Source organism: Bradyrhizobium sp. 195, from assembly GCF_023101665.1.
GTDB lineage: Bacteria > Pseudomonadota > Alphaproteobacteria > Rhizobiales > Xanthobacteraceae > Bradyrhizobium.
Genome location: NZ_CP082161.1, coordinates 1,252,903 through 1,483,588, shown reverse-complemented (window position 1 = coordinate 1,483,588; position 230,686 = coordinate 1,252,903). Strand labels below are relative to the sequence as shown.

Sequence of the window (230,686 nt, the reverse complement as noted above, 5' to 3'; positions counted from 1 at the left end):
CGGTTCAGATTCAAGAATCCGATGAATCGAACCGGCGATCCGAGTGTTGAAGTGCTGTTGGCGCGCATTGCTGCGCTGCAGGCGGATAACCATCAACTCGCCGACCGCGTCGTCAAACTCGAGGAAGAACTGGCGCTGGCACGCCTGCATCGTTTTGCGCCACGCAGCGAAAAGCACGTCGATCGTCTCTTCAATGAAGCCGAGCAGGCCGCCGATGAGGATGACGCCGGCAGTGAAACGAACAATATCGCCGAACTTCCGGACACGGGCTTGCCACCCGTCGAAAACACAACGGGAAAGAAGCGCGGCCGCAGGCCGCTGCCGGCGAACCTGCCGCGTGAGCGCGTCGAGTATGACCTGCCCGACGATCAGAAGGCGTGTCCTTGCTGCCGTGGCCAGATGCATCGCATGGGCGAGGCTGTCACCGAGCAACTTCATATCGAGGTGAAGGCGAAGGTTTTACAGAACGTACGCTTCAAATATGCGTGCCGCCATTGCGATCGCACCGGGATCAACGCCCCTGTCGTGACCGCGCCGATGCCGACGCAGCCGCTGCCGGGCAGCGTTGCCACGGCCTCAACGCTGGCGTTCGCGCTGGTTCATAAATATGTCGATGGCACGCCGCTCTACCGCCTGGCGCAGGCCTTCGAACGCGCCGGTGTTCCGGTCAGCCGCGGCGCTTTGGGTCGCTGGGTGATCGGCTCGAGCGAGAAACATCTCTCCCGCATCTATGACGCCCTGAAGCTGCGGCTCAGATCGCAGCCTCTCATCCATGGCGACGAGACGACGGTTCAGGTCCTCAAGGAGAAGGACAAAAAGGCCACCAGCACATCGTATATGTGGGCTTATCGCAGCGGCAAGGGCAGTCACGAGCCCATCGTTCTTCTGGATTATCAGCCGGGCCGCGGCCAAATCCACCCGCAGGCCTTCCTCGGCGATTACCGCGGCATCGTGATGAGTGACGGCTATACCGCATGGCGCACGCTGGAACTGGCCACCCACATCGGCTGCATGGCCCACTCCCGGCGGCGCTTTGTCGATGCCCTCAGGGCGAGGAAGAAGGGCGGCGGTCCGCCCGAGCAGGCGCTGCGGTTCTTCGACCAGCTCTACCGGGTTGAAAGGCAGGCGCGGGACGGAATACCGGAGAAGGGTGAAACACAGGCCGACTGCATTCGCCGCTTCCGCCAGCAACATAGTGTCCCCATCCTCAATGCTCTCAAGGTATGGCTCGATGACATGGCCCCGAAGGTCTTGCCTGACAGCAAGCTCGGCGACGCCGTATCCTACACCCGAAACCAATGGGAATATCTGACGCGCTACACCGGGGACGGCAGCATGCCGATCGACAACAATCTTCTGGAGCGCGACATCAGGGTTTTTGCAACTGGCAGGAAGAGTTGGTTGTTCAGCGATACCGTGGACGGAGCCAAGGCCAGTGCCGTCGTCTACAGCCTGATGCTGACCTGCCGCGCCTCACGTGTCGAGCCGTTAGCGTGGTTGCGCCACGTCCTCACCGAATCGCCTCAGCGCGCCGGCGACGCCGATATTACCGACCTGCTGCCCTTCAACTTCCACAAAGCCGCCACTGCCTGAACGGCCCGGTATCGCCCGATACTAGGGCAATCCATCAAAACCGCCGGCGTCATCGTGCGGGGAAAATCGCGCTTACCGCTCAACCGCCAGGCGAAGCGCTACGCTCTGGAAGGCGTGCCGATCGCACTGTCGACCATGGCAGATGCCGTTGGGGCGGTCTGTGCCTCGCTGGATCCCCTGCTGCGTTTGGTGGAAGCCCATGTCATGGCAGCCGAGCGGCTTCATGCTGACGATACGACGGTGCCGGTCCTGGCCAAGGGCAAGACCGACACAGGACGGTGCTGGATTTATTCGGGACGATCGGCCGTTTGGGGGCGCGGGCCCACCAGCAGCGATGTTCTACTACTCACGCGACCGCAAGGGCGAACACCTCCAGGGGCATGGCCCGGTATGCCGGGATCCTGCAGGCCGACGCCTATGACGGGTACAACCAGCTCTATCTGGCAGGACGCCAGCCAGGGCTAATCCGGGAGGCCGCCTGCTGGTCGCACGGACGGCGTCCGTTCTTTGCCATGGCCGACATTGAAGAGAATGCGCGGCGCAAGGCCGTTGGCAAAAAGGAAATCCCGCTCTCTCCGATCGCGATCGAGGTCGTGCGGCGGGTCGATGCACTCTTCGAGATCGAGCGGTCTCTCAACGGCAAGAGCGCCGAGGAGCCTTCAGGTGCGGCAGATGCTGAACGAGCTATCGCCAATTTTTGGTGACGGCCGAGCCGGTCAGGCGGCGGCGGTTGCGGGTTGACGGTCGGTCGGCTTGGCGATGACCTCGATCCCGTCAACAAGGTCCATCACGTCACCACTATCACCAAGCTCGCCAAAGACCTCGGAAGACGAAGATTGGCTGTGCGACATCGCCAACGAAATGGAGATCGAGGACGGTGCCATCTGGGTCTATGGCGTCGAAGAAGACGGCGTCCAGGCATTCACCGACTTCGGCATCGAAAACCTCATCGACCTGATCAGGTTCTACAAAGAGAACCCTGGACTGCCCAGACGGTAACCCTGCGGCCTACGCCGAATGGATACGTTCGCAGCTGACTTCGATCCAATTGACTTTTGTGGCTATGGCCTTGAAGAAGTCGCGATCGAATCCCATCAGCTCGTTGGATTAGGATCCTCAAAAGAGCACGGCGGATTGTAGGTAATAGTGGACGCATTGACGGTCTTTCTTGAAGTTTGCGCCTGTGCAGGCAGCGAAGCGCGCGCACGCTCACCACGAGTCGACTTCGATCCTCGATGACATACTGAGCCCTCTCTGTTGCTCGGAAAGAATTAGTCTACGCTCGGTTGGCTCAGAACTGCTGAGATGAATTCTCGAGTTCGGACGTGTGTCGGGTTACCGAGAATCTGATCGGGGGGGCCGCTTTCGACCAAATGCCCGTGGTCCATAAATCCTACTCGACTCGCAACTTCACGTGCGAACGCAAGTTCGTGGGTAACGACGACCATCGTCATCCCTGACCTAGCGAGATCGCGCATAACGGCGAGTACCTCACCCACGAGTTCAGGATCCAGTGAAGAAGTTGGCTCGTCAAAGAGCATGAGCGCGGGCTTCATCGCTAGAGCCCGGGCTATCGCCACACGCTGTTGTTGTCCACCAGAGAGCTCGATCGGGTACGCGTCGCATTTGTCCGCTAGGCCTACACGATTAAGCAGTTCACGACCGGCCGCTTCGGCCTGCCTACGCTGAACTTTGAGTACTTGGGTCGGCCCCTCGATAACGTTTTCCAACGCCGTTTTGTGCGAAAACAGATTGAAACGCTGAAACACCATGCCTGTCGCCAGTCGCTGCCGGGCGATTTCACGCTCGGAGCGCTCGTATAGCTTGTGGCCTATACAGCGGTAGCCGACCAATTCCCCATTTATCCATAAAACGCCACCATTGATAACCGACAGCTGATTGATACAGCGCAAAAATGTGCTCTTCCCAGAGCCCGACGGGCCGATCAGGCACAACACCTCACCGCGGCTTATCTCCAGATCGATGCCCTTGAGCGCCTCGAAGGATCCATATGACTTTCGCAGGCCAACAGCCTTGAGAATTACGTTCATCTCTTTGCCCGGTTAGCGTGACTGAGCAGCACGTCCCGCACCCCGGGCGAAATACCGCTCGACCTGAGTCTGTAAAAGCGAGAGCACTGTGACTACGATCAGGTACCAAAAGGCCGCAACGAAAAGCAGCTCAATGACCCGGTTATTAACGTAGTAAATATTCGATGTGGCATACATTACTTCTGAAAATTGAATTACGCTCGCCAGAGACGTCCACTTGACCATGCCGATAAATTCGTTGCCAATCGGTGGCAGGATAACTCGCATGGCTTGAGGCAGTATTATCCGACGCAACGCTTGAAGACGATTCATTCCGATAGCGCTGGCGGCTTCGTATTGCCCATCATCGACAGACAACAGACCGGCACGCACCACTTCCGAAGTATACGCGCCCTGATTGATCCCTAATCCGAGCAGCGCTGCAACAAATGGCGTCATCACATCCACGGTGCGCCACTCGTGCAATCCTGGAATGCCAATGGTGGGAAACACTAGCGCGAGATTGAACCACAACAGCAACTGGAGCAATGACGGGATGGCGCGAAAGAGCCACACATAGGCAAGCGCCGTCCAATTGATAATCGGATTGGTCGAAAACCGCATGATCGCAACGACCACACCTATCGCAACGCCGAGCAACATCGCCAGGACGGCCAACAATACGGTGTTGCCGAGTCCAACCATGACGGTCCGTGCCGTGAGGTATTGTCCAGTAACAGACCACTCGATCTGGCCATGAGCGAACGCCAAACCGAGCCACACAGCCAATGCCAGGACCGCGGCAGCCCCGAAATAACGGCCTAGATGTCTTCGGCGCACATGCTCGAATTGAGACAAATCTTCGCTTACGAGGCCATCCCGACTTGTTTTCGCTAGCCGTCCGACCGCTTCGACCAACATTGTACTACCTATCCCCACTTAGCCGCCTCCCCACTCGGTCATCTCGCAAGGAGATTCACCTCGCCTCGCGGATCGACGGGATCACAGTGAGGCTATAGAAGTCCAAGGCAGATCTTCTTCAAAATCGGTCGATCGAAGCCCGAATCCTGCGATGATCCTGCCATGCGCGACTTTTTCAGGTGACCTGCCACTGACGTTTCATCCAGCGGCGGTTAGAGTCAGTCTTAGGTTCTTTTGCGGCGACACCGAGGTTTGGACCACCCAGAACTAGAGTTATGCGCTTCTTTCACGGTGGCGGGCTGGTGGCGCCATCCGGTTAGGATAGACACGTTTGATGTTGATGGCCCAACCATCACTTTGGAGCAGGAGTTGGACGCGGCGGTAGCCGCTATCTGACCCGCGTCTGGCAGATTCCTTGAGCCGATTTTCGAGGGCGGTCTGGTCGCCGCGCTTCGTCTTGTAGACGCAAAGTGCGCGATCAATCCGAAGAATCGAGCAGGCCCGCCCGATCCAGCCTTCCAGTCGCTCCGCGCTTCAGCGAGAATCTCCTCCCGCGCCAACCGGTCGCCCTCCGGGACGACGCCTCGCTTGCGGCGTGCGCGGCGTCGCTTGCGCTACCTTATGGCGTAGCCGGAATTCGTTCACGAAACGCACTCGCCAGACTTGCAGATCGGCCTAGGAATTGAGGCCGCTTGCCGCCGTGCCCCCGCGAGCGAACGGTTACGTGAGGACGTTAGAGCGCGCGTCGTCGAAGAGCTCGTCGCAATTCGGCTCGAACCTTTCATGACCGAGCGACGTCTTTGATCCCTACGAGGTCCGTTCAACTCCAAACGTCGCAAGCGCTCCCTCCGGTACTGCTAGGAATTAAAGGACGCTTGGACAATAAGACCGTGATAAAGGCCTGATTTGTACAAATCCGTCGAAAATGCGTCCCCGGCGCACGAATTAGGCCCCAAGCTCAATGTAAATGGCGACGAGCGACATCAAAGATCGTTAGAATATAGCCTGAATCGCATAGGCAAATTTGAAACTTTAGGACCGTTGCATGCCTCAGACTTTTAGAGACGCCAGGTGCTATCGCTCGATCCTCTTCGTCCCAGGACACAAGCTCGATTGGATGTTGAAGGCACCCAAGTATGGTGCGGACGCCCTGCTGTTCGACCTTGAGGATTCAGTCGAGGCGTCCCAAAAACCTGCAGCGCGCAACGCTGTCGTAGCGGCTATCAAGGAAATGCGTATGGGCCCTTTCGGGCGCTTCGTGAGGGTCAATGGATGGCGGACTGGTTGCCAGCTAGAGGATCTTAATACGATTGTCGTCGACGGTCTCGACGGGGTCATGCTGCCCAAGGTTGAAGATCCGGAAGATGTCGCAGCACTAGATCTCGTGCTTGGAGAGTTGGAAATGTCTCGTGCTCTGCCAGTCGGTAGAATCGAAATTTGTCCGTACGCAGAATCTGCGGTCGCGATGAACAGGTTCTATGAGATCTGCATGGCATCCTCGCGAATTAAGCGCGGAGGCACTGCCCTTGGTCCGATCGCAGGTGGAGATGGAACGCGCGCGCTCGGTCTGCGGATCAAGGATGAGCCTGATGCGGGGATTGGCTTCGGAGCCATTTCGGTGTTGCAGGCGCGCGCCGCCGGAATTATGCACATCGAAGGGGCCATGACTGCGACGTTGGATGATCTTGAGCTGGTACGGCGACTCGCCGAAAGATCGAAGCGTATGGGCGCAACGTGGGCGTCGGCTATCCATCCTAGCCATATTCCCATCATCAACGAGGTCTACTCGCCATCGCGAGATGAGATCAATGAGGCACGCGACATCGTGTCCGCTATGGCGAAGGCCATTGCCCGCGGCGACGCGGCAGTTCGGCACAAATCAACAATGGTGGACTACGCGAATGTTAGGACCGCGATGGACGTACTCAAAGCCGCTCAGGCGTCAGGGGTTGATGTTGGCGACGTGCCGAACATCGAGCTTCCCACACAGTGAATATGCCTCGGACGAGTTAGAGCCGATCATTTGTGTGTCTGCACCTTTCCGCAATTCCGTTCAAAGCAAATGGAACCTCAGCAACAAGTGCCGAAGCTCTTCAAGAGGTTGTCGTGCTTGATCTCGTAGCCGCCTCGTAGACCCCGGGGGTGAGCCCTTTCGGCCGATCTCAGAGCTGAGATCATTTAGATTGAGTGGTCCGGCGGCGGATAAAATGCGACAACATTCATCGAGCTTGGATGGAGAATGTAAGGCCTTTCTGGATGTCAATGGAAACGAGCGCTTGGTCGCGCTTGATCCTCACGGCGCAATCGCGCTGACTTTCCTGGATGCATCTCACCACGGCGAATCTGTTGCTGGCTCGGCGCGTTTTGAGGCGACGCTGCGGTCGGAACCCTCTTGATCAGCGAAGTGCGCAAGCCCTTCAACGGCGAAGCCGCTGCGCGCCCCTGCACGCTCTCTATGGCGGGCGTGACAGCGGCGGTAGCAGTGAGCCACGAGCAGACGCGCGCATGTCCAAAGTGGCCGGCGCCAACTCGAACGATCGACAACTACGCCAACCTGCTGATCCGCGGGCCCTCCGGCGTTGGCAAGAGCTGGCTCGCCTCCTCTCGGCAACAAGGCCTGCCGCGACAATCGCTCGGTGCTCTACCAGCGCGTCCCACGGCTGTTCAGCGATCTGGCTTTGGCGCGCAGCGACGGCCGCCACCCCCGCCTCCTGTGCGCGCTCGGTCGCATCGATCTCCTCATCCTCGACGACTGGGGCCTCGAGCCGCTCGACGCCGCGGCCCGCCACGACCTCCTGGATATCCTGGAGGACCGCTACGGCCGCCGCTCCACCATCGTCACCAGCCAGCTCCTGGTCGATCAATGGCACGCGCTGATCGGCGAGCCGATGACTTCATGATGCCTCCTTCTTTGAACGCTTGGTACGTCGTATCCGATTGCGCAGCCGACTGATTTGTTCGTCTGAGAGCTCGATCTGCCATGGCTGGCCTTTGGCTAACTGACGGCCTGCCAGCAATCCGCGCGCGAGATAATCGAACACCGTTTGCGGGGTGACGCCAAGCTCGGCTGCAGCGCCCTGAATCGAGAAGCTACCGTCGGGCCAGCGCATCGGATTCTTGTCCACGCCGTTGATTTTGATGGTGGGAATGCCCCAGCGGGTACGCAACACCCAGACGTTCTCGCCTTTGAAGGCGCAGCCTCGGGCCGCGACGAAGCCTTCCTGATTGAGTATTGCCGCGATCTCGCCATCCATTTTGTGTTCAGCATTCAACTCGACGATCTGTCGCCGCAACCGATCAATGTCGATGTAATCGCGGTAGGTGTGAACGCGCCGTTGCACGTGATGCTCGCTGGTTGCGCCGGTCTGCCAGACGATCTTGAGCCACACCTGACCTCGGGTCCGCTTCTGATCAAGAACGACTTTCCGGATGACAAATCGCAGAATGCGCTTGCGATCGGCTGCCGACGTGGTGGCCGCGTTCCAAATCCGCGGCAGGTTCTCGCCGAGCGCTTGTAGCCCTGCGCGTTCCGCCGGGCCAATCAGAAGCGGCTCTTGCGCTCGCCAACGCGCATGCTGCTGCTCGACCGCCTCGACGACACGCAGCTTCTCTTCCCAAGCCCGCTCGAGTGAGCGCGCCACAAGACGGTTCTCGGGCTCTACGGCGTCATACTGACGCCGAGCGCGCTCTGCCTCGTAGCGGGCGCGCTCCACGCGAAGCGCCCATTGGCGCTCGAGCTGACGGCTCTCCTGCTCCAGTTGGCCCGCCGCCGCGAGTGCGATCTCAATCTGATCCGGCACAGGGCATCGAGGACCACCCGCTCGACCAGCGCGTCAACCGCCAAGGCCCGGACTTCCTGACACAGTGCATTGCCTTGCTGGTCCCGATCCGAGCGGCAGCAATAGACCGGATAGTCGGCATTCGGGCCCGTGTAGCGCATGCTCATGTGCCGTCCGCAACGGCCGCAGATCGCAATCCCTTGTAACAGGGCTGCCCCCTTGCGCGGTACGCCAGAGTGTCCTGCCTCATAGCGGAAGACGTTATCTGCCAGTCGCCCCTGGTTGGCCATGAACTCCTCCCAGCTGATATAGCCTGGATGAGCGGCGTGGAGGCAAACCGCCCAATCCGCGATCGCCACCTTGACCGTTCCCGTCAGCGATCCCGGCCGGCATCGGCTCGGATCCTTTTGCCGGCGGCCATAAACATACGCACCAGCATAGGCCGGATTTTGAAGGATACTAAGGACGCGTGCACTATCTGGCGCACGCCAGGCGATCTCATGTGGAGATGGTCCAAGCAGCGGTCGAACCGGCAAGGACAATCCGTTTCTGTCCAAGTACCGCATCACACGGCGAGCGCTTTGCAGTTCCTGGAATTTGGCAAACACGAGATGAAGACGGGCCTGCACCTCCTCATCGGGATTGAGAATAATTGTGCCCGCTCGATCATAGGCGAGCCCGGCTGGCAGGGGCAGCCGCAGTTCGCCCCGCGTTGCCTTCTGGCGTTCCCCTTGGTGAAGGCGCATCCGAAGTTGATGCAACTCCGCCTCGCTCATGATGCCGGACAAGCCCAACAACAGGCGGTCGTGGTAGGCGCGCGGATCGTAAAGCCGCTCGCCATCCGCAATGAGCACGCCGAACACCGAGCACAGTTCGAGCAGCTGATGCCAGTCCCGATTATTGCGGGCCAAGCGCGAAGCGTCGAGGCTCACCACAAGACCGGCGTTGCCAAGGCCGATCTCGGCAATGAGCTTCTGGAAACCATGACGATCCACACCGCCAGCACCGGATTTGCCCAGATCCTCATCAATGACCTGGACACGTTCAGGCGGCCAGCCCAGACCGATGGCACGATCGACGAGGCGGTACTGCAGCTGCGTGCTCTCCTGGTGGTGGCGCACCTGGTTCACGGATGACTGCCGCACGTAGACATAGGCCAACTTAGCTCGGTGCGCAGTCGTGAGCCGCTCGTCAGCGACGTTCAAGCTGATCAGCACGGCTCAGTCCCCTTCCGGGCGTGCCGGGAACCGCTTGCATTCGCCGCAGCAGCGTGGCGAGGATTTGAGCGATCTGGGTTTGCGTCGCGGTCGACAGATTCGGCCACAGGCGCGGAATGTCGGCCGTCGGGCGGCCGGGTGGATTTGCCGACGTCGGCAGTGGTCGATACGCAACGCGACCTGGAAGCGGTCGGTGGGTCATCGCGAATCACCTTCTCGTCGAGAAGGCTCAGACTCGCGCTCAAATGTTGCATCAATGGGATCAGCGTACGTGCACTGATGCGCGGCAGATCGGCGGCGTTCGGGCGGGAAGTGATAGGCGTCTCGCCAAGATCCGTCGACGCGATCCGAATCGCCCGCGGCCGTCCGTCCGGCAGCGCGACAACGACGTAGGCGGGACCGCGCCCCGACCGCTCCTTCAGCACCTCAAGCCGGTGCCCAACAGGAAATGATGCGGGTCGGTGATCGTGACGTGAGACACGACCCGCTCAAGAATAGGGGTACTCTGTCGTGTTCGGCGATCAGGCAATGACGCTGGCGGCCGTCGATCGCCTCGTCCACCACGCAACGATCCTCGAGATGAATGTCGAGAGCTACCGTCGAAGAGTTGCTCTCGATCGAAGGCGCGGTCCAGGACGGCCACCCGTGCACGCCACTCCAAACGAGCTCGACAAAGCGGTGATTGACGCTGGCAGCGCCTCTTGATTGTCGCGCAGCGTCAATCAACGCGTCAATCAACGCTTGCCAAGCCGGCGGCCAGCGTCAATTATCTCCTGACTCGGCCGCTTTGTCTCATCTTGATTGACGCGCCGCTCTCATCCTGATTGTCGCGCCATAGACACGACCCGCTCAAGAATAGGGGTACTCTGTCGTGTTCGGCGACCCCACCTATGCCGACGCCGTCCTCGATTGCCTGGTCCACAACGCCCACCTGATTGACCTCAACGGGGAAAGCCTGCGGCGAACCCGTAAACCCAGCCGAAAGGACTGAGCCCGTGGCGCTGTGGACATGCCGCTGCGCTTGGACAACGCAAGAGCGTTGCCCACATGCCCACAGCAGAAGCAGCAGAAAAACAAGTCCGCCGAGCCGCGATTCAAAGATTGACCACGCGGCTTTACCGATGCCAGAAACTAGACAGCCAGAACGCCTCGCGCCCCCGGCGACATCAAATCGGAATGGTAAACCCGGGCGAGATCGTCGGAATCAGCACTGCCTGGACCGTTGTTGCTTTCACCTCACCGAGCGGTTGAATTTTTGAAATGTCCCCAGGACCAGAAACCAATGGTTCGAACGTAGACAAGTCGTATGCGTAGGAGGCGACGTACTTGGTATCTCGGTCCGCCGTCACCGGTTCGAACCGTTCCCTTGCCCTAGGACCGATCGACATTCAGGATTCCCAATCGGTTTGATCGCTGATTCATAGAGCTCCGTGATTCGACACGGAGCGGATAATGGCGGCGAAGCGATACGAGTTGAACGAGACGCAATGGGCGAAGATTTCGCCATTACTGCCGGGCAAGGCTGGCGACCCGGGACGGTCAGCTGCGGATAACCTTCTGTTCGTGAACGGATGTTTGTGGGTGTTACGGTCGGGCGCGCACTGGTACGACCTGCCGGAGCGGTACGGCAAGTGGAAGACCGTGGGCGCTTCAGCCGCTGGTGCCATGCCGGCGTCTGGGAGCGGGTATTCGCCGCGCTGACCGCCGATCGCGACAACCAGTATCTGATGATCGATAGCACCATTATTCGCGCCCACCAGCAGGCCGCAAGCGGAAAAGGGGGGCCAAAGATCAGGCGCTGGGGCGCTCCCGAGGCGGACTGACCACCAAGATCCACATGCTGGCTGATGCGCTCGGCCGTCCGCTCCGCTTCATCGTCACGGCCGACAGGTTGGCGACATCACCCACGCGCCTGCGCTGCTCGACGGGCAAAGCGGCGATGCAGTGCTCGCCGACAAAGCCTATGACAGCAACGCCCTGCGCGCGATCATCGCCGGGATCGGCGCAACGGCGGTGAGGTGATCCCGTCAAACCGCACCCGCAGGATCATCATTCCGCACGACGGCGACGCCTACAAACAGCGCAACCGCATCGAGCGCTGCTTCTACCAGCTCAAACACTTCCGGCGCTTCGCTACCCGTTATGACAGGGGAACCGCGAACTTTACCGGCTTCATCCATCTCGCAGCCGCCATGATCTGGATGCAAGGAATGTCGATCGGTCCTAGGCCTCAAGTAGTCGAGAAGCCTCTGGTCCGGTTCGAATACCGAGCTCATGGCGCCGATGTGATTCGAACCGTTCGCCACGCCCATGCGCACGTCAATCGGCAGTGATTGCAACCCCGGCCCACAGAACTCCAAGCACATGACCATCAGCTCGGCCCTGAAGGTCTTGAAGCAGTCGGAAGTAGATGTCCTTTCCGAGTATCCCTTTGGGCATCTCACCTGTCAGAATTATTTGGACGGTCTCCGGCACGACCACGCCCACATCTCACCTGACGCCACTGCCGGGAGCGTCGAGTAGATTCCGGCCATCGCGAAGCAGTTCAGCGCGCCCATCGTGGCGGCTTGGGTATCCGCAGCTAAATAAAACGTGTCGGGGAGAACCCATCCCTCCTCGGCCAGCACTTGATGCGAAAGGCCGTGTCTGCCGATGTCGTAGACGTTCTCTCTGGGCACGCCCAGCTTCTGTGCAAACCGCCTCGTTCGCTCCACATCGCCCGGCCATTTGACCGATTGGGGGAAATGGTCGAAAGGAGAAGACCGCTCTTGTTGGATCCCGTGCCTTGAGATTGTTCTCAAGCATCCAATCGTCGAAGAATAGGTCGATCATCGAGATGACATCGATCTTCGCTGTAACCACCTCTCCGACCGAAACTGCGTCTTTTTCCGAAGCTTTTGCGAGAAGCTTCTCCGTCATTGTTCTCGACATGCCCTCAGGTACCCCTTCTCATTTCGCCCTCCTTATGCGCCTATACTGGAACGATGTCGTGCCGGTAGCCCGCCTTATCGTAGGTCGCCTTCAGGACGACCCCGGAAACTTTCGCGATGACGACTTCGAAGTACTGGGTCGCGATGATCGAACCTTCCAGCAGGTGTCCGCACATCGTCCGCGTCGGGCTCGAGCCCGTGATATGGATATGGCAATATGGGGCTTCGTGTCCCACAAAACCTCCAGCACCGAAGCCTGTGTCGTGGCTGCTGCGAATCATTCCCGGCAGCTCTTCCGGCTTGACGGACTTATCTGGAACCCAGCCCATGCCGATGATGCCGTGCGCCGTGACCTCCAGGAACCCCTGGATGTTCTCGAATTCAACTCCCCAAGGAGTGTCCGGCTTTGTCGCAATTGCGTGCATCCTCAGGTTATGCATACAGCCGGTCGCGTCCAGAAGAATCCCTGTTTTGACATCGTTTTCCTTGCAGACGTCCCAGATGCCCCGAAGAAGATCTTCACCCTTCCCGAGTTGTGCGTAAATCACCTCCTCGATCTTCCCACTGAGCATAGGTCTTTTCTTCATACCGTTCGCTCGCATTTGATAGATCTCCTAAATGGTTGCTTGTTACTGAGGATCAGGTGCGGCATTGATTGTTGCTTTCCCGATCGAGAAATCCTCGATGGGCAGCAAGTGCCATTTGTTCAACAGCTGAACGTAAGTACCATCAGCGATCAGTTCCTCTAGCGCCTTCCTGAGCGACTCTCCAAACTCTTGCTTCTCGTTCAGAAATGCCATTCCGTACACCGCGCTGGGCATTGGTCTCGGAAGCGTCACGTAGATATCGCCCCCTGTCATATTTGCAAACGCGACCGACCCGGCTCCTGCCATGGCAAGGTCCACGCGGCCCTGCTTCAATTCCAGCTGTGCTGTCGGTGTTCCGCCATCGATATCGATCCTGACCATCGGAGGCAGCCCCACCTTAACACAAACCTCATTGTTCCACGTGTCGAGCGATTTAGCCGTTCCGAGATTGCCGCGGAACTGAGCAACCCGTTTTCCGCACATTGCGGCAGGGGTCTTGAATATTTCAGCGTTGGATTTGAGCGCGTAGAACGCGTACGGTTCTTTCACGAAGTCAATGAAGCTCACGCCAAGCGCACGCCTTTTGGAATGCCCCGTCATTATCGCTCCGCCATATATATCAATGCGCCCGGTCTTTAGCGAAGCGAAGGTCTCCAGGTCCTGATAGCTGTAAAAGATCCAATTGACCTTCCTGCCAATCTTGTTGGCCATGGCCTCGAATAAGTCTCGATTGAAGCCAGTAAATTCGCCAGACTGGATATCCTTATACGCAAACGGCGGTAAAGTCGTGATAGCCGCCGCATTGATGACGCCCTCGGAATTCTGCGCATATGCGGAGCTGACACAGAGACTCGCCGCGGCGAGCGCGCTCATGATAAGACGGATTGCGGTTTTGAAAAGCATTTGATCTCCTTCGTTTCGGTTGTGATGGCCGCTCAACTCAGCACGGCCGAGATGATTTCCGCGTTCGGGCCTTCGGGTTGGCGAGCTGTTGTCGGAAGCATGGCCTCAAACCTTCAGCCGCTAAAAGTCGAGAGGAAACGGTGCCGGCGCCACACTATTCACCACCGCCCCATTCAAAACATTCCGCCCCGCAATGAGGTCAAGCTCCAGAGATCGACCGACTCGGCAGCAGTTGTATGGCGACCAATCACGGGCACAGACCGTCATATGGAGTTATTGGCCGCCCGGCTCGTCTGACCAATTGAAGATCAGGCTCATCGCATTGAGGACGCGCTGCTTGCCGGCATAAGAGGCAATGCTGTTGTCGCGACAAGTTCAACGCCTCAGAAAGCGATGGTGAGATCTGACTTTCTAATCTGCCAAAGCTCCTCCTTGAGTAATGCTCGCGACGATTGATCTAGACACGCGGATACCGTCATCAAGTCAGAGGCGCCCTAAGACCGTAGAATTTGTAAGACAGAATTGAAGCGCAAACTAACTAAAAGCAGGTAGGGGCTTGCAGGAATCCTGCACTGTTTCGGACCTTGTCGCATGCCTCGGCAGAACACGACCAAATCCGTCATCGCCGCCGAGATGATCCGTCTTTGGTGATCGAAGGCATATTCGAGGCTGTAGCCCCAACGAATGCGCCGCCACCGGTCAGGCCAAGACCGCCGTTCATCGCGGAGCCGAAGCGGTGTCTTGAAGACCAGCTTACCGGCTCGCCCTCAAGCTCCAAGCTCGCCGGAGCTATTCTCTATGCCTGGCGCACTCCCGACCGGTTCTGAGCGACGAGCGACAAACCAGCGATTTTCGCTCTGTCGGCCGCTCCGGTGCGTTGGGTACTCGCCTGAAGCCGACATCATGATCGAAGGCATCTTCGGCATCCGGTAACCGGCCCCATAAGGGGGTTGAACAGGGTATCCGCAGTTCGCCGACGTTTATCTCACCGGCATCGACGAGATAAGCGCGGGATTCCCATCCGCGTGACAAAGGAAGATCGGTGCGTCCGTTCAGGAACGTGACGATTGGTACTATCTCCCTTCATCTTGTTCGTGCCGCCATGTCCAATTGAAGCCAGCTGTCGGAGAGTCGACAAGAACGGCGCCGCCACATCAGGCAACGTTGGAAGGTATCCGTCGTCGAGCAAAGCACGCATCAGATTGCGTGAGTGGCACGCGGATTGCTACGATGAGAAAGAGACCACAGCACGAGAGCAGTGGGGTCTTTCCTGACGAAAAGAAAAGAGATGACTGACGGCTTTATCGACCGATTACGCGAAGCACTCGGCCAGAGGTCGGTGCTGACCGGCGCGGACATCGAACCTCGCTATTGCCACGATTTGGCGGGTAACTCAGTCGCCCAGCCGCGCGCCGTAGTCCGCCCAAGCACGACAGAAGAGGTCTCGGCGGTGCTTCGGCTCTGTCACCGCGAAAAGGTGCCAGTGACGACGCAGGGCGGCATGACTGGGGTAGTGGGCGGCGCTCTGCCGAATGCGAATGAAATTGTGCTGTCGATGGAACTGATGAATGCGGTCGAGGAGGTGGACACCTCCTCAGGCGCGGCAGTGGTGCAGGCCGGCGCGCCGCTGCAAAAGGTACAGGAACGGGTCGAGCAGGAAGGCTACATGTTCCCACTCGATCTCGGCGCGCGCGGTAGCTGCACTATCGGCGGCAACATCTCGACAAATGCCGGCGGCAACCGCGTGATTCGGTACGGCATGGCCCGCGACCTGATCCTCGGCCTCGAAGTCGTTACCGCCGATGGCACGGTGCTGCAGGGCTTGCGCAAATACATCAAGAACAATACCGGCATCGATCTTAAGCAGCTTTTCATCGGCAGCGAGGGGATTCTCGGCGTGGTGACACGAGCCGCCTTGCGCATCTTTCCTGCCCCTACGGAGCGGCAAGTGGCGCTTTGCGCTCTGCCCTCCTTTGCACAAGTCATCTCAATCCTGGAGATGGCGCGAAGACATCTCGGCGGAGAACTGACCGCATTTGAGGTGATGTGGAATGAGTACTACCGCCTAACTGTCGAGCGCGTGAAGGGCGTGGTCGGGCCGCTGCCGATTCATCATTCCTTTTATGCTCTGATCGAGGCCTCCGGTGACGACGCTGATCGCATCCATGCTGATCTCGAGAAGCTGATCGAGACCTCAATGCGCACAAACATGATCCTTGACGCGACGCTCTCGACGTCGAATGCATCGGCAGCAACGATCTGGCGTGTCCGGGAATCTAGCTTGGAACTTTCCCGCACGTTTCCTTATGCCGCACGTATCGCCCTCGACGTCAGCCTCGCCATCGAGCGGATGGATGAATATGTGAAGGCAATCGGCGTGCGCATTAAGGCGATCGACCCCTGCGCATTCGCGATCGTCTTCGGTCACGCCGGTGATGGCAACCTACATATCAGCCTGCATCACGAGCACACGCCTGACAAGCGGGAGGATTTAGAGAAGCTTGCTTATCAGATCACCAGTGAGTTCGGCGGTTCGATCTCAGCTGAACACGGCATCGGCGTCGAGAAGCTGCGGTATCTCAAGATGAGTCGGACACAAGAGGAAATTGAAACGATGCGTATGCTTAAGCGCGCGCTCGATCCGAACAATATCCTGAACCCGGGACGAATTTTTCGAATGTAAGAAGATGCCCGGGCCACGCGGCGCATCTCAGTCGGAACCGATGAAAATCCGAGTCTCCCTTTGTCCAGAGAACGGCTGCGCCGCATTTGGACTCATTAGATCAATCAAACGCCCTCGGCGCTCAGCGCGGTGCGGTCCGGAGAGTGGCTGGAATTCGCGCGCAGGCGCTCCGGGGCGTGCGCCAGCAGGTTCCTGTGCTTGTGCACCGTGCAGTGCTGGACCGGCACAGCGTCCCAACGGCGGCGATGGCCTTGTCGAGCGCCGGCGCCCCGTCGAACGATGAGGAACTCGGGTCGAGCGAGCCCGCGCCGAATCAGATCGTCGAGAACACTGCGCCAGGGCTCGGCGCTCTCCCCCATGCTCTTGGTCGCCAGCAGCACTTTTTGCCCATTCGCGCGCATGCCAACGAGACGGACGTGGTCTTGCGGTCAAGCCGCACGCGCCCCACGGTGCCGTTGAGGATCAGGTGCACGATGGGCTCCTCCGGCAGCGAGCGGGCGTACCTGGCGTCCCAATCGTTCTTAACGCCGGATGATCGAGGTTGATCACTCGGAGACTACGCCCCTGATTTCCAACCAAGACTTCGCGATGGCACTCTCCGCGCTTGATGCAGTGGAGACAGCGCGAAGCATTGCTGCGAAATTCAACTGAGTTATAGATGTTGATATTAAGTCGTTCTTCGAACGATTCCTTGGCACCTGATCGAAAGATCCGTCGCCCGCCACACAGAACCGAGCTGGGCTCGTCTCTACATAAAAGCGTTGGCTGCAAGTGAACCGCCCCGGGATTGCCGGAGGCCATTTGGTTTAAGTTATGCCGCCATGGCGGGTTGTTCCAGCATGGCGTAGTAGCGTTGCTCGGCTTCGGCCGGTGGTATGTTGCCGATGGTCTCCAGGAGCCGCCGGTTGTTGAACCAGTCGACCCATTCCAGCGTCGCGAACTCGACGGCCTCGAAGCTGCGCCATGGCCCGCGCCGATGGATCACCTCGGCCTTGTAGAGGCCGTTGATGGTTTCGGCGAGAGCATTGTCATAGGAATCTCCGACGCTGCCGACAGAAGGCTCCACGCCTGCTTCAGGCCAGGCGCTCGGTGTACTTAATGGATACGTATTGGGCGGATTCAAACGGTCGTCGCAACACTCGGAGGTTGGAGGTTGCGATGAACATTGTAAGGCGCCGATCGGCGCGGTCAGGACGAGCCCCATTGCCATCGCCAGGACCGCCGTCTGTTGCAGGACGCGATGAACAGAACAACTTCTGGCGGGCGATTGCCGCGGGGCTAAGCAGCGAAGATGCTGCGCTGGAAGCCGGATTGTCACAACCTGTCGGAAGCAGATTATTCCGAAAGGCGGGCGGCATGCCACCAGCGATGTTCAGATCCTCGGCAAAACCGCTCTCCGGGCGGTACCTCTCATTGGTAGAGCGCGAGGAGATCGCACTTTTAAAGGTGCAGGGCCATTCCATGCACGAGATTGGACGTCGCCTGGGGCGGGCTGCTTCGACAGTCTCCCGTGAACTGCGGCGCAACGCGGCCACCCGCGGCGGCGGGTTGGAGTATCGGGCAACAACTGCCCAATGGCATGCGGATCGATCCGCCCGCCGGCCCAAGCCGACCAAGCTTGCGCTCAATGCAACCTTGCGCACTTATGTAGAGGAGAGACTTGCTGGCGGCGTCGTAGCCCCGAGTGGCGCGCTCGTTCCGGGTCCCGCCGTTCCGTGGAACGGCCGCCGGCATGGCCCGCGCAAGGATCGATGGGCCAAAGCCTGGAGCCCCGAGCAGATTGCCCGACGCTTGCCGATCGACTTCCCGGACGACAAGACGATGCGCATCAGCCACGAAGCTATCTATCAAGCTCTCTTCGTTCAGGGCCGTGGGGCGCTCCGCCGCGAGCTGACGGCCTGCTTGCGAACAGGGCGTGTATTACGAATGCCCAGAGTGCGCGTACGCAGGCGAGGCAAGGGCTTTGTCTCCCCGGAGATCATGATCAGTGAGCGCCCTGCTGAAGCTGCCGATCGAGCAGTGCCGGGACATTGGGAGGGAGACCTCATCCTCGGTCTTAGTAGCTCGGCAATCGGCACGCTGGTCGAGCGCACGACGCGCTTCACGATGCTATTGCACCTTCCTCGGTTGGCGGGGCATGGCGAAGCTCCGCGCGCGAAGAACGGACCTGCGCTCGCGGGACACGGGGCCGAAGCCGTGCGCGATGCGATCACGCGCACCATCATCACTTTGCCCGAAGAACTGCGTCGCTCGCTGACGTGGGACCAGGGGGCCGAAATGGCTCAGCATCATCGTCTCAAGATCGATGCGGGTATCCAGGCTACTTCTGCGACCCGCAAAGCCCTTGGCAGCGCGGCACTAACGAGAACACCAACGGGTTGCTGCGGCAGTACTTCCCGAAAGGCACAGACCTGAGCATCCACAGCGCCGACGAGATATCCGCTGTGGCAGCGGCCCTCAATGCCCGACCGAGAAAGACACTAGGCTGGAAAACGCCGGCGGAGGCGCTTGACGAATTGCTGTCATGAGTGAAAATAACTGGTGTTGCGACGACCGTTTGAATCCGCCTTGGCTGCCCCTGTCGCTGTGGTGCACGAGCCCGCTACGATGGACCGGCCGTCGATCATGCAGTGCCTGCTCCAGCGCATCGAGCACGAAGCCTGCATGCGCCGTGCGAGAGGCTCGCCAGCCCACGATCCTGCGGGCATAGGCGTCGATGACGAAGGCGACGTAGACGAAGACGGTCCAGGTCGCGACATAGGTGAAGTCGGAGAGCCAAAGGACGTTTGGCCTTGGCGCCTTGAACTGGCGGTTGACGTGATCCAGCGGGCATGGCGCAGCCTTGTCGCTGATCGTGGTCTTGACGGGTTTGCCGCGGATGACCCCTTGCAAACCCATATCCCGCATCAGTCGCGACACCGTGCAACGGGCAGCATCGAAGCCCTCACGTTTGAGCTGCCGCCAGACCTTGCGCGCGCCGTAGACGCGGAAGTTCTGATCGAAGACGCGCCGGACCTCGATCTTCAGCGCAACATCCTGCCTGGCGCGCGCCGACAGCCTGGCCGGATCCCGCCGCTTGGCCACATGGGCGTGATAGGTCGAGGGGGCGATCGGCAGGACCTTGCAGATCGGCTCGACCCCATGCGCCCCACGATGATCGTCGATGAAGGCGATCATGGCTTGGACCGGCGGTCGAGCTCCGCCATCGCAAAATAAGCGCTTGCCTTGCGCAGAATCTCGTTGGCCTGTCGAAGCTCCCGGTTCTCCCGCTCGAGCGCCTTCAGCTTCTCGGCCATGTCGGTCGGAACGCCGGCCCGCTGCCCGCTGTCGACTTCAGCTTTCTTGACCCAGTCATGCAGCGTCTGCGGCGTGCAGCCAATCTTGGCCGCAATCGAGGTCACCGCCGCCCAGCGCGAGGGATGCTCACTCGCGTGATCCAAAACCATCCGAACCGCACGCGCCCGGACCTCGGGCGAAAACTTGTTCGTTGTCTTGCTCGTCATGGCTCCACCTTCTCAAGAGTTGGAGCCTCCGGCAATCCCGGGGCGGTTCAAAGCTCCTGTGGAGAGAGAAGACAGACCTCTTGTGGAAAGAACACGCACAACCCGCAGAGTTGAGTGGCGAAGCTACTTGCCCCTATCTGCGAAGGACGAGTTGCGCTGTGCTCTCGATTGAGGCCGCTTAGCTGGCCCGCAACGGCAAGGTTTGGCATACGCTCCTGGAGTTCTGCGGGCTCGTCGGAAAACTGATCGTCGACGAGGATGGCGTCTATGATCCGCGCCATCTCAATGATCGCCTTCTGCTGGCGCCCGATGTCAGCCTACAAGGAAAGATAGGTGCGCGGGCAATACAAATATGTAAACAACAGCCACAACGGTCGAATAGAGTCAGCAAGGCACGGACGTTGATGCAGCGTTAAAATGTGAGTTGCGAACGAGAAAGAGATCATGCCCCAGACATTTCGAGAAGCTCGCTGGTATCGCTCGATGCTTTACGTCCCTGGAAACAAACTCGATTGGATGTTAAAGGCGCCCAAATATGGAGCGGATGCCCTGATGTTCGATCTCGAGGACTCGGTTGAGGTTACTCAGAAAGCAGGAGCCCGCAACGCGGTCGCGACAGCTATCAACGAGCTCGGCACCGGCCCCTTCGGGCGCTTCGTGAGGGTAAATGGGTGGCGGACAGGTTGTCTGCTAGACGATCTTAACGCGGTCGTAATCGATGGCCTCGACGGGGTCGCGCTGCCTAAGACTGAGGATCCGGAAGATATTGCCGCCCTGGACCTCGTGCTTGGGGAGTTGGAGAGGTCGCGAGGTCTGCCGGTCGGCCAAATCGAGATTTGTCCGCACGCGGAAAGCGCAGTGGGAAGGTACAAGATGTATCATCTCTGCACGGCATCCCTGCGAGTTAAACGAGCCGGCTGCTCTGGTGGCCCAACCCCAGGTGGAGACGGGGCTCGCTCGCTGGGCCTGCAGCTCAATGAATTGGACGATGAGGGGATCTGCTTTGGAGCCAATTCCGTGCTGCAGGCTCGCGCCGCCGGGATTATACACGTTGAAGGCGGCATGACTGGACGATTGGATGACCTTGAGTTGGTGCGGCGAATCGGCGAACGCTCGAGGCGTATGGGCGCGTCCTGGGCGTCGGCCGTCCACCCTAGCCATATCCCTGTCATCAACGAGGTCTACTCGCCATCGCAGGATGAGATCAATGAGGCATGTGACATAGTGTCCGTCCTCGCGGAGGCCACTGCCCACGGCGAGGCTGCGGTGCGGCACAAATCAATATTGCTGGACTATGCGAGTGTTCGGACTGCCATGGACGTCCTTAAGAAGGCTGAGACAGCTGGAATTAAAGTTGGCAACATTCCAAAAATCGAGCTGCCACCACTTTGAGCGTCTGACGATGGCCGACCGGGTTGAACTAGCTATTACGATCGAGGCGGGCAGAAGGCGTTGACAATAAAGGATAGCTTGGCTGCCTTTGGATCAGCCGGCTCTCGTTCGGAATGGCTAACTTCGCTCCTTCGATCTCACACCTAAGGTGAACCGCGCCCAAGCCAAACATCGATTGTCGTTTCACCTTCGCGAGTTCAGCCCCGCGGCTCCTTTACGATCGACTCCCACCACCCCTCGCTCGCGCGAAATTCATCAGCTCGCAAAGTCACCCCAACTGTACCGCTACAGTCGCAAGCCAGAACGTGAGTGCAATATCGCTTCAGCGAACGTTTTTTCTAGCAGCGCAAGACGCGCCCAGCCCTTTGCGGCCCATCGCGGCGATGACGTTTCGTTCATCGGCTCGCTTGACCACGACCGCTTCGCCAGCGGAGACACGCTTTTTTTCATCGATCTTTAAGCCTGGCGGCAAGCACTATCCGCTGGTGTCCTTGGCGTTCTGGTCGGTCCTCTTATAATCTTCCGCCCCTGCAAGAGGCGGATCTTATTATCCGGTCTGAACGCCCACCAACCAGAACGGCACCGACAGCTAGCGACAAGTTCCCGCGAATGCCGCATTGCGTCGCCAGAAGTGTTCCGTTTGCGAACAGGCTGACATACTCTTCACGCGCTGTCGCCCCTATCGCAAGAACGGTCCGGCCTTTGTTGAGCAGAAGAACGGCGCCGCGGTCCCGAATGGTCGGCTAGGAGCTTGTCTCGGTAATGGACTTTGGATCAAGCGAATTGCGTTCTGAGCGATTTTTTGGAAGAGGCAAGTCTCTCCTCAGAGTGCGGCTACGAGTTTTGCGAGGTTGTGGGCGGTGCAGATCATGGCCCATTCGGCTTTGACCTTGTCTATGCTGCGCAGGAGGGACTGGCGGAAGCCTCTTGCCTGCTTGATCTGGCCGAAGAAGGGCTCGACGATCTGTTTTCGCAATCGATACCGGCTTCGATAGCCTGCGCGCTTGAGCTTCGTGCTCATTTGAGCGTGCCAGATTTGAGTTTCCTTTTCGTCGTGGCCGCCTTGGTGCCGTGCTTTTGCCGTCCGGTGGCGACGTAGCCCTCGATCCGGCGTCGGATGAGCGTGCGAAGATTACATTGCGAGCAATAGCTCGCATCGGCCGACGCTTCGTCCGGGTTCTTCCCGAGATTGGCTTTTATGGCATCGAGCAATGGCGCAAGCTGCGCCTGATCGCTCGGCGAGTTGGTCAGCGTGTGCGCCACGATGATCCGATGGGCGCCATCAACGGCGGCCTGTGCGTTGTAGCCCTGGATGAAGCCGTTTTGGTCGGCATCACGCGGCTGTCGAGATCGGTAAAGTTGCGTTGTGCCTTGTCGCTCGGCTCTGCCGTGACGGGCTTGGACTTGCGTCCCGGCCGGCCCTTGCCTCCGTCGCCGGAGCCGTCGTCGTCCGGCTTCGCGGGGGCAGCAGCCTTGGCTTCGGCTTCCAGCGCGCCTTGGCGGCACGGATCTTCTCGAGCCGCTTCTCTCTATTAGCCATCCAGTCCGGCATCTCGTTGCCGCGCTTCAAGGCACCGAACTGGCGGTCCTCGGCCTTGTCGGTCTGGGCGGCTTCGGCGAACCAGCGTTGGACTTCCGCTGCAAGCCTCGGCTCGGCCTCTTTCATCCGGCCATAGCTCATCGCTTTGTTGATCCCGGCATTGGCCTTGATCTTGGTGCCGTCGAGCGCCACATGGCCAAGCTTCACAAGGCCGGCCTCCCGGCACAGCGTCAAGACTTGCCGGAACAGGCCCGATAACGCTGCGAGATGGCGTTTGCGGAACTCGCTGATCGTGCGGAAGTCTGGAGGTTGCATCCCCGTTACCGCCGCAAAATCCAGTCGCTCCTCGCAGCCCCGCGCGATCTTGCGCGACGAGTAAACCCCTTGGCTGTACGCATAAAGCAGCAGCGCCACCATCATGCCAGGATGATAGGGCGGAAAGCCGCGCTCCTCGTCGTAGACATCCATGATCGCCGACAGGTCCGAACCGGTGCGAACCGTGTCGCGGACAAAGTGCGCCACGTGCCCGGAAGGCACCACATCCTGGATCGACGGCGGCAGCAGCCAAACCTGATCAACGTCCCACGGACGAAATGTCTTGCTCATCCATCGTTTGAATCACGGACACGCGCTCCATCGCACTCCTTTCGTATCAATTTGAGCTCTGGAAAAAGCTCACGACAAGCGGGCCGAACGGTAAACCTGCGCCAAGAAACGCTCCGAGCCCCTCGAATCGACGCTAGGAGCCTGTCTGAGCAATCTGATTTTTCTCGACGAAGCACAAGCATCACAAAACGTATAGCGCCCCCGCGACCCCACATCAGCGGCTGGTTGCCGATGACCTGCACCGAATTTTCATCCAGCGGCAGTTAGAGTCTCGGGGTTTTGTACACCAAGTGGCGCGGGTGGAGCAACGGACGATCGGCGGAGCTGGTCGGGGTTGGGTAGCCGATCGTCCGTTGCGGTGAGGTGGGCCCCGTAGGCCGCGGGGTTAGGTATTTCAGAGACGAGTGGGGGCGCTGGAGATTGTAGTCGGCGACCCAGGCCGCGGTCTTGGCGCGGGCGTCGTCGAGATCGAAGAACAGGGTGTCATTGAGCAGCTCATCGCGCATCCGACCGTTGAAACTCTCGACGAAGCCGTTTTGCATCGGCTTTCCCGGTGTGATGAAGTGCCAATCGATGACTGAGTCCTTGCACCAGGCGAGCATGGCGTTGCAGGTGAACTCGGTGCCATGGTCGGATACGATCATTCCTGGTTTGCCGCGTCGCTCGATGATTGCCAGAGCCGGCTCCGGAAATCTGCACAGGACGTTAAGTGGAGTTTCTGCCTGACGACGGGCACGATAGGCCCGCGAATCAGGAGAGACGATGAGCAGACGAGCGCGCCGGAATCACTCACCGGCCTTCAAGGCGAAGGTGGCTCTGGCCGCCGTCAAAGCCGATCGGACCATAGCCCAACTGGCCGAGCATTTTGACGTTCACCCCAATCAGATTACGGCGTGGAAATCGCAGCTTGAGGGCAATGCTTCCGGGATTTTCGGACCAGGGGGCAGGCCGCTGGCTGCGCCTGCAGTCGATGTGAAGTCGCTGCATGCCAAGATCGGAGAGCTGACGCTGGCGGCCGTTTCTATCCCACAGGGGAGCGCAGCGCCGCGCATAGTTTTTTAGAAGGAGCGCTCACCAAGGCGGGATTGCTGAGCGCAAAGCGATGATCGACCGTGGACACGATCTGTCGATCACCAGGCAGGCGGAAGTTTTGAAGATCAGCCGCGGCAGCGTTTATTATCTGCCGCGTCTGGTGTCGTCTGCCGACCTCGCGATCATGCAGCGGCTCGACCGGCTGCATCTGGAGTTTCCTTTCGCCGGTTCGCGCATGTTGCGAGGCCTGCTGGCTGCCGAGGGGAGCAAGATCGGCCGCCGGCATGTGAAGACGCTGATGCGGCGGATGGGGATAGAGGCGCTCTATCGCCGTCCGCGCACCACCAAGCCCGAGCCGGGCCACAAGATCTATCCGTATCTGCTGCGCGGTCTGGCGATCGAGCGGGCCAATCAGGTGTGGGCGATGGAATCACCTACATCCCGATGGCACGTGGCTTCGTCTATCTCGCCGCAGTGCTCGACTTTGCGACCCGCCGTGTGCTGTCGTGGCGACTGTCGATCACCATGGAGGCGGCGTTCTGCGTCGAGACGCTGGAGGACGCGATGATCCGTCACGGCAAGCCGGAGATCTTCAACACCGACCAGGGCAGCCAGTTCACCGGGGCGGCCTTCACCGGTGTCCTCGCCAGCCACGGCATCGCGATCAGCATGGACGGCAAGGGCGCCTGGCGGGACAACGTCTTCGTCGAGCGGCTATGGCGCAGCGTTAAATACGAGGAGGTCTATCTGCGAGCCTACGAAACCGTCGGCGAGGCGCGACATTCGATCGGCCGGTAGCTCGACTTCTACAATCGCGCATCAGAACACCCATCTATCTATGTTGTTGAAGTGAAGAGGCTTTGCTGATCGGGATGCGATCCCGTGGGGTATTTGGGGTTCAGCCGTGCCCGTTCGGTGATGGATTTGGCAGCGGACATTGTGAGAGCGGCGCGGGCGAAGATCCACGGACCATCCGACAGAGGATGGATGGCATCGATCTCGCCGGCTTCAGCGGCCAGCCGAAGCGTCTTGGGCGCGATCTTCAGGAGCTTTGCGGCGTTGCCAAGGTTGAGCCAGGGTTCGGTTCCGTCCTCGGCGGGCTTGAACACCGCGATGTGGTAGTTCGAGCGCATTGATGTGACGCGCTCGCGGGTCCAGCGATTGCCGTTGCCGGTCTTGAGGCCGTTGCGGTTGAGGATGCCGGCAATCAGGTCATCGCTGGCGATCAGCACCAGTTGACGCACGGCTTGGATGATATCGGCAGAGGTGCTGTTGCGCTGTCCGCGCCGGCGCTTGGGCAAGCGCAACTCGCTGTGGGCGCCACCCACCCAGTGGACGATGAGAACGATCTCGGAGGCCGCGTCGTGGATATCGGCCACGACCTCATGGATGAGGGTGCGCACAATGCGCTTCTTGAGGCGAGCATCCGTCGTCGGCGCATCCCAGACCGTTTTGAGGTTCGATGCCAGAACGCCGAGCGAAGCTGGATCAGCAATGGGGGCGGGCGTCGCCGCATCATGCATAGCGATCTTGCCCTCGACCTCCACCGCGTGAGCGAGCGCCCTGTTCCAGCGCGCTTCCAGCTCACTCGCCACCAGCCGGTTCGCGGGGTCAGCGGCATCGTATTGCCGGAAGGCCCGGTCGGCGGCATAGCGCGCCGCTTCGAGATCACGACTGAGAGCATCGCGCACCTGATCCCGCCGTTCCCCGGCTTCCTTGGCGCCCGCGGTTGCAGCGGCGATAGCGCCCGGACCAACGACGCCAAGCAGTGCTTCTTCGATTGCATCATCGACGCGCAATCCGCCGAAGGCGATGCAGTGAGGGCCGCCATTGTCCATCCAGGCGCGGCTGCAGCTGTAGCGCGGGATATGGTGCTTCATGCCGGAGTACCGGAGTGTGAGCTTGCGGCCGCAGCGCTTGCACCGGATCAGACCGGCCAGCAGCGCGTCACCATGCTTGGGCGCGCCGTGATGCCGACCGGTGGGAACGTTGCTGCTGACCATGGTGCGGATCGCCTCGAACCTCTCCCAGCTGACGTACCCTTCGTGGGTGTTGGGCTTCAGCGCCAGCCATTCGTTCCGCGCCATGCGGCGGAGCTTCACGCTCACGCCCTCGGCGCTGTATCCCGCCGCCACAGCCGTCTTACCATAAGCATAGGCGCCGCCGTAGACCGGGTTCTCAATGATCCGGTGGATGGCGGAGTAACTCGGTCGCCGCCAGGCCGTGTCGCCGTTGGTCTGCTTCACCGGCAGATCGAGATTGTACTCGTGGAGCCAGCAGAGCGCCTGTCGCGCGCTGCCCAGTTCCTCGACCTTGTCGAACACCAGCTTGATCGCTTCCTGGACACGCCGATCCGGATCTTTCTCATAACGGTCGCCGGCCTTCACGAAGCCGACCGGCGCTGCCACCACCAACTCGCCCCGGCGCGCCTTCTCGTGGCGGGCCGAGAGCGAGCGCTGGCGCAACAGATCCAGCTCGTACTCGTTGAGGCTGCCCTTGAGCCCGAGCAGCAGGCGGTCGTTGCCGTGCCTCGGCGCATAGATGGTCTCCTGATCGACCAGAACGGTATCGACCACGCGGCACATCTCGATGAGTTGCTGCCAGTCCCGGCTGTTGCGAGCGAAGCGCGAGACCTCGCGGGCGCAAACCGCACCAACCTTACCGAGGCAAACCTCCGCTACCATCCGCTCAAAGCCAGCGCGTTGGACGCCGCCGGCAGCTGAACGGCCGAGATCATCATCGATCACTTCGATCTCTGACCACCCGAGCGCCGTCAGCCGATCCCACATGGCGTATTGTAACGCGCTGCTCTCGCGATTGTGCAATACTTGATGGGCTGAGGATTGGCGCACGTAAAGAATCGCCTTGCGCTCCAGATGATGAGGCCTGACCTTGTCAGAGATCATGATCCACCTCCTTCGCGCGCGGCGTCGCTGTCGTCGCGGCATGATCGAGGATCAACTGCGTCATCAGGCTCATGAGAGCTGCCCGGGCCTCCGCCGGCAGTTCCAGCCATGCGGGTGCGCCGAGGGCGCCGTTCGGCAGGCCGCTCCCGAACAGATCCATCTGCTGCGGCCGTGGTTGTCGATTGTGTCGGTATGCGTTCCCTGGCATTGCCGTCTGTCGTGGCATCGGTCTCTCCCCGATTCTGGTCGTGAGAAGCTCTGGGTGCGCCAGAAAGCAGGGCAGCTGATGGCGTTCGATCCTTCAACGCCAGATCGAGAAGCGCAGAAAGCGCTGCAAGTGCGTCAATGCTGACAAACGGCTGAGCTGTCAAAAGCTCGGGGTCAGGGCGTACCGTCCGGTCGAACATCCATGCCGGTACTTCAATCCAACGATCTGCTTGCGACCCGTCCAGCGTGCAGCGAAAAACGATATCACCGGCCTTGTCGACGGCCCCATCAACGCAAACTCGGCGACCAAACCAAGGATGATACCGATAAAGAACCTCGCGAAGAACGGTCCTGTGGGCGTTCTCAAACCTTGTTGTACAATCGCCGCCGTCCCCATTCGAGCCTTGACGACACGATCGGGGACCTTCCCTCACTTTCTGCGCAGCTTTGCGATCAACTGCTGAGTCACTTTCTTCTCCTTTCAGCAGATCTCCGCAACACACCGGCAACATGAATGAGATCACGATGGCTGATCGCCACGATTCCTGAGCTCCTCCTTGAATGCCGCGGGTCTATCAAGACGGCCACGGCTCGCAACGGCGCCACAGCTGGATGCTCTTTGAAAACCTAAAGGTGACTTCATCACGGTCGCCTGCAGGCCCCGCTGACTGCAGCCTCGGCCAAGCAGCTGTTGGCTTCGCCTGACATCTCAAGCAGACTTCTGTCCATCTGGCGGAAGCTCCTACAACCGCTCATGCCCATCGCAATATCGAGTTCGCGCCGCAGCATCCCGATCGTTTGGCTCGCGCCGGCCATTCCGCCGACCGCGGTGCCATACAGCAGAATTCGACCAAGCATCACCGCCTTAGCTCCAATTGCAAGGAGCTTGAGGATATCACTGCCCCGCTGGACTCCACTGTCAGAAATCACTGTCATCCGCTCGCCGACTGCGTCAACAATTCCCGCCAGCACCTCGATCGGCGCTACAGCGCTGTCCAGGTTGCGCCCGCCGTGATTTGAGACGACGATGCCGTCGGCACCCAGTTTCGCCGCGACGATCGCGTCATCCACGCGGAGGAATCCCTTTAGTACAAGATTGCCTTTCCAGAGATCGCGCAGCCGGCGGATATGTTCCCAGCTTATATCGAGGTCGTAACGCAGGGCCCTACTCTTGGCCAAGATGCTGGTACGATACCCGTCCGGATAGTTCGCGAACGATGGAACGTGGCCCGTTGCCAGATAGCGCGCAAAGACGCCGAGCGCCCAACGCGGATGGAGGGCTACATCGCATATGTTGCGTCCGGAAAATTTCAAGGGCATGCCGAAGCCATTGCGGGTATTGTATTCCCGGTTGGCAGCGACGGCATTGTCGCATGTCACCACCAGTGTCCGCACGCCGGCATTCCAAGTGTGCTGAAGCAGGTCCCTCGTGAACTCCTCCATTTCCCATAGATAGAGCTGAAACCAAATCGGAGCTGTGGCCGACGCCGCGATCTCCTCCACAGAGGAGATTGCTTCCGTTGCGGCACAAAACGGCATCCCGTTAGCGCCGGCGGCTATGGCCAGTTCGATCTCACCTTTATGCCACACAAGACCAGCAAGAGCGGTTGGTGCAACGATCATTGGCGTGGCATAAGTTTCGCCGAAGAGCGAGATAGATTGGCTGCGAGCGCGGCCGCCCGTCAGCACCCGCGGCCTGATCCGCACCGCGTCCAAGGCACGCCGGTTGCGTTGAAGCGCATTCTCATCCTCGGTGCCTCTGTCGATGTATTGAAAGAGACCGCGCGGCAGCCTGCGTTTGGCGAGTCGTCGAAGCTCACTATAGTTTAGGAAATCGCTCATGTGGTTCAGGCTCTGCCTTCAATGCGACGCCAGATGTCGTTGAATCTGCATGTTGCCGTCGCCTAGTCGGAACGACGGCGTAAGTTGGGAATTTTACGTCGAATAGCGCAGAAATTTAGCAATTTCTTGTCTCTTATCCGAAATTCGGACACTTGTGCCCACAAGATCCCATGATTGACGAGCTGACTAACGGGCGGATTCGCGGCCCCAACTCTCGAATCGATCCAGCTCTGCCGCTCGCGAGCGGCCAGTGCCCGGCTCCAGCCGTGTATCTGAGAACCGGAAGCAAAGAACCTACTCACCATAATAGTTCTCCGTGCCTCAGAGTTAGGCATGTGCCAATTAGGGCCTTGGAGTGGTACTGCGGCGCGAGCTCTGGCGGAGCCCGGACCGAATCTTGCGCGACCATCAATGTCTGGCGAGAAGCCGCCCGATCTGCCAAAGTTGAGGACTTACCCGTCTGGACCCTAGTGCCGATTTGGCAGTCCGATCACCCCTACCTGGCTTTCGCGAGCTCTCCTTCGGAGAGCATCTTCGTACCGATGACACCCTCCCTGACTAATAGTGCGATCTCGCAGTCGGAGAGGCCGAGAAGCCCCGTTAGGATCTCCCTGTTATGCTCTCCGAGTGTCGGCGCCCCCCTGCAGATCGCATATGGTCTTGTACCTTCGCGAATTGGCATCGATGGCTGCGGATGCACGCCTATGAAGGCGCGTTCGACTTCCTGCAGAAATGCACGCGACCGAAGATGCTCGTCATTGAGCAGGTCAATTGGCAGTCGTGCCACGCCGGCGGCAACCTTTACGCCCTGCAACTGGTACATGGCTTCATCCACATCGCGGCTGAGCGTCCAAGCTGCGATTTCTGTTTCGATGAGATCCTCAATCGCTCGGCGCGCCTCCTCAGATTTCAGCGAGGCATCCTCCGCCCAGTCAGGCCGCCTAATAAGCAATGCAAGTCTGTGCCACATGCCCGCGTCGGTCGCCGCTATCACGAGCCAGCTATTCTCGCCCGCACATCGGAAGCAACCGTGCGGCACAAACTGTGGATGCCGATTGCCATATCTTGGCGTCGTAACGCCGACCGCGTGGGCGGTAATCCATGGCGCTGCGAAAGGCATCATGCATTCGATCTGCGCAAGATCAATGAACTGTCCCTGCCCGGTTTTACGGGCGTGAAGCAGAGCGACCAGCACTGCAGCGCAGCCATTCAAGCCACCAACGGGATCTCCAAACGCGGTGTGGGTCATCACGGGAGGTCCATCAGGGTTTCCGATCAGGCCCGGTAGCCCCGATCCCTGCTCGAGAGTCGAGCCGTAGGCCCGGCAATCGCGATGGACGCTGTTGGTACCAAAGGCTGACATCGACATCATCACGAGCCGCGGGTTGAGCGTTCTGAGCACGTCATAGCCAAGCCCGAGCTTCGGCAGCACGTCGACTGAATAGTTGTCGACGACGATATCGGCTCCCGCTACAAGCCGTTTAGCAAGAGCGAGGCCTTGGGGGCGCTTCAGGTCGAGTGTGATACCGCGCTTGTTGCGGTTTAAGATGCAAAAGCGTACCGTCTTTTCGTACATCTGACCGTCGACGTAAGCAGCCCGCCGGTCAACGCCGCGAAACCAATCCGGATATTGGATGGCCTCGATCTTGATGACGTCCGCGCCCAAATCAGCCAGTGTGCGGGTACACAATGGACCCGCCCAGCCCATCGAGAAGTCAATGACGCGAATCCCATTCAACGGCGGCCGCTTGGCGTTGACGACGCCGGACGACGCCGAGCTAGTGCCGGTGAGGTGCCTTTGCGTATTCGCGAAAGCCTGCTGCTCGCCAGGAGCCGGAACCTTTCCGCCCTGGCGGGGCGGTGTCACTGTCAGCCGCTGCATCGAACCAGCCGTTAGGCGCTCTTCTCTACCCAGCACCACGGGCACGATTGCGCCACGCGCCCTCTTCTCCGCGTCTTGGAGCAGATCAGTTATTTCAGGCACTGGCACGATCGGAATTTTCCGTTTCAGTCCCTCCTCAAACCACTCCGGCGCTGTCCGCGTTTTCAGCCTCGGCACAATGTGCGCATCGATCTGATCCATGTGCTGCAGGCGGTCTTCGCCTAGGACCAGAGCCGGATCATCCAGCAATTCAGACAAACAGAGCATGTCGCAGAATGCGCGCCACTGATCTGGAGTATGCAAGGTGACGCCGAGCCAACCTTTTTTGGTTTCGTAAATACCGATGGGAAAGCTCGGCCAGAAGCGGTTAATACCAAGTCGGGGCATAACGTCGCCGCGCGCAAACGCCTCACACGTGAGATACTCAGTCAAAGCGAGGGTCGATTCGAAAATACTGAGCGACCACGACCGTCCTGTCCCACCCTCTATTCGCGCAAGTTCGGAAGAAGCAGCGGCGATGAACCCCCAAAGGCCGGCGAGGATACCCGTCTGGAAATCCGGTGCGAGCAACGGCGGGCCATCGACGGGGCCGACCAGTTTGATGACGCCAGCGAGTGCGCGAACTGTCGAATCCGTTGCGGCGAATCCTGCATAGGGGCCCTCCCCACCGAACCAACTCGCTTCGAGGTAGATCAACCCGGGGCGCCGCTTGCGGATCGCTGCGACGTCAATCGACGGACAACCCGAAAAGTCGACATCACGGCCATCGAGCAAAATATTGCAGTCCTCGATCAACGTTGTCAGCCGTATGACCGCGTCCGAGTCGTTGCTATCGATGATGACGCTCGACTTGTTGAAGTTCATGAATCCAAACCACGCGCTCTGACCGCTGGGCGTAAGCGGCGCGCCTTGGCGAAGTGGATCGCCTGATGGCGGCTCGACCTTCCGAACATCGGCTCCGAAATCGGCAAATAACCGTGCACAATAACTGATTCCTGCCGAGCTTCCGATCTCGACAACCCGCAGATGCGAAAACACTCCGGGCGAGGACACTATTTTTTCGTCCATGCAAATACTCCTGAAATCGTCGGCTCTGAGCCTGTCGGCGCGCCAGCAGGGCGAGACGAGTGCAGACCACTTCATCTACGGCCACGTCTTGGCTGGCGTCGATGATCCTGCCGATCCTGAACACCGAGACAACAGATACGGATTTGCGGTTGGCATAGGCAGCAACGATCCGCCGATGATTGTCGAGAGCCGGGTCGGAGCATCCCACGAAATCGATTATCTCCGGTCGTTAAGCGGGCCGCTGCCCCAAGCACGGCGCTGGACACTCGTGGGACCTGCCCCGCAAGCAGCATCGAAATGCGCCCTGCTCTCGTTGATGAGATAAGCGGTGTTCGAAAAGCGTCCGGATGGTTAGAGAAAGGATGATCCGCCGCTGCATTCGTAATCAGCCCTGATCTGCGAAGAATATGCACCCAACCGCTCACATGTGTCGGCACGAAAGCATACGTGCCGAACTGAAAGTTTATTTACAGATCTTACGGGCGCGCATCAGGCCCGCTTGCTCGAGACGAGATAAACCACTCGCGGGTCGCTGGGGCAGCTACCAGATCGAATAGGGTAGTACCCCGACACAGAGGTTTTGACTCGTTGAAGTTCGGCTGTTTGGCTATGGGCTTTGGATAGGCTCGGCCATTTTGGCGCGAGCCTTTTCGGTTGTGAGCGTTCATTCTGACGCGGGCTAGGCTGGTAATTGCACCGTTTATCCTAGGCGGCAGTGACGACAAGGCGCGAGAAAGGACGCCGATCTCGACCATGTTGAGCCAGCTGGCGTGCTTTGGGATGTTAGTGGAGCTCCAAGCGGCGCAGCAGCCGGCGCGCTTCATCCGCCGAAAGGCCTGATAGGGCGCCGCGACCAAATGGATCGACAGATTGTCGAGCACTAGGCGGATGTGCTCGGCGCGGGTGGATGTCCATGAGGTCGCGCATGCACGCCGAAAAGTCTTCCACGGCCCGTCGCTCGCGCCTTGCGCCAGCAGTCATGCGCGCCGAGGAAGACGAGCAGGTTTGCGGTGCCATTACGCCGATACTCGCAATCGTTGCGCTCGATGTGTCCGGCGTGGCCGGGATCGGCTGGTGCACCTCGCCGATGAGCTGGATCGGGCTCTCGCCAAAGCAGACCACCGGCCGCTTCGGATCAGGCGCCTCGACATAGAGATCGAGCACATCTTCCATGCGAGCGACGTAGTCCGCATCGATCCGGTGGATGCACCACTTGTCCTTGGCCACGGTTTGAGATCGTTCTCGGCCAACGTCGGCGCACCGTCTCGCGCGACAGGCTCTCGTGTGGCGTCAGGTTGACAAGCGCATCGGCCAACAGTTCCAAGTGCAACGGGTATGCCTGCCGGAGGGCTCGAGCAGGCGGTTGCCACCTGCAGGGCTTCTTCCTTGCCGGTGAGCTTGCGCTTTGCCCCAGGCCGCCGCTCTCGCTGAGAGCTGCTCCAAATTGCCAAGGGCAAAACGTCGTTTGGCGCGATAGACCGTGGACCGCCAACGCCGACATTCCGGGCGATCTCCGCATCGCTGGCCCACGCGTCAGCCGCCAGCAAAATCTGCGCCCGGCTTGAGCTTGCGTGGCCCGTGCTTGCCCCGCGCAAAAGGCGCTGTGAGTTCGGCGCACTCGAGTTCGGTCCGATACCGTACATTCATCTTTGCCTCCAACCGTCGGGGCACGGACAAGCAACTGTGCCAAGCAGGGACAGTATCTGGCCTTCATCGGCGCCTACACGCGGTACATCGGCGGCCACCTGCCAAATGGGAGATGCAATAGCACTTCGCCGTGTCCCCAACTTCCGTCCACCAGATGGTGTTGATCTCGCACGCGCGGGTCTCGTCAGGCGCCAGCCCAGCTCGCCGCGCAGCATCAAAGTGCTGGTCCCTCCTGAGCAGCTACCCGTCTTGGAATCCCAAACCAATCAGTCAAAACCTCTGTGTCGAAGTACTCTAGCCCGAGCTTTGATGGTGCATTCTTATCGCACGATTGGAAGGATGCGTTGTGGGACAGCTTACTGCGCCACCACGACGGAGAAAATCCGTCGACCAATACAAAATTGCGGATTCCGCTCGATGTCGCCCATCATTCCGAGATGATCTCGCCCACCATTCCGATTTGAAGTCGCCCACCCGTTCCGAGACGGTCTCGCCCGGCATTCCGGGATGATGTCGCCCGGGTGACGCGGCCTCTTCTGGCTCCCATAGGGTCCGTCCTTTCGGCTTTGCGAAGGGGGACCCTGGATGCCGACGGAGAGGCTTGCGATGCGCCGTGTGCGCGATGTGATCAGGATGAAGGCGGCTGGGCTGCCGAGCCGCGAGATTGCGCGGCGGATGGGCGCGGCGCCCTCGACAGTGCGGTTGACCATCCGGCGGTTCGAGGCCGCAGGCCTGAGCTGGCCGTTGCCCGACGAACTCACGGACGCGGGCCTGGAGGCCCGTCTGTTCGCCAAGACCGGCAACGGCAACCGGCAGGGTCACCGCCGGATCACCGAGCCCGACTGGGCGGCGGTGCACCGCGAGCTCAAGCGCAAGCACGTGACGCTGTCGATCCTATGGGAGGAGTACATTGCCGCCGAGCCCGGCGGATACCGGTACTCGCGCTTCTGCGAGCTCTACCGCGCCTGGGAGGGGCGCCTGTCGGTGACGATGCGCCAATCGCACGCGGCCGGCGACAAATTGTTCGTCGACTACGCGGGCGACGGCGTGCCGGTGGTGGTCGACCGCCTCACCGGAGCGGAGGACGGCGCAGATCTTCGTCGCCGTGCTCGGCGCCTCGAACTTCACCTATGCGCAGGCGACGTGGACGCAGGGACTTGCCGACTGGATCAGCGCCCACGTCGGTACCTTGGCGGCGATCGGCGGCGTGCCGGCGCTGCTGGTGCCTGACAATACCAAAGTCGCGGTCATCAAGGCGAGCCTCTACGACCCGCAGATCGATCGTACCTATGCGGACATGGCGGCGCATTACGGTACGGCCGTCTTGCCGGCGCGACCACGCAAGCCGCGCGACAAGGCCAAGGTCGAGCAGGCTGTCCTCATCGTCGAGCGATGGCTGCTCGGCCGCCTGCGTCACCGCGTCTTCTACAGCCTCGCCGAAGTCAACGCGGCGATCGGCGAGTTGCTCACCAGGCTCAACGAGGAGCGGCCGATCCGGCGGCTCGGCATGACGCGCCGCCGGCTGCTCGAGGAGGTCGACCGGCCGGCGCTCAAACCGTTGCCGGCGAGCCCCTACGTGCTCGCCGAGTGGCGTATCCGCCGCGTCAGCCTCGACTACCACGTCGAGGTGGAGAAGCATTACTACAGCGTTCCGCATCGCTTCGCGCGTGCCGAAGTCGAGGTGCGGTTCACCGCCCGCACCGTCGAGATCTTCCACAAGGGCGAGCGGATTGCCGCGCATCAGCGCATGAGCGGCAATCACAAGCACACCACCGTGCCGGAGCACATGGCCTCCAGCCATCGCCGCTACGCCGGCTGGACCATCGTGCGCATCCGCCAGGACGCCGCCGCGATCGGCCCGGCGACCAGCGCGTTGTGCGACCTCATTCTCGACGAGCGCTCGCACCCCGAGCAGGGATTCCGCGCCTGTCTCGGCATCCTCAGGCTTGCCGCGTCCTACGGGCGCGAGCGCCTGGACGCAGCAGCCGCGCGCGCGATCGACATCGGCGCGCGCACCTATGGCCCGATCAAGTCGATCCTCGCCAACAACCTCGATCGGCGTCCTGCTCCCCAGCATTCCGCGGACGACCTGCCGATCCTGCATTCCAACATCCGCGGACCGCGCTATTACAATTAGGAGATGATCCCTTGCTCACCCATCCGACCTTCGACCGGCTCAACGCGCTCGGCCTCCACGGCATGGCCAAAGCTTTTGTCGACATCGAGGCCACTGGCGAGGCCGCGAGTCTCGGTCACGCCGAATGGCTCGCGCTTCTGCTCGAACGCGAAGTCTCGCTGCGTCACGACAAGCGGCTCGCCACCCGCCTGCGTCACGCCAAGCTGCGCCAGCAGGCTTGTGTCGAGGACGTCGACTACCGCACCCCGCGCGGTCTCGATCGCGCGCTATTCGCCAGCCTCGTCGAGGGCCGCTGGATCGACGACCACGCCAACCTGCTGATCTGCGGTCCGGCCGGCGTCGGCAAGAGCTGGATTGCCTCGGCGCTCGGCCAAAAGGCCTGCCGCGACAATCGCTCTGTCCTTTACCAGCGCATCCCGCGTCTGTTCGACGATCTGGCGCTCGCCCGCGGCGATGGCCGCCACCCGCGCCTGCTGCGCGCGCTCGGCCGCGTCGATCTGCTCATCCTCGACGACTGGGGCCTGGTCGATGCCGGCGCCCGCCACGACCTCCTGGAGATCCTGGAGGATCGCTACGGCCGCCGCTCCACCCTCGTTACCAGTCAACTAACGGTCGACCAGTGGCACGCGCATGCCGACGCCGTCCTCGATCGCCTCGTCCACAACGCCCATCGGCTCGATCTCTCTGGCGAAAGCTTGCGCCGAACCCGGCAATCCGCCCGAAAGGCCTGAGCCCGTGGCGCCGTGGACATGCCGCTTCGCTTGGACAACGCCAAGGCGTTGCCCACATGCCCACAGCAACCGCAGCAGAAGAAAAAACAGATTCAAGCCGCGATTCCAGATTGACCACGCGGCTTGACCGATGCCAGAGAACCAACCGGCCAGAATGCCTCGCCCCCGGGCGAGATCAGATCGGAGAGGTGGGCGACATCGTCTCGGAATCCCCGGGCGACTTCAAATCGGTACACCCGGGCGACTTCGTCGGAATCCGCACAAAATAGTCGAGAGAGCCTGAGAGCGCTTGTTAGGGCCATGAGATCAACCAAAAAGACCGTCGTGAAGTGGAGGGAGTGCGAGACTGTCGCCGATCTCCCGATAGGCCTATTTCATCGAGGAGGAGGCGATCATCATTGCTTTGCGGCCGTCATACGCTCCTGCCGCTGCGACGATTACCTCTATATGCGCTCCAATCGACCATTCCGCATCTGACGCGATTATCCCTGCATGGGTGTCTCCAGCGCTACGGCATCAGCCGATTGCCGGAGGTCGAAAGGCAGCAAGCCTCCGAAGAGAATGTTCAAGGCTAATCCGATCGGTTATCTCCACATCGATATCGCTAAGCTCCAGATCGGTGAACGCAAGCCCTACATCTACGTCACTATTGACGGCACCAGCAAGTTCGCCTTCGTAAACGGGATCAGGCAGACGGGAAGGACCTTTTCCTCGTGGCCTTCCCTCGAAGCTCTGATCGCGGGGGGCCCCTAAGGATCCGCACGCTTCTCACCGACAACGGCATCCAGTTCACTTTCCCGCCGCGCTATGCGGACGGCCCGATGGCAAGATGCGTGACGCTGCCAAGAGCATGGCATCGAACGTCCCTGGACTAATGGTCAGCTCGAGCGCATGAACCGCACGATCAAGGAATGCGACCGTCCGACGCTACCATTACGATGGACACGAAGAGCTCGAGGCACAACTTGGGGGATGTCCCGAGTTCTGTTGAACTCCCCGAAGATGTCGGCGTTGCCCACCTTGACGGTATGCTCAGGGTGCTGGTTCCTCCAAGGAGAGCATTACCATGACGAGAGATATCACACCGGGTAGTTCGCCGGAGACTGGGGCTGTGGACGAAGCGTTTGCAGAAGTGCGGGTCTTCGATCGGTTCTGCCTTGCAGCATAGATCGAGGCGCTCGGCACGATGATGGAGGCGGATGTCACGGCGGCCTGCGGGCCGCGCCACGGTCGCGACGCGGCGTGGCGGGCGCACCGTTGAGGCCAACGCGGGGACGGATCGGCCTCGACCGCGGCAAGATCGAGGTTGAGCGCCCGCCGGTCCGGGCGTGGACGGTCGCGCGAGGTCACGATCCCGAGTTGGGGAACGGCGACGGAGGAGGATTGGCTCGGTCGCTGGGCGATGAGCCTAATGCTGATCAATGTGTCGACGCGCCGGTTCGGCTGCGCTGTCCGGCTGCCCGAGGGTGACATATCGCCACCGCCCGGATCGGAGGTTCGAAGCCGGCGGGCTCGCGGAGGTTCGTAGCGTTGTCGGCGGCGCGGCTGCCCGACTTCATGGCTGCCGACTTGTCCTCGCTCGACCTTCTGGTGGTCCAAATCGATGGGCTGCATCTCCGCGACGATCTCGTGCCGGTCGCCGCGATCGGGGTTTATGGCAAAGGCAACAAGCATCCGCTCGCCCTGGTGAAAGGGGCGACCGAGAATGCTGCAACGGTTCAGGCCCTGCTGGCAACTTGGTCGCGGGCGGGTTCGATCCGATGATGCCAGACTGTTCGCCGAAGGACCGAACGCGCTGTCGAGGGCGATCCGCCGCACCTTCGGTTCGGGCCGCTGCGATCCAGCGCTGCCAGATCCGCAAGACGCGCAAATCATGAAACACCTACCGAAGGAGCATCATGCGGCGATCCGTCGGGTGCTGGACCAGGCGGGAGGGCGATGACGCCGACAAGGCTGAAATCCGCAATCTCGCGCGTCGACTCGAGCTGGAATGGCCCGGCGTAACGGCCAGCGTTTTCGAAGGCTCGACGATATCCTGACTGTCGTCCGATTGAAGCTGCCGAAGGAGCTTCGTCGATCGCTCGCCGGTACCAACATCGTCGAGAACATGATGGGCACCTTTCGCCGCGTCACCCGCAACGCCAAACGCTGGCGGGATGCCGGTATGGCACGCCATCCAATATCTGGATTGGTTTCGCGGCGAACGTTGCACGTTGGAAACTGGCCGCTCCTGATCACTTTCTATCATGTTGCCAGAGATCCTGTCTGCTGCTGTTACTGTGGGTATGTGGTCAACGCGTCAGAGCTGTCCACAGGGTTCGCGGCCAACGCGGCAGAAGGCCGAACCGCTGAATTTGGTTGCCTTGGTCGGTGTTGAAGATCTTCGACCTACCATATACCGTGCCGGAGCGTCGTAGAGCGGAGCGAGGCAGAACAAGTTATCCATTGTACTGGAGATACACGAGATAGAGAAAGCCGCGGTCGATGGGCGGATACGTGACACAACTGGTTCGGCCGATCAATTATCATGCTGCGCAACAGATAAGGATAGATCTTGTGGCTCGGCTTCCTCGCGCTCGGCTTCGGTCCCAGCGCTTCGATGCCCATCTTGCGCATCAAGCCCTGCACGTGCTTGCGATTGACCTGAACTCTCTCAGCCTTCCGCGAGCCTAGGCAGTGAACAGCTCGTCGAGGCGTCGCATCAGGCAAGCTCGTTGTCGTTGGCCGACTGTAGCGACCGGTGGACGCCGGAGCGCGCGATGACAAGCAACATGATGAGCCTTACTCATGAGCGCACCGGCAATCACCACCAACGCAGGATGGGTGCAAAGCTGAACCCAGCGATCAGGTTGACCGATTTACTGCCGTAGCACGCATTCAACAGGCCGGCCAAAAGCATCGCGGCAACCGCGCCCATGCCGAGGCAGGGCGGCAGAAAATCTAGCGCGCCGTCATCGACCGACAGCCGCTCCTTCGCGAACGGCACCAGCGCCCCCAAGCCACCACCATGCGGAAGCCTGGCGGGCAATATCCGATATACGCCTGCCTCCTCATCCAGGACAATTGCCATCAGTTTCGCCACTTTATGCAGCCCCTGCGCCTCAATAAGTCCGAACTCGGCCAAGTGCCCCACGCAGAGCATTAACTGGCATGGTGCGCTGACGGATCAGCAAATCGCGAGCCCGATGTATCACGAGGGCCGATTGTTGCTCCGTCGTTTTTATCGGCACGAAGCGCATCGATGGACGTCTAACTGCCTCGCAGATCGCCTCGGCATCGGCCACGTCGTTCTTGTTGCGCCTGACATAGGCTTTTACATAAGCAGGCGGCATGAGTCGTGGCACATGGCCGAGCGCAGTTAACTCGCGCGCCCAATGATGCGCCGTCGCGCAGGCTTCCAGCCCGACGAGGCACGACGGAAGCCCTGCAAAGAAAGCGAGAACTTGGCCTCGTCGCAGTTGCTTGCGCATGATTACGCTGCCCGCCTCATCGACCTCATGCACCTGGAAAACCTTCTTTGCCAAATCAAGACCGATTGCTGTAATATTGCCCATGGATGGCTCCCATTACTGGTGATCTTCGACGACCACCATTATGGCACTCGATGGCGCGAGAGGGGGCGATCCACCCCATCAGTTGCAAGCGAATGGAACGCGCTCTCAACCATTGCATGGCTTCGATATCGAGCGGAACGATTTTCCTAAGTTCGCGCTGCCATCAGTTGAACTCCCTGAAGGGATCGTTTTCCCCGTTTACAACGCGGCGATGCAGTCCCATATCGATATTGCGGCCGGAAAGAATGAGCGCCGCTGGGCCCGGCAGGTCTGGGATCTTGCCCGCGAGTAAGTCCGCAATGCCGACAGCACCGGCACCCTCCACAACTTCGCGTTCTTGCTCGTAGGCATGTCGAATACCGGCCTCGCTTTCGCTGAGAAGCACAACGTCATCGAGAAGAGCTTGGCACATCGAAAACCTCAACTTATTGTGGAGTCCGATGCCGCCGCCCAGCGAGTCGGCAAGGCTTGGAAATTCCTTGACCTGGACTGGGCGGCCAGCATCGAGGCTGGCCTTCATAGCGGCGCCGCGCTCCATCGTGACCCCGATGATTTTCGCACTTGGTCGCAGCCCCTTCACCGCGGCCGCGACACCAGCCGCCAACCCTCCACCGGAGAGCGGCACAACAACCGCGCAACATTGGGCATCGCCTCAACCACTTCGAGACCTACTGTTCCTTGGCCAGCGATAATCTCGGGATCATCGAAGGGCAAAATCATAACGAGCCCTTCCTCGGCAGCTAAGCGTTCTGCCTCCTCCTGCGCCTCATCTTGCGACTGTCCCACAATCCGCACCTCCCCGCCCAGGCCCCGGATCTCCGACACCTTGTTCTCGGGTACAAGCCGCGAAATGCAGATTGTCGCGCGAGATTCTGTTGCCCGAGCCGCGTAAGCAAGACCGCGGCCATGATTACCGGTGGGGACAGTGACAACTCCCCCGCGCTCTTTCAGTCCCAGAGAGTTGAAGCATTTTATTTGTCGCGCCTCGCAGTTTAAAAATTGCCGGTTGTCTGATGATGCTCAAAGTTTCAAGCTTACGGGTTCGCCGCACAAATTCGATAGCGTACGCGAAGGTACAAGCGGCGTCGAAAGAACGTGGCTCGCAATGCGTCTACGTGCATCTCAAAATGCATTTAGACTGATCATGGCCGCTCTCTTCCCTGTCACCAATCTGTGGGTCTTTTTTCAAGCATCACCCCAAGTGGGCTACAAGTCATCAAACCTGGCCAACCCGCGCAGGATTCGGGCGATCTATTCGAAAAAGGAGCAGAAGTTCATTTTTAAGTAAATCATTCCCAACCGGGCACCCATCAGCCAGCATTCAGCAATGCACAGCCAACGCGCTCCTCGGCAGCATCTGTGGAAGCGAGATACCTCTCTCAGCAACAATGGACAGCCGGATGTCGACAAATACCTCGTGCACGGCAGATGAGAGGACCAATCCTCGGTCCACGCGCTGCGATACGGCTTACGGTCGCACCTCCCTGTGCCTGCTTCCGCTCTCTTCTAACAACACTGAAGCTGCCTCATGATCTACTTCACGAGCCGGCGCGCACCTGCTCTAGCAGTGCATCGCGTTGAAAGATCGTCTCGCAGCACAGCGCATTGGCAGAGTGACTGTCAGGATACTCATAAAGCATGCTTCCCGCTGCCGCCGGAGTCAACGCGCTGATTCTCTCTCTCCCTGAGTTCAAATAGGTCCGCCTGGCATCGCTATCTGTCGAGCGCCCGGTGCCAATCGAGAGCTTCGAACGGCACCTGGGGCTTCGCCGACAGGCGCATTTCCCCAGCTTGAACCATGGCAAGACTCTGCAGTGCGTCGTTGCAATCCGTTCCGGGGCGAGCAGACGTGGAGCGCACCCGCACGAGATGCTCCAATGGAGGGTCAGATCGAGGCTAAGGCGTCTAACGCCTGTCTATGCACTTGGTGTGATCTCCAAAGCACCATCTCCTTCCAATCTGGCGCCTGCGGATAGAAATGCCATTTGACGGCTTGACGAATCTGGCGCCCAAGCTCGGAGTCGACCGACTTGGGCTGATGCATGAACAACCAAAGGTCTTTGCGCAGGACGAGCCGCCCCCTTGGGGGCTGGTAGGTACCAAACTCCGGGCCAACATATGTGTGGCGGTCGCCCAGAACTCGATGCCAATACGCATCTTGAGTGCCAGGAATGGAAACCGCCGAGGAAGTCCCTAGTACCGGCGAAGTCACCGAAGCGCCAAACATTTTGGCTGCGCGCTCATAGCCCTCCCGCCCCGACGAGAGCTCGCATTGCAGCTCGCCATACCCGTAAGGACCTAGCCCGGTGTGGTAATCAAGGATGAGGACATGCTCGCGGGTTGCGACGCCAAAGTCAGCCACGATCTGCTCGAGCGTTCGTCTCGTTTCCGTTGGCGCAGTTCCACCATAGAACATGCCACCCGGCCGGGTGTATTGCCCACTCGATAGGGCTATCCGGAAGGCGAGCTCGCCGTGCGTTTTCTGGTAAGCCGCCAGTGCAGCCTCCGCGCGGCGAACACGTTCCTCCGAAATTTCAGCAGGAACGAAATGTTCAGCCAACTCCTCATATCCAGTGTTTTGAGGAAGCGGTTCGGCAAAGTCGACAAAATTGCGGTTGAGGTCGACGCCCTCCGCTGTCACGCGGCGGTCCCAAGCAAATCCGTAGCAATTGAGCGCATGGACAATGAGCACCGCTGTAGAAGGTGGCAGCACTTCGTGGAATTTGGCGTGCAAGAACAGAAGCTGCGCCGCAGAGCCGCAATAGCCTTCCACACCATGTGTGCCAGAAATCAGGACCAGGAGCTGCTTGGCCGGTGCAGGGCCGAAATAAGCGACATCGGTAAAGAGATCGTCGCCGGAAGGCCCTTTTGAGCTGCTTCTATAAGCTCGTGACGCCGGCGCAACTACGAGAAATTTCTTACGTGCCTCATGATAGCCGTCGGAGAAGAAAATGGGCACGCACTGCTTGGCGATGTCGAAGTTCATTTCGATGGTCCCACTGCGGCCGGCAATTCAGGTTTAATTAGGAAGCTGTTGATCATTGATCGACCGGCCGCAAATGATCAAGGCCCCACCGCTCTAGCCACGCGCACCGGCGCCCGCGCATCACCAAGAGCGCTTGGACCGATCATGTTGGGGCCGACACTTCCGATTGTGACCATCTTCGGCAAAACCGTACGTCGACCATTGCGCGCGACCTTGCGCAACGAGCTTATACGCGGACCTCGTCCTTTTTCTCCGAACTCGCCACTTGAGGCGCAGCTTTTCCGCGATAAACCGCGGTTGCGAACGAAATTCACTACTACGCGTGCACCGTAATTGTGTCATGGCCGCAGTCGAAGTTATCACATCAAAGGAAAGCGCCAGTCTTGAACCGCGCACGGAGAAGATGCGCAAGCTTTTTGCCGCTGAACCAGCCCGGGCGGCACCGCATCGGGCGTTGCGCGTCTGCATCTGGCTGCCACAACTGAAGACTGCCCTGTCCTTGACCGAGGTTCCTTATTTTAGAACCTCGCAGAGCCGAAATTACGCGGCGATTTGGTGAGGCGATGGCTTCCTGCACCAGGAGTGGGAACGCGAGCAGGAAGATGTGGGCTTTGGAACTACGTGGATGCCAACTTCGATGATGGCTGGCGAGGTCGTTTTTTTAGCGTTTTACGGGCTTGCGTTCAAGATGCGCGGGAGATCAAGATCAGCTGCATATGTGAGTTAAAGCGGCGGCGAACCCGAGGTGTATTGAGACCAGTCGAGGCACCTCTTTGAGCAAAGGGCGGTTTGTCAGAGCAGTGGCGGAACGGCGTATTCCGCGGCGGCCCCCTGGCGATACCATGGATTGTCCGAATCTCTGTCAGCCTTGGTGGATGTCCCCGCATTCTTCTTCGTAACGCCGTGCGAGCAAATCAAATTGGCAGCGCGGACTTCTGGTCAACCTGTGAAGACGACCGTCTTCCTACCATTCAGCAGTACCCGGTCCTCGAGGTGATGGCGCACGGCGTGGGCGAGTACGCGGCGTTCGATGTCGCGGCCTTTTCGTACGAGATCGTTCGGCGTGTCGCGATGCGAAATCCGCTCGACATCCTGCTCAATGATCGGCCCCTCGTCGAGATCAGAGGTCACATAGTGCGCTGTCGCACCAATCAACTTGACTCCTCGCTCATGGGCTTGGTGATAGGGCTTTGCGCCCTTGAAGCCAGGCAGAAATGAGTGGTGAATATTTATGCACCGCCCCGACAACTTGGCGGCGAAGCCGTCCGACAGAACTTGCATGTATCGCGCAAGGACAACAAGATCCGTGTTGGTCTCGTGCACGAGCTGCCAAATTCGTGCTTCCTGCTCCATTTTGGTCTGCTTGGTGACTGGCAAATGGTAGAACGGGAGCCCGCCGAGATCGGTACAGGCCAGATGCTCGCGGCCGTGGTTCGAAACGATTGCCGTCACCTCCATCGGCAATTCGCCGATGCGCCAGCGATACAGCAAATCAGCCAGGCAATGATCGAATCTAGAAACCAGCAGCATCACACGTTTCGTGCTGGAGCTCTGCCGCAGCGTGAACGTCATTGAGAGCCTTTCAGCGAGCTCCTCAATCGATGCAGCGATTTCCGCTTCTGACTTAGCCTGCTCGGGACGATCGAAAACAACGCGCATGAAAAAGTTGCCGGTCTCGGTGTCGTCGAACTGCTGAGCGTCAAGGATATTGCAACCAGCTTCGAAGAGACGGCTCGAGACGGCCGATACGATGCCCGGACGATCAGGGCATGACAAGACGAGAATCATAGAACGGTCAGACATGGCAGCCCACCCCCGACGGTCGCACGGAAACTGCGTTGAACCAAGCGAAACTGCAGTCACCGCTTAGATCGTGCGCTGAGCAGTTCCGGGGCAATAATATCTGCGACCTGCCGCAGTTCGCCCTTCACTCGAGTGCGCTTTGAATCGTAGAAGGGACGAAGGGATGCGATAGCGACGTGCTTTTCGCTCGCGATCTCGATCTCAAAACTTCCTTGAGATAGCCATTCAGAGCTCACCCCGCTTTCGCAGCGCAGATATCCCATGCCGACACCGCAACCCAACGTGTGGCCAAAGCCTGCGGAGCGCAGGTAGCCCACGAGGGATCCGTTGCGCCAGACCGGCTCCGTTCCGAACATAAGCGGGACCGCGTGGGGTGCGGCCAATTGAATCAGACGACGGCGCGGGATCTGCGCGCGTTGTGATTCCAGAATCGCCCGCCCGATGAAATCCTCACCCTTATTCCAGGCGATCGTGAATCCCAGTCCGGATTCGATCGGTGTGTCTTCATCGCTCACGTCCACGCCCCAGTCGCGGTAACCCGCCTCGAGACGCAACGTGTTCAGTGCCACATAGCCCGCGTGGTGCACATTGAGATCACGCCCTGCGGCCATGAGCGCATCGTAGATGCCTAGCGCCTGTTCGGTCGGAATGTGCAACTCCCATCCGAGCTCCCCGACGAACGTCATGCGGAACGCAAGCGCCATGCCATACCCAATCTCGATTTCTCGGAATGTCGCGAAGGGAAATGCAGCATCGGAGAAATCCGCCGGGCTCACGCGCCCAAGCAGCTCGCGCGACCGCGGCCCCATGACGGACAAACAAGCGTAGCCCGACGATACGTCGGCAACGAGTGCGTGGCCCGCACTCTTGGCATGCATGCGCAGCCATGCGATGTCCCGGATGCGTTGCACGGCCGCTGTGACCACCAGAAACTCCTGATCACCCAAACGCGCGATGGTGACGTCGGACTCCATGCCCCCTCGGTCGTTTAGCCACGGCGTATACACGATACGGCCCGCCGGAACGTCAACGTCGTTGGTGGAGAGGCGTTGAAGCAAGGCGAGCGCATCACGGCCATGGACCAATAGATGCGTGAAGGACGTCTGATCAAACAGCGCGACCCCGGAACGAACCGCCTCATGCTCGGCAGCGTTCGCCTTAAACCAATTGTCGCGACCAAATGTGGCATGGGCGCTCGTCGGCGCGCCAGGCCTGCCAAACCATTGTGCTCTCTCCCAACCAGCAGCCTCGCCGAAATTTGCGCCGGCGGCAGCAAGACGATCGTGGAGCGGCGACACACGGACGTTGCGCGCCGTCTCGGGTGACTTGTGAGGCCAATGCAGGCCCCAGAGATTACCAACCGATTCGACCGTTCGATCGCGCAAATATCTGCGATTGCGCTGGAATGGCATGGCGCGTCGCACGTCCATTTCCCAATAGTCACTGTCGGGGACGCCCGTCGACATCCATTCGGCCATCACTTTGCCAGCGCCACCGGAAGACTCGATACCACAGGAGTTGAATCCTGCAGCCACATAGAGGCCTGCGATGTCGGATGCTGGCCCTAGCAAGAATCGATTGTCCGGCGTGAAGCTCTCTGGGCCGTTAAAGTTGAGTTGTAGACCCACGTTTCCCAGCGCCGGCATGCGACGCATGGCATTCACGAGGTAGGGTTCGATGTGTTCAAAGTCGTCAGGCAGCGAATCGAAACTGAAATCGCGCGGAATTCCATCCATCCCCCACGGCTTGCCGTTGTTGTACTCGAAGAAACCAACCAGCAACTTGCCCGCGTCTGGCTTCGCGTAGAAGCCTGCATCCATGTCGCGAATCGTCGGGAGATCAGTTGGCAAGCCCGCAATTGCCTCTGTGACGACATAGAAGTGCTCTGCCGCCTGCAGCGGCACTGTCCAGTTGAGCTCGGCAGCCAGCGCCCGCGTCCACATGCCCGTGCAGATGACAGCCTTTTCGGTACGTACAACGCCATCAGCGGTCTCGATGCCGGAAATTCGCCCTTTTTCGACCACAATACGCGTCACCGGCGTGCGCTCTAGGATTTTTGCTCCGCCCTGGCGTGCGCCAGCCGCGAACGCCTGCGCCGTGTCAACCGGACTCGTCATACCGTCGGAAGGGATCCACGCTGCGCCAATTACGTCAGTCACGTCGAGCAAGGGCACACGTCTCTTGGCTTCAGCAGCGCTGATCATCTCGACATCGAGGCCAAAGGAGCGCCCCATTGACGCGCCTCGCTTCAGCTCCTCGAGCCGCTCGAGAGTGGCGGCAATGGTAATCGAGCCACTCTGTCGAAAGCCAGTAGGTTGGCCGGTCAGCTTCTCGAGTTGCTTAAACAAATCGGCCGTGTATTGAGCCAGCTTCGCCATGTTTTCGGTAGCGCGCAGCTGGGTGACCAACCCCGCCGCATGCCAGGTCGTACCGCAGGTGAGCTGGTCGCGTTCGAGCAGCAGAACGTCGCGGTGCCCGAGCCGCGTAAGGTGATAGGCGATGGAGAGACCAATGATACCACCACCGACGATTACGTATTCCGCTTGGGTGGTCAGCTTGCTTTGCATTCGGCAACTCAAAAAATAGGAGAACTTAAGTGAACTTGGACGTGGTCCAAGTTCAGCGCATATCTATTGCTGCATCCAGCAGCCGTTAAACGTCTGGAGCTTGTCCCACGACGCGTCGCCTGCTGCTCGGCCGGCACGCCACTTCCGCGGCACATGTGATGGGCCGTTGGCGGGACGTGGAGCCCCTCGGGGATAATTGCTGTTCGTGATTGATGCCGCGTGCCAGCAGGTCAGGTACCATGAAGCGCCTGTGGTGTACCGAAGTATGCAACGTTCGATCTCCTCACTCGCGCCTTGTTTCGGTGATGCTAGTCAGCCGTGGAGCTCCATCTCTCGCGCAAATACTATTGGACCCGAGAAATTGAATTTAATTATTGTAGGCATGCACGAAGCAGAAATTCTGCGCCTAACCGTCAAACCGTGAAGCTTTTATCGCGCCAGCTTTGGACTACCATTACAGTTGCCGTTTTGCTTTGAGATGCGCGCGCTGAGCGGCAGCCTGGTGAGCTCTGCGCCAGAATGACCATGCAATGACATGCGCGGGTTGGATCCGCTTTCGAGCAAGCCTGATGGCGATGCGGCGGATTTCCTGGATTGACCAACGGATCAGCGGCGGCGTGGGTGTGCTTTGGCTTTTGCCGGGGGGCGAGGTTTGGTTTTTTTAGGCGGTGGCGGATTGGCGCGATGGCGGATCTCCGCCATCATGGCGAAGGCGAGCATCACCAGGGACACGTGGCGATGCCAGCCATGCCAGGACCTGCTCTCGTTGTGATCGAGTCCGAACTCGTTTTTCGCGGTTTCAAAGCTGTCCTCGATCGCCCATCGATGGCCTTCGACCGCGACCAGCGTTTCAATTGATGTTCCCGCTGGGCACCAGGTGGTGAAGAAGGCGAGATCGCCATCGGCGATATGGCGACGGATCAGCAGACCGCGCGTCCATAAACCATCATTTGCGCTGTTGAACTGCTCGACCTCGAGATCGGCCAGTTCGAGATAACACCAGTCATGCAGCCTCGGTCCTTTGGTTTCGGCTCCCGCCGACAAGCGCTTCCAGTCGGACGGGCGCCGCGTCCGGGCGATGTCTTCGGCCTTGCCGGCGACCGGCGGTCGCTTGCCCCAGGATCGGAAGACATGAGAGCTGCTGACCCCGAGCACATAGCCTTTGCCTGCCCGCCGTAGCTGCTGTTCGATATCGCCAACACCGTAGACGGTGTCACCGGCAACCCACTTGAATGGTACAGACGCGGCTATCGCACGTGCGATCATTCTCGTCGCAAGCTTTGGTTTGGTCGCAAAGCCGACATCGGCAGGCACGTATGCGTCTTCCAGACGATCTGGATCGTCGGTCCATTCCTTCGGAAGATACAACGCGCGATCGATGAACGCATGACCATGACGCGAAACGTAGGTAGCGAAGACGCCGATCTGGCAGTTCGTGATCTTCCCTGCCGAACCAGTGTATTGCCGCGCCACTCCGCACGAGGCCTTACCCTGCTTGAGAAAGCCGGTCTCGTCGATCACCAGCACCGCATCGTCATCCGCCAAGTGCTCGATGACATAGTCCCGGACGACGTCGCGCAGGGCCTCAGCGTCCCAATCCCCGCGACCCAGGATCGCCTGCTGCCGCCATGGGCCGGGATCGCCAGCCGCCTCCGCGCCCATCCAACCGGTCTTGCGCTGCTCATCTCCGAGCAGACCTTCCAGGAACAGGCCTGCATTCGTCGCCACACGCTCTTGCGTGAACAACGGACGTATCCGCTGCTTGACCTCTCGAAGCGACGCCGCCCACAACGCAAGCGTCTCCTCAACCGACGCGGCCCGCGTCCACGACATTCGAATCATGGTTGCCCATGGATTCAGAAGCTCGCAAACAAAGCAACTGTAATGCTAGCGGGAGCAAGCAACGGGAGGGCACTTGAGCTCTAGATGAATGGGGCCGACAAGGCAAAATGCCTGGCGCGAGACGGCGGCCGCAAGCTGATTATACTACGCTAGCGCTGCTATATGGTCTTTGGTTTTTTAGCACACTCTCGGTGCGACGCATTCCTACGACGGTGGCGATTCATACGTCTGGGCAGGTTTTGGATTTTGGCTTCGAAAGGAACGCGTCGGTATTGGGCAGCCTCACTGGCACGCCACCTCGCTTCACCGCTGCACCGCTAACACAACGAATGCACCGCCACTTAAACTGCGGCGACGCCCAGATCCTTTCTAAGTCACCCTTTGCTCTGCAAGTTCTTGCCTACGAGGCTGGGTCGCGAAATATCGGGTGTTTCGGGAGTCGTCACCAGCGACAAACCTCGTCGCAGAACTGCTGCATATACTGTGTTCGCGAGCAAGTAAGCGACCGTCATTGGTCCGACCCCGCCAGGTACCGGGGTTATGTAGCTCGCGCGATCGCTCGCTTCGGCAAAAGCTACGTCTCCGACAAGCTTGGCAGTTCCAGTTGAGTCGATCACACGATTGATGCCGACGTCGACGACAATCCCTCCTGGCTTAAGCCAATCGCCCCGGACCAACCCTGCGCAACCGGCAGCAGCTACGACGATGTCCGCCTTCCGACATAGATCAGGCAGGTTCCGCGTCTGAAGCTGCGCACCTGTCACGGTGCATCCTGCATCGCCCAGTAGAACGGCAAGAGGTTTTCCGACGATATTCGAACGACCAATCACGACGACGTCAAGCCCGTTCAAGTCTCTTGCGACGGTCTTGATGAGATGAACCACCGCAAGCGGGGTGCAGGGAGCGAGAGCAGGTCGACCGGCTGCCAATCTTCCAACATTGTAGGGGTGGAAGCCGTCTACGTCTTTGGCTGGATCAATTGCCTCCAGTACGCGCCAACGGTCGATGTGGGCCGGCAACGGAAGCTGAACGAGAATACCATCGATGGAATCGTCGGCGTTAAGCTCCTCAATTAATTCTAGCAGTTCGGCTTCACCGACATTGCTCGGCATAAGGTATTGCCGAGAGTTGAATCCCACAGCCCGCGCTTGTCTCGCCTTGGTCTTTACGTAGACCGAGCTGGCCGGATCCTTGCCCAGTAACACCACAGCCAAGCCCGGGGTGACCCTGCATTTGTTTTGGAGCAATCTCACATCGCTCGCGATACGACCCCGAAGGGCCTCCGCCATGGCCTTTCCGTCGATTCGGATTGCATTCATCATTGATTCCTGAGGACGTCCCGCCGAGGTAGGTTGACGAGAAAAGAACTGCACGATTTGTGGGTACATGACCGCCGGGCCAGTAATTGTAGTTCGAAATATCCTCGTCAGCTACGACATGTCGCATTCACAGGACTTCAGAACGAGTGCCCGCGTATGGCACTACATCGACGTCCCCATATTTTCTCGTCCCCCAAACGTGCGCCCGCACGCGAAGCTGGCGCGGCGATTACAGTAAGGTCGCCGGATGGAGGAGCTGGACCTTGGCCTACACACCCCGGCAAAGCCGCACACTCATCGGAGTGCTCCGGCGAGATTTGTAGCGCCATTTCAATCTTGATTAGTGCAATGAGTGGCGCGTTGACGATCAAATCCGGCGCCTTAGGCGACGTTCCTGGACGGAATCGTACTTGTCGGGCTTATGGGTGCAGCATTCGCATGGAGATGTCCGTGGCCCTTCTTGCCTGGTCCACAGCAGAGTAACACTCTTTCCCGGAGAGGCCCCTAGTGCAAGGGACGGATGCTACCGGCCGCTCCTCGGCGCAACACCATACACTTGATAGGTGCGTTGCATGCGATCCCCTTCCGAGGGGTCGGGAAAGTGGGCAGCTTAAAATCATATCCTCGAAATTCTTTCGAACTTGATGAGATGATGTGTCGTACAGGAAAGTCGCTTCCCTGCTGCAGCAACTCTCTGTCCAAATGGCCGAGAAGTTGAAAGCTGTCCATTCACTTGACCCCGAAATTCTCATCGAATGGCTAACAAGCCCTCCCCCCAGGAATTCCCAAACTCCTTGCGCAACGTTTCAGAATGAGCTCCGCGAGTGGGAACAGGTCGCAAAACCGGAGTCATTTCCCCGTCAAAAATGGCGCCTGGCGGAATGACGTGAATATCGCCCGCCGGAGTCGACACCGGTATTCGTCGCAGATGTGAATGCTTGGATACGTCCTTAATTTGATTGAGACGTCCATACGCAAGTCCGGCGGCTTCCAGCTCGCTCATCACCTCGTTGCTCGACAGTTGCCCAAATCGATGGGATACGTTTCATCCACAGCAGCCCTGTTGCGGATTCGCTCCATGTTGTCAGCAAAGAGGGGCCGACGAATCAGTTCCGGGCGCTTGAGGATTTTTGTGCAGAAATTGACCCATTCGCGATCGTTCTGCACGGAGAAGATAATCTCTCTGCCATCCGCACAGCGGTATGCACCATACGGCGCTATAGATGGGTGGTTTACGCCCGCTCTTGAAGTGTGATAGCCGCCGTAATCGAACTGAAGCACGGGAACGTTCATCCAGCCCGCAATAGCGTCAAAAAGCGATACCTGAATACCCGTTCCTTCCCTCGTGCGCTCTCGTCCTGCAAGATGGCGTTGAGAGCAGTCATACCAGCTGAAACATCGCATACAGAAACGCCGACCGTGCTGCGCTATGGGCTGTCCCGGTGATCGCTCCAAGTCCGGCTTCGGCCTGCACGATCAGGTCATATGCCTTCAAATGCGACAGCGCGCCGCCGTCGCCGAATCCAGAGAAGTCGCAGGTTATCAACCGAGGAAAGCGCTCGCGCAAATCAGCGGAGTCGAAATCGAGCTTGCTAATGCTGTCTGGCTTCAGATTCTGAAGGAAAACGTCTGCTTTAGCAACCATCGCATCGAGAACTGCACGGTCTTCCTCGATGGTCAGGTCGAGGCAGATGGCTTCCTTGCCGCGGTTGAGCCAAACGAAATACGCACTCTGACCTTGGACGAGTGTGTCATAGTTTCGCGCGAAGTCGCCCTCAGGCCGTTCTACCTTGATGACACGCGCCCCAGCATCGGCAAGGCGAGAGGAAGCATAACGAGCTGCTACCGCCTGCTCGACGGCAATACCTTCGAGCCCTTTTCTCATGCCGATGTCGCACTGACCGTCTGAAGGAAATTCTGTGAACGGCGGTAGTTGAGAATCGAAAGTAATCTGCTCTGCTCATTTCCGACGATGGAGATAGCCTCATCGACCCCCATCCCAGGTTTTGCGAGGATCATGTCAGCCTGAGTAGCCACTGCAACATTGACCGCCGCCCTAGCCGACAAATCAGTTTCGGTGCAGCTTCCACCAAGATACGCTCCGACCCCATTTTCCTTGCACACCAACACGGCGTTGGCCGAGTCGGCGATTGATCCGACGTCAGGCATTTTGATCTGGACGAGATGAGCGGCTTTTGCTTTGGCGAAGCGCCGGATATCGTCAAGCGTATTGCATTGTTCGTCGACAACCACCCGGGCTTCCGTGCCACGCCTGTCGAGAAGAGTAACGATCTTGGCATACTCCTCGAGCTGAGCCTCCGTTGATCCAAAGTCTGCCGGGCATTCGATATGAAGCCGGTAACCCGGCACGTCGTCCGCAACCCGCGAAATGAAATCGGCTATTTTTTGCGGCTCCATACCCATCTCGAACCCAATCCAACCGTAAACGTCAAAATGCAGGACGGGATGGTACCCGGGCTCTCCGATTTCCCTTGTGCGTTTGGCGACCCATTTGACGAACTCGCGAAACGTCCCGCCGGAAGCGCCGAACTTTTCACGCGAGTTGATCAATCCATGTGGAAGAACGTCCACAGCCTTTAGGATCATCTTATCGACGTTGATTTCGCGCGAATCCCCGCTCTGTGCGTAAAGCGGCACTGTTTTCTCTGGAAGGGGCAAGCGATATTCCGAGGAGATCACTTCGGCAAGCGTGGTCCGGGCAATATGCGCAGCAGCACGAAGCAAGGCTTGGCTCACGCCATATTCGATGGCAAGCGGCAGCCGCCTGCCCTCATGGTATGCAAGGACAAATTCGCAAGCAGCGAGGAAACCAGAAACGTCGGCAGTTAGAAGGCGCGGAATCACCACGGATCCGGTGAGTGTTTGGATTTCGTCAATTTGAAAAATTGGATCACGACCGCCCGCACCTGAATATTGCACGCTCATCATGTCACCCCAGACGATCACATCGTCTGACAGGATGAGGCCAATGCTCAACGAACGCGACGGCATGCGGATGGTCGTGAAACCAGGCGTCAGCGGGGTCCCTAGATAACGAAAGCCGTCATGAGCGACGCCTGCTCGTATGGCAGCTTGATCGTCATAAAAGAAACTGCCGTTGCCCGGAGCCAGAATAACATCTCTTACTGTGGGAGAAGTTCTCATCTAAGCGCTCAATCTACCCTTGTTTCGCAAATGTCCCGCCTTTTCCGTGGCCCGGCGGGCCCCGAACGATGTGCCCTCGGCGTTGCGTGTTGCGCAACATCAAAAAGGCAAACGTTCAAGCGCCTGCCTTGACTTAGGCAGGTGAGCCTACGATCCGAGAACCACAGGTGTCGTTGCATTTACGAGCTTTAGACTCTGAAAGGCCCTCAAACCTTCCAAACCACCCTCATAACCATAACCGCTTTGTTTGATTCCAGCGTTTGGCGCATCCGAAGAGACGCCCTTTAGGTGATTGATGCTGATGGCTCCCGCAGAAAGGCTAAGAATCATTCGCTTCTGAATCTCAGAGGATTCAGTAAAGAAATAGGATGCAAGGCCATACTCAGTCGCGTTCGCCTCCGCAATCGCCTGGTCAATCGTAGTGAACGGAGCAACCGTCAAGATGGGTCCGAACGGCTCTTCGCGAAGCACCTCTGATTCAGGATGGACGTTGCTCAGAATTGTCGGCATCCAATAAAATCCCGGTCGATCGATGCGTTTACCCCCGGTTTCAACCCTTGCGCCGCGATTGACAGCATCCTTGGTCAGACGCTCCATGGCTGCAATACGCCTCGTATTCGCCATTGGTCCCATATCAGTCTCAGAATCATCAGGCCTTCCAATCCTGATCCTTTGCGCGGCCCGAACAAGCCGCGCCAGAAACGCCTCGTAGACAGGTCGCGCTACCAGGATTCGGCTGGGAGCGTTGCAGCTTTGACCTGCGCATTCAAACTTGTAGTCAGATATTGCAGAAGCGGCTTTTGCGATGTCTGTATCTTCAAAGACAACGACGGGCGAGTGGCCACCCAGCTCCAGAACGCATCGCTGCAGATTGCTTGCGGCAATCTTAGCGAGCTGCTTACCCACCGGCGTAGAGCCAGTGAATGACAAAGCCCGAACAATGGGCGACCGGAGTAGGTACTCGGAGATCATTGGCGGATCTCCGAACACCAGGCTTACGACGCCGGGCGGAATCCCAGCCTCGTGCAAAGCCTCGACCATGTAAGCGCCAGCACTTGGAGTTTCTTCTGCCGCTTTTAGGATTACCGGACACCCGGCTGCGATAGCAGCGGCAAGCTTCCGGGCGTTGAGGACAGCTGGATAGTTCCAAGGTGTGAACGCGGCAACCACACCAATCGCTTCCGGTACGAGCACTCTTTTTTCGTCAATCGGAAGCGGAGCCGAGAACTTAGCGGCGTGGGTAGCATTCCACTCGAGCATTTCGATTGCGCGCGAGTACTCGCCCCGCGCCTCGGCGAGGGTCTTGCCCTGCTCCCTGGAAAGGGCGGCCGCCGCGGCTTCGATCTTCTCCTTCAAAATTCGCGCAGCACGAACAAGAAGCTTTCCCCGGCTAGCAGCCGAAGTGTTGGACCATGGCAGGAGACTACGCTGTGCAGACGTCAAAGCATCATCCAGATCCGACGCCGAAGCAACGGCCACGCGCCCGCACTCCTGCTCAGTAGCCGGGTTGATCAGAGGGAGGTCAGTGCCACTACCGCCCGCGCGCCACGCCCCATTGACAAAGAGTTGGTACTTCGTGATTTCGGTCATCCGTAAATCGCCGTTATGCTGTTGCTTTTCTTATTCGCTTGGGGAGTCCCCATACCAGGCCGCTCGGGCCGGCGGATACCGTCCCGACACCCTGCCGCCAACCCGCTCATCCGCCTTCCAGCGAGACATTGCTGTTATCAATCAATGTCCCGCCAAAGCGGCCGCCGCTATCATCTCATACGTCTACGTGAATGATACTTCGACGATATGCGCAGACTTTCTCGCAAAATCCGCGCCGTTGGAATGCCGACTGAATACGCTGAATTCTAGATCTTCTCACCGCTGCGGATGAGCTCGTCCATCACTGATCGGACCGCGCTTTGGGTGATCGAAACAATCTCATCTATCTCAGCCTTGGTGATCACGAGCGGCGGAGCGAAACCGAGAATGTCCCCGTGCGGCATGGGGCGGGCAATTAGACCCCGATCGCGCGCCGCTTTGGAGACACGAGCGCCAACCTTGAGGGAAGGATCAAATCGCTTCTTCTTGTCACGGTCAGCAACGAACTCGATCGCACCCATCAGGCCGACCCCGCGCACCTCACCGACGATCGGCAATTGTGCGAACTTCTCTTTGAGTAGAGCCTGGAAATAGCCGCCAACTTCGCGGGCATTGCCGGGAAGGTTCTCTTTTTCAACGATGTCGAGAACGGCATTTGCCGTGGCGGCGCCGATCGGATGACCGGAATATGTGTACCCGTGTGAAAACGCACCGACCTTATCAGCACCGTCTTCCAACACCTTGTATACCTTCTCCCCCACGATTGCGGCGGATAGCGGAAAGTAAGCGGAAGTGAGGCCCTTCGCGGCGGTAATCAAGTCGGGCTCGATTCCGTAGTGCTGCGATCCAAACATACAGCCGGTCCGGCCAAAGCCAGTCACCACTTCGTCGGCAATCAGCAGAACGTCATACTTCTTGAGAACGGCCTGGATCGCCTGCCAATACCCTTCCGGAGGCGGTGTAATGCCACCCGTTCCGAGCACAGGTTCGGCAATGAAGGCGCCGACGGTGTCCGGGCCCAGACGTTCGATGAGCTGGTTCAGTTCAGCCGCGCGACGCGCAGAGAATTCCCGCTCGGTCTCCCCCGGAGTCGCACCCCAATAGTGGTGGGGAGCACCGGTGTGCACAATCTGCGACAGCGGAAGATCCATTTGGTCGTGGTAAAAGCTCATGCCCGTCATCGAGCCAGACACCACGCTGCAGCCGTGGTAGCCCCGCTCGCGCGATATGATCCTCTTCTTGTTCGGCTTGCCCCTCAGATTGTTATAATACCAGACGAGCTTTGCCTGCGTTTCGTTCGCGTCCGAGCCGGACATGCCGTAGAATACCTTACTCATCTTTCCCGGCGCCATCTTGACGAGGCGATCAGATAGGATCGCCAGCTCATCGGTCGTATGAGCCGCATAAGAGTGGTAGTATGCGAGACGGTAGGCCTGGCGCGAGATCGCATCAGCGACTTCGGTACGCCCATAACCAATATTGACGCAATACATTCCAGCAAAACCATCGATAAGCTGGTTACCATGAGCGTCCTGAATTCGGATGCCCTTACCAGTTTCGACAATCGTGGGCTCGCCAAGCCCGCCGGTCGCATAATCCTTAAGCTGCGTGAAAGGATGCAGGACGCTGTTCTTGTCCTTTTTGCTAATCTCTTTGATGTTGATGGTCATTGTACACCACTCTCTCACGCTTCAGGGTTCGCAAAGCAGCCGTTCGGACTCAAGAAGTGCGTCGAGACCGCACTTCGAAGTCTCATGCTGCCATTATTGAAATGCGCATGCGTTCAGGATACTGATGTCGTGAACATATTTGCATCGTATCTCCTGTCGTTCGGAGGATTTCCTGCATGGCACGGGCATTTGGCGCTGCAATTCACCTCAAGGCTGGAGCCACTCATGCAGTATGATCGAACAGACGCCCGCATCCTCCAAATCGTGCAAAAGAACAACCGTCTAACTTCCGAGGTGATCGGCGAGATGGCGGGGCTTTCTGCTACGGCTTGCCAACGACGACTGAAGAGGCTCCGTTCGGACGGCATCATTGAGGCCGACGTCTCAATTGTTTCGGCGAACGCTGTCGGACGGCCTATTCAGATGCTTGTCATGGTGAGCCTGGAGCGCGAGCGTTCAGATATAATCGACAGGTTCAAGAAGGCCATCAAATCGTCAGTTGAAGTCGTCAATGGATTTTACGTCACCGGCGATGCTGACTTCGTCCTCTACATTACCGCGCGTAGCATGGAAGATTACGAGCAATTCACACGACGGTTCTTCTATGAGAACCCAAACATCAAGGGCTTCAAGACGATGGTTGTGGTGGACCGCGTAAAGGTCGGTTTTGCCGTTCCAATTGAGGCTCCGCTCGAGGAATGACCAACGCATCTTATCTAGCTCTCACTTCATGGAAGCGTCCGTTGTTGCGCTTTTTCATCGCTCACTCGCACAGAACGCAAACAACTTGCGCTGCCGTTCCTCTACTCTGACTGCCGTTAACGCGGAGCTGAGAGAGTCGTGTCTTATTGGCGTTCGGAAGGAGAAATTGAGACACCGGGAATATTGCGGTTCATCGGATTGCATCTCCCGTCCACGTTGGCGAGACGTTTCAGAATATTCGAGTCGGCTGTTTATGACCTTCACCTGAGGTTCGACACCGAAAAGCTAACCACTTTAGGCTTCCCTGACGTCAAGCCAAGATTCTTGAAATCAAGTCTACGGCCATCCGTTTTCCGACCTAAGTTCATTTCCCCCCATCCGAACAATGACGCTGCTGTGTCGAACAGGACGACGAAGCAGTCCGCAAGAAGCTTCGTGCTGACGCTTGCGCGGCGCAGAGTGAGTTCTCGCGCGCGACGTGACAACCACCAATCGCCATTGATGGGCCTGGACATTAGCGACCCTCGTCAAGCTGACGAATGCAAATTGCGCAAAGCAGATGAGCTTGAAGGAGCGCTACCTGAGTTACTTGCCGTCAGGTTACCTGGTCGATGACTAATATGGTCCAAGTTCAAGCCGCGCGAGACGACGCACGAGCTGATATGACCGATCAGTCCAGGCCGCAGACATCAAGCGGCGATGGAATCACGGCTCCGTTCCGATTTCCGGCATTCCGACGAATTTGGATTGCGAGTCTGCTCGCCAATGTTGGCAAGCTGATCCAGGGCGTCGGGACGGCTTGGGCAATGACGCAGATGACGTCGGCGGCGGACAAGGTTGCGCTTGCGCAGACCGCGCTCATGCTACCCGTGATGCTGATTTCGATGCCGGCTGGCGCCATTGCCGACATGCATGACCGTCGCATCGCGGCGCTGGTTGCGGTCTCGATTGAGCTTTGCGGCGCGATCGCGATGGTCGTACTCGATTGGTGTGGTCTCATCACGCCGAATCTGTCGCTGCTGCTTTGCTTTTTGGTCGGCAGCGGCATCACATTGAGGGGTCCCGCCTGGCAATCCGCTGTCAGCGAGCAAGTACCGGCCGAAACGTTACCGGAAGCGGTTGCGCTCGACGGCATCAGCTACAACATCGCGCGCAGGTTCGGGCCTGCAATCGGCGGTATCGTGGTTGCAATGGAGGGTGCAGTCGCAGCGTTTGCGCTGAACGCGTCGCTCTATCTGCCGCTAAAGGTGGCGTTGTTGCTCTGGAAGCGTGTGGCGCCGCCGTCCCGGCTACCACGCGAGCAGCTGGGCCATGCCATTGTCCCGGGCATTCGTTACATTACAAATTCGCCGTCGATCAAGATTGTGCTGGCCCGCACCATGGTAACCGGCGTCATCGGCGGCTCGATTTTGGCGCTCATGCCGCTGGTCGCGCGCGATCTGTTGCATGGTGGTGCGCGGTATCATGCTCGGTGCCTTTGGCTTTGGTGCCGTCATAGGGGCGCTGTTTCTTACCGAAGTGCGCAGGCGCATGAACGGCGAAGCTGCAGTGCGCGCCTGCACGCTCTGTAGGGCCCGCGCGATTGCGGTGGTGGCGTTGAACCGTGAACCCTTTCTGACTGCTGCAGCACTGATCTTGGCCGGCGCTGGGTGGATGATGGCGCTGACGTTGTTCAATGTCGCCATACAGCTCTCAGCGCCGCGCTGGGTAGCGGGCCGCTCGTTTGCGGCCTACGAGGCTGCGATCTCAGGCGGTATAACGATCGGCAGCTGGGGTTGGGGCATCTGACCGATGGCGCTGGGGTACGAGGGTGCCCTGCTGGTTTCCTTGGCCCTTATGCTGCTCTCCCCGCTGGTTGGGCTCTGGCTGCGGATGCCCTGCATCAGCCCGCGCGGTGAAGACGCCGAGGCGTTGGAGGATCCGGAGGTGCGGCTCGCGCTCACCCGTCGCAGTGGGCCACTTGTGGTCGAAATCGAATATCGTGTGGCGCAGGAGAATGCGCGTGCCTTTCACAACGTGATGCGGGAAGTACAGCTCTCACGGCAACGCAACGGCGCTTACGGTTGGTCGATTCGCGATATCGCCGATCCAGAACTGTGGACGGAGCGTTACCACTGCCCAACCTGGCTCGATTATTTACGCCAGCGCAACCGCTCGACCCGGTGAGAGCGGGCACTGGGTCAACAAGCGCTGGCTTTTCACATCGGCCCTGAGCCTGTCCGCATCCGCCGGATGCTGGAGCGTCCGTTCGGATCGGTTCTTCTCAATAGAAGACGTGCCAGATCGCAGTGCGCACGGACTCGTTCCTGGTGATGCGAGCGAAGAGACACTGGTAGTTATCGGTGAAGGGTCGATGATTCACCGACTTTTATGCGCAACGGGCGACCAGGCGATCGCTCCTGATGATAACTGATCGCGATTCTTCCTTCCGAGCCGCTCGACGCAAGGACCTCGGTGGGCGAATTTTCACGTTCGTGCATTATCGTTCAAATCGAAGGTCGGAAAGCCTAATGTATACCGGCACTCTAAACTAAGAGATAACGCTCCTCATGCTGTCGAAGAAGTGGAGGTGTTATGGTTGTTGACTGACGGGGAGGCGGGCGGCGCAACCCACTTGTCTGTCGGACCTGAAGCCACGCGAGTTTGACCTCACCGGCGGCTGCTTAATCTGCAGCCGCGCCATAGCGGTTTGTTGCAGGGCGAAAGGCTTCAACATAGCTATGCCGTATTGCCCCTGACCTGCCACTGAATTTTCATCCAGCAGCGGTTAGAGTCTCGGGGTTTTTTGCAGCGAGACCGAACTTTGGACCACCCAGAATTAGAGTTTTGCGCTTCTGTCACGTTGGCGGGCTGGTTGCGCCAACGTGGTTTTGCAGCAAAATCGGCGGTCGATTTCCGATCGCCCCATGCGGCCGTTCTTCGTTATACAACAAGGTTTGAGAACGCCCACAGGACCGTTCTTCGCGAGGTTCTTTATCGGTATCATCCTTGGTTTGGTCGCCGAGTTTGCGTTCATGGGGCCGTCGACAAGGCCGGTGATATCGTTTTTCGCTGCACGCTGGACGGGTCGCAAGCAGATCGTTGGATTGAAGTACCGGCATGGACGTTCGACCGGACGGTACGCCCTGACCCCGAGCTTTTGACAGCTCAGCCGTTTGTCAGCATTGACGCACTTGCAGCGCTTTCTGCGCTTCTCGATCTGGCGTTGAAGGATCGAACGCCATCAGCTGCCCTGCTTTCTGGCGCACCCAGAGCTTCTCACGACCAGAATCGGGGAGAGACCGATGCCACGACAGACGGCAATGCCAGGGAACGCATACCGACACAATCGACAACCACGGCCGCAGCAGATGGATCTGTTCGGGAGCGGCCTGCCGAACGGCGCCCTCGGCGCACCCGCATGGCTGGAATTGCCGGCGGAGGCCCGGGCAGCTCTCATGAGCCTGATGACGCAGTTGATCCTCGATCATGCCGCGACGACAGCGACGCCGCGCGCGAAGGAGGTCGATCATGATCTCTGACAAGGTCAGGCCTCATCATCTGGAGCGCAAGGCGATTCTTTACGTGCGTCAATCCTCAGCGCATCAGGTGCTGCACAATCGCGAGAGCAGTGCGTTGCAATACTCCATGCGGGACCGGCTCACGGCGCTCGGGTGGGCAGAGGTTGAAGTAATCGATGATGATCTCGGTCGTTCAGCCGCCGGCGGCGTACAACGCGCCGGGTTCGAGCGAATGGTAGCGGAGGTTTGCCTCGGTAAGGTTGGGGCGGTTTGCGCCCGCGAGGTCTCGCGCTTCGCTCGCAACAGCCGGGATTGGCAGCAACTCATTGAGATGTGCCGCGTGGTCGATACCGTTCTGGTCGATCAGGAGACCATCTATGCGCCAAGGCACGGCAACGACCGCCTGCTGCTCGGGCTCAAGGGCAGCCTCAACGAGTACGAGCTGGATCTGTTGCGCCAGCGCTCGCTCTCGGCCCGCTACGAGAAGGCGCGCCGCGGCGAGTTGGTTGTGGCGACGCCCGTCGGTTTCGTGAAGGCCGGCGACCGTTATGAGAAAGATCCGGATCGGCGTGTCCAGGAAGCGATCAAGCTGGTGTTCGACAAGGTCGAGGAACTGGGCAGCGCGCGACAGGCGCTCTGCTGGCTCCACGAGTACAATCTCGATCTGCCGGTGAAGCAGACCAACGGCGACACGGCCTGGCGGCGACCGAGTTACTCCGCCATCCACCGGATCATTGAGAACCCGGTCTACGGCGGCGCCTATGCTTATGGTAAGACGGCTGTGGCGGCGGGATACAGCGCCGAGGGCGTGAGCGTGAAGCTCCGCCGCATGGCGCGGAACGAATGGCTGGCGCTGAAGCCCAACACCCACGAAGGGTACGTCAGCTGGGAGAGGTTCGAGGCGATCCGCACCATGGTCAGCAGCAACGTTCCCACCGGTCGGCATCACGGCGCGCCCAAGCATGGTGACGCGCTGCTGGCCGGTCTGATCCGGTGCAAGCGCTGCGGCCGCAAGCTCACACTCCGGTACTCCGGCATGAAGCACCATATCCCGCGCTACAGCTGCAGCCGCGCCTGGATGGACAATGGCGGCCCTCACTGCATCGCCTTCGGCGGATTGCGCGTCGATGATGCAATCGAAGAAGCACTGCTTGGCGTCGTTGGTCCGGGCGCTATCGCCGCTGCAACCGCGGGCGCCAAGGAAGCCGGGGAACGGCGGGATCAGGTGCGCGATGCTCTCAGTCGTGATCTCGAAGCGGCGCGCTATGCCGCCGACCGGGCCTTCCGGCAATACGATGCCGCTGACCCCGCGAACCGGCTGGTGGCGAGTGAGCTGGAAGCGCGCTGGAACAGGGCGCTCGCTCACGCGGTGGAGGTCGAGGGCAAGATCGCTATGCATGATGCGGCGACGCCCGCCCCCATTGCTGATCCAGCTTCGCTCGGCGTACTGGCCTCGAACCTCAAAACGGTCTGGGATGCGCCGACGACGGATGCTCGCCTCAAGAAGCGCATTGTGCGCACCCTCATCCATGAGGTCGTGGCCGATATCCACGACGCGGCCTCCGAGATCGTTCTCATCGTCCACTGGGTGGGTGGCGCCCACAGCGAGTTGCGCTTGCCCAAGCGCCGGCAGCGCAACAGCACCTCTGCCGATATCATCCAAGCCGTGCGTCAACTGGTGCTGATCGCCAGCGATGACCTGATTGCCGGCATCCTCAACCGCAACGGCCTCAAGACCGGCAACGGCAATCGCTGGACCCGCGAGCGCGTCACATCAATGCGCTCGAACTACCACATCGCGGTGTTCAAGCCCGCCGAGGACGGAACCGAACCCTGGCTCAACCTTGGCAACGCCGCAAAGCTCCTGAAGATCGCGCCCAAGACGCTTCGGCTGGCCGCTGAAGCCGGCGAGATCGATGCCATCCATCCTCTGTCGGATGGTCCGTGGATCTTCGCCCGCGCCGCTCTCACAATGTCCGCTGCCAAATCCATCACCGAACGGGCACGGCTGAACCCCAAATACCCCACGGGATCGCATCCCGATCAGCAAAGCCTCTTCACTTCAACAACATAGATAGATGGGTGTTCTGATGCGCGATTGTAGTATCTGCGCCAAGTCTCCACTTTTTCCTGGGCGTCCGCAAGGGACAGGAACCAGCGAGTGTTGAGGCATTCGGCCCGGAAGCGGCCGTTGAAGGCCCCGATGAACGCGTTGTCGGTCGGCTTGCCAGGCCGCGAGAAGTCGAGTGTGACGCCGCGCTGATAGGCCCACAGGTCGAGATCACGCGACGAACTCGCTGCCTTGATCGACGCGGATCGTTGCCGGGAATCCGACTTCCTTGCAGGCCGTTTCCAGCACCTCCACGACGTCGGTGCCGCGGAAGGTGAACCGCGGCGCCAGGGCCGGCGAGAAGCGCGAGAAGGTATTGACGATCGTAAGCACGCGAAGCCTGTACCCGCTCGCCAACTGGTCATGGACGAAGTCCATCGCCCAGGTCTCGTTCGATCGTGTCGCCGGCCTGTGATCATCGCGGTGCTTGGCCTTGACCCGGCGCGTTTGGCGTTTTGTTGCGCAATTGCAGGCCCAATTCGCGCTAGATGCGCCGCATCTTGTTCTGGCCATGGCGCCAACCTTCACGACGAAGCAGGACGTGAGCACGACGATAACCGTAGCGGATACGAACATGGCAGCTCTCCTAGACTTTCTGTTCGAGGGCAGCCTGGTCGGAGCGACGACTTGTAATGGTAGGTCGAGCGGTCAAACTCGAGAGCGCCACTGCCCTGCGGATCGAAACCTGCCATTCGCTGCGGATCGGCGTCGACCAGTTTGCGCTTCCGTCCAGGCTTCATAGCTTTCGGCGGATCACGTCCTGCAGCATCTCCTTCGAGCGACAGATCGGCAACCAGCTCTTTTCAGCTTGCCGTTCTCCTCCTCGAGTTGTTTCAGCCGCCGCATCTCGGTCGGCAGCAGACCATCATACGTCTTCTTCCAATTGAAGTAGGTCGCTTGGCTGATCACGACCTTGCGGCAGATCTCCGCCACCGCAACGCCGCCGCTGCCCTGCTTCAGAATGAACGCCTTCTGGGCGTCCGAAAACTTCGAGGCCTTCATCGTCCGTCGCTCCTCCCAGCCGAGGGATTCGGCAGCGAAAACTTTAGCCAAGAATGGTCCAGTTTGTCGGCCTCAGATCACAACCCTGTTTGTTTGGAATTCTGGACCTCTCAACCTCCACGTTAACTCAAGCACTCCAGCGGAGTGTGAGCGAACTTGTCGACCTTTCTCAAAGAGGGTCACTCCTAAGAGTGGTCCCGTCCAGGTCAGGGAGGAAACGAGGACCCGCTCGTTTATTGGTGAAAATGGCAGGCGAGACTGTCAGCCACGGTCTTATAAGTGAGCCGGCCGCGATAGACGTTCAGATCTTCAAGCACAGCCGCAAAGCCCTTGTTGGCGCGAGCCAAACCACACGGTAGCGTTGAGTTATTGAGTGCGCGGCTTGAGGTGAGCGGAACAGCTCTCGGCATATTGGCCGCAGTAATGAATGACCCCGCCGACCTCGTAAATTGGATCAGCGTGCGTCGTCGGACGCGAAGTTTCAAAGCAGCCAGCTTGATCCATGGCGACGTCAACGACCATGGAGCCCTTGCGCATCGAACTCAATATTTTACGGCTGCCCCGCTTCGGCGCGCTCGCTCCGGGCACAAGTACCGCGCCGATGACCACGTCTGCCGCAAACACCTCCTCCTCGACGCTGTCCTTGGTCGAGGACCTGGTACGGACGGGTCCTTCGAACAATTCATCGAGCTCGCGGAGCCGGACCAGCGATCAATGATGGCAATCTCGGCACCGACACCGAGGCCATGCGTGTCGCATGCGTACCGACAACGCCTCCTCCGATCATCACAAAATGGGCCGGCTGGACACCAGGAACGCCGTCGATCAACACCCCGCCCGCCTGTATATCGCTTCAGCGCCGTGCCGGCCGCCTCAATTGCAAGCCTCCCCGCGCAAGCAGCGAAAGGCCACCGCAAGCGTCAGTCTCGATTTCCTAGGCGATTGGCAGTGCGGCCAGACTGCAGCCGGCCCTCCGCCTGCCCCGAGTCCGGCGCGCAATATGCAGAAACGTGAAAAGTCTCTGGTTCTCTCGCAGCTGGACGCGTTCGGAGGCACGAATCGCATATTGGGCCGGGTGACGGCTTCGCAGATTGCTGCTGCATGAGCGGCGTCGTTCTTGGCTCCCGTCGGACACGGGGTTTGACGTAGGCCGGAGGGATCAATCTTACATCGTGTCCAAACAGTCGGATCTCGCGCGCCCAATAGTGAGCGGTGGCGCAAGCCTCGACACCGACCAGGCAGGGTACGAGCGGGGAGAAGAAGGAGATTACCTCGCCTCGGCGTAGGCGACCAGTCACCCGGCCGTGGCTATCAACTGCATGGATGTGAAATACGTGCTTCGAAATGTCCAATCCAATTGTCGCGATTTCCATTGGTTAGTTGCTCCTGTCAGCGGGTCCGTACATCGCCAGTATGTCGCCGACGCGGAAGGAGCGGCGCCGTCTTTCCCATCAACGGCCGGCTGCGGGAGACGCTGTTCACGTCACTGGCCCAAGCCCATGTCGCGCTTGGATGCTGGCGGGCCGATTACAACGACATACGACCATACTCGCAGCTCGGATGGAAGACGCCGTCGGGTTCGCCTTCACCTGCCGCCCGCGCCGGGAGCTCGCGCTGCGCTATGCCGAGGGCTCCGCGCCAACTCCCCTCGCTTCCACCGCCCAGCACGGCAAATCCAACGGCAAGGGCGAACTCAGGACTACTTGATGTGTAAGCGCGAATTTCTCCGCACCTTTTGCTTTTGAGTGCTCTGATGCATGAGGTGTCCACCAAAATAGGTGGACACCTTGTGATGGCAGCGGATGATCAGAAACTGCGGGTCAGGCTTGTTGGCCGGAACGGTCGCCGGCGCTACGAGGCGGCATCGAAAGAGCGTCTTGTCACGGCCTGCCTTGAGCCTGGGGTTTCGGTATCGAGGCTTGCACTCGAACATGGGGTCAACGCGAACCTCCTTCGGAAGTGGATCAAGAAGCACACCGCCACCAGGTCGCTGCCGCCGTCCTCACGCCCGGCGTTCATCCCGGTTCAGCTTGAGGGGTCCGCCGATCGAGCCCTGTCGCGGCAAGACAGCGTGGCGACGGTGGATTTGCCGGCGACTTGCGATGAAATGCGTGGTTCGGAACCCAAAGGGACTCCAGCTTTTTGTTCTCCGGCCAAAGTGAGCGTGTCGCTGCCGAACGGCGTGAAGCTCGCGCTGGAATGCGGCGATGTGGATGCATTGACGGCGATCATCGGAGCACTGGGCCATGTTCAGACTGGGCGGTGACCTGCAGGTCTATCTGCACCGTGAGCCGATCGACTTCCGGGCTGGCATCAACAGCCTTGCGGTCCTGGTCCAGGAGACGATGGCGCTCGATCCATTCACTCCGGCGGTTTTTGCGTTCTGCAATCGCCGTTGCGACCGGATGAAGTTGCTGTTCTTCGACCGGTCCGGCTTTGTGCTGGTCCTGAAGCGGCTGACCGAGGACAAGTTCCGATGGCCGCGCCGCCAGGGAGGCGGTCGTCACGCTGACGACCGAGCAATTGCACTGGATCCTTGACGGCATCGATATCGATGCGATGGTCCGCCATCCGGTGCGGCAATATCAGGTTGCCGGCTGAGCTCTCGAGTTGAGCGGTTGACGCGTCGGTACGGTTCAGATTCAAGAATCCGATGAATCGAACCGGCGATCCGAGTGTTGAAGTGCTGTTGGCGCGCATTGCTGCGCTGCAGGCGGATAACCATCAACTCGCCGACCGCGTCGTCAAACTCGAGGAAGAACTGGCGCTGGCACGCCTGCATCGTTTTGCGCCACGCAGCGAAAAGCACGTCGATCGTCTCTTCAATGAAGCCGAGCAGGCCGCCGATGAGGATGACGCCGGCAGTGAAACGAACAATATCGCCGAACTTCCGGACACGGGCTTGCCACCCGTCGAAAACACAACGGGAAAGAAGCGCGGCCGCAGGCCGCTGCCGGCGAACCTGCCGCGTGAGCGCGTCGAGTATGACCTGCCCGACGATCAGAAGGCGTGTCCTTGCTGCCGTGGCCAGATGCATCGCATGGGCGAGGCTGTCACCGAGCAACTTCATATCGAGGTGAAGGCGAAGGTTTTACAGAACGTACGCTTCAAATATGCGTGCCGCCATTGCGATCGCACCGGGATCAACGCCCCTGTCGTGACCGCGCCGATGCCGACGCAGCCGCTGCCGGGCAGCGTTGCCACGGCCTCAACGCTGGCGTTCGCGCTGGTTCATAAATATGTCGATGGCACGCCGCTCTACCGCCTGGCGCAGGCCTTCGAACGCGCCGGTGTTCCGGTCAGCCGCGGCGCTTTGGGTCGCTGGGTGATCGGCTCGAGCGAGAAACATCTCTCCCGCATCTATGACGCCCTGAAGCTGCGGCTCAGATCGCAGCCTCTCATCCATGGCGACGAGACGACGGTTCAGGTCCTCAAGGAGAAGGACAAAAAGGCCACCAGCACATCGTATATGTGGGCTTATCGCAGCGGCAAGGGCAGTCACGAGCCCATCGTTCTTCTGGATTATCAGCCGGGCCGCGGCCAAATCCACCCGCAGGCCTTCCTCGGCGATTACCGCGGCATCGTGATGAGTGACGGCTATACCGCATGGCGCACGCTGGAACTGGCCACCCACATCGGCTGCATGACCCACTCCCGGCGGCGCTTTGTCGATGCCCTCAGGGCGAGGAAGAAGGGCGGCGGTCCGCCCGAGCAGGCGCTGCGGTTCTTCGACCAGCTCTACCGGGTTGAAAGGCAGGCGCGGGACGGAATACCGGAGAAGGGTGAAACACAGGCCGACTGCATTCGCCGCTTCCGCCAGCAACATAGTGTCCCCATCCTCAATGCTCTCAAGGTATGGCTCGATGACATGGCCCCGAAGGTCTTGCCTGACAGCAAGCTCGGCGACGCCGTATCCTACACCCGAAACCAATGGGAATATCTGACGCGCTACACCGGGGACGGCAGCATGCCGATCGACAACAATCTTCTGGAGCGCGACATCAGGGTTTTTGCAACTGGCAGGAAGAGTTGGTTGTTCAGCGATACCGTGGACGGAGCCAAGGCCAGTGCCGTCGTCTACAGCCTGATGCTGACCTGCCGCGCCTCACGTGTCGAGCCGTTAGCGTGGTTGCGCCACGTCCTCACCGAATCGCCTCAGCGCGCCGGCGACGCCGATATTACCGACCTGCTGCCCTTCAACTTCCACAAAGCCGCCACTGCCTGAACGGCCCGGTATCGCCCGATACTAGGGCAATCCATCAAAACCGCCGGCGTCATCGTGCGGGGAAAATCGCGCTTACCTTGATGTGGCGGAACGGCCCGCTCCAACAGCATCAAAGTGCTAGAGCGTGGTCGTTGAAACAGGTTATCACCATCGGGCTGGATCTGGCCAAGCACGTTTTCCAGGTTCACGGGGCGGATGCCGAGGGCGTACCCGTGTTCAACCGGAAGCTACGGCGCAGCGAAGTTCTTCTTTTTTTCGAGAAGCTGCCACCATGCCTAGTGGGGATGGAAGCATGCGGTAGCGCCCACGATTGGGCGCGCGAGATCGCAGCTCTCGGTTATGAGGTGCGGCTCATTCCGCCAGCTTATGTCAAACCCTTCGTCAAGCGTGGCAAGACGTATGCGGCGGACGCGGAGGCCATCAGCGAAGCGGTGACCCGAAAGACCATGCGCTTCGTGCCGATTAAGACGGCCGAGCAACAGGCTGCCGCGATGGTGCTGAAGGCCCGCGCTCTTCTAGTGCGGCAGCGAACGCAGGCGGTCAACGCGTTGCGCGCGCACCTAGCAAAATCGGAAATCATCGCCACCGCCGGCTTGGCAAAGGATAAGACGCTGGTCGCAAACGTACGGGACGAGACGGATGCACGCCTGCCCGCAGCAGCGCGCTTTGCGCTGATGGCTATTGCCGACGAGATAGCAGCTCGAACCACAGGCGATCGTCCAACTGTGCCTGCCTGTGCTCCGGCAGCCACTCGCGAGATCGCGCGAGAAACTTCCTGCAGCTCTTGATGCTGGAATACGGATCAGGGCGAACCGACCGCTCCGATCCATTGCCATGCTTGAAGCCGAGAACTCACACGTCTCCGGCCGCTATCCATGCTTGCCCCGCATGACGGCAGCGAAACGTCACTACCACCTCGATCTTTGCACCTCAGTCAATGAAGTCGATAATGTGGGTATAAGCTGACATATTGATATAGCGATGCGTTACTTCCTCATCCACCTCTATGTCCTTTATCGCCACAATGCTTACCCACGCGCCGGACTCTTCATCGGTCCAGATTCTTTGAGAATTTGGGTTCGAGGAGTGGTTCATTAGTGAGCTCAAACCGAAGACAACGTATCCTGTCAGAGCATTCCCCTTGGGCTGATCGCGCCGCACGAAGTAGTACTCCAAGACTCCCGTGCGATCTAGCAGCTGGGCTGTAGCCTCATCAAATCCCCACGTCGGGGCGCGATCAATTACATCTCCAACCTTAAAACAAAGATTTGCAAATACGCCGCGACCTTTTCGGGGCACAGTTTTGACATACAGGGCGTTGCTGCGATCAAAGACCTTATCGACCATCGTCCCCTACCTTCTCGGACTTGCGCATGGACCGTTTACTTCATTGTGCTCACTACTGGGCGCCTTCCGAGCGGAGAAAGCTTGCCCTCAAGACTCCAGACACCTACTTAAGACAACAGCTACAGATAGATAACCACCCAATACGGTAGGCGACTTAATCAAGCACCACTTGGGATGCAAGGCAGCCAACAGATTCCTGGCGGCATGGAGGCTATTCTGGAGAATTGCGTTGACCCTGGCGACCCGCCTTGTGCGCGGCCTCACGAGAACACTACGTTCCTAATATTTTTCGACGCTAACGTCCTACACGATCGCTGACCGGCAACAAGGGCTGTTGTAGAAACGGCTAATTCGTTAGCGCAGCGGGAAGCATTTTTGAACGTCGTGCTACGTCACGACCGTGGCTACGTCCTACGTCTCAAAGCCACTGTATCGAGATGATACGGGAGGTTAGTCGCAGTGTTTCAGAAAGTCGTGACGCTGTATTCGATTGCTAACGATCCTCCAGCGCCAGCTGCATGTGGCGCGTAAAGCCTTGCAGCTAACGAAGCCGCCGTTTCCATTCTCGTCCATCCTGGAGCTTGTTCGCGAGCTATGCGACTCCGACAGCTGAAGTCCGCTGTTTCTCTTGCAGCAGCGTCAGATGGGGCATCGCCGCCACAGTTACGACGGCGCAACCAATAGGGGAGTAGCCGATCACTCCGTGACGCTCGACGCATCGGACGACGAGTTCCGACTCACAATTTGACGACTTGGAACTCCCCCTGACGATGGCATACACCTTCAGCGCCGTTGCGCTGTCCACTACTGCCGACAAGGGCGTATCCGTAACGGCCGAGAGCCTCGGGAATGACTATTCAATTAAACAATACATTCACGCGCCACAGGCTATAGCGAAATCAGCCAGCAACGGCCGGCTTGCTTCACAGGTCGAGTGAGGTACGCGTCCACTCAATCGTATCCCCCGTTAGGCTTTCAATTACCCATAACTTTGACCACTCGGGCGATCCGCTGACCGGCAAAATCTTGATCGAACGAATCACTTGTGATCCTTTCTGAGCACCTGATTCGCGAGGGGGTGCTCTATGGGGCTGACATTAAGGGATCGACCGGCAAAAGGCTGTTTGCGATCTCCTCAAGGTGAATGTGGATTGATCGAGAGTAGTGGATGCGAGTTTAGGGACGCGCGGCTCGGCGATAGATTCCGCAAACTGCTCGCGCAGATTGGAAGCGCCATGGGACAAAGCATTCCGCTCGTCTGCCACGATTGGGCGAATACCAGGGCAGCCTACCGCTTCTTCTCTAATGACCGGGTCAGCGAAGCGGACATTCTGGCCGGCCATTTCCAATCGACGCGTGATCATGCCGCCGCCACTGAAGGTCTCGTTCTTGTGCTGCACGATACAACCGAGTTCAGCTATGAACGCGAGAAGTCAGAAGCGATCGGCATCACCAAGAGCATAAACAGCGGACGGGATAAGCCGGGTCGCCTCAGATCGCACACGGTTTGCGGCATCCTGATGCATTCGAGCCTCGCGCAATCGAGGGGGTACCCGCGGGGTTGGCGCCCGTTAAGTTCTGGACCCGGAAGAAATTCAAGGGGACGGCAGCGCTTAAGGAAGAAGATCACTCGGACCCGGATCCCCATCGAGAAAGAGGGAAAGCATCCGGTGGTTGGAAAATCACAAGCAGTCTACTTATCCGGGACGATGCATCCATATTGGTGATCGCGAGAGTGACATTTACGAGCTTTTCTGCGCAGCACAGGGGATCGGAACTCATTTCCTGATCAGGATCTGCATCGACCGCTTGGCTGAAGGCGGGGATCACACGATCGCCGACGAAATGGACGAGGTCGCCGTCAAAGGGCTCCATCGCATCGAAGTCGGAGATAGCAACGGCGATCCCGACCAGGCCGTGCTTGAGATCAGGTATCGCAAGATCCGCGTCCTGCCGCCGATCGGAAAGCAGAAGCGCTATCCCGCACTGACCCTGACAGTGATCCATGCCGAAGAGCGCGGGACGCCGAAAAATAGAAAGAAGATCGATTGGAAGCTGATCACCGACCTGCCTGTTGGTTCCCGCTCCGACGCCATTGAGAAGCTGGAATGGTATGGTTTGAGATGGAAGATCGAGGTATTCCACAAGATCCTCAAATCCGGCTGCAAAGCTGAGGAGTCGAAGCTAAGGACCGCCCAGCGTCTCACCAATCTGATCTCGTTCTTTTGCAACCTGAGTTGGCGCGTGTTCTGGATGACGATGCTCAACCGTTCCGCCCAGACGCAGCGCCAACCCTAGCGTTGACTGCCACTGAAATCGGCGTGCTCGATCGCCTTGTCAACGACAAACCAAAAACAAGACAGAAAACGCTCTCACACTATTTGATCAAGATCGCCCGGCTCGGCGATTTTCTCGCCCGCGCCAGCGATCCGCCACCCGGCAATACCGTCATGTGGCGCGGGCTGACACGCCTCACCGACATCGCGCTGGAGAAGATTTTGTCGGTAATTGAAAGCCGTTAAGGACCGTCTGTTTAACGGACGCGAGGGCTGCAAGTCTAAGGGGTAATTTCTAGGAGAAGCGGTATTGCGATTTCGTGGGTAGAGGCGATCACAGTGGTCGAGCGGCTGCGTCGGTGATCGCAGGATGAAAAAGAATGACTAGTTACAGCATCGCCCAAGCCAGGAGCCACTGTTTCCGAGGTGGCTCGCATGGCCGGCCTTCATGTGGGCCAGCGCGGCGCAAAGAGCTCTGCAAGCACAGTAAGACGAGTATAGCGCCGTCTGTGCCGCCGCGGGATATGGCCGAAGGACCATTGACGGCGGCGCCGGCGCGTCGACGGAGGAGCCAGGGCATCATCGAGGTCGATCTTGGTAGCGGAGACCGCATCCGGGTCAATAGGCGACGTTGATGGAGACGCGCAGCGTCGAGTGCTCGATGCCCTGGTGCGCCGATGATCCCGGTTCCGACCGGCGTGCGAAGGTGGCTCGCGACAGGCTACACGGTATGCGCAGAGGCTTTCCGTCGTTGGCACTCCAAGTGCAGGAGGTGCTGCGCCAAGACCCGGTCAGTGGTCATCTGTTCGTCTTCCGCGGTCGCCGCAGACAACAAGCGACAGTTTTCGTTTTGCGGCGATCGCGTATCCGTGGCAACCGCTGTTCAGGCGAACCCTGCAGGTATCGCCGTTCACGGCAAGGATTTGACGTGCATCTACACGGATGAGCGGCCTGACCTTTGCCGTGAGCTGCCGAACTGGATGTTTGACGAAGGCTACTGCGCCGGCATGACGCTCGGGCAGCCTGAGATCAGCATCGAGGGTCTCAACGAGTTTGCTGCGGTTCTTGCGTCGCTCTCGGAACGAATCGGAAGCGAGGAGCACAATCCGGTCCTTCCAAGCAGAAGGAGAAGAGTTGTGCAGAGAAGCCTTTGGTCAGCTCGTTTTCGAGCTCGAAAATCACAATCGTCAAGCGCCAGCGGAGCGAAGCACGGAAGGACTGGTCGAGGACTTGGCGGACCTCCTGCTGGAAGCCCTGAGGGCGGAGGAATCGGCGATGAAGGGGGCGGCGATGAGCAGCAAGGTCACCTCTGAACTCGGCCGTATTGCCGTGGTCTACGTTCGCCAATCGACGATGGCGCAGGTCACGGGCAATCTTGAAAGCCAGCGCCGGCAATATGAGCTGGCGGGAGCTGCGGAGAAGGCGGGGTTCGCGTCGGCAACGGTGATCGACGAGGATCTTGGACGTTCCGGTTCCGGCAGCGTGCAGCGGCCCGGCTTCGAGCGGCTTGTGGCGATGGTTTGCTCCGGCGATGTCGGAGCCGTTTACTGCATCGAGGCTTCGCGGTTAGCGCGAAACGGGCGCGACTGGCACCACTTGATCGACTTGTGTGCGTTGGCGGGAGCCGTGGTCATCGACCCAGATGGAGCCTATGATCCGCGACTCGTCAATGATCGCTTGCTGCTCGGTCTGAAGGGGACGATGCCGGAATATGAGCTGAGCTTACTGCGACAGCGCGGCATCGCCGCCCGCGACTCCAAAGCGCGGCGCGGGGAATACCGCTTCATGCTGCCGCCTGGCTTCTGCTGGAGCGAAGTGGGCAAGATCGAAATCGACCCAGACGAACATGTGGTCGCCGCGATTCGGCTCGTCTTTGCCAAGTTCACCGAGTTGGGTAGCGCGGGTCAGGTCTTTCTTTGGCTGCGGTCGGTCGACCTCAAAATGCCCGTCGTCCTGCGCAATATTGATGTCTACAAGCTGATCTGGAAGGCGCCAGCCTATCACAGCGTTATGCAGATTCTGCACAATCCACTGTATGCTGGAGCCTACGCGTTCGGGCGGAGAGCTCAGCGAACGCGGATTGTCGATGGACGGGCGCGCAAAGTCAGCGGGTTCGACAAACCCCGCGAAGAGTGGAACGTTCTGCTGCGCGATAATCATCGCGGCTATATCAGTTGGCAGTTATGAAGACAATCAGAAGCTACTTCTCGAAAACGCTCATATGAAGAAAAATTGCGCACGTAAATCAGCGCGCGGCGGCCGTGCGCTTCTGACCGGTCTCATGCGGTGCGGACGCTGTGGGCGGATGATGCGTGTCTTCTATGGCATGGCGAAAGGAAACGCGCATCGCTACCAGTGCCGCGGCGACGACGCGCATATGGGTGCGGGACTATGCATTGGTATCGGTGGGGTTCGAATTGATCGCGCGGTTGCCTGGCAGATAATGGAGGCCGTCTCAGATCGCGCTGTGGAAGCGTCGATCTTCCTCAGATCAGGTCGAGCGTTCAAGAAAGGAAGTTGTCGCTGCCGTTGAACGGGACCTTGACTGAGCACGCTATGATGCATCTCTCGCCTCGCGTCGATACGAACTTGTGGATCCCGCCAAGCGCCACGTCGCCCGCGAGCTTGAGGCGCGTTGGAACGAGACGCTGGAGCACGTGGCGGGACTTGAGCGTCGAATAGAGGAACTGTCCGCCGTGTCGGCAACGCGTCCAAAGATTGATCGCGCTCGCTTGCTCCAGCTTGCTCGTGACCTGCCGGTAGTATGGAACGCATCTTCAACGGACACGCGAACCAAGCAGCGGCTCATCCATATCCTGGTTCAGGAAATCGTTGTGTGAACTCGACGACGCCACCAACGAGGCCGTTCTACTGGTTCACTGGCGCGGCGGACGCCATACAGAGGTGCGTGTCGCGCGCGTCAAGACTGGCCGGTATCCGACCGACATGGCGCCCACCGCAGTGATGCGCTCCGCAAGCTTCCCGGACACTGGCCTGATCGAGAACTTGCGGTATCGCTCAACCAAATGCGCTGCAAGACGGGCAATGGCGAAACTTGGACAACGGTCCGTGTGCGCGAAATGCGCGAACGTATGGGCCTCCCCGAATACGACCCCACCCAAACTGGGGTTGAGATGATCAGTCTTGCCGAAGGACCCGAACGGCTCGGCATCTATGTGGGATCTGCGAAGAGCCTCGCACTCAGAGGCGTATTGCCGGCGACTCAAGCGATGCCAGGCTCGCAATGGCTCGTTCCGGTCGAAGCGCTAACCTCCGAAGAAGTGCGGATAGGCGTGCAGCGCGCGATTGCCAGGCGACCAAAGTTCTACGAAGAATATCAATACGATAGACTTAGACGACTGCCCGGACTCTGACAAATGGATGCATTATGAAACGCGCTGTGGCGATCTTGTGAAGGTGATCTGGCACGATGACCAGGGAGCATGCCCATTTACCAAAAGACTCGAGAGAGGAAAGTTCATCTGGCCATCGGTTGCCGGTGAATCGGTAACGATCTCTCCGGCGCAGTTGAGCTATCTGTTGTCCGGGATCGATCGGCGCAACCCTCAAGAAACCCATCATCCGACGCTGGTCAGATAGCCGTTTTTACGGTTTGAATCTGCTGCTTGACCTGATTCAATGGCGTCATGATATCGAAGCCGGACGATCTTCCACCGGACCTTGCGAGTGCCCTGGCGGCGCTGCAGGCCGAGCGTGAGGCGCGGCTGCGAGCCGAGGCGGTGGCTGCCAATGCGCAGGCGGAGCTGTCGGATAACGAGGCGCTGATCGCGCATCTCGAGCTGCGGATTGAGAAGCTCAAACGCGAACTGTACGGGCAGCGCTCCGAGCGCACGGCACGGCTGCTCGGGCAGCTCGAGCTGGAGCTCGAAGAACTCGTCACCACGGCGAGCGAGGGTCAGCTTGCCGCGCAGGCCGCAGCGGCGAAGACGCAGAACGTTCGCCCCTTCATGCGCAAGCGACCGGTGCGCAAACCATGGCCGGACGACATCGAACGCGAACGCGTCGTCATTGAGGCTCCAACGACCTGTGCCTGCTGCGGTGGATCGCGGCTGGCGAAGATCAGTGAGGGGGCAAGAGGCTGGAGGAGATCCCGCGCCGCTGCAAGCTGATCGAGACGGTACGCGAGAAGTTCACCTGCCGCGATTGCGAGAAGATCAGCCAGCCGCCCCCGCCGTTCCATGCCACGCCGCGGCTTCATCGGCCCACAATTTTTGGCGACGATCCTGTTCGACAAGTTCGGCATGCATATCCAGCTCAACCGCCAGGCCGGCCCTTGCCGCCGTCGCCGGAGCCGTCGTCGTCCGGCTTCGCGGCCGTTTTGGCTTCGGCAGCAGCCTTGGCTTGAGCTTCCAGCGCGCCTTGGCGGCACGGATCTTCTCGAGCCGCTTCTCTCTATTAGCCATCCAGTCCGGCATCTCGTTGCCGCGCTTCAAGGCACCGAACTGGCGGTCCTCGGCCTTGTCGGTCTGGGCGGCTTCGGCGAACCAGCGTTGGACTTCCGCTGCAAGCCTCGGCTCGGCCTCTTTCATCCGGCCATAGCTCATCGCTTTGTTGATCCCGGCATTGGCCTTGATCTTGGTGCCGTCGAGCGCCACATGGCCAAGCTTCACAAGGCCGGCCTCCCGGCACAGCGTCAAGACCTGCCGGAACAGGCCCGATAATACTGCGAGATGGCGTTTGCGGAACTCGCTGATCGTGCGGAAGTCTGGAGGTCGCTTCCCCGTTACCGCCGCAAAATCCAGTCGCTCCTCGCAGCCCCGCGCGATCTTGCGCGACGAGTAAACCCCTTGGCTGTACGCATAAAGCAGCAGCGCCACCATCATGCCAGGATGATAGGGCGGAAAGCCGCGCTCCTCGTCGTAGACATCCATGATCGCCGACAGGTCCGAACCGGTGCGAACCGTGTCGCGGACAAAGTGCGCCACGTGCCCGGAAGGCACCACATCCTGGATCGACGGCGGCAGCAGCTAAACCTGATCAACGTCCCACGGACGAAATGTCTTGCTCATCCATCGTTTGAATCACGATGCTTGTACTTCGTCGAGAAAAATCAGATTACTCAGACAGGCTCCTAGTCGGCCACGGCACCTTCGGCGTCATGGCGCTCTTCCACTTGATCGAACGGCATGTGCTCTCTGCCGAGCGTCTTCTTGGCGATGACAGGACCATCCGTATCCTGGCTAACGGCAAGTGCACGACCGAGCGGATCTGGACTTATGTGCGTGTGAGCCGCCCGCGGGCAGCAACGCCAGAATGACATTCGCCTTAAATCGGTGCAACCGTCCATCACAAGATGGGCTGCACGTTACGAGGCATGGCGACGCCTTGCCGGCAGACCGGGTTATAGTGTGACCTCCGAGCTCAGGTCCACCAGAGAACAAGATCCGGCCGCGCAAACCCGAGGAAGCAGTTCAGCAGAAGGCGACTCTTTCCGTTCCCTGATTGTCGGGTGACTCCGTGAACAAAACCGCCGTCGATCAGAGCTATATCCCCGACATTGAGCTGAAAGTCGCGACAAGGAACGGCTTCGAGATAAGTTGTCGAATAGGGATAGCCTTTGGTCTCCACGCCCTGCGATTTTCGGTCGGTGACTGTCGGCTTATGGCTCCAGATCCGCAGATTCCCGCCTTGCTCGGCCATGCTGGGATAGAAGTTGAGCGCTGCCACAGTGTTGTTCGCCACAGCCGGTAACTCACAATCTTTCCCGGCACATAGGACTTGAGCGGCGTCGTCGTGAGGCTCCAAAGCATACATACCCGTACCAGACCAACGGATAGCGCGACATATATTAGCCTGCCCGCGGTCCGAGCGGGCGAGCCGCAATTCAACGCCCTGATTGTGAAGCTCGCGCTTGAGCGCGTCGAATAATCCGCGGACCGGATCAACCAAATTGCCAAAAAGAGCGTCGACGAACGGTCGCGCATTTTCCGCCTCAGCGAAATAGGTGGCAGCATCCTTCCTGTAGTGAGATGCGCCAACATATTGTCCGGGAACGCCATCTTTGCGCTCTTTGAGGCCGGGATTGCGTGCAAAGTTCGCGGTGATCTCTTCGGCTACTTCGATACTGAAGGCTTGTCTAATGTGCAGTCCGGTGGTCTCACCCTTCAGGACTGAAATGATCTCCGCAGTGCTGATCGAGCCGGTTCGTTCTTTAATCGTAAGAGGCGAGATCGCTGGTGTTTGAGATGTCTGGGCAGTTACCATTGGCTTGCTCCTGTAGTGCTTGATTGAGGATGGCGATGCCACGATCGAGATCGTCGTCGGTGATAGTTATCGGCGGAAGGACTTTAATGACGTCGCGATTCGGCCCTGACGATTCGATCAGCAGGCCGTTGCCGAAGGCTGCATCGTGCACACGGTCGACAATTGCCTGTGAGCGGCACTTGAGGCCGGCCATCAGACCGCGGCCGCGCTTTTCTTCGATGCACCCTGGAAACTTCGCAAGTAAGTGATCAAGATGTCCTTGCAATCTCACGGCCGTCCGCTCGACGCTTGCCGTAAACTGCTTGTCGGACCACATTTTGCACATCGCTCCTGCAGTCACGAACGCGAGATTATTGCCCCTAAAGGTTCCGCTATGTTCTCCTGGATGCCATACGTCAATTTCGGGACGAATCAGAACAATGGAGAGCGGATTGCCTGCTCCGCTTAAGGACTTCGAAAGGCAGACGATGTCCGGTTCGATTCTAGCGAACTCGAATGAGAAGAACTCGCCGGTTCGTCCAGCACCTGCCTGAATGTCGTCGACGATCAAAACAACACCGTGTTTACGGCAAACACGCTGGATTTGTCTAAGCCAAGCTGCGGAGGCGGTGTTCATGCCGCCCTCTGCCTGGATGGTCTCCAGAATGATTGCGGCGGGTTTTTCTATGCCGCTCCCCGGGTCGCCCAGTACGTAGTCGATATAGCTCGCGGAATCGAAAGCTCCGTTCGGATAGCCGTCGTAGGGAACACGGATCACGTCGTGACGAGCAACGCCCCCTAATTTCTTGGTCGACGCTGAACCCGATATAGCCAGAGAGCCGAGCGACATGCCGTGGAATGCATTTGTAAATGCCATGACACTCGAGCGGCCTGTATATTTTCGCGCTAGTGCAAGCGCAGCTTCGTTAGCATTGGTGCCGGTCGGCCCAGGAAATTGCATTTTGTAGGAGAGCCCCTTAGGTTTCAGTATTGAGTCGACAAACACTTCAATGAATTCACGTTTTGCCGCTGTATACATATCAAGCGACAACAGAATGTTCCCACCGGCGAGATAATCAATTGCTGGTGCAAGAATATTCGGATTGTTGTGTCCGTAGTTCAGTGCGCCGGATCCTACAAGAAAATCGATATAGGGCTTGCCGGCTTCATCCCAGATTGTCGCTCCGAGAGCCTTTGTAAAGACTGTCGGAAAGGACCGCCCATAGCGACGAACGTTAGACTCATGAGCCGCGAAAGCATCGGTGTTCATTTCAGAGATCCATCTGCATTACGCATCGCATTCAATGAGCGAGCTGAATGTGTTTCGCGCGATATATGCTCTTGTTAGAGGAGGTAGAGTCCTGACGACGCATTCCAAACCGTAGCTATGGCCTTTCTTTCTGAAGGTTATTGTTTCGTGCCCTCTTCGGCCTTGTTTCCATATGCCTTTAGCAATTGGGGAAATGAGCACTGACCTGACCGCGCTGAGCGAGCACGGCGCGGATAGGAACGTTGCCCGTCTCATGCATCCAACGTAAAGCACTTCAACTCCACCGACCACAACGGTTCACTTCCGGTGTTCCGAGTCTGCATATTGCGTCCTCGCCAACCGCTCCAGCCATGGCGCTCTCCTTCGCAAGTAAGTGGTTCGCGGTCCAAGCACGCTTCTCTCATGCTGGGCGAGCTGTGGACAATAGCGATGGCGGGAAGAGGCGCGTTTCGGCGACTTATCTTACGTCACGCGTGCGTCACAGCATGTCCGCTCATTTACCGAAGAAACGCGAACAAATAACCTACAAAGGCTGGTAGTCTTCTACGATCCGGAGATCGATCGGAACGCTGAAGCGCCTTTCAGCGTAAGTTGGAAGTGCGGCTAGACAGGTTCATCCTTCGCCGGGTGAGTGCCGGGTCTGCACGACGGAACGGTCGTCGTTGGTGTTCCCAACCGCTCCGGCCATCGTTGATCGGTTGTAACCGAATCGGTAGATGAATGCGAGAACGCCGCCAAAGGCCTCGCCCCGGCACATTGGCACGACCGTTGTAGCCGCTGAAGCAACCATTCGGCGGTCCCAGCTTGCCGGCGCGCTTTGTAGACGATGTGCTCGTATGTCCACCTCAGTTAGACGTGCGTTTGCTCAACCAACACGCTCAGCAAGAATACAGCACACCAAACGTATTGGAGGGCAAGTTCAGTATCGCCCGTCATGTGAGCACCGTGATCGTCCGTCCAAAGATGCTCTGCGACCAGACGAAAGCCATTGGTTTACTGAAACAGCGTCAATATTTTCCACCTCGCGAGCAAGGAGGCATGATGAAGAACTCGTGTCTCGGCTGCCGGCTGAGACCGTGATCTGTCCCAGGCGAAGTCGTTGCCGTTGTCGCCAACGAGTTTCAGGCGGATTGGCTGGCGTTCCGTCAATCGCAATGCGCGCCGGATTGAATCGCGCGCGCCGCCTTCCCGATCTGGCGCGCTGAAATCAGGCTCTACGACGAACACGACATCTCCTGCTCGGAGCTTCTTAGTGAACCCGCGATGACTTGAGACCTCCGAGACGCCGGTGACAGGTTGCTCGACGGCAGGAACCGTGGCAATTGCATTGGGACCGGCGTTCACGCCTGATCCCCTCTTATGCCCCATCGAACTTGCGCCCCCCCGAGCGAGTGGGAGCGTGCGACCGAAATTGATCGTATTTGTCGCGCGACGCATATAGGCCTTCCACGCGTCGGAGCCGGACTCGCGTCCGTGCCGGTTTCCTTCTCGCCGCCAAATGCGCCACCGATTTCCGCGCCTGATGGTCCGATATCGACGTTGGCGATACCGCAATCGGAGCCACGCGCCGACAGGAACGTCTCGGCTTCGCGCAGGTCGCTGGTGAAGATCGAAGAGGAAAGCCCCTGCGCAACAGCGTTGTGCAGTTCGAGCACGGAATCGAGATCGCCGTATCACGTAGAGGATGGATGCAAAGTCTCGTGCTCGACCGGTCCTGTCTGCGCGGCCATCTCGACCAGGGCAGGACGGACATAGTGAGCATCCTCAGCACCCTCGACGGCAACGCGTTCGCCCCCGTGAACCTGGCCTTCTGCAGCTTTTGCATTTCGAGCGTACCTTGCATCGCGCGATAGACTGCGCTGTCAATCAGTAGGCCCACTAGATTGCCACTTTCAAGGGGATTACCAATCGTCACGGACGCGTAGGCGCACTTCAGGCGTGGCACGAAGCTGTCATAGATACTTTCGTGGACGAAGAGACGACGCAGCGTCGTGCAACGCTGGCCAGCCGTTCCCAAGGCGGCAAATGCGATGCCGCGAAGGGGCAGGTCGAGATCGGCCGTCGGCGCGATGATCGCGCATTGTTCCCGCCAAGGTCGAGGATCGCGCGCGCAAAACGTTTGGCGAGCCGCGGGCCAACGGGCGACCCATTGCCGTCGGGCCGGTGGCCGAGACCAGGGCCACGTTTGGATGGTCGACGAGCGCCTCGCCGATGTTGCGGCCACCCAACAGCACGAGTGAGAGCCCATCCGGCGCGTTCCGTCCTCCAGCCGGAAGCGCTTCAACGCTCGGTCTAGCAATGCCTGCGTCGCCAACGCGGTTAGCGGGGTCTTCTCCGACGTTTTCTAGACGATGCTGTTGCCGCAGACTAGCGCCAACGCCGCATTCCATGCCCACACAGCGACCGGAAAGTTGAAAGCGGAGATGAGACCGGTGATACCGAGCGGATGCCAGCTCTCCATATTCGGTGATCTCTGCGCTCGCTGGCGATGGTCAGGCCATACAGCTGCCGAAATAGCCCCACAGCGAAATCGCAGATGTCGATCATCTCCTGGGCCTCGCCCAGTCCTTTGGATGCAATCTTGCCAACCTCGATCGAAACGAGCCGGCCCAGCGCCGGCTTGTTGGCGCGCAGCTCTTCGCCGAACAGGCGCACCAGCTCTCAGCGCTTTGGTGCAGGTACGAGTCGCCATATACGAAAAGCCGCGTGAGCCCTGTCGATTTCGGCCGCCGCATCGCAGACGCTGATTTGTTTAACGCATGCGATAGTCTTTCCGGTGATCGGCGTTTGCACGGCGAGCGTCCCCTCTGTGTAGCTGCTGCGCCTGACGCCGAGTTCGTTGAGCAGCCTGGCGGTTTCCGCGGCAAGATAGGTCTTGTAGGCTTGCGTCTGGGAGGCGGATGCGATTGACATCGCAGTCTCCTGGGATTGAAAGATCGGAGCTAATTCAGCGCCTGATCGAGCAAGCCTTCCCGGTTGCCGCAACTGCGTTGCGGCAACCTGCGCCCGCGCTTTCGAGTGGTCCCGATCCGGATGTGCGTCCTGGATCAGGCTCGAAGAATATTCATCGGATGCCGGACAGCATAAATCTCTTTCCAGCGGCTCAAGCGAGGCTTGTACGGTGCTACGTGACCACGAGGGTCGACTTTGGGCGATTACATCAGAAGCTTCACCAGTTTCCGCATTTTCGCCGACCGACGCTTGGGGCACCTATCAGCCCGTCGATATAATCAGTCAACCTGCCGAAACATGTAGGCCGAAAATGTGCGGTTTGTCGATATGAAAGGGTCAAATCCCTGCCTAAACCCATGCATACAAAACAGAGGTCAAACATGAAAGAGATCATGATCATCGGGGCAGGCAAGATTGGCAGCGCGATTGCATCGATGCTTGCCGGCACCGGCGATTACAAAGTGACGGTCTCTGATCGTAGCAGCGAGCAGCTCGCCAAGATTGCCCCCCACCCGATGATTTCGAGCGCGATGCTCGACATTGCCAATCATGCAAGTCTGGTGAGGGCGATCAAGGGTAACTTCGCCGTGCTTTCGGCCGCTCCCTTTCACCTGACGGGACAGGTCGCCGAGGCCGCACTGGAGGCCGACGCTCACTATCTCGATCTGACCGAAGATGTGGCCACCAGCAATGAAATTGAGGCTCTGGCGCAAAATGCCGAGCGCGCATTTATCCCACAGTGCGGCCTGGCGCCCGGATTTATTTCGATTGTCGCGAACGATCTGGCATCGCGCTTCGATAGCCTCGACAGCGTACGCATGCGCGTCGGCGCGCTGCCCCGATATCCTTCCAACGCACTCACCTATAACCTGACTTGGAGCACCGACGGCGTGATCAACGAGTATATCGAGCCCTGCGAGGCCATCGTCGAAGGAAGACTAGTTACAGTCGCGGCGATGGAGGAGCGGGAGGAGCTTTCGCTCGACGGCGTGACCTATGAAGCTTTTAATACCTCTGGCGGCCTCGGCACTCTGGCAAGGACGCTGAACGGCAAGGTGCGCACCCTGAACTACCGGACCATCCGTTATCCTGGCCATCAGGCGATCATCAAGGCGCTGCTGAATGACCTGAATCTGAAGAACCGCCGTGAGGTGCTGAAGGATCTATTTGAAAACGCTCTACCCGCGACTATGCAGGATGTCGTCGTCATTTTCGTCACTGTATGCGGCTGGCGGAATGCGGGTTATGTACAGGAAACCTATGCGAACAAGATCTATGACGGAATTGTCGCGGAGCGAAACTTAAGTGCCATCCAGATCACGACCGCAGCAGGCATTGCCACCATCTTGGACCTTTTGGCGCAGGAAAGGCTGCCAGCAAAAGGGTTCGTCCGACAGGAGGAGATCGCATTGAAGGAATTTCTCAGCAATAGGTTCGGTCGGGTCTACAGTCTCGATGCGATGCCGATGAGGCAAGTCGGCTGAGGCATTCTCGAGCCGTCAACTTCGTTCTTGTCAGGATGTTTTGCTCTGTCTCCGCGACCGCGGCCAAAGTCCTACTACAATTTCCTATTGAGACCAGACATCGCACGGTTTTTTCCAAACTGACATCCAAAAGCTTGTTCATTTCGCCTTGGCCAGATAAACGGCCCGCCTCTGCCGAAAGACTGAGGTTCTAGTCGGAGACGATCCCGGCAGAGCCACTTTGTCGATCCGGACGGATAAGACTAAATATCTGCCGCGTCCGTCCAATAGGACAACGAACGGGCCGCCGCTAAGAGAAAGTCTTCGCAGTAACCGACCTTAGCTTGCAATGCGTTTGGCATCTCACCTGCGTAGAGCACAATGCCCGTCCTGCTGTCGACAACAACAAGTGCATCCAGGGCAACAACAATGCCTCGCCTCCGGCACTGGCGTCCTGCGCATGAATTTCCTGCGACTCGCAAAGACTGGTCCGGCATCACTGCCTCCACTTTAAAGAGACAATCTTTCACATTTGTCTGCCCGCTTCGGGGTCCGCGGGAACGCTCCGGTTCTCTCACCGCCATTGCGGAGTAGGTAGCACCGATCGAAGAGGCGCTGTCATTCGGAATAGGCGGCCCAAACCCGTGAACAGGCGGCCAGTCGCCCGCACCGAGTGTGCAGACCGCTGGTTGCGGAGCAAGCCGCAAGCCATCTGCTTGCAGGGCATTTCGGCTCGGGCGCGGCGCCTACATGCAAGCAGGGACGTTAGTACCGTCTGACGAGATCAGAATGAATAGCGGGGCAGCGCGTTCAACAGTGCACGGGTCCCACAGCGCTGTTGCGTGCTCGCCGCACGGTCGGGCGACCAAGTACACCTACCGGTAATTGGCCGTCTGCAAGGATGGCCGGAACGTGACACATGGAGTTCCCATCAGTCTCCATAGAGGTTAGCATCGCCGGTCGACGCGAGGCCGACCGGCGCAACACCTGGTGCGGAGAAGGTCAGCAGCACATCAAGACTGCAAAGACATCGGCCAGCGATGTACGAGCGTATCGGCGTTCGCCAGCGCCTTGTGGTAAGGCCCATTGCGGAATGCCCCGATTTGATCCAGGTGGGCCGGAGCTTCGGCACGATCTCTTCGAGATGCCTGCGCATACCCTAGGCTAGCGCCTGATGCGCCTCAAGTCGCGATCACCGAAATGATGTGCCAAGCCTCGCCGACAATGTACGCAAGCTTTTGTGTCTGCGCTGCGCTTCACAGCCGCAATTGCGGTCAGCAGCTCCGTTGCTTTCAGCGTACGCCCACGATGAAGGCCGCCTTGTTCTGAGAGGCGGATTGAGCACTCATAAGCACGTGTTTAAGAGCGAGCTTAAGAGCGATTGATGGGTCAGATTTCGGTGCTGACGGGGCCGGAACGCCGGCGGCGTTGGAGCGAGGATGAGCGGTGCCGGATCGTTGCGGAGGCCTTTGCGCCGGGATCGTGTGTGGCGCAGGTTGCGCGGGATCACGATATTTCAACGGGGCTGATTTATACCTGGCGGCGTCGGCTTCGCCAGGACCTTGCTGACCAGGGCTTTGTGGAAGCGGCGATAGAAGCGGAGCCGATCAAGGAAGCGGCACCGTCCGGTGAAGTGATCGTGGTGGAATTGACGGGGAGCGGACGGATCAGGATTTGCGGGTCGGCGCCGCCCTTGCTGGTGTCGGCGGTGTTGAAGGCGCTGCGATGATTCCGATCCCCTCTGGCGTGCGGGTATGGCTGGCGACGGGCCATACCGATATGCGGCGCGGCTTTCCGAGCCTGGCTTTGCAGGTGCAGGAGGTCTTGAAGCATGACCTACTGGGGGGGCATTTGTTTTGCTTCAGGGGGCGCCGTTCAGATCTGATAAAAATCATCTGGCACGATTCTCAGGGAGCGTGCCTGTTTACAAAAAGACTCGAAAGAGGAAGATTCATCTGGCCTTCGGCTGCCGGTGAAGCCGTGACGATCTCTCCGGCGCAGCTTTCTTACCTGCTCGATCACCCATGTTGATGCCCCTCCTTGTTAGGCTGACAGATTCTTAGATCAAGTTGCGCAATGACGTGGTTTCGAAGGTCGCGGACAGCGTCAAGAATGGATGGTGTATTCGGGAAGAGATAGGCGCCGCTTGACTGGCGATCAATCAGCAAACGCTTAGTTCGGATCTGCACATAGAGCCAGTTCACCGGGGTCTTAAGCGTTCGGGCCAGTTCGGGCGGGCTGAGGAGTGAGTCGGCATGCACCCATCGGTTGCGCTGGGTAATCACCTTGATGGCAGCGGCACGACGGAGCCGCCCAACGGTGATGGGCAGCACCTTATCGGCGCAATGAGGAGAGCGGTGGCCTTCCTGAGTAAGGATTGCGGCGATCTCGTCGTCTGGGACGCCGTCGCGGGCAAGCGCCAGCAGGCGCGCCCGCATCTCTGTGCCTCGCGTCAATCTGGTGACGGAGTTGACGCTCATCCTCACCTCGAGCTCCGTCACGGCGCCTCCTCGCCAGACGATCCTGGCCAGGGCCAAGTCGTACTCACCGCGGTCGAGCACGACCTTTTCGATGAGGCATCGCAACAACGCCTTGCGATGCGCATCCGAGATAGTCTCGTCAGCCCATATCTGCGGCAAGCGGCCGGTGAGGCTGATGACCTTGTTGTCGAGCTCCTTGCTTATGGCCACTTGTGTGATGGCTTTGGAGGGCGTCTGTCGGGCAAGCGCCTCTTCGGCGGCTCGCACGTCGGTTAGCGCCGCTTCCCATCGGCGCTCGAGTTCTGAGGCGACCAGGCGATTGTCTGGATCAGCTCGGTTGAACTGCCGTTCGGCGAGCGCCGCCGTGTACCGCTTGCGCTCGAGCTCTCGTTCTGCGCTGGAACGTAACGCATTGTTCATCTGCTGCTGGACCCGGCGGGAGTGCGACAAGGCATCGAGTTCGGCCGGCGCCAGTGCAGTTAGGAATGCATCGGCAACGGCCGCATCGATACGGTTGGCCCGGATGTGTTGGCAGGTCGGCTGGCCTTCCTGGGTACGCAGGTGATTGCATACATACTCGCCGCCCCCCTTGTAGCGGACGTACATCTTATGGCCACATCGTGCGCACCAGGCGATGCCGTGGAGCAGAAGCTCGCCATCGCGAGGCGCGCCTCGGGTTTTGATGCGCATGTATTCGGCTCGGTTATCTCTGATGACGGCTCGGATTTTTTCATAAATTGGCCAGTCGATATAGGCAGGATATCGATCTTTGACGACGATCCGCCACTCCTCAATCGGCCGCGGAGCCTTTTGCGGCAGGGCGCCCTCCCGCTTCGGCGGCTGGAAGTGGGTTCGTCCATAGACGAAGGCACCCGCGTATGCGGGGTTCTTCAAGACGGCCGCCACTGCAGCCAGCGTCGCGCGCGTCCAACACAAATCGCCATGCCGATCACGACGTGGCAGTTCGAGGTCACGCTCATTCAACGCCCGCATGACCTTGGCAACGCTACGCAGTTGCAGGAACAGTTGGAAGACGAGACCGAGCCGCCCTTGCACGGCCATGTCGGGATCCTTAACGACCACGCCGCTCGGGTCCCGCATCAGCCCAATTGGCAGCATAACCGCAAGTTCGCCGCGTTCGGCTTTAGCCAGCAGGCCGGCGATCAGCCGGCTGCGGATCGTATGTAGCTCAAGCTCGGAGATCGAACCTTTCAGCCCGAGAAGCAACCGTCCGTTGGGAGTGCCCGGATCATAGACACCATCGCGGTCGGCGATCAGACAGCCACGCAGACCACAGATATCTAGGAGCGGATACCAGTCGGTACAATTGCGCGCCAAGCGAGTCACGTCGATCGACAGGATGAGCCCCACTTCACTCAGGCCAACACGGCCAACGAGTTCTTTGAAGCCGTTACGATGCGCTGTAGACGCGCCGCTCAACCCGAGATCGGTGTCAATCACGTCGATGGCCGCCTCACGCCATCCGAGTTCGCGGGCGCGCTTGTGAAGCGCGTATTGAAGGCGCAGGCTCTCCTGATTGCTTACGACCTGGTGGGGCGTCGACTGCCGGATGTAGACTACGGCTTTGCGCGCCAAGTGGCTTGGTGTGACCAACTCGGACTTCATGAGGGATCTCCGCCAAAATCGCGGCGACGTCTTCGACGATCTGGCGTCGGAGCGCGGGCGTCAGCGTCGACCAAAAATCGGCTGGATCCATGCTCATGTGCGTCGGGACAATCCGCTGTCGATAAAAGCTCGAGTAGAGCCTCCATACTCAGCTTAATCTGATTTGCTTCTTGTCCATAATATTCGATTGCGGTTGCCTGAATTAGGAGACTGCTTCCCGTGCGAAACTCAACTTCATACGAAGCGGGAATGCCTCGGCCTCGCTGGCCGATCTTCCTGATCACTCGAAATGAGCGGCCGTACAAAGGATGGTGGGGGTCTCGAACTTCGACCACCTCCGGAAATGATTCGTCAGACTCACTATTGGGGACATTCCTCAATCCCCTCGCTATCTGGGATCGACTGGCGGAATCCTCAAGAAACTTTGCGTCCAACGCGAGTTGGATAGCATTCTGCGATTGAACCTACCGGGAAATCTGATTCACTGGCTTCATGAGTTTGAAGCCGGATGACCTTCCTTCGGATCTCGCCAGCGCCCAGGCGGCGCTGTTGATCGAACGTGAGGCGTTGCGGGCTGAACGCGAAGCGCGGCTGAGGGTCGAGGTCGAACGCGATGCGGCCGCGGCGAAGGTCAGCCGGATACAGGCCGAAGCCATCAATTGGCAAGCCGAAGCGGCGAACGCGCGGGCGAAGCTGTCGGACAATGAGGCGCTGATCGGCATCTCGAGCTGCGGATCGAGAAGCTCAAACGCGAACTGTACGGGCCGCGTTCCGAGCGCACGGCGCGGCTGATCGAGCAGTTGGAATTGGAACTTGAAGAACTCGTCACCACGGCGAGCGAGGATGAGCTCGCCGCGCAGGCCGCGGCGGCAAAGGCGCAGAGCGTCCGCGCCTTCACGCGCAAGCGGCCGGTGCGCAAGCCATGGCCGGATGACATCGAACGCGAGCGCGTCGTCATTGAGGCTCCAACGACCTGCGCCTGCTGCGGTGGATCGCGGCTGGCGAAGATCGGTGAGGATGTGACCAAGACGCTGGAGGAGATCCCGCGCCGCTTCAAGCTGATCGAGACGGTACGCGAGAAGTTCACCTGCCGCGATTGCGAGAAGATCAGCCAGCCGCCCGCGCCGTTCCATGCCACGCCGCGCGGCTTCATCGGCCCACAATTGCTGGCGACGATCGTGTTCGACAAGTTCGGCATGCATATCCCGCTCAACCGCCAGAGCGCGCGCTTCAAGGCCGAGGGGATCGACCTGCCGTTGTCGACACTGGCCGACCAGGTCGGCCACGGGACCTTCGCCGTCATGCCGCTCTTCCACTTGATCGAACGCCATGTACTGGCTGCCGAGCGCCTGCATGGCGACGACACCACCATCCGTATCCTGGCGAAGGGCAAGTGCAAGACCGGGCGGATCTGGACATATGTGCGGGATGGGTCTATTACGCCTCGAGCGACCGACGAGGCGAGCATCCCCAGAAGCATCTGGCCGCCTTCGCCGGCATCCTGCAAGCCGATTGCTACAACGGCTTCGAGCCGCTGTTCGACCCGCAGAAGAAGGTGTTGCCGATTACGCCGGCGTTTTGCTTGGCCCATGCGCGGCGGGGCTTCTTCGAGTTGGCTGACATCGAGAAAAATGCCCGGGAAGGTAAGAAGGGCAAACCGGTCTCTCCGATCGCGCTGGAGGCGGTCAGACGCCTCGATGCGTTGTTCGAGATCGAGCGCGCCATCAATGGCTGCGGCGCCGACGAGCGGCGCGCCGTGCGCCAGAAAAGAGCAAGCCGCTGCTCGAGGACATGCACGCCTGGTTGCTCCGCGAGCGCGAAACCCTCTCGCGCTCCTCCGAGGTCCTGAAGCCCATGAACTACATGCTCAGGCGCTGGGACGACTTCGCCCGCTTCCTCGACGATGGCAGGATCTGCTTGACCAACAATTGTGCTGAGCGCGCATTGAGGGGCATCGCCTTGGGAAGGCGCAACTGGACCTTCGCCGGCAGCCAGCGTGGCGCCGACCGTGCCGCCATCATGCTGACGGTGATCACGACCTGTCGCCTCAACGACGTCGATCCCAAGGCCTGGCTCGCCGACGTCCTCGCCCGTATCGCCGATCTTCCCGCGTCGCGGTCTGCACGAACTGCTGCCCTGGGAATGGAAGCTCCTGCGCCAAGCCGACAAGCCCGCCGGTCAGCAGGCCGCCTGACCTTCACGCAACGCCATCATAGAGCTCGCCGTGCCCGCGCGCATGTCTCAATCAGGCGGTCGTCGTATGCGTACCTTTCAGCGCCGGCTTGGCAGGAAACTCCTGGGTGACCACATCGATGCAAGGCAGTCTGTCAAGCGCGTCGATCGCAAGCTCGGGGCGGTCCACAATAGCCGATAGCGCAATGCTGAGGTCTTCGACGCCCGCTGCGAACAGAACGACGGTATCGAGCGTCCATGCATGACATGTAATGCAGACCGTCGGCAGCAAGCGATAGGACAGTTTGATCGCGGCGACACCGCAAAAGGAAGCAGCCCGGATCACCGATCCGGTCGTCTGCCTAGGAGCTTGTCCCGGTAATGGACTTGGGATCAGGCGAATTGCGTTCTGAGCGATTTTTTGGAAGAGGCAAGTCTCTCCTCAGAGTGCGGGCCTCGCACAGTTCTGATCGAACCTGCTCGCTTTGCCTTTAGGTAGAACTGGTTGCGTTCGCGCGTTCTTGAGGCGGCTCCACAGAACTTAGTACCAAAGAACAAGAACCCTACGTGCTATGTATCTCGGCTCAAGTCAGAGAGCGTCGACCGTGCCTATGCCGCGGTTGACAGGTCGGAGGAAAAGACGGCTCCCGATGTAGCGGAACCCGCTACCAAACAGTCCAAGAACCTACTGCACAATTCCTTCGTAGCGACTGATGGGCCACATTGTCCTCGTTTTCATCGTCTTCGTTCCGTCGCAGTGCTTAGGTCACAATACCAGGACGACGCGCGGGACGCGTTCGGAGCGATTACGCAGTTCCAAGGCAAGACGAGATTCTCAGTCGATTGAACCCAGGACCCGACGTCTATGCGTAAATACGGGTCGCTGCGCCGGCGGTGAAATCGCATGTCGAGCTGCGGTCGTCGTATCTGCGATAATACAACGACATGTCGGGCAGGCGGCTGCGCTGTGGGTGCCAGGATGAGCGTTTTCCTCCGGTAAACGAACGGTGTGATGCTTTGGAACGGTGTTTGCTCAAGAAAGGTGGTAGCACGAGGCACGCCCATGAGAGTCAGCGACGTCACCTTACCAGTCCGCCCATCTCCAGGCGTTTCGCACCTAGGTCGTGTGGACTCTAAGGATTCCCTTTTAGGAGCAAATCAGATTCAAGGCTTCTTTTTGGGAGGCCGCCTTGGGTGTGATGGACCGTTTGGTGTTGAGCGACGCGGCGTGGGAACGGATGGCGCCGCTCATCATAGGTCGCCCCGATCAGAAAGGCTCCACCGGGCGCGACAACCGGATGTTCGTGGAAGGTGTGCTGTGGATCGTACGAACAGGCTCTCCCTGGCGTGATCTTCCAGAGGCGTTTGGAGATTGGAACAGCGTGTTCCGGCGCTTCAGTCGATGGAGCATCAAGGGTGTTTGGTGGCGGATCTTCGAGGCGATGTCTGATGATCCGGACTTCGAATATCTGATCGTCGATTCCACCATCGTTCGGGCGCATCAGCACGCCGCCGGGGCCAAAAAGGGGGTCTGAAGATCAAGTGGAAGATCAAGCGATCGGCCGCTCGCGCGGGGGCCTGAGCACCAAGATACATATGGCCGTTCGAGGCTTGGGATGTCCCGTGCGGCTCATGCTTACCGCAGGTCAGAAGGGTGATGCACCGCAAGCCGCCGCATTGATCGACGGCTTGCCCGCCGAGGTCGTCATGGCCGATACGGCCTATGATGCCGATCACTTGCGCCAAGCCATCGCTGCCAAGGGAGCGATGGCCGTCATTCCCAACAATCCGTCACGTGCGATCAAATACCCGCTCGACAAGCATCTTTATGCCCAGCGCCATCTCGTCGAATGCTGCTTCTCAAAACTCAAGCAGTTCCGCCGCGTCGCAACCCGCTTCGAGAAGACCGCCCGAAACTACCGTGCCGTCGTCACCCTCGCTGCCATCGTCTTATGGATGCGATAAGTGTCCACACCACCTAGTGCTTGGAAACAGCGACATCGCCTCCGCTAATCCCAACGAAGCTGACCGAAGCGACTACTGAAGTTATGGGCCAAGACGCTTTTTCGCGTGTGATCGGCCCCTTCTATAGGGTGCGGGCACGCAAGGGGAACGCCAGCGAGAGTCAAGCGGGCTGTTCCATGGGGCCTGGCACGGATCGGCCGCGATCTGCCTCCCGGCCGATCTCGCGTTGCATGAATAGCTTTATCTGGCGAAGAATCGCAATGGAGAATACCATCATAAGTGAAACGGCTTCGATCAAAGTGTCATCCCCATGCAGACATCGTCAAGCGCGCATCGGAGCTGAAATCAGAAATATCAAGCTCTCCGGCGATTTGCCGGAACACCGCGCGAAGTGCGCCATGGAAGCCGGAGCAACAAAATGCAGAGCGCGTCGTGGCACGCTTGATCTGAAGGCGGCGATCCGTGCGAAGTGGCGGGAGTGGCACATCTCGTCGCTCGTGCGCTTGAGCATCGAGCGACCCCTCATATCTGGTAGGCGGGCAGTGTTGTCCAGAGCCTCGCTTTCGCGAAGCAGATCTGCAATAACGTTTCGGATGACGCCCTCTTCTCTCGATTATGCCAATTTCAACACAAAGCATCCGAGGTTAAATCCGATGGAGCCAAAATAATGACGATCAGAAAAGGGCTGCAGGCATTCCCGCGAACAGAGTACCTGCGCAGGCTTGCCGCGGTGAAAGCAGAAATGGCACGCCGGGAGGTTGATGCGCTCGTCGTAACCGACGGATCCAATATTACTTACCTCACAGGCTACACCGCGAAGTCGCCGAATGACCCGAAAGGGCTAGTGGTTTCGATCCACAAACAGGAGCCGACGTTCATCTTGCGTAAAATGGATGTACCCGCAGCCCTGCATCAGACTTTCATCGAGCGCGACAAGGTAGTAGGCTATCCCGAAGCTCTTGTGGGCAATTCTGGTATGAATGGCTACGATGCTTTGATCGATTTCCTTTTCGAGGTTGGTCTTGCAAACCGCGGCGTGGGGCTCGAGCTTGGCGCCATGTCGGCGCTTTCAGCGGAGAAGTTCAAGCTGCGGCTGCCGCAAGCGACGATTGTCGACTGCACCAGCGCCGTAACCTGGATCCGAATGGTTAAGTCGGATCTCGAGATATTCGTCATGAAGGAAGCGGCCGCTATCACAGATGCCGGAATCATGCGTGCCGCGGAAGTGATACGCCCCGGGCTTCGGGAAGCTGATGCGATCGCGGAGGTCTTGGCAACGCTGGTGCGCGGCGCAAATGGCAAGTCTGGAACGATGATCGAAACTCCCTATTTATGCTCCTCTCCGCGCACGGGAACAAGCCACATCACATGGAGCGAGGATGTCTTTCACCAAGGTTCGCAGATAAATCTCGAAGTCGGCGGCGTGCGCCATGGCTACACTGCCCCGATCAGTCGCACCTTCTCAATCGGTCGGCCCTCCGACCGCCTTCGTCGCGTACATGAGGCCGAGCTCGCCGGCCTGGAGGCCGCGCTGGGCATGGTCCACGCGGGATGTACCTGCAGTGACGTCGCCGAAGCAATCCATCGCACGATTGAGAAGTTGGGAGTCAAGAAAGAATCGCGGTGTGGCTACCCCGTTGGCATCGATTGGGTGGAGCGGACCGCCAGCATCAGGGAAGGGGACATGACGGCACTGGCGCCGAATATGACTTTCCATTTGCATTTAGGTAACTGGATGATTGACGAAGAATTCGGGTACGTCATCAGCGAGACTTTTCGTGTAACCGAGTCCGGCGTCGAGGTGTTAACGTGTGCACCACGGAAGCTTTTCGAGCTTAACTAGATGTGAACTTTCAGGAGTCGTCCATTCGGCCCCGGCCGTGATCGCCGATGTCGCCAAAACGAATGGTGATTCACGGGGAATCGAATGGACACTCACAAGAACGCTCCTCCTCTGACGCCGAAAGGGCAGCCCTATCGACCCGGCTCAAGAACGCTCTGCCCCGCTCAATCCCGATACGCGCCAACACCGCTTCTGCAAGTCGATGCGATACTTCTTACTATAGTAGGTAAAACTTGGATCCATCACGATAAGACAAGGTGCAGCAATGAAGGGCATCGTTAATCCGCTGCGCGTCTCGCGCTGCCTTCAAATACATGAAGACGTCGCCGCTCGAAAAGGCATCAGGTTTTTTATAGGGTTCGATTTTCATGAATATAATTTGATCACTCGCACCACTCCGGCAAAGGAGCGGACAAATCCGAATTTTCGATCAGATCGCTCGCGAGTTGAGGCTGGCGAGGGGTATTGGATCATAGGCGTCGATAAGAATAACGATGTCGCGGGTTTGGAGGCTGCTCGACTGTATCGGCTTTCGCACAGCAACTTTGCAGAACATCTTGAATCCTTGAAGGCGTTCTACGCTGACCCTACCAGACATGCACATCCTCAAGACCGGTGTATTTGCACAGCACCAACCGCGAAAAAGATGACTGGGAAGGTAGCCTATCACGGGGACCTTTGGGTCCGCAGAGACCTCAGGGGACAGGGCATTCGCAAGATCATAACACGAATAACACACGGCGTTTCGTTCGCCATGTGGGCTCCTGATTTCTTATGTGCGCTTGTAGCGCGCTCGACTCTCGATAAGGGCGTCGACGATATGCCACATCATGAAGCAGGCGGGGCGGTATTACAGCTGGTGGACGAGGATATTGTGGAGGACAATTGGCTTTCTTGGCTAACCGGCGAGGAGTTGAGGAGCCGGTTTGATGGTCAGGACAGTACCGAGCTACTCGTAGTCCCGTCATTTTCGCCGGCGGGGTTAGACCCTACTTAAAGTTGATGTGCCAACATACCGGCCGCGACAGGTCTGCGCACATTAGGTGCCACAATTAGTCGCCCGTGAAGAACTTGCGCGGCTCCAGGGTCAAGCGATGCTTCGGGCCCGGACGGTTTCGATGAGGCTCGGATGATGACACGCAAGCTCTGCGAGCCATCGCAGGAGCAGGCCGAAGTTGTAGCCGGCTGCTGCGAAGACAGCGTTGATCCTGTCGCCGAGGCGTCCCTTGAGATAATTGCGATCCAAGCGGTGCTCGGCCTTGACGTGGCCGATGACGGGCTCGACAGCCGCGCGACGCTTCATCTCGTAACGGATGGAAGCTGTGACGCGGCGGACCTGACCCGGGATCTAAACCCTGAACCGATGCGGGTGATTGTGACCGCGATACCCTTTGTCGACGTGGATACGGCGAGCCTCCACGCCGGTGAGCTTCCCGATATCGGCGATCACGGGACCGAGCGTGTGCCCATCGAAGAGATTGCCACGCAGGGCTTTGGCGTGGAGCACGACTGACCTTGCAGCCGAACTCGTAGGGCGCGTGGGCTTTACCCTTGCCGATGCACTCGACCTCCGGAGCATGTAAAGCATAGACCTTTGGACCGCGCTCATGCTGATCCTGGCTGCGCACATGCTGCGCTAAACCGAGCAACGGGTCGGAGCGAGCTTCCAGCACCGTATCGCCATCAATCTTGCGGCGGATGTCGCGGATGATCGGGCCAAGCCGTGTCCGTAGGAAGTGAGCTGCCGCCGGGCGCGTTTGAACTGGTGGGCGTGGGTATAGCGGCCGACCATAATGGCGGCGCGCTTGGCAAGGCGCAGATAGCTCTGGCGCAGCGGCACATGGTCGCGCTTGGCGAGCCCGACCAGCTTGATGATTGCCCGGTGCATCAGCCACGCGTCGGTCGGATGCGCAACCGCCTTCGGCTGCGCCGTGGTATCGACGACTACCCGTTCCGGCTCCTTTGGAACGATGGCGCCAGTCTTGTGCGCCACTGACAGACTTTCGTGGATCAACGCGACGAGCTGTTCCTCGCCAAGCCGCTGGCGCCAGCGTGTCATCGACAATCGATCGAACGGCAGACGGTGGCAGAAGCTCAATTCGCCGCAGAAGTATTGGTGGTAGGGATTCTCGATCCATCGAGCGCACAGCACCTCATCTGACAGGTTGTGCATGTGCTTCACAATGAACAGGCCAGCGACAAGCCGCGTCGGCAAACCGGGCTGCCCCGACCCTGCTTGGCAAACCGCACTGAAGCGCTCATTCAGGATGCTCCAGTCGATCAGCGCCGCCAACCGCACCAGCGGATGACCCATGTCGATGATCTGATCAAGAGCCGGAAGCAACAAGTCTTTCTGGCGACCATCCCGCGGTTTGCTCATCGCATTCCCCAATGTCGACGAGGCCGTCAGGGAATCACGAATCGCTCGAAAGCAAAATCCCAAAACGCAAGAAAGCGCGGCCCAATACCCCGCTTTCCTGCAAAATCGAATACTATATCGAGACCAATTCTGCTTGTTTCTCAGGTCAATCCGCACATTCTTCACGGATGACCAATTTGGCCACGAAGGAGTTGCTGAGCAGGTTCATCAGCCGTTGAAGAACTCGGCTTGACTAGTTTGACGGGGCGATCGGGGTAAGGCCTTCATCGCCGTGGAGAGAAAAATTACCGACGGTATGCCTCGCCACCCTTCAATCCCATTCGTCGACGCCAACTCAGCGATGCCCTTACTGCAGAAGGCGCACGCGTGAAAGCCGCAGGAAACAAATCTGCAAAAATAGTGCTAGTAACGTTAATCTATAGTTCGCGAGTAAAATCTGCTGGGCGTTTGAGGCCAAAATCTGGTGTCTAGGGTCTTGTGACCTGCCACTGCGTTTTCATCTAGTCAGGCGCAACTATGTCGATTTGATGCGTCAACTGATCGCCGCAGACATCTCATCGTTGCTATTCATCGTTCTGGGAGGTCCATCCTGACCTTGTCGAGATAATTCCCGACCAAGCGCTGATTCGCTCTTCTCCGCTGAGCAGCAGGAGCAGAAGCGTCAATCCTAAGATCGTTGAAGCAGACAGCCGATCGCCGGAGCACTGATTTGTCCTGACGAACGACAGCATCGCAATGTTCTTCTCCCAAATGGCGACGTTACTCTCTGCTGCTTGGATTTTGAGCGACGGCACGTTTTTGGGCAACCTTCTCCGCGACAGGTATAAGGATCTGTTCGAAGGGTCGACTTTTTGCGAGATTGTCGATCGCATGAACGGAAAGGATGGTTTTCTGGTTTGCCGGATATCTGAATTTGCCCAATCAATAGCATAAGGTGCCCGGGTCGGATTGCTGGACGCGATGGCGGACGAAATTTCTGAGTCGTCCGCGAAGAAGCACCCAAGCCGTTGAGTGAAATTCTGTTTTTGGCTCTGCTGGGGAAGCTTTTGGCGTCGGGAGGCCGAAAAGCTTGGGATTTCGTTTTCAGATTTCTTCGAGGCCAGCCGTATTTACGCGCTCGCAGCGAAGGCGAGCGATCCGACCGAAGAACCGGAGGCGAGGGAGGAATGGGATCTGCGTCGCGCCAGACTGGATCAGATCATCAGCTTGAAGCGAGCTATTGCGGCCTGGCGGCAAGATCGACTGTGACTGGATCGATCGCGAGATAGCACCGCTCTACAGCCAGGAGGGTTGGCTTGGGATCGCAAGCCGGTTCGTGATCGGGCTGTTGCTGCACAAACACATTTGCGGCCTCTCCGACGAGGATGTCTGCGAGCACTGGATCTACGAACTTCAACGGCATTAAGTTCTTCCAGCACGAGTTCCCGAACGAGCGTTCGCCCCTGAGCCGTGGGCGCAAGCGGCTCGGCGACGAGCTGGAACTGCTGCTGGTCGACAGCCTGCGGGCGGCAACGAGGCCGGCGCGCTGCGCAATCAGGACCTCAAGCGAGTCCCGTCGACACCACGGTGCAGCCGAAGGCCATCAGCTTGCCGACCGACGCCAAGCTGCTGCATGCGGCGGTCCAGGGGCTTAACCGCCTGGCGAGGCAGCGGCGTCAGACTGCGGCAATCCTGGCGGCGATGATGGCGGGCCGTTACGCTCGATGCCAAGTAGTTCAAACGTAAGCGGTGTTTTGACCGCACCTTTTCCTGAAGATTACGATCCGCGAGTGTGACGATCTCTGAATCGGAGAGATCGTGTTGTGTCTACGCTTGACCATACGCTTAAGCCGGAGGCAACGACGGCGCGCCGGCTTGAGGTTATCACGGGAACGGGCCATCGCCGGTGGTTCTCGGCAGACGACAAGGCCCTGATGATTGAAGAGACGCTTGTCCCGGGTGCGGTGGTGTCGGAAGTTGCGCGGCGGCATGGGCTTGCGCCGCAGCAACTGTTCACTTGACGCCGCCAGGCACGGCAGCCTGCTGGGGCGGACGCTGCCACCGCGGCGCCGCAGTTCGTGCCTGCGGTGGTGGAATCGGCATTGCCGCAAGGCGCAGCTCGCCGGCGGCAGCGCCAGCGGGCACGCCCGGTGGATCGGGCCTCGGGAATCATCGAGGTGGAGATCGAAGGCGTCAGCGTCCGGGTCGGCCGTGGCGCTGACGCCAAGACGGTCGCGGTGGTCATCCGGGCGCTGAAGGTCGGCACGTGATCGGTCCGACCGGCGCGGTGCGGGTAATGATGGCAACCAAGCCGGTGGACTTCCGCAAGGGTGCCGAGGGTCTGGCGGCACTGGTGCGCGAGACGATGAAGTCCGATCCGTTCTCGGGCGCCATCTATGTGTTCCGGGCGAAACGGGCCGACCGCGTGAAGCTGATCTATTGGGACGGCACGGGAGGGTGCCTGTTCGCCAAACGGCTCGAGGATGGCAAGTTCCGTTGGCCGAACGTGCAGGATGGGGTGATGCGGCTGTCGGCTGCGGAGTTCTCAAGGGCTCGATTGGCGACGGGTTCACGCCGCGCGCGAGATCCCGGTGCCGGTGCAGCCAGGCTGATCTGCGACAGAGTGAATCAGTCCGATCGAAACGCTCGCAACGGCTGCAGCACATGATGTAATCGCGCCATATGGCGACGACGGACACGCTTCCCGACGATCCCGGCACGCTCAAGGCGATGCTGCTGGCGGAGCGTGCGCGCGCCGAACGGCTGGAGCAAATCATCAAGGAGTTGCAGCGTCACCGCTTCGGCCGACGGGCCAAGACGCTGCCGGAAGATCAATTGCTGCTCGGCCTCGAAGAAGCCGAGCAGACGGCGGCGAGCACTGAGGCCCAGAACGAAGCGGCGGCGCCAGCCGAGCGGGCAAGCCACGCCGCCAAGCGCCGCATCAACCGTGGATCGCTGCCGGCGCATCTGCCGCGCATCGAGATGGTGGTCGACATCGACGATCATGTCTGCCCGTGCTGCCGTAATGCGCTGCATCGGATTGGCGAGGATGTCAGCGAACGACTCGATATCGTTCCGGCCAGTTCCGCGTGCTTGTTGTGCGTCGGCCCAAATATGCCTGCCGCGCCTGCGAGAACGGGGTGGTGCAGGCGGCTGCGCCGGCGCGGCTGATCGAGGGCGGGTTGCCGACCAAGGCGACGGTGGCGCAGGTTCTCGTCTCCAAATACGCCGATCATCTGCCGCTGTATCGACAGGCCCAGATCTATGCGCGGCAGGGCATCACGTTCGATCGCTCGACTCTGGCCGATTGGGTCGGCCGCGCTGCCTTCCTGCTGCGGCCTGTGCACGAGCGTCTGCTCGCCAGGCCCAAGGGCTCGGCCAAGCTGTTCGCCGACGAGACGACGGCGCCGGTGCTCGATCCCGGGCGCGGGAAGTCCAAGACCGGCCAATTGTGGGCCTACGCACGCGACGATCGCCCCTGGGGTGGCGCCGACCCGCCCGGCGTGGCCTATGTCTACGCGCCCGATCGCAAGGCGGAGCGGCCGATCGCCCATCTCGCTGGGTTCACGGGCACCCTTCAGGTCGATGGTTATGCCGGCTATCGCGTACTCGCCGAGCGCGGCGACGTGCGACTGGCATTCTGCTAGGCCCATGGGCGCCGACGCTTCTACGAACTCGCTGCGGCCGGCCCGGCGCCGATCGCCAGCGAGGCGCTCGAACGCATCGCGGGCTCTATGCCATCGAGAGCGACATCCGTGGCAGCAGCGCCGAGGAAAGGCACGAGGCCAGGCTGCGGCGGAGCCGGCCCATCATCGATGAGCTTGAACCCTGGCTGCGCGCCAAGCTCGCTCTGATCAGTCAGAAGACAAAACTCGCTGAAGCGATCCGCTATGCGGTCTCGCGTTGGGAGGGCCTGACCCGCTTCCTCGACGATGGCCGCATCGAGATCGACTCCAACGTCGTCGAACGCGCGATCCGGCCAATTGCCCTAAATCGCAAAAACGTACTCTTCGCGGGCTCCGACCGCGGCGGCGAGCATTGGGCCATCATCGCCTCGCTGATCGAAACCTGCAAGCTCACGGGTATCGAACCTCACGCGTACCTTGCCGACGTCATCACAAAGATCGTCAACGCTCACCCCAACAGCCAAGTCGACGATCTGCTGCCATGGGCCGATCCCATTGCCCGGCGCTCAGGGTCGTGGCCTGAGAACGACGCTTACGTTCAAACGGCTTCAGCGGCAGTTGCGCATCCTGCGCAGCCGGCTCGGCCGGATCATCCACGACATCCCACCAAGATCGAAGATCAGCCGGCATTGGAGAAGGGGTTTGCACTTCCCCTTGGACGGGCCAGTCAGACCCGCTCGCAGCAGCAGCGCCACCGCGAATGGAAGCTCTATTCCCAATGCCCCGAAGGTGGATTGCATCGGCAAAGGCAAGGCCGCCGCGCCCTATGAGCTCGGCGTACAGGCCTCTAGCGTCATCAACAACCGCCGGACTCCCGGCGACCTATCCGTGTTGTATGCCGGCTCGCTGCCCGATAATCCCTATGACGGTCACACCTTGCGGGCCGTCATTGACCACCCCTAGGCGCACACGGGCTGTCCGATCGGGCGGCCCTATGTCGGGCGGCCACGACGCAAAAAACCCCGTCGCGTCGGTCCATTAGGCGCGAGCTGCGCCGCCGCTCCGCAATCGAGCCCATCATCGGACAGATGAAGACTGAAAATCCACATCGGCCGCGGCTATCTCAAGGGCCGCGCTGGAGATGCCGCCAACGTCATCTTCTCCGCCGTCGGACACAACTTCCGCCGCATCTTCGCTTGGCTGAGGGTTCATTGGTGCTCATCCTGACCCCACTCATAGCGGCCGCCGATCATTCGCCGCGGCTGACTTACCGAACGACTAAGTAGAGGTTCGCTTTAGCCACCTGATGCGTTGGCCTCTTCTACCTTGCAGGCCGCGAATTGCCTGATCTCAGGTCAACCGTCGCTGCGGATCAGTCCCGCGATGGCTCGCCTTTTTCACACACATATCGGTGAAGGATTGGGGCAGGTCAATCCATGTTGATTTCTTGTGAGCTCGTCGCCCTAACCACGGCTGGCGGATCAACACGGTGGGAGCCTTTCTGGGGCCACATCGTCCGGAGCGCGGGTCAACGCCGTCTGACCAATCTGCGAGGACCTCAACGGACGTCTCTCCTCGTGACGCGGCTTCAAGGATTCTCGAAGCTACGTGCGTTCGGGTGCCGGTCTCGCGAACCGAGAGTTCATTGCAAACTTCATTTAGAACTGCACGCAAGAGGGCGGTGGTCTCGCAGCCGAACATGAGAAGTACCAACAATCTGGATGCCTGTGGCGCCGTGATGCGGAACCCATTTGAGCTTCAGTCGAATAACGTCGCGAATGTCGGTAAACAACAGACCAAGGTGTACGCATCAGCTACTCAACGTCTCATTGCGCGCACGAAAGTTTTGATGACGCCCACTTCAGATCACTTCCTTCTATCGCGATAGACCAGAGAGTGACCCAAACTAGGCAGCCTTGTCCGCCTGCGGCTTCGACTTGGTGCGCGCCAAGCTGCGAGGACCAACGATACTGAGCGGCACACCGCCACCGATAGCGGTACGCCTCTCCAGCTGATCTCGGTCACTGGCTTCCTTGATGGCGTAGCGCTCGGTCGCCCGGTTATCCCAGATTACAACGTCGCCCGATTTCCAATTCCATCTTACGGTATTCTCGGGCGAGGTGAGGTAGGATTGAAGGCGCTCAAACAGCTTTTGGCTAACATATTTTTCGAGGCCAACGAAGTTCTGCACGGAATCTCCGAGCACGAGCAAGCGCTCGCGCGTCTCTGGATGGATGCGAACAACGGGACACACGGTTTCGCAGATGCTTCCGGTGAAGACATCGTCAAATTGCTTTGCGTCCGTCTCGGCGGAGTGCCTTCTCACGATGTAATCATAAGCGCTGCAGTGTACCGCCAAGAGGTGGTCGGCCAGCATCCGCAGCGCCTCCGGAAGATCAAGATATGCGGCCGCAGTGCTTGACCAAACTGTGTCACGGTCATCAGGCGGGATCACGACGCCGCGCAGCACCGAGATCTTCGGACATGCGTCACCGACATCCGTATGCATCTGGTCGGCACGACCGCTCCGACGATCCGGCGCCATTCCCAGGATCGATGCCTGCTTGGTCGTACGCGTTATCAGCGAGCCGAGCTTGTAGGCAAAGCGCTGCTGTTCGAAATCATCGAGATGTCCCTGATCACGGAAGAAGACGACCTTGTGCTCGAGGAGTAACTGGCTAATGGCCCGGATGACCTCGTCGGACAATTCGTCCGATAGCCTGATGTTCTTGATCTCGGCACCCAGCCGGGCCGCGGATTTGACGATATCCGCTCGCGGGATAATGCTATCCGTCATGTTACTCATGCTCATTCTCTCACTATCGTGATGCCTAAACAAAGTTGCGTAATAACTTGGTCGCGGGACTAACGACAGAAGCCAACGAAGTCGGTCTGGTGATGCACCATACTCGGCCGCAATGTGCCGCAGCAGCCGCCACAAAAGGCCAAAACCGGTGGTCGGCTACGGAGCACGACCATCGTGTGACCTGCTCAGTCGCGTACAGCCCCGAGTCTTGCATCGGTTCTGATCAGACGACGAAGTCGGCGGGCAATGGTGCCGGGATCGACGTGCAACATGATCAATTACCTCGTTCTTACATCGCAATCATACTATCAATCGATGTCCAGTCCATGAAACGAAACCAGCTTTCTTTTCGACGATGAGAAATGTTCGTTTTGTCCGCGAACCAAGCTTGAAGATATTCTTAGGAAAGTGATTCCTCACGCGTCCGCAACAGGTACAATCGAGGTTGTAGGGACGAAACGGATAACTCGCGGTCTTAATCAATCGGCGCGAAAGCAGGAGCTCTACCATAAGTTATGTAGAATTCAACATGCGATTTAAGCGTTATAACCAAATCGATTTGTGCCGGTTTCATTCGCCTGTCACATACGGAGCAGGTGCGCATCGCGAAGCAGAAGATCGATGTCATCTCGCGCGATAACAATTCCCGCTGCGGTTTAACAACGGGCTATATCACCCGTTTTTCGGGATACGCTTTCCAAAAGAACGGTGCAACGTGAACTGGGATCTGTTTAATAACTAGAACATCAACATCGCCGCCAAATATAGCGGATTGGATTACTTATGGCGACTTGGCGGGCATCCGCTCGCAATGAATGTCACGATACGGTGAGCGCCGTGACATGTCTCTTCTCGAAAAGCCGGCCAAGCACCGCCAATGACAATGCCTTAGCGGAGGGACTCGTGCCCCCAACACACTCCAAGTAGAGCTAATCAGTCTCGACTTCCATGCGCGTGCTATGTCGAATTTAATTCTTTCTCACGAATGCTTGCCGCATTCGCCAATTGCGCGCCATCGCGTGCAAGCTCCACTTAACCATTCCATGGGTGCCTCACTGGAATTGCAGGCCACATATCGCCAAAAAGTGGCAGGTCACTGGTTATCCGCGTCGAAACCTCGTATGCGGCTCTTGCCCGTCCTCTAATCCGCAGTACAGCGAAGCCGATTCAGCTGTTCATGTTCGTTTTCAGCGTCAGGCGACATTCCACCACTGCGCTGGACTGGTGAATGAGCCGAACATCAGAGGTGCAGGCAACCAGCTCCTGGCCTTCCAACGTGCAGTGCTTCGGACCGATCCGCTGCCCCTCGGCGATGAACCAGCCAGTTTGATCCCCCCATCCTCCCGCCATAAGACTTCTGACATCGTCTGTGTCCTTTTTCGGAACGCGCGCTCCGACTTTACCCCGCGTCCTTCAACAGACCATCGGCAACGCGGCAGGTGTATTGAAGGCTGACAATGATGCACCCATTCCGATCGCCTGTCGGCTCTCCATCGGTGCCGCTTGTGGCGCAATCGTAGCGCCGCGTTGAGTCCGCGAGCGAAATCTCATTCAGCCCAAGCAACCGAAAACAGAATATAGTACAAGACAGAGAGAGGCTTGTTTCATTGGCCAATGCTTCGCGGATATGCCGTTGTCGTGTTGTACAACCTGACGCTACGGCCGATTCAAGCCCATCGATTGTTGTTCGGATGGGTGCTCCTCACAGTGACATCGGCATGTTTCCGAGCCGGGGCGACCGGTAGGCACACGAGTACTCGCTGGAATGAAGTTCAACGCCTCGAGAAATTCGTCCATAGGGATCAACGACAGCCCAGAAACGATGTATCGGCGGGTTTAGGTCGGGTTGGAGTTCTCCGGGTCCCTTCGACCGGTGCCGCACGCCGATCTCGCGATCATGCGGTGGTTGCATCTGGAGTTTCCCTCGCCGGTTCGCGAATGGTGAGAGGCCTGCTCGCTACGAGCGTGCAAGATCGGCCGCCGGCACGTGAAGACTCTGATGTGGCGGTGGGATAGAGGCGCTCTATCACCACCAGACCCGAGCCCGGCCACAAGATCCCATATCTGCTGCGCCTCATTGAGATTACGCTACCGAGCCAGGTCTGCGCGATGGACATGACCTACATCCTGACGGCGATTGGCTTCGTCTATCTCGTCGTGGTGCTGGACTGCGCAACACGTCGTGTTCTGTCGTGGCGACTGTCACTCACATGGAAGCAGCCTTCCGCCTCGACACGCTGGAGGATGCCTTGGCCACGCCAGACATCTTGAACCGGATCAGGGTTCTCAGTTCACTGGACAGCTTTTTTCCAGCGTGCTCGCCGACAACGGCATCGCGATCAGCATGGACGGCGTGGGCTCATGGCGGGACAACGTGTTTGTCGGACAGCTCCGGCGCAGCGTCAAATACGAGGAGATGTGCCTGCTATGACAGCGTCAGCCGGGCGCGCAGCTCGATCGGCTATATATAACAGCAGGCGCCCCATTTGAGTCGTCTTGACGGCAGCACGCCGGATCAAGCCTTCTTCACCCCGCTGCCGCTAGGTATGCAGCCTAATCCCAAAGGCCCCAACTATCGAAACGCGGAAACAACCGGACCAGCTCCACTGAAGGAAATTTTAACGGGGACACGCTGCCCAAGCTGCAATCTCCGATCCGTATAGGTCCACGCCTGCTCGGCCATGAGCTCGCCGTGTAAGAGAAAGTGCGCGAATAGCACGGTCAACGCAACGTCGCCCGCCAACCGGGCCTGCGGTCAACGGGATCAATGGGCGGAACCCTCGTTCGGCTAACAGGGTGCTTGCGGCTCCTCTCCCTCCCGGAGCCTCCTCAGCATTTCGAGGAACAATTAGCAATTAAGGAGTCCGAGGTGCCGCGCAAAGCCGAAGCCTTCCGTTTAAGCGAGAGCAACCCGCCAGAGACAAGCAGCAGGACGAAGATGAGATTTCGAGCCGCCTAGCCGGTTTAACGACCAATGGCCGAACCGCCGCTGATCTCATCAAGCCCGCGACTGTGCGCGATCGCCAGACTCCCACTCCGCGGGCAAATCGATCCATATATCAGCAGGACCATGCAAAAGTGTATCTTGATCCGGTACAAAGATACTCTCAGACACTCTGAGGCCGCGACCGAGGGCGACTCCACTGATTATAAAGGGAAGCTCGATCTGCTTCTGATCTTCAAAGCGGTCCGCGCCAACAATGCGAAGAGATTCAAATTCAAACCGTCGGAATTTGATCAGCGGTCTTGCCGAGTCTATCAGGTCTTGGGCGCAAGACACTCCGCGAGCGGCCTCTTTTCTCAAGTGGTCCAGCGCCATGAAGAGCGATGAAAGCTCGTCCAGCTCGGAACGATCGAAGTGTCGCAAACGCGACGAAATAGGCACTCCGTTCTTGTATCGTACTGTCGGCACAAATCGTATCTCGCAATCAAGAAGCAGGTCCGCGACCGCTCGCCTCACGAGAAGGGCCTGTCCAATATCCTTTAAATCGAAATAGCTGCGAGTTGGTCGCGCAAAACAAATCCAGCGGATGCATCCGGTGACACCTTCCTTGAGGAGCCCATGAGGCCCGTTCGCACGCAGCGGATAATCCCCTTGAGACACAAACGTTCGATATCCCGGCGGAAACATCTCCGCGTCGCTCGTTGAAATCACAGCAGAAGCGCCCGCTCCCAGCGCAAGCGCAATGTCATCCTCCAAATTGAACTCGTACTCAGGACCTGGGCTAAGCTGAATTTTGTTCGGATACACTGTGACAATGGCCACATCGTTCTCGGCTGCGGCCCTTCTGATTAACTCAGCGTGGCCCAGATGCAACGCTCCTAAAGTGTGTACTGTGCCGATAGTTTGACCTCTTCTTGCTACGTCCGTAATGAAGGTCTTGCCAGCTGAAAGAGACGCTAGATGCATGTTTCCTACTCCGTCTTGTTGATTGCCCCGCAGCCCTGCTGCTCGATTAGACATAACGCATGGCGAGCGCTACCGGCCACATCGACCGCGCGGCGAATGAGCTCATGAGCGCCTGGAATCCGGCCACAACGGGGACGCATCCCGCTTCTCCATTTTCCTTCTCTAATGACAGGCGCCCCAGATCGTCATGCGTCCTTTAGCCCAATCAGGTCGATCCTTCTCGACCGCGCCTCATTAGCGATGAGAACTCAGCCAGATATTCTGAAGGTTCGGATTTCCGATCTTCCACGTCCTTCAAAGCAGCCTGGAGCCCAGGACATCTGTCTGCAAAGAACGGAGGTTCAAACGTCGTTATCATTGCATCCGAGAAGTCTGTTTTTACAAAGCTTGCCTGGAAAGGTGAAATTCCACTCAAGTTCGTTTTGCAGAGCGAGGATTGATTCATTCGAACGTATGCCGTACGGGCCGCTTCCAGGTTGCTGCCAGTCATTCCTGCCGCAATATATGACTGAACAAGGTTGGCTCCCTCGAACTTGGCGCGGTTCAAAGCCATGGACTGCGGAGGATCACCGGTAATCATTGAGCGATATAGGTACGCCTGCGAAAAATCTGAATCATCGATATCGCAATCGCGTATAAACGCACAGCGCGCACGGAAGCCGCGCAACTGGGCGGATCGCATCGTGCTCTCGAAGATCGAAATGGCTTCCCCTGATGCGCGAGATAGATCAGCTCCATCGAGCTGGCAAGAACGCACTGATACTCCGTTCAACACTGCGCCGACGAGGTTGGCATTGGCGAGGTTTACGGACAGAAGTCGCGCCTCCGATAGATCTGCCTCCTCGAGCTCTGCCTTGGCAAGATTTGAGAGGCTGAAATCCGCAAAGGGGGCGCTCAGCGCTTTGGCCAGGATGCGACCGCTCGCCTTTGAAAGCCTGAAGTAAGGAAGATGAGCGTTCTCTAGGACAAGATCATCGACCGAAGTGGGGCGCAGGATTGATAGACACTCCCCCCTTGACTGCAAGAGCGAGCTGCCGGTCAGATGCGCCTTCGTCATCGTAACTTGGTTTAACTTGGCAAAATTAAAGGACGAGCAAGGCAGGTAGCATTCATTGATGGTCGATCCTTGCAGTTCAGCGCCATCAAAGACAGCCTGGCTCGCGTCACATTGATAAAAGAGCACGCCACTTAGGACTGCGTTGTCGAAACGGGTCCTTCGCATGCTGCACCCGTGGAATAGGCTACCGGTTGCATCGATGAGATTGCGCAAACTTGCATCATCGAAATTGCAGACCTGCGCGGCAATAGCATGCATATACGCAAAGTCGAGCTTGGCTCCGCGGAAGCTTGCGCGCTCTAATCCGGGGCAAACAAGGTTGGCCTCCGACAGATCGGCCCCATCCAGCTTCGCTCCGTGGAGTTGCGCACGATTGAGGATGCATCGCCGCAACGAAAATCCGGATAGATCATGACCGGTGAAGTTCTCGGAAGATAGCCGCAGGCCGATGCCGGTCTTCTTGATTGCGTCCTCGGTTCGCCTTTCCACCGCAGCCAACGCAGACGCCCGATCACTTTTCGGCTCCAGTAGCGGACAAAGTCACCATCTGCCGAGGACTGGCTTATCGTCGTTGCACGGATACTTAGCTCCTCATGCACGCTGAAGTGGCTATTGGTATCGATGGCTTGCGTCATTGTCGACAGTTTCCATTCTCGATCACGAGCGCACTTTCTTAGTCTCGTTTGCCGCGCGCCTTTTGCATGGCCCGTCTGTTTCAGGTAGCCAAGGTTTGCCGCGAGCGCCTCTTGGGATTTCTTTCTGGGACTTAAGCATCATCACTCATCAGGATTTAACTTACCTGACCGGGCCTCTTGAATTGTGCCATCACGAACCGACACGCACGAAAAGCCTGAGCAAGTTGTAGCAGACGGAGTTGATCTCCCAGGACCTCACCCTTGTGGTACTTAATCAGCCCGTCGACAGTCGAGCGAAAAACGCCGCAACTTCGGCTAACCCCGAGTTCGTGCTTCTAACAGTCGGCCTCACGATGCACTTCAATAGCAACGTCTGTGCCATCCCTCATCTGTCCTGATAGACATTGTCTAGAAACGGCGCTCGGCAGAAGCCGTCTGGGCTGGCAACTGACAAGGAGCGCGTCCTGTCACAAATCGGACAATGATTCACAACGCTCGTAACGGCGGGTCCTGCTTGTTCTCTATCACTTCGACCACAAGTGCGATGTCCCTTTCCGCGACCGTTGAGTGACGGTTGCCTTCAATGCACGTAGGCGCATTCTCCAGATGTCGTATTGAGCCACAAATCGCCGCCTGCGTTCCTCAGTTTTCGTCCCGGCGACGCAGCTCCGTTCCGGAAATTCGCCGACAACGTCGCGCGAGGTTCCGGGGGCGGAGTTCGGGTCAGGAGTTCACATGCAGGGCGTGCAATTGCATTGTAGGCGCCGATAGGCCGTCGCATTTTTTTGTGGTCGGCGGTGCCGGATGGGCGTGACGGGTGATGAGCCTGAAGAAGCGCTCGACCTGGTCGAGGAAGGATAGGGCAGAAGAGAATGTGCCAGCGCGGACTTCGGGCGAGCCAGCTCCTTGGATGCTTGTGGTGGCGCGGTCGGCAACGACGAGATGGATGTCAAACTGGGCCGGCAAATTGGTTTCGATGTGCCTTTGCAAAAGGCACGCAACTGCTGGTGACTGCGCGGTCTGTCATCTTGTTTCCAATCGGACGCCTTGCCTCTGTGAAGGCGGAGGGACCCCTGAAGTCGCCTCGCATTCCTGGATTCCCGCTCGCCAAGAACCATCATTACGCAATCAAGTGACGGCTCTGAGAGCACGCCTGCTCGCCAGCAGTTGGAAACGCAGGACGAGGAGCCCCGCATAGATGGTTGTCCCGATTGACAAGCCAATCCAAATGCCAATCGCACCAAGCCCGATCTTCAAACCAAGCACGTAGCCAAGTGAGAAGCCGATCAGCCAATAGGCAATGCAGACGAACAGAAGCGGCACCTGAGTGTCCTTCAGGCCGCGCAGACCGCCCGCCGCAATGCTCTGCGCGGCATCAGTGACAAAAAGGCTCGCGGCGACCATAAGGAGCTCTGCAGTCAGTCCGATCGTCGCGTCGGCATCTCCGACCGATTTGTCCAGAAACAGCTCGGCGATCTCAAAACGCGCGACGATCACCGCAATTATCAGCAAAGCAGCGATTACGGTACCGAGCAGCATCGCGACCAGGCCTGCCCGCTTGATGCCGGGACCGTCGTTGCGGCCGACCGCATGGCCAACGCGCACGGCCGCCGCCATGCTGATGCCGAAAGCGATCATGGATGTAATCACGGTGATCTGAATCGCAATCTGATGAGCAGCGAGTGCACTGGTGCTGATCAGGCCCGCCAGGAGCGCGGCAGCCGACAAAACTCCGTACTGCATCAGGGAGGCGATTGAGATCGGAGTCCCGATCACGATCAGCTGGCGCAAGAAGGGCCAATCGAATTGGCAGAGATCTGCAAGCACGTGGTAGTCACGGAAAGGACGACGCATTGTGGCAAACCACAAACCGGCCAGGAACATCGCACAGTTCACCAGCGTGCTCGCAAGCGCCGCCCCGAACAGCTCAAGCCGCGGCAGCCCGAACTTGCCATAGACCAGCAGATACACGAGCACGGCGTTGAGAGGGATTGCCGCCAGCGTGATCCACAAGATCGGCTCCGGCCGGTTGACCGCACTCATGAAATTACGGATGGCCTGCAGCCATAGCGCCGGCACCACGCCCAAGGCCAGTCCGAACAGATATTGCTTGGCGAGCCGCGCCGCGTCTGGGGCCTGACCGAAAGCGAGCAGTATTTGCTCTCCGCAAAACGCAAACGCTATGATCGGGAACGATAGTAACAGCGCCGCCCATAGCCCCGTGTGCAGTGCGCGCTGTACCATAGCAAGATTCCCCGCCCCATAGGCCTGCGCGGCCAACGGTGCGATCGGCGCCAGCAGGCCCGCGCCAAAGGTGAAGCTGACGAGATAGAGCGTGACCGCCAGGGCGGCCGCGGCGAGTGCCTGAGGCCCGATGTGGCCGATAAAGGCAAGATCCGTTGTCATCATCGCGACCTGCGCAAGCTGGGTCAACACCATTGGCCACGCGAGCTTCACGGTTTCGCTGAGCTCGATCGTGAGGTGTTGGCCAGCCGCCCGTCTCGTGCCCCCCTGCCGCAAAACTGATACTGGTTTTGCTTCGATTATTTTGTCCATGGAAATCTAGCTACTCGGTTTGCCCCGGCCGCAAACGACTCTTGTTCCGCCGAGATGATGCTCTTTTCGCCCTGAAGTCGCGATGGGCTGCCGATGCGGAATCAGTCCGCCTGGGCAGCTTCGCCTCACAGAGGAGGCGCGCATCGGCCTGGGCTTACCGTTAAGCCTGTGGTTTGGCGACTGCTCGCCCGCTGATGCGCGGCTTGATCAGCGCCTCCGCCAGCGCATCGACTTTTTGGCGCATTTTGAGCGCAAAGAAGACGCGGCAGGTGGCTAGCAAAATGGTCGGTCATCGGCACCGCGATAGGTGCGGGCGTGGACCGCAATCGAGGCTTGGTCGATCACCTTGGCGAAAGCGTGCGCGAGCGCGCACTGAGTCGGACAGTGGCGTTCGGGAGTCGCAATCGCACGCGACGCATACGTGAACTGAGAGGCTATGATCTTATGAGCCATCACTACGTTCCTTGAGCATGCCATGCTGGATGACAGCTCCCTTTCAAGGCTCGTGCCAACTGCGATAGCTTGATTTGTAATGGCTATTTGCTTTAGCGGGCGTGTCCTCCTCCGACAACATGTCGCAAATCCCACAGTCGGCATCAAAGACGAGCCAGCCCGCAGACATCCCGCAATTTCTGCACCGCAGGAATCCCAATAGACGGACGCCGAATATGACAACCCCTCCGAGCTCACCAGCGCCGCAAATCGGTTAGACTGAACTCTCGACTCGAATGGCAGTAAACGTTGGACCCAATGACAAAGGCCTCGCTTGCTGACGAGGATGTGGCTTCTACGCGTTTTCAATCGACAAAGGCCGTGGCCCGTTCGTCGAAGCGGCCTTCATCACAGGGCATGGAAATGAGCGCACTTATGAGGGCGTCTTCTTAGAGGCGGCTGAATGAACGATTGGCCGCCCCGCCGCGCGCAAGACTTGGAACTGCGTCGATCAAGCCCTTGGTGTAGTCGGTACGCGGATTGAGGAATATCTCGTCCCTGGTGCCGGTCTCAACGACGCGCCCTTGCCGCATGACCATCACGCGATCGCTGAGATGGCGGACCACACCCAGATCATGCGAAATGAAGATGTAGCTCACGTTAAGATGCGCCTTCAGATCGGCCAGCAGGTCCAGCACCTGTGCCTGGATTAAGACGTCGAGCGCTGAGACCGGCTCATCGCAGACGATCACGGCGGGCCTTGGAGCGATCGCGCGGGCGATCGCAACGCGCTGGCGCTGACCGCCCGAGAGTTCGAGCGGTCGGCGACCCAGGAAGGCTCGCGATAGTCCGACCAGGTCAAGGAGCTGGACAACGCGCTGATCGCGCTCGCCTCTGGTCAACACGTCACTGGTGAGGCTATCGGATATGATGCGTCCCACAGTCCAGCGAGGATCAAAGGAACTGAGGGGATCCTGGTAAATGACCGAGATAGCCCGGCGCCGCGCTCTGCGCTCGCGATCAGTGAGCGTGGTCCAGGCCTGACCTTGAAACAGAACGGCCCCATCGTCGGGCAGGTCGAGCGCCAGCGCCATTCGTGCCATCGTCGACTTGCCAGATCCGGACTCGCCGACGACGCCCAGAGTCTCGCCAGATCGCAGCTCAAAGGAGACATCGTCGACGACCGTCCGCAGCACGCCGTCTGGTCCTTTGAACCGCTTCACAAGATTTGCCGCGCTGAGCACGATGGGAGGGAATGTCGATGATAATTGCGCTGGTAATTGCTCCAGAGAGCGTGACTGCGGCTGCGGCGGCCGTGCAGCGGCCAATAACGACAGACGAGGGCCGCGCGGGCGAGCAGAGGGCACTGCATCCAGGAGCTGGCGCGTATAGGCGTGCTGCGGGTCCTGGAAAACCTGGTCTGCCGATCCGCGCTCGACGACCTCGCCTTCATGCATGACTAAGACTTCGTCGGCTATCCGGGAGACCACCGCCAGATCATGGCTGATCAAGATGAGCGCCTTGCCCCGAACCTTGGTCTCTTCCAGCAGTCCCAGCACCTGTGCCTGCACAGTGACGTCGAGAGCCGTGGTCGGCTCGTCGGCGATCAGGATACGCGGATCTAGCGTCAGCGCGGCAGCGATGAGCGCGCGTTGACGCTGGCCACCAGATAGTTGATGCGGCAGTTGCCGGGCCTTCACCTCGGCTTCAGGTACCCCGACGAGCTCAAGGAGTGCGACGACACGCCTTTTGAGTTCCTCTCCTGAAGTAACTGCATGATGGAGAAGCAATGCTTCGCCGATTTCCTTCCCCACAGGGCGGAGCGGGTCGAGCGCCACGAGCGCATCCTGCAGAACGAAGCCGATCTCCTTGCCACGGACGCGCCGCCAGCTGCGGTCATCAAGATCCATGAGATCGGTGCCCGCGAAGTTCAGTTGACGCGCATGGACATGAGCTCGGCGGCCAGCAAGACCGACAATGGCGCGCGAGGCCACGCTCTTGCCGGAGCCGGACCCGCCGGCGATTGCCAGGCAGCGGCCAGCCTGGAGAGAGAAAGAGACACCGCGCACGGCTGTTCCCTCAGGAAGATCCCGCCCGAATGACACACAGAGCGAATCGACAGTAAGGAGGTCCGCCAGCGGGGGAACCTGCCGAGGAGGAACGTGGAGCATTTCAGATCTTTCCTTCTAACCGATCCTGGAAATAGCGTCCGAGGACGGTCAGGCTGAGAGCAAAAACCACAACGGCAACGCCCGGCATGATTTCAAGCCACCATGCATAGATCACATAGTTGCGCCCAGCATTCAGCAGCGCGCCCCATTCAGGCGCCGGGGGAGCAACGCCGAGACCGAGAAACGCGAGACCTGCGGCCCAGATGATGGCTTGCCCAACACCAAGCGTCATCATCGCAGTGGGCGGGCTCATCGCGTTGGGAATGATATGCCTCCACAGGATACGCGAATAAGGATGACCGAGTGCCTTGGCAGCCTCCACATAGGCTGCCCCTTTTACCGAGAGAACCTGGCCTCTGATCATGCGAGCATAGCCCGGTGCTGTGCCGATTCCGACCGCTATGACCTCGGTCAGCACTGACGGCCCGAATACGCTCACGAACAGAAGCGCCAGGAAAAGCGTGGGAAGTGCGAACAGTACGTCCAAAAGCCGGCTGAGAACGTTGTCGAGCGCGCCGCCCAAAAGTCCGGCGACCAGGCCGAAAACCAGCGCAATAGCGATGCTCAGCGCGGTTGCGCCAAAACCGATCGTGAGAGACTGTCCTGCTCCCTCGACAATTCTGGAATAGAGGTCCCTGCCCGATTGGTCCGTTCCGAACCAGTGCGCTAACGAGGGAGCTTGCAATGGTGCCGTCAAATCAATAGCGAGCGGGTCGTGCGTCTGCAACAGACCCGGCGCAGTTGCCGCGACTACAAAGAATCCAATGATGATCAGCGCGACGTAAAGTCGTAGAGGAGCATGACGAACGATCTGCGGTGCCTCTCCTAGCTGCGACGACACGCTCAAGTCGCCGACCCTGCTCATGTCATTTTGATCCTTGGATCTACGATCCGGTAGGTGAGATCGACGACCATACTGGTGATGGCGAACAGGCCGGCGGAGATCAAAATAGCCCCCGAGACGACTGGAACGTCTCGAGAGGACGTCGCAGCGACAAGGACTCCGCCAAGGCCTTGACGCGCAAAAACGGCCTCAATTAGGATCGCACCGGAAAGAAGCTTTCCGATAGCCCAACCTGACAAAGTAATACCGGGCAACGCTGCATGACGCAGGACATGGCGAAACCTGACGCCGAGCTCGCCCATACCTCGCGCCCGCGAGGACATGACAAATGGCTGCTCGAGGACACGCGTGAATTCGCTGCGAACGATTTGCCCCAAAAATCCCGACAATTCCAAAGCCAACGCAATCGTTGGCAAGACGAGCCCGATCGGGGAATTCCCTCCGACGACCGGGAAAATGCGAAGCTGTACCGCAAAGACAACGAGCAGAATTGTAGCCAGCCAGTAGGGCGGCACAGTTGCCAAGAACACCTGCATTCCGCTGAGCAAGGTCGACCACATGTTGTCTCTGCCGGCGATGAGGATCGTTGTCAGGATGGCGATGACCCATGCCGCAATCAGCGCCGCAAGCGCCAGAATAATTGTAGGGCCAACCTGTTCTGCGATGATATCAACGACGGGCCGATGCTGCTGGTAAGACTGGCCAAGATCTCCGTGCAGGATACCCCAGATGTATTTCGCGTATTGAAGAACAAGTGGCTGATCAAAGCCGTATTTTGCGTTGACCGCCGCAATCTCTCCGGCAGGGGCCTGTCCAACGTTGCCGCTCGTCATGTTGATGATGATCTGGGCGCGATCGCCGGGCAGCAGGCACTGAACAAAGAAGGTGAAAGTCGCAGCAAGCCACACGACGGACGCAGCGGACACGAGCCGGCCCGCAAGCCAGCCTGTCCACTTATGAGCTGCGATATTGACGGGCATCATTTCTTGTCGGCGAAATGAGCGTCATAAAAGACCGGTTCACCGACCGACCCACGGTCCAGCCAGACATCTTTCAACTTTGGGCTGGTCGCCAAGGTGACATCCAGCACTGTGAAGCCAACTACGGCGGCTTTCTCTACTATTTTGCGTTCCGCCTGCTGATAGAGAGCAGTCCGCCCGCCATCGTTGAATTCCTGTTCTGCTTTCCGGATGACATTCCATAGCGCCTCATCCTGGTAGCGTGACGGATTGAACCGATTCCGCTCGCCGTTCTGGTCAGGCTTCCAAGAAATGCGGAAGATCTCTGCGCCGGGTGCAACCCAATAGAGGAGCACAACCTCGTAGTCGTTCGGTCCAAGATTCTTCCCGGCAAAGAAATCCGCCTGGTTTGTCGGCTGAAGCCGCACGTCGAATCCGGCAGCTTTTGCCTGCTGCTGGATGACCTGCAATGCCTGCTCGCCATCGGGCTTCAGAAACGCACTTGAATAGGAGATACGCACGACGAGGGGCTTGCCATTCTTAAGGCGAATGCCGCCACTATTGTGCTCAGTCCAACCCGCCTGATCTAGGAGTTGATTGGCCTTTCCAACATCATACGAATAGGACCGCCCGAGGCCGCTGAGATACTCGGGCGAACTCTGACTCAGCGCACCATTGGCCTCGAACGGCAAAGCGCCCAGGAAGGACAATTCAACAGCGGCTCTTCGGTCAGCAGAGTGTGCAAAAGCCTGCCGGACGAGCACATCGTCAAACGGCGGCCGTGCCGTATACAACGCCAAGCGTAAAGGGGTGCCGCCCGTAATATGCCGCAAGACGGTGAAGCGGGAATTGGCGTCCTTCCAAGCAACCGCCGGAATATCATAGACGACGTCAGATTCGCCCGTAAGCAGCGACCCATAACGAACCGTCTGATCCGAAAGAAACCGCCAGTCGATGCCATCAACATAAGCCGGCCCCTGGTGCTTCGCGTTTCCTGGCGCCGAATTGTAATTCGGGTTGCGGCGGAACACAACGTTTCGCCCGTGATTCCACTTCTCAACGATGAACGGACCTGATCCGACCGGGCTGTTGCAGTTCACCGCAAGTCCGCGCTTGAGCGCAGTCGGTGACAAAATGCCTTGGGAGGACTGCGCGAAAACGTTGAGCAACGGCTGAAAAGGTGTCTTCAGGATTATCTGCAACGTGAGCGGCGCAATTGCTGTCGCCGATTCAAAGCTGTCTTCGAGGTAAGGAGCGGCAGTAGGGTTGCGACGATCCGGATCATTGCCAAGCCATCCGTTGATGTTCTCGGCAACGGCTCGTGCATCGAGAAGCGTCCCGTCGGTAAACTTCACATCTGGCTTGATCTCAAACGTGTATACTTTCTTGTCGCCGGAGATTGTCCACGACGTAGCCAGCCAGGGCACAATCTTTCCATCTTCACTCCGAGCGACCAGATTGTCACTATACTGCCGTTGAAGGTACCATTGCTGCACCCATCCTCCGAACAGGCATGGCGGCTCTTGGAAATGCCCATAACGGATAACACCTCCTCGCTTCAAGCTGCCGTCTGAAACGTCCTGGGCACAGCCGCTCGTCATAATCGGGATCTGCGACAGGCTTGAGAGCGCGAACAGCATAGCCGTCGCCTTTTGCCTTCTTCGACCGTTCGGTTGGATGGCGAGACGCCCAATGCTCGTGCGTGTGATAACAGACATATTCAAACTCCAGTGAATACGGACAAACAGCGTCACACGGACGACGGAGCCGCCAACTTGTCCGCAGGAGCGCCGTGATGAGGGATTCCAAGATGCTCGCGCAGCGTCTCACCCTGGTATTCAGTGCGGAACAGCCCGCGGCTCTGTAGAATCGGCACGACATGGTCGACAAAGGACGCCGCGCCGTCTTCCAGTACGTCTGGAATGATGTTGAAGCCATCAACTGCGCCAGCGCGGAACCATGACTCGATCGAATCGGCAATCTGCTCGGGTGCGCCCACGACCAAGCGATGACCAAAGGCTTGAACGCTGCCGATGATCTCGCGGACCGTGCGGCCTTCGCGTGCCAGAGCTTCGATCGTGCGGTGATGACCGACCGAAAAGGGTACATTCTGCGGGTCGGGCAAGAGTTTTTCGGGAATGGGCTGGTCGAGACTGAGTTTCTCGACCGGCACTTCCATGTCCCGTGCGAGAGCGATCATGGCGCGCTTCAGATCAAGCAGCGCGTCAATTTCCTTCTTTCGGCGCTGTGCCTCTTGTTCCGTGTCGCCGATGAAGGTGACAAGACCGGGAAGGATGAGTGGAGTTGCAACGCGGCCAAATTGTCGCGAGAGCGCACGCACGCGCTCGGATTCCCGGATAGCCGTCGTCAAGTCGCCGGCAGCGGAAAAAACGACATCGGCGCTGCGCGCGGCGAGGCGCACGCCAGGATCCGAACCTCCAGCCTGAACGATAACGGGATAGCCTTGGCGCGAGCCAGGATGGGTGAGCGGGCCTCGGATTGCGAACGCATTCTTGCTGGGATCGAGCAGCCGGAAATGATCGTTATTGGCGTAAACTCCAGATGCCTGATCGGCAATGATGGTCTCATCCCCCCAGCTCAGCCAGAGAGCACGGACGGCTTCAACGAACTCCTCGGCGCGCTTGTAGCGCTCTTCGCGTCCGATCTGGCGACCACCAAAGTTTGCTACCGTCGCTGGGCTGGATGTCGTAACCGCATTCCAGGCGGCTCGGCCGCCACTAATGACATCGAGCGACTGGAAACGGCGCGCCAGATTGTATGGCTCATTGTAGGTCGTCGACGCCGTTGCGATCAGCCCGATGCGCGTTGTCTCGCGTGCGATTACGGAAAGCACAAGCGTAGGCTCAAGCCCATTGAGTGGCGGCTGCCGAGTGATGTCGAAGGGCACCGCGGGAGTATCCGCTAGAAACACCGCATCCAACAGGCCGCGCTCAGCAATCTTCGCAGCACGAACGTAATGCCCAATGTCGAAGAAGGCGCTTGGGTTGGTGCCCGGCCAACGCCACGCTGCGGAGTGACCGCCCGCGCCGTGAAGGTTGAGGCCAAGATGAAGCGTGCGGATGACGGAAGACATAGACACTCCCAAATGCGGCGACCTCGAAGCTGCCGGCAACGCCCTCAAGACAAATTGATGTTGATCACGCTGTTCGGCTACTGACCTCGCTCCTGGCGGAGGCTTGGCCAGAGTGCGCCCGAAGAAGGGCCGCGAGCGACCACGCTTCGAGACAGCAACCTCAAAGGCAAGATTTTGGGCATTGCGCTGGCCAATACTCAGCCGCTTGGCACGGCGGACAGCATTAGATGAAGCCAGAATGATCCTGATTGTGGTGCTGATCTGGCTCTGCAGCGACGCGCTCCGTTCGGATTTCCACTCAAAGCCCAGCAGCAACAGTCTGCGGGACGCACATACCGCGCGAGAGACGATGACCAACTGCGTACGCAAGGCCGTGCTTCCCAATTGCAACGCAAATTGCATCACCAAACAGTGTCCTTGGATTCCGAACGAAAGCGTAGCTCGTTATAGGACAACGTGTAGCTGTGACGAGCACTTGAACGCAATAGTTGAGTATTTCAATCTACTGCCGCCAGGTGGTATCCTTTTCTAAGACGAGCTCTTGTTCGATTCATTTGAACGCATTGGTGACACCGTCAAGTTGCGCGAACTCCGTTGATGCTGCGCCTTCGTTCTTTCGCATCCTTGCTTCGAAACGTAACGGCAGGATCGATGCACAAACTTCTGATGGTGAGACGTGCATTTGAGTCGACAGTGTGGAGCAGAACTTTGACGCTGGCGATTAGTTGCAAGCGCGGGCAGTATGGATCCGACGGCAACATCAAATAATGCGATTGAATGCGCTTCTTTTTGCGATGTATTGCGTGAGAACTGGCAGCACTATCGGACCCTCGTGGCTCACAATGCGTTCCGTATCTTTATTCGGTCCTGCGCACCCCGGTGTCTGACGTGGCCACGTTTTTGCCCGCCCAGAGGTGCCGACATGCTCCGTGCAGGCCAGAGAGCGCGTGATGCCCACAGCCCAGTGCGCTGACCACCCATGAAAAACCAGCGTGACGCCGCGCTGCTAGGCCACAGGTCAAGGTCAAAATCGCGCGACACGACCTCGCTGCTCTGGTCGACGCGGATCGTCGCCGGGAATCCCACTTCCTTGCAGGCGCTTTCCGGGATCGCCCCGACGTTGCTGCCCCGGAAGGTGAACCGGGGCTGCAGGGCGAGAAGCAATACGATCCGGGCAACTTCTTCCCAGTTGGCGCCGTCGGCCTCCGCACCGAGGAGTCGCCAATACGTCAACAGATGCTGTTCGTCATAGGGAGTCAGCACCAACTCATTCGGCGCGCGCGTACCCGGCATCTGGTCTAACGCCGGCTCTTTCAAGTAAGCTCACGCGGCGGGTTCGCAATCTTTTGCGAAACTTGAGACAATAGGCCGATTATAGCCAGTGGTTTGATGGCCTGCCGAATGGCTGCTTTGGCGCATGAAAGCTCGTGCGCTTGTGGCCTGGAATGTGCGACGGATCCGCGTGGATCTCGGTATTCCGCAGGAGCAATTGGCTTACGATGCGGACATTGACCGCTCATACATGGGCGCTGTTGAGAGGCAAGATGCGAATCCAACAATCGATCTGCTCGATCGGATGGCTAAATCGCTTGGCGTCCATTTATCTGAGTTCTTTCTCCAACCGCCCAAAGGAGCAACGTCCCATAAGACATTGCGCAAAGGTCGCAAGCCGGCTCGTCCACATCCCAAGAAGAAATAGCGCTCTGCTCGCGTGAGTTCGCTGAAAACATTGTAATTTGCTGGACGGGAATTTCAAAAGCTGCGGAAGCGCAAAGGCTTCACGCAGGAGAGATTCGCATAGGCCTCCGGCGCAATACATCAGCGGGGTTGGTGTGTCGACGCAATCCCACTGTGTGACTCTGTTCGCGCTCGCAAGCAACGCGAGGCAAGGCGGTTCGCGTGGGCTCAGTTGGGATCCGGGCGTCGCCAGGGTAGCCAACGGACAATTCAGGACCTCCAACAGCAGCAATCGTCATCGACCCATCATTCGGCCGCCCACCGATGGCTGAGGCAACTTATGGCGGAGTTGCCGGCGCTCTACCGTACAAGGCCGCTCTCGCCGCGCCACCCGGGCGCAGCCGCAGGTGCGCCAATGCCAGACTTTTAATTGCCGTAGGGTGGGACGCGGGCGTGTTCGTCGCTGGATACCGCTAAGCTCCTCAATTTGTGCTAATCGCAGGCTTGCCGACGGCCCGTCATGACGCCTTTGCTGGCAGTCCGGCTGCGTACTCCAATTGGACGAGTTCTAGTCGTCCTGCCGCGCCGATCGAAACAAGAGAAACTGAGGTGCGGGCCTTGCTGTCGGCTTCAAGAACGCTCCTCCTGAGTAGATCGAGCGGGTGTACGCACGAGGCGTACTCACCGACCTTGCACGCTATGACGGAACGAGTGCGTGTCCTTCGCCGCCAAACAGGTTCGGCTTAGTTGAGGAATCAGGTACACGACTCTAGCACATATGCTGTTTTTAGGAGATTTGACGCGAGGCTCCCCCGCGTTTAAGTACCAACCGGTATGTGTTCGACGGGGGCGCCAGCATATGCGCTTGGTAGATGGTAATTGTGCCGTGCCTGCCGACACGATGGGCGAGGCAAGCATCGCATGAACTCCTATTTCCGGCGCTGGCTTGCGGACTACGCCGAAGTATGACCGCCGCCCCTGGAATTGCGCGATGCACGTACCCTCTTCTTGTTCCTGGCTACCCTTCTTCCTCTTAGCCTGCGGTCCTCACAGTATTCGGGATCAATATCCGCGTGGCAACCATAGCACTCGTGCCGGCGCTGATCTTTTGGCTCGTGCTCGACTTCGCGCTTGGTTTTGTTATCCTTGGCGCGGCGATCGCATTGCTTGAAGCTGCGGACGTGATCCTAAACTATCTGACGACCGCCGGGATGTGGTCGCCTACTGCCACCTGATGGTCACCAGCGCTGCATTGCTGACCATTGGTCACTTGGTGTTCGAGCGCCGGCGACCCGCGATGATCGACAATCCTGCCCATCTGCTGGTCGGACCGATGTTCGTCGCAGCGAAGTTGGTTGTCGCGCTCGGATCTCGGCGTCATGGTCGGGAAGCCTCGCCAGGTATGTTCCTGGTAAACCATGCTTTCTTGTTACCGCAGCAAGGATTCAATCGATAGGACCTCCGAGAGCTTGTGAGCGAGAACTGAGGTCGGCGCGAAGGTCTCGATCAGCTTTTGGGCTACCGGCACCCAGTCGAAGGTCCATTTCGAAATCAGGGGTGAAAAATCTGGATATCTTCTCCTTGCAGGCTCATGAAGAGCGATATGTGAAACTCACTATCAGTCTTGACCGCTTACACATTATGGATTGCTGTCATAGAAACGTCTCAAGAGCCGACCCGCCCGATGAGTTCGGGCCGGGCGTTGGCCGAGCGAGGCTTACTCGGCGGTCTTGCGTGGCCGCGACCAGAGGAGCGTGTACCCTTCCGGTTTCGTCGAACTGGTCGGCCTTCAGCGATGGAGGTGCCGAGGAAGATTTGGCCGCGCTGTCCGATTTTTGCTGGAATTGGCCCAGGGCGGCCCCGCACGAATGGCCCCTTGATCACTTCCAAACCGGGCCGCGTTCTAGGCTGATATCCTGTTGAGTTGGAAATTCGCTTCACGCCAAGCTCCACTACTCGCAAAATGCGTGTGGCACCACATCAATGTTTAGGGGCGCTAGAGCGCAGGACAGGATGACCGTCTCGGCCTATGGTTGTGCCAATCGACGATTGGCATGTTTACGGACACCATCCCCCCTTCACCTCTGCACCTCTAAATCACCTGCAGCGCTTATTTGGTCGGTGAGCAAACATGGCAAAGTGTTCGAAGCCGATCAAGAATAGCGAGGGGCTCCCTCGCCTCCTATGATTTGCTAGTCGAACACGAAAAAGCATCTAGTCGAAATCGCGTTCCGATCGTGTGCCGCCTTGCGTCCGAGGGATGCCACGCCCGCGACGGCTCCCTAGGCCTTCAGAAAGCGGGCGGTGGCATAAGGCACAATGATTGTGCATCGCCGCAGAGATCAACGATGGGATGGTCTCGTCAAAGGTCGAGCTCAACCTGACCTCCTGATTTCTTCGGTCATTATGATCGCGTGATAGCCAGGAGCGCGAGGAGCTTCATTCGCCAATTCAGTGCGGTCGCCCCTCGCCTCGGCCGATGAACTCCAACATCGTCTCAGCCTGATTGATCTCACGTGAGATACGCTCCAATACCCGAATCGTAGATGCCAGCATAGGGATGAGCCCCGCTCTTTCGTACGCAAGCTTCAAATGATGCATCACCTGTTCCTAGGTAGGAGCGACGCGATTCTGTAGCGCATTGATTGTCATTGATGAGAGCATGTGGTGGACCACGCTTTCTTCCGCTTGAATCAATATTGATTGCCTCTTCTGATGTTGGCTCACCTTTTTGAGATTAGTTATCGGCGAAAGGGTGTGCGTTCCGTTAAATTGGCGCCGGTGGGCACGTACCCAAGGAATCGGCAACGCGCATGATGCGGTTGATTCTGCTGAGGACCGCGGCATCCGCGGGCGAAGAACCACCGCCATCCGAACCAATTGGCCAAGAAACGGCCGAGACATTCGTCGTGGCTCGGAGCGAGCCGCTCGAGCATTTAGTCAAGAAAACGGATAACGATCAGAAATCGTGACACGAACCTGGGTCTTGGTCGGTTCTGGGCGCGCCGCCCCTTTCTGCGTGTTGGGCCAGCTTATCGTATTCATTGGCGACTTTCAGGAGCCTGTCCCTGGGTTGGCCGGGTCCGAGCGAATCCGCTTTGATTCGCGTTGCTTGCGCACGAGCTCGCCAGAGTTGTGGATCGTAGATTGGTCTGTATGGTGTCATGTAGATGAGGATGCATTTCCAAGATCAAGGAAGTGCGACGGCTGACCTCCGTATCATTACGTAGGCTGCGATCCGTAAGGACCCGAGACGCAGTCCTCCTGAATGCTGAGTACGCGGCAACGGACGAGCCCAGCCTTTCCGGATTACTTGGCGCGCGTCTTTATCGAAACGTCGGTGAGGGCGAGTGCGAGCTCCGCGATGCTGCGCCGGTGATAACCGTGGATCGATAGCCTCCTACGTGAAGGTGCGCCAGAACGGGCTTTTCATAGGTTCGGTGATCATCGCGGTGGGTCACGGCGAGAGAAACGTTGAGCGCGCCTCGTCGGCCGGGAAACTGCCGCGAGCATTATGATTTTTGAAAAGCGAGCGGTGCAGTGCCTCGGCCTTCTTTAGGGGCCCATGCTCGGCCAGAACGCCGCTCGAGAGCCAAGAGCTTTCATCGCACCGTGAGCTCCCAAATAATCCGGACGTGCCCCTCTGGAATCGACGGGCGGAAAATATGCATATTTCTGACGCGCAGCTTACTCCTATTAATCAAATTCAGGACGCGCCCGACATCTCCCTGATCAGAGAAGAGCACATACATCACGCCCTTGTCATTTAGGCGGCGCCGCGCACCTTTGAGAGCAGAGGCCATGACATTGTGATCTTCATCGAAGCAAGAGCGCTCCAGGTCGTCTTTCGCTTTACGATTCCAATAGGGGGCGGCAAAGAGAATGATGTCAAATTTTTCTCCGGAATGCAGCCCAGAATAGGTGTCGCTATAGCGCGCCTCGGCTTTGTCCGAGTAACCTAACCTCTCGATGTTTATCTTCGTCGTGAGGACGGCTTGCGGATTAATGTCGAGTGCCACTAGACAGCCTGCGCCGGCACGGAGCGCTGCAAGCCCTAGTACACCTGATCCGCATCCCAGATCGAGTACTGTCGCGCCAGGTTCGACGTGCCACTTCGACATCAATGCGTCGGGACCGTGACTTAGGCGTGGTGACAAAACACCAGGCAGGACGTGCAGGGGCAGGCCGCTTACTTCCACGTCATGCGGGCTCTCGCATAATCGCAGTTCGGCTAGCATTGCATCTACGTCAGTCGTTTGGCGCCTTACAGATACGCCTAGCGGGGCATTCATCTAACTCTCCATCTTGTGGTGAAAACAACATCGCGAGACGCCGGGACAACTCCGGCCAGCAGGCCGGTCTGGACGAACTGCTTCAGCGTCCGGCAAGCGGTGAGCTGGGAAGCCGGATAGCCGGCCTCATATCGCTCTCCATCAACCGACTGCCAACGATAGCGCGGCTGTTCCCGCGCCTGCTCTCTCGGAAATGGGCACACGGCTTTAGAGAGCATCTGTCTACACGTCTGAATGCACAGCTTCACTCGGTGTTGCTGCCCCTCAATAGCAACGGCCGTGCCAGGAACGCTAAGCGCAGCAAGCGCCTATGATTAGGCTCTGCGGCATGCCGGCATTCGCTCGCCGAGCACCGTGATATGCCTGTATCAGGCGGTAGCCGTGCCGAGGACCATACATGAAATCGTCCTCTTGCCGCACCACTTTGCGCCAGTGCGAGCTAGAGGAATCGCTCGCGACTTTTCGGCCGAACGTCGCGTTTGCAGACACGCTGGCGATCTACTGACATTTGTCACGTTTGGTTTCCGACAGAAGCACGGACTGCGCTCACCTGATCAGTTTTCGGGTCACCGAAAGCTGTCCGGCGCGTGCGGCTCTGGGCATTGCCCCGATTCTCGCTTATGCCTGTCCTCAGCGCCGACTGTTAAGTTGTGACAAAATGTCCGGTGCTGATGCGGTAGTCGCCGCCAATAGCGGCTTCCTTGTGCGATGATTATCCCCGTGTCGCGCCAGCGCCATTTCGCGGCACCCATCGCCAGGGACGCTGGACGGTATTGAGCGATAACGCCGTGTCTCAGTTTGAAATTGAGGGATAAGCCCTTTTTCCAGGCCGCTGCTGCCGCTCTGGCGATCCCAGACCGCTCTTGAGCGGAAAGATGCTTTTCCCGGACCTTCGGCCCTTCTTGCCGCCCTTATCATGGCTGGCCGATCGCAATCGGCGATCTTGATGAGCCCACTGGCAAGTCCCAACGATAGCGCAGTTGCTCCCGTGCCTATTCTCTCGGAAATGGACACACGGCGTTAGAGAGCCTCTGTCCGACACGTCTGAATGCACAGCCTCACTCGGTGTTGCCGCTTCTCAATAGCAATGGCCGTGCCAGGAACACTAAGCGCAGCAAGCCTATCGTTAGGCTCTGCGGCATGCCGGCACTGGCTCGCCGAGCACCGTGATATGCCTGTATCAGCCGGTAGCCGTGCCGAGGACCATACATAAAATCGTCCTCCTGCCGCACTATTCGCAGCCCGAAGCATCCTCCCGGCGCAACGTTAGGCGACATCCGGTAGACAGCGACCCGCTGTCATATCTCGCTCATTCTTAGCGGGAAAGGTGCCGGTGGACCGGGGATCGCTCACTTCTGTGTTTTCGTCCACAGCATGCCATGGCACCATACATGCTCAACGCCTCCCCACTGGCAGGCCGCTGCGACATTCGGGAAGAAACCGCGTCCATGGTGGTTAGCACTCGTGTTGCAAAGCAGTGGAATACCCGTAAGTTTTTCATATTGGACGAGAAGCTTGGCGACTTTGTGCTGAGACGTTCTGGGAATGGTTTGCAATCGCGCAGTTCCGTCCAGATGTACAACGGCGGGGACTTTGTCCCGCCATTCTGCTCGTGTCTGATGATCAAAGAGCATGTAAGGGTCCGGCGTTCCAGGACTGAAAATGTCCGGGGCACGATCCTCCAAACATATCGGAGCCACCGGCCGGAAGTGTTCGCGAAGTTTGATATCGTTGAGATGATCCTTCATTCGCGCCGTCGTCGCGGCTGCGAGAATGCTTCTACTACCCAGTGCCCGAGGCCCAAGCTCGGCCCGGTCGGCAAAGAAAATCACCGGCTTGTTGCTGGCGAGAATGGTCGCAAGTTCACTCATGCTACACGGCGCAGCGTCCCATTCGGTCGGCACATCGCTCGGCTGCAGGGCTGGACCGCTATAGACTGACCATTGAAGCGGCACGAAGCCTTTGTCCGCCGCCACTGCCGAGCAAGCGGCACCGATTGCCGATCCGCTGTCATTCGGAAAGGGCGGCACCCAGACAGCATCGAAAAGGCCGCTGGCACGTAGTGCACTGTTCCATTTTATGTTGAGAGCGCAACCGCCTGTTATACACAAGTTGCGCGCTGGAAAACGCGAATGGCGCTGCAAAGCACGCGCCATTTCGCGAACGAGCAGACGCTCATGGAAACAATGAAACGATGCAAGCACATCTTCGGAAGCCTTGGACTTCAACCGCTGCGCGCTGGCATCGACGTAATCATGCACAGCTTCAAGCGCAGACTCCGGACTGTCAGGACGGGCGAGCTCTGCATTGGTCCCAAAGTGCTCCTCATAAAGCTCCTGAAAGACCGTGACGATGTTTTCATCAACAGAGCCTAGTGCGATGTAAGCCATCAACTTGCCGGCAACACCGAGATCCCAATTGGTGCGGGTCGCCTGTTTATACGGTCCGAAGTGATAACCTGCGGCCGCATAGGCGTGCCCAATCATTGGGAACAGGCATTCGACGAACTGGGCTCCGCGGAGTTCTACATAATAAAGACGTGGAAAGGTGCCGCCGTCCCACACCAGACAGAACGCGGGTTGCCCTGCTTTCGCAAAGGGACTCGTGCAGTATGCGGCGGCCACATGGCCCGTGACGTGCGGATAGCTCCTGTAAGGAAAGGATTTGCCGCCCAGTAGCAGGCCAGTGCCGTCGCGCGACGTTAGCAGGCCATCGCCATGACTTTCAATATACGGCGCACCTTTGAGGGTAATTGGCGTAGCCCCACTGAGGACCTGAATTCCGACTCCCCCTCTCCCCACCAGCCGTCGAGGACGAACTGATCAACATCCGACGCATCCAGCCCCTGCTCCGCCAAGGCGACGACAACTGCATCGAGATTGTCAATGCTTTGATATCGCGGATTGTTGTCCCGCTTCTCCTGCTCGACACAAAAAACAAGTCGTCCGTCCTAAGAGCGATTGATCCGTCATGCGTCAGCTTGATACCGCAGATGCGCATAATGCCTCCATGTTAGCCCCAGACAATTCGATTAGTTTGAAGACCGTCTTCGCTGCCGAAAGCAGCGAGCAAGCAGACGCACTCGAACGATCAACGCTTCGTCAGCGCTTCCTGGACCATCTCTGCATCAGCGGCATGACGCCAAGCGTTCGAGCGGTATCACACGCAGATCCGAGTACCAGATGCCCGCCTGGCGTGAGCGTGCGCATCTAGGTTGCGGATGGCGCATCTCAGCCAGGTCATGACCCAAGACGGGACTTCCAAGACCATCAGGTCGCCCCCTCCCGATCGAGGTCGGATTTCGGATCACGACTTATATTTTGCCCACATTCTCAGTGGCACGACGTCATCTCGATGGCTGGTTGCAACTAAGGCGCCTCCCATTCTGCGTTCTCGCTGGTAGCCACAGCATGATTTGGGCCAGTGCAAACCAGAGGAATCTGGTCGCAATTTCTCGGCCGAATGTCTCGTGTGCAGACACCCTGGCAATTTACTTACATTCGGCACGTGTGGTTTCGGACAGAAGCAGGGACTACGATTACCGAATCAGTTTACGAGCTTCCGAAAACTGCAGAAGCGTGCGGCCCCGAGGCCTTGAACGGCCCTTGGCCAGGCCTGCCCTCAGCGCCGGCCCCGGCGTTGTGGCATAATGTCCTCCCAATCATCATCTGCGCGCGTCCTCGGGTTGCGAAATCAATCCACGTGAGGGCATCGCCGTATCCGTCGAGCGATGCGACTAGAAACTTCCGGAGCGCTTTACGCATCTCCGGATCCAGGTCCTTCGAAGGCGGAACGGCAGCTCGATCCGATCCGTCTTCAACCCCATAGGATGCAGCAGCCTGCCCCGGAGGTGGAGATGACGTAAATCGTGGTATGGATTTATCGCTCTTTCACTTGTTTTCATGCGATCGACAACGCATGTACGATCATCGCAAGGGCGTCGCCGGTTACCTCCGACCATGCCATTCGCCAGTGGTGCGGAACGACGAAGCTTCGAGGCTAATAGAAACAACGCATGCGATACTCGTGGCTTCGAGACCTTGGGTAGGACAACTAGAGCTCTGGTTTCGATATGCGATCCGGCAGCGGCAGATCATGAACCGAGAATTCAAACGTGCATTGCCGTGAACCCACTCCGATCGCCGCGACGAAGGGAGTCATAAGCTTGAGTGAAAGCCCATCTCTTTTCCTACCGCTTCTTTGCGGAACACTCGCAACGGTCAGCTGGAGCATCGGCAACGTTCTGTCCAAGGCCGCGCTCTGCTGCATCGAACCGCTCTCGCTTCTGACAGCGCAGTTGGCTGTGAGTGCCGCAAGCCTGACCGTACTATCGATCTTCTCAGGTGCGCCGCCTCGCTTGAGCGATTGGCGTGCTGGCCTTGCCGGCATCCTGCAGCCGGCGCTTGCGTCTGGTCTGTCGATCTTCGGACTATCGATGCTGCCGGCGTCGGTGGAGGCGATGCTGTTCGCAGTTGAACTGCCGATGGTCATACTTCTTGCGTGGTTGATCCTTGGCGAGATCCCTAACAGTGCTATCGTCCTTCTCTGTTTGTTGGCTTTTGCCGGGGTCGGCTTTTTGCAATGGACCTCTGAATCCGCTCCTTCCGCAACGCCGGGACTGGGGGTCGCGCTCGTACTCGCCGGCGTGCTATTCGCCTCACTCTACAGCATAGCGGTCCGTGTGATGTCGCAAAGCGTGGATGCGTTGCGCCTTACGACAGCGAGCCAGATCGTCGCGTTTGCAGTGGTCGTATTTGCATGGATTTGCGTTCGCCCATTGCCGACGCTCTCTGTGGTCATCGGCGATGTTGTTCCGGTGGCCGGATCCGGATTGCTGCTCTTTTCGATCCCCTTCCTCCTCTACGGGATCGCGCTGCAGCGAATGAGCGCGACAGCCGCCGCTCTGTTGCTACCGCTCGTTCCCGTGTTTACATCCATTTTCGCATCTATCTTCCTTCGGGAAACACTGACCGCAACACAGTGGCTGGGGGCCGTCGCGGTTCTTGTGTCGGCCCTTGGAATGCCCCTGGCCTTGCGTTCCCAACCCCATGGCTCGGAAGTATCACCCCACTCCTCTGTCGGGAGAAAGTCTTGAAGAAGGAGCTGGGCAATGCGCGCCCTGTCAACTTCGGAACGGGAGGCGGTCGAACGTGAGTTGCCAAGCCACCCGATTCTCTGGTCTTCGGCGAACTGAAGAGAATTGTTTTGAAGACCGTGGGATTGGCGGGACCATTGGAAGAAGCCCTGCGACCATTCTCGGGCAATTACGACGCGAGAAGTTCGGCGCGAAGTCCGAGAAGCTGCGGCCAGATCAGTATCACTTGCCGCTGGAAGACGTGGAGATCGCGCAAGGGATCCTGGACGCGGCTCAGGAGAGAGCCGAGGCTGTGATCCAGGGCCGATCGCGGACCGTGCCGGATCAAGGTTCTCATCGCAATCGCGGCTGCTTGCCTGCCCATTTGCCGCGAGTGGAACGGATCATCGAGCCTGCGAGCACGCTGTGTCCGTGCGGTTGCGGCGCCATGACGAAGATCGGCGAGGACGTCAGCAAGCGCCTCGACGTGATCCCGGCGCAATGGCGCGTGCTGATCACACGCCGCCGATCGGAACACGAAGGCTGCACCGCTGAACGGGTCGAGGCGAAGCATCTCCTGCACCTTCGCCGCAAGTCCATCGTGGCCACAGCGGAAGTCGATCGGCCGCGTCGCGATGTAACTCTTCAGATCGGCACCGGTCGCGATCATCCTGACGCTCGCACTGCGCGGATCACCCGGGACAGCTGTTCGGCATCAATGGCCGTATCCGTCCGCAGCACGACATCGCCGATCGCGATCTCCAGCTTGATCGCCGGAACCGGACGCTCCTCCAACGCACCTTCCACGACCAGCGGCGCGAATGCCGGCTGCGACGCCTCGCACGGCGCCAACATGCCCCGCTGTCGAAACCGCCGTCGCCAATCGTAGATCTGCCAGCGCGTCACTCCGTGCTTGCGCGCCACCTCGGACACCTGGGCACCCGGTAGCAGACTCTCGGCGACGATTCGAGCTCGCTCAGCATCGGAACGCACGCGACGTCCCGAGGGCCCTACAAGAACCTCCAGCCGGCTCACCGACCCCGCCGATGAGCCGTCCAAATGGACGTCCTTTTTGCTGTCCAATCCCATCCCAAACCTCCGTCCAAGCCGGAGGCTTCATCGCACGTTCATTCGAATTCTGACGCAAGGGTATCGGCTTCGCGCTTACTCTCGTAACTTTACTCAAGCCGATTGTTGGGACATCGAAATGGCAGACAACGCGCGATACAAGACTGAAGTCCGCGCCGATGTCTCTCCCCACAGTGGAACGCGAAGCGACTTGCTACGGCGCCACCTGCCTCGGTACATCTGGCTCGTACCGCGCGATGTTGGAAAGGACCAATCTTCGACTTGTTTTTTTACGCGACAGATCTTCTTCAACGGAGCCACGTGACCGGGCTGGCTTATCGGCCCGATATGCGCAGTTTTCGCCGCTGGCGAGCACACCTGAATTCCAACAGCGCAAAGCGACGGCGACTCCGAATAGACACTGGACAAAACGTTGGAATGGCTCATCGACCACCTGGATGAATTCCAAGCAGCGGCGGCCGCCGGCGCGACTCGTTTCCGGTTCGCACGCCACGCCCGTGCTGCCGTCCGCAAGCCCTGCCCTGACGCCTCAGTGAGCCAACAGAGCGCGGCGGCTATGCTCTACACACGAGAGGCGACGAGCCGTTTTCGAGCGGACGCTAACGAATAAACAGGCAAAGGGGCGGCACCTTAAGCTCATAAGAAGTTGGAACGCGGCCCTGGGCCTCAGCGGGATCAATGCCTAGATCTTGTGATCTGCGGCAGCCGCTTCATCGGCAAGGTCCTCGCGAACCGACGCATCTATGTCGCCACCGGGCAGTGTCTAGCGCACCCTCAACGCGCCCCCTGGCCGGCACATATCGCCGGCGGCTTGGCCCAGAGTATACTGTGCACAGACGTGGCTTGCCCCATCAGTAGAGACCGTTCGGGCCTCGGCTGATCCGAACTCCTCTTCAATCGCGGGACACACCAACTGCACGTTCGGCTCGAAGACGAAGCCGCGTAGCACAGGCGTCACTTCAGCTTGATCTGGACGTCACCACGGCAGACTGCCTTCGGCAATGCCGAAGCCGCTACGATTTTCCGGTCGCGTCAATGTCGAGATCGCCCAGCAATGATCAGAACAAAAATTTAGCTGTCTGTGAAGCTCCACTGTCACATTCAACGGGTCCTAGTCATTGTATTCGTTTTGGCACAGCTGAGCCACTGACTGCCACCTCAAAACGAAACATCATTATCAAACGTTTTGATGGACCATCAGGAGGCTGGGACATGCTGGGCCCTCATCGTTAGATTCAAAGTTCAGGATTTTGCGCCATGTCATATCCACCCCCTCAAACCAAGCTGCATGCTGTGCTGAGAGGTGCTCTGGAGGATGCTGTCCGGATGGTGCCTGAAGCAAAGCGGACGTCTTCATTGAAGGCTTGCCTCGCCGAGAAGGTTCTAACTCTGGCCGCGCGGGGTGAGAGCAATCCAACGATCCTAACTCGTCTCGCCGTGCTGACAGTGCAGAAATCCTGTCATGGCTGTTACGGATGTGAAAGGTGGTAGTCGCACGGGGGAGCCCGCGAAGCGCGAATTGATTAATTTGAACTGGAAGGTCGGGCTTTCTGGCGTCACAGTAGCACAGTTGGCGATACGCTTTTCGCTGACGTGATGGAGATTCGTTCACTATGTCATGGCGTCCGCGTGACCCAATAGCGGCCACCCACGCCGAGGCCAAACTTATCGCATATAAAATATGACAGAACTTCCTTCGATCTGTAAACCGCCACTGCCTCGCTTCGGGAATGTCGTTTTCGCGACACACGAGCGCGCATTGAAACACGACCGCGTCGGAATCGAACACAACACACATTTGCCGAATACCGGAATGCACATGCAGGGAGGACCAGGCTTTGATGACGGAAACGATTGCCTTGATCACGCAGGCGAATACTACCCAAGAGCCTAAGTACTGTTCGCTCGAAACGTCGGCTGGTTCTGCGACGTGATATCCGCGAAGATCCGCAGCATCCCGCACAATGGCGATCGCGTCGGTGTAAATGGGCTGCGTCGCAGAGATGGACCCGCGAGGGTCATCGCCGCAATCCTTCAGTCGAGCTCCGCTGGGATCGCTCCAACCGCGCGCGTATTGTCATCGCCACTAAAACTGTGATGCCGTGCGACATCCGCGTCCAAGGACTAGCCTTGCATCTCACGTCGCGTCAGGTCGTAGAAACTTACGAGAGACGGCGCTTCACCGCGGATGCCATACCCACTTTGCGCCTAAATGCCAGGACTGGAGGTAGTGAACTGCAATCAAAGCAAGAGCGAAGACAAAGTGGCGGGCTGGAAAGCCCTCGCTCTCGGCTCCAGACGATGATCCATATTGGTGATTGGAACAGATCGAAAGCGCGCGGGCGCTGAGATTTATCAAGCGGCAGAATTACAAGACGTTGCAGCCGTTTGGCGGAGCGGCATTCGAGCGGGAGCGGGATGCGCTGGCCTCGATTTACGATCGATCAGACAGCATATACTAGCCGCCGTGGCGGCTATCTCTACAATCTCTGGAAGGACGCCAACAATCCACGCGGCCTCTGGCGACGAACCACTCTGGAAGAATTTCGAACGCCGCGTTGTGGGAGGTTCTGCTCGACATCGACCAGCTCGCTATCGGCGAGGGTGAAGACTGGCTTCTGAATGCGACGGCCTCGCTGCCCGGGACTCATGGACGCACGATGCTGAGCCTCTCGCGGCACGGCAGCGATGCTGTCACCCTGCGTGAGTTCGACATCGACGCGAACGCGTTTGCTCGCGATAGGCCGGAAGCCAGCGCGACGCTGAATGGATTGATCCCGATACGCTGGTGCTGTCGAGCTCCTATGGGCGGGATACGGCGACGACATCTGGCTATGCGCGCACGGTGCGGCCGTGGCGGCGCGGCACGGGGGCAGATCAAGCTCCGGTGATCTTTGATATTGCAGCCGATCATGGCAGCGCCCACTGCAATGTCGACCATACCGTTGCGCCGGCGCGGATGTGGTTCGTCGATCAGGTCAGCGCGCGTCCGGGGGGCTTTGCTCTACCGAGCTACACCACCATCGGGGACACGACCTTGCGCCATATCGCGGACAACGTGATCGGGATATACCCCGCGCTGTCGCGATTGCTTGTATTGCGGTTGTGGCTCACCAAGCGTCCCACGTTGTTGAGGTTAACGCATTTGTCTTCAGCGCATATAGGTCACAGGTTCAGGCAGACGTTGACGAGCACCTCAATGCGAGCGCTTTCGCATCGATACGCAAGACCGATCCGCTGCATTCATCTTCTTTTCTGCTTCAGCGCGTCGTGCAAAGCTCCTGGTCAGGAGTCCGGCCAATCGCGCACTCAATGCGTTCGCGCATAGCTGGATCGATATCTTTGGCACCGAGCAACTTTGGCGCCGCCGTCTCCTGCAATTGAAGAGCTGGTTTATCCCAGCTAGCGCAACTGCAGAGCCCCAGAGTGGCGAAGAGAGCCGAACACGAAAGCAAACAAAATGAACCCAAGCGCCACCGCGCTGCCTTCCGACGTGAATTCATGCGGTCCTTCTTAGATTGACTGCTGCGACTGTGAATCGGCTGCAAGGAGCGTGTTGCGGAGTTCCTCGGACGGGGCGTTGTCGTCCTTTGCAGCTGCGAGTGTAATGGATCCAACAGGCTGGATTGTGAAGTCCGAGGCAAGGTCCTGATAGGATAGAACAGCAAGATCGATCCCATTACGGGTGAGAAAGCCGCGGACAAAGCGTCGTATATCCATCGAAGCAAGAATAACGGGCTTGATCTGCCCCCGAACTACGTTCGAATGGATCTGACGCATTTTTGAGAGCAGCGCCTCGCTTTGCTCGTCGCTCAAAACCAGGTAGGGTCCTTTGGCAGTCTCTCGAACCGCGCCGCGCACGATATCCTCGGTTTGACGTTCGATGACAAAGACGGGCACGACGCGGTGTGCGTTGGCATACCGGTGGCAGATTTGCCGTCTCAGACCGGAGCGAACATGTTCCGTGAGCAAGACGACGTTTTGTTCACGTCCGCTCCATTCGGCCAATGCTTCCAAGACCAGCCGTGTGTTCCGGATCGGAATACCCTCCTCCAGGAGGCGCCGCAAGACGTCGGCTACTTTAGGGATCGGCGTCGTACGCAACACCTCCTTGACCAGATCGGAATATTCCGTCTCCATGCGGGCCAGCAACTGGCGCGTCTCCTGGATACCCACCAAGCACTGTGCATAGCGGGTCAACGCCGAATGGACGCGCAAGGCTAGGATTTCAATGGGACGGTGGTGCCCGATGCCGGCTGCTTTGAGAGCCGGTGCATTGCTCTGTTCAATCCAGATTTGATCCGTCTCCCGGTCATGCCGAAACGGGATGCCACTCAATTCAATGTTGGCCGGATCGTCGTGCAGTAGGAGCTGCGTTGGATCAATTAACTCCTGCTCGACGGGCACGCCCTCGACATCCACCCTGTACTGCAAGTCTGGCAAGCGCTCGTCGACCTCGATGGGGATGCGCGGAATTGTGATGCCGAGATCAGACGAGATCAGTCCCGAAACGCGTGCAATGTGCTGTTGCAATTCTTCTTTGTCGATCGCCCGTGTCAGACTTGACGCAAGGAACAACGCGACGGGAAGCGCCTCCGCAGGCACGATTTCCTTGTTAGACTGTGTGGGAGCCGGGCGAGAGATATCAGTGCTTTTCTTGCCGCTTTGGGTCCCACCGTCGGCAAAGCTCGCTGCCGCAAAGACTGCAGCCAAGACGAGAAAGACAGGGAGCGGAAAACCCGGAATAGCCCCCATTACAACGAGGACGCAGGCAGACAGCCGCAATGCGTGCGAGTTTGCTGTGAGCTGGTTAACGATGTCGGTCCCAAGATTGAGCCTTACAACCCCATTTACACGAGTTATGATTGTCGCAGCTGTAATCGAGAGCAGCAGCGAGGGAATTTGTGAGATTAACGCATCACCTATGGTCAGCAGGGTATATTGATGCAGCGCCGCCTCTAAAGACATGCCCTTGGAGAGCAGGCCGATGGTGATCCCGCCCAGCATGTTGACGCAGATAACCACCAATCCTGCGATGGCGTCGCCCTTCACGAATTTCATGGCGCCATCCATAGCCCCGTAAAGCTGGCTTTCTTTCTCCAATGTAGCGCGCCGGCTGCGGGCTTCGTTCTGATCGATATGGCCATTGCGCAATTCCGCATCGATTCCCATCTGCTTGCCCGGCAGAGCATCGAGCGTGAACCGCGCCGCCACCTCGGCCACGCGTTCAGCCCCCTTGGCCACGACGATGAACTGCACCATGGTCACGACTAAAAATATGACAATGCCGACGACGATATTTCCCGATATGACGAAATCACCGAACGTGCGAATGATGCTGCCCGCATCCCCCTCAGCCAAGATCAGCCGCGTCGTTGAGACGGTGAGCGCCAGACGGAACACCGTGGAAATCAGAATGACGCCTGGCAAGGACGAGAAATCAAGTGGAGTGCTAATATAGAGAGCGACCATCAGCAGCAATATGGCGAAGCCCAGATTGAAGCCGACGAGCGTATCGATCGCCACTATCGGGATCGGCATGATCATCATGCCGACCGTCAGAAGCAGCATCAACGCGACCATCAAATCGGAGCTGGCCGACGCGCGCGCAATGATCTTACGCAGGACGCTGGTCATGAGGACCTTCCGATCGTTGATTGATCAGGCCAGTGCTGTCACGCAACGAGACATAGCGCTGGAAAGCGGCGAGCGCCTCGTCTATGAGGCCGGCCCGCCGCAGGGCGTGGCTACGCAACAGCATCAAAGAGATACGCGCCGAGGGTTCGTCATCAAGTGTGTTCAGTCTATCTAGGACCTGCAACGCCTCACCTCCGAGGCCTTCCAAGATGAGGGCATAGGCGAGAATCCGTAATAGATCGACATCTCGCGAGTGGTTGCCGACGATGAGTCGCAAGAGAGCCACGCATTCTGCGCTCTGCCCACATGCAAGGTGAAGATAGGAAAGTGTACAGAGCAAATCGCGCTCCTGCCCGGAACTCAGTGAGACGTTATCGGATTCGGAAATGTTGGTCGTCCGTTGCGCTCCATCGGAGTTGAACATTGTTAGGCTTCGATCAAGCTATTCCGATTCTGGCGAAGCAGCGCTAGCCAGTGCAGTCCCTGCCGTAGGACGACGATACCGTCCCCCGCCATCGAATCCGCAGGCGCGGCCGCCAGCTTATGGACGAGACGTTCCAGAACAATGCTATACCGCTCTCCCCGCAGCATGTCCGGATGACGAAGGCTTGGAGTGACGAAGGAGAGTAGATCGTGCGCGATATCGCGCCCGTAGAGCGATGCCACCCCAGCGGGTTGCTCGATCTCATAAATGCGAGTGCGCATCTCGTTGAGACTGACACGCCCGACTGCATCAATATCTTTGGCCTCCGATGCAGCTTCGATCGCTACATCCAGCGGCATATAACGCGTGTTCAGCTCGCCCCAGATCGACGCCAGCTCCTTCTCGCCATTTGCACGAGCACCGTCCGCCTCACCTTTATTGGGTTGGATGGTCGGCCCTATCACTGGTTGATGATGGTGCTCGCTGAGTCTCTGCGAAGCAGTGCCAGGCCCGACATCGTAGCGGGACACCTTTGACATGACGATCTCCTTATCCTTGCTTCGGGCCCGGAAAGCCTAATACGGAACGGCAACAACGCGGTCATTGCGGCTTAGCAGCACACGCCCATCCTCGATTCGAGTGACCGCCCATCCGTCGGCCAAGAGAGCGCCGACGAAATACTTCTGCCCACCGACAAGCAGATAGGGCTGGGGTCCGCGCGAAACAGCTTCGATCGCGATTGAGGATGGCTGCTTTTCCTCCTTGACCATCACTCCGTTCACCAGTGTCACCGCACCGGATGTACGACCATCGAACCATTGCTGGAGCTCCTGCCATTTCGCAACGGTTGCAGGCGTGACTTTTCCCTCAGCGCTAACAAAACCCGGCCCCGAACCAACCCTGATATCGAGCAGGCCCGCCTTATCAATTTCCTGTTTCAGGCCTTCGGCTGCAGCCTGAGCTCGCCGATCGTCAGGCCGGTTCATGCCCAGCTTGGGTACCAGCTCTGCCGCAGGCGGCGCAATGCCGGTCGGTGCACTTCCGCTGGCTTTGAAGAAAATGGTCCAGAGACTGCCTACACCAAGAAAGCTGAGGAGCACGAGGGCGAGAGCTGAGATCCAACCGCGCGAGAGGCTGATCGACCGAGCCTCAACTGCATTCTGCATCGACCAGCGAATAGACATGGCGCCCGCACGAATGACGGCGGGAAGAAAAAGAACAACACGCTCACCTGCGGCAATATCCCCTTCGCCCTCTGGGATGCTTACGGCCGCAAGAGCCTCAAGCTCGATTGAATTGCCAACGAGGGTGATACGTAGGTGATGCGGCTCAAGCCCTTGTTCGACGAAAACCATATCCGCGTCCAGGCCGCTACCGATAAGGCTCGTTCCGACAGCCGCCTTCCCGCTTAGCCCGGCATAAGATCCCGACAGTACCTCGAAATGTAAGGAGGCGGCCTCATTCACGGACAATTCTCCGAACTATGAGGAGCACGGCAGGGCGTTAGTCGCACGACTCATTCCTAGGCCGCACCACTCACATCACCCCGATGAGGGGAAAGGCGGGGCGAGGATTCGCCCCGCCTTTCACCGTTATCCGTTGACGCGCTCGCTGGCCACCTTCCTCTCACTCGAGAGCTCGGTCGACAGTGAACGCAACCGGATGTCCTGCACCATGGCTTGCAGGCTAACGGCCTTCAACTCCGCGATTAGCCCCTCGAACGTAGCCGCCCCACCAACCTTCTCAAGTGCAGTTCCAGCGCCTGATGCGGCGGTAGACGCCGTGGAACTGCCACCGGAACCCGTGGACTTATTATCAGCCTTGCTATCATTCTGGTCGTGGCCAACACTACCATTAGAAGAGTTAGTAGCGCTTGTTTTCGTCATATCGCTTCACCTTCTGCTTGAATCTGCCGCCACGAATGGCGACACTCCACTGACGTCGGCGAATCCGGCGTCAGATATCTTCTTCTGTTTCAGCCATAGCTTCGTGAATATTTTCCATGTTTCGAGTCATCTCTCGCATCGCGAGATTGGCAAAAACCGAACCGAAAGCCGATTCGAAGTTTTGACGATCCGCTTCAGACAGCGAGCTGCCACTGTCAGAATTGGTATGAATTACGCTTTCGATTGCGCCGGCCATCTGGTGCCTCTCACTTCAGTCGGTCAGAAAGGTGGTATCACCACCGAGCGATCCACGTTGCTTACGCTACTGGGATTAGCTGTCGGGAAGCTGACGAGTCGAAAGACGGATGCAGCAACAATCTCAATATCAGTCAGCATCAACGGCCAGGTGAGAGCGCGCAATCGCAGGTGCATGCCGGGACTGCCACCGCGCGAGTGTCTACGGCGATCTGATCTCTACATTATGTCGACGAACGCCAGATAGCGGGCTGGTCCAGCGGAGCTCATCACATTCCTGGATCGGACGCTCAATGGTGTGATGGCGAGGCGGAGGCAAAACCGCGCGCAGTTGGAAATGCTACCGCGGGAATCGGTGGTGATGTTGTTTCGTGGCTCCACACAGCGATCGTCACTCGGGACTGACGACCGCAGGCGCCTGCTTTCCGACAGCGTCAGAGCAGCGTCGTGCCTGCGCATGCTCTGAGCCGGAGATGAGTTTCATGAGCGCGATGACGCCTCTCCCGGATGTTAAGACGACCGACATTGGCTCGTCCTGCTCCGTCTAAAAGTCGTCAGCTTCTCGAAAGCTCGCCCCCTTAACATGAAAGCCTCGATCTTACGACGCCGAGCCAAGTATTTACCGCAATGGAATGGAAATGAACCTAATGCAGCTCAACAGCGTTTCGCTGCCCGCCAGTGCAGATCCAGCTCAGTTCGGGCTTGTTCCGGGGGCTTCGTCAGCCTTGGGATCATCCGCGCAGACCGCCGGCCAGATTCGGCAAGGCGAACCTTCGATCTTCGAGGCAATGGTGTCCATCTACTCGCGGGAAGAGAAATCCGACGTTCCCTCCACGCCACCGGATCTGCTGCAATCAGAGCGACAGATCCCGCAGGATTCGCTGGACCAGTTGTCAGCGCACGCGAAGGCGGCGATCGAGGCGCTGATGAAAGATCCGGTTTTTTCTTCCTCGGTCGATTCCTCCTTGGTCGATTCCTCCTCGGTCGACTCCCCTAGTGCAAACGCATCGTCGACGGCTGCTCCATCGCCTGACGTACCGAGCACTCCGGTGCCAAGCTCTAGGATCACGTGGAACGGCGGCACGCTGACCAATGCCGAGTTGCAGATCGTGGCAGTGCTGAACCGGCACAAGGACCAATGCCCACTCAGCTGGGACTCGCTGGCAGCCAAGGCCAGCGATCCGTCGACGCCCCCGGATCTGAAGGAGGCGATCGACGGATTGCGACGCGATCCAGAGCTCTTCTATGCGATTGGCTCCCAAGGGGACGGCCGCTGCGGCGGCAAGATCAAGGCCAAGGATCTGTCAGAGTTTTCCGCCAGCCATTCGCAGGTTGCTACATTCCAGGAGCAGCAAGCGCATAGCTACGAGCAGAACTATATTCCATCCGACGGCACCTCGAATGGACAAGCATCGGTCATGACCTTGAATGATGCATTGCGCGAGCTTTACAAGTATTCTGACTACCTGCCCAAGAATTTGAGCCTCGACGATTTCAAGCGGATCGTCGACGGCAAAGCCGACGTCGGTAAGTGTCCGCCTCAGCTGATCGCGGCGGCTCAACACTTCCTCGAGCACCCGGACGCCTGGAAGCAGTTGTGCGGTGGTGCGACTGATAAAATCCACAAGGAAGACTTCTTGCAAGTCGCTTCGTCGTCGATGAATTCCACGCAAAGCGAGCTGAACACGCTCGACACGATCAACAAGAATCAGAATGCCTTCTTCGGGGACGGCGACCTGACACGACACAAGTTGGCGAGTATGGTGGAGGACAAGACTCTCGACCCGAAGATACGAGAAGCGGCATCGCAGCTGCTCTCGGACCCGCTCTTGTTCCGTTTGCTAAATAATTCGATTACGGGCTACAAGACCCATCAGGAGTTCTTCGACTTAGGCGGCGGGCATACGGTCGACTCCGGTAACATTAGCAACAACGACTTTACGCACTTCTATAGCAACATGTCACCTGCGAACCATACCGTTCAGCAGATCAAGACCCATGTCCCCAAGACCGCCGCTGAACAAAATGCAGTCACAGACATGATGATGGGGGTATCCGACCAACCCGATGTCGCGTCTCCGAAGAAGAATGGTGGGGTCCTCATGCATGCGGTCGACGACGTAGCCAAGGTGGGCTCGAAGGTGCTCGACTGGGAGGCCACGGCAGTAGGCCTGCTCGGCGTCATTCCGGGACTGGGCGAATTGGCCGATGGCATATCGATGGTGCTCGAGTTCGAGTCCCAAGCAGCGAACCTTCTGCATACGGCCATTAGCGGGGGTAATATGAAACAGGCGCTGGAAGAGGTTGGCCTTAATCTTGCGGCGCAGGCCATTAGCTTTGTAGCTGGGCCCGAGGTCAAATTCGCGCTGCGCGAGGGCCTCGCAAAGGAGATGCTCGAACAGACCGCGCAGTTCGGCCTCGATACGGCGATCTCGAAAGTGCAATCCTATGCCGAGGACCATTTGGACGACCTGAAGGCACGCCTTACCGAGCCCGTGCAGGCCGCAGGCGTTCCGAGTCAGGTCGCTACGCCGCCGTCGTCTCAGAAGGTGGCCTGAAAGGCCAGTTGCGGGTAAGGTGCGGATTCGTATCTACCTTTTCAGGGACGGAGGCTTGCAACGCCTGCGCCGCCCGACAGCACGGCGTCGAGAAACTCGGTATGTGCCAGGTCGTCAGGGCGAAGCCGCCACTTGGCAAACGGCGGCGGAAGAACGCGCGCTGCACTCGAGGCGTACCCCAAGCACCTGGCGCCACTCTTCTGAGAAGCCGGCTCCGCAAATTTGAACAGGTCGATAATTGGAGTTTCTGCCTGAAAGCGGCGATGATCGCCACGAACAGCTGAGATTGAACAGATGACCGCGCAGGAGCCACAGCCCGGCTTTCAAGGCGAAGGTGGCGCTTGCGGCCGTCAAGGGCGACCGGACGATAGCCCAATTGGCCGAGCACTTCGACGTCCACCCCATCCGGTGACGGCCTGGAAAGCTCAGCTTGAGGGCCGGGCTTCTGACGTGTTCGGCACGGGGAGCTCCGCGAGCGGTTGCGCCCGCGGTCGATGTGAAGTCACTAAATGCCAAGAGCGGGGAGTTGACGCTGGAGAATGATTCATAAGAAACGGCAGCACCGACTTGCGGCTCCAAGGCTTGGAGAACAAAGCCCAATGCCTTGGCACGCCCATGCAAATTGTTGACCACTCGTGTTGGATAACGCGTCTCGTAGTACGAGGCCCTTGGATCGACATAGTCCGTCCGTATCGCAAAGCGTTGTAGAACAGAACTGCGATCTTGCGGGCGGTCACTGCCTTGGCCTCGCCAATGCGCGATGAAAGTCACCTGTAAAAGGCGCCGAGCGCGGTGTCTGTATGACCCGCGGTCACGGCAGCGAGGCGCAGAAGTTCCGCGGCCGGATCGGCGCGTTCGGGATGAGAGCATTTTGCCGCCGGGACCTTGTTGTTCGGCGCCAGTCCCAGCCAGGAGGTAAAATGCTTTGCACTTGGCCAAAGGGGAGAGGTCGTCGCCGCATTCAGCGATCAGCTTCAGCGAGAGGTAAGGACCGAGGCCCTCGAGCGTGGTGATGTCCTTTCCGACCAACCCGAACAGCGCCACGCGGACGTTCGTAAGCTAGAGCGTTCGCCTGATCGGTTCGATTCCGACGCGCCTTCAACACGGCTTCGATCGGGGGCGTCGCAGACAGATGCTTTCTCGTGGTAGGCGTCCTAAAGCGCAAGTGCCTGCTCGAGCGCAAACAGACGCTCGGCGCGATAGCTTCCGGTGAGCGCCTTCACGATCGTCTCCGCACTAGCGTGGCAACTGTAATGGCGCAAGCACGCCAGCGCCTCAGGATCGCGCGGATGAGGCGCAGCCGGTGGCGCCGGTGATGTCGGCGAGACGTGGTGGAGTTGAAGACTCATCTCCGTCAAAGTCTTGTGCATATGCTTGATGTGCGAGGCCGCGCACTCAACCAGACGCTTGCGCTTGCGCACGTAGGATCGCAGCTCCGCAATCTGTCCTTTGGGCGGAAAGGTGGCCCGCAACAGTCCAAACGAACGGAGCCGCTGCAGCCACTGCGCATCGGTGACATCGGGCTGCCGCGAGCATCGGCACCACTTCTGTCTCAAAACATATCGGTCAACCGGTCCGGCCGGCGACGGCCGCGCCCACCCTTCTTCTGCGATGGGAGGCGGGGTCGTTCTCGGTCCGATACGCGGTTGACGGACTAAACGACGCCTTGGCGGCGGCCACTGGCGGGCTATCGATCTGACGGTACTTCGTGTAGAGCCTTCTGTCGTTGCCGCCCGTGATGCAAGAAGTTTCTGACCCGTTCGGCGTGTGGACGATGCGGTCTTCTGTCAGGCCTTCCTTTACGGCGTCCTCAGAAGCCGCTGGCCTGTATGGTGATCCGCGGATCAAGTCCAATTCTCATTTCCGAGCACCTCGGCTCCAACTGGTTTTCCTGATCCAGATCTGTTCGATCGTTCTGCCCATTAGGATCGTCGCCTTCTCACACCCTTCACCAACGTCAGGCTATTTCGTGCTGCATTCGTCATGATGCCGTCACTGCCTGCGCTGGGTTCCGATAACCCACCTTCCGTGTGGCCATGGCCCAAATCGTCCGAGCCATCTTGGTCGCGAAGACGATCGCCACGAGCATGCGCGGCTTCCGCGAGAGCGCTTCGGCGAGCACAAGAGCTGCGTTTGCGCTCAGGTAATCTACCACTTCGCCGGCGGCCAGACCGTCGTCCGCCAATGATCCCAGCAGAGCTGGCTCGAGACCGGAAGACGAGCCGCGGGCATGGTAGTCGATGGCTCAGCTCCGGCTGCCTGTCTTCCCGACTCGGCTTCGGAAGGCCGGAGCTTCCATGAGTTCGAGCACGGCGCGCCCCTTTCTACGCCAACCGCCGTTCAGGCGCTCGTCGAACGGCAGTGCCACGTAGTAGGTGACGTCATCCGGAGTCACTCTCGCGATCGCGTTGCGCGCCACGCGCCACCCGAATATCCGGTCGACACTGCGTGCAGTTCGCTGCCTCGGACTGGGAGTGCCACCAGGTCGAGCAAGCCATCCAGCGCACGAGACGCTCGGGCGGCGGTGGAAGTCGCTTCCCTCGCGGCGAGCTCGACGCCTCGGCGGGTCCGAGTGCTCCGCATCATGTTCCCTTGCGACGTGCCGCTTGCACCAGTCCAGCACCTCCTCGCCTCGTGCTGGCTGGATAACGTGGAAGCCTGCATCGCGCAACGCCTCGACGATACGCAGTCGAGCTGCCCAAAGGCCTGGTCGGATTTTCCCTTTATGCGCTGGCGTCAGCTTACGGACAGCTAAGCTGTCTATCAAGCGGGTAAGGTCTAACGACCTGAAACAATGCAAGATGTATGATCCAGGTGCAGTCGTCATGTACGGTCGAGTTAACAATTGGCCCGATACTCCGGCCGAAGAAAGATATCATCGGGCAGCCAACGCTGAGGAAGCGGGTGCCGAAAGCCAGGGCTTCGCCGATGCGTTCGCTAGAACGCGATTGCAGGAGTCTGCTGGCAGCTCACCTTCGCAACCGAGTTATTCCCTCGTTCGAAAACCTCCTGTGGTCGAGATCGACAGAGCTACCTTCAGGACAGAAGTGAGGACCTTTCATGGCGACGCAATCAACCGCATCGCCAACAATCCACACGAGTACTCGGAATTTGTATCCGCAAGAGCTAAGCGCACAGCAGAGGTCGCTAAGGAATACGGTATCAGAAGAGATTCAGAAGACGCCCGATATTACAGCTACCAATTAGGAAATGTGAGCGTCGGCCTCCAAAGAACGGAAGCCGGATTCAACATGACTGAGTTCGAAAGCGATAAGTGGCGAGAACAATTCCCTGGACGAAGTGAAGTCACCTCAATTGTGGATTTTCAGGTTGCTCATCCGCTTGTCGCGAACGCCGGCGATATTCTGCTCGAACATCAACTTCGGCAAGACGGCGAACGACCATTGGTGAACTGGCGTCCTGCTAATGCAGAAGCGAAGGCCCGCGCAGAGACAATGGGCTTCGTTGAAGTGGATGAGGACGACATGGTACTTGACCCCACTCAGTCCGCGCAGTGGACAAAAAACAGCCTTGGTGAATGGCAGCGCGCAACTAAATCTCAGCTTTATCTCTCCAAGGTCGATAGTGATACTGAGGTTGCAGCAGATTCCGAAGAGGATGGTGACTTTATGTAATGCGAGATCCGCAGGCATTCATGTTTGGGCAGGCGGTGGAGCAAGGAGCGCAGGCAAACCGACAGCTGCGGCAAAGGTCAAGCCGAGCGAAACCGACAATTCGATCCGCGAGGTGCTTTGTAACAACGGCACCAATGTTCACCATCAGGCCGGTCCGAGGTGGTTTCGCCGTTTGATGCGCCAATCTGAGGGAGATAGGGTGTCTCGGCCATTTCGGTCGAAGACACCAAATCAGGAGAGATGTCGAGCGAATTTGAGCCACAGCAATCCATGCGCTCTGATCCTGGCGCTAAGCTCTGCGCCGCTGCCGCCGACCTTAAGGACGGACGTGTTGACCGGCGCGATGTGCCCGTCCTGAATCGGCTTTATGCCAGACGCGATCTCGGCAAGCTTGTGTGCGGCGGCTTCGGAGCCAAGCTAGCTTGATCGGCGGCCAATCTCATCAGGCTCGGACTGACTCGCTGCCGCCAAGCATCGTGGAATCGTCGCCGCTAAGAAGGCGGTTTGAGCGCCTGCGACCGGACACCTGCTTGCCAGAGGATGATCAGGATTGATGTCAGCAAATCCCTCGGCCAGGCGAGCACGCGGCGGCGGTTGCGGCCGCGGCGGTGAGGATGACGTTGATGGCGTCGCCCTCACGCCCCTTGGGATGGCAGCGGGCGAGCTGGCCGTCGCTCTTCATGTGGCCAATGATGGGCTCGATGGCTGAACGGCGCCGGAGCTCGCGCTCGATGACGCCGAAGACGCCCCGTTTCTGCTCGGAGATGAAGACGCGGCGCGGTCTATCGGTGTTGTGGCCGCGATAGCCCTTGCCGACATAGGCGCGCTCGATCGCGCAGCCGGTTAGCATTTCCGTCGCCTCGATGATGGTGCCGAGCGAGTGCCCGTCATAGCGATTGCCGGGCAGTCCGCGAGCGTGCAGTACGTGCGGATTCCGATTTATTCCGGCCGGGTATTCCGATTTGAAGCCGGCCGGGTTTTTGGAAGTCGGCGTTTTCGTTTGGGTCAGTCCCTCGGGCATCAAGTCCCTCGTTGAGTCAACGAGGGGAAGCGGATGCCGGCCAAGAGAGAACTGACCATGCGACAGATACGACAGATGCTGCGGCTTGCCCGTGATGGGGTGAGCGCCCGGGAGATCGGGCGCACGCTCGGCGTGGCGCGCAGCACCATCCAGGACAATCTCAAGCGTGCCTCGACTGCCGGGCTGGCGTGGCCTTTGGCGGGCGATCTGACCGACGCCGTTCTTGAACAACGTCTGTTTGCCCATGCCGGCGTCAGGCGCGGCTTCCGCCGGCGAGCTGAGCCGGATTGGGCCTCGCTGCCCTGTGAGCTGAAGCGGCCTGGCGTCAATCTGATGGTGCTGTGGGAGGAGTACCGGGCGGTGCATCCGGAAGGTTATGGCTGCAGCCGGTTCTGCGATTTATTCCGGGAATTCGAGCGGCGGCTATCTCCGACGATGCGGCAGGACCATCCGGCCGGCGACAAGGTCTTTGTCGATTACTCCGGCAAGAAGATCATGATCGTTGATCGCGCAACCGGGGTTGTGCGCGACGCGGAGATCTTCGTCGCCGTGCTTGGCGCCTCGAATTACACCTACGCCGAGGCGACCTGGACGCAGACACTTCCGGACTGGATCGAGGCCCATGTCCGGATGTTCCGGTTCTTTGGCGGGGTGCCACGCCTCGTCGTCCCTGACAATCTGAAGTCCGGCGTGCACCGGGCTTCGTTCTACGACCCTGAAATCAATCGCAGCTACGGGATGATGGCGTCCCATTACGGCATTGGCATCCTTCCGGCACGAAAGGCCCGGAATAAGGCAAGTGGAAGCCGGAGTGCGTTTTGCCCAGACCTATACTGGTCCTTGTCGGTCGCGGACCAATCGATGCTGAAGCCGGCGCGCCGCGCGAGTTCCGCATGGATCAGCATGATCGTGCGCCCATTGCCGTCGAGAAACGGATGACCGTAGGCGAGATAGCCCATCACCTCGCCGGGCTTCTCGGCCATGAAAGCCTTGTCCTGTCCTTTTTCGAGCGCATAGCCCACGGCGCGGCGGATGTCTTTGGGGTGTGCGAAGAGCACCAAACCCTTGTTGACGAAAATCGTCGAAGCGTTCGTAAGACGATCTTCGCCGGCCCAAGGAAAGACAGCCTCGAACAGTGTCTTGTGAGTCTGTAGCACATCGGCGTAGGTCAGGGATGAGCGTGCTTCAAGTTGCGCAAGTCCCGCATCGACACCGGTCAGAAAGGAATTGTGCTGAAGGCGCTGGACCACCGCTAGGTCCTTGGTCTTTGCGACGTTGCGCAAATAGCCGCGCGTCTCAAAGTCCCCGAAAGGATCGAAGGTCACGAACGATTTTCGCGCAAATAGCGGGCCTGAAGTCGGACGGCCTGGACGCGATCCAGAATGCCGGCACGCTGCAGGGCCACGATCGTATTCTCGATCGGGTCAAAGTGAATGTCATCGCCGGAAAGGCGCTTGACGTGGTGCGCGAAGAGGTCGTTGGCGGACACAACGACAGCGACATTGTCGGCGCTCGCGAGCCTCTGGATCACGTTGGCGGTGTAGCGGGCTTTGATCGTGGCACGTCGCGCGGACATAGATTCTCCTCTCCTCCAATATAATACAAGAAGGACTGAAAATCCATTAAGTGAAGGCCCGCACACGTCCCTAGCCAGGTCACAACACACTGAAACAATACATATTTTTGACCACCGGCGGACGGATTTTGGTCTTATCCGCCTCAGTTCGAATGGCTCGATGGCCACGACCTACGGAGCGGCCGTGCAGGTTCAACGAGCGCCATCAGATGACACCGAACGAAATGAGCCTCCGCTGGGACGGCAACCGCGCCGCGGGAGCCGTCGCTCGCCCTTGGACCGCGGTTGAGAAACACAAGCTCAAAGGGCTGATCGAGCAAGGATTGTCGGCAAGCAAGATCGCGCGAACGCTCAGACGGCCACTGAGCTCGATCACGGTGATGGCAATTGGGCTCGGCTTGCCGCTCAAATAGCGAGTACTGCGAATCCGCGGCAGGGGCCTTGGCCGTGATCAGTGCTTCCGCGAAGCCGCCACTCTTGAGCGCGCTGCCGTCTATTGCACGGCCTCGACAGCAGGCCACACCGTTCCCATTCCGGTAGAAACCCGAATCTCGGAGCGCCCCGCGCCGCACTTTTCAACGCGAACCTGCACGGCGATCCGCTCGATCATGGCGGCGACATGAGTGATGACGCCAACTTTTCGTCCTCGCCCCTGCAAGGCATCCACTGCCAACTCGAGCGTGTCGGCGTCAAGCGATCCGAAGCCTTCGTCGATGAACAGCGTATCGACAAAGGACGATCGGCCCTCGAGGCCTGATAGAGCTAACGCAAGCGCCAACGAGACCAGAAATCGCTCGCCGCCGGAAAGACTCCGCGTCCCGCGCGCCTCATCGTCCATGTCGCGGTCGATGATATAGAGTGCGAGATCTGACACCTTGCCCGGCGCGAGCCTGTAGCGGGGGCTCAGTGCATTGAGATGATCATTCGCGAGTTGCACCATGTGATCGAGTGTGATGCCCTGTACGAAGCGACGAAAGCGATCGCCATTGGCTGAGCCGATGGCGTCATCGACCGCCTGCCAAATGGCAAGTTCCGCCTGTGCGGTTTCTATCTCCGCCGATAGGCTTTGCAGCCATGCGGCGTGCGTCATCGTCGCGCGCGAGCGATACGTAAAGTGTGCCGGTTCGTTGATGCAGATCGCCGATTTCCGTTGTCAGGGTTGCAACGGCGGCAGTCGATACCTCCGCATCAGTTGTCTCGTCGAACCCTTCCAGCGATCTCTCAAGGTCTTCCCGACGCATCAGGACGGCGGCGTCCGCATCGTTTACGGTTCGGTCGATCTCTTGAATTCGTCTCCGTAGCGCTCTGCACACCGCTGGGTCGGCGGCAATCAGCGTGAACACCTGACCCGGCGACCGGGCGATATCCTGACAGGCCATATCGAAGGCCCCTTCGGCTGACGCGCGGCGATTCTTCGCGGCCTCCAATCCCGGGGTAGCCTCCTCACAGCGAGCACTGGCCGACTGGAACGCCCCGGCAGCAGCGGATTTCGCCTCCCGCGCCTTGGCGAGGGTTTCGCGAGCCGTTCGACGAGCTTCGTTGATCCGGGTCCGGTGACTGGCAGTCGCCTCACCGCCAAGAAGTTCAGCTCGGGCGGTCGCCTTCTCTTCCACGACCAGTCGACGTTGATTGAGTTCGGCCGCGCTCTCCGTCATATGCGACCGTGCGTGCTCAAACGAGACGGCCGCCGCCGCGCGGTCCGGCGCCGACCGTTGCAGCGTCATCTCGAGCTCACCAGCCCGCTCACGCAGTGCACCGTACTCTTGCGCAGCCGCTGAAAGTCTGTCGGCGCAGCCCACCGGGTCGGCGTCAAGCAGCTCGATGGCTAGATCGGCTGCAACGAGGAATGGCGATATCTCGCCATCGATGGTAGCGAGGCTCTCTGCGAGCGCCGCTTCCCGGATTGTGGATTCTGTGGCTTTCAGTTGTCCAGCATGAAGTTCAGAACGTCGTTGGTCGACGCTTCGAATTGTCGACTGGATGGACCGAACGAGTGCGTCATGCTCCCTCTGCAAACCGCCGCTCTCGGCCGAAGGCGCTGGGCGTCTGCGAGCGGATCAGCAATCGAGATCCGTTCCGCCTTCGCGGCCGAGGCGAGCGCCGCCAATTCGCTCGTGGCTTGACTATCGAGCGCGCGAGGCACACTCCCCTTCACTCTCGCCTTGGAGCAAAGATCGCTCACCATTGGCCTTAGTTCGATGTAAGCGCTCTCGGCTGCCGAAACCTGACCGCGCGCGATATCAATCACGCGGTTCGCCTCTGCCCGGCGCCCTTCTGTAGCGGCAAGTGCGCGTGAGACGCGGGCCTACCCGTAGCGAACGCGGGCATGACAGATCTCCTTGATCTTCTGTTCGAGGGCAGCCTGGCCGGAGCGACGGGACTTGTAATGGCAGGTCGACCTGTCAAACTCCAACACCGCACAGGCTCTGCGGATCGAGACCTGCCATTCGTTGCGGACTTCGTCGACCAGCTTGCGCTTCCGGCCAGACCTCATAGCTTTCGGCGGATCACGTCCTGCAGCATCTCCTTGTCGAGCGACAGGTCCACTTGCCGTTCTCCTCCTCGAGCTGCTTCAAGCACAGCATCTCCGTCGGCAGCAGTCCGTCATACTTCTTCTTCCAGTTGAAGTAGGTCGCCTGGCTGATCCCGGCCTTGCGGCTGACCGACATCTAACTTGGAGCCGCAATCGAGGCAACAATTATGGATAATTGAAAGATCGGCTTAGCGCTTACACCGGAACTGCGCTTCGGGAGTGCTGGAGGAGCATGAGGCTGGCGTTTCGGTTACCGATCTGTGCCGCAGCGGGGTCCACTTCAAATGTCGTACTACAAATGCAATACGAAATTGGTTCAAGTGTTGCTCCTGAATGTTAGCATTGGCAGTCGTATAGCGATGGAGTCTGATCAATGAATAGCGATCGCGAGCAAGCGCCTGACCGTTCAGTCCACGATGTGGCAGTTGGTCCATACGAAAAGAACATGAGCGCATGTGAGCAAATGTTGGCCCTTCGCCCGATCGGATAGTCCATCAGCGAAGCATACAGTCGCGCGCGAGCAGAGTTGAGGGCATCCGGCAAGCGCCAAGGCTCCACCTTGGCACGATGAGTGTCGTTGGCGTGTCTTAGGCTAACAGCATAGAAAAGCTGGATCGTCGGATTGATAATTGAAAATTCTGCACCGCACCGTCACATGTGGTTCAACATCTTCTTCGGTCAAAGGAGCAGCCATGGCTACCGTGAAAGTTGATATCAATAACTTCCAGTCGGAAGTTCTGGAATCCGCAGCACCCGTCGTCGTCGATTTCTGGGCCGAATGGTGCGATCCCTGCAAGATGATTGCTCCGAGCCTCGAGGAAATCTCCGTCGAGATGGAAGGCAAGATCAAGGTCGCCAAGCTCATCATCAATGAAAACCCGGAACTCGCCGCCCAATTGGGCGTGCGCTCCATCCCGGCGCTCGCGATCTTCAAGGGCGGCGAAGTGGTCGATTTCTCGGTCGGCGCCAAACCGATCGCCAGGCGAATGCGGACGATCGAGCGGCGGCTTTCGGCGCTCGCCTGGAATTATGCCCAGCGCGGGACGCCGCTCGACGGAGCGGATCGGCATATCGCGACCGTGCTGGCCGGCATCCGCAACACCCACGCCGCCCCGCCCCGCCAGAAGGAAGCGGTGCTGCCGGAGGACGTCATCGCCATGCTTGAGACGCTCGACCGTGGCACGCTGCGGGGCTTACGCGATCGCGCCATGCTGCTGATCGGCTTTGCCGGCGGCCTGCGGCGCTCGGAGATCGTCGGGCTGGATTGTGGCCGTGACCAGACCGAGGATTCTTCCGGCTGGGTCGAGATCCTCGACCACCCTGCGCGGCAAGACCGGCTGGCGCGAGCTCGAGATCGGCCGCGGCTCGTCGGATGCGACCTGCCCGGTCGTCGCCCTGCAGATCTGGCTGAAGCTGGCGCGGATCGGCCACGGCCCGCTGTTCCGGCGCGTGAGAGGCCAGGGCAAGGAGGTCGGACCCGATCGGCTCGGCGATCAGCAGGTCGCGCGGCTGGTCAAACGCGCGGCCCTGGTCGCCGGCGTCCGGGCCGATCTGCCGGAGGGCGAGCGGGAGACGAAGTTCGCCGGGCATTCGCTGCGCGCCGGCCTCGCCTCCTCGGCCGAGGTCGACGAGCGCTACGTCCAGAAGCAGCTCGGCCATGCCAGCGCCGAGATGACCCGCAAGTACCAACGCCGGCGCGACCGTTTTCGGGTCAATCTCACCAAAGCCGCGGGGCTCTGAAGCCAAAAGCGCCCCTCCCCCGCGCGAGCCAGGAACGTTGAGGGATGTGGCGCCGAGACCCCTCAGCCGTCCGGTGCGATGAGGTTTAATGACGGAAGATAGGTGCGGTAGCGGCCGACGTCGCGGGTCAGCAGCGGCAGACCGGCAACGGCGGCATGGGCGCCAATGAAGAAGTCGGGGAGCACGCCAGTCCGCGATCCGCCCGCTTTGCGATACTGCGCAAACACCTTGCTGGCCAGAAACAGCCCCTCGCGGGGAATCGGTGCGATGTCGAGACCGGCTTCGTCAATGAAGGCATCCAGACCCTCGATGCGGTTGTACCGGACCGCAAGCTCGGCATAGACGATATCGTTGATCAAGAGCGGTCCCTTGAGGCTCGCCGCCTCAAGCTGGGCCACCGACCAACCCGCCCAATTTGGATCATCGGTGACCAGGTCGAGCAGAACGTTGGTGTCGACGAGCGTCACCCTTCGCCACGCGTCAGCGCCATGATCGCGTCGGTATCAAGCCCTTTGCCGGCATGGCCACGCAGTTTGGCAAAGCGGCTCGCCGGCTGTTTCTTGTCAGCGCGCGCCAGCACCACACTGCCGTCGGCCGCACGCCGGAAATCGACCTTGCTGCCCGGCACGATGCCGAGAAGGTCGCGGACCGACTTCGGGATGGTCACCTGTCCCTTGGCTGTGACTGTCGTGGTCATGGACACAACGATTGTAATACCATATCTTCCAAGAGTATTACCACCAGCGGGGCTTTTCAAGGCCGCGTCGATCGAAATTGTCGCCATCGCAGGACATGCTGTCGGCGGCTTTGAGATCGAACCTTAGATGCCGGGCGGCCGCACCGTTCGCTGCTATCCTCATTGGTCCTCATTGGGACACCCGCGAAATCGAATTGGGACATTTAATAAAAACGCCGCCTGCTCGAAATACCTTGCAGGCGGCGCTTATCCAGCCCCGGGAGGGTGATGCAAAATCCCGGCTCTCGTTAGTCTGCACAACCTATGCCAAGGTTTTGTGTCTCGGGGTGAGACGTTTGCGCAGCCGTTCTCTGACGCCGCGCCCTCGCCGCTTACGAATTCAAGCTCTGCCGACGCATCAATTCAGGCGAAGCGCGCATGTTGCTCATCACCTCGCCCATCGCCATTCGGAGCTCGTCTTGGGCGTCATTCAGTCCGACATGGCCGGTATAGGCCGCGAGTGCCGCGAATTTCAGCGCGGCTAACATCGCAGCTTCGCTGCCCAGCTCCCGCGAGACGTGCTTGGCCGGATGCGTCTCCAGCACGGAAAAGGCCGACTGGATAATCGTTCGGCCGAGTTCATCGATCAGTTCGTCGAACGCGGCAAGCTCAAGATCATCTTCCAAGCGGCTCGGCCGCGGCACTGGCGGGGCGTTTCGGACGGCCAGCGTCACCTCGCCAACGACCTCGTCGACCAGGCCAACGATCTCGCCGGCACGCGCGTCGAGGGCGTCCCATGGGATGCAGCGTGTCCCGAGGCCTTCCTGGGCACGATGCTCCGCCGGCGTTCGTGCCGCGATGCGGGCGTTAATCGTGAGACCTGAGCGATCATCGCCAAAGATCGTCATGAACCGCACGCGAGCCGGGCGGTCGCTGAGGCCGCGCAACTCCTCGGCCCGTTTGAGGGCGGCCGCGATCGCGCCGCCGACAGACGTTGCATCTCTGGTCAAGTCGTCCTCTCCCATCTTTTGTTAACCTTAAAATTTGGTAGCCGAGTCGTCCGCAACGACGGAGTCATTTCCCGCCCGTTTTGGATCATTTCGGCCGCTTGGCGAGAAGAGCCCGCAATTCGGCGCTCGGCTGGAGCCCGCCGCTCTCGGTCGGTTTTCCTGGCTCGGACCGGCCAGGGCCCTGGGTGGGCGGTGTGGTTGGCGGGTTCGATCCGTCGAGCTTGGCGCGCAGGCGCGCCAGAGCCAATGTTGTTCGGCCGCGTCGAGATAGCGATTTCGTTCAGATGCCATTTGTCGCCGCGCGCGGAGCGCGCTGGCGGATCCAAAAGGAGAACGCCTTGCCGAATTTGGTTCCCCGCTGGCGCACGGTTTAATAGGTCACGACAATGCCGCGCGCCGCCAGCATTTCCTCGACCATGCGCGAGCTTATGGAAACGGGAAATACATCCAAACGGCATAGCAGATCACTTCCGGTGGGAAACCATGACGGCGAGAAAGAACCCCGGGCGGTTGGCATGCCGCTCGTCTGCCCGCTCGGCCGCTCCAATTCGTTAACTTGACCGTGCCTTCCGCACCCTCAACCCTCGGCTGCTCCGTCCTTTCAACGCCATGCAGCTGAAACACTACACTCTTCACGTATTCAAACCGATGCGAACAATTGTTTTCGCGGGCGTCTCCTTTCTTTGAGGTCAGCGACGACTCCTCATCTTGCCCCCGGAGTAGCGGAAAGGGCCGTCCACCCCAGCACGAGAGCCCGGTGCGGCTGGCCCGCACGCGTTTGGCCCTTTACACCGCATTCTGGTGCTCCAGGCCGGGAAGCCCAATCATTGTGGGGCGCTAAGCACGGCGCCGCAGACACTTACCGAAGCGATCGGCGACGGGATCTCGAACACAAATGCGCAAAACTGCTTCATGCACGATCTGAAGCATAGCCGGGTCCTAGGCTATTCGGACCCGGCCATCGCAAGCGCGGCGACAAGCGCCGCGATGCTGTTTTTCAAGCGAAAGGAAGTCGGGGTCTCCACGCTCCCGATCGAATTTCAGTCGGACCCCGTTGTCGATCTGTTCGAGGAGCCCGCGCCGGCTTCGAGTTCATCGAGGATTTCCTCTCGGTGACGGTCTGCTTGATGGTGTCACCACAGCGACGCTCTGGCGCGAGACACTCAGGTAACTACATCCTGAGGCGCGCGAACTGCATCGACGCGTGCTCCGCCTCGGGAAGGGAGTAGCCTGGGGCGATGCCCAACAACGACTTACAGAACGCAGGCGTGAGCTTGCCGCGGTGGATCACGACGTTCTCGTGCCCCGTGGCGGCTTGAGCGCTCTGCCATTGCCGATTGTAGCCGCGCTGTTCATTGGACTTCACGTGGCAAGCGGCGAAGTCGGCGACGCCCAGCGTGGCCAACTGCGAGGCACGTACCGGCAGCTTGGTATGGATGTGCACCCACATCGGATTTGGCATCCTACCACTGCGCAGCGCCTTGGGCTGCAGCTTGATCTCGAACAGCGTCGCTGGCTCGATCTTTAAGGCTTGGGGTGGACACACAGACGCAAGTTCTTCGGCCGCCCGCAACTGTTCAAGGTACTTCTGCGACGGAAACGCGTAGGTCTTCATGCAATCGATCGTGATCGCCGCCTTTTGCGCGTTCAATGAGTTTGCCTGTCCCTGAACCTCGGACAACATCGCCTTAAGCCGGACTATTTTTTTGTGCACTTCGGTCATTTGCGCAGGCGTGAGTAGGCCACGTCGGCGGGGCTCCTCCAGCGCGGCTACACAGGTCTTAATCTCGATGGCCTGCGTCTGCAGGCGCTTAAGGACGAGATCCACGACGTGGTCGGCGTCCTCGGGCTTCATCTGGCGCGCTTGCGAGATGGCGCGTTGCTGAGCCGGCAGATCGAACTCCAGCAGCTCGTCCAATCGCTTGAGTAATCCCGTCAGTGCGTTCCTGGAGGGCGGAGCCTTCCACATGTCCAGGTGCCCGGTCGCCGATGACGACGCCCTCGCGCGCGCCTCCTCTGCACTCGCGAGTTTCTTCGTACCCAGATCCGAGAGTACGATAACCGTGGCAGCGTCGGGCCTGGCGAGCTGCGGCTCGCGCAGCCTGGCAGTTGAACTCCCCTCGCCTGCGGCCGGTGCGCGCTTGCCTTTCCCCTTCCTGCGCGCCGCGTGGTTCTCAGCCGCTAAATCGGTCTTTTCCGATATCGCAGTCTGGGCAGGCGGCTCCACTTGCCTCTTTGGCTGCACTGCCAAAAGTCGCGTGACTTGGTGCGCGGTGACCCATGCACCTTCCACGATCTGGTCCAACTGTTCCAATGGAAGGTCGGCATCCGTTCTAGCATTCCTTAGCCTGGCAACGATGCGTTCCACCTCTGAGGCAAATTCCGAATGCCGTTCCATGACTCCTTCCAGAACGGTGCAGTGCTCTGCGTCGAGTGGCTCTCCGTCCTCGTTCAGAACGGCTTTGTACGTCGAGTTGAATGCCGGAAAAGCATCCTGGATATAGGTCCCGAGCAGACGCACCCGCCCGTTCTCATCCATGAGGGCGTCCCTCACGGCTGGTTCAAACGTGCTCGCCTGAGACTCAATCAGAAGCTTCGCGAGCTTAATCCGCGATTCCAGATACAAGCACCGATCATAAAGTGCCGAGCCGGTATGCAGGCGTAGTGCGGCCTCGATGGGCTTCCGCATCTCGGGCGTCGTGCTTGGCAAGTTGGCAGTGGTCTCGCAGGCGGACTGCATCCGTTCCGAGCGTAACACCTTCTTTCCCCACCAGTCGATGACAGGCACATGGTCCTTCACCATACTGGAAGCCACTCGGCTCAGCTGGTCGGGGTTAGCGTTGGATTGAAAAATCCGCTGGAACAGGTCTGCCGATTTCTGTCTGCGCGCTTCCAAGGCGAGGATAATCGCCGAGCCCACAATCTTGCCTTGATGCCCCGCATGGAGCACGGCATAGCAGTATTGACGGGCCTCAGCGTCGGACAGAATGCTCGGCGCCACGGCCGGGCGCAGGCTCGCGTAGTACTCCAGAACTGCCGAGCCTGCTTTGACGAATCGATCGATCAGCTCTAGCGTCTCCTCCAGCTCGGCATCCTCGCCCGGCTGAGCGCAAGCGCCAAGTTCCTCACGCAGGCGGTCCATGTGTCGCTTTGTTGCGTTGATTTCTTCCTCTGACGAGGAAATGGGGACTGCCACATCGGAAGTTGGCGGCTGGCTGGCGACCGGTGCCGTGTCTCCACCCTCCGACACTGAGGGAAAGCCGCGCCGCCGCGCAGTGACTGCACGTGGCGCAGCGGCTGCAGGTGCCGCAGCGCCTAGGATTCGATCTGGGCCAACGGAGGGACCAGAAGACCTGTCGCCAAGGGCATCGTCGGCACCGCGCGCCGTGCTTGCGGAGGGCGTCCCTCTATCTTGGGGCCCAGAGCGCATCCGCTCCACGACGGAATCGAACGATTGACTGCTTTCCCCAGGGGCTAGACTTGAGTGCGAGCGTGAACTGCTCGATCCGGCTCCAGCATCTCCAGTGCGCGATCTTCCAGATCGGCCAATGCCCGTCATATTCCATCTCCAATCAAGTCGAGAATGCGCAGCCTGTCTGGATAGACAGGCTGGCTGACGAGTAGCTGACGAAGGGCGTTTTTCCGGTTGCACAGGAAACCCACATCGCCGTGGGTCGTGGTCGAGTAGCTCGGCCATTTGGCTTTGCCCTCACAGATCCGGGCAGACGGCTTTGGCGAGTAGGCCGGCGGAATCTCACCGCCGGCCTCTCATGGATCCCAGCGTGAGACTCTCGCGTCACTGGGCTCCCATCAGGCGAACGAGCCGCGTATGCCGATCTTCCATTGTGCGAACAACCCGGGACGTTCGCGAGATAGTCGTTCGAGAACGCGGCCGGTCTTGGCCTTGCGACCCATAAAGCGTTTGAACTTCCGCATCATCCAAGCCTCGATTGTCTGATTGACGTATCGAAGGATTGACCCAGAGGCGCCCGCCTGAATCGACCGTAATACACAATCCCCGCCCGCAGGAGTGGATTGAGCTGCCGAGCGATGTCAGCCATTGACACATGGGTCCGTTTTCGGAGGTCCAAATCCCGGATTGCCGCCCGCATAAACTTCAGCGCCGAAGCGCTGAGCCGAGGCAGACACTGCAAAACACCGAGACGTTTTGTGAGTTCTTTGCCCGTCGCGGCCTGAAGCAGTAGCCGAGGAAGTCAACCTTGACGTTCGAAACCGGGCATATGTCACGCGCGAGGAGCACGATCCGGCGCGAGCGCTTCCTTCAAGTTCACTTCTGAACCGGCCCCTGCAATAGCGAAATACCAGTCGGTCCCAGCCCGCTCTCATCATTCCGAATCGTCTTGTCCCACAGCCAATCTTCGAACAGCGCGCTCCAGGTAATACGAGGGATCATCGTCAGACGAATCCGTCTCGCAGCTCTCTTGACTATCGCTATCCTCGACTTTGGAAAGATACTTTCTAGGTCTGTCTACTCGGTGCCGCTGGTCGTTCACGTTCTTCGTCCACACTTTGGTATCCTGTTGAGGATCAAGCACCCAGTTATTGCGACCCACGTGAACAAAACCCATTTCCGCTAGACGGGGTTCCATACCTCCAACGCCAGGACGTGATAAGACCAACGGATGATCGCCGTCCATTCGCAGTTCATGCTCCAGCAGGATATCGCCCGCGTTCTCGACGAGCGGATGAGTAACGCGTAGATCTACCACGGACGTGATATCGTTACGCCAAAACTGTTGGCGAAAATGGTCTCCCTTGATCCGGACCGAGCCTCCGGCTCCTAAAAGCCCTACAGTTTCGTCACCCAACCTGATAGCTGAAAAATCGCGCGGGCTTATGCGGATCATCGTAAGTACTGGAATAGCCTCTACCGACAGTTGCAGCCCGCTCGGCTTTCTCCGAACAAAATCCGAGTACTCCTGCGGGTTACTGGCGATGTGCATGATGTCACTGGATAAGAATCTCTTCACTTTGCGCATGAAAGATTCTCCGTCGGATAATGGGCGGATTGGAACGCAGGGAGTATGGCGTCGCGCCCGCCGACGACGACCCACCTCGCTCCAGGCCGGCAACGGCTTCCGCAAAACGGAGCCACCGATTCTGCCATACATCAGATCGCTCCCGCATCGGCAAAATGCACGCGATTGAGCTCGTGCCGCGGCAAGCTTTGCCGAGGAGGATATACAACCTAGCTGACCACAACCTGACCAAAGCATCCGCACTCCGATGCGACTGCCAAGCACTCTGCGGAAGACTTATTGGCCGTCAAGCTCTCTAGGATCGGGGCGCTTCGGCTCAGACGGAACAACTTGCAGACGCGCGGTCATGCACCATGCGAATTCCGGGGCAAGTCGCCCACCGATTCCGAGATGATGCACCATTCTGATCAGACGTAGAATGACAACAACATTTTTTTCCGCGTCCGGATGGAGCAGAACCGACATTGCTGGGCGAGTGACCATCACCTGGGTTTGCTAGTCCAGAAGAGTCGGCGCCCAATGTGAGCCTTGCAGGAAGACGCCGCCATGCAAATCACCAAAATCATCGCTCGCCCCACCAGAGCTGCCAGCGACAGATTGCGTTCGGTCATCAGAGCATCAGGTGCGACTAGGAGACTGAGACACAGACCTCAGACGTGTTGTCACTATCCAGGATGCGAATGCAATCCATCCAAAGAATTGATTTCACACTTCATGTGCTGCCGGGTAGGGAAAGCGCCGTGCATCACGCAACATGGTAGGTTTGCTGTCGGCAAAGCTGCGATGAGTACGTGATCATGGACGCCGCGATCGGATTGTAGGCACGGTTTTGCCCGGTGCGGCCAACTTCATGTCACCCCCCGTCTTTGGATTGTGCGGCCGTTGAGCAGTTCGTTCCACAGCGTCTCGGTGATTTTATAAAAGTTAAAAAAGGAAGGCGCGGCAGGACGGCCTCGTTATGGCGTTCTCCAGCTGAGCGTAGCCGCGCTTGGCCATCACTGTCGCTCCGGTGATCGGAGCACGAAGGAGGCTCACCTTCCAGGCCGAATGAGGAAGTTCGTTGCTCAAGCACGGAACGTCTGCCGGCGTGTGAGGCTTTGCAAATTGAGGGCCGCGATGCAAATCGCCTATCATCGCTGCTCCCCCATCAAACCTGCGGCCGTGCGGCTGCGCTCGCCATCGGAAGCATCGATCGTGATGAGGAGATTTAGATCCAGACCATGGAACGGCATTGTCACTGATCCGCCATGTGAATGCATCGATCCAAACCATCGATTTTACCAATCAATGTGTTCTCGGCAATCATCTCGACCTCACGATGTCGGCGACAACTGCCGGGATTGTTCCGGCGCTGAGCGGGGTGCTGCCCGCCTATCGATGCATTTGATTGATTGCCGCCTATGTCCCGGTGACAAGAGCACATTCGACGTCACCAAGATGCATGCGCGCCACGTGAGACAGTGAACAACGCCAGTCGAGCTTACAATGGAATCCCGATCCAGTATGCGATTCGCCAGTACCTCTGCTCTTCGTCTATTCCGGATTCCAACGCTTACGTGGAGGCCGGACTGTTCAATTCCGCTCGGGAGTGGTCATGCTCGAACGTGACGTGGTGGTTGTCTTGGCGTGACTTGATAGGAGGTCGTGGAATGCGAACGCTACTCGTTGATCATGAGACGGACCCTGCGCGCGTTGTACAAGATGCGCTCTCCGATTGCGGTTTTGCCGTTGACGTAGCGTGCACCCTGGACGAGGCGGCCGCCGCTTTTTGTTGCGCCAGCTATGACATTCTCTTGCTCGAGTTGGTTCTACCGGATGGAGACGGCTTGGATTGGCTGAAGCAGTTGAGACGTGACGGACATTCGGTGCCTGCCGTGATGATGAGTAACTTCAACGAGCTCGGTAGGCGGATAGCGCTATTTAATGGCGGTGCGGACGACTTCCTGCCCAAGCCCGTATCTACTGATGAACTCATCGCACGGATGCGCGCTACTCTGCGCCGATCAACGCAAATGACGGCCCCCATCGTTACCTTTGGCAATCTACGATTCGATTCGATCGGTCGGCAAGCATCGGTCAATGGTCGACCGCTGAAGATTGCCCGCCGCGAGGTGTGCATTCTCGAACATCTGCTCAGCCGCGCCGGCCGCACCGTGGCTCGCGCGTCGTTGGAGGATAGCCTCTATGCATTTGACGACGAGGTCTCCACCAATGCGCTTGAGGTCGGAATCTATCGTTTGCGCGGTCATTTGAGTCAGTCCGGTGCGACGCTACGGATCAAAACCGCGCGCGGGATCGGCTACGTCCTTGAATTGAAATGCGCGGCATCGACCGCGTAGTCAATCGAACTTGAAAGAAAAGACCATCTTGAGCATCATTCTTGACAAGCATGCCGGCGTCACTCGAGGATCGATCGCCGCCAACGGCCTTTCGTCCACCTTTCTTCCTTGTCTTTCGCAGCTTTTGTGCGTGGTCGTCCTGCTATTCCCGGCTGCTGCCGTAGCTCAGATCAAGCGGGATGATGTAGGCGGGCCGCAGCGTACGGCTCCTGACGGCATTAGCGGAACGCTGACCCTTTCCTCTTCGTTCGGTAAGACGATTCATCTGCCTGCGCCAGCTGCGAGCATCTTTGTCGCCGATCCTACGGTCGCGGACTATCAGGCACCTTCGAACAAGACCATCTTCGTTTTCGGCAAAAAATCCGGGCGGACCAGCTTGTTCGCACTGAACGAGGGCGGGGAGGCTCTCGCTGAACTGCGTGTTGTCGTCACGCAGCCGATCGAGGATCTGCGCGCCGCACTGAAAGCCCAGGTCGGCGACTATCCCATCCAGGTAAGCTACACCCCGCGCGGGGCCATCCTTAGCGGTACGGCGCCCAATGCGGAGATCGTGGATATAGCCATGAAAGTGACCGAGCAGTTTCTTGGGTCTGGTGCGCTCGTCGTCAACAAGATTCAGGTGGCTGGGTCATTGCAGGTGAATCTGAGCGTGCGGGTGGCGGAGGTCTCCCGGAGCGCCATGAAGGAGCTCGGCGTCAACCTCTCCGCTTCCGGTCAAGCTGGCCCTTTCACTCTCGGCTTGGTCAGTGGCAGTGGTGGTGGATACGGCGCGGCGCAGGGCGGCGGTACGGCGAAGATGGGAGTCAACACTGGCCATGTGAACGTCAGCGCTATGCTCGATGCACTGGCTCACGAGCGCCTCGCTTCCGTACTTGCTGAACCGAACCTCACCGCAATGTCAGGCGAATCCGCCAGCTTCCTCGCCGGCGGCGAATTTCCCATTCCGGTGTTGCAGGACAATCGGCAGGTCTCTGTCGAGTTCCGTCACTTCGGCGTCAGCCTGGAGTTTGTGCCGACCGTTCTCAGTAACAATCAGATCAATATCCGCGTGAAGCCTGAAGTCAGCGAACTCTCGTCACAAGGTGCTGTCAACATCAACGGCATCTCCGTGCCGGCTCTCTCCACCCGGCGTGCCAACACGGTCGTCGAGCTCGCCAGCGGCCAGAGCTTTGCAATTGGTGGGCTTATCCGGCGCAACTTCAGCACTGAGATCACGACTTTCCCTTGGCTCGGCGACGTTCCGATTCTTGGTGCGCTATTTCGCTCATCGTCATTTCAACAGGAGGAGACGGAACTCGTGATCATCGTCACGCCTTACGTCGTGCGGCCAAGATCGAACTCGAAGCAGATGAGTGTGCCCACCGACCGCATCGCTCCGCCCTCAGACCTCGCGCGCAGTCTGACGAACACATTGGCAACGCGCTCGCCTGTTCGCAGTGCTCCCCCGATGAGCGTACCAGGCGCGATAAGGGGCACCGGCCACATCATCGAATGAGGATTCGACCAATGAGATTACGATTCGTGCGTCCCCTCATCTGTCTGACGGCCAGTCTAGGTGGCTGCGCAAGCACCGCGCCGACTTACCTCGAACCGAGCGCGCAAGCGATCCTGGTTGAACAGGAGAAGAACGTCTTACTGTTACAGACCCTTGGAGGGCCCGAACGGCAGCGTCTGCGCTATTTCATAGCGAGTACCAGTCGCGGTCGGTATGACGCGCTCCATCTTGATATCGTCGGCTCACGTCGGCTCGGGGCGCAGATAGCAGCTGAGGCCCGCGCAGTGGGCGTCGACGCTCACAACATCCGCCTGTACGGTCCATTCATCGATAGGCGTGATGGCTCTGCCGCCCGAATCGAGGCGATTACGTACGAGGCGCAGCCTCCCGTTTGTCCGTCGATTGCGATCGTCGGCCCTTCCGTGAACGACAATTCTTTCGATCCGACGCTTGGCTGCTCGATCCGCAACAACTTGGCGGGCATGGTCAACGATCCGCGCGACTTGATTGACAATCAGGCCGTTGTGCCGAGTGATGGCAATCGCGCGGCCATTCCCGTTGCCACATACAAAGCCTTCGCGACCGGCAATAACAGCAGCTTGGGTATAGCTAACAACAAGCCGCTATCAGATCCCACGTCTGCCGGCACCCAGACCGTGCAGCCGTCTCGATAGCGAGAACATCAGTCATTCGATGCGACCTCATTCACAACACGAACTAGACTTGGCCGGCGGCAAGGAGAGCTTTTGCGACAGCCTCGAAATACTGGACAGGAATGGAATTGCCAAGGATAGTGTTGCGGATTAGCTCACGGACCAGGACGTGATCATCGACGATACTGAGACGAAGGCGCCTCGCTTCATCAAAGAGCCGTGAAGCCGCCTCGCCATCGCCGCGGCAAACCAGGACCGGGACGCCCGTTTCGCCACGGATGTAGCGTACCCCGACCAGCAGCTCGCGTCCAGTCAAGATCAATGTCGCGCGACGCACGCCGAGTGGAGACTCGCTCGCCTGCTCCCGCCGAAGGCGTCGGTGTTCGCGTTTCACCTCCGGACTGCCTTGCTGCTCCTTGTCCTCGCGCTTCATATCGCTCTTAGTCATGCGCATGCCGCGCAAAAACAACCAGCGCTGGACGAGGAGATCGACCAATCCGCCGATCAGAAATGCACCACTTGCAATCCCGATCAACAGTTTCACTTGAATGAACACGAACTCGAAGCAGCCCGTGCCACAAACCGGCAGATACACCAGTGTCTTCCACGCGCCGACAACGACGAGGAGAAAGATCGCGCCGAGGCAGAAGACCTTGAACAAGGTCTTGCCAAGCTCGATGAGGGAACGCAAAGAAGCGATGCGCTTCAGTCCGTTGATGGGATCAATGTTTTCGAATTTCGGCGTCATCGGCTCCGAGGAGAACACTAATCCACCATTGGCCAGGACCGTCGTCAGAATTGCGCAGGTGACCATACTCCCAAGAAGCGGGCCAACAATTCTCAGTCCAAGTTCGGGCAAGACGCCGAGCGCAAGATCGACCGCAATATTGAACGGCTTATCAAGCAGCTTGTCAGTCAGCATGAGCGCTTCACGACATTTGTCGTAGATGGAACTCGCTTCTATCCAGAGATAGCCGAGACCGGCGCAAGCGCTGAGGGCCCTGACTAGATCCGTGCTATGCGGAACCACGCCTTTCTTGCGCGAATCGCTTAGCTTCTTTTCAGTGGGGGCGAGCGTTTTCTCTTCGCTCGTGTCGCTCACTTCAGTTTCCTTTCAAGCCTCTCCAGCTCTCGGCTCGACTGAATGATTTCGGATTGCATGTATTCGATGAGATAGATCGTATAAGTGACCATGACGATCGCAAAGCCTATATTCTTGATCGTCAAAGATAGGTCCCGCGGGTTGAATTGCGGCGCAAAGCGCCCGAGCAGGAGCGCTGATATATCGGCCAGCAAGAGGAAAGCTACCACCGGTCCAGAGACCAGGACGGCGGTACGTATGATGCTGTCGAGCACGCCCCACAACTCCAGTGTCCCTTGCATGCTCAGCGTGGGTCCAAGCTGATAAGCCGGCCAAACCAGATAGCTGCCGTAAAGTGCGCTGATCATGGTTTGCAGGCCACCCGATACGACGAAGATGGTGATCGCGGTGGTACCGATAAGCAGTCCCGTCGCCGAAGCCTGACTGCGTGTCGCGGGATCGGCGGGAGTGACCACGCTGCTGATGCCCCTTTGCGCGTCGATGAACTCGCCGACGGCCTGAAGACTCCAGAGGGGAATACTGAGCAGGGCGCCGATCAGCAGGCCGACACACGTCTCCTTAAGACCGAGTAGCGGGATGTTGAGCAGACGGGTGTCCGGATCTAGCTCCCTCAGACGATCGGCGATGTGCGCCAAGTATGGTAGTTCGAGCGCAACGGCCAGGCAACCGCGGATCAGGCCCCCGATCTGCGCACGCGTAAATACGGGAAGCACCAGCATAATGCCCACGGGGCGGGCCGCACCAAGGCTGGCAGCAACGACGAGTTCGATGGTCGCCTGGATCAGACTTTGCGTGCCAGTGGTTGACAGATCATACATGCCGGCGCTGCTAGTAGCCCGTCGTGAGCGCGGGAAAATCAGTGAAGATCTGCTTGGCTTGTTCGATGAGCGGGACGCTCAGCACCGGAGAAAACAAAGCTATAATCCCAACAATGACCAAAAGCTTCACAGTCAGTGGCAATGTCTGATCCTGGATCTGCGTTGCCGCCTGGATGATGCCGATGACGGTTTCGGCGACCGCCGCTGCAATGAGCGGAGGCAGAACCCAGGTCATGAAAAGCACCAGTGATCGGCTCATATAAGGGAGAATAGTGGCCTCATCCATGCTCACCCTCCAGGTGTTGTATAGCTCAGCACTAGCCCGTGCATAAGCCGCGACCAGCCGTCAATCGCCACGAATAGAAATAGTTTGAAAGGAACTGAGATCACTGTCGGAGACACCATTGACATGCCCATGGCCATCAGAATGGTCGTTACGATCAGATCGATAGTGATAAACGGAAGGTATAGTAAAAACCCGATTTCGAAGGCACGCTTGAGTTCTGAGATTAGAAAAGATGGGACGAGAATGACAAAATCATCGGCTGTGGCTCTGCCGCGCATCTCTTCCGGCCAGACACGTTCGGTCGAGGACAGGAAGAAGCCTCGCTGTTCTTCATTGGTGAAGTTCTTGAGATAGCCTCGCAGCGGCTCCTGCCCCTCTTTCGCAGCGGCTACCCAATCCTCGAGCGTTTGATAGCGGAGCTGCAGATCGGCGACTCGATTGTAGCTCTGCTCAAAGACGGGGGCGCTCGTGAAGGCGGTGAGCATCAATGCTGCGCCGTATAGAACGATGTTCGGTGGAATCGACTGGGTCCCAAGCGCATTGCGAACGAGGAAGAGAACGACAGATACCTTTACGAACGCCGTGGTCGTGACCACAGCGAAGACCAACAAGCCGAGCGCGGCCGTGACCGCAAGAAGCGGCAGTATTGCTGGTTCAATGTTAGTCATTGCGCGCTAACCCGCCACGCAGTCTAACGCCGAGCTCGTCCCCAATACGTACTATGTCACCACCCCCGATACGTACGCCGTTTGCAAGGATATCGACCGGGCCATCGACCGGCCGGCCAAGTTCGAATACATATCCTTCGCTGATGCTTCTCAAGGCTCCCAGCGTGATGGGCCAGCGGCCGCATTCGAAGACAAGCGAAATCTCAATATCGTCGAGATCGGCTTCCGAAGGCGGCTGCTGTGAACCGGGTAGTGTCGTCATATGCGCATACTCCAGGGGGCGCGGCCGCAAGCGAAACGGTCCGTGCAGGATCAGGCGGTTGCCAGTGACATCTGCCGCAGTCCATAACCGGCCCGCAGTGAGGATGATCTGACCGCGGGCGAATGGCATTACATCCGGCAACAAAGCGTCGCCCTTACGCGTTTTGCGAAGAAGCGAGGCTGACGCCCGGAGGGAGCCGATCTCTCCCGCAACTGTAACGGGTAACTGTGCGGAAACCTCACACAACTGTCGCGGCAATTGTCCGAGCAGCTCGCCTAAGGCGCGGAACGCCGGCGGCATCGGTCCATCAAGAGGCGAGAAAAGAAATAGGCGACCTTTGCCACTGACCGGACCGTAGATGATGTCGAGTTCGATATAAGGCCCGTTCTTCTCGGCCTTTCCAACATGAAGGAGTCGCAGTTGCTGCTCTGTCTCAGTCTCCAGGCGCGCGAGCAACGGTTCAAGTGCAAGTTCGAGAACCAGCGAACGACTTGGCTCGGAAAGTAAAGCTAGGCCACTCTGTACTGTCGAGATCAAGGCCTCGGCAAGCGCATGCGGCATCGACAACACGAGCGCATCATCGCCGAGGCCCCAAACGCAATCGAGCATCGACAGAGCCGGAGGCTCCTCCTGCCACACAACTCGTTCCAGTCGCACCGATAGCGGCTTGTCACAAAGATTACTCCGCAAAGAGGCGGAGGGCCGCACGTTTCTGTTGAGCCACGAGACGAGACTCTGCGTTAGACTCTGGCCCGGCTCGTACCTCACGTATGCGTCCGCGCGAGTTGCAGGAGGCGGCTGTACAGGGCAGCGCATTTGCTTCCCAACTGGACTAGCGATCATCAAATTGAACCGCCCGCCACCGGCGTGGGCAAACCCCTCCCATGGCGAAGCAAGACTTCATCATCAGCCTCTAGCTCGGCTGTTACTTCCGAATGGGTATCGGCCGCACGCCGGACGTCGGTCTCGATTTGTCGCCATTTATGAGTCGCTGCGAAACGCTTCGCCCAGTGCGCACGCCTCTCGGATGCCGCTGTCTCGGCCTGCTTTTGAGCGATACGCGCCTCCTCAAGTGTGCGGCGTTTCGAGGTGATCTCAATCGCGAGCCTCTCAAGGGTGAGCTGGCAATGATCGAGTTCAACGACGGACAAGCTACCGACCGACATCAATTGTTGGTAAACCTCCGCCTGGGCCTCTGTATGATGCTTTTCAGCAATTGCAAGTTCCTGCCATGCGTGCTCCGCGGCCGAGGTCGCGATATGACGCTTGGCTTCCATATTGGACAACTCACTACGAGCACTACGCTCGCGCATATCCTTCACTTGCCGCAAGCTCGAAACGTGTATGCAACTCATGCGGTCAGACGGCACATCCATGTGACGGTTTCCTCAAAAGTGGACTCATCGTTTTCACCTTGGCGTAAAAACTCGCGCAGATCATCGATCGAAGCGACAGCTCGGTCCGTCAGCGGATCGCTGCCTTGCTTGTATTCGCCAACCTTGATCAAAAATTCGGCCTCTGCATGACGGGAGATAAGATCACGGAAGAGGGATGCTGCCTTGCGATGCGGTGCAGATACGACGGCATCCATGACGCGGCTGCGGCTCGACAGTACATCGATGGCGGGGAAATGCGCCCGCGCCGCGAGAGAGCGTGATAGAACGATATGACCATCGAGAATGCCACGCGTTTCCTCGGCGATTGGATCGCCCGTGCCGTCACCTTCCACAAGCACGGTATAGAAGGCCGTGATTGAGCCACGCTCACTCATACCAGCGCGCTCCAGCAAACCTGGCAACATTGCAAAGACAGAGGGAGGAAAGCCCCGGCGAGTCGGTGGCTCACCGGCAGCAAGCCCGATCTCGCGCATAGCGCGGCTAAATCGCGTCAATGAATCCATCATCAGAACGACGCGCAGCCCTTGTTCGCGAAAATATTCGGCGAGCGCGGTTGCCGTATAAGCACATTGCGCCCGCTCCGTCGCTGAGCGATCGGAGGTCTCAACGACGACGACCGTGCGGCGGAGGGCTGTCTCCCCAAGATGCCGCTCGATGAATTCACGCACTTCGCGTCCACGCTCGCCTATCAGCGCAACCACGGTCACGTCAGCGACCGCGCCTTTTACGATCTGCGACAATAACGTCGACTTGCCGCCACCAGGCTCTCCATAAATGCCGATGCGCTGGCCTTCGCCGCATGTCAGAAGACCATCCAAGGCGCGAACACCGAGTGGCAGAGGGCGATCGATGATGCGCCTCGTCATTGGATTTGGCGCTTTGCCGCGCAGCGGACGCGTCTCCACGGCTTTGACTGCGCCCTTGCCATCGAGGGGACGGCCGAAGCTGTCGATCACCCGGCCAAGCAAATTGGGGCCGACCGGCACTTCGTGCATTCGGCCAGTGGCAACGACTTCTGCGCGGCCGGACATGCCTTGCAGGTCACCGATCGGCGTCAGCAACACGCCGTCCTGCAAGAGACCGATCACCTCGGCCTCAAGCGACCATCCCGTGCGCGGATCCTTGAGCACACAAACTTCTCCAATACGAGCATCCGGCAAAACTGCATGGATCAACGTGCCGATCGCCCGCGTGATCCGCCCGCGTACGACACGCGTGTCCACATGCCTTGCCGTAGTTCGCAGACGAGCCAGCGCCGCGTGCAGAGTCCCATCTCCATCAGGACAGCTATGGTCTGGTCTCGGCGCCGTCACTATTCGCCTGCCTCATGATCTAACCCAAAGCCCAAACGCAGTGCGCGGAGCTGCGCGTCAAGTCCGAGATGGATATTGCCAAATTCGCTCCACAGCACGCATTCGTTCGCTGACAGCGCCGGATCCGGAATAATTCGGACCGCCGGCCGGTCCTCCCGTCCGTCGCAGGCAGCAAATTCGCGCGTAAGCACATCAGCATCCATGGGGGACGCATGAAGGGACAGTTTCGCCCCGCCATATCTGTGCGAAATCGTGTGACGAACTGTCCTCACCAACATCTCGCCGGGATCGAAATCGCCCAATAGATCAGTTACGATGTCTATCACGAGCGCTGACAGTTCCTGCTCCAAAAGGGCCCTTCGTCGTGCCACTTCCGAGGCAGCCTGCGCGACCAGCTGTGCCATTTCCTCGGCGCCGGCCCTCACCCCTTCGGCATGGCCGCGCGCACGCTCCTTCTGATAAGCTCTGCGCGCCCAGCCGCGAACCCGCTTCAGATTGCGCTCGGCTACGGCACGCGCCTCGAGGGCGCTCTGCCAAATCTCGAGATCCCTCGCCGCTATAAGTGGCCCAAGCGGGCGGATGTGCGGAGCGACGGGCGGCACAGTTTCGTCGGCTGTCATCCCGCTGGGGCCTCCCTCGCCAATTGGGCCAACACCGGCGAAAACACTTGGCCCGCGGCATCGCGGTGTTCAGTCGCAGGATTGTCGGCGGCCGTTCCGACAGCTAGGCGTAGAAGCACGCGGCGGCAATCAAGCGTTGACGCTTCATCGAGCCAAGCGCCGAGGCAGGCATGCCCATCGTCTTCAATCCCTAGCGCGAGTTGTTGAGGATCAGCAATTAATCTGGTCGAAACCGCATGCGCTGCATGTCGGATCCCGAAAGCCTGCACCTCGGTGCCGACGTGCTCGACCAGAACGGCGACATCGTGCTTTGAGATCAGCCTTGTCAGCGAACGGGCATGCCAAATGCCGCCGGCGAGCAGGGCAGCCCTGCTCGGATCATGCCCGAGGAGAAGGTCTGGCCCGAAGTCACTTCCGTTCAAGCCCATTTCATCTTCAAGCAGCAACGCTGGCAGTCTTATCTGCAGCCTAGGACTCTTCTGCAGTCGCACCAACGTCGCGGCCGAGAGGTTCGCGTCAAGTCGCGCGGCAAGGCGGGTCGGATGAATCGTGGCAGCAAGCTTACGAATACCTACAGAGGCTAATTTCAGCGGATCATGCCGCTCGGCAGACGGATTCGGTCTCGTCATGTCGGATACCACACTACGCCGCATTAGGCTTAGTCGCTTTGCGAATCATCTCGATAGCAGAGACACCCGAGCGCCCACCAACAGCGCTAACTGTCTGAGATGATTGCCTGCGCTGACGCCCACGAGCGCTCAGCAAGACGCAGGATAGCACGCCGAATACAGACCCGCCGAGACCCATGCCAACCGCAACCAATGGCGTCGAAATGACTCCAGATGCTTGGGCGAAACCAGCCGCAGCCGCCGGTCGCGGCTCTAGTGCGGGCCGCTCGACTGAGACGAAAACAACAGCCACCTTGTCATAGGATAAGCCCTCGATGCTGTTGGCGACGAGCATTTTAATCTGCGGCAGCAAGATTGAGAGATTTGCCCTCGAGTCATGCCGGATGAAAACCGACGCCGAAGATGGCGTGGTGTCACGTCGCAACAGGTCGTTCTTTGGCAGAACAACGTGGACGCGCGCCGAGAGGACACCATCGATATCACTGATCGTGCGAGATAATTCCTCGCTCAGCGCATAGACGTAACGGGCGCGCTCCTCGATTGGCGAAGCAATCAGACCCGCCGCGCTGAACACTTCGCCGAGACTCTTGAAAGCGTGGCGCGGCAACCCTTCGCCATTCAGCAGGTCGATTGCGGAAGCAATCTGAGTCTGCTCGACCTGGATCGTGATAGTCCCGTCCTTAGCAGCAACGCGGAGCGCATCGACCCCGTTCTTGAGGAGGACCGCAAGCATCTCATTGGCCTCACGCTCCTGAACTTTCGTGTAGAGATCGGCTTTGCAACCAACCAGGGCAAGCAGGAGCGGCAGCAGAGCCACAAGTTGAAGCCGCTTGCGGAATGGGCGCGCCTGACCGCTTTCGCGATAGATTAAACCAATCATTCGCCCCACTCAGCCCGCCGATATCAGCTTGTTCAGAGATGAACCGAGGCTACCGATGCCATTTGAAATGAGTGTTACTTGGATGAGGCTGTCAGAAACACCCTTCAGATTCGCCAACATCGCCTCGAAGTCACCCGCGCCACTGGGGGCGCCCGGCACACCTGCTTCCGCTTTGCCCGGTTGCAGCAATAGGGGCCCCGACACCGGCCCGGTCTCCGCACCTTTTGGAACTGCATTGACCGGATACATCGTAGAAAGATTCTGGAGGATGCGATCGCCCAGCGGGCTCGCCTGTGTTGTTGCACGCGATAGCTCGGGAGTCGGCGGAACGGCCGCCGCTTCCGTTACTGGAGGCGCAAGGTCTTGAACCGAAGCCGCCTGCAAGAGACTCTGCTGAAATTGGACCTGCTCGTCGACCACTGTTGCCGAACAGGCCTTGGACAGGCCTTCTAGATTGTGAGAAATCGGCGTAGCGCCTAACATCATCATGGAAAGACTCGCTCTCATCGAGATGTGATACGACCAGCCGTTCAAGCCGATTAGCGGCCTAATGTCCTAGACAGGCCAGCTGACGACAAGCTGACGAGTTCGCCCGCACATCGTCATCTAAAGATCACGTTTCGCGTTCACGTACCAAACGTACTCCTGTTAGTTTAAGTCAAAGAGAACCATGAATGCTCATCCGATCCATAATCCCGCACGTGTTGAACGGAGTTCTGTGTGTCGCCGTTTTCGTTTCCGGCGGAATACAGATCGCGCGCGGCGCTCCCCTGTCGCTGCCCTCGACCCCTTACCGGTATACGGTTCTGGATCAGGAGCTTTCTGCCGCGCTGCAGGAATTCGGCAACAACCTCAATATTAAAGTCGCCATCAGCGCCGAGGTGAAGGGTCGGATTCGCGGGCACATGCCGGACCTGCCACCGCGCGAGTTCCTTGACCATCTGACTCAGCTCTACAATCTTCAATGGTATTACGATGGGCTCGTGCTTTACGTCTCTACCGCAAAGGAAGCGCAAACTCGTCTGCTTCTCCTAACTTCAATCAGCTGCGACGCGCTCAAGGCAACCCTCGATGCGCTCGCCATTTCCGACGAACGCTACATCATGAGATCAGCTCCGGGAGATGGCCTAGTCCTTGCGTCCGGTCCACCACGCTTCATCGCACTCGTGGATCAGACGCTCAATGGTCTTGTGGCGGAGGCGCAGGCGCGACCTCGCTCCGTCGAGATGCCGTCCCGGGAATCTGTGCTGATGTTATATCGCGGCACCTCCGCGACGGTCGTTCGGGATGGGCGAACTGAAGGCCCGTACTCTTCAGACATGCCGCGCCAGGAGGATGCCTTGCCTGCGCGAGGGCCGGCCCCAAGATGATACTGAGACGAGCTTGTTTTCGAATTCCTGTTAGCCGCGCTCCTCAATCAGTCCGTTGCGCGGGTCGTGCAGGGAGCCTGGACCGATCGTCCGATCAGACGCCGTACAAGCATGCGAGACGTGCGTCTCGTAAATCGACTCCAGACCCACCAGAATTGCCGTTGCACCACCTTGTGTTCCAGTATGGGGATGGCCGGTCGCCGTCCGTGCCATGCGCCTAGGCTTAAGTGTCGTTGCACCGGCAGCGCGATGCTCCGGCGTCCAAGCCAAGAAGTGCGGCCCCCTTCCGATGAGAGGCCTCGGGCAACCACTCACATCCATGAAGTGATGCAGTGAGATCTGCACCTGCGGTGTACGCATACGACGAAGACCTCAATGACGATGCGCGCGGCATGGCGAGCTCTATGATAGCGTTGGTGAAGGGCAGGCGACCTGCTGATCTGGCGGGCTGCGGCTTGGCGCGGGAGCTTCCATTCCCAGGGCAGCAGTTCGTGCAGACGTCATGCGGGAAGATCAGCGATAGGGGCGAGAACGCCGGCGAGCCAGGCCTTGGGATCGACTTCGTTGAGGCGACAGGTCGTGATCATCGTCAGCATGATGGCGGCACGGTCAGCGCCACCTGGCTGCCGGCGAATGTCCAGTTGCGCCTTCCCAAGACGATGCCTCAGCACAATTGTTGGTCAAGCGGATCCTGCCATCGTCGACGTGCCTACAGCGGCACGCACAGTACTGTCGGGCGCTATCATTGCCGCCAACCCTGGTGGAGATCCGTGCATCTCATTCGGCGGTCTGCGCGCGGATCGCGCGACCAGCGCGGGGTCATCGCGCGGCTGCAGCCGCTGGGTGTACAGGCGGCGCTGGCAGCCATGGAAGCGCGCGGGCGTCAACACGCCGATAAGCTGCGTCAGCTCGAGTTGACTCTGGAGCAGGCCCGCTACGAGGCAACTCGCGCTCGTCGGCGATACGAGGCTGTCGATCCGGACAATCGCCTTGTTGCCGGCGAGCTGGAGCGGCGCTGGAAGGAACGCCTGGTCGCTGTCCGCGAGCTTGAGGGCGAGCGCGAGACGTTGCTGGCTACGCCGGAGATGACGTAGATTGAAGAAAGCGGGATTCTTGTTTCTCGTATTCACGTTCGCGCGGAAAAGGTGGATGCTTTTTCGCAATGGTCTGACCGGTTTGGCATTCCCTTCATCATGTTATCACGAGACAAGGCGAGTGCATCGAGACAGCGCTTTGATGCGCTGCATGAACTCGCACACGTTTTACTTCATCGGAAGGTGACACAAGAGCATCTAAACAACCGCACGACTTATAAGATCTTGGAGAAGCATGCTGACCAGTTTGCAAGCTTTATGCTGCTTCCTGAGCGTGACTTCCTAGACGAGCTATACGCCCCAACATTGGATGGCATGCTCTCTTAAGGAGAGATGGGGCGTTTCGGTCGGTGCAATGATAATGCGCTGCAAGTCGCTCGACATCTTGGATGATTTGTCGGCCAAGCGCTTATGGATGAATTACGCACCGCGCCGATGGCGCAAAGGTGAACCATTTGACGGTAAATTGGAAAAAGAATCGCCTCACCTCATTCGGCGCTGCTTCGAAATGTTGCGTGAAGCTAATATCCAATCCATTACCGACAAAAACGCTCTGCCATTCCCTCTGGAGGACGTAGAGGAATTGGTAGACCGTGAACCGCCGGCATCTGCCTCGGACATCAGTGTATTGGGAGCGTTTTCGGCGGACGCGTCGTGCGCGCAGGTCTGCATGGACGGGCCTCGCATATTAGCCATGACGGCCGGGGGCGCTTCACAGGACTCCCGTCCCCACTTTGCGTCGGCCGCTACCATTCTCTTGTCGTCGAGTTCGACGAGGTCTGCTCGCGGGATCTCATGGTGACAGCGCGTTCGGAAGAGGGCGAGGTCATGGCTCTCGCACATCGTTATCAACCAACTTACGGCCTGCCGTTTCACCCCGAATCCATACTTACGCAACACGTGCTGCTCACAGACTTCTTACGGCTCGCAGAGACTTCCTGCCGATAAAACTCTCAGATCATTGCGCAGATGCGCAATTTAAACTTGCGGAGGCGGACGCGAGCACGAAAACGGCCTCCGCGAGAAGCGCGCGATCGAAGTCGTCGAGGGTGGTGCTCGCAGGTACAGCTGGTTATGATCGGCGGAAACAGTTGCTGTGCAACGCTCCGGCAGCAGCCGTCACCTGTAGCGGGCAAGATCAACGCATGAACAGCACCTCTTCTTCACCAGTCAATGCGATCGCGGCCGAGCTTGCCGGCCTCGATCCCGCATACGCGCCGACGCCACTCCTGAACCTTCCGGTGCTGGCGGAACGGCTCGGAGTGGCGCAGGTGCTAGCGAAAGACGAGGGCCGCCGCATGCTCGGTAGCTTCAAGTCGCTTGGTGGCACCTATGCCGGGTTGCGCGCGCTCGCCCGGGCCTCGCGCATGCAGGTGGCCGACCTTCTCGCGGCCCGACCTAAGGGGCAGCCGACCCTGGTCTGCGCCAGTGACGGTAATCACGGGCTCGCGGTAGCTGCCGCCGCGCGCTTTGCCGGGGCGCCCGCCCGCGTGTTCCTGCACGAGGGCGTGCCGAACGCGCGCGCGCGCCGCATCGAGAATCAGGGTGCCGAGATCGTGTGGGTGCCGGGCACCTACGACAATGCAGTTGATGCGGCCGCAGCCGCGGCCTGCCAAGGCGCCGGCATTCTTGTCGCCGACACGACCGACGATCCGAACGATCCCATCGTTTGCGACGTCATGGCGGGATACGGCGTCACGGCGGCGGAAATCCGCGATCAAGTAGACTTCGCCGGCCATGGGCGTCCGACACACGTCTTTATACAAGCTGGTGTCGGTGGACTCGCCGCTGCCATCGCCGAGGGCCTCTCGGGCTGGCTGGCACCTCCGGGATGCATCGTGACGGTCGAGCCGGAAACCGCCGCGTGTCTTGCGCCCGCGCTCGCGGCCGGTCGCCCGATTCGGGTGATAGGCGATCTTCGAACATCCGCGGAGATGCTCTCCTGCGGCCAGGCGAGTGCGCCCGCCGTTGCGGTGCTCAGGCGTCACGGCGCTCGGGCCATTACCGTGCCCGAGGCGGAATTGGTGGATGCTGTTCGCGTACTCTCCTCCCATGATGGCCTCGCCACCACGCCGTCCGGTGCAGCGGGCCTGGCGGGTGCCATGGCTGCCCTCGCAGACCCGAGCCATACAAGCGATCTCGGACTCGACCGGTCGAGCCGCATTCTCGTCCTCCTCACCGAACGCGACTGGGAGGACCGAACGTGAGCAGCGCGATCTTCGCTCTTAGTTAGACTTGCATCCTCTCAGTGACGCCATGTCTGACAGGCTCGAGGCTTCATGATTGGATCATCGGCGGTCCGTCTCCGGCTCGGGAACCAGCGGCGCGCCCCCGACGGAAACCGGCCCTTCTGGTTTAGGCGGGCGAGTGGCTCTTGTAGTCGGCTTTGAAGCGGCCTGGGCTGCTGGCGGACGAATATCTGCAGGAAGAGGCGCAGCAAAGTTCTGCAGAGACTCAATTCTTGAGGTCAGGGCTGCGATTTGATCTAACATCCGTTTCAAATCGGCTTGCTGCGCATCGATGTTGCGGTTAAGCGCTGAAATCTCCTCGCTCACCTCCTGTTGCCCCGATCGAATCTCCGAAAGGGCCGCCTTGTCTTCAGGTGACAACGCCGGCATTGGGACGACTTCACGTGCCGCTGACGCCTCGATCATTCGGTCGATATGGGACCAGTAAAATGCACCCCCAACGCATAGCCCGATGAAGACGGCGACAAATCCAAAAAAACACGGAAGGCGTCTTGATGACTTCTGCAAGACGGGCGGCAACTCCGAACCGTTCGCTTGATCAATCACATCCATCATTCTTTCTCTCGATCTATAATGGCTCTCGTTGCCGCGATAGTAGATGACGGTCAAGAGCATCCATGCGAAAGTAATTGGTCATGCGCAGAAAGATATCGGGAAAGATCATGCCGCTTCAGCGTCCAACACGACTCTACTCGTTCAACGAATCGATGTTTTACCGCGCCAACAGGCACTCGGCGCATTAACGCTGCACAGGCAATGAAAAAACGCACGATACGATCGCGGCCATAGCTCTAAGTACACTCGCGATGGCGCGGGCTCCTCCGCACTGGCGGCAATCTGCGGGGCGCACTGTCGAAAGATGAACAAGCACGCTCGCAGAAGGCCAGAAGGCGGGCTCAGAGCTTTTCAGATCAACTCTGCGCCCGAATGGATGGCTTTAGGCAAAGTTAAGCTAGCCGATTGAGAGATGACGAATCGCGATCTATAAGAACGGGCGTCTAACAGCGAGCCATTTGACCAGGATCAAGAGCCAGGAGCCACGGCTCCCTATGCCGGAATTTACCGGTGCATGGGCTGGCATCGCGAGATCGGCATCGCAGCGGGCCACGTCTTACCGCCACAAGGACATCATACGCACGCGGTGCATCTTTCAAGCTGACCACCCGATAGTTTGCAGACTTACTCGGAAATACAAGGAATATTGATTTTTGACGACTGAGTGGGCTTATCTTTTCGACTTTGCAAGCCTAACAGCCTGCATTGAACGCGGCGGCAATTTCGCGGCGAGCTTAGAGCAAGCGCATCAGGTGTCAGCCGTTTCATAAGCGATGGAGTTGGCGGGGAATTCGTCGAAATGCGTGAACTTCTGATCGTTTTTGTGGCGCTTACAATAGTGTTCGCAGCACGCGGCCGGCACCAAGATGGCTTTGTGCCGCGGCTGACCGCGTCCCTGCCGCCAGTCAACGTGCCCTAGTCTTATTATCGTGGTCGAGTAGCTCGGCCATTCGGCTTTGCTCTCACAGATCCGGGCGGGCGGCTTTCCCGCACCCGGCTCTTCCCGGGGGTAACCCGCGTCATATCCGCGCCTGTGCCCAAGTGCGAGTGATGCGTGGAACGAGCAGACGGAAGCGTGCCGTCAGGGTGTCGAACTCGGACCAGCCCATGCGCCGACTTTTCTGGCTCCGCCGTCTCAGACAACGCAGCCAGGTCCGACGTACTTCGCGGTAGAAGCCGTTGAGCGCTGGATAATCGTGCGGCCTGCCATAGTAGCCATAATGCCCACGCAGAACGGCCGCGAACCGCTTATGCTGTGTGTGTGTTTCGGCATGGATGCCGATAAGCTCCCGATCCAACGCCGATTGACAAGCGGCCTCCTAGGTGTTCAGTCCCGAGGTCAAGTGGAGTGGATCGAGCCGGAAGCGGTCCGGCTCTTTTGCCCAGGCCGTGCAGATGGCTTCGTAGGGTGTAAGGCCACGTAGGGTCTTTAGCCGCTTGGCGAAGTTGTAGCCGTCCAGGAAGGCAGCGAGGTGATCCTGGAGCTGGCGGTGGGTCTCGTAGTGGTATCGCCGGATAGTCGCCTCCTTCAGCGTTCGGTTCATCCGTTCGACCTGACCGTTCGTCCAAGGATGGCTGGGCTTGGTGAGCCGATGCTCGATGCCATGATCTCGACAGGTCCGATCGAAGGGATGGCTGCGCCAACGGGCGGTTGGCCCGCTCCGGTTCTTGGGCAAGTCAGCGAACTGGATGCCATTGTCTGTGAGTACGGTGTGGATTTTGTAGGGGACAGCTTCCACCAGTTCGTCGAGGAAGGCCCTGGCGGTGGCGGTGGTTGCCGTCTTCGTCAATCGAGCGAACGCGTACTTCGAGGTTCGGTCCACGCCCACGAAGAGGTAGAGCTTCCCCTCTTCGGTACGGACCTCGGCGATGTCGATGTGAAAGTATCCGATGGGATAGGCCTTGAACGGCTGTTTGGCTGGCTTGTCGCCAGCGACCTCCGGTAGGCGGCTGATCCCATGGCGCTGTAGGCACCGATCCAAGGATGACCGCGTCAGGTGCGGTATCGTCGGCTGCAGGGCATAGAGGCAGTCATCAAGGGGCAATAGTGTGTGCCTGCGGAAGGCGACGACCGTCTAAACGCATCCCAATCTTAGAACGAAGTCAGCCGACGATTCGCATTTGAACCGGCACCAGATCGGCGGGCCTTTACCAGCTCGAATTTAGGGCAGAGGAATTGAACTGTTAGGCGACATTAGGTCGAGAGACAGAGCCGTACGATTCACTCAGAAGAAGGGTGCTCGGCGGCAAGCGGAGAAAGTGATCTGGGGCAGCCCCCACAGAGATCCCGCGCGCCCAGCCCGATTTTCCTACTACAAACACTTGTTCCCCAAAAAATCGGTCCTATTTCAGCTGCGCCTGCGTTGGCACTCGCAGGCCGCGATTGCTAGCAATCGGGAAATCATCAACTGGTGTAAATGCTTAGGAGATCTGCATGGAATTCCGTCCGCTTCACGACCGCGTCGTGGTCAAGCGCATCGACGCAGAAGAAAAGACCGCTGGCGGCATCATTATTCCGGACACTGCCAAGGAAAAGCCTTCGCAAGGTGAAGTCATCGCCGTCGGCCCCGGCGGCCGCGACGAGAGCGGCAAGTTGATCCCGATCGACGTGCTGGTCGGCGACCGCGTCCTGTTCGGCAAGTGGTCAGGCACCGAGGTCAAGATCGACGGCCAGGAGCTGTTGATCATGAAAGAGAGCGACATCCTGGGCGTTCTCACCGACGTGTCCGCCAAGAAGAAGGCCGCCTAAACCATCGCTCGCACCGCTCATCCTGAGGAGCGCCTGCTGGGCGTCGCCAAGGGTGAGACCAAGTAAAACATTCAGGAAAACTCACATGTCAGCTAAAGAAGTCAAATTCGGCGTCGATGCACGCGACAAGATGCTGCGCGGCGTCGACATCCTCGCCAACGCGGTGAAGGTCACGCTCGGCCCCAAGGGCCGCAACGTCGTGCTCGACAAGTCGTTCGGCGCTCCCCGCATCACCAAGGACGGCGTCACCGTCGCCAAGGAGATCGAGCTCGACGACAAGTTCGAGAACATGGGCGCGCAGATGGTGCGCGAAGTCGCCTCCAAGTCCGCCGATGCGGCCGGCGACGGCACCACCACCGCAACCGTGCTCGCGGCTGCGATCGTTCGTGAAGGCGCCAAGTCGGTTGCCGCCGGCATGAACCCGATGGACCTCAAGCGTGGTATCGACCTGGCCGTGGAAGCCGTCGTCGCCGACCTCGTCAAGAACTCCAAGAAGGTCACCTCGAACGACGAGATCGCCCAGGTCGGCACCATCTCGGCCAACGGCGACGCCGAGATCGGCAAGTTCCTCTCCGACGCCATGAAGAAGGTCGGCAACGAGGGTGTCATCACCGTCGAGGAAGCCAAGTCGCTCGAGACCGAGCTCGACGTCGTCGAGGGCATGCAGTTCGACCGCGGCTACATCTCGCCCTACTTCGTCACCAACGCCGACAAGATGCGCGTTGAGATGGACGACGCCTACATCCTCATCAACGAGAAGAAGCTCTCCTCGCTGAACGAGCTGCTGCCGCTGCTCGAGGCCGTGGTGCAGACCGGCAAGCCGCTGATCATCGTCGCCGAGGACGTCGAGGGCGAAGCCCTCGCGACCCTCGTCGTCAACCGCCTCCGTGGCGGCCTGAAGGTCGCGGCCGTCAAAGCTCCGGGCTTCGGCGATCGCCGCAAGGCCATGCTGCAGGACATCGCGATCCTGACCGGCGGCCAGGCGATCTCGGAAGATCTCGGCATCAAGCTCGAGAACGTCACGCTCAACATGCTCGGTCGCGCCAAGAAGGTGATGATCGACAAGGAGAACACCACGATCGTCAACGGCGCCGGCAAGAAGGCCGACATCGAGGCGCGCGTGGCCCAGATCAAGGCGCAGATCGAGGAGACCACCTCGGACTACGACCGTGAGAAGCTCCAGGAGCGTCTGGCCAAGCTCGCAGGCGGCGTCGCGGTGATCCGCGTCGGCGGCGCGACCGAGGTCGAGGTGAAGGAGCGCAAGGATCGCGTTGATGACGCGATGCATGCGACCCGCGCCGCGGTCGAGGAAGGCATCGTTCCGGGCGGCGGCGTCGCCCTGCTCCGTGCCTCCGAGCAGCTCAAGGGTCTGCGCACCAAGAACGACGACCAGAAGACCGGCGTTGAGATCGTGCGCAAGGCGCTCTCCGCGCCCGCTCGCCAGATCGCGATCAACGCCGGTGAAGACGGCTCGGTGATCGTCGGCAAGATCCTGGAGAAGGAGCAATACGCCTACGGCTTCGACTCGCAGACGGGCGAGTACGTCAACCTGGTCACCAAGGGCATCATCGACCCGACCAAGGTGGTCCGCACCGCGATTCAGAACGCTGCCTCGGTTGCGGCGCTGCTGATCACTACCGAGGCCATGGTCGCCGAGCTGCCGAAGAAGGGCGGCGCCGGTCCGGCAATGCCTCCGGGCGGCGGCATGGGCGGCATGGACTTCTGATCCAACTCTCTCTAAAATGCGATCCCCGGCAGAAAAATACCGGGGTCATTTTTTGCTCGCGACTTTTTCAGTTCGTTGTTCTGATCTCGCGCTATGCGCTGTGGAAATGACGATCAGCAGTTGCTAGACGTTGGTTTTGCGAGTCTGCTGGTAGGCATGTCACCGGCAGGACGAGCGGGTGATCGCCGTTCTGCACAGCCTTTCCCTGCGGCCTCAACGTCGGCGGCCGGTCAAGGCGAACACCTGAGAACGCCCGGTCGCGGTAGCCACCCATTGGCGCTACTGACTTAAATAGCATCGGTTCCGGCGCCTATCCATCGCTGTAAACGGATGCGCGAGCTAGGTGGTGGTCCCCGGGAAGAGCGATCCTCATCTCTCCTAATTTGGGCCGATCTGTTGCACCGTCCACAATCAGAAGAAGAACATCGCCAACTCAATCGAGACGGAAGATCTTTCGCCCAACCGCTACAATTTCCCGGTCGGTCGGAGGATTACTTGTCTCGACGTGCAGAGTGAGATCCGGCCTGTTCACTCTCAGGAAATTCATCAGCTCGGTCTTCTCGGTTCCCGGTCCGATGATCAGCAGATCAGTGCAGTTACTCAGGGCCCGACCTACCCTGACGACAAACGTCGGATCGTCATTCACGTCGGCAGAGCCAGTATGCGCTTTGCAATCAAGACGCTGGGGCGCCAAATGCGCGCGTACGGCCGTCGCGCTGACGCCCGTTAAACCTATGGAGAATATCTTAGCAATGAGGTGGTCGATCCACACGACCGCGTGCGAATGAATCTGAGTTGTCATATCGCTCATGAATGGATTCCATTGCATTTCGTAATTCACCTCTCCGTCGGAGCGCAAGCCCGCACGCAAATTTCCTGCGGCTGACTCAAGTGATCAGCGTAAATCGACTCGCTACGTTGATGTAACCGAGAACAGATCGCGTTAATTGAGCCCTGTGCAGCTGGAAAGTGTCCACAACTTCATGCCGCACGCCGCCTTCTTGACGATCGAAGGCTTGTGCATTCTCCGCTCCATGTCGCCCACTGCTCCGAGATGGATTTAACGCGCCATTGCGAATGCTCGAGCGCAACGAAGGAGAGCTCTTGTGGCTTTGAGAGTTCTAGATATTCAGGTTTGCGAAGCCGAAGCCATCCCGCCGGACGTGGGGATAGCTGGAGTGAAGCCATAGAGCACAACGACATCCCGCAGTGGTGGGTCATGACATACACGGATGCGGCCTGGTCACTGATCTCTCCGACCAAACGCGCTGATATTGACAGGCCGCCATTTGCACTGGCGACCTTAGCGAACTCACTCGTCAACCGCACTCAATCCACAAGCCGCCTGGATGCATAGGTGTATTCGAGTGCCAGCCGGCACGCGTATTCCGTGAGATTGGCGGCCGCGCTATGTCTGCCGTCGATATTCTCATAGTAGTAATAGGGCTGGCCGAGCGCAGCAAGCCTGGCGGCTGCCTTGCGGCCGTGGGCCGGATGCACGCGGTCGTCCTTGGTGGAGGTGAGAATGAAGGGGATTGGGTAGGTCTTGCCCGGGACAAGCTTCTGATAGGGCGAGTAGGCCTCGATCCATCCGCGCTGCTCGGGATGGTGGGATCGCAATCCCAACTTGGTGAACCGAAGCATGTCGAACAGCGCCACCTGCACGATCGCTGCGTTGAAGAGGTCCCGGCGCTGAGTAATCGCGGTGCCCACCAGCAGACCTCCCTGGCTGGCGCCGACCACGCCCAATCGGCGTGGAGAGGTGACCTCCGGCGGATTAGGTCCTCCGCAAAGGCGATGAAATCATCCCATGTCCGCTGCTTCGTTGCCGTTTGGGCCGGCTCGTGCCATCGCGGCCCAAACTCGCCGCCGCCGCGCAGGTTCGCGACGACATGTGCATTGCCCTGCTCGGGCCAGAGCCGCCCCATCGCTCCCGCATAGGATGGCAGGAGCGAAGCTTGGAATCCGCCATAACCATCGAGAAGGGCTGGGATCTCGGCTCCGAACCTCGCGTTCTTGGGACGCACCAGAAAGTAGGGAATCCGGGTCCCGTCCAGCGAAGTGGCCTCGAACTGCTCCGCGACCTGCCTGGACGCGTTGAACTTCGGAAGTGTCGTCCTCAGTATTTCAAGCCGTTCGCTCGCCGCGTCGAAGTACCAGAGGGACGTCGGCCCCAGATAGTTGGAGACGGTGAACAGCACCACGTCCGTTTCTTCGCTAGCGGCTGACAGGCTGACGTTCTCGTTCGTAGGGAGCGGGATCGGCGCGGCCCGCCAAGTGCATTCCATCTCTCGCCGCCGCACTTACGGCCGCTGTAAAGGCGTCTTCCAGGAAAGCGGGGATGCACTCGCAAATGCGATCCGGCAAAATGTAGTCGACAACGTCAATAAGCTCAAATCGGCGGCTCCGATTTTAAATTTAGCAATCGAGCAGAATAGGCTGGAAGTCGTCGGGGGTCTTTATCGGCTCGACACCGGCCGGGCCGAATTGGTAAGCTGACCGTCATCAGAGCGTTAACTTCTGAGCAGTGCCGTTTGAAGCGACAAGGTTGAAAGGTTGTTGTCTCTGCCGCCGAGTCGACCAGATCCTGGATCGGAGGGACAGATCTTACGCAGCGCGCCGGCGCAGCGCCTTCACGGGGCAAGCCCCCACCCGTAGACAGAATGGATAGTGCGTTACGTACGGACCTGGCTACTTCCGGGAAGCCAGGAGCTTGGACAAATTTGTGCGATCATTTCGTTGAAAGGCCTTGAATCGCACGTAACGTCACGTTGTACGATCTTGAAATGAGATCGCGACCTCTGACAAACGAACGTAAGCTACTCCTAGGATGTGGGGCGATGGCATAACGATCTTGTCGTATTTCGAATTTGCGGCGAACGCTCGCCGCAAATGAGCCGGCGGCAACTCTCCCTTGCCGACGGTCGGGGCGATGTGTAGCAGCGTCGCTCCTCCCAGACTGACTTCGCCCGGCTTCCAAAATGAGGCCGGGCCTTTTTTGCCGTCGGGAAGACATTAGTGCCTTGTCGACCCGCAACTGCTCGATCAGCTCGTCCGGAACCAGGCAAACTTGCGAGGTCGAGTCGGCGAGTGCGCGAGATCAGCCGCCGACCGACGCGAAGAAAGACGCTTGCATGGAGGACGTGTTTCGCCTGCGTAGCGCCCACATCCCGGATCGCACCGCCATTACTGCGTGTCTCAGAGCCAAGCAGGCGAGCTTGAGTCATCAACGTCGCGACGTGATTTCCATTGGCGATACCGCCAAAGAAAAAACGAGACTCGACGTCTCGTTTGAGTTGTTTGTTTGGATACGAATGCACACAATGCCTTTCGATACAGTCCTTATCGCCAACAGAGGCGAGATCGCCGCCCGCATCATCAAGACGTTGCGAAAGCTGGGCCTTCGTTCTGCAGTTGTCTACCACGAGGTCGATGCGCGAAGCCCGGCAGTCTCCATGGCCGACACAGCGATTCTTATCAGCGGTCATACGCCGATCGCGGCCTATCTGGACATCGCACAAATTATCGCCGCCGCTCACAAGGCGGGCGCCGGCGCTGTTCATCCAGGTTATGGATTTCTTTCCGAACAGGCTCAGTTCGCCACGGCCGTGATAAAGGCCGGCATTGCGTTCATCGGCCCCGCACCCGAAACTATTGAACTGATGGGCGATAAGATTCGGGCCCGCAACTTCGTCCAGTCGAACGGCTTTCCAGTGGCCCCATCTGCAATTGAGGAGGACGATCCAGCGACGTTCGTCTCCAGGGCGCGTGCAATTGGAACCCCTTTGCTGGTAAAACCGTCAGGGGCGCGGGCGGCAAGGGCATGCGGATTGTACGCAACGTCGATGCTCTGGAAGGCGCGATTGAGCAGGCTCGCTCTGAGGGGCAACGGTATTTTGGGGATCACCGGCTTTACGTCGAAAGATACATTGAGAACCCGCGGCATATCGAAGTGCAGGTACTCGGCGACTCCTTTGGGAACATTGTACATCTGTTTGAGCGGGAGTGCTCGGTGCAACGACGCTTCCAGAAGATCATCGAGGAAGCGCCCTCGCCAACGCTGTCGCCAGAACTACGGAAACGCGTCTGCGAGACCGCGATCGGCATCGCACGCGCGGCGAATTATCAGAACGCAGGAACCGTTGAATTCATTTTCGATGCAGGAGAATTCTACTTTCTCGAGATGAATACGCGCCTACAGGTCGAACATCCCGTGACTGAGATGATCACCGGAATCGATCTTGTCGCCGAACAGGTCTATGCCACCGCGGGCCGAGAACTTGGTTTTGCTCAGTCAGATATCGTTTCGAACGGCCATGCTATCGAAGTGAGGCTGTACGCTGAAGCCCCCGAACGAGGCTATGTTCCGACGTCCGGCAAAGTACTTCTTCTCGAGTATCCGAGCGGGGTACGGATTGACAGCGGCATCACGCAGGGTCAGCCAATCACCACTGCGTTTGATCCCATGCTCGCAAAGATCATCGCGCATTCGCCGACGCGCACATTGGCCACCGCGACGGTCAATCACGCGATTCAGGGGGTCATTCTTCTCGGCTGCGAGACAAACGCTAGCTTCCTCGCCCGCATCCTTTCCGACGAGTCGTTTGTCCGCGGACAGTTTCATACGGGATATCTGGAGGAAAACCCGCACATTGCCGCCGGTAACTCTGCTACCGGCCTACCGGCATTCCTGGCATCAGCTGCTCTCCTGACCCGACAAGTCCGCGAATCGGCCGATGCCGTGCCCGCGCTTCACGCTTCGCTGGGCCATTGGAGAAATTGACGTGTATCACTCCGTCGAGGTTGATGGCGTCGACCATCAGTTATGGCTTTCACCCTGCCAATCCGGCTCCTATCATCTTCACTTGCGCGACCAAGTCATTTGCCCGGTCGCGTTCGCCCAATATGGCGAGAATTCAGGTGTCCTGACCATTGCCGGCGAGACCGAACGGGTCCGCTTCGTCATCGAAGGCGACCTGATTCACGTCCACATCCGTGGCATGACGCGCGTTTTGCGCTACAGCGACCCGTTGCGAACGCTCGCTTGCGTGAACCAAGAGGAAAGTTCGCTCATGACCCGCGCACCGATGCCGGGAGTAGTCGTTACGATCGCGGTTTCGCCTGGTCAACCGGTATCCGCAGGCGCGGCGCTGATGATGATTGAGAGCATGAAGCTGGAAACTATTATTCGCTCTTCACAGGATGGCGTAGTCGATCGAATCAATTTCAAAGAAGGGGAGAGCTTCGAGCGGGATGCTGTGCTGATTACGCTATCGAAAGAAGGGCGCTGAAATGCTACGAATCGCTTCTGGGGCGAATGTCAATTCGCAAGACTTTCGCCAAAACGAGCTCCACAACAGGCGGCTTGCTGACGAGTTGAAGGAGCGGCAACGTGCTGTCCGCTTCCAGCGGCCCGAGCGGGAGCTCGAGCGCCTTCGACGTCAAAATAAGCTGTTTGTACGAGATCGGATCGACGCCTTGCTCGATCCAAAAACTCCGTTCCTCGAGCTTTCAACGCTGGCCGCTAACAAGGCCTATAACGGCGAAGTGCCCGGCGCGGCACAGGTCGTCGGCATCGGGATCGTCGCGGGTCGCGAGGTGATGGTTCATGCAGACGACGCAAGCGTAAAGGGCGGCGCATGGTATCCGTTGTCGGTCAAGAAGATAGTGCGAGCCTTGGACGTCGCAATCGAGAATCGTCTGTCAGTGATTCATTTGTGCGACGGCGCCGGAGGATTTCTACCTTTTCAGGCAGAGTTCTTCGCCGATCGCTACTTCGCGGGTCGGATCCTCCGTAACCAATCCATTCTCTCCAAGATGGGAGTACCGCAGGTCGCGATCGCAATGGGTCATTGCACAGCGGGAGCGGCCTACGTCCCGGCGCTTAGCGAATTCAACATTATGGTCGAGGATACGGGAGCTATATTTCTCGTTGGCCCTCCAGTCGTGAAAGCTGCTACCGGTGAAGACGTATCGGCACAGGAGCTTGGGGGGGCCCACATGCATACGAGCGTGTCGGGCACGAGCGATTATTCCGCAAGCTCCGAGATGCACGCCATTGCGATCGCACGTGATATCGTTGCCCGATTCCATCGTCCCGCGAAGACTCCGATTGATCAAGCCGCCCCGGAGCCTCCTGCTTACGACGCATCGGAACTATACGGCATTATTCCAAAGGACCCTCGAGTGCAGTTCGACATGCGGGAGATCATCGCCCGCATGATCGATGGTAGCCGATTTCACGAATACCAGCCGCGTTTCGGCACGTCCCTCCTGTGCGGTTTCGCGCGGCTTCATGGATATCAAATAGGGATTCTTGCAAATAATGGTGTGCTGCTCAGCGAAAGTGCGCTGAAGGGCGCTCACTTCATCCAACTATGCGACAAGAACCGGACGCCCTTGCTCTTCCTGCAGAATACAACGGGTTTCATGGTCGGCCGCGAATACGAGCGCCGTGGCATAACCAAGGATGGCGCCAAGCTGATCATGGCCGTCTCGGGAGCGTCGGTCCCAAAATTCACGGTCGTGTGCAACAGCTCGCACGGAGCAGGTACCTACGCTATGGCGGGACGTGCTTTCGATCCTCGGTTCGTCTTCACCTGGCCGCAGTCTCAGATCTCTGCGATGGGCGCCGAGCAAGCGGCAGGTGTGCTGACCCACCTTAAGACCCGACAACTGGCCCGTGATGGTGGGCGACTCGCAGAGCAGGAGCTGGCAGCCATTCGAGGTCCCCTTCTCGACGAGTATCGGGAACGATCCAGCGCCTACTATGCAACCTCCGAAATCTGGGACGACGGAATTCTTGATCCAGTCGATACCCGAACTGCACTCGCGATAGCCCTGAGCGCTTCGCTGAATGCTCCCATCGAAGCGCCCCATTATGGCGTATTCCGAATGTAGCCGGCAGGAGTCGAACGTCCGTGTCAGTGGATTCTACTCTCTAACTGGAGTCCAAATCGACGGATCGTCCTGTCCCCGGCATGAGCCGGATTGGTGTCGCCCACATTCCGGGGGCAGAACTCGAATTCGCGACCTTGGTCAAATAGATTAACCCGGGTGGTGCGTTGAATTCGGTGACCACGTTGTCGATCAGGACAACGGCGTTGCGTCGAAGCAGGTGCAGCTGGGTCGCATAGGCCTGATTGGCCGCGCATCGAACCTCGCGTGGGGACTGCGCAAAGTGCGTAACACTCGAGATGATCTGCTCGTTACACTTTTAGCATTGCGTGGTGTAATTGCGAGGCTCCTGCTGGTCGAAGCCATCGACATCTGGAGTTCGCGATTGATGCAGCGCGGGTTGCCCTGCTGACTCTGATCCACCACGGACGCGTCAGTCACACTAGATCTAAGATGCGCCCTACTGATGGATTGTTGGTCCATTCATCACCGACGATAACAATCCTTGGGAGGAGACATGCAAGCCATCATACCGATCGCAGTAAACGATTCCACGACGGGCTGGGTGCAGAAGAAGTTGTCCCGCCATGCTCGACTATGGAACCACCCACCGTCTTGCCATCCAATCGTCTGATCTGATCTCGAGCAAAGAGCACTTGCTCCTTTGCAGGTGAACGCCATTGATAGCTTGATTCTTACGTAGCGTCAGGTTGTAGGTTGCAGAGCCGACTGACGTTCGAGCTGATACCGCGCATGCGTCGACAACGCATACGCAGTCCGAGCCGGACCGGTTGCCGAGATGCATGACCCCACTAATGCCCGTTTCGAATGACCCCTCGCTGTTGCACGCAGAGAATGAAAAAGAGTGAGAATGATGTCATGGGGCGCTCAAGTATCGATAACGAGTGCCTTAGGATCAGTGCAAACATCCACTAAGCCCACAGACGCTGCCGGTAACGAGCGCCGATGATGCCGGCCGAGACGCGCGCAAGTTGCGCAACACGCTCGAAGGTCAAGTATCTCAAAGAGGAGGTGCACCATTTGTGATCGAGACGGCGCGACATAATGCCATATCAGGAGCAACATGCAGTGTATTTGGTCAGGATCTCGAGCTATGCGCCAGCGCCAGCTGGGAGCATCAACGGCGAGTAGTCGTGTGTGGCATCGACGTCGTCCTGCAACCGTCGAGTTCGGCTCGATCCCACAAAACCGCAACGTTTGTCCGATCATATATCAGCAAAGAACAGCGTGGGTATCGACAACATGGAAGATGGGATCGACTAACAGATTGAGGTCGCGCTCGCACGCGCGACTGGCCAATTGGAACGACTAAGCACGTGTAGAGCAATGAACGCCCTTAAATCGATCATTAGCAAAGTTGCTACAGGTGCCACGCTGACCCGCGAGGAGACCGCAACAGCCTTTGAAATCATGATGTCGGGCCAGGCGACATCCTCCCAGATCGGAGGATTATTAATGGGGATGCGGGTACGTGGCGAAACCGTAGAAGAAGTCACCGGCGCAGCCTCAGCCATGAGGAGCAAAATGCTCCGGGTCAGTGCGCCCCCCGATCCCGTCGACATCGTTGGTACGGGCGGTGACGCTTCGGGCTCAGTCAACGTGTCGACATGCGCCTCATTCATTGTCGCCGGGGCCGGCGTTCCTGTGGCCAAGCATGGCAACCGCGCCGTGTCCTCACTATCAGGCGCTGCTGACGTCTTGGCCCGCCTCGGCGTGAAGGTCGACCTCCCGCCTGTAGGCGTTGCTCGTTGTGTGCACGAAGCTGGCATCGGCTTCATGCTTGCGCCCATCCGTCATCCGGCTATGCACCACGTTGCCCGAATCCGAGCGGCACTTGGGACCCGCACGATCTTCAATCTAGTCGGCCCGCTCGCAAATCCGGCCGGAGTCAAGCGGCAGATCGTCGGAGTGTTTTCGCGGCAATGGGTGCAGCCTTTGGCGCAGGTGTTAAAGAACCTTGGTGCTGAGTCGGTGTGGGTGGTGCATGGCTCAGATGGACTCGATGAGATCACCCTCACCGGGCCGACGTTTGTTGCCGCGCTAGAGAGAGATGCGATCCGCACCTTCGAAGTCACCCCCGAAGAAGCGGGCCTCGCCCGCTGCCACAACGAGGCGCTGAGGGGCGGCAACGCCGATGCCAATGCAATCGCGCTGCAAAGCGTGCTCGACGGCATGCCAAGTCCGTACCGCGATGTTGCTCTTCTCAACGCCGCCGCGGCAATGATCGTGGCCGGCCACGCAAGCAGCTTGAAGGACGGCGTCGCCCTTGGGCACGAATCCCTTAATAGCGGTGCGGCAGCCGCGCGATTGAAACACCTGATCGCGATCTCCAATGCTTGACATGGCCGATGTACGACATTTTTAACACCAACATCGAAGCCTACGAGCGCGAAGAGATTGCAGGCGCAAACCGCGAGTTGCCTCTGCCACACGTCGAGGCGCTTACCGCGGTTGCCAGGTCACAGACGCAGCAGCCCCGCTTTCGAAGCGACGGGAGCAGGAGCGCTCCCTTTGAGAAGGGAAGCGCCGGAGCTGCGCTCTTCGATCATGCCAAACCCCTTGCCGCCGGGCTCGGCTTCGATTTGGTCGACGTCCTCACCGGCGGCGTTTCCGACGGCGATTTTACCGCGTCGCGTACCGCAAGACTCGACGGCCTCGCCGTGACGGCAAGGCGCGCATACCCCACTATGAGCAGCTCTACATTTCGTTAGTTGGACCGCGTGGGCGGCTATAGCAATGGCTCTACCAGACGCTGCGACGATTGCTGCGCGACGCGATATCTGCCATCGCCATTTGCCGCCGTACGGCGGCGCGCTCGCGCATTCGCGCGGCTCGTTCTTCAGGGCAGGCGCCGCAGCTGGGGTGCATCTCGTGAATTGCGTTGGCCGGACAAAGGCACGCTATGGCGTGAGGTCGAGTGCGGAAGACGTGGTACTGTGTATTTCTCGGTTGCGGCGACTAATTAAGTCTGGCACCGCGAGCTCTTCCACTTTTCCTATCGGCGTTGCGCGGTGAGCCTCGGAAGAATTTGATCCAGCGACAACACCAAAGGGCTTGAATCGCACGTAAGGTTAAATTGTACGATCTCAAGGTACATCAGTCTCGGGCTGGTCGAGATAAGGATTGCGAATGTTCGAGCATGTCAGAAGCGCACCGCACCGTCTTACCTCGATCATCGTGACAGTGCGGCTTGCGCGTGGTCCTGATGGGCTCAACAATCTACGGCCGGCACCATATACCTTCTCTGATCCACATCGCTGGAGAGCTGGTCAATTCAGAGGACAACGTCACCCCTACCGCGCTGTGCGGCTCCCCCTATTGCAGATTGGAAACCGAGTTCCTCCGCGGGTCGGGACACCCGTGGAGATCAGTTGAACCAAGAGTTTTTGGTTCTGTTCGCTCAGCCCGATTGGAGCTCGCACGGCGCCATCATCTCGGAAATGCACGACGGTCGATCCGACCTCCGATGGTTCCAATCGGGTTAGGCGGCTAATGTCGGTCGGCATGACTGGCGCGACAATCGCGAAAGATTGCTTCGCATTTCGGGGCAGCACGATCACCCGACGGTGCCAAGAACGTTCTGTTGGTCGACCACACTGAAGGTCACTGCCGAGCCATAGTCGGCTTCAAAGATGAAGATTCCAGATCTCCCTATATGTGCGGTGAACCTGTAAGTCGGAAACCTGAAGAAGATAACGTCATGGTGCGCTTATCACTACGCGCAGATGCACGCCAGCGCTGTCGGACGGAGCCCGTGACGAAGCGCCTCCGCTTTAAGAGATTTACATCGAGCCCGGGCTGATGACGTCGTCAAGACCGTATGCTTCCGACTGAAATCGCTTGACTGCTCGCGTGCCTGAAGGCCATCCGATGCGATCTGATCGCGATCGAGAGCTTCCGAAACGACTCAGGAGGTCAGGGGTTTAAGCAGTTTTGCAAATACGTAGCGAACCTGAGCGAAAAGGGGACAAAGGTGGATCTTTGCACACTGATTGAGCGTAACGCGTCGTTTACTCCTGACAAACCCGCGATCCACTTCGACGGGGGCACCCTAAGCTACGCCGCCTTCACTCGAAGGATCGAGCAAATCGCTCGTGCTCTAAAACACCAGCTCGGCATCGAGAGAGGCGATCGCGTCGCGATCCTTGGCCTCAACCGGCCCGACTACCTGGCCCTGCTCTATGCCTGCGCGCGACTCGGCGCAATGCTCGTTCCATTAAATTGGCGGCTTACGGTCACGGAACAGTTGTTTATCCTCTCCGACGCCCGTCCCAAAGTGCTAGTTCTAGAACAGGCCTTTGATGAGCTGCTATCAGCTCTGGCGGGGCAATTGCCCGATACCTTTGTTGCCGGGTTGGACTTTTCGCCTCTCGGCGGAAGTAAGTGGGACTGCCTGGTAGACCAGGGCCGAGGCGACGATCGCAATCAGCACACGGTGTCTTGCCCGCTTCTGATTGTCTATACTTCGGGTACCACAGGGCGGCCGAAAGGCGCTGTGCTGCGTCAAGAAGCGTTGCTGTGGAATGGAATTATGAGTCAGCACATGCATAACCTCGGCTCGACCGATCATGTCCTGACAGTCTTGCCGCTGTTTCACGTTGGTGGCCTGAATATCCAGACCACGCCGGCGTTGCATCACGGCGCGACCGTCACCATTCACACGCGATTTACGCCCGAGGCGACGCTTGCTGCGATCGAACGCGACAGACCTACGCTGGCAGCGTTGGTGCCTGCCACGATGCAAGTCCTAACCGACCGTCCTCAGTGGCGGATGACGGACCTCTCCTCACTGAAGGCAATTTGCACCGGTTCAACGATGGTCCCGCAGCACCTTATCGAACGCTTTGTCGCGCGTGGGGTGCCAGGTGCTGCAGGTTTACGGTTCGACCGAGACCTGCCCTATTGCTGTGTATACGAGGCTCGGCGGCGATCTTACGCGTAAGGGCTCGAGCGGCTTGCCCGGCCTATGCTGCGAAGCGGCTATTCTCGATGATACCGGCAACAAGTTGCAGGCAGGCAGCCCGGGCGAGATCGCCGTACGGGGCCCTAATGTCTTCAGCGGGTATTGGGGCGCTCAACAAGCAACGCGCGAGCCTTTGCACAACGGCTGGTATCTCACCGGTGACATCGGCCGCCGCGACGCCGATGGATACTTTTGGGTTCATGATCGCAAAAGGAACCTCATAATTTCCGGTGGAGAAAATATCTACCCGGCGGAAGTAGAGCGCGCGCTTATGGAGCATCCCGATGTCGCAGACTGCGCCGTTGTCGGTCGACCCGATCCGCGCTGGGATGAGGTGCCGATCGCTTATGTGATCAGGCGGCCGGGGGTTCGGCTTGATGCGGAAGCGCTAATGGCGCATGCAGGCTCGCAGCTCGCCCGCTTTAAGGTACCGCGCGAGATTATTTTCACGGAAGAATTGCCACGAACGGCGTTGGGCAAGATCCAGCATTTCGCGCAGAAGGGGCTTACACGATCAAGCCAGCACAGCGACGGCGACTGAAGATTTCGATGGGTTTGGCATTACCTTTACCCGGCAGGCGTGGCCGCTGAGGGCCGCGAAAACCCCACGGGTCACCGCGTCTATGCGAACACGACAGCTGCGAGTTGATCATTTTCGGCGCCTTTCCGTCGAATAGCGTTGCCCCGAGGTCGCCGATGCCGCGGATCCTCATTATGAATGCCGGTACCGCGCAAATGTCGGGCTCTGATCTGCCGACAACCCAACTTTCGCTTGCCTCCAAGTCGGCTTGGTCTCCGTGTGGTTTGCACAGGAGGGAGATAGGGGGCCCAATTCCGGTTTTGGTAAGTCAAGGATTCGCCGACTGATATCTCTGGATGCTCCCGCAGTTTGAAAGGAGAAGCATTAGAACGCGTCATTTGAACCTCAGAAACGGGAGAGAACGCTCCGTGGACGAGAAGGAAAGAGAGCTCAACAGAGCGGCACGCACAAGCGCTTCTCGGCCCATGCGCCTCCTTCTCGGTCTGCAGAGCAGACCGCCGAGCTGCACGGCGCCAGAGTTGGCATGGTTCGGAATGTCTCTTGAAATGCTGCTGGCGGCATACATTGCCATCCTCTCACCGAATATCGCGATTTACATCTCCTGCGCTTTGAACTTCGAATAAGATCGCAACTGCCGTTGCAGTCGACGTATGTCGACGGTTCGCACGAGATGTCGTCCATGACTTCACAGGTGCCGCACTCTTCCAGGAAGTTAATAGAGGTGCTGAGCCGGAGCGACGTCGCCAGTTGGGGTACCCGTCCTCACTCAGCCGATATTCCGATCGTCTTTTTGGCTCCTCGACGCCGCCGACGCCCGCGTCAGTTAGAGCTTTGCCCGTGTTGCTGCCGGCGTATATCGGCGCGCTCGTCGATCATGCATTCGAGCACGCGGCGCTGCCCCTCAAGGGCAAGAACTCCGGTTTCCGTGAAAGCCGGTACGATTGGGAAGAGGCGGCTATAGGCGTATTTCCTTGCATTTCGCATGAGCAGGCGTCCAACAAGCAGATGTTCTTGACGGTCAGATGTCTTTGAGCTCGCTTCAGGTCATCAAGAACATTCGATGCGCCTCGAACAGATAATAGGATCCGAGAATGAATGGTCCTCGGAGTGTTCGCCGCCTGCAACCGAAAGGCCGAACTGATCATCGGGCGTCCAGCCATCTGGCGAAGACTTCTTAGTTATTGTTCCAGAGGGTCCACCAGAAACTAAAGGCTGCGTCGGTGTAGCTCATGCCATAACCCGCTTCACTTTTCTCTTCCGATGCAGGGCATGAGCAATCCCACGAGATCATTCCGGCTCTGCGGCAGCCTTTGCCGATGAGATCGGAGCGATAGAACTTTATCCCAGCGGTCGTCCGTGGATACGCGGTGTTTTTCGCTCAGCATTTTGGAGATGACTGGAACTGTCCTGCTTCGACCTTATGAGGCGCGGCCCTGTCCCGATCGTGATTACCAGATGAGGTCGCATTGGTCGCGGCGCCCGAACTCAGCATCTGGGTAATTTTGGGAAAGTATCCGTGTAAGACGCAACCGTCTAATTCAGCTGCCGACTCAGACTTGTCGGTTTCTCGCGCATCGCGACGTGAACGGGATAATTCACCTAACATATGCTGAGCGGTATCTTCCGCTTGTACAGCTTTCGAAAAGCAGACGGCGCTAAAGGCTCGCAGGAAAGAAACGCTAGCGAGCTTTTGCCTCCCTCCCATGGGCTCCTCCCGCGGCCAAGGCATGCTTCTGAGCGAAGCTTGTTCTTTCTCAGCTGAGAGAAGGACACGACGCCCTATTATAGAGATCTTCAAGTTGCCGGCCGTCTCAACGATTCGAGTGCGCTGGCGTCCGCCAGTATCAGAGTCCGTATACATCTTTGTCCACTGGACTCCGGCTGGACACTTTCGGAATGAAGCTGAGGCATCGGCGATGGTCAGGCGCATCAGGGACAAGACGCTCGAAAGCCGCAGTGCGCGGCTGGACAAGCCGGTGCGCAAAACGCCCGTCTTAGTATCAATCGGACGAGGCCTGTCGATCGGTTATCGGAGGAACGAGACGCCGGCACGTGGGTGTTTCGCAAAGCCGACGGATCGCGACTATACGGCCCCCCCGGACACTCGGACCCAACTGTCGACTACAGCGTGGAGTGCAACCGATCTAAGCGCGGGTCCATTACGGGGCACCGTGCAAAAACCCAGTCGACCTCCAAGTTCGCACCGTGCCGTTATATCTGAATCATGACCGATCCGGGGAGAACAACGCGCAGTAACCGATCTTAAGCCAGACTCCGTCGTGCCAGCAACGATTGACGTAATCGTGTCATTGCCGAAAGTCAGGATCACAAGAATTGTAACCGGCAGGCCCTCGCCGATGTCTTCGATCTGCGACAGACTGTACGCCCTGGCGCCACCCGCTCGACCGCATCGGCTGGACAGCCTGCGAACACCTCAATCTCGTGACTAGCCACGATATCGATGATCTCTTCGCTCATGCCAGCCTCACAGCTTCTTGCTTGAAGGTATCAACTGCGGCCCGGGTCAGCCGAAAAACGCCACGACCACGGGGCAGTGAGCGATAGGCAGAGTCGGCTCGGGCCTTGAGAACATCAAACCATTGGTCGGGCGTGAGCCTCGCCGGGAGCTCGCTGATCTGGATCACCCTGCCATTCGGGGCGAAGCGGACGTGAATGATGATCTGCGGATTCATATCGTTCCCGTTTTTGCCAGGTTTAGAGACCGGTGGGCTGCTCGATTGTGACGTGTTCAGTTTCGTCCCCTTTTGGGGTGGACCCCGCGCCGCGACTTGAACTTCGCACCTGCATTGGTGCCGGGTGGCCCGTTCGGGTTGGCGGCGATAATCGCCCGTGTGTTAGGCCTCATACGTTCTTCGGCATTGCCGTGAGCTCGTTTCGGACCAACAGTCGATGTCGGCAAACTCCGCCCGTGCGTCCGCGAGATCGGCATGGACGGCTTGAGAAACGAATACGAGGAGGCGATTACCTCTTGCTCCGCTCGATACCGAGCGCCTTCAGGCCAAGCAGGAGCCCAATCGTGCGCTTGGAACCGCAACGCTATACTTGCGGCCAACATAGACCGCGAAAGCTGGTTCGAGCGTCTCAGTCGTCGACCGACTGGAAATTCGCTGCGAACACAATAGCGCTTCGACGGCAGAGAGTCGGCAACAATGATATCAGGATCCGAGAGCGGAATTGCATTCACCGCCTCCGCGTCATCGAGGCGATTCTCTGCGGGTCCAGTGCCGATCACCGCCCAACATGCCTTCTAGCCAGCACCAATCCAGTCGCTCGCGCCTGATCGGCCGTAATCTGCATGCAGTGGTCCGATCCATCAATTAGATGCAGGTCAAACTGCGGAAGACGCCGGAATGGCTGCTGCGTCACATCCGACGCATCACATCGAACCAAGGTGAGCTGCGGAAAGCGGCGCCTTAGGTCAGCAACGACGCTAGTGTCTGTCTTAGCTGCCGCAAGCAGGCGTTCGATTTCGGTCAATTGTTCTGTGGCGAGCGCCATTGTAGCTCCTATATGACTGTTGCCAAATGAGCATCACTGCCAGAACAGCCGCTCGGGATCCGTGTTCAATTCGTCGATCGCCGACGCAAGCCGGTGGAAAATGCTGTAAAATTTCCAGCTTCCTCGCGCATGATGCTTGAAAAACAGTTTCCAGATCCCGCTCACGGCATCGTAATGAAATAGCGCGACATCGATCTGACCGCCATCGTTGTGGATATTGCGCGAGCAGCAGGGGCTCTTAATGAGATAGCCAGCCTTTACCGGCGTTACACTCGGCGAGACATAGCGATAGTGCTTGCGCGAGATCAAAGCACGTTCGATCCGCTTGCGATCTAGCTCGTTCGGATGCGGGATCAGCCCGACCGGTACCTCTCTCGACACTCTCATTGCGAGAACATCCCCTCAAAGGACTGCGATCTCTTCTTCAAGACAACCAACGACCAGCCGCTCATCAAAATCTACAAGATAAATCGGCACGCTCGCTTCGGTATGCATCGCGACCCGGACGATCTCGCCGATAGCACCGGCCCCGACCAGGATCCCATCAGGCGGCGCGGTGGCAACCGACTCGTCATTGATGAGATTGACTGCGGTTTTGACGCGCTGGCCCGATCGATATTTTGGAACGCGCGGCTCTGTCATGACAAAGCCACTTCCGGCAATGGCAGATCATCTACGCCCTCGTCGACCGGGTCGAGCTCTTTGCGCGCCATGCCGACGCGGTAGCCACTTTCAAGAAATTCGACACCGTAGATATAGAATTTCTGCAGGAACGTGCCGATGGAAACGACATAACCCACGTCGCCCTTCTTGGCCAGGATGTCGCCGATCTCCTTGCCGCGAAGTGTGCCGTCATTGCGGATCGTACTGCTGGCCGGCACTTTTTCGCCGAAGCTGAACGCGGACGGCCCGCTTAGCTGGATCACATCACTGTCGCGAACGATCATGTTCATGCACCGCCCCCTCGCGAACCTGCAGGGCGCACGGAGACGCGAGCAGAGGTGCTCTTCTGCAGCATATTGTCCTCGTCTGCGATGAGACATGCCGACTCGTCATCCGCGATGCGAATCGCCACTTCGTAGCAGGCATGCCGTTCAGGTTCGCGGTTCAGAGCGGTTACCGAATGGGGTGAAAGTCGCTGCGCGAACTCGAGGTGCACGGAGGTGTCGGGGTCGTTCACCGTGGCAAGCAGCCGCATACGTCGTGCCACCATGCGGCGAAGCTCAATGGCCTCATCATTCATCAGCCAGCCAAGCCGGCGCGGCGCGATGCGCTGCGTCCCGATCCAACAGACGCAATAAAATGCAGAGCTTTGCCACCTCCGACGTCTTAGCCCAGCGAGTCTGTAGAGGTCGAAGCGGTAGAGCTCGATCGGGACAGAGGCCAACGTCTCTGCTTCGAGCAGGTGTTTTCGGCCACTCCGTCCAGATGATAGAAGAGCCCGGCCTGCCGTTGCTGATCCTCGGCTTCGGATAGCAGACCTTCGTCGAGCCGCGTGTGCGCTGCCAACGCTCCCATGCTTCCTGATAGTGGAATGACTGGGTCCAGGTTCGTGGGCAGCTTTCCTCCTCTGATAGGTGGCCCCTTCGACATTGCAAGGCGGTGCACCTGGCTCGGCGAAGAACAGGCCCGTCAGCACAGCGGCGTGGGTCAAATCAATGACAGCGCTGCTTAGTGGGCGCTCGGCATCGAGGCGCAACTTTGGACGGTTGCGCTCCATGACTTTTTGACGGGGCCCGCGGCGTTGCTTACGCACCGTTGGCGATCGATCCTGAGTAATCCATGGCCATGACAGGAAATTGCAAGTCGACGCCTGCGGCGCCGTCAATGCACACGGCGATACTCGCGACTTTGCAGTGACGGAGCTCGGCATGAAATTCACGAGCACACCCCCTTTAGGCAGGCGCCTGGTAACGCGGCACTGATGTGTCGATGACGCTGGTGTTTTCAACTGGACAGACAGCGACACACTGCGGCTCGTCAAAATAGACGATGCATTCGCTGCACTTCTTGGGTTCAATTGCGAAGTTTTCGGCCTTCTCTGACGTTGCAACATTCGGGCATAAGGGTTCACAAGCCGAGGAACTCGTACATTGCGAGGCGATGATCTTGATTGGCATAGATACAACCTCTTACGCGACCGAGATCAGCGGTTCTTGCCGGATCGCGGCGTCGCCGCGCTTGACGTGCCGGATCTCACCGCACTTGATTTTATGGAGATAGCCCCTGAACCAGCCGATCGCCGATTTCTCGATGGTATCGTGCGCGTATTGCTCGACCGGCTCAATCCCAGCATTGATCAGAATGTCTCTTGGGCAGCCACCAATCTTGGCCACGAATACAGCATGGCAGTCGTTGATGGCGCGGATGATGCCCGCAAGCCGATCCTCCTCGCCATATCCGGCCTGGCAGTAAACGTCGACGCGACGGTGCCCGACGAGTTTGACGCCGGATGTCGAGAGTTCGTATACCTGGAACTCCCTAGCATGCCCAAAATGCTCATTAATGAGGCCCGACCCTTTGGTTGCGACCGCGGCCAGAAGCTTGACCTCACTCATTTCGCCAGCGAGTTCCGCTAACTCCTCCTGCCTGGTCGTGATCCTCGTCGCAGGCTCATCCTCAATCTTGGCCTGATAAGCCTTGCGCGTCTCGAGGTCATATTGAACGTCCATGGCCATGACCTTCTCTATGTGAACTCGCTGCTGCGATCATCTCCGAGCAGGGCGACGGCGTCAGCGCGGCACTGGCGGCAATGCCGCATCATCTCTATCTGACCTTCACAAGCATCCTGCAGCGCCGCCAATTCCTGCGCTGTCGGGCCTCGCTGGCCTTTGAGCCCGAATGCTGTGCCGTGCTCGGGCGCGGAGATCAGTGGCATGATAGGTCGTTTTCGGATTGGCCAAGGCATCGCCGGGGCCGGCGATACCGAGCACAGTCAGCTGTGCAATTCTGGTGGCGACCGCGAGCAGCTTTCTCGCCGCCTGCTCAGGAGTGAGCCTCTCACTAACAACACCCGGACGCGCTTCATTGGTGCAGTCGTACTTACGATTGCAGTAGTTGCATCGAATATTGCAAGCCGACGCTACCGCGACATGGATGCGAGCGTAATGACGATGAGCTTCTTCGCTATAGCAGGGATGAGTCCTAACTTTGTCCCAGATTTCGGACGGCAAATCGCCTGGGACAGCCTGACCCATAGCTCCCTTTGCCATTCTTCGAAGAGCTCCGGGAACCCTTATAATCGGTGATGACCCGCATCCCGCCGCTATCCTCAGCATCTTTGACATGTTTTCGGCGTCCGGCAACAGCGTTCATATTCAATTCTCTACCAAGTGTGCCCATGGCGATCAGCCTGAGAGGCCACAGAAGGAGAGTTAGCAACTCGCGTGCCATCTCGGAGGCGAAGGCATTCCCGCCCTGTGAATGAGTTAGCTAGACGTGATCCGCACAGTCGTGCACGCGTCAGCGACAGTTCACACGTCGCAAATGCGACAGGCGTCGCAATTGTGACGGAGATGGCCGTTGGGTTCTCATTGAGCTCGCGTGAAATCTTACCCGCACCGGTCGTTTGTGATGCGACCTCTTCTTACTAGCGGACCGGGGCGAGCAGCCCACTTTGCGCCGCTACTTGGCGCTCAACATCTCTATCGCGTGCGGGAGCCATATCGCGATCGGTGTCAGGTGTTGCTCGACCAGAAAGCAGAGTTCGTTGCGCGAGAGTGCTTGCGGATCGACGATCGCGTAATGGACGTCAGCCGAGCATTTGGTGATCTGCCGCGCATAAATAGCAAAAGCCGATCATTGAAGCGACAGCCGATGAAGAGGAAGCTCCGTCCGTTCCGCCTTTCCTCGATGATGTCGGGAACTGATGTCTGGATGTCGACTTCAGTCAGAACCTCAGCATAATCAGCGTCAGTAACCAGAAAGCTCTTGACCGGCAGCACGCTGCCATGCGGCTTGCGCAGCACAGTAGGCCAATGGGCCGCTGAGGCATGATCAACCTTTTGGCCCGCCGGATCGTAAATGGATACCAGCAATCGACGTGGATGCTGGAGCGCGCGATACCTTGCATCTCACCCCATCCGTCGCGCGTACCGAGAGCGCCGTCCGCATCGGGCCGTCGTACCAAGAGTCGACTATCACCGGCAGTAAGGATGCTAGATGATGGTGCAGTGGTGTCGACTCCACCGGCGGGCGAACGCCTGGACCATCAAAGCCGTCACGGTGGAGCGATGTGTGTCGCTCTCGACATTCTGCGCCGGCGCCCAGACGTTGCCTTTGACCTGGCGCGGTAGCGCAACTTTGCTGGAGAAGGCAGAAGGCCTCCTGTGTCATTGGCATATCTGGTCCGTCAACTCGGCGAGGCCAAGTCCGAGATACGGAACAATGCTAGGCTCTCATCCTCACCGCAAGATCGGTAAGAATCGCCTTCGCGTCGGCTGCGTCGACAAACTCAATTCGCGGGATCGCCTTCATCAGTCCCCCGTCTTCCCCCGCGTCCTGGCATTTATTGTGATCGGCAGCGGCGTGTCGCTCGCCATCTCGGGCAGATCGTCATCCAGCCATTGGCCATTCTGATCCAACCGCCCCAGAGCGTTTCATACTCGGATTCCACGATCGGCTCTTCGAGATCTTTCTTGCGAAAGGCCCGCAAGAGAGCGGCGACTCAAGAGTTTCATGGGGTCAATTTTCTGGACCGCGATGCATACTTGGGTGGTTTAGCATGCTCCCGCGAGTTGGCGCGCAGCTGAGCCACGATGTTTGACAGTACGCTTAACTCCCGCAGCAAAGCCAAGCTCATGGAGCTGATCGGAGAGAGGCCTTTTGCTTCGGCGCGCCTCGGCCGAGCCCTCTGGCAAGACCCTGGGTGATGCTGTTTCGCACAGCAGCTTGCCGTCGGTCAGGAAGGTGACGGCTTTGGGCTGCACCGTGGTATCCACCGTGACCCGCTTGAGAGCGCGCCTGCGCAGTGCCCCGGCGTAGTGCGCCACCCTCAGGCTCTCGGCCAGCAGAAGCTCGAGCTTGTCACCAAAGGGCTTGTGCCAATGGCTGAGATCCGAGCGCTCATGCGGAGACTCATGCTGGAAAAACGCCTCGCCAGTGAAGTGCTGGAAATACGGATCATGGACCCAGCGATCGCACACCCCTTCGTCGGAGAGACCATAAATGTGCTTGAGCAGCAGCAGCCCAACCACCAAGCGGGTCTCGACCCCAGGGCGGCCCTTGTCGCTGTACAGCGGTGCAATCTGCGCATCGATCCAATCCCAGTCAACCTTGCCGGCGAGCTGCACCAGCTCGTGCTTCATGTTGATGATCTGATCGAGCCTGGCACGAAACAGATCGCCTTCTTCCGTCGCTTTTGGCTTCTTCGGTCGCATCGGCTCCTCCGATACAGCCATCGAATCAGGCTTTGCGATTCGACGGAATCTCAAACTGCAAATTGCAGGCTTCCGATACTCAAACCTATCAAAGCCTGCAATCCGAAACGCGCCAACGTCCGGAAAACCGATTCTTGATCAGCACCTTAGGCGTTGTTCACGGACGACGTTCTAAGAGGGATGCTTCAAGAACGAGGCGGGAGCGAATTGACGAGAGTCAATGCGAACCAAGCGTGTCGGCCATCGATCGCTTTATGCCGAGCGGCATCAGCGCTCAGATACTGTTGCCGGAGAGGCGGCGAGACTCCCAGGCACTCCGTCCACTTGGCCGCGCCTGCGCCGTGGCCCCAGTCAACGGCTCACGCGCCGAAAATCGAGGTCCATACATGAATCGCGCACTGCGCATCCCGGGATCTTGGACCTGATCGAAGCAACAGCACCTTTCCGCGATATGTGCTGAGATATCAGCACTTCTCGTTCCAGCTCTCCAATAAAAAGTTCGAACTCCACAACGGCATCGAAAATTCTCCGTCGGCAACCTGATCGTCGGGCGCGGCCTTAATCGCCTAGATAGTTCGGTCTAAGAGTGCGGTGCGCACGTTCGGCTCTTAGAAGACCGGCGCCGCCCCAGTCGTTCAGGCTGGCGCCGACGTAGCTCGACAGAATGGGATCGTGCCGGCACTGACGATGGCAGCTCAGGAGCTCTCGTGTCCTCTGGCTGGACTTGGGGCGTGCTAGGGCGCGGCTCCATCAGTTCGAGCACCGCTCGTCCCTTGTCCGTGATGCGCCACCCTCCATTCACACGCTCGACGAGTCGCTGCGAAAAAAGGTCGAGCTCGGGCACGCGGGCGCCCATTCTCTTGGTGCGCGCCGCCCAATCGGGACCGCTCGTGGCCAAAATGGCCATGTCTCGCTTAAGGTCCGGCATGGATGCGAACCCATGCGGGTCGCCTACAAGGATCTTCAACACCGTGACCTGGAAATTCACCTGAGTACTATCAGTGTTGTCCGCACCTACCGCCACATTGTTGGCGCAGAGCGAAGAGCTTCCATGCCGACCTGCCTAAGGCGGTCCGCCGTGATCTCACCTCTGTTGGCGGCGTCCAAGATCTTGGAAGCGACATGGGCCCGAGTGCCGGTTTCGCTGCGAGGCAGACCCTCGCAAACCTCCTCAAGAACAGCACGCAAAAGCGCAGTGGTCGTTGCGTCCAACACTTGGCGACTCCGCAAGGCGCAAAGAATGGTAGCACGAGGAAGCACGCTGAAACTTTCAAATGAACTATTAGCTGATTCCAAGACTATGAACTTCCCACAGTTGCCGTTGTTCGTTGATTGCCTGAGACGTCGCGGCCGTGTCCTCCTCAGGGAGGACGTTGTGATGCTCTTGCTCCGCCACGCCAGTGCCGAGGAACCACCTCCGTGATGGAATTTCAGCCCCGGAGAGGCTTTTTTTGACGATTTTCATCGCGATGGCTGTCCTGCCGCGCAACATGAACTCATTCTCGTGGCGGCGCATCTTCAGCATCAATATCGCGCGCTGAGGCTGATTGAGCTCGCTCACCCGATGCTCAACTGCGCGCACGGCCATTCGTAACTTGCCTTGAAATCTTGATTCTCCTTGAAGCCAAGGTTTCGTTGGGCCGAGACCACGTTCTGGAAGCGTGTTGCATAGAGATTGATGACAGACCGCAGGGAGGTCGCCTCCTTCATGGGGTCATCGTCGCGCAAATCGATCACGAATCCCTCAACACGACTGGATGCTGCGAGCTGCCGCTCATGATTGTCGGCATGCTTGTTGATCTATTCTCCACTGGGCTTGCGCTCGAATTCGGTTGCAATTTGCCCGGATTCCAAGAAGGTTTGTGACAGCGATACGACATGATCTTTGAATTCGTTGCTGGCATTCGACTCACGTTGCGCCACGCTCCCGTAGAGCATCGCGAGTGCAGATTGCGCCTGTGACAATGACCCCTGAAATCCCCGGCAGTGCCAGCTGTTCGCGTAGCCCAACGCGGAATCCGCGACTCGGTGATGAGGTCCAACGAATTCCGATCGCGACTTTGCGCATTTTGCCCCTCAAATGACTTGTCCGGACGCGCCCGATGCTGGTGCACACTGTCGCGACGCGCAGCTATCCTGCGAAATCGCCGAGCTCAATGTTTCTCTGCCGCTCGTAGACGAGCGCTGACTAATTTAGATTGATTTCCTAAATCCTGAACCCGAGCTATCGAGGGTACGGACGCGTACACCGAGCGAGTGTTCGATGAGCTCAATGAACAGTACGCAAGTTCGAATATTCTCGCGAGAAACGCTTCAAGATAGCAGTTACTGCGAACTTGGCGAAATCTGTGCACAAAAACTGCAAGATATCGCTGTGAACGCCTCCAATCCTCCCAGGTAAATGAGTATCCGATATCCGCTTGCACGATCTGACGACGTTTCGTGCAAGATTGGAGTTCCCAGTGAGTTCATTTACTTGCCGAGCTCCTATTCAGTGCCCTTCGGGGCGTTTCCTCCCTGACTCGGCCGCGCGGTATCTCGCGCGGCCTTTTTTCGCGATTGACGAAGACCTGATTGCTCGGATCTGAAAACCTCCAGGAGCAACGCGACGACCCCGACCGCCGCCGCACAACCCACGCAAGGCTCGTCCATCCTGCGCTAGCGTCTGAAGGACGCGTCACTTCTGCGGGAGGCCTGCTACATTGATGGCGCCTGAGTCGGCTCACCTCGCCTTTTGGTAAAAACAATCTGGCGATCGGCATTGAGCTCGCTAAACTGCCGCAGCTCTCGGGCGACGGCTGCACGCGAGCCGTGGAGGCTGCTGAACGAGCGCTCCCTGCACGCCCTAAACTCACAGCCAAGCAACGTTCCAACATCCTGCGCAAATGGCACGAATTGATCGTCGCCAACGCGAGGATCTCGCGCTAATCCTGACCTCCGAGCAGGGCAAGCCGCTCTCCGAGGCGCTAGGCGAAGTTGATATCGGTGGCGCCAATGTCGAGTTCTACACCGAAGAGGCGCGCCGAATCTATGGCGAAACGATTCCCTCGCCGCGCCCGGATGCAAAGCTGCTTGCGATCAAGCACCGATTGGCGTCTGCGGCGCCATCACGCCGTGGAACTTCCCCAACTCGATGATCACCCGCAAAGTATGCCGGCGCTCGCCGCAGGCTGCACCGTGATGCTGAAGCCAACCAGTGAGACGGCGCTCTCGGCGCTTGCGCTCGCAGCCCTCGCTAAGAAGGCCGGCGTGCCCAAGGGTGTCTTCAACGTCATCACCGGAGATTCGCGACCGATCGGCGAGGTTTTGTGCGAGCACGCGGCCGCGCTTTGTCGGCTTCACCGGCTCGACCTAGGTCGGCAAGATCCTCTACCGTCGCCTCCATCGGCCTGAAGAAGCTCGGCCTCGAGCTCGCCGGAAGTCGCCTTTCGTGGTGTTCGACCACCCGATATCGATGCCGCCATCGAAGGCGCCATCGTCTCCAAGTACCGCAACATGGGCCAGACCTGCGTCTGCGCCAACCGCCTCTACGCACAGGCAGGCATCTATGAGGAATTCGTGCAGAAGCTCTCGACGAAGGTCGCGGCGATAAAGATCCGCGAGGCTGCGGTTCGTGCCTGCACACTGTCCATGAGCGGCGCGATCGTGGCGGTTGTGCTCAGTCATAATTCGGTCTTGACAGCCGCAGCTCTGGTTTTGGCGGGCGCCGTATGGACGTGGACGCTGTTCAACATTGGCGTGCAGCTCTCCGCCCCGCGCTGGGTTGCGGGCCAATCCGTTGCGGCTTGGTAGGCTGCGTTCTCTGGGGGTCTCGCAGTTGGCAGTTGGGGCTGGGGCGCCTCACCGATGCCGTCGCTGTCCACATCACGCTGCTCGTCTCTGCCGGACTGATGCTGCTCTTGCCGCTGCTTGGGCGCCGGCTGCGCATGCCGGCCATCACGAGCGCGGGGATGACGCCGACATGCTTGCCGATCCTAAGGTGCGGCTCCCGCTGACCACCGGAGTGGCCCACTGATAGTTGAGCTCGACTATCGCGTGGCCTCCGAAAATGCGCGAGCCTACCACAACCTCATGCCGGATGTGCAGCTCTACCGGCGACGCAACGGCGCCTGCGGTTGGTCAATTGCGCGTGATATCGCCGACCCCGAGCTGTGGACCGCTGGACCAGTCGGAGCGCGCATTACACGAGAAGGCCATGGCTTTCCATATCGGGCCTGAGCCCCTGCGTATCCGTCGTATGCTGGAGCGCCCGTTTGGATCGGTACGCTGGAAGGATGATGTGCCCGATCGCGCCGCGAGTGAGCTCTAGCTGCGCGGCGCAGGCACTAGGTCGCCCCTTCCATCGCACCCGCATTCAAGGACCCCGGGCACGTTGACGCCCTTGCGCTTGGCTAACCCTTCGCCGTCAGTCAAGTTGGATAGGGGACTTCCACCTCCAAGCTGTCGCTCATACTCGGCCACACAAAAAGGGCCACTCTGATGAGCGGCCCAAGTCTGCCGACGAAACGTCCCGTAGTGGGCCTCTAGGATCAGGCCGCAGCCTGTTCGATCGGCGAGAAGGGAAGACCAAGGCTCTCGGCGACAGCCTTATAGGTTAGCCGGCCCCGATAGACATTCAGGCCTGCGCGCAGATGCGGATTTTCGAGCACAGCTGCAAATCCTTTACTGGCGAGAGCCAAACCAAAAGGCAGCGTAGCGTTGTTGAGTGCCTGGCTTGAGGTGAGCGGCACAGCTCCCGGCATGTTTGCGACGCAATAGTGGATAACGCCATCCACCTCATAGGTTGGATCGGCATGTGTCGTCGCCCGCGATGTCTCGAAACATCCGCCCTGATCGATCGCTACGTCCACGATCACGGAGCCTTTGCGCATCGAACTCAACATACCGCGGCTGACCAGTTTCGGCGCGCTCGCGCCAGGAACGAGAACGGCACCGATGACAACGTCGGCCGCAAATACCTCTTCTTCAACGGCGCCGATCGTCGAGAATCTGGTACGTACTCGCCCTTCGAACAGCTCATCCAGTTCGCGAAGCCTGGGAATCGAACGGTCGAGGATCGTGACCTCAGCGCCCAAGCCTGCCGCCATCCGTGCAGCGTGAGTGCCGACAACGCCCCCGCCGATCACCACAATGCGAGCGGGTGGCACGCCCGGTACCCCGCCAATCAGCAGTCCCCTTCCACCCGCGTACCGCTTCAGCGCCGCACCCGCGGCTTCAATCGCAAGTCTTCCCGCAACCTCGCTCATAGGGGCAAGCAGTGGAAGGCCACCGTGCGCGTCGGTCACAGTTTCATAGGCAATTGCGGTGCAGCCAGACTTCATGAGGCCCTTCGCCTGCTCCGGATCCGGAGCCAAATGCAGATAAGTGAAGAGGATCTGGTTTTCTCGAAGCTGCGTCCATTCGGAGGGCTGTGGCTCCTTGACTTTCAAGATCATTTCGCTCAATGCGAATACCTCGCGAGCAGAGGTCGCAATCGTCGCGCCAGCTTTGCGGTAGTTATCATCTGTCGCGCCAATCCCGGCACCGGCGTTGCTCTCGACCAATACGCTGTGGCCAGCTGCAACGTATTCGCGGACGGCCCCAGGCGTCAGGCCGACGCGGTATTCGTGCGTCTTGATTTCCTTGGGAACACCGACCTTCATTTGCAATCTCCTTGATGAGCAGCTCGTTGTAATCGGAAGAGCTGTACAAACCTGCGAGGCGAGAAGCCAAATAGCGCAGTAATCCGGCGATCTTCCCCGCCTGCTTGCAGGATTTCGAACAGACGACCGAAGACCGCCGAGTTGGCTGGGATGCTACCACAAGGTGGCAAGACCTGATGCGGCTCCGGCAACCAAACCAGGCACTCGTGATCAGGATTGATCTACGCCGGACTTGATCGACTTCTTCGTTGTTTTGCCTCATTCGCAACGATGCTCGATTCGCTAACAGGAGTAGCGCTTGCGAGGGGAGGCCCGCGGGTTCATCAAAGATGGATCGGGTTTTTCAAAGGTTTGCTGAACGATTGACCGAAAGCACGCATCGAGACGCAGCTCAGCAGAGCATGGCTGAGGTCGCCGCTGCGCTCAAACTGTCGTGCTTCGCATATCTCGCTCTTCCCCGTGAGCCGGGCAGTGCTCCCAACCTGATCTCGACATATCCCCCCTCCTGGACCGCCATCTATCTGCAGCGCGGCTACGAATCCGTCGATCCGGTGGTACGTCGGGCAATGCGCCAGCCTAAGCCCTTCCGATGGGGGCTTGGATTTGAAGCGCGAAATCGGTCGGAGTCCGAACGCGCTTTGTTCGAAGAAGCCGAAAAATTTGGGATTCGCTGCGGGGTTACATTTCCTATCCACGATGACAAGGGCGCAATCGCCGCGCTGAGTTTTGCAAGTGACGAGCGTCGAACTGGTTTCGAGCGCGCGCTTCTCGAGCACGCCCAGAGCCTGCGATTAATCGCGACGTTTTTCCATGAGCATGCAAAACGCTTCTGGACGATTGATCGCGTGGTCGGCGGCGTGGTGCTGTCTCCTCGCGAGTACCAGTGTCTCGAATGGTCCGCGCGCGGTAAATCGGCTGGGGCGATCGGGATCATTCTCGGTATCGCAGAGCGAACCGCGGGATTTCACCTGGACAACGCCCGTGCGAAGCTCGGTGTCAGCTCGCTTCGTCAAGCGATCGTGCTGTTGACCGAATCAAAAGCTCGAAAATAAAGCGCCGGTCTTCCATAAACACCTGTGGGACTGCACAGGATGCGCTTGCCTAGGCCTCTCTGCTTAGTTGCCGAAAGGAAGCACGGAGGCAAAAATGATGCAGCTCATCGCGCCGGAGTACTACGGGGAATTCGTCCACGATCTCGCCGAGATGCACCGGCTGCGCTACCGCGTTTTCAAGCAGCGCCTGGATTGGACCGTCGAGGTCAGCGGCGACATGGAAGTCGACGAGTTTGACGTCCTTCGACCGGTGCATCTACTGAACCGCTCAGGAGCCGGACGTATTCAAGGTTGCGTCCGGCTTTTGCCTTCGACCGGTCCAACCATGCTGAGGGACACCTTCCCGATCCTGCTGGACGGGCAGCCGGCGCCACGAAGCGATCGGATCTGGGAGAGCAGCCGATTCGCGCTCGATGTTCCCGCGGATGCGCCGAAGGCGAGCGGCGGACTTGCTGCTGCCAGTTACGAGCTGTTTGCGGGCATGATTGAATTCGGCCTTTCCATTGAATTGATCGAAATCGTCACTGTCACCGACGCCCGCATGGAGCGCATTCTTCGCCGGGCCGGATGGCCCCTTCGCAGACTGGGAAAAGCTCGCCCTCTCGGAAACACCACGGCGGTTGCCGGGTACCTGGAGGTCTCGCCCGATGCGTTGGACCGCATCCGCAAGGCGGGGCATATCTCGGGACCGGTGCTCTGGGCTCCGGTCGTTCAAGCGGCTGCCTAGGTTCTGGAACAAACCCAATCGCAGCATCGCTGCAGATTGGTGCGGAAGGCCGCTCTTCTCTCTCAAGACTTGCCATGCACAAGCCACGTCGAACACGACCGTCACTTCAAGCCAGTAAAGCGCTCGAACTGAAACACCTGAGATCGGCCGTGGCTGCGGCCGATTGCGGGAGCGTTCGTGGAGCCGCCGAGTTGCTGAGGTCCCAACAATCGAGCCTCAGCCGAACAATCAGCGAGTTTGAGCACCACTTGGGCGTTCCAATTTTCGAGCGCTTCAGCGGAGGTGTGCGCCCAACGCGGCCCGGCTGCGACGTCCTTCGGTTGGCCAGGACCATCCTGGAGGAATTCGACGCACTCGTCGCAACCGCGCGATCCGTTCACAATGGCGAAACCGGCCGTGTGAGCGTCGGTTTCTGCACATCGCTTTCGGCCGGCAATCTGCAAGCCTCCTTACTTGAGTTCAAGGATCGGTTCCCGCAGGTCGCGCTTGCGACGGTTGAACGATCAAGAACACGTTTAGCAGCGGCACTTCGCAACGGAGCGCTTGATCTTCTGATCGTCACGGGGAGCTTGCCGTTGTTGGACACCAAAGCCATGTCTCTGTGGAGCGAGCGTGTTCTCGTTGCCTTGCCTCATGACCATCCTCTCAGTTCGCGCGAGACTGTCTACTGGCCCGACCTGCGCGGCGAGACGGTGCTGCTCAGCCACTGCGACCCCGGAAAGGAGGTCGAAGATCTTCTGGTTTCCAAGCTCGTTTCGGCTGAAGCCCGTCCAAAAATCGAGCGCCACGACGTCAGTCGCGGCATCATCAAAAGCTTGATCAGCATGAACACTGGAATAAGCCTCGTGCTCGAGTCCGACATAGGCGCGCATTTGGCGGATCTTGTCTACCGAGAACTGCGCGATGGCGCGGGTGCGAGCCGATTCGAGTTTTCTGCCTATTGGCGCGCCGACAATGAGAACCCCGCCCTGCAGGAATTCCTGAAGTTACTCTCCGAGCGCTATTCCTCGCCTTCGATCGATCGCTGACGTGCGCGGCGCGCTTTCCGGAAGCTCCTGTCGGCCGCCATGAACCGGGCCAGCATGGGCGCGATAAGCTTGGCCGGATCTCCGATCGGCTGAGCGGTCTCCTGTGCAAGGATCTCGGCATATGCCACGAGATCCCTGTGCACGCTCGCGGGCAGTTCATGCGTAATCTTGATTGGCTTGTCGTCTTCGATTGCTCCGAGCTTAAGCTTTGCCATCGTCCTCACCCTCTATACGGTTCGAGCACCAGGTCGCGGTTGACGATCACCCGTACCGGAAATCCCGGACGAATCGTCAAAGTTGGCTGAATGTTGAGATTGCGGCGGACTATCTGCTGGCCCGTTTGATTGATCGAATCCCCAGCTCCGCGGCGGAGCGCGGCAATGAGGTCGCTGTTGGTATTGCCGCTATCCGCCCCGGAATTCACCTCCGTGCCGACGGAAAGCAGCGTCGAAAGAGCGGCCGCCCCCAACAGTTCCTTCCAATGATTGTCGACCTCGTCCTCAAGACCAGAGTAGCCTGCCGCATCTGCATCGGGCTGCCGTTCCAAAACAATCGACCTCCCATTCGGCATGATAAGGCGCGTCCAGACCAGGAGCACGCGCGACTGCCTAAATGCGACCTGGCTATCGTAACTCCCGATCAGCCTTGCTCCCTGGGGGATAAGGCGAGCTCGCCCGGTAGGAGAATCGTACACCGATTCTGTGACTTGGGCCGTGATCTGACCAGGCAGGTCGGAGCGGATTCCTGTGATGAGTGCGGCCGGAATGATCGTTCCGGCCTGAACGACAAAAGGCGAAGCCGGCCTCACAAGGCGATCGGAGCTTGTCGTCCGACGATCGACCGTTGCACTGACGAACGCAAGCTTTCGGTCTTGGCCATTCTGAGCAAATGCTTCGTCGGATGATGGCGCGGCGCTTGAACGGGCTTCGCTCGATGAAGTGGCAGGGGCTTGTGGCCGGACATTAGTGCTGGCAAATACCTTGCTGGTCCGTGCCGCCTCGCTCTCCTGGTTGACACGCTGCTGTTCGGCATCGATACCGAGCGAGCTGGACGTCGAAGATCCCTGTGCTGCGACGATCGGCCGACCGAGATCGCCGGGCAAAGGCGGCCCCAGGCGCGGCACGTCCTTCGGGATCTCGGTGTAATCCTTCGGTAAGGTCGTGAGCTGGTCGGCGACTTTGTGGTGGTCAGTCGCGTAAAGCTCCTCGGGCGCTGAAGTATCTGACCGTTTCTCCTGCAGCGCCCAGAGCACCGCGCCAGTGATCAGCACGAGCACAAGGGCGCTGCCGCCGATAAGGACTTTCCGCGACAGGCGCGCAACTTTTGGCCGATCCGGCCAGAGCCGCAGGGTTTCGGCGATCTCTTCCGGCGGTTTGCCCCGAGGCGCTTCCTTTGGTGTATTGATTGCCTGGTCAGTAGCGTTCAAAGCGACCTCCCGTCGGTTCGCACGATCCTGACCTTCTGCTGGTGCTCCTCGCCCAGCCTCAGTTCCGCGGCCGCGAACAGCCGGTCAACAATCAGCACATTTCCGTAAGCGCGGTAGTTGACGATCTCGGTTTTGCCGTCGGGCCCGATCACGAAGAGCGGCGGCATCTCGCCCTGACTGACGCCGGGGGCGAATTCAATGTAGGTTTTTCGGCCGTCATCATAAGCGTTGACGGGACGCCAAGGCGGGCTGTCACCCTCCATGGCGTAGCGGTAGCGGCGCGCCGGCAGGTCCGGAATAAAGGGTGCCGGCAGTAAAGCTCGAGTTCGCCCGCCACGATCCGCCGGATAGAACCAGGCGACCGAGGGCATATAGGGCTTTTCTTTGGCGCGAAGCTCGATCAAGTAAGTACGGCGATCAGTATTGACGACGAGGTTGGTCTCGATCGAGGGACGGGTTGGCTTGACCATGATGTGAACGCGGCGGGTGTCGCCGCTGCCACTCTCGGTGTCGCCGACCACCCAGCGGACGGTATCGCCTGCGGCGACCGGTCCTGAGCCGATCAGCTGCTCACCGGGCTCGAGGGCAATGTCCGTAATTTGCCCCGGCGCGGCATAGATCTGGTAGAGCGCGCCCGGACTATAGGAAAACACTTGCACCGCATTGTAGTAACCGGCTTTGCGAGGCTGCACGCGTGCAGCGTCATTTGCGGTTTCGACGCGCTCGACAGGCTCCTTGGCCTCCGCGCTCTTGCCGCCTCGTGCAGCCTTCCAGGCCGGCGGCACATGCAGCGGTCGCGGGCGATCATCGGCAAGCGCCGGCAAGTCCGGTGCCGGCGGTAGCTCGTTGTCGTAGCTGATTTGCGGCGGCCTGAAGGTCGTGCAGCCGCCGAGCGTCGAGACACAGACCAGAAGAGCCAGAGGCAAGCACGGCCGCGCTTTTCGTGACACAATAACGAGACCTGACGGCATGTTAGCCGAGCTCCTTTGACCAGTTGATAGCGTTGACGTAGATGCCAAGGGGATTTTTGCGTAGGCGATCCAGATCGCGAGGCATTTCCACGACGATGGTAAGGATCGCAGTCCACCGTTCCGTTGCGGCAAGGTGGCCGTTTTCGTAGCGGCGCTCGATCCAGGCGAGGCGAAAGCTCTCAGGCGACGCTCGGATGACGCTCGAGACCTCGATCGCGATTTGCGTCTTTCCGAGCTTGGCGAAGGGGTTGTTGTTGCGAGCATAGTCGTTGAGCGCGGCGGCGCCGCGATCGGTCGTAAAGTCGTAGGCACGCAGCCAGTTCTCGCGGAGGACAATTGCGTCCATCGGCAGGCCGCGGACGTGCTCGATGAAGCGCGCCAGGTGAAACGCTATTTGAGGGTCCGTCGGCTGGTAGGCAGCATTTGCAGGGGCAACTGCTTTCGCTTCACCCAATTGATTGACCTCAACCACCCAGGGCGTGATCGTGCCATGGGCTGATTGCCAGACCAGAGCTCCGGCAAAGCCCGCGGAGAGGAACAGGCAGCCGAATGCCATGAGCCGCCAGTTCTTGGCCTGGACTCGTGCTGCACCAATGCGGTCATCCCAGACTTGAGCTGCGCGTTGATAGGGCGTGACCGGCTCCGGCGTGCGGCCATAGTGAACGGCCGATCGTTTGAACATTTGTCTGACCTCAAGGCATGGTTGGAAATTGGAGAGACCGCGAACTCAGCGATTGTCTTGTGAGAGGTCGACCGATGCGCCACTCCCGCCGTGATCGCCTGACCGAACCGCGTGCGTGACCGCTGATGCTCCATGCTGGATGGTCTGCGCCCGCTTCATGCGCCGAACCCAGGCTGGCGGACTGTCGGGCGCGGCCGAGGAGCCCCCCTCCTCCTGACCGACTTGACCAGCCCCTCGCCCAAGGCCGGCTGCGAGCGAACGCAAGGGACTTGCCGCGCCTGGCGCGCTCGCCTCGACGCCGGAGCTTCCCGCCCGCAACATGTTCGTCGCGCCACTTGCAATCGCGCTTCCACCGCGCAGCGAGCCCGCAATCGCGCCAGCGGCAAGACCTGCAGCGCCGGCGGCAACGCCAGCTCCTGCCGCGATCACCCCACCGGCAGCGAGGCCCGTGCCGACGGCGGTGCCTGCGCCAAGCTGCGGACCTCCGGAGACGATGCCATTGGCGATACCGGGGGCGAAGATGCCAAGGCCCAAAAGGGCGAGCGCGCCCAGGACCAGTGCCATCGCATTCTCGATGGTCGGCTGGTTGCCGCCAAAGCCGCCCGTGAACTGCGAGAACAAGGTCGATCCGATGCCCACGATGACGGCAAGGACCAGAACCTTGACCCCCGATGACATGACATTGCCCAGCACCCGTTCGGCCGCAAAAGCGGTCTTGCCGAACAGGCCGAAGGGGATCAGGACGAAGCCGGCAAGTGTCGTCAGCTTGAATTCGATGAGGGTGACGAACAGCTGGATCGCCAGGATAAAGAACGCGAGCAGCACCACGATCCAAGCAAACAGCAGGACCACGATTTGCACGAAATTCTCAAAGAAACTGACATAGCCCATCAACCCAGAGATGGAGTCCAGGATCGGCCGGCCTGCATCAAGGCCTACCTGCGCAATGCGGCCCGGGCTTAGGAAATCTGCTGACGAAAGGCTTGTCCCTGAGGCTTTCAGACCTAGCCCCGCAAAACTTTCGAAGACGACCCGGGCGAGGTTATTCCAATTGCCAATCAGGTAAGCAAAGACGCCGACAAACAAGGTTTTCTTGACCAGCCGGGCGATGATGTCCTCGTCCGTTCCGAACGACCAGAACAGGCCAGCCAGGGTGATGTCGATTGCAGCCAGCGTTGTGGCGACATATCCAACTTCGCCCCCGACGAGACCGAATCCGGAATCGATGTAGCGGGTAAAGGTTTCCAGAAACTGGTCGATGATGCCCGTGCCGCCCATGGCTCACTCGCTTTGGCTCGGAAAGGAGGAAAAGCCGGACGGGAGGCGACTTTCGTCCTTACGAGGGACTGGAGAGGGGAGTGGCGCCGCGCCGGTCTGGCTATCCGAACCATCAATTGACCTGCTTCCGCCTAAGAACTGACTGCGCTGCTCGGCCCAGATCTTCTGGCATTCAAGCAGAGCGTCTTTCTGCTCGTAGGTGACGGTACGGCATTGCTCGAGCTTTGCTGCGGTCACATCCGGTTTTGAGGCCGGAGAGACGGAAGACTGGGTCGCGCTCTCGTCGGTGCGCAGGCGAATGGCGCAGGCGGCAACCAACAGGACAGCAAGAACAGCTGCTGCCGCGACAGGTAGTCGTTCAAATCGTATTTTCATGATCAGTGGAACATCTGCACGGTTGTCGGTTGATAGTTTTGGTCCGGGCTGAGAAAGCGCCGCAGCTGCTCCCTACCCTGCTCCTGCGCTGCAGCCCGTTGGGCGGATTCGAGCGTCTGTGCGCGACCTTGCGCGGCAACAGTCGCCGTAAGGTCCGCAAGCTGCTGGGCTTGCAGCGCAAGGAGCTGGTTGCCGGCCTGACTTGCTTGGAGCGCACCCGCTGCGCCCTGGCTCGCCGTCACGAGGGCGGACATCTGGGTGCGGTTGGCGTCGAGATTGCCGACAACGCTCGCTTGGACCCTCATGGCGTCCTGCAGCCCAGCAACTGAGTTCTGCCAGCGTGTTTGGGCATTTGCGACCAAGAGCCCATCGGACATGCTCGCGGATGCCGGCGCATAGGTGGTGGAAAACGCGCGATCGATCTGCTGGACGTCGTAGGCAATCCGCTGCGCCTGCGAGAGTAGCTGCTGGGTGCGCTGAATCGACTGTTCGAGCTGTTGCAACGACGAATAAGACAGGCTCGCCAGGTTCTTCGCCTGGTTGATCAGCATCTGCGCTTCGTTCTGGAGCGAAGTGATCTGGTTGTTGATCTGCTGCAGCTCACGCGCGGCCGTCAGCACATTCTGAACGTAGTTGTTGGGATCGAACACGATCCACTGCGCCTTCGCTTGGCGGGGCGCTTGGATCATGGTCATGGCGATGATACTTGCTGCCAGAAGCGGGCGGATACAGCTCATCAGAGCGCTCCTTGTTTGGCGAGCTGCGGAATGAGATTGCAGGCCCAGCCGAGGTCTCGCGCCTTGAGCCAACCGTTGACGAACTCGTCCCTTCCGTGCTCGGCAAGCACCCGATCGACGAGAGCCTGGTCGGCTTTGGACGAGGCGGCCGCAAAGGCGAGCGCGATTTCGCCAAGTCCGAGCTCGAACAGGCGGTTGCCGCGTCGGGACTGGCAGTAGTAGTCCCGCTTGGGGGTGGCGCGGGCGAGGATCTCGATCTGACGATCGTTCAGCCCAAAGCGCCGGTAAATCGCCATGATCTGCGGCTCGATGGCGCGATCGTTTGGCAACAGGATGCGGGTCGGGCAGCTCTCGATGACGGCGGGCGCGAGTTTCGAGCCATCGATATCGGCAAGCGACTGGGTCGCAAACACGACGGAGGCGTTCTTCTTGCGAAGCGTTTTGAGCCATTCGCGGAGCTTGCCAGCAAAATCGGCGTCATCGAGCGCAAGCCAGCCTTCGTCGATGATGAGCAGTGTCGGACGGCCGTCAAAGCGGTCCTCGATCCGGTGAAACAGATAGGCCAGAACTGCGGGCGCAACAGAGGTCCCGATCAATCCGTCGGTCTCGAACACCTGGACGGAGGCTTCACTCAGCCGTTCATATTCGCCGTCCAGCAACCGGGCGTATGGCCCACCGAGGCAGTAGGGCTGCAGCGCGCGCTTGAGAGCGTTGGATTGCAGAAGAACGGAGAAGCCAGTCAGCGTCCGCTCCGTAAGCGGCGCCGAGGCGAGTGAGGTCAACGCCGACCAGACATGATCCTTGGTCTCAGGCGTGACTTCGATCCGCTCGCGCGTCAGGATCGATGCGATCCAGTCGGATGCCCAGCCTCGCTCGCCGACATCGTCGATGCGCGCAAGCGGCTGGAGCGCGACGAATTCTGACGATTCCAGCGCGCCGCCGAGATCGTGCCAGTCGCCCCCGGTGGCGATGGCCGATGCGCGGATCGAGCCGCCGAAGTCGAACGCAAAGATCTGCGCCTCGCCATAGCGGCGGAACTGCAGCGCCATGAGCGCCAGCAGCACCGACTTACCGGCGCCCGTCGGTCCGATGACCAGGGTGTGGCCGACATCGCCGACGTGCAGAGAAAACCGGAATGGCGTGGAACCTTCAGTCTTACCGAAGAACAACGGGGGCGCCTTGAGGTGATGATCCCTTACCTCTCCGGCCCATACCGCAGATAACGGAATCATATGGGCGAGATTGAGGGTCGAGACCGGCGGCTGGCGCACGTTTGCGTAAGTTTGTCCCGGCAGGCTGCCGAGCCAGGCTTCGACGGCATTGACCGTCTCGGCCATGCAGGTGAAGTCGCGGCCCTGGACGACCTTTTCGGCGAGGCGGAGCTTTTCGTCGGCTGCGCGAGGATCGCCGTCCCAGACCGTGACCGTTGCCGTGACGAAGACCTCTGCGACCTGATCCGAGCCCAATTCCTGGAGCGCACTGTCGGCGTCCATTGCCTTGTTGTGGGCATCGGTATCCAGAAGCGCGGAGGCCTCGTTCGTCATCACCTCCTTCAGGATCGCCGCGATCGACTTGCGCTTGGCAAACCATTGCCGCCTGATCCTGGTGAGGAGCCTTGTGGCATCTGTCTTGTCGAGCATGATCGCCCGCGTCGACCAGCGATACGGGAATGCCAGCCGGTTCAGCTCGTCGAGAATTCCGGGCGTGGTCGCGGTCGGAAACCCCACGAGGGTCAGAACGCGCAGATGCGCCTCGCCCAGCATGGGCTCGAGACCTCCTGTCAGGGATTGATCGGCAAGCAACGCATCGAGATACATCGGAATTTCTGGCACGCGCACGCGATGCCGTTTGGTCGAGACCGTCGAATGCAGGTAGGTCAGCGTTTGCGCGTCATCGAGCCAGCCACATTCCGGCATGAAACCCTCGACGAGCTGCAGGACGCGGCCGGTCCGGTCGACAAAGCCGGCAAGAACCTCGCGCGCATCCGCTCCCGCAGCGCGATGGCTGCCCTCGTACAGCAGGCGCTCCGCCACGGCCGCACTCTCTGCCGGAGGCAGATAGAGGAAAGTCAGATAGTAGCTCGACTCATAGTGGCTGCCGGCCTCCTCGAATTGCGCTTTCCGCTCCGCATCCACCAGCGCCGAGGCGACGTCCGGGAATGTATCCGGCGGATAGCGTCCTGCCGAATGCCGCTGCGCCTCGACGAAGACGGCCCACCCCGATCCGAGGCGACGGAGCGCATTGTTGAGGCGGCCTGCGACAGCAACAAGCTCGGCAGGCACTGAGCTGTCGAGATCCGGCCCTCTGAACCGGGCCGTTCGTTGAAAGGATCCATCCTTGTTGAGAATGATGCCCTCATCGACCAGGGCCGCCCAAGGCAGGAAGTCGGCAAGGCGCGTATTTGAACGGCGATATTCGGCAAGATTCATCATAGGCAACTCTAGGACCTGAGGTGGCTTGGAATACGGACGTGCCGGCGCACGACTTCCACGAAATCGGGATCGCGTTTTGCGGCCCAGATGGCGGCCATGTGGCCGACGAACCAGAGGAGAAGGCCGGCAACCCACAGGCGCAGCCCAAGACCGAGTGCCGCCGCTACCGTGCCGTTGGCGATCGCCACGGCGCGCGGCGCACCGCCCATCAGGATAGGCTCGGTGAGCGCCCGATGCACGGGCGCGACAAAGCCTGCGACAGGCTCCTCCATCAGATCACCACGCCGCCGCCGAAGGAGAAGAAAGACAGAAAGAAGCTTGATGCCGCAAAGGCGATGGATAGACCGAACACGATCTGAACCAGGCGACGAAAGCCACCAGACGTGTCGCCAAATGCGAGCGAAAGCCCGGTCACGATGATGATGATGACCGCGATAATCTTGGCGACGGGACCCTCGACCGATTGCAAAATCTGGTTGAGCGGTTGCTCCCACGGCATATTTGAGCCAGCGGCGCAAGCCGGGATACTGCTCAGCCAAAGGGTCACAATTGCCGTGGCCGGAATGCTGGCGCGGCGGAGAGATGAAGGCATCGTCATGACCGGTCTCCAATTGCAGAAAGGCTGTAATCACCTGATGCTCCTAAGCCGGTGACGCGGGCGAGCTCGCTCAAGCGGCGTTCGGCGCCGCGGCCGCTGAGCACCGCGATCACGTTGATTGTTTCGGCGATAAGCGGCCGGGGGACTGTGACGACAGCTTCCTGGACCAGCTGCTCGAGCCGGCGTAGCGCCCCGAGCGCCGTTCCGGCATGGATCGTGCCGATTCCGCCCGGATGTCCTGTGCTCCAGGCCTTGAGCAAATCGAGCGCCTCGGCTCCGCGCACCTCACCAATGGGAATTCGATCGGGGCGCAGACGAAGCGACGAACGGACCAGGTCGGAGAGCGAGATCAAGCCGTCCTTCGTGCGGAGCGCCACGAGGTTTGGCGCCAAGCACTGAAGCTCGCGCGTATCTTCGATGAGAACGACACGGTCAGTCGTTTTAGCCACCTCGGCGAGAAGGGCATTGGTCAGTGTCGTCTTGCCGGTCGAGGTGCCGCCGGCGACCAGAATGTTCTTGCGCGCGCAAACTGCATCCCTCAATGCACCGGCCTGATCCGGCGTCATAATGCCGACTGCGACGTAATCCTCGAGGCTGAACACGGCGACCGCCGGCTTTCGGATCGCAAATGTTGGCGCGGCCACGACCGGCGGCAGCAGCCCCTCGAAGCGCTCCCCCGTCTCGGGCAGCTCGGCAGAAATCCGTGGGCTCCCGGGATGAACCTCGGCACCCACGTAGTGAGCCACCACGCGGATGATTCGCTCTCCGTCAGAGGGGGATATATTCTTGCCAGTATCCATAAGGCCGCTCGACAGTCGGTCGATCCACAGTCGGCCATCGGGATTGAGCATCACCTCGACGATTGCCGGATCTTCCAAAAACCCTGCGATGGCGGGCCCCAACGCGGTACGCAGCATACGCGCTCCGCGCAAGTTCGCTTCTGAATCAAAAGAATGGATCGCCACGATTTGCCCCAAGCTGCTGAGGCCACTTCGGCGCCCTCATCTGAAGGCAAATAAAAGATAGGTCGTGTCTTACCGCAACAAAGAGAATATGCCGTTCGTAGTCTAGCGTAGAAAAAGGAACATTTGAAAAGAGCGCCGGCTTGACGCGCCGCCCCCTCGACGGCGAGGCGAGAAATCGAACCACTGTCGCTCCCGTGCGTGGGCACGATTGAGCTCCCGCTTTTTGAGGAAGCTCAAACCCGGGATAATGAACCACATCAGCCGGCGGGCTGCCGCAGGTACCAATGCCGACGCTGGTCTGGTGCACCACCGTGAGCGTAATGACCCTGCACCATTCCCCCTGGAATCAGGCTGGCCCTGTACTGCACGACGATTGCCCCCAGGATGCAGGCATTCAAAGAGTGATTTCTAGTCCGCAATGGCCGAGCTGAGATCGCAGATCTACTTGAGCTGCGCGTGTAGCGAGACAAGGTCGAGTTCACCTTCCCACCACGACACAAACACCGCGGCAATACCGTTCCCGATGATGTTGGTAAGCGCGCGCACCTCGCTCATGAACTTGTCGATCGAGAATACGATCGCAATGCCCGGGACGAGGTCAGGACTGACCACGGTCAACGTTGCGGCCAGGGTGACGAACCCGGCACCGGTAACACCACTTGCGCCCTTCGAGGTGAGCATCGCCACAACGAGTATCGTGAGCTGCTGGCCGAAGTCGAGATCGACCCCGAGCGCCTGCGCGATGAACAAGGTCGCCAATGTCATGTAAATGTTCGTCCCATCCAAATTGAAAGAGTATCCTGTCGGCACCACCAGGCCAACGACCGGCTTGGAACAGCCCAGCCGTTCGAGTTTTTCCATCAACTGTGGCAGCGCGCTTTCGGACGACGACGTTCCGAGGACGATCAGCAGCTCATCCTTGATGTAGACGATGAACTTTAGAATAGAAAAACCGACCAAGCGCGCGACCAAACCAAGCACAATGATCACGAAGAGCCCGGCTGTCACGTAGAACAGCGCAACCAAGCCGATGAGTTTACCGAGCGCGGACGGTCCGAATTCGCCGATGGTGTAGGCCATGGCGCCGAACGCCCCGATTGGCGCTGCCTTCATTACGATCCTAATGACACCAAACACCGCGTGTGCAGCATCGTCGACCAGACTGCGCATCCGCTCACCACGCTCGCCAAGCGCCATCAGCGAGAACCCGAATAGGATCGCAAACAGCAGCACCTGTAGCACGTCGCCTCGGGCCAGAGCGCCAACTACGCTATCCGGAATAATATTGAGGAGGAAATCGACCGCCTTCTGCCCTTCCGCTCTTTTGACGTAGTTGGCTACCGCCGCGGCATCAGCCCTGGGAGCGAGCCCATGGCCGGCCTGAACGAGATTGCCCATCACGAGACCCAGGATCAGCGCGAAGGTTGAAACGATCTCGAAGTAAAGCAGCGCCTTGACGCCGACTCGGCCGACCTTTCGTGCATCCTGAACATGCGCGATTCCGGACACAACAGTGCAGAAGATGATCGGCGCGATCACCATTTTGATCAGCTTGATGAATCCGTCACCAAGCGCTTTGACCCAGCTGTTCGTCCCCACAGCAGGCCACAACCAGCCAACGAGAACGCCAATCAGGATCGCGATGAGTACCTGGACATAAAGAACATTGTACCAGGGGCCAGATGGCTGGAACAGGGCGGCGGCTTTGACAGAGCGGCGCTGGCGGTGATTGTGCATCACGCTCGACCCGGCGCCGTGGTACCAAAGAGGGGTGACAATGAAGGCACGGCTTCGCTCAGTGTTCCCTTAGCGCGGCGCGCACAGGGCACTGACCGCTTTAAACAACCCCGTCCGTCGCCAGGGTTTGCCGCCTCTCCCGAATGGGCTTCTGGCCAACGCGAAACGAAGTGCTGAATCCCTTCTGAAACCAGCGATAAAAACTTGAGAAAGCTTCCTTGAGAGTTGGAATGCATCAGCGTCACCACCCATTTCAATCTTTTTTGGTTGTTCGAAGATGCCACCAGCATCTTATGAGGCCACCTTTAGCAGCCGGCGACCACTCTTCACCTGGACAGGCATTCTCGCCGCTATCGCGCCGGATCGCGACGTACGTTGAAGAAACATTCACCGTAAAGAAGTTGTGGTGGTGCGGCTCGCCTGCGTTCACCCCTCACTCGTCATATCCTCACTTCAGGTGAATGCCCCGACATTCCCAGAGGCGTCGACTTCGATCGCAAAACCACAAGGGCCGAGAAGACATGGCCAGCAGCATTGCTCACGCTGCCTCCCTTGGCGATCCCGGTTGCGGCTTTTCGGGAGCTGTGTTTTGCGGTGTCGAACAACACTCCTCGTAACAGAGCTTCTCACTCCTGTAGCTCGCCAAGGCCTGGAGGGAGCACTGCACGAGATCCCGTTTCGCTACATCCGAGGCAGGCGCTGCATCCAGCCAGTTCAGCGCCACCTCGACCAATTCGATCGCGCGACCCCTGTTACCGGTCTCGTAGTAGTACTGAGCGACCGCCCCGTACGAGAGGAACTTCGCGCCCTCGCTGCCTTGGGGCGGATTCGCCGCCAGGATGTGTTCGGAGAGGTCCCTGCCCATGGCAAAACGCTCGTCATGTGGGAAACCGGAGTAGTCTTTCGCGGGGTCGAAGAGTTGGCGGATGGCCACGCTCATCCAAACCACGGATTTCTTGTCGATCGCATCGCGAACCAATTGGCGCAATACCGCCAGGCCGGCCCGCATGTCGCGTATCTTGTGAAGCAACAATTCCGCATGAAGCCCACGGAAGGTGACATCGTCCGGCATCGCAGCCAGTGCCTCCTCAACCCCTGAAAGCGCTGCCGCCCAATCCTTACTATTCATGGCGGCTTCAAGTCTGGCAAAGATCGGCTCCACCAGCGCTCGCTTCTGCGATAGTTCGCGCTTTCTGCGTCGACCCTTGGTTATCCTCTCCGCATCCAGGGCTTTGGCTTCATCGCTCACTGCCCAAGAGCCGTTCAGAACTTTGGGCAACACGTTATCGAGTTGCGTCGGATGACCGATAAAGGCGAAGCGGCCGTCACGATCGATCACGAATGACGAGGGAATCCCGACAGAAAAGCTGGGATCCATCCAAAGCTTGTTCATTTCGCCGTAGTAGTCGAATGCGATCGCGAAGTTCAGATTTGGCAAGCTCTTCGTCAACCAAGCGTCCAAGCTGGCTCGCGCTTCATCTGCCGTCGAAGCTTGTTCGTGAGCCGCGATGCCCACCACTTCAACTCCGCTGCTCCTGCATTTGCTTTGCAGGATCACCAAATTCTGCATCGAGGCGATACATGGTCCGCACCACGTCGCCCAAAACTCGATAATGTATACTTTCCCAGGTTCGAACGTTGTAACGGGCTGGCCACGTAGCCAGTCCTCAACTTTGATGGAGGGAGCCGGCGAACCGACTCTCAGCACATTCTCCGCACCGACTTGACTTGCGCTCTCTGTCACACTGGTCATTGCTCAAATTCGCTTTACCTGGCTCTGCGGAAAACAACAGCAAGTCGCATGCCAGCCAGCGCTCATTGATATTACGCATTTTTCGTATCATTCCTGTCGACCTTGCGACGCATGTCGCATATCCGACCAGCTGTTTGGAGCTTCTTAGGCAATCAGTCGGCCGGACCTTCTTGATGCGCCTGTAGACCGACGAGGCGGGTCACGGCAGAAGGCCGAGTTCACCACTCCACATCTTGATCGGTTTTCAGGATAACCATTTCGGCGCTCGGGATCATGACGTGAACTGACCTGCTTTGGCCTGTCGACTTGCGCTTGATGGCGATTTCAGATTTCCAATTCAACTCTTTGAGCCAAGGGGCGATGAACCAGACCAGGGCGGCCAGCTGCAGCACAACATTGATACTGAACGCCGTCTGATACGCGATTGAGGGGTAGTGTCCGTCCTTTACCGGCCATTGCTCGAGAATTAACCCCGTCCCGTACTGGACGAGGAAAGCCCACCCGAAATGCAGAACGTTGAGCACGCCGTTTGCGCGCGCGATCAGTTGGGCCGGAAAGTAATCTCCGATGATCGCGTAGCTGAGGACGATTGCTGATCCGACCACCGCCACAATGATCCACGACGGTAGCGACGGAAATGGCGGATGCAATATCAGCGCGAGTTCGGCTGCAATGAACACAGCAGCTATGATTGCGAGCAACCTTTCAATGTTCTTGCCATGCCGACGCAGTGAATCGGCGACCACGCCGAGCAGCAATGCGCCAATGCTTAGGGCTATCGCCATGACGAGCAATTGTGTGACAAGGCTTGTTCGATCCAACCCTTCCACATCGTTCAGCCAGGACGCTGCCCAGAAGGACTGCAGGGCCCACGCGGACCCGATACATGTTGAAGAAATCGGCGCAATTCTCCAGAACCGCCCATCCGTATAGACGGTCTTCAGGCTGACCGTCCCTGGAGGGCTCTTCGCAGTTGCCTCATGCTCTGGAACCAAAAAATAGATCGAAGCGGCCGCGGAGGCACTGGATGCGGCAAGCAGCTCAAATAGACCGCGCCAGCCTATCCAGTTAAGCAATGCCTCGGCTGGTGCGGTTGCCGTTACCGCGCCCAGTGCACCCAGCATGAGCATACAGCCGTTGATGAGCGCCACGCGCTCTCTCGGAAACCAGAGCACGACTGTTTTCAGGCCAGACATGAGGGAAGCTGCGGTGCCAAATGCTATCATCGCGCGAGCAACCAGAAGCGACAGAAATCCACTCGATAATCCGAAAAGCGCAGCGCCTGCGGCAGCCAGCAGCAAGAGCGCACCCTGGACTCGGCGCGGACCGAAGCGATCCAAGAGCATGCCCATCGGAATCTGGCTGCCGGTAACGACCAGAAAGTAGATCGAGCCCAACAGCCCCAAATCGGCCGTACCAAGCTCCAATTCAGAGGCGAGGCGGCCACAAATGAGCGTGTTGATCATCCGAAACAGGTAGGAAAGATAATATCCCGCGGCAAAGGGAAGGAACACGCAAGAGATGATCCGCCAGTTCCAGCCCCGGTTGACCGGCTTCTCGCCTGATATCAGCCCAGCGGCATCGCTGCGCGTGTTGCTCGGAACGCGGCCACTGGCTTTAACACAAGGCGTTTGGCAGCTGTCGAAAGTTGATATTGCTGCCGCCCTCCTCGGCGACAGCACACGTTTCTGAGTTTTCACCTACGACGGCCACACAGTGGGGTTCTTCTTCAACTGGCGCTCGTGGAACGGCGCGTGACGCTCCGCCTCCCATTTCAGACCCGGATCGGCTGGAATTTCCCGAGCGATCAATTGCCTCCTGCAGCAAGGGGCGGCCAAACCGTACGCGACGATCGACCTGCTCGGCAAACGCCTTGAAGCGCTCGAGCCCGAGTACGCACGCCTCGTCCTGCTTGGATGGCTGCATCGGCGGCGTCAGCGTGAGGTGGTATCGCACATGGAGAGCCACTATTTCCGCGATCATCGCGATGTCCGTCCGCAGACTGAGCACCTGCTCATTCGTTCGCTCGATCGCCTCGAAAACAAGGCCCTCTATAGGCGGCGCCGGATCCAGGAAGCGCTCAAGAGCCGCCTCGATGACGACGCTCTTGCCCATACCAGGGCGGTCAGTCGCGGCTTGGAGTCGCCGGAAAATGCACTCAGAAAGTTGAATCGTTAACTTTCTGGTCTGCTGAGCTTCGCTTGGACTCGGCTGCGCGTCCACCTCAGCTTCATTCCGACTTGAGGTCGGTTCTCCCCGGCGCTCGCCGCTAATCTGCATACTCCAGCTTCCTTCTCTCTGCGACTGCACACCGCCCGCGCTTGCACGCGCGTGGTTTGTATGTTCGGTCGAAACGGATGAATCGCCCTGCGATGACGCACGACAAAAGCGCCGAGACCGCATGCCGCTTCAACCGCGGGGACATTCTGGTCGCGGTCTGGCGTACCGAAAGAAAGAAACGGCGGACTCTTAAAGACCAGCGCCAGACGTCTCGTAGCCTCTTGTCCCTCTAGACAGTCAGGTCGCCGACAGACGAGCGATTTCGCGGACGGTGCGTGCACCCTTACTTGAAATCGAAAAAGTTACCGATCCAAAAAAAGAGGCGCAGGCGCAATCTAGATGGCGCCCTCGCGCCCCCGACGTCGCGCGCGACCAAATACACCTGCGCCTCACCGATTTCCGGCATGCATCACCAGCGTGCGATAGGACTTACAACCGTTCGCGTGCCGCGCGTCCAGCCCGGCTCACGGCCGTTGAAACGTATCTGCTGGCCCGGTGCGACCACTCACTTCTCGGGGCCTTAGGGGAATGGTCGGCCGCACTCGCGGGCGGCTGGATCGCGTAGCGGGTCCCCCTCGCTATGGCGGCAGACGTAGCGCTCGTTGTGCCCGTCCTCGCCAGCCAGGAGATCCATCGGTCCCTCCGCACTCCGGGCATTGCTTCCGGATCCGATGGAGGACTGCCATGTGAATTGTCCCTGCCGACGGCGAGCCTACTCGCGCCAGATCGGCTGTTACAGGCACGTCGCAGCACATTCCGCGCAAGGCCACTGCTCGCCCGCCTTGACGTCGGAGCCGCCGATGTACTTAAGTGCATCCTGGTAGCGTTGAGTTGGGGCACACCATGGATGTCGAGTTCTACAGGAGCTTTGCACAGCGGGCCCGCGATCTGGCCAGTAAGGCCGACCCGTTCACGCGAAAGCGGCTTCTGGTGCTGGCCGCGAAATACGATGCCAAGCTCGGCAAGCCTTCGTCGGCCAGCCGCAATCTTCAACGCACGCTACCGCTGCCCCGCACCGTGTCAGCCGTGAGCGCCATCTCCGATGCCGGCGAGGCTTGACGAAGACCGCCGGCAGCGGCAGCAAACATCACCGCTCCAGGGCGCTGGATTTTCCAGGAACGGTACACGAACTACACCGGGATGCGCACCCAAACCGAAGTGAGCACCCGGATCTCACCAGTCGACGGGCCTCACCGCACTTCGGAAGCACTGCGGCCGCCGAGCAGCTTGCCGGTGGAGGCATTCACGAAATGGACCGAGGAGCATGCCAGACAAACGACCGGCAGATGAGTGTCGGGACCGATCTGCTCCAGTGCCGTCAGCAGGTGCTGCACGTTCATGCCCGTGCGTGGGCACCTGAAAAGTACTGTTTGCTCCATCCGGCCAGCATAGGCCTGGATACTGCGCCCTAAAACTGCGGTTGTTTACTGAGAGCGTGCCGGCGCCTCCTGGAGCACCGTGCGGCGGCAGTTATGAATCTTCATCGCGTCTGGAGGCTGGGTCGAGGACACCATTTTCGTATTCTTTGACCCAGCGCTCAAGCCGCGCGGCGCTGGCTCCGGATCGTTGAGCGCAAGAGTGGGCACCTTCTCGGCAGGTAATCTGGTTTTATCGTCCTCCATGGAATTCCTAACCCGAATGGGGCTCGTGTTGCGCAGAATGCTGGATGCCCTTGCATAGAACTCACCGTAGCTTGACTCCGCGTTCACCTTCAGCCGCCAGCTTCGCCGGCGAGGATTGCTGGACCTGATCTCCCCCCCGCCGTTGGACGCCACTCGGAAAGACCTGCCGTGACGAGCCGTCTCGAGCTGACGATGTGGCCTTTGCGATATGAGCGGATCCTCATTGAGGCAACATCCAGATCTCGAGGCGGGGCGCTGCAAGGATGGGCGATGCGGCGGTCAGCGTAACAGTTCGAACACCTGAAGCGAACTTGCCGCTGCAGTGACGAGGCGCGCTGTAGGCTGAAGGCCTCGGCGAGGCTCCGCAGCTGGGCCTTTCTCCAATAGAGAATCGGTCTGGATCATGCGAGCGGCCCGCATGGCCCTGCTGCAAACTAGCTCCTTCTACCTGTATCTGCGGCCGTTCGGGTCGAAGCGGGATGCACCAATCTCCGGCCCTGGCGGGCAGGACCATTAACTCTCAAGCGGCGTCAGAGCACGGGCCTCGCGGTGAAGGCCGGTAGTCGCCACGCTCCTGGGGGAATAATCCGTTCATGGACGTGCGAAGAAGGTGTCCGGTCGATCAGGAGGCTGATCAGTTCAGGGCGACTGTAGTGACCGCTTGCATCCATCACTCTCTTGCGCCCGTCGATTTCGATGAAGTCGAGATCTGCAATCACATCTCCTTCACCTTCCTTCAGGGGCTCGCCTATCAATTGACCATCGGGGGCAACGATAGCGGTGAAGCAACCGCCCGAAATCGGAGCGATAGCAGCGCCCGTGTCGTTGGCAATTTGGGCTTGTTGGTCGGCGTTGAGCCATGCGGTTGCGCTGACGACGAAGCAGGCCGACTCAAGGGCATGCTGTCGGGTGCTCACTTCCGTTTGCTGGGAGAAGAGGGGGCCGAAGATCGAACCGGGGTACATCGCGGAGTGGATCTGCTCGCCATCGGCAATCAAGGCGTATCTGGCCAGCGGGAGATAATGTTCCCAGCACGCAAGCTGGCCGATCCGGCCAACCGCGCTGTCTACGGCGCGAAGGCCGGCACCGTCGCCCTGGCCCCAGACCATCCGCTCATGATAGGTAGGGGTGATCTTGCGGCGACGCTGGATCAGCGTGCCGTCCGCATCGAACAGGAGCTGAGTGTTGTAGATCGATCCTCCGTCCCGCTCGTTGGCGCCGACGGAAACGACCATTTGGGCGTCCTTGGCGGCATCGCCGATCGCATGCGTCTCCGCAGAGGGTACCGTAAGGGATTGCTCAAGCAGCCTCTGATGCTCCTTGGCAAGCGTGAAGGGCGGCTGGACGAACGAGAAATACGGGTAGTAGGGAATGATGGTCTCGGGGAACGTGGCGAAACGCACCCCCTTCTTGCCCAATTCGCGAATCTTTTTGGTGATCTTCTCGACTGTCCCCTCTCGGCTGTACAACACGGGGCTGATCTGTACGGCGGCTGCCTTGACGATGTTTCTCATTCTCTTCTTCTCATTGTGAGTATTCGAGCGCTGCACTGGACTGGTGTATAGGACGACGGATGACTCTCACGGGAGGCTCTTCGAGCACATCGGCAGGCTTGTTGGATTCAGGGCTGTGTGCGTCTGCCATCGACAGCCACGTCGATGCCGGTGATGTAGGATGCGTCGCCGAAAGCGAGGAAGCTCACGCGCCGCGATCTTCCGTGGCTTGCCGAAGTGTTTCGCGGCTATCTGCTCGAGCAGGACCGTTCCGCGGTCTTGCACGCTGGCCTCGGAAATGCCGATGTTCCTAAACAGCGGGCTTTCGATGACGCCCGAGCTCTCGGCGTTTACCTGAACGCTTCGGCGGATCAGTTCGTCGCCAAGCGCTCGCGTCAAGTTGCACAGTGCGGCCTTGGATGCGGATACGGCCGATGTTCCCGCGATTCCGACCTGATCGGACAAAGAAGCCGTGAAGCCGATCGCGTTTAGATTGCGCGCGAGAGGCAACGCGTTGTGAACGTTGAAATTGGATTTAGGGAAATTGACGCTTAAGACGTCAAAGCTCTGCTGCGTTGCTTCCGCGAGCGAGCCGAGTTTCGCGATTTCGGCATTGGCATCGAAATGGGCTATAATAGTTTCGCGCATTCCTTCGAAGCTGGATAGCCAGCGCGAAAAGCGGCAATATCCAAGCCTCGCTGTCCAGATAGCTGCGCAATGCCCTGCAGGACTTTGGCTCATGACGCGTTTTCCGCATCGCTTGGCTTATGCATTGAGGGATAAGGCTTTCTACCTACTGTGTCGGTAGTCGCGTCGGCTACTGCCGTAGTCGAGTCATTCGCCATCATGTAGTACGTGGTGAAGTGGCCGCTCTTGCTGGCGATCTTACCATTCTTGCGAGTGACGTTGCCCTTCTCACGTTTGGTAATCAGCTTCATCTTGCACCGCTTGGCGATCAGGGGCATCGGGACAAGCTTCCATCCCGTGGCCTTGCGCAACTCTGCTTGTGTAACGCCGTCTTGTCGTGAGGCGAGAAAGCGGATCAGATTGATTTTGGTGTGAG

Annotated in this window: 163 protein-coding genes, 60 pseudogenes and 1 other annotated feature (1 of these 224 cut by a window edge); of the genes and pseudogenes, 89 read left to right on the top strand and 134 right to left on the bottom strand. The window is 59.0% G+C overall.

Annotated elements, in window-relative coordinates; translation table 11 throughout:
* The first annotated feature begins 21 nt into the window (after window positions 1-21).
* The 3 genes and pseudogenes from tnpC (IVB26_RS06905) (at window position 22) to IVB26_RS06895 (ending at window position 2,592) form a co-directional block, all read left to right on the top strand.
* Window positions 22-1,593, top strand: a complete 1,572-nt coding sequence (gene tnpC / locus IVB26_RS06905) for an IS66 family transposase (protein ID WP_247971077.1) — start codon at window positions 22-24, stop codon at window positions 1,591-1,593.
* A 75-nt stretch (window positions 1,594-1,668) separates the two neighbouring features.
* Window positions 1,669-2,249: pseudogene (locus tag IVB26_RS06900) on the top strand (IS66 family transposase); the annotation flags it as partial.
* A 103-nt stretch (window positions 2,250-2,352) separates the two neighbouring features.
* Window positions 2,353-2,592, top strand: coding sequence for a hypothetical protein (locus tag IVB26_RS06895; RefSeq protein ID WP_346732862.1), 240 nt, complete (start codon window positions 2,353-2,355; stop codon window positions 2,590-2,592).
* Window positions 2,593-2,864: 272 nt separating this feature from the next.
* Here IVB26_RS06895 and IVB26_RS06890 read toward each other — a convergent pair whose 3' ends face one another.
* Together IVB26_RS06890 and IVB26_RS06885 are read right to left on the bottom strand one after the other, a co-directional pair.
* Window positions 2,865-3,644 carry an amino acid ABC transporter ATP-binding protein gene (locus IVB26_RS06890; RefSeq protein ID WP_247971076.1) on the bottom strand — a complete coding sequence of 260 codons (780 nt, stop codon included), beginning with the start codon at window positions 3,642-3,644 and terminating at the stop codon, window positions 2,865-2,867.
* A 12-nt stretch (window positions 3,645-3,656) separates the two neighbouring features.
* Window positions 3,657-4,544 (bottom strand): amino acid ABC transporter permease, encoded by an 888-nt coding sequence (locus tag IVB26_RS06885; RefSeq protein ID WP_247971075.1) that lies wholly within the window; start codon window positions 4,542-4,544, stop codon window positions 3,657-3,659.
* A gap of 1,045 nt (window positions 4,545-5,589) precedes the next feature.
* Between IVB26_RS06885 and IVB26_RS06880 the strand changes: the two genes are divergently transcribed.
* Together IVB26_RS06880 and IVB26_RS06875 are read left to right on the top strand one after the other, a co-directional pair.
* The gene (locus IVB26_RS06880) at window positions 5,590-6,537 is read left to right on the top strand and encodes an HpcH/HpaI aldolase/citrate lyase family protein (protein WP_247971074.1); all 948 of its coding nucleotides are present in this window, start codon (window positions 5,590-5,592) and stop codon (window positions 6,535-6,537) included.
* Between the two features lie 543 nt (window positions 6,538-7,080).
* Window positions 7,081-7,432, top strand: a pseudogene (locus IVB26_RS06875) (ATP-binding protein); the annotation flags it as partial.
* A 6-nt stretch (window positions 7,433-7,438) separates the two neighbouring features.
* On the opposite strand, the gene IVB26_RS06870 reads toward IVB26_RS06875, so the two are convergent.
* Window positions 7,439-8,185, bottom strand: coding sequence for a hypothetical protein (locus IVB26_RS06870; protein ID WP_247971073.1), 747 nt, complete (start codon window positions 8,183-8,185; stop codon window positions 7,439-7,441).
* Between the two features lie 17 nt (window positions 8,186-8,202).
* Window positions 8,203-9,540: a recombinase family protein gene (locus tag IVB26_RS06865; RefSeq protein WP_247971072.1), complete on the bottom strand. Its 1,338-nt coding sequence runs from the start codon at window positions 9,538-9,540 to the stop codon at window positions 8,203-8,205.
* Between the two features lie 510 nt (window positions 9,541-10,050).
* Between IVB26_RS06865 and IVB26_RS06860 the strand changes: the two are divergent.
* From IVB26_RS06860 to IVB26_RS06850, 3 pseudogenes are all read left to right on the top strand, one after another.
* Window positions 10,051-10,245: pseudogene (locus IVB26_RS06860) on the top strand (ATP-binding protein); the annotation flags it as partial.
* A 166-nt stretch (window positions 10,246-10,411) separates the two neighbouring features.
* Window positions 10,412-10,531, top strand: a pseudogene (locus tag IVB26_RS06855) (ATP-binding protein); the annotation flags it as partial.
* Window positions 10,532-10,992: 461 nt separating this feature from the next.
* Window positions 10,993-11,744 (top strand): annotated as a pseudogene (locus IVB26_RS06850) (IS5 family transposase); the annotation flags it as partial.
* 767 nt (window positions 11,745-12,511) lie between these two features.
* Here the strand turns inward: IVB26_RS06850 and IVB26_RS06845 are convergent.
* Both IVB26_RS06845 and IVB26_RS06840 read right to left on the bottom strand, forming a co-directional pair.
* The gene (locus tag IVB26_RS06845; protein ID WP_247971071.1) at window positions 12,512-13,072 is read right to left on the bottom strand and encodes a PCC domain-containing protein; all 561 of its coding nucleotides are present in this window, start codon (window positions 13,070-13,072) and stop codon (window positions 12,512-12,514) included.
* A 27-nt stretch (window positions 13,073-13,099) separates the two neighbouring features.
* A complete protein-coding gene (locus IVB26_RS06840) occupies window positions 13,100-13,960 on the bottom strand; it encodes a transporter substrate-binding domain-containing protein (protein ID WP_247971070.1) in 861 nt (286 codons plus the stop codon).
* Between the two features lie 1,288 nt (window positions 13,961-15,248).
* On the opposite strand from IVB26_RS06840, the gene IVB26_RS06835 reads away from it, so the two are divergent.
* A complete protein-coding gene (locus IVB26_RS06835; protein ID WP_247971069.1) occupies window positions 15,249-16,643 on the top strand; it encodes an FAD-binding oxidoreductase in 1,395 nt (464 codons plus the stop codon).
* A 104-nt stretch (window positions 16,644-16,747) separates the two neighbouring features.
* Here IVB26_RS06835 and IVB26_RS06830 read toward each other — a convergent pair whose 3' ends face one another.
* Window positions 16,748-17,023 (bottom strand): transposase, encoded by a 276-nt coding sequence (locus IVB26_RS06830; RefSeq protein ID WP_247971068.1) that lies wholly within the window; start codon window positions 17,021-17,023, stop codon window positions 16,748-16,750.
* Window positions 17,024-17,454: 431 nt separating this feature from the next.
* Window positions 17,455-17,758: pseudogene (locus tag IVB26_RS06825) on the bottom strand (integrase core domain-containing protein); the annotation flags it as partial.
* Between the two features lie 43 nt (window positions 17,759-17,801).
* On the opposite strand from IVB26_RS06825, the pseudogene IVB26_RS06820 reads away from it, so the two are divergent.
* Window positions 17,802-19,171 (top strand): annotated as a pseudogene (locus IVB26_RS06820) (IS30 family transposase).
* Between the two features lie 40 nt (window positions 19,172-19,211).
* Here IVB26_RS06820 and IVB26_RS06815 read toward each other — a convergent pair.
* A pseudogene (locus IVB26_RS06815) lies at window positions 19,212-20,146 on the bottom strand (IS3 family transposase); the annotation flags it as partial.
* Window positions 19,746-19,862: a sequence feature (AL1L pseudoknot), on the bottom strand. Its footprint overlaps the pseudogene before it by 117 nt.
* A 444-nt stretch (window positions 20,147-20,590) precedes the next feature.
* Here IVB26_RS06815 and IVB26_RS06810 point away from each other — a divergent pair.
* A complete protein-coding gene (locus IVB26_RS06810) occupies window positions 20,591-21,538 on the top strand; it encodes an HpcH/HpaI aldolase/citrate lyase family protein (protein WP_247971067.1) in 948 nt (315 codons plus the stop codon).
* A gap of 823 nt (window positions 21,539-22,361) precedes the next feature.
* On the opposite strand, the pseudogene IVB26_RS42915 reads toward IVB26_RS06810, so the two are convergent.
* Together IVB26_RS42915 and IVB26_RS06795 are read right to left on the bottom strand one after the other, a co-directional pair.
* Window positions 22,362-23,684, bottom strand: a pseudogene (locus IVB26_RS42915) (IS1182 family transposase).
* Between the two features lie 249 nt (window positions 23,685-23,933).
* Window positions 23,934-24,358, bottom strand: a pseudogene (locus IVB26_RS06795) (integrase core domain-containing protein); the annotation flags it as partial.
* An 88-nt stretch (window positions 24,359-24,446) separates the two neighbouring features.
* On the opposite strand from IVB26_RS06795, the pseudogene IVB26_RS06790 reads away from it, so the two are divergent.
* Window positions 24,447-25,511: pseudogene (locus IVB26_RS06790) on the top strand (IS3 family transposase); the annotation flags it as partial.
* A gap of 41 nt (window positions 25,512-25,552) precedes the next feature.
* Here IVB26_RS06790 and IVB26_RS06785 read toward each other — a convergent pair.
* The 5 genes and pseudogenes from IVB26_RS06785 to IVB26_RS06765 form a co-directional block, all read right to left on the bottom strand.
* Window positions 25,553-27,664: a recombinase family protein gene (locus IVB26_RS06785; RefSeq protein ID WP_247971065.1), complete on the bottom strand. Its 2,112-nt coding sequence runs from the start codon at window positions 27,662-27,664 to the stop codon at window positions 25,553-25,555.
* Window positions 27,612-27,782, bottom strand: a complete 171-nt coding sequence (locus IVB26_RS06780; protein ID WP_247389130.1) for a hypothetical protein — start codon at window positions 27,780-27,782, stop codon at window positions 27,612-27,614. The genes IVB26_RS06785 and IVB26_RS06780 overlap by 53 nt, the downstream gene beginning before the upstream one ends.
* 689 nt (window positions 27,783-28,471) lie before the next feature.
* Window positions 28,472-29,671, bottom strand: a complete 1,200-nt coding sequence (locus IVB26_RS06775; protein WP_247971064.1) for an alpha-hydroxy acid oxidase — start codon at window positions 29,669-29,671, stop codon at window positions 28,472-28,474.
* Between the two features lie 496 nt (window positions 29,672-30,167).
* On the bottom strand, window positions 30,168-32,621 hold the full coding sequence (locus IVB26_RS06770) for a CaiB/BaiF CoA-transferase family protein (protein ID WP_247971063.1): 2,454 nt from the start codon (window positions 32,619-32,621) through the stop codon (window positions 30,168-30,170).
* 737 nt (window positions 32,622-33,358) lie between these two features.
* Window positions 33,359-34,268 (bottom strand): annotated as a pseudogene (locus tag IVB26_RS06765) (IS630 family transposase); the annotation flags it as partial.
* Between the two features lie 606 nt (window positions 34,269-34,874).
* On the opposite strand from IVB26_RS06765, the pseudogene istA (IVB26_RS06760) reads away from it, so the two are divergent.
* The 4 genes and pseudogenes from istA (IVB26_RS06760) to IVB26_RS06745 form a co-directional block, all read left to right on the top strand.
* Window positions 34,875-36,405 (top strand): annotated as a pseudogene (istA, locus tag IVB26_RS06760) (IS21 family transposase).
* An 11-nt stretch (window positions 36,406-36,416) separates the two neighbouring features.
* Window positions 36,417-37,136, top strand: coding sequence for an IS21-like element helper ATPase IstB (gene istB, locus IVB26_RS06755; RefSeq protein WP_247971062.1), 720 nt, complete (start codon window positions 36,417-36,419; stop codon window positions 37,134-37,136).
* 240 nt (window positions 37,137-37,376) lie between these two features.
* Window positions 37,377-38,103, top strand: a pseudogene (locus IVB26_RS06750) (IS481 family transposase); the annotation flags it as partial.
* Between the two features lie 99 nt (window positions 38,104-38,202).
* Window positions 38,203-39,306, top strand: a pseudogene (locus IVB26_RS06745) (transposase); the annotation flags it as partial.
* Between the two features lie 888 nt (window positions 39,307-40,194).
* Here IVB26_RS06745 and IVB26_RS06740 read toward each other — a convergent pair.
* The 3 genes and pseudogenes from IVB26_RS06740 to IVB26_RS06730 all read right to left on the bottom strand — a co-directional run.
* Window positions 40,195-40,690 (bottom strand): annotated as a pseudogene (locus tag IVB26_RS06740) (IS110 family RNA-guided transposase); the annotation flags it as partial.
* 163 nt (window positions 40,691-40,853) lie between these two features.
* Window positions 40,854-41,797: pseudogene (gene eutB / locus IVB26_RS06735) on the bottom strand (hydroxyectoine utilization dehydratase EutB).
* Between the two features lie 778 nt (window positions 41,798-42,575).
* The gene (locus IVB26_RS06730) at window positions 42,576-43,676 is read right to left on the bottom strand and encodes a M14 family metallopeptidase (RefSeq protein ID WP_247971061.1); all 1,101 of its coding nucleotides are present in this window, start codon (window positions 43,674-43,676) and stop codon (window positions 42,576-42,578) included.
* A 340-nt stretch (window positions 43,677-44,016) separates the two neighbouring features.
* Here IVB26_RS06730 and IVB26_RS06725 point away from each other — a divergent pair, with 340 nt between their 5' ends.
* A complete protein-coding gene (locus IVB26_RS06725) occupies window positions 44,017-44,235 on the top strand; it encodes a hypothetical protein (RefSeq protein WP_247971060.1) in 219 nt (72 codons plus the stop codon).
* 380 nt (window positions 44,236-44,615) lie between these two features.
* On the opposite strand, the gene purU is transcribed toward IVB26_RS06725, so the two are convergent.
* From purU to IVB26_RS06685, 8 genes and pseudogenes are all read right to left on the bottom strand, one after another.
* Window positions 44,616-45,479, bottom strand: a complete 864-nt coding sequence (gene purU, locus IVB26_RS06720) for a formyltetrahydrofolate deformylase (protein ID WP_247971059.1) — start codon at window positions 45,477-45,479, stop codon at window positions 44,616-44,618.
* 56 nt (window positions 45,480-45,535) lie between these two features.
* Window positions 45,536-48,046 (bottom strand): GcvT family protein, encoded by a 2,511-nt coding sequence (locus IVB26_RS06715; RefSeq protein ID WP_247971058.1) that lies wholly within the window; start codon window positions 48,044-48,046, stop codon window positions 45,536-45,538.
* A gap of 606 nt (window positions 48,047-48,652) precedes the next feature.
* On the bottom strand, window positions 48,653-49,888 hold the full coding sequence (locus tag IVB26_RS06710) for an IS701 family transposase (protein WP_247971057.1): 1,236 nt from the start codon (window positions 49,886-49,888) through the stop codon (window positions 48,653-48,655).
* A 374-nt stretch (window positions 49,889-50,262) separates the two neighbouring features.
* A complete protein-coding gene (gene folD, locus IVB26_RS06705) occupies window positions 50,263-51,207 on the bottom strand; it encodes a bifunctional methylenetetrahydrofolate dehydrogenase/methenyltetrahydrofolate cyclohydrolase FolD (RefSeq protein ID WP_247973090.1) in 945 nt (314 codons plus the stop codon).
* 748 nt (window positions 51,208-51,955) lie between these two features.
* A pseudogene (locus IVB26_RS06700) lies at window positions 51,956-53,092 on the bottom strand (CaiB/BaiF CoA transferase family protein).
* Window positions 53,089-54,372, bottom strand: coding sequence for a methylaspartate ammonia-lyase (locus IVB26_RS06695; protein WP_247971056.1), 1,284 nt, complete (start codon window positions 54,370-54,372; stop codon window positions 53,089-53,091). Before IVB26_RS06695 ends, IVB26_RS06700 begins: the two are co-directional and overlap by 4 nt.
* A 147-nt stretch (window positions 54,373-54,519) precedes the next feature.
* Window positions 54,520-55,962 carry an aldehyde dehydrogenase family protein gene (locus tag IVB26_RS06690; protein ID WP_247971055.1) on the bottom strand — a complete coding sequence of 481 codons (1,443 nt, stop codon included), beginning with the start codon at window positions 55,960-55,962 and terminating at the stop codon, window positions 54,520-54,522.
* Between the two features lie 266 nt (window positions 55,963-56,228).
* Window positions 56,229-57,632: an aspartate aminotransferase family protein gene (locus IVB26_RS06685; protein WP_247971054.1), complete on the bottom strand. Its 1,404-nt coding sequence runs from the start codon at window positions 57,630-57,632 to the stop codon at window positions 56,229-56,231.
* A 225-nt stretch (window positions 57,633-57,857) separates the two neighbouring features.
* On the opposite strand from IVB26_RS06685, the gene IVB26_RS06680 reads away from it, so the two are divergent.
* The 4 genes and pseudogenes from IVB26_RS06680 (at window position 57,858) to IVB26_RS06665 (ending at window position 63,908) form a co-directional block, all read left to right on the top strand.
* Entirely contained in the window at window positions 57,858-58,334 is a 477-nt protein-coding gene (locus IVB26_RS06680; protein ID WP_247973089.1) for an Lrp/AsnC family transcriptional regulator, read from the top strand.
* A 662-nt stretch (window positions 58,335-58,996) separates the two neighbouring features.
* Window positions 58,997-60,593: pseudogene (locus IVB26_RS06675) on the top strand (MFS transporter); the annotation flags it as partial.
* 1,091 nt (window positions 60,594-61,684) lie between these two features.
* Window positions 61,685-61,855, top strand: coding sequence for a hypothetical protein (locus tag IVB26_RS06670; protein ID WP_247389130.1), 171 nt, complete (start codon window positions 61,685-61,687; stop codon window positions 61,853-61,855).
* Window positions 61,845-63,908 carry a recombinase family protein gene (locus IVB26_RS06665; protein WP_247971053.1) on the top strand — a complete coding sequence of 688 codons (2,064 nt, stop codon included), beginning with the start codon at window positions 61,845-61,847 and terminating at the stop codon, window positions 63,906-63,908. Before IVB26_RS06670 ends, IVB26_RS06665 begins: the two co-directional genes overlap by 11 nt.
* Here the strand turns inward: IVB26_RS06665 and IVB26_RS06660 are convergent.
* From IVB26_RS06660 to IVB26_RS06650, 3 pseudogenes are all read right to left on the bottom strand, one after another.
* A pseudogene (locus IVB26_RS06660) lies at window positions 63,878-64,946 on the bottom strand (IS3 family transposase). The gene IVB26_RS06665 and the pseudogene IVB26_RS06660 overlap by 31 nt on opposite strands.
* A gap of 228 nt (window positions 64,947-65,174) precedes the next feature.
* A pseudogene (locus tag IVB26_RS43145) lies at window positions 65,175-65,997 on the bottom strand (alanine dehydrogenase); the annotation flags it as partial.
* A pseudogene (locus tag IVB26_RS06650) lies at window positions 65,964-66,319 on the bottom strand (IS110 family transposase); the annotation flags it as partial. The pseudogenes IVB26_RS43145 and IVB26_RS06650, both read right to left, overlap by 34 nt.
* Before the next feature lie 80 nt (window positions 66,320-66,399).
* On the opposite strand from IVB26_RS06650, the pseudogene IVB26_RS06645 reads away from it, so the two are divergent.
* The 5 genes and pseudogenes from IVB26_RS06645 to IVB26_RS06625 all read left to right on the top strand — a co-directional run.
* Window positions 66,400-66,653: pseudogene (locus tag IVB26_RS06645) on the top strand (integrase core domain-containing protein); the annotation flags it as partial.
* A gap of 85 nt (window positions 66,654-66,738) precedes the next feature.
* The gene (tnpA, locus tag IVB26_RS06640; protein ID WP_247973088.1) at window positions 66,739-67,212 is read left to right on the top strand and encodes an IS66-like element accessory protein TnpA; all 474 of its coding nucleotides are present in this window, start codon (window positions 66,739-66,741) and stop codon (window positions 67,210-67,212) included.
* Window positions 67,193-67,486 (top strand): IS66 family insertion sequence element accessory protein TnpB, encoded by a 294-nt coding sequence (gene tnpB, locus IVB26_RS06635; RefSeq protein ID WP_247971051.1) that lies wholly within the window; start codon window positions 67,193-67,195, stop codon window positions 67,484-67,486. Before tnpA (IVB26_RS06640) ends, tnpB (IVB26_RS06635) begins: the two co-directional genes overlap by 20 nt.
* A gap of 113 nt (window positions 67,487-67,599) precedes the next feature.
* Window positions 67,600-69,171, top strand: a complete 1,572-nt coding sequence (gene tnpC / locus IVB26_RS06630) for an IS66 family transposase (protein WP_247971050.1) — start codon at window positions 67,600-67,602, stop codon at window positions 69,169-69,171.
* Window positions 69,172-69,302: 131 nt separating this feature from the next.
* Window positions 69,303-69,869 (top strand): annotated as a pseudogene (locus tag IVB26_RS06625) (IS110 family RNA-guided transposase); the annotation flags it as partial.
* A 232-nt stretch (window positions 69,870-70,101) separates the two neighbouring features.
* Here the strand turns inward: IVB26_RS06625 and IVB26_RS06620 are convergent.
* Window positions 70,102-70,518 (bottom strand): SET domain-containing protein-lysine N-methyltransferase, encoded by a 417-nt coding sequence (locus IVB26_RS06620; protein WP_247971049.1) that lies wholly within the window; start codon window positions 70,516-70,518, stop codon window positions 70,102-70,104.
* A gap of 1,085 nt (window positions 70,519-71,603) precedes the next feature.
* Between IVB26_RS06620 and IVB26_RS06615 the strand changes: the two genes are divergently transcribed.
* From IVB26_RS06615 to IVB26_RS06600, 4 genes and pseudogenes are all read left to right on the top strand, one after another.
* On the top strand, window positions 71,604-72,245 hold the full coding sequence (locus IVB26_RS06615; protein WP_247971048.1) for an IS4/Tn5 family transposase DNA-binding protein: 642 nt from the start codon (window positions 71,604-71,606) through the stop codon (window positions 72,243-72,245).
* Complete coding sequence (locus IVB26_RS06610; protein ID WP_247971047.1) at window positions 72,193-72,816, top strand: hypothetical protein; 624 nt, start codon at window positions 72,193-72,195, stop codon at window positions 72,814-72,816. The genes IVB26_RS06615 and IVB26_RS06610 overlap by 53 nt, the downstream gene beginning before the upstream one ends.
* 2 nt (window positions 72,817-72,818) lie before the next feature.
* Window positions 72,819-73,040 carry a hypothetical protein gene (locus tag IVB26_RS06605; RefSeq protein ID WP_247971046.1) on the top strand — a complete coding sequence of 74 codons (222 nt, stop codon included), beginning with the start codon at window positions 72,819-72,821 and terminating at the stop codon, window positions 73,038-73,040.
* Between the two features lie 388 nt (window positions 73,041-73,428).
* A pseudogene (locus tag IVB26_RS06600) lies at window positions 73,429-73,584 on the top strand (hypothetical protein); the annotation flags it as partial.
* Window position 73,585: 1 nt separating this feature from the next.
* On the opposite strand, the gene IVB26_RS06595 reads toward IVB26_RS06600, so the two are convergent.
* Entirely contained in the window at window positions 73,586-73,897 is a 312-nt protein-coding gene (locus tag IVB26_RS06595) for a hypothetical protein (protein ID WP_247973406.1), read from the bottom strand.
* Window positions 73,898-73,928: 31 nt separating this feature from the next.
* Between IVB26_RS06595 and IVB26_RS06590 the strand changes: the two genes are divergently transcribed.
* From IVB26_RS06590 to IVB26_RS06570, 5 genes and pseudogenes are all read left to right on the top strand, one after another.
* Window positions 73,929-74,981, top strand: a complete 1,053-nt coding sequence (locus IVB26_RS06590) for a recombinase family protein (RefSeq protein ID WP_247971045.1) — start codon at window positions 73,929-73,931, stop codon at window positions 74,979-74,981.
* A complete protein-coding gene (locus tag IVB26_RS43140; protein WP_346732861.1) occupies window positions 74,881-75,327 on the top strand; it encodes a recombinase zinc ribbon domain-containing protein in 447 nt (148 codons plus the stop codon). The genes IVB26_RS06590 and IVB26_RS43140 overlap by 101 nt, the downstream gene beginning before the upstream one ends.
* 58 nt (window positions 75,328-75,385) lie before the next feature.
* Window positions 75,386-75,634, top strand: coding sequence for a hypothetical protein (locus tag IVB26_RS06580; protein ID WP_247971044.1), 249 nt, complete (start codon window positions 75,386-75,388; stop codon window positions 75,632-75,634).
* 541 nt (window positions 75,635-76,175) lie between these two features.
* Complete coding sequence (gene tnpB, locus IVB26_RS06575; protein ID WP_247971043.1) at window positions 76,176-76,394, top strand: transposase; 219 nt, start codon at window positions 76,176-76,178, stop codon at window positions 76,392-76,394.
* A 47-nt stretch (window positions 76,395-76,441) separates the two neighbouring features.
* Window positions 76,442-77,083: pseudogene (locus tag IVB26_RS06570) on the top strand (IS66 family transposase); the annotation flags it as partial.
* On the opposite strand, the pseudogene IVB26_RS06565 reads toward IVB26_RS06570, so the two are convergent.
* Window positions 77,079-77,782, bottom strand: a pseudogene (locus IVB26_RS06565) (transposase); the annotation flags it as partial. The pseudogenes IVB26_RS06570 and IVB26_RS06565 sit on opposite strands and share 5 nt — an antisense overlap.
* Before the next feature lie 107 nt (window positions 77,783-77,889).
* On the opposite strand from IVB26_RS06565, the pseudogene IVB26_RS43425 reads away from it, so the two are divergent.
* Window positions 77,890-78,057 (top strand): annotated as a pseudogene (locus tag IVB26_RS43425) (IS66 family transposase); the annotation flags it as partial.
* A 119-nt stretch (window positions 78,058-78,176) separates the two neighbouring features.
* On the opposite strand, the gene IVB26_RS06560 reads toward IVB26_RS43425, so the two are convergent.
* From IVB26_RS06560 to IVB26_RS43400, 8 genes and pseudogenes are all read right to left on the bottom strand, one after another.
* Window positions 78,177-79,019 carry a 2OG-Fe(II)-dependent halogenase WelO5 family protein gene (locus IVB26_RS06560; RefSeq protein WP_247971042.1) on the bottom strand — a complete coding sequence of 281 codons (843 nt, stop codon included), beginning with the start codon at window positions 79,017-79,019 and terminating at the stop codon, window positions 78,177-78,179.
* Window positions 78,967-80,268: a diaminobutyrate--2-oxoglutarate transaminase gene (gene ectB, locus IVB26_RS06555; RefSeq protein WP_247971041.1), complete on the bottom strand. Its 1,302-nt coding sequence runs from the start codon at window positions 80,266-80,268 to the stop codon at window positions 78,967-78,969. The genes IVB26_RS06560 and ectB overlap by 53 nt, the downstream gene beginning before the upstream one ends.
* A 993-nt stretch (window positions 80,269-81,261) precedes the next feature.
* Entirely contained in the window at window positions 81,262-81,612 is a 351-nt protein-coding gene (locus IVB26_RS06550; RefSeq protein WP_247971040.1) for a hypothetical protein, read from the bottom strand.
* The gene (locus IVB26_RS43420; RefSeq protein WP_458309335.1) at window positions 81,609-81,923 is read right to left on the bottom strand and encodes an aldehyde dehydrogenase family protein; all 315 of its coding nucleotides are present in this window, start codon (window positions 81,921-81,923) and stop codon (window positions 81,609-81,611) included. The genes IVB26_RS06550 and IVB26_RS43420 overlap by 4 nt, the downstream gene beginning before the upstream one ends.
* A gap of 206 nt (window positions 81,924-82,129) precedes the next feature.
* Window positions 82,130-82,285, bottom strand: a pseudogene (locus IVB26_RS43415) (aldehyde dehydrogenase family protein); the annotation flags it as partial.
* Complete coding sequence (locus IVB26_RS43410; protein ID WP_458309334.1) at window positions 82,221-82,658, bottom strand: aldehyde dehydrogenase family protein; 438 nt, start codon at window positions 82,656-82,658, stop codon at window positions 82,221-82,223. The gene IVB26_RS43410 and the pseudogene IVB26_RS43415, both read right to left, overlap by 65 nt.
* Window positions 82,613-82,923, bottom strand: a pseudogene (locus IVB26_RS43405) (aldehyde dehydrogenase family protein). Before IVB26_RS43405 ends, IVB26_RS43410 begins: the two are co-directional and overlap by 46 nt.
* A gap of 6 nt (window positions 82,924-82,929) precedes the next feature.
* Window positions 82,930-83,181 (bottom strand): aldehyde dehydrogenase family protein, encoded by a 252-nt coding sequence (locus IVB26_RS43400; RefSeq protein WP_247971039.1) that lies wholly within the window; start codon window positions 83,179-83,181, stop codon window positions 82,930-82,932.
* A gap of 419 nt (window positions 83,182-83,600) precedes the next feature.
* Here IVB26_RS43400 and IVB26_RS06535 point away from each other — a divergent pair, with 419 nt between their 5' ends.
* The 3 genes from IVB26_RS06535 (at window position 83,601) to tnpB (IVB26_RS06525) (ending at window position 86,714) form a co-directional block, all read left to right on the top strand.
* The gene (locus IVB26_RS06535; protein ID WP_247971038.1) at window positions 83,601-84,704 is read left to right on the top strand and encodes a saccharopine dehydrogenase family protein; all 1,104 of its coding nucleotides are present in this window, start codon (window positions 83,601-83,603) and stop codon (window positions 84,702-84,704) included.
* A gap of 1,363 nt (window positions 84,705-86,067) precedes the next feature.
* Window positions 86,068-86,412, top strand: coding sequence for an IS66-like element accessory protein TnpA (gene tnpA / locus IVB26_RS06530; protein ID WP_247971037.1), 345 nt, complete (start codon window positions 86,068-86,070; stop codon window positions 86,410-86,412).
* Window positions 86,409-86,714: an IS66 family insertion sequence element accessory protein TnpB gene (tnpB, locus tag IVB26_RS06525; protein ID WP_247971036.1), complete on the top strand. Its 306-nt coding sequence runs from the start codon at window positions 86,409-86,411 to the stop codon at window positions 86,712-86,714. The genes tnpA (IVB26_RS06530) and tnpB (IVB26_RS06525) overlap by 4 nt, the downstream gene beginning before the upstream one ends.
* Here tnpB (IVB26_RS06525) and IVB26_RS06520 read toward each other — a convergent pair.
* A complete protein-coding gene (locus IVB26_RS06520) occupies window positions 86,702-88,789 on the bottom strand; it encodes a recombinase family protein (protein WP_247971035.1) in 2,088 nt (695 codons plus the stop codon). The two genes, tnpB (IVB26_RS06525) and IVB26_RS06520, sit on opposite strands and share 13 nt — an antisense overlap.
* Window positions 88,790-89,517: 728 nt before the next feature.
* Between IVB26_RS06520 and tnpC (IVB26_RS06515) the strand changes: the two are divergent.
* Window positions 89,518-90,736: pseudogene (gene tnpC / locus IVB26_RS06515) on the top strand (IS66 family transposase); the annotation flags it as partial.
* On the opposite strand, the gene IVB26_RS43395 reads toward tnpC (IVB26_RS06515), so the two are convergent.
* Complete coding sequence (locus IVB26_RS43395) at window positions 90,649-90,825, bottom strand: hypothetical protein (RefSeq protein ID WP_458309384.1); 177 nt, start codon at window positions 90,823-90,825, stop codon at window positions 90,649-90,651. The pseudogene tnpC (IVB26_RS06515) and the gene IVB26_RS43395 overlap by 88 nt on opposite strands.
* Between IVB26_RS43395 and IVB26_RS43390 the strand changes: the two genes are divergently transcribed.
* A complete protein-coding gene (locus IVB26_RS43390; RefSeq protein ID WP_458309359.1) occupies window positions 90,809-91,093 on the top strand; it encodes a transposase domain-containing protein in 285 nt (94 codons plus the stop codon). The two genes, IVB26_RS43395 and IVB26_RS43390, sit on opposite strands and share 17 nt — an antisense overlap.
* Here the strand turns inward: IVB26_RS43390 and IVB26_RS06510 are convergent.
* Entirely contained in the window at window positions 91,035-91,307 is a 273-nt protein-coding gene (locus IVB26_RS06510) for an amidase (RefSeq protein ID WP_247971034.1), read from the bottom strand. The two genes, IVB26_RS43390 and IVB26_RS06510, sit on opposite strands and share 59 nt — an antisense overlap.
* Window positions 91,308-92,151: 844 nt before the next feature.
* Here IVB26_RS06510 and IVB26_RS06505 point away from each other — a divergent pair.
* From IVB26_RS06505 to IVB26_RS06495, 3 genes and pseudogenes are all read left to right on the top strand, one after another.
* Window positions 92,152-92,926: pseudogene (locus IVB26_RS06505) on the top strand (IS5 family transposase).
* A 667-nt stretch (window positions 92,927-93,593) separates the two neighbouring features.
* Window positions 93,594-94,769 carry a M24 family metallopeptidase gene (locus IVB26_RS06500; protein WP_247971033.1) on the top strand — a complete coding sequence of 392 codons (1,176 nt, stop codon included), beginning with the start codon at window positions 93,594-93,596 and terminating at the stop codon, window positions 94,767-94,769.
* Window positions 94,770-95,034: 265 nt separating this feature from the next.
* Window positions 95,035-95,766, top strand: a complete 732-nt coding sequence (locus tag IVB26_RS06495) for a hypothetical protein (RefSeq protein ID WP_247971032.1) — start codon at window positions 95,035-95,037, stop codon at window positions 95,764-95,766.
* A gap of 90 nt (window positions 95,767-95,856) precedes the next feature.
* On the opposite strand, the pseudogene IVB26_RS06490 reads toward IVB26_RS06495, so the two are convergent.
* Window positions 95,857-97,149: pseudogene (locus IVB26_RS06490) on the bottom strand (IS5 family transposase).
* Between the two features lie 1,011 nt (window positions 97,150-98,160).
* On the opposite strand from IVB26_RS06490, the gene IVB26_RS06485 reads away from it, so the two are divergent.
* From IVB26_RS06485 to IVB26_RS06460, 6 genes and pseudogenes are all read left to right on the top strand, one after another.
* Window positions 98,161-98,397 (top strand): hypothetical protein, encoded by a 237-nt coding sequence (locus IVB26_RS06485; RefSeq protein WP_247973405.1) that lies wholly within the window; start codon window positions 98,161-98,163, stop codon window positions 98,395-98,397.
* Window positions 98,285-98,859, top strand: a pseudogene (locus IVB26_RS06480) (IS5/IS1182 family transposase); the annotation flags it as partial. The gene IVB26_RS06485 and the pseudogene IVB26_RS06480, both read left to right, overlap by 113 nt.
* Before the next feature lie 203 nt (window positions 98,860-99,062).
* Window positions 99,063-99,149: a transposase gene (locus tag IVB26_RS43385; protein ID WP_354107941.1), complete on the top strand. Its 87-nt coding sequence runs from the start codon at window positions 99,063-99,065 to the stop codon at window positions 99,147-99,149.
* 245 nt (window positions 99,150-99,394) lie between these two features.
* Window positions 99,395-99,796 (top strand): IS66 family insertion sequence element accessory protein TnpB, encoded by a 402-nt coding sequence (gene tnpB / locus IVB26_RS06475; protein ID WP_458309333.1) that lies wholly within the window; start codon window positions 99,395-99,397, stop codon window positions 99,794-99,796.
* 14 nt (window positions 99,797-99,810) lie between these two features.
* Window positions 99,811-101,302 (top strand): annotated as a pseudogene (gene tnpC, locus IVB26_RS42905) (IS66 family transposase); the annotation flags it as partial.
* Window positions 101,303-101,351: 49 nt separating this feature from the next.
* A pseudogene (locus IVB26_RS06460) lies at window positions 101,352-101,981 on the top strand (IS5/IS1182 family transposase); the annotation flags it as partial.
* A gap of 290 nt (window positions 101,982-102,271) precedes the next feature.
* Here IVB26_RS06460 and IVB26_RS06455 read toward each other — a convergent pair.
* Window positions 102,272-102,455 (bottom strand): annotated as a pseudogene (locus tag IVB26_RS06455) (hypothetical protein); the annotation flags it as partial.
* Window positions 102,456-102,660: 205 nt separating this feature from the next.
* Window positions 102,661-103,566: a TauD/TfdA dioxygenase family protein gene (locus IVB26_RS06450; protein ID WP_247971030.1), complete on the bottom strand. Its 906-nt coding sequence runs from the start codon at window positions 103,564-103,566 to the stop codon at window positions 102,661-102,663.
* A 1,861-nt stretch (window positions 103,567-105,427) separates the two neighbouring features.
* Between IVB26_RS06450 and IVB26_RS06445 the strand changes: the two are divergent.
* A pseudogene (locus IVB26_RS06445) lies at window positions 105,428-106,100 on the top strand (transposase); the annotation flags it as partial.
* A gap of 458 nt (window positions 106,101-106,558) precedes the next feature.
* Here IVB26_RS06445 and IVB26_RS06440 read toward each other — a convergent pair.
* The 9 genes from IVB26_RS06440 to IVB26_RS43380 all read right to left on the bottom strand — a co-directional run bounded on the left by IVB26_RS06440 (window position 106,559) and on the right by IVB26_RS43380 (window position 120,535).
* Entirely contained in the window at window positions 106,559-107,470 is a 912-nt protein-coding gene (locus IVB26_RS06440) for a pantoate--beta-alanine ligase (protein ID WP_247971029.1), read from the bottom strand.
* Between the two features lie 205 nt (window positions 107,471-107,675).
* Window positions 107,676-109,016, bottom strand: coding sequence for a pentapeptide repeat-containing protein (locus tag IVB26_RS06435; protein WP_247973086.1), 1,341 nt, complete (start codon window positions 109,014-109,016; stop codon window positions 107,676-107,678).
* Window positions 109,017-110,290: 1,274 nt separating this feature from the next.
* Window positions 110,291-111,718 carry an MATE family efflux transporter gene (locus IVB26_RS06430; protein ID WP_247971028.1) on the bottom strand — a complete coding sequence of 476 codons (1,428 nt, stop codon included), beginning with the start codon at window positions 111,716-111,718 and terminating at the stop codon, window positions 110,291-110,293.
* Window positions 111,719-112,599: 881 nt separating this feature from the next.
* Window positions 112,600-114,321, bottom strand: a complete 1,722-nt coding sequence (locus IVB26_RS06425; RefSeq protein ID WP_247971027.1) for an ABC transporter ATP-binding protein — start codon at window positions 114,319-114,321, stop codon at window positions 112,600-112,602.
* A 1-nt stretch (window position 114,322) separates the two neighbouring features.
* A complete protein-coding gene (locus IVB26_RS06420) occupies window positions 114,323-115,186 on the bottom strand; it encodes an ABC transporter permease (RefSeq protein WP_247971026.1) in 864 nt (287 codons plus the stop codon).
* Window positions 115,183-116,148 carry an ABC transporter permease gene (locus IVB26_RS06415; RefSeq protein ID WP_247971025.1) on the bottom strand — a complete coding sequence of 322 codons (966 nt, stop codon included), beginning with the start codon at window positions 116,146-116,148 and terminating at the stop codon, window positions 115,183-115,185. Before IVB26_RS06415 ends, IVB26_RS06420 begins: the two co-directional genes overlap by 4 nt.
* A complete protein-coding gene (locus tag IVB26_RS06410; protein ID WP_247971024.1) occupies window positions 116,145-117,764 on the bottom strand; it encodes an ABC transporter substrate-binding protein in 1,620 nt (539 codons plus the stop codon). Before IVB26_RS06410 ends, IVB26_RS06415 begins: the two co-directional genes overlap by 4 nt.
* A 110-nt stretch (window positions 117,765-117,874) precedes the next feature.
* Window positions 117,875-119,620, bottom strand: a complete 1,746-nt coding sequence (locus IVB26_RS06405) for an NtaA/DmoA family FMN-dependent monooxygenase (protein ID WP_247971023.1) — start codon at window positions 119,618-119,620, stop codon at window positions 117,875-117,877.
* A 435-nt stretch (window positions 119,621-120,055) separates the two neighbouring features.
* Entirely contained in the window at window positions 120,056-120,535 is a 480-nt protein-coding gene (locus IVB26_RS43380) for a hypothetical protein (protein WP_458309332.1), read from the bottom strand.
* Window positions 120,536-120,635: 100 nt separating this feature from the next.
* Here IVB26_RS43380 and IVB26_RS06395 point away from each other — a divergent pair, with 100 nt between their 5' ends.
* The 3 genes from IVB26_RS06395 (at window position 120,636) to IVB26_RS06385 (ending at window position 122,351) form a co-directional block, all read left to right on the top strand.
* Window positions 120,636-120,917: a helix-turn-helix domain-containing protein gene (locus IVB26_RS06395; protein ID WP_247971022.1), complete on the top strand. Its 282-nt coding sequence runs from the start codon at window positions 120,636-120,638 to the stop codon at window positions 120,915-120,917.
* A gap of 1,051 nt (window positions 120,918-121,968) precedes the next feature.
* Window positions 121,969-122,130 carry a hypothetical protein gene (locus IVB26_RS06390; RefSeq protein ID WP_247971021.1) on the top strand — a complete coding sequence of 54 codons (162 nt, stop codon included), beginning with the start codon at window positions 121,969-121,971 and terminating at the stop codon, window positions 122,128-122,130.
* Complete coding sequence (locus IVB26_RS06385; RefSeq protein WP_247971020.1) at window positions 122,109-122,351, top strand: Mpo1-like protein; 243 nt, start codon at window positions 122,109-122,111, stop codon at window positions 122,349-122,351. Before IVB26_RS06390 ends, IVB26_RS06385 begins: the two co-directional genes overlap by 22 nt.
* Window positions 122,352-124,497: 2,146 nt before the next feature.
* On the opposite strand, the gene IVB26_RS06380 is transcribed toward IVB26_RS06385, so the two are convergent.
* Entirely contained in the window at window positions 124,498-125,016 is a 519-nt protein-coding gene (locus IVB26_RS06380; RefSeq protein WP_247973085.1) for a 50S ribosomal protein L11 methyltransferase, read from the bottom strand.
* A 1,520-nt stretch (window positions 125,017-126,536) separates the two neighbouring features.
* Window positions 126,537-128,187: pseudogene (nodU, locus tag IVB26_RS42900) on the bottom strand (nodulation protein NodU).
* Between the two features lie 1,165 nt (window positions 128,188-129,352).
* On the opposite strand from nodU, the gene IVB26_RS06365 reads away from it, so the two are divergent.
* A complete protein-coding gene (locus IVB26_RS06365; protein ID WP_247971019.1) occupies window positions 129,353-130,282 on the top strand; it encodes a DMT family transporter in 930 nt (309 codons plus the stop codon).
* 157 nt (window positions 130,283-130,439) lie between these two features.
* Window positions 130,440-130,787: pseudogene (locus IVB26_RS06360) on the top strand (IS66 family transposase); the annotation flags it as partial.
* Window positions 130,788-130,832: 45 nt separating this feature from the next.
* Here the strand turns inward: IVB26_RS06360 and IVB26_RS06355 are convergent.
* From IVB26_RS06355 to IVB26_RS06325, 7 genes and pseudogenes are all read right to left on the bottom strand, one after another.
* Window positions 130,833-130,931 (bottom strand): annotated as a pseudogene (locus IVB26_RS06355) (hypothetical protein); the annotation flags it as partial.
* Window positions 130,928-131,350 (bottom strand): IS66-like element accessory protein TnpA, encoded by a 423-nt coding sequence (gene tnpA / locus IVB26_RS06350; protein ID WP_247971018.1) that lies wholly within the window; start codon window positions 131,348-131,350, stop codon window positions 130,928-130,930. The pseudogene IVB26_RS06355 and the gene tnpA (IVB26_RS06350), both read right to left, overlap by 4 nt.
* Window positions 131,351-134,863: 3,513 nt before the next feature.
* A complete protein-coding gene (sctV, locus tag IVB26_RS06345; protein WP_247971017.1) occupies window positions 134,864-136,987 on the bottom strand; it encodes a type III secretion system export apparatus subunit SctV in 2,124 nt (707 codons plus the stop codon).
* Window positions 136,968-137,411: a histidine kinase gene (locus IVB26_RS06340; RefSeq protein ID WP_247323775.1), complete on the bottom strand. Its 444-nt coding sequence runs from the start codon at window positions 137,409-137,411 to the stop codon at window positions 136,968-136,970. Before IVB26_RS06340 ends, sctV begins: the two co-directional genes overlap by 20 nt.
* Window positions 137,412-137,413: 2 nt before the next feature.
* Entirely contained in the window at window positions 137,414-137,950 is a 537-nt protein-coding gene (locus IVB26_RS06335) for a hypothetical protein (protein WP_247971016.1), read from the bottom strand.
* A 36-nt stretch (window positions 137,951-137,986) separates the two neighbouring features.
* Window positions 137,987-138,877 (bottom strand): FHA domain-containing protein, encoded by an 891-nt coding sequence (locus IVB26_RS06330; RefSeq protein ID WP_247971015.1) that lies wholly within the window; start codon window positions 138,875-138,877, stop codon window positions 137,987-137,989.
* Between the two features lie 490 nt (window positions 138,878-139,367).
* On the bottom strand, window positions 139,368-139,553 hold the full coding sequence (locus IVB26_RS06325; protein WP_247971014.1) for a hypothetical protein: 186 nt from the start codon (window positions 139,551-139,553) through the stop codon (window positions 139,368-139,370).
* Window positions 139,554-140,199: 646 nt separating this feature from the next.
* Between IVB26_RS06325 and IVB26_RS06320 the strand changes: the two genes are divergently transcribed.
* Both IVB26_RS06320 and IVB26_RS43375 read left to right on the top strand, forming a co-directional pair.
* Window positions 140,200-142,110 carry an HrpF/NolX family T3SS translocon protein gene (locus IVB26_RS06320; protein WP_247971013.1) on the top strand — a complete coding sequence of 637 codons (1,911 nt, stop codon included), beginning with the start codon at window positions 140,200-140,202 and terminating at the stop codon, window positions 142,108-142,110.
* A 334-nt stretch (window positions 142,111-142,444) separates the two neighbouring features.
* A pseudogene (locus IVB26_RS43375) lies at window positions 142,445-142,654 on the top strand (transposase); the annotation flags it as partial.
* Window positions 142,655-142,659: 5 nt separating this feature from the next.
* Here IVB26_RS43375 and IVB26_RS43370 read toward each other — a convergent pair.
* Together IVB26_RS43370 and IVB26_RS06310 are read right to left on the bottom strand one after the other, a co-directional pair.
* A pseudogene (locus IVB26_RS43370) lies at window positions 142,660-143,639 on the bottom strand (transposase); the annotation flags it as partial.
* Window positions 143,632-143,850 (bottom strand): annotated as a pseudogene (locus tag IVB26_RS06310) (IS21 family transposase); the annotation flags it as partial. The pseudogenes IVB26_RS43370 and IVB26_RS06310, both read right to left, overlap by 8 nt.
* 1,061 nt (window positions 143,851-144,911) lie before the next feature.
* Between IVB26_RS06310 and IVB26_RS06300 the strand changes: the two are divergent.
* Window positions 144,912-145,745, top strand: coding sequence for an effector protein NopP (locus IVB26_RS06300; protein ID WP_276578712.1), 834 nt, complete (start codon window positions 144,912-144,914; stop codon window positions 145,743-145,745).
* A 491-nt stretch (window positions 145,746-146,236) separates the two neighbouring features.
* Here IVB26_RS06300 and IVB26_RS06295 read toward each other — a convergent pair.
* Window positions 146,237-146,670 (bottom strand): annotated as a pseudogene (locus tag IVB26_RS06295) (IS5/IS1182 family transposase); the annotation flags it as partial.
* A gap of 129 nt (window positions 146,671-146,799) precedes the next feature.
* Between IVB26_RS06295 and istA (IVB26_RS06290) the strand changes: the two are divergent.
* Window positions 146,800-147,705 (top strand): IS21 family transposase, encoded by a 906-nt coding sequence (istA, locus tag IVB26_RS06290; protein WP_247971011.1) that lies wholly within the window; start codon window positions 146,800-146,802, stop codon window positions 147,703-147,705.
* A gap of 14 nt (window positions 147,706-147,719) precedes the next feature.
* Here istA (IVB26_RS06290) and IVB26_RS06285 read toward each other — a convergent pair.
* The 5 genes and pseudogenes from IVB26_RS06285 to IVB26_RS06265 all read right to left on the bottom strand — a co-directional run.
* A pseudogene (locus tag IVB26_RS06285) lies at window positions 147,720-147,923 on the bottom strand (cell filamentation protein Fic); the annotation flags it as partial.
* 164 nt (window positions 147,924-148,087) lie between these two features.
* Entirely contained in the window at window positions 148,088-148,342 is a 255-nt protein-coding gene (locus IVB26_RS06280) for a hypothetical protein (protein ID WP_247971010.1), read from the bottom strand.
* Window positions 148,343-148,835: 493 nt separating this feature from the next.
* A complete protein-coding gene (locus IVB26_RS06275) occupies window positions 148,836-149,432 on the bottom strand; it encodes an SbcC/MukB-like Walker B domain-containing protein (protein WP_247971009.1) in 597 nt (198 codons plus the stop codon).
* Complete coding sequence (locus tag IVB26_RS06270) at window positions 149,347-150,357, bottom strand: coiled-coil domain-containing protein (RefSeq protein WP_247971008.1); 1,011 nt, start codon at window positions 150,355-150,357, stop codon at window positions 149,347-149,349. The genes IVB26_RS06275 and IVB26_RS06270 overlap by 86 nt, the downstream gene beginning before the upstream one ends.
* Before the next feature lie 293 nt (window positions 150,358-150,650).
* Window positions 150,651-151,005: pseudogene (locus IVB26_RS06265) on the bottom strand (transposase); the annotation flags it as partial.
* A gap of 562 nt (window positions 151,006-151,567) precedes the next feature.
* On the opposite strand from IVB26_RS06265, the pseudogene trxA reads away from it, so the two are divergent.
* Window positions 151,568-151,849: pseudogene (gene trxA / locus IVB26_RS06260) on the top strand (thioredoxin); the annotation flags it as partial.
* Window positions 151,850-152,147: 298 nt separating this feature from the next.
* Window positions 152,148-152,615 carry a tyrosine-type recombinase/integrase gene (locus IVB26_RS06255; protein ID WP_247971007.1) on the top strand — a complete coding sequence of 156 codons (468 nt, stop codon included), beginning with the start codon at window positions 152,148-152,150 and terminating at the stop codon, window positions 152,613-152,615.
* 62 nt (window positions 152,616-152,677) lie between these two features.
* On the opposite strand, the gene IVB26_RS06250 is transcribed toward IVB26_RS06255, so the two are convergent.
* The 7 genes and pseudogenes from IVB26_RS06250 to IVB26_RS06225 all read right to left on the bottom strand — a co-directional run bounded on the left by IVB26_RS06250 (window position 152,678) and on the right by IVB26_RS06225 (window position 159,301).
* Window positions 152,678-153,082 carry a type II toxin-antitoxin system VapC family toxin gene (locus IVB26_RS06250; protein WP_247971006.1) on the bottom strand — a complete coding sequence of 135 codons (405 nt, stop codon included), beginning with the start codon at window positions 153,080-153,082 and terminating at the stop codon, window positions 152,678-152,680.
* Window positions 153,079-153,312 carry an AbrB/MazE/SpoVT family DNA-binding domain-containing protein gene (locus IVB26_RS06245; protein ID WP_247313977.1) on the bottom strand — a complete coding sequence of 78 codons (234 nt, stop codon included), beginning with the start codon at window positions 153,310-153,312 and terminating at the stop codon, window positions 153,079-153,081. The genes IVB26_RS06250 and IVB26_RS06245 overlap by 4 nt, the downstream gene beginning before the upstream one ends.
* A 371-nt stretch (window positions 153,313-153,683) precedes the next feature.
* Window positions 153,684-154,301, bottom strand: coding sequence for a hypothetical protein (locus IVB26_RS06240; protein WP_247971005.1), 618 nt, complete (start codon window positions 154,299-154,301; stop codon window positions 153,684-153,686).
* Window positions 154,302-154,532: 231 nt separating this feature from the next.
* Window positions 154,533-154,818: pseudogene (locus IVB26_RS06235) on the bottom strand (IS6 family transposase); the annotation flags it as partial.
* A 654-nt stretch (window positions 154,819-155,472) separates the two neighbouring features.
* Window positions 155,473-157,860 (bottom strand): hypothetical protein, encoded by a 2,388-nt coding sequence (locus tag IVB26_RS06230; RefSeq protein ID WP_458309331.1) that lies wholly within the window; start codon window positions 157,858-157,860, stop codon window positions 155,473-155,475.
* Between the two features lie 376 nt (window positions 157,861-158,236).
* A complete protein-coding gene (locus IVB26_RS43365) occupies window positions 158,237-158,362 on the bottom strand; it encodes a hypothetical protein (protein WP_458309330.1) in 126 nt (41 codons plus the stop codon).
* 285 nt (window positions 158,363-158,647) lie between these two features.
* Window positions 158,648-159,301, bottom strand: a complete 654-nt coding sequence (locus IVB26_RS06225; protein ID WP_247971004.1) for a host specificity protein — start codon at window positions 159,299-159,301, stop codon at window positions 158,648-158,650.
* A 1,231-nt stretch (window positions 159,302-160,532) separates the two neighbouring features.
* Between IVB26_RS06225 and IVB26_RS06220 the strand changes: the two genes are divergently transcribed.
* From IVB26_RS06220 to IVB26_RS06205, 4 genes are all read left to right on the top strand, one after another.
* Complete coding sequence (locus IVB26_RS06220) at window positions 160,533-160,688, top strand: hypothetical protein (protein WP_247512574.1); 156 nt, start codon at window positions 160,533-160,535, stop codon at window positions 160,686-160,688.
* A 262-nt stretch (window positions 160,689-160,950) separates the two neighbouring features.
* Window positions 160,951-161,640 carry a response regulator gene (locus IVB26_RS06215; RefSeq protein WP_247971003.1) on the top strand — a complete coding sequence of 230 codons (690 nt, stop codon included), beginning with the start codon at window positions 160,951-160,953 and terminating at the stop codon, window positions 161,638-161,640.
* A gap of 10 nt (window positions 161,641-161,650) precedes the next feature.
* Entirely contained in the window at window positions 161,651-163,135 is a 1,485-nt protein-coding gene (locus IVB26_RS06210; protein ID WP_458309329.1) for a type II and III secretion system protein family protein, read from the top strand.
* A gap of 11 nt (window positions 163,136-163,146) precedes the next feature.
* Window positions 163,147-163,809 carry a CpaD family pilus assembly lipoprotein gene (locus IVB26_RS06205; protein WP_247971002.1) on the top strand — a complete coding sequence of 221 codons (663 nt, stop codon included), beginning with the start codon at window positions 163,147-163,149 and terminating at the stop codon, window positions 163,807-163,809.
* A 43-nt stretch (window positions 163,810-163,852) separates the two neighbouring features.
* On the opposite strand, the gene IVB26_RS06200 is transcribed toward IVB26_RS06205, so the two are convergent.
* The 11 genes from IVB26_RS06200 to IVB26_RS06150 are packed head-to-tail and all read right to left on the bottom strand — an operon-like array spanning window position 163,853 to window position 172,252.
* Window positions 163,853-164,890 (bottom strand): EscU/YscU/HrcU family type III secretion system export apparatus switch protein, encoded by a 1,038-nt coding sequence (locus tag IVB26_RS06200; RefSeq protein ID WP_247971001.1) that lies wholly within the window; start codon window positions 164,888-164,890, stop codon window positions 163,853-163,855.
* Entirely contained in the window at window positions 164,887-165,708 is an 822-nt protein-coding gene (sctT, locus tag IVB26_RS06195) for a type III secretion system export apparatus subunit SctT (protein ID WP_247971000.1), read from the bottom strand. Before sctT ends, IVB26_RS06200 begins: the two co-directional genes overlap by 4 nt.
* A gap of 10 nt (window positions 165,709-165,718) precedes the next feature.
* Complete coding sequence (locus IVB26_RS06190; RefSeq protein ID WP_247313963.1) at window positions 165,719-165,994, bottom strand: EscS/YscS/HrcS family type III secretion system export apparatus protein; 276 nt, start codon at window positions 165,992-165,994, stop codon at window positions 165,719-165,721.
* A 2-nt stretch (window positions 165,995-165,996) separates the two neighbouring features.
* On the bottom strand, window positions 165,997-166,662 hold the full coding sequence (sctR, locus tag IVB26_RS06185; protein ID WP_247313961.1) for a type III secretion system export apparatus subunit SctR: 666 nt from the start codon (window positions 166,660-166,662) through the stop codon (window positions 165,997-165,999).
* A complete protein-coding gene (sctQ, locus tag IVB26_RS06180; RefSeq protein WP_247970999.1) occupies window positions 166,655-167,740 on the bottom strand; it encodes a type III secretion system cytoplasmic ring protein SctQ in 1,086 nt (361 codons plus the stop codon). Before sctQ ends, sctR begins: the two co-directional genes overlap by 8 nt.
* A gap of 26 nt (window positions 167,741-167,766) precedes the next feature.
* The gene (locus IVB26_RS06175; protein ID WP_247970998.1) at window positions 167,767-168,300 is read right to left on the bottom strand and encodes a hypothetical protein; all 534 of its coding nucleotides are present in this window, start codon (window positions 168,298-168,300) and stop codon (window positions 167,767-167,769) included.
* Window positions 168,276-169,634 carry a type III secretion system ATPase SctN gene (gene sctN, locus IVB26_RS06170; protein ID WP_458309328.1) on the bottom strand — a complete coding sequence of 453 codons (1,359 nt, stop codon included), beginning with the start codon at window positions 169,632-169,634 and terminating at the stop codon, window positions 168,276-168,278. The genes IVB26_RS06175 and sctN overlap by 25 nt, the downstream gene beginning before the upstream one ends.
* Window positions 169,634-170,254, bottom strand: a complete 621-nt coding sequence (gene sctL, locus IVB26_RS06165; protein WP_247970997.1) for a type III secretion system stator protein SctL — start codon at window positions 170,252-170,254, stop codon at window positions 169,634-169,636. The genes sctN and sctL overlap by 1 nt, the downstream gene beginning before the upstream one ends.
* Window positions 170,251-170,883, bottom strand: coding sequence for a nodulation protein NolU (locus tag IVB26_RS06160; protein WP_247970996.1), 633 nt, complete (start codon window positions 170,881-170,883; stop codon window positions 170,251-170,253). The genes sctL and IVB26_RS06160 overlap by 4 nt, the downstream gene beginning before the upstream one ends.
* A 13-nt stretch (window positions 170,884-170,896) precedes the next feature.
* Window positions 170,897-171,763 carry a type III secretion system inner membrane ring lipoprotein SctJ gene (gene sctJ / locus IVB26_RS06155; protein WP_247970995.1) on the bottom strand — a complete coding sequence of 289 codons (867 nt, stop codon included), beginning with the start codon at window positions 171,761-171,763 and terminating at the stop codon, window positions 170,897-170,899.
* A 9-nt stretch (window positions 171,764-171,772) separates the two neighbouring features.
* Window positions 171,773-172,252, bottom strand: a complete 480-nt coding sequence (locus IVB26_RS06150) for a nodulation protein NolB (RefSeq protein WP_247970994.1) — start codon at window positions 172,250-172,252, stop codon at window positions 171,773-171,775.
* A 185-nt stretch (window positions 172,253-172,437) separates the two neighbouring features.
* Between IVB26_RS06150 and IVB26_RS06145 the strand changes: the two genes are divergently transcribed.
* On the top strand, window positions 172,438-173,133 hold the full coding sequence (locus IVB26_RS06145) for a nodulation protein NolW (RefSeq protein WP_247970993.1): 696 nt from the start codon (window positions 172,438-172,440) through the stop codon (window positions 173,131-173,133).
* Window positions 173,134-173,535: 402 nt separating this feature from the next.
* Here IVB26_RS06145 and IVB26_RS06140 read toward each other — a convergent pair.
* Window positions 173,536-173,838 (bottom strand): annotated as a pseudogene (locus IVB26_RS06140) (transposase domain-containing protein); the annotation flags it as partial.
* Between the two features lie 65 nt (window positions 173,839-173,903).
* Between IVB26_RS06140 and IVB26_RS06135 the strand changes: the two are divergent.
* The 4 genes and pseudogenes from IVB26_RS06135 (at window position 173,904) to IVB26_RS06120 (ending at window position 176,434) form a co-directional block, all read left to right on the top strand.
* Window positions 173,904-174,227 (top strand): hypothetical protein, encoded by a 324-nt coding sequence (locus IVB26_RS06135; RefSeq protein WP_247970992.1) that lies wholly within the window; start codon window positions 173,904-173,906, stop codon window positions 174,225-174,227.
* 51 nt (window positions 174,228-174,278) lie between these two features.
* Window positions 174,279-174,554 carry an ImmA/IrrE family metallo-endopeptidase gene (locus IVB26_RS06130; protein WP_247970991.1) on the top strand — a complete coding sequence of 92 codons (276 nt, stop codon included), beginning with the start codon at window positions 174,279-174,281 and terminating at the stop codon, window positions 174,552-174,554.
* A gap of 276 nt (window positions 174,555-174,830) precedes the next feature.
* Window positions 174,831-175,175 (top strand): annotated as a pseudogene (locus tag IVB26_RS06125) (glutamine amidotransferase-related protein); the annotation flags it as partial.
* Between the two features lie 197 nt (window positions 175,176-175,372).
* Window positions 175,373-176,434, top strand: a complete 1,062-nt coding sequence (locus tag IVB26_RS06120; protein ID WP_247970990.1) for a pyridoxal-phosphate dependent enzyme — start codon at window positions 175,373-175,375, stop codon at window positions 176,432-176,434.
* A gap of 81 nt (window positions 176,435-176,515) precedes the next feature.
* On the opposite strand, the gene IVB26_RS06115 is transcribed toward IVB26_RS06120, so the two are convergent.
* Window positions 176,516-177,031, bottom strand: a complete 516-nt coding sequence (locus tag IVB26_RS06115; RefSeq protein WP_247970989.1) for a hypothetical protein — start codon at window positions 177,029-177,031, stop codon at window positions 176,516-176,518.
* A 43-nt stretch (window positions 177,032-177,074) separates the two neighbouring features.
* On the opposite strand from IVB26_RS06115, the gene IVB26_RS06110 reads away from it, so the two are divergent.
* On the top strand, window positions 177,075-177,236 hold the full coding sequence (locus IVB26_RS06110; RefSeq protein ID WP_247970988.1) for a hypothetical protein: 162 nt from the start codon (window positions 177,075-177,077) through the stop codon (window positions 177,234-177,236).
* 1,114 nt (window positions 177,237-178,350) lie between these two features.
* Here the strand turns inward: IVB26_RS06110 and IVB26_RS06105 are convergent.
* Window positions 178,351-179,103 (bottom strand): annotated as a pseudogene (locus tag IVB26_RS06105) (IS481 family transposase); the annotation flags it as partial.
* Window positions 179,104-179,465: 362 nt separating this feature from the next.
* On the opposite strand from IVB26_RS06105, the gene groES reads away from it, so the two are divergent.
* Together groES and groL are read left to right on the top strand one after the other, a co-directional pair.
* Window positions 179,466-179,780 (top strand): co-chaperone GroES, encoded by a 315-nt coding sequence (gene groES / locus IVB26_RS06100; protein WP_247350375.1) that lies wholly within the window; start codon window positions 179,466-179,468, stop codon window positions 179,778-179,780.
* An 85-nt stretch (window positions 179,781-179,865) separates the two neighbouring features.
* Entirely contained in the window at window positions 179,866-181,506 is a 1,641-nt protein-coding gene (groL, locus tag IVB26_RS06095) for a chaperonin GroEL (RefSeq protein WP_247970987.1), read from the top strand.
* A 433-nt stretch (window positions 181,507-181,939) separates the two neighbouring features.
* Here groL and IVB26_RS06090 read toward each other — a convergent pair whose 3' ends face one another.
* The 3 genes and pseudogenes from IVB26_RS06090 to IVB26_RS42890 all read right to left on the bottom strand — a co-directional run.
* A complete protein-coding gene (locus IVB26_RS06090; RefSeq protein WP_247970986.1) occupies window positions 181,940-182,317 on the bottom strand; it encodes a hypothetical protein in 378 nt (125 codons plus the stop codon).
* Window positions 182,318-182,835: 518 nt separating this feature from the next.
* A complete protein-coding gene (locus IVB26_RS42895) occupies window positions 182,836-183,219 on the bottom strand; it encodes a prolyl oligopeptidase family serine peptidase (protein WP_253075749.1) in 384 nt (127 codons plus the stop codon).
* A gap of 116 nt (window positions 183,220-183,335) precedes the next feature.
* Window positions 183,336-183,434 (bottom strand): annotated as a pseudogene (locus IVB26_RS42890) (hypothetical protein); the annotation flags it as partial.
* Window positions 183,435-183,696: 262 nt separating this feature from the next.
* On the opposite strand from IVB26_RS42890, the gene IVB26_RS06080 reads away from it, so the two are divergent.
* From IVB26_RS06080 to IVB26_RS06045, 8 genes and pseudogenes are all read left to right on the top strand, one after another.
* A complete protein-coding gene (locus IVB26_RS06080; protein ID WP_346732858.1) occupies window positions 183,697-184,005 on the top strand; it encodes a carbonic anhydrase in 309 nt (102 codons plus the stop codon).
* A gap of 482 nt (window positions 184,006-184,487) precedes the next feature.
* Window positions 184,488-185,102: pseudogene (locus IVB26_RS43135) on the top strand (biotin carboxylase N-terminal domain-containing protein); the annotation flags it as partial.
* A gap of 227 nt (window positions 185,103-185,329) precedes the next feature.
* Window positions 185,330-186,289, top strand: coding sequence for an ATP-binding protein (locus tag IVB26_RS06070; protein ID WP_247970985.1), 960 nt, complete (start codon window positions 185,330-185,332; stop codon window positions 186,287-186,289).
* 1 nt (window position 186,290) lies between these two features.
* Window positions 186,291-186,797 carry an acyl-CoA carboxylase biotin carboxyl carrier protein subunit gene (locus tag IVB26_RS06065; protein ID WP_247970984.1) on the top strand — a complete coding sequence of 169 codons (507 nt, stop codon included), beginning with the start codon at window positions 186,291-186,293 and terminating at the stop codon, window positions 186,795-186,797.
* A 1-nt stretch (window position 186,798) separates the two neighbouring features.
* Window positions 186,799-188,406: an acyl-CoA carboxylase subunit beta gene (locus IVB26_RS06060; RefSeq protein WP_247970983.1), complete on the top strand. Its 1,608-nt coding sequence runs from the start codon at window positions 186,799-186,801 to the stop codon at window positions 188,404-188,406.
* 1,344 nt (window positions 188,407-189,750) lie between these two features.
* The gene (trpD, locus tag IVB26_RS06055) at window positions 189,751-190,764 is read left to right on the top strand and encodes an anthranilate phosphoribosyltransferase (protein WP_247970982.1); all 1,014 of its coding nucleotides are present in this window, start codon (window positions 189,751-189,753) and stop codon (window positions 190,762-190,764) included.
* Window positions 190,765-190,772: 8 nt separating this feature from the next.
* Window positions 190,773-191,135, top strand: coding sequence for a hypothetical protein (locus IVB26_RS43360; protein ID WP_458309327.1), 363 nt, complete (start codon window positions 190,773-190,775; stop codon window positions 191,133-191,135).
* A 1,262-nt stretch (window positions 191,136-192,397) separates the two neighbouring features.
* Window positions 192,398-193,928: pseudogene (locus IVB26_RS06045) on the top strand (class I adenylate-forming enzyme family protein).
* Window positions 193,929-194,301: 373 nt separating this feature from the next.
* On the opposite strand, the gene IVB26_RS43355 reads toward IVB26_RS06045, so the two are convergent.
* Window positions 194,302-194,493 (bottom strand): hypothetical protein, encoded by a 192-nt coding sequence (locus tag IVB26_RS43355; protein ID WP_458309326.1) that lies wholly within the window; start codon window positions 194,491-194,493, stop codon window positions 194,302-194,304.
* Between the two features lie 272 nt (window positions 194,494-194,765).
* On the opposite strand from IVB26_RS43355, the gene IVB26_RS06040 reads away from it, so the two are divergent.
* On the top strand, window positions 194,766-194,960 hold the full coding sequence (locus IVB26_RS06040) for a hypothetical protein (RefSeq protein ID WP_247970981.1): 195 nt from the start codon (window positions 194,766-194,768) through the stop codon (window positions 194,958-194,960).
* Between the two features lie 1,442 nt (window positions 194,961-196,402).
* On the opposite strand, the gene IVB26_RS06035 is transcribed toward IVB26_RS06040, so the two are convergent.
* From IVB26_RS06035 to IVB26_RS05960, 16 genes and pseudogenes are all read right to left on the bottom strand, one after another.
* Entirely contained in the window at window positions 196,403-196,621 is a 219-nt protein-coding gene (locus IVB26_RS06035) for a hypothetical protein (RefSeq protein WP_247970980.1), read from the bottom strand.
* Window positions 196,622-197,177: 556 nt separating this feature from the next.
* Complete coding sequence (locus tag IVB26_RS06030; protein ID WP_247970979.1) at window positions 197,178-197,447, bottom strand: DUF6129 family protein; 270 nt, start codon at window positions 197,445-197,447, stop codon at window positions 197,178-197,180.
* A gap of 33 nt (window positions 197,448-197,480) precedes the next feature.
* The gene (locus IVB26_RS06025) at window positions 197,481-197,834 is read right to left on the bottom strand and encodes a DUF3024 domain-containing protein (protein WP_247970978.1); all 354 of its coding nucleotides are present in this window, start codon (window positions 197,832-197,834) and stop codon (window positions 197,481-197,483) included.
* A gap of 15 nt (window positions 197,835-197,849) precedes the next feature.
* Window positions 197,850-198,089, bottom strand: a complete 240-nt coding sequence (locus tag IVB26_RS06020) for a nitrogen fixation protein NifZ (RefSeq protein WP_247970977.1) — start codon at window positions 198,087-198,089, stop codon at window positions 197,850-197,852.
* A complete protein-coding gene (locus IVB26_RS06015; RefSeq protein WP_247970976.1) occupies window positions 198,086-198,400 on the bottom strand; it encodes a nitrogen fixation protein NifZ in 315 nt (104 codons plus the stop codon). The genes IVB26_RS06020 and IVB26_RS06015 overlap by 4 nt, the downstream gene beginning before the upstream one ends.
* The gene (locus IVB26_RS06010; RefSeq protein ID WP_247970975.1) at window positions 198,397-198,690 is read right to left on the bottom strand and encodes a hypothetical protein; all 294 of its coding nucleotides are present in this window, start codon (window positions 198,688-198,690) and stop codon (window positions 198,397-198,399) included. The genes IVB26_RS06015 and IVB26_RS06010 overlap by 4 nt, the downstream gene beginning before the upstream one ends.
* 652 nt (window positions 198,691-199,342) lie before the next feature.
* Complete coding sequence (locus IVB26_RS06005) at window positions 199,343-199,567, bottom strand: 4Fe-4S dicluster domain-containing protein (protein ID WP_247970974.1); 225 nt, start codon at window positions 199,565-199,567, stop codon at window positions 199,343-199,345.
* 12 nt (window positions 199,568-199,579) lie between these two features.
* Window positions 199,580-200,762 (bottom strand): annotated as a pseudogene (locus tag IVB26_RS06000) (NifB/NifX family molybdenum-iron cluster-binding protein).
* Between the two features lie 362 nt (window positions 200,763-201,124).
* The gene (locus tag IVB26_RS05995) at window positions 201,125-201,484 is read right to left on the bottom strand and encodes an SIR2 family protein (protein ID WP_247970973.1); all 360 of its coding nucleotides are present in this window, start codon (window positions 201,482-201,484) and stop codon (window positions 201,125-201,127) included.
* 438 nt (window positions 201,485-201,922) lie between these two features.
* Window positions 201,923-202,101 (bottom strand): annotated as a pseudogene (nifT, locus tag IVB26_RS05990) (putative nitrogen fixation protein NifT).
* A gap of 229 nt (window positions 202,102-202,330) precedes the next feature.
* Window positions 202,331-202,825, bottom strand: a pseudogene (locus IVB26_RS05985) (transposase); the annotation flags it as partial.
* A gap of 580 nt (window positions 202,826-203,405) precedes the next feature.
* On the bottom strand, window positions 203,406-203,813 hold the full coding sequence (locus IVB26_RS05980) for a hypothetical protein (protein WP_247970972.1): 408 nt from the start codon (window positions 203,811-203,813) through the stop codon (window positions 203,406-203,408).
* Window positions 203,814-203,839: 26 nt separating this feature from the next.
* Complete coding sequence (locus tag IVB26_RS05975; protein WP_247970971.1) at window positions 203,840-204,040, bottom strand: hypothetical protein; 201 nt, start codon at window positions 204,038-204,040, stop codon at window positions 203,840-203,842.
* A gap of 67 nt (window positions 204,041-204,107) precedes the next feature.
* The gene (locus tag IVB26_RS05970) at window positions 204,108-204,386 is read right to left on the bottom strand and encodes a hypothetical protein (RefSeq protein WP_247970970.1); all 279 of its coding nucleotides are present in this window, start codon (window positions 204,384-204,386) and stop codon (window positions 204,108-204,110) included.
* A complete protein-coding gene (locus IVB26_RS05965) occupies window positions 204,383-204,562 on the bottom strand; it encodes a hypothetical protein (protein ID WP_247970969.1) in 180 nt (59 codons plus the stop codon). The genes IVB26_RS05970 and IVB26_RS05965 overlap by 4 nt, the downstream gene beginning before the upstream one ends.
* Window positions 204,563-204,625: 63 nt before the next feature.
* On the bottom strand, window positions 204,626-204,835 hold the full coding sequence (locus IVB26_RS05960; protein ID WP_247970968.1) for a hypothetical protein: 210 nt from the start codon (window positions 204,833-204,835) through the stop codon (window positions 204,626-204,628).
* An 801-nt stretch (window positions 204,836-205,636) separates the two neighbouring features.
* On the opposite strand from IVB26_RS05960, the pseudogene IVB26_RS42875 reads away from it, so the two are divergent.
* Window positions 205,637-206,374 (top strand): annotated as a pseudogene (locus tag IVB26_RS42875) (aldehyde dehydrogenase family protein); the annotation flags it as partial.
* 51 nt (window positions 206,375-206,425) lie between these two features.
* Window positions 206,426-207,134, top strand: a pseudogene (locus IVB26_RS05950) (MFS transporter); the annotation flags it as partial.
* A gap of 220 nt (window positions 207,135-207,354) precedes the next feature.
* On the opposite strand, the gene ald reads toward IVB26_RS05950, so the two are convergent.
* Window positions 207,355-208,467, bottom strand: coding sequence for an alanine dehydrogenase (ald, locus tag IVB26_RS05945; protein WP_247970967.1), 1,113 nt, complete (start codon window positions 208,465-208,467; stop codon window positions 207,355-207,357).
* 329 nt (window positions 208,468-208,796) lie between these two features.
* Between ald and IVB26_RS05940 the strand changes: the two genes are divergently transcribed.
* The 3 genes from IVB26_RS05940 to IVB26_RS05930 all read left to right on the top strand — a co-directional run bounded on the left by IVB26_RS05940 (window position 208,797) and on the right by IVB26_RS05930 (window position 211,274).
* Window positions 208,797-209,519: a helix-turn-helix transcriptional regulator gene (locus IVB26_RS05940; RefSeq protein ID WP_247970966.1), complete on the top strand. Its 723-nt coding sequence runs from the start codon at window positions 208,797-208,799 to the stop codon at window positions 209,517-209,519.
* Between the two features lie 94 nt (window positions 209,520-209,613).
* Window positions 209,614-210,246, top strand: coding sequence for an acyl-homoserine-lactone synthase (locus IVB26_RS05935; RefSeq protein ID WP_247970965.1), 633 nt, complete (start codon window positions 209,614-209,616; stop codon window positions 210,244-210,246).
* 74 nt (window positions 210,247-210,320) lie between these two features.
* Window positions 210,321-211,274, top strand: coding sequence for a LysR family transcriptional regulator (locus IVB26_RS05930; protein ID WP_247970964.1), 954 nt, complete (start codon window positions 210,321-210,323; stop codon window positions 211,272-211,274).
* On the opposite strand, the gene IVB26_RS05925 is transcribed toward IVB26_RS05930, so the two are convergent.
* The 15 genes from IVB26_RS05925 to IVB26_RS05855 form a co-directional block, all read right to left on the bottom strand.
* Entirely contained in the window at window positions 211,247-211,489 is a 243-nt protein-coding gene (locus IVB26_RS05925) for a DUF2274 domain-containing protein (RefSeq protein WP_247970963.1), read from the bottom strand. The genes IVB26_RS05930 and IVB26_RS05925 overlap by 28 nt on opposite strands.
* Window positions 211,490-211,494: 5 nt before the next feature.
* Window positions 211,495-212,700 (bottom strand): TraB/TrbI/VirB10 family type IV secretion system protein, encoded by a 1,206-nt coding sequence (locus IVB26_RS05920; RefSeq protein ID WP_247970962.1) that lies wholly within the window; start codon window positions 212,698-212,700, stop codon window positions 211,495-211,497.
* Entirely contained in the window at window positions 212,697-213,671 is a 975-nt protein-coding gene (gene trbG, locus IVB26_RS05915; protein ID WP_247970961.1) for a P-type conjugative transfer protein TrbG, read from the bottom strand. The genes IVB26_RS05920 and trbG overlap by 4 nt, the downstream gene beginning before the upstream one ends.
* A gap of 1 nt (window position 213,672) precedes the next feature.
* Complete coding sequence (gene trbF, locus IVB26_RS05910) at window positions 213,673-214,353, bottom strand: conjugal transfer protein TrbF (protein ID WP_247970960.1); 681 nt, start codon at window positions 214,351-214,353, stop codon at window positions 213,673-213,675.
* A gap of 45 nt (window positions 214,354-214,398) precedes the next feature.
* A complete protein-coding gene (trbL, locus tag IVB26_RS05905) occupies window positions 214,399-215,631 on the bottom strand; it encodes a P-type conjugative transfer protein TrbL (RefSeq protein WP_247970959.1) in 1,233 nt (410 codons plus the stop codon).
* A gap of 3 nt (window positions 215,632-215,634) precedes the next feature.
* Entirely contained in the window at window positions 215,635-216,006 is a 372-nt protein-coding gene (gene trbK-alt / locus IVB26_RS05900; RefSeq protein WP_247970958.1) for a putative entry exclusion protein TrbK-alt, read from the bottom strand.
* Window positions 216,007-216,008: 2 nt separating this feature from the next.
* Window positions 216,009-216,743: a P-type conjugative transfer protein TrbJ gene (gene trbJ / locus IVB26_RS05895; protein WP_247970957.1), complete on the bottom strand. Its 735-nt coding sequence runs from the start codon at window positions 216,741-216,743 to the stop codon at window positions 216,009-216,011.
* Window positions 216,743-219,175: a conjugal transfer protein TrbE gene (trbE, locus tag IVB26_RS05890; protein WP_247970956.1), complete on the bottom strand. Its 2,433-nt coding sequence runs from the start codon at window positions 219,173-219,175 to the stop codon at window positions 216,743-216,745. The genes trbJ and trbE overlap by 1 nt, the downstream gene beginning before the upstream one ends.
* 8 nt (window positions 219,176-219,183) lie before the next feature.
* Window positions 219,184-219,447 carry a VirB3 family type IV secretion system protein gene (locus tag IVB26_RS05885; RefSeq protein ID WP_247970955.1) on the bottom strand — a complete coding sequence of 88 codons (264 nt, stop codon included), beginning with the start codon at window positions 219,445-219,447 and terminating at the stop codon, window positions 219,184-219,186.
* Window positions 219,447-219,773 (bottom strand): TrbC/VirB2 family protein, encoded by a 327-nt coding sequence (locus IVB26_RS05880; protein ID WP_458309325.1) that lies wholly within the window; start codon window positions 219,771-219,773, stop codon window positions 219,447-219,449. Before IVB26_RS05880 ends, IVB26_RS05885 begins: the two co-directional genes overlap by 1 nt.
* Entirely contained in the window at window positions 219,770-220,690 is a 921-nt protein-coding gene (trbB, locus tag IVB26_RS05875; RefSeq protein WP_247970954.1) for a P-type conjugative transfer ATPase TrbB, read from the bottom strand. The genes IVB26_RS05880 and trbB overlap by 4 nt, the downstream gene beginning before the upstream one ends.
* A 489-nt stretch (window positions 220,691-221,179) precedes the next feature.
* Window positions 221,180-222,475: a C4-dicarboxylate transporter DctA gene (gene dctA, locus IVB26_RS05870; RefSeq protein WP_247973080.1), complete on the bottom strand. Its 1,296-nt coding sequence runs from the start codon at window positions 222,473-222,475 to the stop codon at window positions 221,180-221,182.
* A gap of 538 nt (window positions 222,476-223,013) precedes the next feature.
* On the bottom strand, window positions 223,014-224,228 hold the full coding sequence (locus tag IVB26_RS05865) for a TlpA family protein disulfide reductase (protein ID WP_247970953.1): 1,215 nt from the start codon (window positions 224,226-224,228) through the stop codon (window positions 223,014-223,016).
* A 218-nt stretch (window positions 224,229-224,446) separates the two neighbouring features.
* A complete protein-coding gene (locus IVB26_RS05860) occupies window positions 224,447-225,928 on the bottom strand; it encodes an MFS transporter (RefSeq protein ID WP_458309324.1) in 1,482 nt (493 codons plus the stop codon).
* The gene (locus tag IVB26_RS05855) at window positions 225,846-226,343 is read right to left on the bottom strand and encodes a hypothetical protein (protein WP_247970952.1); all 498 of its coding nucleotides are present in this window, start codon (window positions 226,341-226,343) and stop codon (window positions 225,846-225,848) included. Before IVB26_RS05855 ends, IVB26_RS05860 begins: the two co-directional genes overlap by 83 nt.
* Window positions 226,344-227,351: 1,008 nt before the next feature.
* Here IVB26_RS05855 and IVB26_RS05850 point away from each other — a divergent pair.
* Complete coding sequence (locus tag IVB26_RS05850) at window positions 227,352-227,567, top strand: hypothetical protein (RefSeq protein ID WP_247970951.1); 216 nt, start codon at window positions 227,352-227,354, stop codon at window positions 227,565-227,567.
* Window positions 227,568-227,698: 131 nt separating this feature from the next.
* Here the strand turns inward: IVB26_RS05850 and IVB26_RS05845 are convergent, their stop codons facing one another.
* From IVB26_RS05845 to IVB26_RS05830, 4 genes are all read right to left on the bottom strand, one after another.
* Window positions 227,699-227,848: a hypothetical protein gene (locus IVB26_RS05845; RefSeq protein WP_247388744.1), complete on the bottom strand. Its 150-nt coding sequence runs from the start codon at window positions 227,846-227,848 to the stop codon at window positions 227,699-227,701.
* Window positions 227,849-228,660: 812 nt separating this feature from the next.
* Window positions 228,661-229,644, bottom strand: coding sequence for a nitrilase-related carbon-nitrogen hydrolase (locus IVB26_RS05840; protein WP_247970950.1), 984 nt, complete (start codon window positions 229,642-229,644; stop codon window positions 228,661-228,663).
* 66 nt (window positions 229,645-229,710) lie between these two features.
* The gene (locus IVB26_RS05835; protein WP_247970949.1) at window positions 229,711-230,364 is read right to left on the bottom strand and encodes an SDR family oxidoreductase; all 654 of its coding nucleotides are present in this window, start codon (window positions 230,362-230,364) and stop codon (window positions 229,711-229,713) included.
* On the bottom strand, window positions 230,361-230,686 hold the 3' portion of the coding sequence (locus IVB26_RS05830; RefSeq protein WP_247970948.1) for a hypothetical protein. 13 nt of this gene lie beyond the right edge of the window; only the last 326 of its 339 coding nucleotides appear in the window; its start codon lies off the right edge, out of view; the stop codon is at window positions 230,361-230,363. The genes IVB26_RS05835 and IVB26_RS05830 overlap by 4 nt, the downstream gene beginning before the upstream one ends.

Excerpts from the sequence above, each read along its gene's own strand:
- tnpC (WP_247971077.1), top strand. The coding sequence starts at position 22 with ATGAATCGAACCGGCGATCCGAGTGTTGAAGTGCTGTTGGCGCGCATT.
- IVB26_RS06895 (WP_346732862.1), top strand. The coding sequence starts at position 2,353 with ATGACCTCGATCCCGTCAACAAGGTCCATCACGTCACCACTATCACCA.
- IVB26_RS06890 (WP_247971076.1), bottom strand. The coding sequence starts at position 3,644 with ATGAACGTAATTCTCAAGGCTGTTGGCCTGCGAAAGTCATATGGATCC.
- IVB26_RS06885 (WP_247971075.1), bottom strand. The coding sequence starts at position 4,544 with ATGTTGGTCGAAGCGGTCGGACGGCTAGCGAAAACAAGTCGGGATGGC.
- IVB26_RS06880 (WP_247971074.1), top strand. The coding sequence starts at position 5,590 with ATGCCTCAGACTTTTAGAGACGCCAGGTGCTATCGCTCGATCCTCTTC.
- IVB26_RS06845 (WP_247971071.1), bottom strand. The coding sequence starts at position 13,072 with ATGCGAGCGAACGGTATGAAGAAAAGACCTATGCTCAGTGGGAAGATC.
- IVB26_RS06840 (WP_247971070.1), bottom strand. The coding sequence starts at position 13,960 with ATGCTTTTCAAAACCGCAATCCGTCTTATCATGAGCGCGCTCGCCGCG.
- IVB26_RS06835 (WP_247971069.1), top strand. The coding sequence starts at position 15,249 with ATGACTGACGGCTTTATCGACCGATTACGCGAAGCACTCGGCCAGAGG.
- IVB26_RS06810 (WP_247971067.1), top strand. The coding sequence starts at position 20,591 with ATGCCCCAGACATTTCGAGAAGCTCGCTGGTATCGCTCGATGCTTTAC.
- IVB26_RS06785 (WP_247971065.1), bottom strand. The coding sequence starts at position 27,664 with ATGCCGCGACGACAGCGACGCCGCGCGCGAAGGAGGTGGATCATGATC.
- IVB26_RS06780 (WP_247389130.1), bottom strand. The coding sequence starts at position 27,782 with ATGGATCTGTTCGGGAGCGGCCTGCCGAACGGCGCCCTCGGCGCACCC.
- IVB26_RS06775 (WP_247971064.1), bottom strand. The coding sequence starts at position 29,671 with ATGAGCGATTTCCTAAACTATAGTGAGCTTCGACGACTCGCCAAACGC.
- IVB26_RS06770 (WP_247971063.1), bottom strand. The coding sequence starts at position 32,621 with ATGGACGAAAAAATAGTGTCCTCGCCCGGAGTGTTTTCGCATCTGCGG.
- IVB26_RS06730 (WP_247971061.1), bottom strand. The coding sequence starts at position 43,676 with ATGAACTTCGACATCGCCAAGCAGTGCGTGCCCATTTTCTTCTCCGAC.
- IVB26_RS06725 (WP_247971060.1), top strand. The coding sequence starts at position 44,017 with ATGGCCGCAGTCGAAGTTATCACATCAAAGGAAAGCGCCAGTCTTGAA.
- purU (WP_247971059.1), bottom strand. The coding sequence starts at position 45,479 with ATGTCTGACCGTTCTATGATTCTCGTCTTGTCATGCCCTGATCGTCCG.
- IVB26_RS06715 (WP_247971058.1), bottom strand. The coding sequence starts at position 48,046 with ATGCAAAGCAAGCTGACCACCCAAGCGGAATACGTAATCGTCGGTGGT.
- IVB26_RS06710 (WP_247971057.1), bottom strand. The coding sequence starts at position 49,888 with ATGATTCGAATGTCGTGGACGCGGGCCGCGTCGGTTGAGGAGACGCTT.
- folD (WP_247973090.1), bottom strand. The coding sequence starts at position 51,207 with ATGAATGCAATCCGAATCGACGGAAAGGCCATGGCGGAGGCCCTTCGG.
- IVB26_RS06695 (WP_247971056.1), bottom strand. The coding sequence starts at position 54,372 with ATGAGAACTTCTCCCACAGTAAGAGATGTTATTCTGGCTCCGGGCAAC.
- IVB26_RS06690 (WP_247971055.1), bottom strand. The coding sequence starts at position 55,962 with ATGACCGAAATCACGAAGTACCAACTCTTTGTCAATGGGGCGTGGCGC.
- IVB26_RS06685 (WP_247971054.1), bottom strand. The coding sequence starts at position 57,632 with ATGACCATCAACATCAAAGAGATTAGCAAAAAGGACAAGAACAGCGTC.
- IVB26_RS06680 (WP_247973089.1), top strand. The coding sequence starts at position 57,858 with ATGCAGTATGATCGAACAGACGCCCGCATCCTCCAAATCGTGCAAAAG.
- IVB26_RS06670 (WP_247389130.1), top strand. The coding sequence starts at position 61,685 with ATGGATCTGTTCGGGAGCGGCCTGCCGAACGGCGCCCTCGGCGCACCC.
- IVB26_RS06665 (WP_247971053.1), top strand. The coding sequence starts at position 61,845 with ATGATCTCTGACAAGGTCAGGCCTCATCATCTGGAGCGCAAGGCGATT.
- tnpA (WP_247973088.1), top strand. The coding sequence starts at position 66,739 with ATGGCAGCGGATGATCAGAAACTGCGGGTCAGGCTTGTTGGCCGGAAC.
- tnpB (WP_247971051.1), top strand. The coding sequence starts at position 67,193 with ATGTTCAGACTGGGCGGTGACCTGCAGGTCTATCTGCACCGTGAGCCG.
- tnpC (WP_247971050.1), top strand. The coding sequence starts at position 67,600 with ATGAATCGAACCGGCGATCCGAGTGTTGAAGTGCTGTTGGCGCGCATT.
- IVB26_RS06620 (WP_247971049.1), bottom strand. The coding sequence starts at position 70,518 with ATGGTCGATAAGGTCTTTGATCGCAGCAACGCCCTGTATGTCAAAACT.
- IVB26_RS06615 (WP_247971048.1), top strand. The coding sequence starts at position 71,604 with ATGGGGCTGACATTAAGGGATCGACCGGCAAAAGGCTGTTTGCGATCT.
- IVB26_RS43140 (WP_346732861.1), top strand. The coding sequence starts at position 74,881 with ATGGACGGGCGCGCAAAGTCAGCGGGTTCGACAAACCCCGCGAAGAGT.
- tnpB (WP_247971043.1), top strand. The coding sequence starts at position 76,176 with ATGCATTATGAAACGCGCTGTGGCGATCTTGTGAAGGTGATCTGGCAC.
- IVB26_RS06560 (WP_247971042.1), bottom strand. The coding sequence starts at position 79,019 with ATGGTAACTGCCCAGACATCTCAAACACCAGCGATCTCGCCTCTTACG.
- ectB (WP_247971041.1), bottom strand. The coding sequence starts at position 80,268 with ATGAACACCGATGCTTTCGCGGCTCATGAGTCTAACGTTCGTCGCTAT.
- IVB26_RS43410 (WP_458309334.1), bottom strand. The coding sequence starts at position 82,658 with ATGGAATGCGGCGTTGGCGCTAGTCTGCGGCAACAGCATCGTCTAGAA.
- IVB26_RS43400 (WP_247971039.1), bottom strand. The coding sequence starts at position 83,181 with ATGTCAATCGCATCCGCCTCCCAGACGCAAGCCTACAAGACCTATCTT.
- IVB26_RS06535 (WP_247971038.1), top strand. The coding sequence starts at position 83,601 with ATGAAAGAGATCATGATCATCGGGGCAGGCAAGATTGGCAGCGCGATT.
- tnpA (WP_247971037.1), top strand. The coding sequence starts at position 86,068 with ATGGGTCAGATTTCGGTGCTGACGGGGCCGGAACGCCGGCGGCGTTGG.
- tnpB (WP_247971036.1), top strand. The coding sequence starts at position 86,409 with ATGATTCCGATCCCCTCTGGCGTGCGGGTATGGCTGGCGACGGGCCAT.
- IVB26_RS06520 (WP_247971035.1), bottom strand. The coding sequence starts at position 88,789 with ATGAAGTCCGAGTTGGTCACACCAAGCCACTTGGCGCGCAAAGCCGTA.
- IVB26_RS43390 (WP_458309359.1), top strand. The coding sequence starts at position 90,809 with ATGCTGACGGTGATCACGACCTGTCGCCTCAACGACGTCGATCCCAAG.
- IVB26_RS06500 (WP_247971033.1), top strand. The coding sequence starts at position 93,594 with ATGACGATCAGAAAAGGGCTGCAGGCATTCCCGCGAACAGAGTACCTG.
- IVB26_RS06495 (WP_247971032.1), top strand. The coding sequence starts at position 95,035 with ATGAAGGGCATCGTTAATCCGCTGCGCGTCTCGCGCTGCCTTCAAATA.
- IVB26_RS43385 (WP_354107941.1), top strand. The coding sequence starts at position 99,063 with ATGATTGAAGAGACGCTTGTCCCGGGTGCGGTGGTGTCGGAAGTTGCG.
- IVB26_RS06450 (WP_247971030.1), bottom strand. The coding sequence starts at position 103,566 with ATGAGCATGAGTAACATGACGGATAGCATTATCCCGCGAGCGGATATC.
- IVB26_RS06440 (WP_247971029.1), bottom strand. The coding sequence starts at position 107,470 with ATGCATCTAGCGTCTCTTTCAGCTGGCAAGACCTTCATTACGGACGTA.
- IVB26_RS06430 (WP_247971028.1), bottom strand. The coding sequence starts at position 111,718 with ATGGACAAAATAATCGAAGCAAAACCAGTATCAGTTTTGCGGCAGGGG.
- IVB26_RS06425 (WP_247971027.1), bottom strand. The coding sequence starts at position 114,321 with ATGCTCCACGTTCCTCCTCGGCAGGTTCCCCCGCTGGCGGACCTCCTT.
- IVB26_RS06420 (WP_247971026.1), bottom strand. The coding sequence starts at position 115,186 with ATGAGCAGGGTCGGCGACTTGAGCGTGTCGTCGCAGCTAGGAGAGGCA.
- IVB26_RS06415 (WP_247971025.1), bottom strand. The coding sequence starts at position 116,148 with ATGATGCCCGTCAATATCGCAGCTCATAAGTGGACAGGCTGGCTTGCG.
- IVB26_RS06410 (WP_247971024.1), bottom strand. The coding sequence starts at position 117,764 with ATGCTGTTCGCGCTCTCAAGCCTGTCGCAGATCCCGATTATGACGAGC.
- IVB26_RS06405 (WP_247971023.1), bottom strand. The coding sequence starts at position 119,620 with ATGCAATTTGCGTTGCAATTGGGAAGCACGGCCTTGCGTACGCAGTTG.
- IVB26_RS06395 (WP_247971022.1), top strand. The coding sequence starts at position 120,636 with ATGAAAGCTCGTGCGCTTGTGGCCTGGAATGTGCGACGGATCCGCGTG.
- IVB26_RS06380 (WP_247973085.1), bottom strand. The coding sequence starts at position 125,016 with ATGTCGAAGTGGCACGTCGAACCTGGCGCGACAGTACTCGATCTGGGA.
- tnpA (WP_247971018.1), bottom strand. The coding sequence starts at position 131,350 with ATGGGATTGGACAGCAAAAAGGACGTCCATTTGGACGGCTCATCGGCG.
- sctV (WP_247971017.1), bottom strand. The coding sequence starts at position 136,987 with ATGACCAGCGTCCTGCGTAAGATCATTGCGCGCGCGTCGGCCAGCTCC.
- IVB26_RS06340 (WP_247323775.1), bottom strand. The coding sequence starts at position 137,411 with ATGTTCAACTCCGATGGAGCGCAACGGACGACCAACATTTCCGAATCC.
- IVB26_RS06335 (WP_247971016.1), bottom strand. The coding sequence starts at position 137,950 with ATGTCAAAGGTGTCCCGCTACGATGTCGGGCCTGGCACTGCTTCGCAG.
- IVB26_RS06325 (WP_247971014.1), bottom strand. The coding sequence starts at position 139,553 with ATGGCCGGCGCAATCGAAAGCGTAATTCATACCAATTCTGACAGTGGC.
- IVB26_RS06320 (WP_247971013.1), top strand. The coding sequence starts at position 140,200 with ATGCAGCTCAACAGCGTTTCGCTGCCCGCCAGTGCAGATCCAGCTCAG.
- IVB26_RS06300 (WP_276578712.1), top strand. The coding sequence starts at position 144,912 with ATGTATGATCCAGGTGCAGTCGTCATGTACGGTCGAGTTAACAATTGG.
- istA (WP_247971011.1), top strand. The coding sequence starts at position 146,800 with ATGCCGGCCAAGAGAGAACTGACCATGCGACAGATACGACAGATGCTG.
- IVB26_RS06280 (WP_247971010.1), bottom strand. The coding sequence starts at position 148,342 with ATGTCCGCGCGACGTGCCACGATCAAAGCCCGCTACACCGCCAACGTG.
- IVB26_RS06275 (WP_247971009.1), bottom strand. The coding sequence starts at position 149,432 with ATGACGCACGCCGCATGGCTGCAAAGCCTATCGGCGGAGATAGAAACC.
- IVB26_RS06245 (WP_247313977.1), bottom strand. The coding sequence starts at position 153,312 with ATGACCACGACAGTCACAGCCAAGGGACAGGTGACCATCCCGAAGTCG.
- IVB26_RS06230 (WP_458309331.1), bottom strand. The coding sequence starts at position 157,860 with ATGACGGGCATTGGCCGATCTGGAAGATCGCGCACTGGAGATGCTGGA.
- IVB26_RS43365 (WP_458309330.1), bottom strand. The coding sequence starts at position 158,362 with ATGGCTGACATCGCTCGGCAGCTCAATCCACTCCTGCGGGCGGGGATT.
- IVB26_RS06225 (WP_247971004.1), bottom strand. The coding sequence starts at position 159,301 with ATGCGCAAAGTGAAGAGATTCTTATCCAGTGACATCATGCACATCGCC.
- IVB26_RS06215 (WP_247971003.1), top strand. The coding sequence starts at position 160,951 with ATGCGAACGCTACTCGTTGATCATGAGACGGACCCTGCGCGCGTTGTA.
- IVB26_RS06205 (WP_247971002.1), top strand. The coding sequence starts at position 163,147 with ATGAGATTACGATTCGTGCGTCCCCTCATCTGTCTGACGGCCAGTCTA.
- sctT (WP_247971000.1), bottom strand. The coding sequence starts at position 165,708 with ATGTATGATCTGTCAACCACTGGCACGCAAAGTCTGATCCAGGCGACC.
- IVB26_RS06190 (WP_247313963.1), bottom strand. The coding sequence starts at position 165,994 with ATGGATGAGGCCACTATTCTCCCTTATATGAGCCGATCACTGGTGCTT.
- sctR (WP_247313961.1), bottom strand. The coding sequence starts at position 166,662 with ATGACTAACATTGAACCAGCAATACTGCCGCTTCTTGCGGTCACGGCC.
- sctQ (WP_247970999.1), bottom strand. The coding sequence starts at position 167,740 with ATGCGCTGCCCTGTACAGCCGCCTCCTGCAACTCGCGCGGACGCATAC.
- IVB26_RS06175 (WP_247970998.1), bottom strand. The coding sequence starts at position 168,300 with ATGGATGTGCCGTCTGACCGCATGAGTTGCATACACGTTTCGAGCTTG.
- sctL (WP_247970997.1), bottom strand. The coding sequence starts at position 170,254 with ATGACAGCCGACGAAACTGTGCCGCCCGTCGCTCCGCACATCCGCCCG.
- IVB26_RS06160 (WP_247970996.1), bottom strand. The coding sequence starts at position 170,883 with ATGACGAGACCGAATCCGTCTGCCGAGCGGCATGATCCGCTGAAATTA.
- sctJ (WP_247970995.1), bottom strand. The coding sequence starts at position 171,763 with ATGATTGGTTTAATCTATCGCGAAAGCGGTCAGGCGCGCCCATTCCGC.
- IVB26_RS06150 (WP_247970994.1), bottom strand. The coding sequence starts at position 172,252 with ATGATGATGTTAGGCGCTACGCCGATTTCTCACAATCTAGAAGGCCTG.
- IVB26_RS06145 (WP_247970993.1), top strand. The coding sequence starts at position 172,438 with ATGCTCATCCGATCCATAATCCCGCACGTGTTGAACGGAGTTCTGTGT.
- IVB26_RS06120 (WP_247970990.1), top strand. The coding sequence starts at position 175,373 with ATGAACAGCACCTCTTCTTCACCAGTCAATGCGATCGCGGCCGAGCTT.
- IVB26_RS06115 (WP_247970989.1), bottom strand. The coding sequence starts at position 177,031 with ATGATGGATGTGATTGATCAAGCGAACGGTTCGGAGTTGCCGCCCGTC.
- IVB26_RS06110 (WP_247970988.1), top strand. The coding sequence starts at position 177,075 with ATGACGGTCAAGAGCATCCATGCGAAAGTAATTGGTCATGCGCAGAAA.
- groES (WP_247350375.1), top strand. The coding sequence starts at position 179,466 with ATGGAATTCCGTCCGCTTCACGACCGCGTCGTGGTCAAGCGCATCGAC.
- groL (WP_247970987.1), top strand. The coding sequence starts at position 179,866 with ATGTCAGCTAAAGAAGTCAAATTCGGCGTCGATGCACGCGACAAGATG.
- IVB26_RS06090 (WP_247970986.1), bottom strand. The coding sequence starts at position 182,317 with ATGAGCGATATGACAACTCAGATTCATTCGCACGCGGTCGTGTGGATC.
- IVB26_RS06070 (WP_247970985.1), top strand. The coding sequence starts at position 185,330 with ATGCGGATTGTACGCAACGTCGATGCTCTGGAAGGCGCGATTGAGCAG.
- IVB26_RS06060 (WP_247970983.1), top strand. The coding sequence starts at position 186,799 with ATGCTACGAATCGCTTCTGGGGCGAATGTCAATTCGCAAGACTTTCGC.
- trpD (WP_247970982.1), top strand. The coding sequence starts at position 189,751 with ATGAACGCCCTTAAATCGATCATTAGCAAAGTTGCTACAGGTGCCACG.
- IVB26_RS43360 (WP_458309327.1), top strand. The coding sequence starts at position 190,773 with ATGTACGACATTTTTAACACCAACATCGAAGCCTACGAGCGCGAAGAG.
- IVB26_RS43355 (WP_458309326.1), bottom strand. The coding sequence starts at position 194,493 with ATGTATGCCGCCAGCAGCATTTCAAGAGACATTCCGAACCATGCCAAC.
- IVB26_RS06035 (WP_247970980.1), bottom strand. The coding sequence starts at position 196,621 with ATGAATCCGCAGATCATCATTCACGTCCGCTTCGCCCCGAATGGCAGG.
- IVB26_RS06030 (WP_247970979.1), bottom strand. The coding sequence starts at position 197,447 with ATGGCGCTCGCCACAGAACAATTGACCGAAATCGAACGCCTGCTTGCG.
- IVB26_RS06025 (WP_247970978.1), bottom strand. The coding sequence starts at position 197,834 with ATGAGAGTGTCGAGAGAGGTACCGGTCGGGCTGATCCCGCATCCGAAC.
- IVB26_RS06020 (WP_247970977.1), bottom strand. The coding sequence starts at position 198,089 with ATGACAGAGCCGCGCGTTCCAAAATATCGATCGGGCCAGCGCGTCAAA.
- IVB26_RS06015 (WP_247970976.1), bottom strand. The coding sequence starts at position 198,400 with ATGAACATGATCGTTCGCGACAGTGATGTGATCCAGCTAAGCGGGCCG.
- IVB26_RS06010 (WP_247970975.1), bottom strand. The coding sequence starts at position 198,690 with ATGAATGATGAGGCCATTGAGCTTCGCCGCATGGTGGCACGACGTATG.
- IVB26_RS06005 (WP_247970974.1), bottom strand. The coding sequence starts at position 199,567 with ATGCCAATCAAGATCATCGCCTCGCAATGTACGAGTTCCTCGGCTTGT.
- ald (WP_247970967.1), bottom strand. The coding sequence starts at position 208,467 with ATGAAGGTCGGTGTTCCCAAGGAAATCAAGACGCACGAATACCGCGTC.
- IVB26_RS05940 (WP_247970966.1), top strand. The coding sequence starts at position 208,797 with ATGGATCGGGTTTTTCAAAGGTTTGCTGAACGATTGACCGAAAGCACG.
- IVB26_RS05935 (WP_247970965.1), top strand. The coding sequence starts at position 209,614 with ATGATGCAGCTCATCGCGCCGGAGTACTACGGGGAATTCGTCCACGAT.
- IVB26_RS05930 (WP_247970964.1), top strand. The coding sequence starts at position 210,321 with ATGCACAAGCCACGTCGAACACGACCGTCACTTCAAGCCAGTAAAGCG.
- IVB26_RS05925 (WP_247970963.1), bottom strand. The coding sequence starts at position 211,489 with ATGGCAAAGCTTAAGCTCGGAGCAATCGAAGACGACAAGCCAATCAAG.
- trbG (WP_247970961.1), bottom strand. The coding sequence starts at position 213,671 with ATGCCGTCAGGTCTCGTTATTGTGTCACGAAAAGCGCGGCCGTGCTTG.
- trbF (WP_247970960.1), bottom strand. The coding sequence starts at position 214,353 with ATGTTCAAACGATCGGCCGTTCACTATGGCCGCACGCCGGAGCCGGTC.
- trbL (WP_247970959.1), bottom strand. The coding sequence starts at position 215,631 with ATGGGCGGCACGGGCATCATCGACCAGTTTCTGGAAACCTTTACCCGC.
- trbK-alt (WP_247970958.1), bottom strand. The coding sequence starts at position 216,006 with ATGAAAATACGATTTGAACGACTACCTGTCGCGGCAGCAGCTGTTCTT.
- trbJ (WP_247970957.1), bottom strand. The coding sequence starts at position 216,743 with ATGAGCTGTATCCGCCCGCTTCTGGCAGCAAGTATCATCGCCATGACC.
- trbE (WP_247970956.1), bottom strand. The coding sequence starts at position 219,175 with ATGATGAATCTTGCCGAATATCGCCGTTCAAATACGCGCCTTGCCGAC.
- IVB26_RS05885 (WP_247970955.1), bottom strand. The coding sequence starts at position 219,447 with ATGGAGGAGCCTGTCGCAGGCTTTGTCGCGCCCGTGCATCGGGCGCTC.
- IVB26_RS05880 (WP_458309325.1), bottom strand. The coding sequence starts at position 219,773 with ATGACGATGCCTTCATCTCTCCGCCGCGCCAGCATTCCGGCCACGGCA.
- trbB (WP_247970954.1), bottom strand. The coding sequence starts at position 220,690 with ATGCTGCGTACCGCGTTGGGGCCCGCCATCGCAGGGTTTTTGGAAGAT.
- dctA (WP_247973080.1), bottom strand. The coding sequence starts at position 222,475 with ATGCACAATCACCGCCAGCGCCGCTCTGTCAAAGCCGCCGCCCTGTTC.
- IVB26_RS05865 (WP_247970953.1), bottom strand. The coding sequence starts at position 224,228 with ATGACCAGTGTGACAGAGAGCGCAAGTCAAGTCGGTGCGGAGAATGTG.
- IVB26_RS05855 (WP_247970952.1), bottom strand. The coding sequence starts at position 226,343 with ATGGGCAAGAGCGTCGTCATCGAGGCGGCTCTTGAGCGCTTCCTGGAT.
- IVB26_RS05850 (WP_247970951.1), top strand. The coding sequence starts at position 227,352 with ATGGATGTCGAGTTCTACAGGAGCTTTGCACAGCGGGCCCGCGATCTG.
- IVB26_RS05845 (WP_247388744.1), bottom strand. The coding sequence starts at position 227,848 with ATGAACGTGCAGCACCTGCTGACGGCACTGGAGCAGATCGGTCCCGAC.
- IVB26_RS05840 (WP_247970950.1), bottom strand. The coding sequence starts at position 229,644 with ATGAGAAACATCGTCAAGGCAGCCGCCGTACAGATCAGCCCCGTGTTG.
- IVB26_RS05835 (WP_247970949.1), bottom strand. The coding sequence starts at position 230,364 with ATGAGCCAAAGTCCTGCAGGGCATTGCGCAGCTATCTGGACAGCGAGG.